The organism is Serratia sp. CY44782 (assembly GCF_052168715.1).
Classification (GTDB): Bacteria; Pseudomonadota; Gammaproteobacteria; order Enterobacterales; family Enterobacteriaceae; genus Serratia; species Serratia nevei.
Genome location: NZ_JBJNME010000003.1, coordinates 225148 through 451197 on the forward strand (window position 1 = coordinate 225148; position 226050 = coordinate 451197).

Consider the following 226050-nt stretch of genomic DNA (forward strand, 5'->3'; position numbering starts at 1 on the left):
TACGCCGAAGGTATCGGACGTCACGTAGCGTTCGACCTGACGCAGCTGCTGCTCGCCGCTGCCCAGCTCATACTCCAGCTGATCGAGCAGCTGGCGCGGCGTCTTCTGATGCTCGCCTTCGAAACGGCTGGCCGGCGCTTCGTCCAACACGAACACCAGCGCGATATAGGCCACCAGCGTGAAGAAGAACAGCCCGAAGAACAGCGACAGCACCACCATCACGCGGATCAGGCGTACCGGCACGTCGAAATAGTGGGCCAAACCGGCGCAGACGCCTTTCACCATGCCTTCTTCGGGAACGCGATAAAGCTTTTTACTGCCCAGCGTCGTGCTCATCAGGACTGTCTCCAGTTCGGGTGTTCCGCATCGAGGATTTCTTCCAGCGCCTGAATGCGTTCACGCATGCGTTTGGCGTCTTCCGCCAGCTGCGCCAGGCGCTGCATTTCTTGCTGACTCAGCTGGATGCCGGTCTGTTGCCGATTGCTGTAATGCAGCCAAAGCCAAATCGGCGCGACAAACAGCACGAAAATTGTCAGCGGAATGGCAAGTAATAAAGCACTCATTGTTATTCCTTCTTATCGGGTCCTGGATCGGCGGCCACCTCCGGCGTGTGGCCGCGGTTCGCCTTACTCTGAGCGGTTCATCTTGGCTTTCAGTGCCGCCAGTTGCTCACTGATGGCGTCGTCGGCCTTCAGTTCGGCAAACTCTTGGTCCAGCGACTTCTTTTTACCGATGCTGATGCTTTCCGCTTCGGCTTCCATGTGGTCGATGCGGCGCTCGAACTGCTCGAAACGCGCCATCGCCTCATCCAGCTTGCCGCTGTCGAGCTGGCGGCGCACTTCGCGCGAGGAAGACGCGGCCTGATGGCGCAGCGCCAGCGCCTGCTGCCGCGCGCGGGTTTCGGTCAGCTTGTTTTCCAGCTCGCCGATTTCGCTCTTCATGCGCGCCAGCGTTTCTTCTACTGTAGCCACTTCCTGCGTCAGCGTGGCGATCAGATCGGCCACCTTTTGTTTTTCGATCAGCGCCGCACGGGCCAGATCTTCTTTATCTTTGCGCAGCGCCAGTTCGGCTTTTTCCTGCCAGTCGCTTATCTGGTTTTCACCCTGCTCGATGCGACGCAGCAGCTGCTTTTTCTCCGCCAGCGCGCGCGCCGACGTAGAGCGGACTTCAACCAGCGTGTCTTCCATCTCTTGGATCATCAACCGCACCAGCTTCTGCGGATCTTCCGCCTTGTCCAGCAGGGTGTTGATGTTGGCGTTCACGATGTCGGCAAAACGAGAAAAAATACCCATAATTCACTTCCTCTTGGTTCTGATGGCGTCTGAAGCGCCGCGTTAAGTCGTACAGCTTGCCCAAAGATATAATCAAAACCCGTGCCAACTTTTATATTACTGAAAATTAACGAATACTATTTTTTGACTCTCTGCACGCTTGCTGTAGAGTGATTATTTTCACCAAACATTGGCGAATTTCATCATGAACGAACAGCCAGAGAATTTGTTGGGCGAGGCAAACGCCTTTGTCGAAGTCTTGGAGCAAGTCTCCCAGGTCGCCAAGCTGAACAAGCCGGTGCTGGTGATCGGTGAGCGCGGCACCGGCAAGGAGCTGATCGCCCACCGTCTGCACTACCTTTCCAACCGCTGGCAAGGGCCGTTCATCTCGCTTAACTGCGCGGCGCTGAATGAAAACCTGCTGGATTCCGAGCTGTTCGGCCACGAGGCCGGCGCGTTTACCGGCGCGCAAAAGCGCCATCTGGGGCGCTTCGAGCGCGCCGACGGCGGCACGCTGTTTCTCGATGAGCTGGCGACCGCGCCGATGCTGGTGCAGGAGAAATTGCTGCGGGTGATCGAATACGGCCAGCTGGAGCGCGTGGGCGGCAGCCAGCCGCTGCGGGTGGATGTGCGTCTGGTGTGCGCCACCAATGACGATCTGCCGGCGCTGGCGGCGGCGGGCAAATTCCGCGCCGATCTGCTGGATCGGCTGGCGTTCGACGTGGTGCAGCTGCCGCCGCTGCGCCAACGGCGGCCCGATATCATGCTGCTGGCCGAGCATTTCGCCATTCAAATGTGCCGCGAGCTGGCGCTGCCGCTGTTTCCCGGCTTTACCGAACATGCCAGGCGAACGTTGCTCGAGTATGGCTGGCCGGGCAACGTGCGCGAACTGAAAAACGTGGTGGAGCGCTCGGTTTATCGCCACGGTGACAGCGACAGCCCGCTGGACGACATCGTCATTAACCCGTTTGCGCCACGCGAGGCCACGCCGGTCGCGTCCGTTCCTGAAGACGCCGGCGCGTTACCGCCGCTGCCGCTGGATTTGAAACACTGGCAGCTGGAGCAGGAAAAGACATTGATCGAAGCGGCGCTGCAGCAGGGGCGCTTTAATCAGCGCAAGGCGGCGCAGCTGCTGGGGCTCACCTATCACCAGCTGCGCGGCATGCTGAAAAAGCATGCGCTGCTGCAAAATGGCGAAGCGGACGAGGAATAACAGGCAAAAAAAAAGCCAGCACCCGAGCTGGCTTAAAAAACACTGGAAGCAATGTGAGCAATGTCGTGCCTTCCACATCAGAGCCGCAAACTGTGGCCTTCCGTGAACTGCCAGGCGATGATAATAGTTATCAGTATCGTCTGTAAAGCACTTTGTTGAGAATTTTTCTCATTACCACACGAAGATTGCGCAATTACCACTCAGGGAACGGGTCTGCCATGTCTAGCCAATAGTCCACGCCGGCGGCCATTTCATCGTCGCTCAGCAGGCAGTCGTCCAGCAAACGCACGATCGTCGCCTGTTGCAGATGCTGACCGATAAACACCAGCTCCTGGCGCATGTCGCCGAACGGCTCCACCCATTTTTCCTGAATGTGCGCCCGCGTTTCGGGATCCTGTGGCCAATTGTCTTGCGGAATGGCGCGCCAAAAGGTGCCCGCGAGGCCGTAGTGGGCGATGCCCCCTGCCTGGCTCCACTGCCCGGCCTGCCGCGGCCGCGTCGCCAGCCAGAAAAAGCCTTTCGAGCGCAGCAGCTTGCCGCCGCCCCAATCGCCGTTGATCACCCGATAAAACTTGTCCGGCGCAAACGGCCGCCGCGCCTGGTAGACGAAGCTGCTGATGCCGTAGTTTTCCGTTTCCGGCACGTGTTCGCCGCGCAGCTCTTTCAGCCAGCCGGGCGCCTGCTGCGCCTTTTCAAAGCTGAAGCTGCCGGTATTCAGCACCGCCTCCAGCGGCAGTTTGCCCGGCGCGATCGGCACAATGCGGGCATCGGGGTTCAGGCTGGCCAGCAGCGCCATCACTTCGCCTTGCTGGGATGGCGTCAACAGATCGGTCTTGCTGACCAGGATCACGTCGCAGAACTCAATTTGCTCAATCAGCAGATCCGCCACGCTGCGCAGATCGTCCTCGCCCAGGCTTTGGCCGGCCTCCTGCAGGCTTTGCGCCTGCTGGTACTGCTGGATGAAATTCACCCCGTCGACCACCGTCACCAGGGTATCCAGCCGGGCGAACTGCGACAGGCTTTCGCCCTTTTCGTCCTCAAAGGTAAAGGTTTCCGCCACCGGCAGCGGCTCGGAGATGCCGCTCGATTCGATCAGCAGGTAATCGAAACGCCCGTCCTGCGCCAGCTCACGCACCGAGACCAGCAGGTCTTCGCGCAGCGTGCAGCAAATGCAGCCGTTGCTCATCTCCACCAGCTTCTCTTCCTGGCGATCAAGATGCACGGCATTTTCCACCAGCGCGGCGTCGATGTTCACTTCGCTCATGTCGTTGACGATCACCGCCACGCGCATGCCCTGCCGGTTGTTCAGGATGTGGTTCAGCACCGTGGTTTTGCCGGCGCCGAGAAAGCCGGAAAGCACGGTCACGGGAAGTTGTTTCATGGGAGCCTCATTAAAATTCATTGCGTAATGCCTGGTAACCGCGAACCAGCTCAACGTTGGTGGCGGCCACTTCTTCCGAAAACTGCAGCGCGCCGCGATCGACCTGGCGATAGCGCGACAGGTCGCTGTCCGGCCCTACGCGCTCGGTCGAGGGGATGTAGCGGTTTTCAGGCAGCATCACGCCGTCCACCACCGCGTTGTAACGCACCACGCAGCCGGACTGGATGTGGCAGTTGAACAGCACGCTGTTGAAACCGATAAACACCCGATCGTCGATGCGACACGGGCCGTGGACGATGGCGCGGTGGGCGATCGAGCTGTAACGGCCAATGGTGACCGCCGCCCCGCTCTTGGAGTGGATCACCACGCCGTCCTGAATATTGGAGTGCGAGCCGATGACGATCGGCTCCATGTCGCCGGCGGCGTTCAACTCGTCGGCGCGGATCACCGCATAAGGGCCGACGTAAACGAAATCTTCGACGATCACCCGGCCGCAAATAATGGCGGTGGGGTCGATGTAGGCCAGCGGCGAGACCTGCGGCAGATGGCCGCTGGGATTTTTACGCAGCATGATTTTCTCCCCGCCAGCTCAGCTCCGCCACCGCATTGTGGGCATGCAGGCTCTCCTGATGCTCGACGCGCAGCGAGAAGGCGCGGTAATCGCACTGGCTGCGCAGCATGCGATGCAGACGGCGCGCCGCGTCTTCGCAAAACATCAGGTTCTGGCCGTTGGCCAGCGCGAAGGCCTGCTCGTCGCGGCGTTTCACCAGCGTTTGTACCGGCGTGCCCAGCGCGTGTTCGATGCGGTCGATCAATTTCACCGGTTCGAACGCCCGTTCATTCTCGGGCGTCACGGTGACCCAGGCCCAGCTGCGCTGGCTGTGAGGGGTGGCCGGCATTCCCTGCTCCAACAGCCACTCGCTCACCTGGCGTTGGCTGACCCGCTCCGCCGCCTGTTCAAAATCAAACTGAAACTGTTGCTGCGCCAACTGACGGCTGAGCGCCGCCGAACTCGGGCAGGTAGAGGAGTAAGGCACACCGACGGTCAGCGCCAGCGTCAGCGTGTTCGTCAGGGTCGCCTCGATGCGCAGCGGGTAAGCCTTCCAGCCGCGCTGCGGCGAAAGCAACGCCGGGCGAGACAACAGCAGCTCGCCGCTGAGCGTCAGGCTGGCGCGATCGCTGTGTTCCGGCTGCGAATCCAGAAAGGCCTGCAGCGTTCGGCCGATGCGCTGCGGCGTCAGCTCGCCCTGCGTCAATTCATCCAGCGCCAGATACAGGCGCGACATGTGAATACCCCGTTCGCCCGCCGCTTCGGCGCGCAGGTTGATGCCGGCGTCGACTTTGGCCATCAGTGGCTTGCCGGCCAGTTCCAGCGGCAGTGCGATCCCTTGCATCCCGACCCAATCGAGCCCGACATCACTCATTTCGCCGCGCCATGCCTGAGCGTCCGGCAGCGAACGGCGTGGTGGAAGTGCAACTTCGTTCATACATCCCCTTGCGTTATTGTGACTTTGCCGGGGAACGGTATCATGATTTTGTTATGTTATAACATATCAAATAAGATTTTTTTCACGCCGTTGGGCGACCTGATTAATCAAGTCGCAGAAAACTCAGCGATTTTGCTCAATGGATTGGGCTGCCGGTCAGAGTGCGATACACTAACGCTATTGCTGATTAACCCATGAGCCTCTATGCGTGGTTTACCCTTTTGGATATTGTCGTTGTGCCTGACGGGCTCCGCCCTGGCCGCGACAACACCGCCCGCACCCAGCGCGGCGCCGCTGCCGGACATTCGCCAGAGCGGCTTTGTCTATTGCGTCAGCGGCATACTGAATACCTTTAACCCGCAAATGGCCAGCAGCGGCCTGACGGTGGATACCCTGGCCGCCCAGCTGTACGATCGCCTGTTGGATGTTGATCCCTACACCTACCGGCTGATCCCCGAGCTGGCCCAAAGCTGGGAGGTGCTGGACAACGGCGCCACCTACCGCTTCCATCTGCGCAAGGACGTGCCGTTCCAGACCACCGCCTGGTTCACGCCCACCCGCAAGATGAACGCCGACGACGTGGTGTTCAGCTTCGCACGCGTATTTGACCAAAAGCACCCGTATCACGACGTCAACGGCGGCGAATACCCCTATTTCGACAGCCTGCAGTTCGGCGATTCGGTGCAGAGCGTGAGAAAGCTCGACGACTACACGGTGGAGATCCGCCTGCAGTCGCCGGACGCCTCGTTCCTGTGGCACCTGGCGACCCACTACGCGCCGGTGCTGTCCGCCGAATACGCCGACACGCTGACGCGCGAAGGTCATCAGGAGCTGATCGACCGCGAACCGGTCGGCAGCGGCCCGTTCCTGCTCAATGAATACCGCTCGGGGCAATATATTCGCCTGGCGCGCAACGCCGCCTACTGGAAAGGCCTGCCGCGCATGCCGCAGGTGGTGATCGATCTGGGCGCAGGCGGCACCGGCCGCCTCTCCAAACTGCTGACCGGCGAATGCGACGTGCTGGCCTATCCGGCGGCCAGCCAGCTGTCTATCCTGCGCGACGATCCGCGCCTGCGCCTGACGCTGCGCCCGGGGATGAACATCGCCTACCTGGCGTTCAACACCCGCAAACCGCCGCTCGACAACCTCAACGTGCGCCAGGCGATCTCGCTGGCGATCAACAACCAGCGGTTGATGCAGTCGATCTATTACGGTACGGCGGAAACCGCCGCTTCGATCCTGCCGCGCGCCTCCTGGGCCTATGACAACGACGCGCACGTCACCGAATACGATCCGGCCAAATCGCGCGAGATGCTGCGGCAGGCCGGCGTCGGCCAGCTGAACCTGAAGCTGTGGGTGCCGACCGCTTCGCAGTCTTACAACCCGAGCCCGTTGAAAACCGCCGAGCTGATCCAGGCCGATCTCGGCCAGGTGGGCATCAACGTCACCATCGTGCCGGTAGAGGGCCGCTTCCAGGAGGCGCGCCTGATGGAGATGAACCACGATCTGACCCTGACCGGCTGGGCCACCGACAGCAACGACCCGGACAGCTTCTTCCGGCCGCTGCTAAGCTGCGCGGCAATCCGTTCGCAAACCAACTATGCTCACTGGTGTGACCCGGGCTTCGATGAGGTGCTGCAGAACGCGCTGCTGTCGCAGCAGCTGTCTCAGCGCATCGACAACTACCGCAAGGCGCAGAAGATCCTTGAGCAGCAACTGCCGGTGCTGCCGCTAGCCTCTTCCCTGCGGCTGCAGGCCTACCGCTACGACATCAAAGGATTGGTGCTGAGCCCGTTCGGCAACGCCTCGTTCGCCGGGGTGTACCGTGAATCCGCGCCGGAGGTGAAAAAGTGATTATCTTTACCCTGCGCCGCATTCTGCTGCTGCTGATCACGCTGTTCTTCCTGACGCTGGTCAGCTTCAGCCTGAGTTATTTCACGCCGCGCGCGCCGCTGAACGGCGCCGCCCTGCTGGACGCCTATCAGTTCTATTTCGTCAGCCTGCTGCACTGGGACTTCGGCGTCTCCAGCATCAACGGCCAGGCGATCAGCGAACAGCTGCGCGAAGTGTTCCCGGCCACCATGGAACTGTGCCTGCTGGCCTTCGCCCTGGCGCTGTTTATCGGTATTCCGCTGGGCATCATCGCCGGCGTGCTGCGCGGCAAGTGGCAGGACACCGCCATCAGCACCTTCGCGCTGCTGGGCTTCTCGATGCCGGTGTTCTGGCTGGCGCTGCTGCTGATGCTGTTCTTCTCGCTACACCTGGGCTGGCTGCCGGTTTCCGGCCGTTTCGACCTGTTGTATCAGGTGAAGCCGATCACCGGTTTCGCGCTGATCGACGCCTGGCTGTCGGACTCGCCGTACCGCGCCGAGATGATCGGCAGCGCCCTGCGCCACATGATCCTGCCGATCGCCGCGCTGGCGGTGGCCCCCACCACCGAAGTGGTGCGCCTGATGCGCATCAGCACCGACGACGTGCTGAGCCAAAACTACATCAAGGCCGCCGCCACCCGCGGCCTGTCACGCTTTACCATCATTCGCCGGCACGTGTTGCACAATGCGCTGCCGCCGATCATCCCCAAGCTGGGGCTGCAGTTCTCCACCATGCTCACGCTGGCGATGATCACTGAAGTGGTGTTCAGCTGGCCGGGCCTCGGCCGGTGGCTGATCAACGCCATTCGCCAGCAGGACTATGCGGCGATCTCCGCCGGCGTCATGGTGGTCGGCACGCTGGTGATCACCATTAACGTCCTGGCCGACATTCTGGGTGCGGCAACCAACCCGCTGAAACATAAGGAATGGTATGCCCTTCGATAACGTATACCGCGAGAAAAAGATGCCGAGCCCGCTGCGCTACACCTGGCGGATTTTCTACGGCGATGCGCTGGCGATGATCGGTTTTTACGGGGTGATCGCCCTGCTGTTGCTGTCGCTGTTCGGCAGCCTGCTGGCGCCCTACGCGCTGGATCAGCAGTTCCTCGGCTATCAGCTGCTGCCGCCGTCCTGGTCGCGCTACGGCAACGTGTCGTTCTTTCTCGGCACCGACGATCTCGGGCGCGACATCCTCAGCCGGCTACTGACCGGCACTGCCGCCACCTTCGGCTCGGCGCTGGCGGTGACGCTGGCCGCGGCGTTCTGCGGGGTGATCCTCGGCGTGTTCGCCGGCGTCACCCACGGGCTGCGCTCGGCGGTGCTCAACCACATTCTCGATACCCTGCTGTCCATCCCGTCGCTGCTGCTGGCGATCGTGGTGGTGGCGTTTATCGGCCCCAAACTTGAACACGCCATGCTGGCGGTATGGCTCGCCTTGCTGCCGCGCATGGTGCGCACCATCTACAGCGCGGTGCACGACGAGCTGGAGAAAGAATACGTGGTGGCAGCGCGGCTCGACGGCGCTTCCACGCTGCAGATCTTGTGGTACGCAGTGATGCCGAACATCGCGGCGGTGCTAGTGACCGAGTTCACCCGCGCGCTGTCGATGGCCATTTTGGATATCGCCGCGCTCGGCTTCCTCGATCTCGGCGCGCAACTGCCTTCGCCGGAATGGGGAGCGATGCTCGGCGATTCGCTTGAGCTGGTGTACGTCGCGCCCTGGACGGTGATGCTGCCCGGCGCGGCCATCCTCGTCAGCGTGCTGCTGGTTAACCTGTTAGGCGACGGTATGCGCCGCGCAATCAATGCCGGGGTGGAATAATGCCGTTACTCGATATCCGCAATCTGACGATTGAATTTATGACCGCCGAAGGGCCGGTCAAGGCGGTCGATCGCGTCAGCATGACGCTGACCGAGGGCGAGGTGCGCGGCCTGGTGGGCGAATCGGGCTCCGGCAAGAGCCTGATCGCCAAAGCCATCTGCGGCGTGACCAAAGACAACTGGCGCGTCACCGCCGATCGCTTCCGCTTCGACGACATCGATCTGCTGCAGCTGAGCCCGCGCGAGCGGCGCAGGCTGGTGGGTCACAACGTCTCGATGATCTTCCAGGAGCCACAGTCCTGTCTGGATCCTTCCGAGAGCATCGGCCGCCAGCTGGCGCAGGCCATCCCGGGCTGGACCTACAAGGGCCGCTGGTGGCAACGCTTCAACTGGCGCAAACGCCGCGCCATCGAACTGCTGCACCGCGTCGGCATCAAGGATCACGACGACATTATGGGCAGCTTCCCGTACGAGCTGACCGAAGGCGAGTGCCAGAAAGTGATGATCGCCATCGCGCTGGCCAACCAGCCGCGCCTGCTGATCGCCGATGAGCCGACCAACGCCATGGAGCCGACCACCCAGGCGCAGATTTTCCGCCTGTTGGCGCGTCTCAACCAGAACAACAACACTACCATTTTGCTGATCAGCCACGATTTGCAGATGATGAGCAAGTGGGCCGACCGGGTGAACGTGCTGTACTGCGGGCAAACGGTGGAAAGCGCCCAGTGCGAAGAGCTGCTGGCGGCGCCGCACCACCCTTACACCCAGGCGCTGATCCGCGCCATGCCGGACTTCGGCCGCTCGCTGCCGCACAAGAGCCGGTTGAACACGCTGCCGGGTGCCATTCCTTCGCTGGAACACCTGCCGATCGGCTGCCGTCTGGGGCCGCGCTGCCCTTACGCGCAGAAGAAGTGCATCGAAACGCCGCGCCTGCGCCCGGTCAAAAACCACTTCTTCGCCTGCCACTTCCCGCTGAACATGGAGGAGCAATAACATGGAAACGCTGTTGGAAGTGCGCAACCTGAGCAAAACCTACCGCTACCGCACCGGGCTGTTCCGTCGCCAGCACGTCGAGGCGGTGAAATCCGTCAGCTTTACCCTGCGCGAAGGCCAGACGCTGGCGGTGATCGGCGAGAACGGCTCCGGCAAGTCCACGCTGGCGAAGATGCTCTCCGGCATGGTGGAACCGACCGCCGGCGAACTGCTGATCGACGATCACCCGCTGGAATTCGGCGATTATCGCTATCGCAGCCAGCGCATTCGCATGATTTTTCAGGATCCGAGCACCTCGCTCAATCCGCGCCAACGCATCGGCCAGCTGCTGGACGCGCCGCTGCGGCTGAACACCGATCTGGAACCCGCCGAGCGCGAGCAGCGCATCAACCAGACGCTGCGCCAGGTCGGCATGCTGCCGGATCACGCCTACTACTATCCGCACATGCTGGCTTCCGGGCAGAAACAGCGCGTCGCGCTGGCGCGTGCGCTGATCCTGCAGCCGAAAGTGATCGTCGCCGATGAGGCGCTGGCCTCGCTGGACATGTCGATGCGCTCGCAAATCATCAACCTGATGCTGGAGCTGCAGGAAAAACACGGCATTGCCTATATCTATGTCACCCAGCACCTCGGCATGATGAAGCATATCAGCGACCAGGTGCTGGTGATGCACGAAGGGGAAATCGTCGAACGCGGCAGCACCGCCGAGGTATTGGCGGCGCCGCTGCACGAATTGACCAAGCGGCTTATCGCCAGCCACTTCGGCGAGGCGCTGACCGCCGACGCCTGGCGACGCGACGGCGGGCGTTTTTGAGCCACGGCTGTACATGCAAACCCGCTGCGGCGGGTTTTTTATTGCCGCGCGCGCCTGCCGCTTAGCGAGAAAGCGCACATGCAAATTACAATATTGTTATATATCCTTATATTTTATTCCTTTCAGTTATTGATTAGTCCGTAACATTATTTTATCTCGCCTGGGCGATCGGTGAGGATATCCCCTACGTTGAGCCTCTCATACGACAGGATATCGCACTGATGAACAGCCTTCGCCATCGCCGCCTCACGCAGTTTTTGCTCACGCTGGCCGCCGGTTTCTCTGTTTACGGCCACGCGCTGTGCTGCGATGAGCTGCGCTAAATCCGCCTTTCGCCCCGCCTGCGGGCATGTTGCCTCTTTGTCCAGCCGCCGCTGCCGTACATACCGGCGGCTGTTGACCATGATTAAGGATTGACCCTATGGAACGACTCCGTCGACAACATAACGCCCAGTGGTATCACGAAACCCAAAGCAGCGTGCGTGGCGATGCACCGTTGGAGCCGCAGGCGGCTACCCTGCGCGATCGTTTTCTGCTGGGACTGGGCGCCTTCGCCGATGAAGCGTTAAATAGCGCGCTCAGCGCCCGCGCTGGGGTATTCAACGCCTCACTGGCCGGTTACCACGCCCTGTTTCCCGACCAGGTGTCGTTATCACGACACGTGACATTGTCACCATACGATCGCCTCAGCACCGCGCTGACCGTCGCGCAGGTGACCGGCGTGCAGTCACTTTGTAGCCACTATGCCGCCCGCCTCGCCCCGCTGCACAGCCCGGACGCCTCCCGGGAAAGCAATATCCGCCTCGCCCAGATCACCCAATACGCCCGCCAGCTCGCCAGCCAGCCCACGCTGATTTGCCGCAAGGCGCTGCAACAGCTTGGCGACGTCGGGCTGAGCCCGGCGGATATTGTCACCTTCTCGCAGGTCATCGGTTTTGTCAGCTATCAGGCGCGCGTGGTGGCGGGCGTGGCGGCGTTGGCCGGCCGACCGGCGGTGGTGGTGCCCGGTTTCCCTAACGTCGAAGACGCCGATGGCGTCGCTTTCAGCACCGAAGAGTTGAGCTGGACTGCACGCCTGCCGCCGATCGACGTGGAAACCGCCGCCGCTGAACAGCTTGACGTGCTGGATCAGAGCCATCCACAGGCGCGCGCCGAATCTTACTATCTGCTGTTGGCGCACAATGCCGCCGCACTGCGCGAGCGCAACGGCGTGTTTAATGGCATCAATGCCGAAGGGTACGGGTTATCGAGCCGCTTGAAAGCGCTGGCGACCCTGGCCGTCTCGCGCATCAACGGCAGCCGTTACTGCGCGGCTACCGTTGCGCAAGAGCTACAGGATGACGGACTGGCGCAGGCGCTGTTCAGCGGGTTGCCTCAGGGATTGGCGTTTACCGAGGATACGGTCAAACGCGCGGTGATCCACACCGCCGCCGAGCTGACGCGCGCACCGGAGAAATTCACCCCGCAGAGCGTGCAACCGTTGTTCAACAGCGGCTTGAATCAGGCGCAGGCGCTGGAGGTGATTCTCACCGCCGCGCTCTATGGCTGGGAAAACCGCCTGCGCCAAACGCTGGGCGATGCCGAATCTTTTATCGCCGCCGACTGAAGATCGCTACGCGGCCTGATTACCGGCGCGATACGCCGCGTTTTAGACATTCTGCTGGCGCAACCACTCGCTGGCAGCGTCGAAGAATTTTTGCGCCAGCGGCGTGGCGCGCTCCGCCATATCGACCACCACCGCCGCATGGCGCGGCATGGCTCCGATGGCCACCGGACGCCGTTGCAACGCCGGCATCAGCGGTGATTGCAGTTGGCCGCGTGGGAACAACCCGCAGCCCAGGCCGACGAAAATCCCCTCCAGCAGTTGGAAGATCGAAGCGGTTTCCAGCCGCGTGTGCAGCGTTAACCCGGCGTCGCGGAAGTGCTGATCGAGATAGCGACGGAAATAACGCGTCGGCTCGGCCAGGCACAGCGGCAACGCGGCCACTGCCTCCAGCGGCAACGGCGTGTCGCCCACCAGCTTCGGGAAGTGTTGCGGATGAAATACCAGCTCGACGCCGGTTTCCACCAGCGGTTGCGATTGGAAATGCAGCTCCTTTAAGGTCGACAGCTCGAAAAAGCCGATGCCGATGTCGACGGTATGCGCCGTCAGCGCCTCCAGCAGTTGATCGGCGCTCAGCACCGCCAGCCGATAATCGAGATGCGGGTAACGCTCGCTGACCGCCTTGAGCATTTCCGATACCGAGATACTGCACTGCGGCACCACGCCAAGGCGCAGCGTGCCGTGCAAGCCGTGCTTGAGCGACTCCACCTCCAGCTTCAGCCCCTGGTAAACCGAGACGATCTCACGCGCCCACGCCAGCACCCGCTCGCCTTCGGCGGTAAAACCACCGAAATGGTTGCCGCGGTTAATCAGCGAAACGCCCAGCTCTTTTTCCAGATTTTTCAATCGCATGGACAGCGTCGGCTGGCTAACGAAGCTGGCCTCCGCCGCCCGGCCGAAGTGGCGTTCTCGTTCTAAATTACACAAATAAATCAGTTGTTTAATATCCATAGCGCGGCTCAATGATCGGCATTCGCACCAGTATACCACCGGGCGCCGTCGCCCGCCCGGCGAGTCAGAGCTTCAGCTTCACGTAATCCACCAGGCGCGAGAACACGCCGCCCTGCGGCACCGCCTGCAGCGCCACCAGCGGCAGGGTTTTCACCACCTGGCCATTGTCGCTGATGCGGATCTCGCCGACGGTCTGCCCTTTGCCAATCGGCGCTTCCAGCCGCGCGGTGTTGATCACGTACTGCGCCTTCAGCTTGTCCGCTTCTTTTTTTGGCAGGCTGAGCGATTGCTCTTGCGCGCTACCGACCGGTAACCGGTGATTCTCGCCGTACCAGACTGGCTCTTCCCCCAGGCTTTGGCCGGCGCTGAACAGGTGTACGGTGGCAAAGTCACGTAACCCCCAAGTCAACAGCTTACGCGCCTGCTCCTCACGCCCTTTAGAGCTTTTACCGCCCATCACCACGGCAATCAGACGGCGATCCCCTTCGGTGGCGGAGGCGATGATGTTGAAGCCGGCCGAGGCGGTGTGCCCGGTTTTCAACCCATCGACGTGCAGCGTCTTATCCCACAGCAGGCCATTGCGGTTCTGCTGCGTAATGCCATTCCAGGTCAGCGACTTCTCGCTGTACATATGGTATTCCGCCGGTTCACTCATGATGATGGCGCGCGCAATCACCGCCAGATCGCCGGCGGTGGTGAACTGCCCCGGCGCATCCAGCCCGTGTACCGTTTCGAAATGGGTGTTCTGCAGGCCCAGCTGCGCGCTCTTCTCGTTCATCAGCTTGACGAAGTTGGCCTGGCTGCCCGCCACATAGTCCGCCATCGCTACGCAGGCGTCGTTGCCGGAATCGATGATGATACCGCGGCTGAGATCGCGCACCGTGACCTTGTCACCTGGCTTCAGGAACATCAGCGAAGATCCTTTGAACACCGGGTTGCCCTGCGCCCAGGCGTCTTTCCCCACGGTGACGACATCGTCGAGGCCAATCTTGTGCTGATCGAGCGCGTGGTCGATCACCAATCCGGTCATGAGTTTAGTCAGGCTGGCCGGGTTGCGCCGTTCGTCGGCATTGCCGGCGGCCAACACCTGGCCGGTGGTGTAATCCATCAAAACGTAAGAGGCGGCGTCTATCGCCGGCGGGGTCATGGTAGGAAAATTGGGCGTCGTTTCCGCCGCCTGCGCCGCTAAAGGCAGCAATATGCCGCCGATTACCACTGATACTGAACGCTTCACGCTGTGTTCCTCAGGCCTGCAGGCTAAATAAAATGCCAATATAATCCGCGAGATAGACTGCATGAATTCACTTTCAGACGAAACCATTACTCTTTTGCAGCGGGTGTCTTTATGCAACCATTTGTTTACGGCGCCGCCCGCCAGCGATAGATGCGCTCTATGCCGCCATTGCCCCATTCGATTAGACGCCACCCCGCAGCGCCCCTAAACTTGTGACATAAATACGCAAGACGCATAAAAAAGCGTTTACTTTTTAGCTACAACCACCTGCGAAGTGTCACCATGAAATTCAAACCGTCAATCAAGCCTTATACCGGCCCGGCGGGCGGCTGGGGTTCGCTTGAAGCCACCACCCGCTTTGTCCTCGACAGTAAACAAACGCTAAAAAACATGCGCAACCTGATGCGCGTCAACAAGGCTCGCGGCTTCGACTGCCCCGGTTGCGCCTGGGGCGACGACAACCACAGCACCTTCAGCTTCTGCGAAAACGGCGCCAAAGCGGTCAGTTGGGAAGCGACGCGCAGCGCCGTGGAGCCTGAGTTCTTCGCCGCCCACAGCGTCAGCACGCTGCTGCAGCAGAGCGACTATTTCCTCGAGTATCAGGGGCGCCTCACCCATCCGATGCGCTACAACGCCGAAACCGACCACTATGAACCTATCCATTGGCCGGACGCGCTGGCGCTGATCGCCAAACACATCAACGGCATGGACAACCCGAACCAGATCGAGCTGTATACCTCGGGCCGCGCCAGCAACGAAGCGTCATACCTTTATCAGCTGTTCGGCCGCATGCTCGGCACCAGCAACTTCCCCGACTGCTCCAATATGTGCCACGAGGCGAGTGGCGTCGGGCTGAAGCAGAGCATCGGCGTCGGCAAAGGCACCATCCGCATCGATGACTTCGAAAAGGCCGACGCCATCTTCGTGTTTGGCCAAAACCCCGGCACCAACCACCCGCGCATGCTGCACAGCCTGAAGAACGCCGCCCGACGCGGCGCGCGTATCGTCAGCTTCAACACCCTGCGCGAGCGCGGGCTGGAAAGGTTCGCCGATCCGCAGGATCCGGTACAGATGCTGACGCCAAAATCCTCGCCGATCAGCTCTTCCTATTACCAACCGAATCTGGGCGGCGATATGGCGGCGGTGCGCGGCATGGTGAAAGCCCTGCTGGAAACCCACCGTCAGCGCCTCGCCGCCGGTGAACCCGCCTTGTTCGACCTGGCGTTTATCGAACAGCACAGCGTCGGCGTAGAGGCTTACCTGGCGCAAGTGGACGCCACCGAGTGGCAGACCATTACCGCGCAGTCGGGCCTGAGCGAAGCACAGCTGCGCCAGGCGGCCGCCACCTATCAGGGCGCCGAGCGGGTGATCTGCACCTGGGCGATGGGCGTGACTCAGCATAAGCACTCGATTGCGACGGTGCGTGAAATCACCAACCTGCAGCTGTTGTTCGGGCAGTTGGGCAAACCGGGCGCCGGCCTGTGCCCGGTACGCGGCCACAGCAACGTCCAGGGCAACCGCACCATGGGGATCGACGAGAAGTCCCCCAAGGCGCTGCTCGACAGCCTGGAGCGCCACTTTAACTTCACCGCCAACCGGGCGCTGGGGCACAACACGGTGGAAGCGATCGAAGCGATGCTGCGCGGCGAAGTGAAAGTGCTGATCGCGCTGGGCGGCAACCTGGCCGCCGCGGCGCCGGACACCGAGCGCACCGCCCGCGCCCTGCGCAACTGCGACTTGACGGTGCACATCAGCACCAAGCTTAACCGCAGCCACCTGGTGACCGGCAAAGATGCGCTGATCCTGCCAACGCTCGGTCGCACCGAGCTGGACATGCAGGCCAGCGGCTCGCAGTACATTACGGTCGAGGATTCGTTCAGCATGGTGCATGCTTCGGAAGGCATCGGCAAGCCGCTGGCGGAGACCCAACGTTCGGAGACGGCGATCGTCTGCGGCATCGCCGACGCGGTGCTGGGCACCCAGCAGCTGGATTGGCTGGAATTGGCCGACGACTATTCGCTGATCCGCGATCACATCGCCGCCACCATTCCCGGTTTCGAGGATTTCAACCGGCGCTGCGACCAGCCCGGCGGTTTCTATCTGGGCAATGCCGCCGCCGAACTGCGCTTCGCCACGCCGAGCGGCAAGGCAGAGTTCAGCGCCGCCGCGCTGCCGACTACCCTGTTCCCTCAGCTGGGCAGCGAGAAAGCGCCGTTCACCCTGCAAACGCTGCGCTCGCACGATCAGTACAACACCACCATCTATGGTCTGGATGACCGCTACCGCGGCGTTTACGGTCAGCGTGAAGTGCTGTTCATCCATCCGGAGGATCTGGTGGCGCTGGGCCTGCAGGACGGCGAACGGGTAGAGATAGAAACCCTGTGGAACGACGGCGTGGTGCGCAAAGTGGACGGGTTCAAGCTGGTGAGTTACGACATTCCGCGTGGCAACCTGGCGGCCTACTACCCGGAAACCAACCCGCTGGTGCCGCTGGCCAGCTTCGGCGACGGCACCGGTACCCCGACCTCGAAGTCGATTCCGGTGGTGATCCGCCGCAGCGAACAGCAACCTTCGCTGCGCATCGCCTGAAAATGCGCGCCCGGTTCACGCCGGGCGCGCCAATATCCCCAGGATGGTCTGCAACTCGTCCGACAGCTGATGCCGTCGCCAGACGAAATACAGGTCGCTCACCCCCTCCTCGCCCATTTCCACCACCTTTAGCCCCGGCGCCGGCAAGATCAACGGCAGCAGCGAACCGGGGACGCAGGCGACGCCACAACCGGCCTGTACGCAGGCCGCCATCGCGGCATAAGATTCCATTTCCAGCGTCATGCGCGGTTTCAGCCCGCGCGAGGCCAGCCAATGATCCACCTTCAGGCGAAACGAACATTCGCGGCTGAACGTGTAAAACTCCAGCGGCGCCAGCGTGGCGGCGTCGGGTTCCCCGGCATCGGCCGGCATCAGCAATACCAGCCGTTCATCGAAGGCCTTTTGGCTGGCCAGCAGCGGATGTTCAATCGGGCCGTCGGTGATCGCCAGGTCGAGATCGCTGTCGATCAGCATACGTTCCAGCACCAGCGAGTCGCGGCTCAGCACGTTGATGTGCAGATGAGGCTGTAAACGGCGCAGCCGGGCAATGAGCGGCGGCAAATGGCTGACCAGCGAGAAATCCAGCGCCCCGAGGTTCAGCAGCCCATGCTGATGCTCGCCGGCGAACAGCTGCTTGCTGCGCTCCGCCTGCGCCACGATGTCGCGCGCCTGCTGATAGAACAGCCGCCCTTTGGGATTGACGTACAGCCGATTCTTGTCGCGGAAAAACAGTTCGCCGCCCAGCGACTCCTCCAGTTCGCGCAGCCGCAGCGTGACGTTGGAAGGCACGCAGTGCAGCTCGCGCGCGGCGGCGGCGATGGTTTTGTGCTCCACCACGGTACAGAAAAACTTCAGCTGGCTCAGCTTCATCTGTCATTCACTTTTAGTTAGTGTTTTAGTTAAAAACAATCACTTTAGATTAGCATCAATTTCACCTACAGTCTGCCGACACCCTGAGGAGGATCACTGATGCCACTGAATGACCTACTGACGCTGCCCGGCGTGGCGGCCCAACCGGACGCGGTAACCGACGGTTACGTGTTCAACCACACCATGATCCGCGTGAAGGATCTGACCAAAGCGCTGGATTTCTACACCCGCGTGCTGGGCTTTACCCCGGTCTATCTGGAAACGTTCGAAGAAGCCGCTTTTACCATCTGCTACCTGACGCGCAGCCCGCGTGAACAGATCCCGCAGGACGACGACGAGCGCAAACGCTGGGCGCTGAGCCAGCCGGGCATTCTCGAACTGACCCATAACCACGGCACCGAAAATCAGGCCGATTTCCACTACCACAACGGCAACGGTGAGCCGCGCGGCTTTGGCCACCTGTGCGTCACGGTGCCGGACGTGCGCGCCGCCTGCGAGCGGTTTGAGCGCCTCGGCGTCACCTTCCAAAAGCGCCTGCATGAAGGCCGCATGAACTACGTGGCGTTCATTCGCGATCCGGACGATTACTGGATTGAAATCCTGCAGCCGACGCCGCTGCGGGACTGATCGCCAACCGCCCTTCACCCCGGCCTTCGCGCCGGGGTTTTTCATCGATAGCGCTTCGATTGACCATTCTTGCGCAAAATCGCGTGGCAACGCGGGGTTCCGTGACGTTAGGCTTGCTCGCAGCGGGTGATTCGCGTAAAACTGTCAGCCGCAAATCTTGCCACTCACAACCCATTCACTGGACGATATGTTTCAAGATAACCCGCTGCTGGCGCAGCTTAAACAGCAACTTCACTCTCAGACCCCGCGCGTTGAAGGCGTAGTGAAAGGGACTGAGAAAGGCTTTGGCTTTCTTGAAGTAGACGGTCAAAAAAGTTACTTCATTCCGCCGCCGTACATGAAGAAAGTCATGCACGGGGATCGCATTATCGCCACCCTGCACACCGAGAAAGAGCGCGAAATCGCCGAGCCGGAAACCCTGGTCGAGCCGTTCCTGTCGCGCTTTGTCGGCCGCGTGCAAAAGCGCGACGATCGCTTGTCCATCGTGCCCGATCATCCGTTGCTGAAAGATGCGATTCCGTGCCGCCCGGTGCGTGAATTGACCCACAACTTCCAGGCCGGTGACTGGGCGGTGGCGGAAATGCGCCGTCACCCGCTGAAAGGCGATCGCGGCTTTAACGCCGATCTGACCCACTTTATCACCGAAGGTGAAGACCATTTCGCCCCATGGTGGGTGACGCTGGCGCGTCACAACCTGGAGAAAGAGGCGCCGGAGATGCAGGCCCTCAGCGAACCGGCCGCTGCGCTGGTGCGTGAAGACCTGACCGCGCTCGAGTTCGTCACCATCGACAGCGCCAGCACCGAAGACATGGACGATGCGCTGTATGTGACCGACAACGGCGACGGTTCGCTGCAGTTGACCATCGCCATCGCCGATCCGACCGCCTATGTCGAACAAGGCAGCAAGCTGGACGATATCGCCCGCGTGCGCGCCTTCACCAACTACCTGCCGGGCTTCAACATCCCGATGCTGCCGCGCGATCTGTCGGACAACCTGTGCTCGCTGCGCCCTAACGAGCGCCGCCAGGTGCTGGCTTGCCGCGTAACCATCGCCGCCGACGGCGCGCTGGGCGAGGATATTCAGTTCTTCGCCGCCGAGATCGAATCCAAAGCCAAGCTGGTATACGACGAAGTCTCCGACTGGCTGGAAGGCATTGCCGGCTGGCAGCCGCCGAGCGACGCCATCGCGCAACAAATCACCCTGCTGAAGCGCATTTGCGACGCGCGCAACGCCTGGCGCCATCAGCATGCGCTGGTGTTCAAAGACCGCCCGGACTACCGCTTCGTGCTGGGTGAAAAAGGCGACGTGCTCGAGATCGTTACCGAGCAACGCCGCAGCGCCAACCGCATCGTTGAAGAGTGCATGATCGCCGCCAACGTCTGCGCCGCCATCGTGCTGCGCGATCGCCTGGGCTTCGGCGTGTACAACGTGCACACCGGTTTCGATCCTGCTCTGGTCGAGCAAGCGGTCACCGTATTGCAGGCCAACGGCGTGGAAGCCGAAGCCGAGAAGCTGCTGACCCTCGACGGTTTCTGCGAACTGCGCCGCCACCTGGATGCGCAGCCGACCCAGTTCCTCGACAGCCGCATCCGCCGCTTCCAGACCTTCGCCGAGATCAGCACCACGCCGGGGCCACACTTCGGCCTGGGTCTGGAGGCTTACGCCACCTGGACATCGCCGATCCGTAAATACGGCGATATGGTCAACCATCGCTTGCTGAAGGCGATCATCAACCAGCAGCCGGCAGAAAAACCGCAGGATGACGTGACGGTGCAGCTGGCGGAACGCCGCCGCCTGAACCGCATGGCGGAGCGCGACGTCGGCGACTGGCTGTACGCCCGCTTCCTGCAGGACAAGGCCGGTACCGATACCCGCTTCAACGCCGAGATCATCGACGTGACCCGCGGCGGCCTGCGCGTGCGCCTGCTGGACAACGGCGCGGTTGCCTTCATCCCGGCACCGTTTATTCACGCGGTGCGCGACGAGATGCAGTGCAGCCAGGAAACCGGCACCGTGCAGATCAAGGGTGAAGTGGTTTACCGCCAGAGCGACACCTTGCAGGTCACCATCGCCGAAGTGCGCATGGAAACCCGCAGCGTGATCGCCCGTCCGGCGGCCTGAACGCCAGCCTGAAACGGCCGCAACGCAAAGCGCCGACGGTGAAAACCGCCGGCGTTTTTTTTTCGACTAGCGCAGCGGCTCGCCGCCGGTTTCACGCAGCAGCGGCAGCACCGCCAGCGAAGCCAGCGTCGCCAGCATCAGATAGACGGCGGGCGCCAGCAGCGAACCGCTCAGCGCGATCGACTGCGAAGCGATGTACTGGGCGAAGCCGCCGAAGATCGCCACCCCGAGGCTGTAGACCAAGGCGAACCCCAGCGCCCGAATGCGCTGCGGGAACAGCTCCGAAATCATCAGCATGGTCGGCACCGAACCGAGCGTGGTCAACCCGACCAGCACCGCGACAATCAGCAGCAGCACCGCCGGATGCGGTACCGCGCTCAGCCACCAAAACGCCGGTAGGGCCACGATCAGAATCGCGATCCGCGAGCTGAGGATCAGCGGCAGACGGCCGTAACGATCGCACCAGTGCCCGACCAGCAGACTGCCGCCGAAGGTGACGAGCCCCGCCAGCAGCATCGCGGCATAGCCGTAAGCCTGCGCCATCCCCAGGTATTTCACCGCGTAGGTGCCGAGATAATACATCGAGATGTAAGTGGCGACGGTGGCGCCGATGGTCAACATCACGCCGAGCACCACCGCCCGCGAGTGCTTACGCAACCGCGCAGACGGCTCGTGAGCCCGCGCCGCCGACGGCCGATCGCTCTCCAACCCGAGGCGCAGCCAGCAACCGAGCGGCGCCAGCGCCACGCCGATAAAGAAAGGAATGCGCCATCCCCACTCGGCCATGGCGTTCGGCTCGCCGGAAAGCACCGGCAAGGCCGCGCTGAGTGCCAGCGCGGTCACGCCGCCAACCACGGTGGCGATGCCCTGCGTCGCCAGCGACCAGCTGGAATAGAAGCCGCGCCGGTTGGGCGGCGCCGACTCCACCAGCAACGACATCGACGCCCCCACCTCGCCGCCCGCCGCCACGCCCTGGATCAGGCGCGCCGCCACCAGCGTGACGGTTCCCCAATAGCCGGCGCTGGCGTAGGTCGGCGCAAAGCCGATCATCGCCGTGCCCAGGCTCATCAAGGAAATCGTCAGGATCATCGCCGGCTTGCGGCCATGGCGATCGGCATAGGCGCCAATCAGAATGCCACCCAGCGGCCGCATGAAGAAGCTGACGCCGAACGTGGCAAACGCCAACAGCAACGCCAGATGCGGATCGCTGGACGGCGGAAAGAACAATACGCTGATGTAAATAACGAAGAAGTTATAAATACCGAAATCGAAAAACTCCAGCGCATTGCCGAAGGAGGCGGCGAATATGACTTTTTTGCCGCCGGCCTTCGGGGCCGATATTATTGCCGTCTGGGTTTCAGCCGTATTTTCACTCATCATTACCTTCCCTGTTATTATTTTCGAGTTTATTTTAAATACGCTTCCGCCAACGCTCCCCAATACTGGCTGCCGGCCGCCAGGCAGCCGTCGTTAAAGTCATATCCCGGGTTATGCACCATGCAGCTGCCTTCGCCATCGCCGTTGCCGATGATCAGGTAGCAGCCCTGCGGATGCGCATCGAGCATAAAGGCGAAATCTTCACTGCCCATCAGCGGCCGGGCACCGTAGTGCGTGCGCGCGGCGCCGAACTGCTGCTGCGCCACGCGGTGGGCGAAACGGGTCATCGCTTCGTCGTTGACCAGTACCGGCGTGCCGTTAACGTGTTCCACCACCGCGTGAGCGCCGAAGCTTGCCGCCTGCGCCTCGATCAGCGCCGGAATACGCGCCAGCAAGGTGGCGCGCGCCTGGCGATCCAGCGAGCGCACGCTGAGCTTCATCTCCGCGCTGTCCGGGATCACGTTGGCCGCCTCACCGGCCTTGATGCTGCCGACGGTGATCACCGCCGCCTCCAGCGGATCGATATTGCGCGAAACGATGCTCTGCAGCGCGACGGTGATATGCGAAGCCACCAGCACCGGATCGACCGTCAGCTGCGGGATGGCACCGTGGCCACCGCGCCCCTGCACCCGCACGTTGAACTGATCCATCGAGGCCATAAACGGGCCGTGCTGGAAGAAGAACTCGCCAAGCGGCATTCCCGGCATGTTGTGCATGGCGAAGATGGCGTCGCAGGGAAAGCGCTCGAATAGCCCCTGTTCCACCATGCGCGCGCCGCCGTTCAGCATCTCTTCCGCCGGTTGGAAAATCAGGTGCAGCGTGCCGTTGAAGTTGCGCGTTTGCGCCAGGTAACGAGCGGCACCGAGCAGCATGGTGGTGTGACCGTCATGGCCACAGGCGTGCATGCGGTTGGCCACGCTGCTGCTCCAGGGCTTGCCGTTGTTCTCCTCGATCGGCAAGGCGTCCATATCGGCACGCAGCCCGAGGCGCTTAACGCCGTCACCCACCCGCAGCGTGCCCACCACGCCGGTGCCCGCCAATCCGCGGTGCACCTCATAGCCCCACGAACTCAGATAATCCGCCACCAGATCGCTGGTGCGAAACTCTTCGAAACCCAGTTCAGGGTGTTGATGAATATCGTGCCGAATGGCCGTGAGCTGCGGTAAATACCCTTCGATGATTTTATTTATCATAATTAAATTCCTTTCGTGACTTTATTATTTATTTTATGAATGATTAAACCTGCGGGTTGAAATAAAGGTATAACACGGCACGAATGATTTTATTTCGGCACGCTTCGACAGATAAAATAATAATCCGCCAAACGCCGTACCCGAATAAAAAACGACGATGATTCGCTGTACGCGCCGTGAAAATGCAGAATGAATAACTGCCGAGGATTGCGTGGGCGGCAGCCTGCGCCGACGCGGTTTCATCACGTTGTTTTTACACTAAAACCCCACCTGCTTCACATTTATCATCCGACCTGCCGCGGTTCGGCGGCAAAACTTCTACTGTTAAAACGTCATTCCTAATAACAACGTCGATTTTTACCTCTGTACGCCAAGGAGTTGTTTCATGAAAAACATCAGGTCAGGACTTATCTGGCTGCTGGTGGCGTTGGTCGGCGCCTTCGCCTTCGCCATGCTGGCGCTCAGCCGCGGCGAACACGTCAACGCCGTCTGGCTGGTGGTCGCCGCCGTCGCCTGCTACAGCATCGCCTACCGCTTCTACAGCCGGTTCATTGCCGACAAGGTCTTTGAACTGGACGACCGCCGTCTGACCCCGGCAGAGCGCCACAACGACGGCCTGGACTACGTGCCCACCAACAAATGGGTGCTGTTCGGCCACCACTTCGCCGCCATCGCCGGCGCCGGGCCGCTGGTGGGGCCGATTCTGGCCGCGCAGATGGGCTTCCTGCCGGGGACCATCTGGATCCTGGTCGGCGTTATGCTGGCCGGCGCGGTGCAGGATTTCCTGGTGCTGTTCATTTCCACGCGCCGCGACGGGCGTTCGCTGGGGGAAATGGCCAAGCAAGAGCTGGGCGCGTTCGCCGGGGTGATCACCATGCTTGGCGCGCTGGGGGTGATGATCATCATCCTGTCGGCGCTGGCGCTGGTGGTGGTAAAAGCCTTGGCCGACAGCCCGTGGGGGCTGTTCACCATCGCCGCCACCATCCCGATCGCCCTGTTCATGGGCATCTACATGCGCTTTATCCGGCCGGGCAAGATCGCTGAAATCTCGGTGATCGGCTTCGTGCTGATGCTGCTGGCGATCATTTACGGCGGCAACGTGGCGCAAGATCCTTACTGGGGGCCGTTCTTCACGCTGCACGGCACCACCCTGACCTGGGTGCTGGTGATCTACGGCTTCGTCGCTTCGGTGCTGCCGGTGTGGCTGCTGCTGGCGCCGCGCGACTACCTTTCCACCTTTATGAAAATCGGCGTCATCATCGGCCTGGCCATCGGCATCGTCTTCGCCATGCCGGAGATGAAAATGCCGGCGGTCTCGCGCTTCATCGACGGCAGCGGCCCGGTGTTCGCCGGCGCCCTGTTCCCGTTCCTGTTCATCACCATCGCCTGCGGCGCCATTTCCGGCTTCCACGCGCTGGTCTCCAGCGGCACCACGCCCAAGCTGGTGGAACGCGAAAGCCACATTCGCTTTATCGGTTACGGCGCCATGTTGATGGAGTCTTTCGTCGCCATCATGGCGTTGATCTGCGCCTCGGTGCTGGATCCAGGCGTTTACTTCGCCATGAACTCACCGGCGGCGCTAATCGGCACCACGGTGGAAAATGCTTCGCAGGTCATTAACAGCTGGGGCTTTATCGTCACGCCGGAAACGCTGGCGCTGATCGCCAAAGAGGTAGGTGAGAACTCCATCCTGTCGCGCGCCGGCGGTGCCCCAACCTTCGCCGTGGGCATGGCGCACATCATCAGCGAGGTGTTCAACAGCCGGGCGATGATGGCCTTCTGGTACCACTTCGCCATTCTGTTCGAAGCGCTGTTCATCCTGACCGCCGTCGACGCCGGTACCCGCGCCTGCCGCTTTATGGTGCAGGATCTGGTGGGCGTGGCGGTGCCGCAGCTGGCCAACAACCGTTCCTGGTTCGGCAATCTGGCAGGTACCACGGTGGCGGTAGCCGGCTGGGGCTTCTTCGTGTATCAAGGCGTGGTCGATCCGCTCGGCGGCATCAATACCCTGTGGCCGCTGTTCGGCATCGGCAACCAGATGCTGGCGTCAATGGCGCTGATCCTCGGCACCGTGGTGCTGTTCAAGATGAAAAAACAGCGTTACGCCTGGGTTACCATCCTGCCGACCGCCTGGCTGTTCGTGACCTCCATGACCGCCGGCTGGCAGAAAATCTTCCACGAGAAACCGAGCATCGGTTTCCTGGCGCAGGCGAAGAAATTCTCCACCGGCATTGAGCAAGGCACGATCATTGCGCCGGCCAAATCGCTGAAAGACATGGAGACCATCGTGTTCAGCAACCAAATCAACGCCGCGCTGTGCGGGTTCTTTATGCTGGTGGCGGTAACCATGCTGATCGCCGCCTTCTTCGCGATCCGCCGGGCGCTGCGTGCCGAACACCCGACGGCGCACGAGGTGAGCGCCGCGCTTAGGGAAGAAACCGGCCGCAGTTAAGCGTGTCGATCATCCAGCAAGGGCGCCACGGCGCCCTTTTTACTGGCCAGGCTTTAACCCAGCAGCGTGGAGCCGAAAGCCCCCTGCCAATCCTGCTCGAACTTCTCGACCGCGGCCTGCACCGCTGGCGCGCTGAGGAACTGCTCCGCCACATCCACCGGCAGCGTGATGGCCTGACAGCCCGCCAGCAGGCATTCCAGCGCCTGGCGCGGCGTTTTAAAGCTGGCGGCCAGCACCTGCGCCGACGGCGCGTGCAGGCTCAGCAGCTGCTGCAGCTCGTGCACCATTTCGATACCGTCGCCGCCCTGCGCATCTACCCGATTGACGTAAGGCGCCACATATTCCGCCCCGGCCAAGGCCGCCAGCAGCCCCTGCCCGGCGCCGTATACCGCCGTGCCCAGCGTCGGAATGGACATCGTTTTAAGCTTCTTGATCGCTGCCAGCCCCTCGGCGGTTGCCGGGATCTTCACCACCAGCCCCGGTACGCGCTGGCTGAGCAGCGCCGCCTCCGCCACCATGCGCTCGGCATCGGCCGCCATCACCTGCGCGAACAGCTTGCCGGTGCCGCCGAGGGCGTCGCGCAGCGCGGGCAGCACTTCCCAGATCGGCTTGCCTTCCTTCGCCACGATGCTCGGGTTGGTGGTGACGCCGTGCAGCGGCAGAATGCGCGCCAGGCGTTTTACCGCAGTCACATCGGCGGTATCGAGATAAAGCTCCATCACGGACTCCTGTGTCATGTTCTGTGGGCGGATTCAAACTCTAATCATCATAGGGCAAAAACCCTGTCAACTTTTGACCAAAATCAATTCAACTTTCATTCGAAACATCTTTAATGGCGAAAGATTCAGCAACGCCAAACGGGTGACTCATGTTCTTCAATCTGCAGCGCTACTCGACCCATGATGGCCCCGGCATCCGCAGCGTGGTCTTTTTAAAAGGGTGCCCGCTGAGCTGCCGCTGGTGTCAGAACCCGGAAAGCCGCTCACGCCACGCGGATCTGCTGTTTGACGAGCGCCTGTGCCTGAGCGGCTGTACGCTGTGCACCGAGCGCTGCCCGCAAGGCCTGCGGCGTGACGAGGGAACATTGACGCTGCGGCGCGACGTCATCAGCGCAGACGACTATGCGGCGCTAGCCGCCGCCTGCCCGACCGGCGCGCTCAGCCTGTGCGGCAGCGCGGTCAACCCCGACGATATCATGGCCGAGGTGATGCGGGATAAGCCTTTCTACCTGCGCAGCGGCGGCGGTTTAACGCTGTCCGGCGGCGAGCCCTTTATGCAGCCGGAAGTCGCGGCGGAGCTGCTGCGGCGCGGCCGGGAAGCCGGCATCCACACCGCCGTCGAATCCTGTCTGCACGTTCCCTGGCGTTACATCGCTCCTTCGTTGCCCTGGCTGGATCTGCTGTTGGCCGATCTCAAACACACCGATGAAGCGCGTTTCAAAGCCTGGACCGGCGGCTCCGCCCGTCGGGTGATGAACAATTTCCGCCGTCTGGCGACGCACGGCGTGCCAATGACCGTGCGCGTGCCGCTGATCCCCGATTTCAACGCCGATCGCCATTCTGTCCGCACGATTGTCGACTTCGCCGCCGACGAGATCGGCGTATCGGAGATCCATTTTCTGCCGTACCACACGCTGGGCATCAACAAGTATCACCTGCTCGGCGAGCCCTACCGCGCCGCCCGCACGCCGCTGGACGCGCCCGATCTGCTGGCCTTCGCCGAAGCGTACGCCGGCGCCAAAGGCCTGACCGCCATTTTGCGAGGATAACGCCATGACCACATTGGATTTGACCACCCTCAGCGCCCGTATTCAGGCGCATAAGAACGCGCTGATCCACATCGTCAAACCGCCGGTGTGCACCGAACGCGCCCAGCACTATACCGAAGCCTATCAACAGCATCAGGATCGGCCACTGCCGGTGCGCCGTGCGCTGGCGCTGGCCAACCACCTGGCGAATCGCAGCATCTGGATCGCCAACGATGAGCTGATCGTCGGCAACCAGGCCAGCGAGCTGCGCGCCGCGCCGATCTTCCCCGAATACACCGTCGGCTGGATAGAGAACGAAATAGACCAGTTGGCCGACCGTCCGGGCGCCGGCTTCTCGGTCAGCGAAGAGAACAAGGCGATTTTGCATCGTCTTTGCCCCTGGTGGCGCGGCCAAACGGTGCAGGATCGCTGCTACGGCATGTTTACCGACGAACAAAAGGCGCTGCTGGCCACCGGCATCATCAAAGCCGAGGGCAACATGACCTCCGGTGACGCCCACCTGGCGGTCAACTTCCCGCTGCTGCTGGCGCTAGGCCTCGACGGCCTGCGTGAAAAGGTGAACGCGCGCCGCAGCCGCCTGCACCTGACCGAGTGGGAAGACCTGCACAAAGCGCAGTTTCTCAACGCCATCGACATCGTGCTGGCGGCGCTGAGCGAACACATCCTGCGCTTCGCCCGTCTGGCGCGCGACATGGCGCAACGCGAAACCCGCGACTGGCGGCGCACCGAGCTGCTGGCTATCGCAGACAACTGCGATCTGATCGCCCATCGCCCGCCGCGGACCTTCTGGCAGGCGCTGCAGCTGTGCTATTTCATCCAGCTGACGTTGCAGATCGAATCCAACGGCCATTCGGTTTCCTTTGGTCGCCTCGACCAATATCTCTATCCCTGGTATCGGCGCGACGTCGAGCTGGAGCAAAACCTGGCGCGGGAAGACGCCATCGAGCTGCTGCACAGCTGCTGGCTGAAGCTGCTGGAGGTCAACAAGATCCGCTCCGGCTCGCACTCCAAGGCCTCCGCCGGCAGCCCGCTGTACCAGAACGTCACCATCGGCGGCCAAAAACTGATCGACGGCCGGCCGTGCGACGCGGTCAACCCGCTGTCCTACGCCATTCTCGAATCCTGCGGCCGCCTGCGCTCCACCCAACCCAACCTCAGCGTGCGTTACCACGCCGGAATGAGCGCCGATTTCCTCGACGCCTGTGTGCAGGTGATCCGCTGCGGCTTTGGTATGCCGGCGTTCAACAACGACGAAATCGTCATTCCCGAGTTCATCAAAATGGGGGTTGAGCCGCAGGACGCCTATGATTACGCCGCCATCGGCTGCATCGAGACCGCCGTTGGCGGCAAATGGGGCTATCGCTGCACCGGCATGAGCTTCATCAACTTCGCCCGCGTGCTGCTGGCGGCGCTGGAACAAGGCCGCGACGCCACCTCCGGGCAGATTTTCCTGCCGCAAGAGCAGGCGCTGTCCAAAGGGAACTTCGCCGATTTCGAGCAGGTAATGGCGGCCTGGGATCGGCAAATCCGCTACTACACGCGCAAGTCAATTGAGATCGAATGCGTGGTGGACAGCGTGCTGGAGGAAAACGCCCACGATATCCTCTGTTCCGCGCTGGTGGATGACTGCATCGAACGCGGCAAAAGCATCAAGCAAGGCGGCGCCAAGTACGACTGGGTTTCCGGCCTGCAGGTCGGTATCGCCAACCTCGGCAACAGCCTGGCGGCGGTGCGCAAGCTGGTGTTCGAGCAAGGGACAATCGGCCAGCAGCAGCTGGCGGCGGCGCTGGCCGACGACTTCGCCGGGTTGGATGGCGAACAGCTGCGCCAGCGGCTGCTCAACACCGCGCCCAAATACGGCAACGACGTGGACGACGTCGATCGGCTGCTGGTGCGCGCCTACCAAACCTACATCGAGGAACTGAAGCAGTATCGCAATACCCGCTTCGGCCGTGGGCCGATCGGCGGCGGCTATTATGCCGGCACTTCGTCTATCTCGGCCAACGTTCCCTTCGGCGCTGCTACCCTGGCGACCCCGGATGGCCGTAAGGCGCACCAGCCGCTGGCGGAAGGCGCCAGCCCGGCGTCCGGCACCGACCACCTGGGGCCGACGGCGGTGTTCAATTCGCTCGCCAAGCTACCGACCGAAGCGATCCTCGGCGGCGTGTTGCTCAACCAAAAACTGAACCCGGCGACGCTGGACAACCCGCGCGATCGGGAAAAGCTGATGCTGATGTTGCGCACCTTCTTCGAGAGCTATCGCGGCTGGCATGTACAGTACAACATTGTGTCGCGCGAAACGTTGCTGGCAGCGAAGCAACACCCTGACCAATATCGTGATTTAGTGGTTCGCGTAGCTGGCTATTCCGCCTTCTTTACCGCATTATCCCCTGAGGCGCAGGATGATATTATTGCGCGTACAGAACATACTCTTTAAACCTTTGACTCTTAGCGGCCGCGCCTTGGCGGCCGCATCATCAGGCCGATATGAATTTACGACAACAGACCATATTGCAGTTGGTTAACGATCGCCGGCGGATCAGCGTCAATGAGCTGGCGCGCGCCTCGGGCGTCTCGGAAGTCACCATCCGGCAAGATCTTAACCTGCTGGAAAAACGCAGTTATCTGAAGCGGGTGCACGGTTCCGCCGTGGCGTTGGAGAGCGACGACGTCGACGCCCGCATGATGTCCAATTTCATCCTCAAACAGCGGCTGGCACAGTACGCCGCCGCACAGGTCAACGACGGCGAAACGATCTTTATCGAGAGCGGCAGCGCCAACGCCCTGCTGGCGCGCTATATCGCCGAACGCAAGCGCATTACGCTGATCACCGTCAGCCACTATATCGCCAACCTGCTGAAAGAAACCGACTGCGACGTGATTGTGCTGGGTGGCATGTACCAGAAGAAAAGCGAGACCGTGGTTGGCCCACTTACGCGGCTGTGCATTCAGCAGGTGCATTTCAACAAGGCGTTTATCGGCATTGACGGCTTTCAGGCTGAAACCGGTTTTACCGGCCGCGACATGATGCGCGCCGACGTAGTCAGCGCGGTGCTGGCCAAGGGCGTAGAGAATATCGTGCTAACGGACTCCAGCAAATTCGGCCAGATCCAGCCCAACCCGCTGGCGCAGCCGGGCCAGATCAGCCGGGTGATCACCGATTCGCGTTTGGCGCCCGAGTATCAGCATCAGCTGAAACGCCAGGGCATACAGGTGGAGTTGGTCAACGACTAACGCGGGCCGCCATCATACCAAGCGCGCCGCGCGGGCCACGCCGCGCGCCTTTCCCCCCTGCACAGCGGGATTTTAAGACTATTTACCTGTTTATCCTTCCCGAGAAACCTATACTCAGTTTCGGCAACTTTTGGGCCGTAACTTGCTAATTATTCGGCTTTTAACAAAAAATGCCATTTTTTATATCGATACTGTATGGGAACCAACGGCAGGCCTGATTTATGGTTAACGCCTATACTTATAGGGCACTTCCATATAGCCAATGCTAAGGAGAAGTCATTATGATGATTATCAATAAACGTTTCGCCACCGCCGCTCTGGCACTGACTCTGGCGTTTTCACTCAGCGCCTGTTCCAACATGTCCAAACGCGATCGCAACACCGCTATCGGTGCCGGTGCCGGCGCAGTCGGCGGCGCAGTGCTGACCAACGGCAGCGCGTTGGGCACGCTGGGTGGGGCTGCGGTGGGGGGCATTATCGGTCACCAGGTTGGCAAATAACCTGACCGAGCGCCCTCGGCCGACAGGCTGGCAAAAGCGCCTCGGCGCTTTGACGTATTATCCAGAATAACGATGATTTCAGGTCTGTTTTACTTTAAGTCTATGGTTCTTTTGCCGTTAACGGGCTAACCCCCGGCAGCAACAACCTCAAGCCATGCCGCGGCATTGCACCGCGGCATGGCGATTCAGCTCAACCGCCCGCCAGCTTGACCTGCATGCCTTTGGCTTCCAGCAGCTGCTTGAGCAGATCGCGTTTATCGCCCTGGATTTCGATGATCCCGTCTTTCACTGAACCGCCGCAGCCACATTTCTTCTTCAGCTCGGCCGCCAGTTTGTCGAGCGCAGCGTCATCCAGATCGATACCGGCGATCAGGCACACGCCCTTCCCCTTGCGGCCGCTGGTTTGACGCTGGATGCGCACGATGCCGTCACCCTTGGCGCGTTGCGGTTTAACCTCTTCCTGCTTGATACGGCCGGTGTCCGTGGAGTACACCAGGCGGCTGTTATCGTCATTCATCGGCGGTTCCTCAGGCCAAAGAGGCGCGGATCGCGCGCAGCGTCGCGGCCGGATCGGCAGATTGGGTGATCGGACGCCCAATCACCATGTAGTCCACGCCGGCGGCCTGTGCCTGCACCGGCGTCATGATACGGCGCTGATCGCCCGCTGCGCTGCCTTCAGGGCGGATCCCCGGCGTAACCAGCTGGAATGCCTGCCCGCAGGCCGCCTTCAGCCGCTGCGCTTCGTGTGCCGAACACACCACGCCGTCCAGCCCACAGTCGCGGGTCAGGCGCGCCAGGCGCTCGGCGTGTTCCGCCGGGCTGGCCTCGATGCCGATGCCGCGCAGGTCTTCCGCTTCCATGCTGGTGAGCACCGTCACGGCAATCAGCAGCGGCGCATCCGCCCCGAATGACGCCAGCGCTTCTTTAGCGGCGGTCATCATGCGCGCGCCGCCGCTGGCGTGGACGTTGACCATCCAAACGCCCAGCTCGGCCGCCGCCGCGACCGCATGCGCGGTGGTATTGGGAATATCGTGGAATTTCAGGTCGAGAAACACGTCGAAGCCACGCCCATGCAGATCGCGCACCAGCTGCGGCCCAAACAGCGTGAACATTTCTTTGCCCACTTTCAGCCGGCAGTCTTGCGGATCGATACGGTCGGCGAACGCCAGCGCAGCGTTCTTATCGGCGTAATCTAACGCCACAACGATTGGAGATGATTTTAAGTCATTGTTATTAGCGTTATTTTCAGACTTCATTTCTTCTACCTTCTCTAAAATAGACATAATCAGGGACTCACCCGCGAAACTGACCGCCGCATTCTACATGTCGGGGGCCAGAAATCCCAGCCACAGCACGCACCGGCGCTCTGTCATGTTACCTCTCACCTTTGTCATGGCGCGTCAACGAAAGCGCATCAGCGATAAACCACGCAGCGTAAAACGCCGTAAAGATGCGTAAATTGTTAATCATATATTTTGAATGACTTACTCAGCATTATCAGATTTTCAATCTTTGCAGATGCTTTATTATTCAGTCCATCGGAAGCGAATGGCTTCCTTCCTAAATAAACAGACTGGAGTCACCTATGAAAACCATCAAATATTTTGCAGCCGCTGCCGCTATCGCACTGACCTCTTTCGCCACTTTCGCCGCTGAACCGGTCAACAGCCAGCAGGCCGATAACCTGACCGCCACCGGCATCGTTTCCGCAGGCCACGCGACCACCCTCAGCAGCCTGGAGAAAAAGCTGGCCGCTAAGGCCGACGCTCAGGGCGCCAGCAGCTACCGCATCATCTCCGCCGGTGGTAACAACATGCTGAGCGGCACCGCCATCATCTACAAATAACATTTCTGGTACAGGGCCCGCGCGTTCGGGCCCTGCCTCTGTTTCTCGCCTAAAAAACCCGCGTTTTCCCGCCCCTATTTGTTACAGAAATATTAAATTTTTATTACACACTAGACACCCGATCGCCAGTGGCTTAGCTTGAAGGCATCTTCCTGCAGAAAGGCTTTCAAAATGAGCGAGATATCGACACTTACCATTAAAATTCCTCTGGAACTCAAGGAAAAAATCCGCGCCGCCGCCGCTGAAAACGAATTTTCGTTGAGCGTGGAAGTGTGCCAGCGCCTGGAAAGCAGCTTCAGTGCGCCCGCCGCCAAGGCAGAAAAACCGGCCAAAAAGGCGGATGAGCTGCACCATGGCGAGATCGACAACCAAAGCACCGAAGAAGAAATTGAACAGCCGCTGAGCCAGAAAGAGCTGAAGAAACTGCGTCAGCTGTTGAAAACCGGCGCCAAAGGCGGCAAGAAAAAGTAAACGACGAACAGACGAACATAAAAAACGGGGCGATAAATCGCCCCGTTTTATTTTGTCACGCCGCCGCGTTATTGCCCGTCCAGACCGCGGATCGGTTTGACCGATGACCAGGCGCGACACGACGGGCAATGCCAATAGAGAGAGTGTGCGGTGAAGCCGCATTTGTGGCAGCGGTAACGCGGCTTGGTGCGAATTTGCTCGCCGACCATATCGCGCAACAGCAGCAAGCTCTCTTTCGCCCGGCCGTCTTCGGCGTCCGCCAAATGATAATCCATCAGCCGGTAGAACACCCGCATGGTCGGATGGCGTTGCAGCTGGCGGTTGATATAGACCTGCACCACGTCGCGCCCTTCGTGCTGCTCGATGATCTCGGCCAGCATCAGATCGGCAGTGGCACCGGTGTTCTCTTCTACGCAGCGCTTCAGGAATTCAGCCCAGTTGTGCTGTTGTTCCGGCAGATGCGCATAGCATTCCTGCAGCATCGGCAGCGTTTCGCTGACCAACTCTTTATCCTGACTCAAGACGCGCTGCAGCGACTCTGCCGCTTTGGCGTAGTCGTTTTGCGCCATATAGATGCGCCCGAACATGATGGACACGCGCGCGCACTGTTTATCGGCTGCGTCCGCACGCTTGAGCAGGTTCATCGCCCGATCGAGATCGTCGCTGCCCATCGCCTGCAGAGCCAGTTCGCAATAGAAGTGTGCGATCTCGACGCGTTGTTTCTCTTTACCCAACTTGACCAACTTTTCCGCCACGTCGATCGCTTTTTGCCAATCGCTGGTGGCCTGATGGATCACCAGCAGTTGCTGCAGCGCCGATACGCGAAAATCCGCTTCGTCAGTCAACTGGCTGAACATGTCTTCCGCACGATCGTACAGCCCGGCCGCCATATAGTCGCGGCCCAGCTGCTGTACCGCCAGCAGACGCTGTTCGAAGGTCAGGGAGGCGCTTTCCATCAAGGCCTGATGGATGCGGATGGCGCGGTCGACTTCACCGCGCGAACGGAACAGGTTACCCAACGTCAGGTGGGCTTCAACGGTGTTGCTGTCCTCTTTCAACATGTCGAGGAACAGATCGACCGCTTTGTCCTGCTGGTTGGAAAGCAGAAAGTTCACCCCTGCCACGTATTCACGCGACAGGCGGTTGGCTTCTTGCTGTTTATCCTGCTGAGCGCTTCTGCGCCCCATGTACCAACCGTACGCGGCAGCCACGGGCAGCAACAGAAACAGCAGTTCTAACATAGAGGATTATTCCTTGCTGACAACGGGCTGAGCCGCCGGTTCAGCGGGCTGCTCAAGCTGCAGCTCCAGCCTTTTGATCTTGCGCTCGGCGCGGCCCAGCGCAATACGGGTGCGCAGGTAGAACAAACCGCAAATGATCCAGCCGAGAACGAAACCGGCGCCAAACAGCGTGGCCAACAGGGTCGATACGCGATAATCGCCCTGCGCAACCAGATAGTTAAAATTGACCACCTGATCGTTATGCGCACCCAAGGTGACGGAAATCACGAAGATCACCAGAACCAACAAAAAAATCAGCAAATATTTCACATTCTTTCCCGCGATGCCGAGTGAATCGGATGAACGATGCCAAAACGTGGCGTCCCTAACCCTTAAGTTAGCATTTCCCGTTGCGGCAGGGAAACCCTGCGGCACGATAAAACCACATATCTGCTGGCATATTCGGCAGTAAACGGCCTTAGCGAACAAATTGATGAGAAAACTTCTCAAAACGTCGAATTTATAAGGATATGGGGGCGGCCGGGCGGATTGCAATGGCGGGAAAATGTAAGCGGTTAATGCGGCGCCGATCCGACGCCGCCTTTTTGTGACATAGTCACATAACGATCATATCTCCGGCTTGCGCGCTGCGATTTCCTGCTGCTCTTGCGGCGGCGGCGTCAGTGGTCCGAACCAGCGCTGTGCCAGCCAGCAGGTAACCACCACCAGCAGCCAGCTGATCAGCGTGGCCATCGCCAGATCGCGCGGCCAGTGCATGCCCAGCAGCAGGCGGCTGCCCATCACGCCGGTCGCCCACACCATCAGCAGCGCGACGGTTTTATAATGGCGGCGCGGCCACAGCAGCCCTACGCCCAACAGTGCCCAGGTAGCGGCGAACATGGTGTGCCCCGACGGGAAAGCGAAGCCGGTTTCAAACTGCCAGTGCTTGCGCAGCCAGTTCGGCACCAGCGTCTGATCCTGCAATTGCTCGCGCACCAGCGCGCTGCGCTCTTTGCGATGCAGCGAATAGAAGTATTTGCCGTCCACGCCGTGGGTTTGCTCCAGCCATACCACGAACGGCCGCGGTTCTTGCACCCGATCCTTGATTAACGACTTCACCCCCTGCCCGATCACCAGCGCGGCGAAAAGCAGGAGCGCCAGACCGATGGCCGCCTTCAGGCGAAAGCGCAGGCACCACAAAAACCAGCCACAGAGGATAGCGCTGGTCAGAATGCCCCATGGCGAGGTCACGGTTTCGGTCACCCAGTACAGCGCTTTCAGCAGTTGCTCATTGCCGCCGGGTTGCCAATGCCAGCCGGATACCCAGACCGCCAACGGCATCAACAGCAGCAGCAGCGCGCCGCCCGCCGTGCGTTTCGCTATCTCATACATTCTATTCTTCCTCTGCGTGAATCAGGCAGCAGTGTAACAAGAGTGCAATATTGATAACACGCGAAAAATTAAACAGATAGGCAACCTATCGCAATAATAGGCGGCCAGAAAACGCCATCTGCTGGTTTGCTGAGCACCGCCCGGCAAGAAGTTGTGGCAAAATAGCCGATAATTAACGAAATAGAGATCGGCGTAGCACGTTTTAGTCTTGGTCAATTTACCGAACCGGACTTAGGATGCGCGACAATGATTGAATCGTACGCTTTTGTGGAGAGTGACATGCAGCTTAAACGGGTGGCAGAGGCTAAACTGCCGACACCTTGGGGCGATTTCCTGATGGTAGGATTCGAAGAACTGGCGACCGGGCATGACCATCTGGCGTTGGTATTCGGTGATATTTCCGGCGAAGCGCCGGTGCTCGCGCGCGTGCATTCCGAATGTCTGACTGGCGATGCTCTGTTCAGCCTGCGCTGCGACTGCGGTTTTCAACTTGAAGCCGCGCTGGAGCAGATCGCCGAAGAAGGCCGCGGCATCCTGCTTTATCATCGCCAGGAGGGCCGCAATATCGGCCTGTTGAACAAAATCCGCGCCTACGCGCTGCAGGATAAGGGTGCAGACACCGTGGAAGCCAACCACCAGCTCGGCTTCGCCGCCGACGAGCGCGACTTCACCCTGTGTGCCGACATGTTCAAGCTGCTGGGCGTCGACGCGGTGCGTTTACTGACCAACAACCCGAAAAAGGTCGAGATCCTGACCGAAGCAGGCATCAACATCAGCGAGCGCGTGCCGCTGATCGTCGGCCGCAACCCGAAGAACGAACACTACCTGGCGACCAAGGCCGCCAAAATGGGCCATTTGCTCGACCAGAAGTGATCGCCGCCGCGGCGGAAACAATCAGGGCGCCTTGCGGCGCCCTTTTTATTGCTTAATTACAGCATTTTCCTGATCACATAGTGCAGAATGCCGTCGTTTTCGTAGTAGGTCAGCTCATTGCCGGTATCGATGCGGCAACGGGTGTCGATCACTTCCTTGCGCCCGTCGGCATAGGTGATATGCACCGGGACCGTCTGGCCCGGCTGCAGCTGCTGCAGGCCGCCGACGCTGATCTGCTCATCCCCGGTCAGCCCCAGGGTTTTGCGCGTCACCCCCTGTGGGAACTCCAGCGGCAAAATCCCCATGCCGATCAGGTTGGAGCGGTGGATACGCTCGAAGGACTCGGCAATCACCACCCGCACGCCCAGCAAGCGCGGCCCTTTCGCCGCCCAGTCGCGGCTGGAGCCGGAACCGTACTCTTTACCGGCGATCACCGCCAGCGGCACCTTCTCCTGCTGATACTGCATGGCGGCGTCGTAGATAGACAGCTGCTGCTGCGACGGAATATGGCGGGTATAACCGCCTTCCACGCCCGGCACCATTTCGTTGCGGATGCGGATGTTGGCGAAGGTGCCGCGCATCATCACTTCGTGGTTGCCGCGGCGCGAGCCGTAGGAGTTGAAATCCTGCGGCGCCACGCCGTGCTCGCTCAGGTAGCGCCCCGCCGGGCTATCGCGCTTGATGTTACCCGCCGGCGAGATGTGGTCGGTGGTCACCGAATCGGCCAGAATCGCCAGAATGCGCGCGTCTTTGATGTCCTGCACCGGATCTGGCTTCACCTTCATTGTGCTGAAGAACGGCGGATGGCGGATATAGGTAGAATCCTCCTGCCACTGATAGGTTGCCGAACCGGCCACCTGGATCGCCTGCCAGTTGGCGTCGCCGTCGAACACTTCGCCGTATTCCTTGTGGAACATCTCGGTACGCACTTCTTCCACCGCCTGAGCGATGTCCTGGCTGCTCGGCCAGATATCCTTCAGGTAGACCGGTTGGCCGTCGTTGCCCTCGCCCAGCGGCTCTTTGGTCAGGTCAATCTTCATGCTGCCCGCCAGCGCGTAAGCCACCACCAGCGGCGGCGAGGCCAGCCAGTTGGTTTTCACCAGCGGGTGAATACGCCCTTCGAAGTTGCGGTTACCCGACAACACCGCGCCCACGGTCAGATCGCCCTCTTTGATCGCTTGCTCGATCGGATCCGGCAGCGGGCCGGAGTTACCGATACAGGTGGTGCAGCCATACCCCACCAGGTTGAACCCCAGCTCTTCCAGATAGGCGGTGAGTTTGGCGCTGTCGAAGTAGTCGGTTACCACTTTGGATCCCGGCGCCAGCGAGGTTTTTACCCAGGGTTTGCTGCGCAGCCCTTTCTTGACGGCATTTTTCGCCAGCAGGCCGGCCGCCATCATCACGCTCGGGTTGGAGGTGTTGGTGCAGGAGGTGATCGCCGCGATCACCACCGCGCCGTCGCGCAGTTCGTGCTGCTGCCCGTCCAGCGTAAAGGTTTTGCTGTCGGTCTTCGCCTTGTGGCCACCGATATCCAGCTCGGTGGCGGCCTTGAACGCCTGCGGCACATTCGGCAGTGCGACGCGATCCTGCGGGCGTTTCGGCCCGGCGAGGCTGGCTTCCACGGTTGACATATCCAGCGCCAGCGAGCTGGTGAAGACCGGTTCATCGCCCGGGTTACGCCACATGCCCTGCGCTTTGGCGTAGGCTTCCACCAGTGCGATTTGTTCGGCGCTGCGGCCGCTGAGCTTCATATAGCCGAGCGTAACGTCATCCACCGGGAAGAAGCCACAGGTGGCGCCGAACTCCGGCGACATGTTGGCGATAGTTGCCCGGTCCGCCAACGGCAGATCGGCCAGGCCGTCGCCGTAAAACTCGACGAATTTGCCGACAACGCCGTGCTTGCGCAGCATTTGAGTCACGGTAAGCACCAGGTCGGTGGCGGTAATGCCCTCGCGGAGCTTGCCGGTCAGCTTGAAGCCGACCACATCGGGGATCAGCATCGACACCGGCTGGCCCAGCATCGCCGCTTCCGCTTCGATACCGCCGACGCCCCAGCCGAGAATACCCAGGCCGTTGATCATGGTGGTGTGAGAGTCGGTGCCCACCAGCGTATCGGGATAAGCCACGCGGCGACCGCTTTCGTCGCTGTGCCAGACCGTTTGGCCAAGATATTCGAGGTTAACCTGGTGACAGATGCCGGTGCCCGGCGGCACCACGCGGAAGCGGTTGAAGGCTTTCTGCCCCCAGCGCAGGAAGGTGTAGCGTTCGTGGTTGCGCTGCATTTCGATACGCACGTTGTCTTCAAAAGCGCTGTCATCGCCAAACTCATCGACGGTGACCGAGTGGTCAATCACCAGATCCACCGGCGACAGCGGGTTCACCTGATCGACGTTGCCGCCCAGCCGCCGCACCGCTTCACGCATCGCCGCCAGATCCACCACCGCCGGAACGCCGGTAAAATCCTGCATCAGCACGCGCGCCGGGCGATAGGCGATCTCACGATCAGCATGGCCGGTTTGCAGCCAGGCAACGATGGCCTTGAGGTCGTCAACCTGCACAGTGTCGCCATCCACATGGCGCAGCAGGTTCTCCAACAGCACTTTCATTGATTTCGGCAACCGGTCGATATCACCCAGTTGCTTCGCCGCCAGTGGCAGACTGTAATAGTAATATTCGCTATTCAGCGCAACCAGCTTATCCATACTTGTTTCACGAAGATCGGACGACATAGCTCCTCCATTTCTTATTGTGACTAAAACAGGGTAATCACTGAGGTCTTGTTTAAAGATACCACAAAGATAAGTTAACGTTTTGATAACAACACGTTTTGCACACAGCGATAGGCAGGAACAATCAACGGGAAGAAGTCCGAGCGCCGCCAAGGGGTTAGGCAATGCGCCAACAAAAACGCCGCAACGATGCGGCGTTTTTGTAGGGAAAGGCAGGCTTACAACGGCTCAGCGGTGAGATCCATCTCCACAACCGCCAGCTGATTCTTACGGCCCTTCTTCACCTTGATGCCCATCCCTTTGCGCAGTAGATGCATCTGGCCAGGCTGAACCAAGGCTTTGGCGGTGTGGAGCCGGGTGTCGCCGGGGAGATAAAAATCGACGTCAAAGAAAAAGTCATTGCCGTACCGGGTGTTGGTTTGCCGACAAGACTCGAGGTGCGAGGCGATAATCTCGCCTTGCCAGCTGTCCTTGTTGAGATAATTTTTAACCGCGGACATCTCGGTCGAGTTACCGCCGTTATTTTTAAAAATACAGTAAAAGAAAATACCCATCACGACAGGGGTGGCGATCCCCGCATACAGAAAGTACTTCGACATATCAGCCAGAGACATAAGTGTGCTGCTCCATTTTATGTAATTATAAACAACGAGTTATTCGTTACATTCAGCGTTCTGTTGCTGATATTGGTCACCTCGACATTCACCACTACGCCGTTCGTTTCCGTTTTAAACGCCGTCTTTGAAAACTCTTTAAGCTTATAAGAATTTGACAGCCCCGTCAGGCTGTTGGACACGCCAACGATGCTGCTGGTGATCGCCGATGCCGAGACGCTGTTGCCGGTAATGCTTTCGCTAAAGGCGGTCACGGTCAGGCTATGCACCTTGGGATTGAACACGGACTCCGGCGCTTCTAGGCTGATCTTTTCGTCACTGACAATTTTGATCTGCTGCGGGCTGTAAATCGTAATGGTTCCCGCGTTGACGTTTTGCGTCCAGTTACCGCTATTGATGTTAGTGGTAACGCCGTCTTTGATCGTTTCAGTGACACCGCCTTTGATCTCGCGAGTGACGCCCCCGGTGATGTCCTCTTTGTGGCCGCCGGCACCGATCGTAACGTCGCGCCCTTTATCCAGAGTCTCAGTCAGTTTTCCGGTGACGTGATGGCTTTCATTCCCATCGATATCGCTGGTGCGGTCGCCTGTGATCGTTACCTTGTCGCCGCCGTCTTTAATGTCGAATGTCCGCCCCGCTTTGATCTCCGTAGCGACACCGGCATTGAAGTAGCCGGTTTCTTTTTGATCCACCGTGGTGGTGCGCTGGCCCTTGTAGTGGAAGGTGGCATTGCCCGTCACTTCGTCTTGCTGTTGCTTGAGGATGGTTGTCGTCCGGTTACCGTCGATATTGACCTGCTGGTCATTTTCCACCGAAACCTTCATGTCCTTTTCGGAATGCAGCTCCACGGCTTCGCTGCCCGCCTTATCTTCGAAAAACAGATAGCTGGCGTTGTCCCGACTGCCATCCTTACTGCGAGTCATGAAGCCCATTTGCGTGGCCGCCGCCGGCAGCACCCACGGCGGCATGCTCGCCTCGTTGTAGACGCGCCCGGTGACAATCGGCCGATCCGGATCGCCATTGATAAAGTCCACCACCACTTCATCGCCGACGCGAGGTATTTGTACCGAACCGAACCCTTGTCCCGCCCAGGCGCTCGACACCCTTACCCAGCACGAACTGGTATCATCCCCTTTAGCGCGGCGATCCCAGTGAAACTTCACTTTTATCCGGCCGTATTTGTCCGTCCAGATATTCTCGCCGGCGGGCCCCACCACCTTGGCCGTTTGCGGGCCATAGGTGCGCGGCCATGGCGTCACCGTCATCGGACGAAAAACGGTGGCGGCCGGGATAACCGTAAAGTCGATGCGATGAATCGTCTCCCCGTCTTCGCCGCTGGCGTAGCGGTTCTCGGAGAACGTGTAATCGGCGGCCGTCGTCAGGTATTCGCCGTTATCGCTGAAAAATGGGGCGTTGATCAGGGTAAAGGTATAGCCCGGCGCCACTCCGATCGCCGTTGCGGTGCCGTGTATCTGTTGATGTTCCACCTGCCAGCGTTCCTGACGCACACGTGCGTAGAACTCCCCATCGCTGTGCTCGACATAGCGCCCCGGCCAATCGTAGACATCGATGCTGCCCGGCATCGGCGAGGCCGGGTTTTGGCGTGCCTGGAACAGCCAGGCGTTCGGCTTGCGGAAGTCATAGTCGTCCAGACCGTAAATGCCCGGCGTCACGCTGTCTTCCGGCGCCCATTGCCCGATGCCTTGCTCGAGGGTGCTGCCGCCAGACGGAGTCTGATGGTAAGGTATCGTCTCGTAACCGCTAAACGGCTGATACTGCCCTGCCGCATCCGTCAGCACCAGCGTGTGACGGCCAGCCTCATGGCGAAAGTGGTAAACGATCCCCTCCAGCTCCATGAGGCGGCTGATGAAATCGAGACTGCTCTCCTGATACTGGACACAGTAATCCCACACCCGATAGCGGCCGGTGAGTTTGTCCTCTACGTTCACCTGATATTCGCTGAGCAAAGCACGCACCGTTTGCGGCACCGTCTGGCCCTGGAAGATGCGCAGATTGCGATCCCGTTTCATCGGCCATAGATCCGATTCTACCGTCAGCGTATACACGGCATAACGCGTGCCACTTAATTCGACGGCGCTGACGGCAACGCGCGTCACCTTACCATTGATATGGCGATCCGCTGACAGTAGCCCCGTCGGCAGATTCACCGTGACCGGTTGCCCCAGCAGCTCGCTGCGATTAATACGGGCATCCCGGCCCAGCAAGGTCAGCGTAAGCGCAAACGGCTCTGACAGGGCTTCACGGCCCGTCAGCTTCCAAAAAAGCAGACCCTCAACGGGCAATTGGACAGAGATACGGCTGGTCATGAGATAAGCGGTTCCGGTGCAATTGGTTAGCATCACTTTAACTTCCGAGAGAAAAAAAACTCATCGTCAGAACAAAAACACCTTATTTTCAGATGATTCCTAACAAGCGAAACATAGATCGCCTCAAGGTAGACCGGATGTTATTCAGAAAGTTAATGAAACTGGCAGAGGGGGGGCGGTTTGGCGTAAGAGCGGCTCAGCGCGCTCCCCCAACCAAGATGGGATTAGCGCAGCTTGCACATGAAGCGTTGGAGCTTGCTCGTAAAAAACCCGGAAAGGCGAAAGCCTAATCCGGGTGTTGTTTAATGACGTTGACGGTAGCGTTTACTTAATCGGCAGCTTGATGTCCTTGAACATGGCTTCGATCTCTTCGTTGGAACGCAGCGCCACCGCGCTGTCTACCACGTCGCGCGTCAGGTGCGGCGCAAAGCGCTGAATGAAGTCGTACATGTAGCTACGCAGGAAAGTGCTGCGGCGGAAACCGATCTTGGTGGTGCTGTAGGTGAAGATATCGCGCGCATCCACCGTCACCAGATCCGGATCTTGAACCGGATCCACCGCCATGCTGGCGATCACCCCCACCCCCAATCCCAGACGCACGTAGGTTTTGATCACGTCGGCGTCAGTGGCGGTAAAGACGATGCGCGGCGTCAGGCCGGCGCGGTTGAAGGCGGTATCCAACTCCGAACGCCCGGTAAAGCCGAAGGTGTAAGTGACGATCGGGTAAGCCGCCAGCTCTTCAATGCTGATGCTGCTTTTGCCCGCCAGAGGATGATCGGGCTTCACGACTACCGCGCGGTTCCAGTGGTAGCACGGCAGCATGATGAGATCGTCGTACAAATGCAGCGCTTCGGTGGCGATGGCGAAATCGGCGGTACCTTTGGAGACCGCTTCGGCAATCTGCGTCGGCGAGCCCTGATGCATATGCAGCGAAACGCGCGGGTAACGCTCGATAAAGCCTTTGATCACGTTGGGCAAAGCGTAGCGAGCCTGGGTATGCGTGGTGGCGACGTACAGCGAGCCTTTGTCCGGATAGGTATGTTCGCCGGCGACGGCTTTAATGGCATCCACCTTGGACAGCACTTCACGTGCGATGCGAATGATTTCCTGGCCGGCCGGGGTGACCTGGGTCAGGTGTTTGCCGCTGCGGGCGAAAATCTGGATGCCCAGCTCATCTTCGAGCATGCGCACCTGTTTACTGATGCCGGGTTGCGAGGTATAGAGCCCTTCTGCCGTCGAGGAGACATTCAGGTTGTGGTTAACCACTTCCACAATGTAACGAAGCTGCTGCAATTTCATATCTTATACCATCCTAGGTTAAACACTGCGGCTTACCCGCAGCCAGGTATATCGGTGTCGCCCCGGTATGCTGAAACTCACAAGCCATAAACACCGTGTTTTACCCTGATGGTGAAGAAAACGCCGTTGTTAATAAGCTTTAATAATAAAAAAAATTTTTATATAACCACTATACCACGTTGCAGCTTCAAGTATAGATCCGCGTCACACTATGATAACGATTATTTTGCATTGGTATCAACGTGAAACGGCAGTGACGGAGGGGTAAAAGCAGCAAAGGATAGATCCGTTTGCCCCTTTTCACCAATAAAAAAACCAGCCGCCGGGGCTGGTTTTTCATCTTGCTGGCAGGATAGCGGCCTTACTTCTTGCCTTCGACCCACTTGCCGTCCACGTAGAACGCGGACCAACCGGTCGCCTTGCCGTCTTTTTCAGAGGAGACGTACTGCTGTTTGGTTTTACGGCTGAAACGCACCAGCGTTTTATTGCCTTCGGCATCCGCTACCGGCGCATCGGCCAGATAGCGCAGCTTCTCCGGCAGGCGATCCTTGAAGCGAGCCAGCTCTTCCACCAGCGGCGCGCGGGTCTCGCGCGATTTAGGGAAGGTATTGGCCGCCAGGAACACGCCGGCAGCGCCGTCACGCAGCACAAAATAGGCGTCAGACTTCTCGCACGGCAGCTCCGGCAGCGGCACCGGATCTTCCTTCGGCGGCGCGACATCGCCGTTACGCAGGATCTTGCGGGTGTTTTTACAGTTCTCGTTGGTACAGCCCATGTACTTGCCGAAACGCCCCATTTTCAGGTGCATTTCCGAGCCGCACTTGTCGCACTCCACCACCGGGCCATCGTAGCCTTTCAGGCGGAACTCGCCCTCTTCGATCTCATAGCCGTCACACGCCGGGTTGTTACCGCAGACGTGCAGCTTGCGCTGGTTGTCGATCAGGTAGCTGTCCATCGCCGTACCGCATTTCTTGCAGCGACGGCGGGCGCGCAGCGCGTTGGTTTCCGCGTCGTCGCCTTCGAGGATGTTGAGCACTTCCGCTTCCGGCACCAGGTTGATGGTGGTTTTGCAGCGCTCCTTCAGCGGCAGCGCATAACCGGAACAACCAAGGAACACGCCGGTGCTGGCAGTACGGATACCCATCTTGCGGCCGCAGGTCGGGCAGTCGATGCTGGTCATCACCATCTGGTTAGGCCGCATGCCGCCTTCTTCCGGATCCTTTTCTGCCGTTTCCAACTGCTCGCTGAAATCGACGAAGAACTCGTCCAGCACCGCTTTCCACTCGGCCTGGTTGTTGGCGACTTCATCGAGGCCATCTTCCATGCGTGCGGTGAAGTCATAGTTCATCAGCTCGCGGAAGTTTTCTTCCAGGCGATCGGTGACGATCTCGCCCATTTTCTCGGCATAGAAGCGGCGGCTTTCCACCCGCACATAACCGCGATCCTGAATGGTCGAGATAATGGAGGCGTAGGTGGACGGACGGCCGATGCCGCGTTTTTCCAGCTCTTTCACCAGCGAGGCTTCGCTGTAGCGCGCCGGTGGCTTGGTGAAGTGCTGGCTTGGGATCAGTTTCTGCAGATCCAGCTCGCTGCCGATTTCGACGTATGGCAGGGTGCGATCTTCATCGCCCTTGCGCAGCGCCGGCATCACCTTGGTCCAGCCGTCAAAGCGCAGCGTGCGGCCCTTGGCACGCAGCTGATAATCGCCGGCCTTCACCGTCAGCGTGGTCGAATCGTATTGCGCCGGCGTCATCTGGCAGGCGACGAACTGGCGCCAGATCAGCTGATACAGCTTCTGCGCGTCCGCTTCCATGTCTTTCAACTGCTCGGCGAGCACGTTCACGTCCGAAGGACGGATCGCTTCGTGCGCTTCCTGCGAATTCTCTTTGCTGCTGTACTGATTCGGCGCCTTCGGCAGGTATTTATCACCGAAATTGTCGCCAATGTAGCCACGCACCATGTTGAGCGCATCCTGGCTCAGGTTGGTGGAATCGGTACGCATATAGGTGATGTGGCCGGCTTCATACAGCCGTTGCGCCATCATCATGGTTTTCTTCACGCCGAAGCTCAGGCGGGTACTGGCGGCCTGTTGCAGCGTAGAGGTAATGAAAGGCGCGCCCGGCTTGCTGCTGGTCGGTTTGTCTTCGCGATCCAGCACCGTGTAGCGGGCTTTTTCCAGCAGCTTGACCGCGGCGTGAGTCTGCTCGCGGTTGACCGGCTTGAACGGTTTGTCGTGCGCATGGGTCACTTCCATCTGCAGCGCGGTTTCACCCTTTGCCAGCAGATCGGCATGCAGCTCCCAATACTCTTCCGGCACGAAGGCCTTGATGTCGCGTTCGCGCTCAACCACCAGGCGCACCGCCACCGACTGTACGCGGCCGGCGGACAGGCCGCGGGCAATTTTTTTCCACAGCAGCGGCGAGACCATATAGCCCACCACGCGGTCCATAAACCGGCGAGCCTGCTGCGCGTTAACGCGATCAATGTTCAGCTCGCCCGGCTGTTTGAACGCCTGTTGGATTGCGTTTTTGGTGATTTCGTTAAACACCACCCGGCTAAAGCGTTTGTCATCCCCACCGATCACTTCCCGCAGGTGCCAGGCGATGGCTTCCCCTTCGCGGTCAAGGTCGGTTGCGAGATAAATGTGGTCGGCGTTTTCCGCCAACGATTTTAACTCGGCGACCACTTTTTCTTTACCCGGCAGGATTTCATAATGCGCTTTCCAGCCGTGGTAAGGGTCGACGCCCATACGATTTACCAGCGCCGCCTTCTCATCTTTTTTAACTTTTTTCTTGGCTTTGTCTTCGGTTGAGTCAGCGCTCTTTTTGCTGGCTGAGCCACTGGTCGGCAAATCACGGATATGACCGACGCTGGACTTCACCACGTAGTCATTTCCTAAATATTTATTAATAGTTTTGGCTTTTGCCGGGGACTCAACTATTACGAGAGCTTTACCCATATTTACCTTTACCTAATTTATTTCTTCTAAAAAGAAGTCTTTTATCTCGCCGTGCCGCGGCAATTCGTGTCTCTTTTTTTATATTGCGGCAGTCTGGCAAGAGATCAACAGATTTTTTTCTTTTGGTTGCCCAACTGCTCAACCTGAACGCAAGTTGTTGATCCTGCCTGCTATTCACCCATACCCCAGAAGTATGGCTGTGTGAGTTTTATTCATGGCGTAAACAAAACCTTCCACCCGACGCCGCAAAATCCCACACTGTACCTGATAAAAAGCGTCACGCAACCTAATTAGCACGGAAAGACCGATTTCGCCAACCGGCGGCCGCCCATGGCCATCCAGACGGCAAATAAACCTTAGTCGGTTTGCGGATAAAAGCGAACCGGCGTTAGAATATGTGCAGAGTTTTTAGTTTGGAGTCTAATAAATGCACACGAATACTGCCCCTATCAGCCGCGAGGCCCTGCTGGCGGAAGCAAATAACATCATCCGCCAACACGAAGATTATCTGCACGGCATGATCGCCACCGACGTTGAACAAAAAAGCGGCGTTTTAGTTTTCCGCGGCGAATACTTTTTGGATGCCGACGGATTGCCCACCGCCAAAACCACCGCGGTATTTAATATGTTTAAACATTTGGCCCATCTGCTTTCGGAAAAATACCACCTGGTCGATTGAGAAAAGAAAACGGGGGCGAATGGCCCCCGTTGATTCACGCTAGCGCCGCCGTTACAGCAGCGGCTTTTCCCCACGCTGCCACCAGCGCAACAGCAAGCGATCGACGCTTTCCGCCGCGCTGCCGGTGAAACGATCCATCAGGCGCTTGCGGCGCGTATAGCGCACGGCGATCACCTCGTGGTTATCCAGCTCGGCGATCAGCAAATCGTCGCTGGTGCCGATGGCGTCGATAAGCCCCTTTTCTTTGGCCTGAGAACCGAACCAGTGTTCACCGGTAGCGACGCTGTCGATGTCCAGCGACGGGCGCTGCTCATGCACGAAGCGTTTGAACAGCTCGTGGGTTTCGTTCAGATCTTCGCGGAACTTCTCGCGCCCCTGCTCGGTGTTTTCACCAAACAGCGTCAGCGTGCGTTTGAACTGCCCGGCGGTGTGCAACTCCACGTCGATGTCGTTCTTCTTCAGCAGGCGGTGGAAGTTCGGGATCTGCGCCACCACGCCGATGGAGCCGATGATGGCGAACGGCGCCGCCACGATGCGATCCGCGACGCAGGCCATCATGTAGCCGCCGCTGGCCGCCACTTTATCCACCGCTACCGTCAGGCGAATGCCGCCTTTGCGCAGGCGCTCCAGCTGCGAGGCCGCCAGGCCGTAGCCGTGCACCACCCCGCCCGGGCTTTCCAGGCGCAGCAGAACTTCATCCTGCGCCGACGCTACCGCCAGCACCGCCGAGATCTCTTCGCGCAGCGAGGTGACTTCGTGCGCGTCCATGCTGCCCTTGAAGTCCAGCACGTACAGGCATGGCTTGCTCACTTCTACCGCGCCGGACTTGGCGCGCTGCTTCTTCAGCTTGTCGTCGGCCTTGGTCTGCTTCTTGAACTGTTTCAGCCACACCTTCTGCTCGGCGGTATCCATACGCGCCAGGCGCATATCACGCTGCATCTCGCGATACTGTTCACCGAGATCGGTCAGCTGCAGCTCCCCTTTCTGGCGGTTCTTGCGTTGCCCCAAACTGACCGCCAGGATGGCCAACGCGGCGATGGCGAGCACCACCGTGGCGACCTTGGCCAGAAACAGGCCATAAACAGATATAAACTCCACAGATTCCGCCTTTATTTACAGGTTGTTAGTATGCTTCTTTCCATTTTAGCCAACCGCAGCGGCTGCTGTCGCGGCTAAATGAAAATTCATTGCGCACGGATCATCACTATGGGGACGATTTGCGGCCGAACCAAGCTGCTGCCGCCGTGCTTTTGTTACAAAAGAATGCCATTTCAGCCTGCTACGCATTGAAAATGCCCGCGGATTAAGGCATATAACACCCATTATTCATCAATACGATGAGACGGATTCGCTGCGCGGCCCGCAGACGGTCGAGCCTTTGCTCCCGCCCCGGCCGCGCGTTTCACCCTTGCTCCCCGATATTCGCGGGAGAACAGCCACCCAGGCGAGGATTTATCGTGCATTACCAACCCAAACAAGATCTACTCGAACAACGTATCATTTTGGTCACCGGCGCCGGTGACGGCATCGGCCGCGAAGCGGCGCTGACCTATGCGCGCTTCGGCGCTCAGTTGGTGCTGCTGGGGCGCACCGAGAGCAAACTGCTGGCGGTACAACAAGAGATCGCGGCCCAGGGCGGCGCCCCGGCCCGGGTGGTGACGCTGGACTTGCTGCACGCCACGCAGGAGCAATGCCGGCAGATAGCCGACGATCTGGCGAGCCAGATCCCCCGCCTTGACGGCGTGCTGCACAACGCCGGCCTGCTCGGCGACATCGCGCCGATGGCCGACCTGTCGATGACCATGTGGCAAGAGGTGATGCAGGTTAACGTCAACGCCACCTTTATGCTGACTCAGGCGCTGCTGCCGCTGCTGCTGAAATCCCACGCCGGTTCGCTGGTGTTCACCAGTTCCAGCGTCGGGCGCACCGGCCGCGCAGACTGGGGTGCCTATGCGGTGTCGAAGTTCGCCACCGAGGGCATGATGCAGGTGTTGGCCGACGAGTATAAAAACCGCAATTTGCGGGTGAACTGCATCAATCCCGGCGGCACCCGCACCAAAATGCGCGCATCTGCCTTCCCGCACGAAGACAAGAACAAGCTGAAAACCCCGGCCGATATCATGCCGCTGTATCTGTATCTGATGGGCGAAGACAGCCGCCGCAAAACCGGCATGAGCTTCGACGCGCAGCCGAACCGTAAACCCGGCGCGGCCGAATAATAAGGAGCGTTTCATGGCGGAAGATCGTCATCAACAGCGCCAGCAGCGCCTGAAAGAACAGGTCGATGCCCGCATCGCCGCAGCACAGGACACGCGCGGCCTGCTGCTGGTGTTTACCGGCAACGGCAAGGGTAAAACCACGGCCGCCTTCGGCACCGTCACCCGGGCGGTTGGCCACGGCATGCGCGCCGGGGTGATCCAGTTCATCAAGGGCGAGTGGCCCAATGGCGAAAAAAACCTGCTGCAGCAACACGGCGTTGAATTCCAGGTGATGGCCACCGGTTTTACCTGGGAGACGCAGAATAAAGCCGGCGATACCGCCGCCTGTCAGGCGGTGTGGCAGCACGGCAAACGCATGCTGGCCGACAGCAGCCTGGATCTGGTGCTGCTGGACGAAGTGACCTACATGCTGACCTACGGCTATCTGGAACTGGAAGAGCTGAAGGCAGCGTTGCTGGGGCGCCCTGCGCACCAAACGGTGATCTTGACCGGGCGCGGTTGCCATCGCGATCTGCTGGAACTGGCGGATACGGTCACGGAGATGCGGCCGGTGAAACACGCGTTCGATGCAGGCGTGAAGGCGCAACAGGGGATCGATTGGTAACAAAAAGTTCTGGCCCCGAACGGGGCCAGAATGAGGGATTAGCTGCGTTTGCTTGGCTTGCCCGGTTTACCCGGCTTGCTGCCTGGCGCACTGCGGCGGCCGCTGCCGGCCACCTGGGAGTGGCGCTTGACCGCACGGCGGATCTGGTTGGCCTTCACGCGGCGGCGTTCACGCTCCACCGGCATTTTGCTGACCGTTTCCGGCTTCAATTCCACCAGCTCGCGCAGGTAGTTAATCGCCGGCAGATCCAGCTCGGCCCAGCCGCCGCGCGGCAGGCCTTTCGGCAGATCGATGTCGCCGTAGCGCACGCGGATCAGACGGCTCACCTGCACACCCACCGCTTCCCACAGGCGACGCACTTCACGGTTACGGCCTTCGGTCAGGGTCACGTTGTACCACTGGTTGAGGCCTTCTCCGCCCTGGAAGCTGATGGTGCGGAAGGCGGCCGGGCCGTCTTCCAGCTGCACACCCTTGCTCAGCTGCTTCACTTTCGCATCGTCAACCTGGCCGAACACGCGTACCGCGTACTCGCGCTCCACTTCACGGCTCGGGTGCATCAGACGGTTGGCCAGTTCGCCATCGGTGGTGAACAGCAGCAGACCGGAGGTGTTGACGTCCAGTCGCCCTACCGCCACCCAGCGTGAACCGCGCAGCTTCGGCAAGCGATCGAACACCGTCGGGCGGCCTTCAGGATCGCTGCGGGTACACAGCTCGCCTTCCGGTTTGTAGTAAGCCAGCACCCGGCAAACCACCTCTTCGGATTCTTTGATCGACAGGACATGACCGTCCAGACGAATTTTCATCGCCGGCGTCACTTCAACGCGATCGCCCAGCTTGGCGACCTTGCCGTCGACGCTGACGCGCCCGGCTTCAATCATGGTTTCGATTTCACGACGCGAGCCATGCCCGGCGCGCGCTAAAACTTTCTGTAACTTTTCGCTCATTGAGCAACCTCTAATGTCGCCTTCACAGGCGTCGGGGGGATAACCGCCGCGGCCAAGCGCCACCACGGTAATAATACGTTTATCAGGATCGAACCGCGCATTATACAGGCTTTCTAAGGTGTTGAAACCCACTTTATCGGTGGGTTTCGGCCACCGCATCCTCCTGTCTGCGTTATGTTGGTATAGCGTTCGACGATTAAGCTACACCCCCATCGCGTACAAACACGGTCAAAACATCCTGTGGCGCTTTGACAGCACTTTCAGTAATCAGCCATCCCACCGCACCACGGTGGTAGCAGCCATGGTGTTCAACGTGCGCCAACATTTCCCGTCGCAGCATATCCCCAGGGCCGCCGTCGACGAAGGTAAAATGAATGCGCTCATCCAGTTGCGCTTCGCTCAGCGAAGCGATATACGCGAGGTAGCGACGATCGCTGGCCAACATCGCCTCTTCCAGCGCTTCCAACGTTGGGGTTTCTTGGGTGTTCAACGCCGTATAGCCATGGCGTTGCCCTTGCAAATTGGCGATAAAAATCTGATCGACGACATAGATATGATTCATCAAGCGAAGCATCAAATGACGCTGCTTAGGCCAAGCATCGGCGTCCACTTTTCGAATGGCGGCGAAGGCCTCCGCATCCGCCCATTGCTTATAATTGAACAGTTGCTCCAAGTGCTTTTTCAATGACATTATGACCTCTTAATTCAGGGGTGCCGTAACGATTTCGACAGCCAGTATAATAGCGCCATCCTGTTATTTGAGGGCGATGGACAAAAAATCCTCCACCGCCCACAGCACCGCGTCGGGCCGTTCCAGAATGCCGAGGTGAGTACGAGCCTCCCCTAACCGTACCACGGAGAAAAACGGCTGCTCGGCGGCAAATGCCTGCTGCTGCCGCAGATAGTCGTCGCGGCGATCCAACGAGTAAATATGCCGGCACGGCGGCGGCGCGCTCATTCCCGCCAGGCGTTGCAGCGGCGAGCCGAATTGCCGGTAGGCCTGTTCGATGGCCACGCCGGCGGCACGCCAGAGCCGGTAATCTTCCTGCGCCATCTCGACCTCCAGATGGCGTTTGACCTGGGAATGGCTTATCCCTCCCTGCCAGAAGTCGAACAAGGCGTCGCGCGCCGCCAGCCACTGCTGCGGCTGCTGCATGCGGCTCACCGCCGTAAAGAACGCCGGCTCCGGCTGCGTCATGATCCAGTCGAGAAACACCATGCCACGTACCCGCTGCGGCAACGCTTCAGCCAATGCCACCGCCAGCCAGCTGGCGTGCGCCACCGACAGGGTGATCACGTTGTCCAAACGCAGCGCGGTCAGCAGCTGACGCACATCTTCCAGCAAATCGTCCGCCGCCAGCGACATCCCCGCCGCTTTTGACGACAGGCCGTGGCCGCGCCAGTCGATGCTGATCACCCGATAGCGATCGGCGGCCAGAGCACTGAACGGCTCAAATACGGTTTTCGGCTCGCACCAACCGGGCAGCAGCACCAACGTGAGCGGTCCTGAGCCGATATCCTGATAGTCGAGCGCCATGTTGGCACTGTGAAATGCGGTCATATTACCTCCTGCGCGTCTCTCCCCGACCCGTTCGGGAATACCGACGGGGATAAGGTGACAGCGCAGCAGGCATTGATCTATTGAAGTTCGTGCGGAAAGAGTCCGAGCGCACCTTATGAAAAAATGCGCACCAATTGGAATAGGAATTTAATGACGTACGCAGGGATAGGCGGCGCTTAACGCCAACATGATCACCGACGGTGCCGAATAATGCAGTTGCTCAGGATGCTCGTTCAAATACTGCATCACCGCGTCGGCGGCTATGCCGATGCTCATCCCGGCTTCCGGGCAGATATTGCGATTGCCCTGCATGGAATAGGTATCGAATACGCCGGCCACATATCCCATGAACATGCCGCCATTCAGCGCCTCGGCGACGGTGGCTTCACCGCTTTTATTTTTTACGTAACCACCGGATTCCGACAGCAAGGCGCTGCCTGAATAAAAACCTGCATTTGCCATTGAAGAAAATAATAAGGCCGCTAAAAAAGAAACCTGTTTAATCATTGCTGCGCATCCTGCCCATTATCAATTCTGAAGTATTCAAGAATAGCGGTTTTCACGCGAAATAGCGGCGCTTCAGCCGATTTTCAGACAATGGGCAAGGTGGCAACAATTGATATCAACGGAAAGGCGCCGCGTCACCCGCCCCTTCACGCACCACTTCCGGCGAGGATTCGGTCAGATCGATAACCGTAGTTGGCTGTTGGCCGAGGAAACCGCCGTGGATCACCAGGTCGACCACCTTGCCCAGGTGATCGCTGATCTCTTCCGGATCGGACTCAGCAAAGTCATTACCCGGCAGCATCAGGGTGGTGGACATCATCGGTTCGTTCAGCGCTTCCAGCAGCGCCAGCGCGATCGGGTTCGACGGCACGCGCAGGCCGATGGTTTTGCGCTTTTCATTCATCAGGCGGCGCGGCACTTCTTTGGTCGCTTTCAGAATAAAGGTGTAGTTGCCCGGCGTATTGTTTTTGATCAGGCGGAACGCCGTATTATCGACGTGCGCATAGGTCGACAGCTCGGACAGATCGCGGCACATCAGGGTAAAGTTGTGGTTGCCGTCCAGCTGACGGATGCGGCAAATGCGCTCCATCGCCGCCTTCTCTTCCAGCATGCAACCCAGCGCATAGCCGGAATCGGTGGGATAAACGATCACCCCGCCCTTGCGCAGCACGTCAACCGCCTGGTTAATCAAACGCGGCTGCGGGTTGTCCGGGTGAATATAAAAAAGCTGACTCATGACTTGCTCCTAAAATGATGCCCACGCGCGTTGCCACGCGCGTAAAATCAGACCGCCTCGCCCGGCTGCGGCCAATCGCGCCACACCGGCTCAACGCCGCCCGGCAGCCACAGTTTGCGACCCAGTTCGATCCACGAACAAGGCTGATGAAAATCAGAGCCTTGCGAGGCCAACAGACGGTAGTCCTGGGCGTATTTCGCCAATTGCGAGCGCTCATGCGGCGCCTGCTGACACTGCGCCACTTCCATGGCGTCGCCGCCGTGTTCGGCGAAATACGCCAGCAAACGTTTCAACCACTTCGCGGTCAGATCGTAACGGCCGGGATGAGCCATCACCGCCTGACCGCCCGATTGATGAATCGCATCAATGGCTTGTTCTATTGTACACCACTGCGGCGGCACGTAGCCGGTTTTGCCCTTGGCCAGGTATTTCTTGAACACCTGCGCCATATTGTCCGCCACGCCAATCTCCACCAGGTAACGGGCGAAATGGCCGCGGGTCACCGCACCGGCCCCCGCCAACCGCTGGGCGCCGGCATAGGCGTCGGGAATGCGCGCTTTAGCCAACCGCACACCGATCTCCTGCGCACGGCGATTGCGGCGTTCAGTTTGTTCCGCCAATAGCGTCACCAGCGCCGGGTGCGCGACGTCCATACCCAATCCAACGATATGGATCTCATGATTTTCCCACAGCGTCGAGATTTCCACCCCGTTGACCAACCGCAGCGGCAACGCCTGCTCCGCAATGGCGGCGGCGGCCTCGACCAACCCGGCGGTGGTGTCGTGATCGGTGATCGCCAGCACGCCCACGCGCATCTCGACCGCCCGCTGCACCAGCTGCGTCGGCGTCAGGTAGCCGTCGGAGGCGGTCGTGTGGCTGTGGAGGTCATACAGAGTAAAAGCGGTGGATTGGGGGTTACTGTCTGTCAAAACGGATATCCGGCAGTGGCTTGGTTTTCTATCATACCCGCGATCGGCAGCCGGACGGAAATCTATTCTGCCCTGGCCGCAGGCGCCAGGCGGATGATGAACAGAATTCACGCCGACCGCTAAAACATTGTGCAAAAAGAGGGTTGACTTTGCCGCTGCGAACCAGTTAACTAGTACACAAGTTCACGGCAACGGCCGTGTCGGATGAGAGTTAACAAAGAGAGTCTGCAAATGAACAACTACATTTCTCTTCACGGTTGGTGGCGTACCTCCCTCTTGCGGGCGGTGTAATCGCGCATAGCTGTCATCTGACAATGCAGATTTCCTGAGCCCGCACCTGATGCGGGCTTTTTTATGGACAGAATTCACTGGAACCACCGATGATGAACACCAAACCACAACTGACATTGCTGAAGGCGCAAGCCAGCTACCGGGGCGATCCCACCACCATTTTCCACCAGCTGTGCGGCGCCCGTCCGGCCACCCTGCTGCTGGAATCGGCGGAAATCAACAGCAAACAGAATCTGCAGAGCCTGCTGGTGATCGACAGCGCGCTGCGCATTACCGCACTGGGCCATACCGTCAGCGTGCAGGCGCTGACCGCCAACGGCGCGGCGCTGCTGCCGCTGCTGGACGAAGCGCTGCCGCCCGAAGTGCGCAATCAGGCGCGCCCCAACGGCCGCGAACTGACCTTCCCGACAATCGACGCGGTGCAGGACGAAGACGCCCGCTTGCGCTCACTGTCGGTGTTCGACGCGCTGCGCACGCTGCTGACCCTGGTGGACTCCCCGGCGGACGAGCGCGAAGCCGTGATGCTGGGTGGCCTGTTCGCCTACGATTTGGTCGCCGGCTTCGAAGACCTGCCGGCGCTGCGCCAGGATCAGCGCTGCCCGGACTTCTGCTTCTATCTGGCGGAAACCCTGCTGGTGCTGGATCACCAACGCGGTACGGCCCGTCTGCAGGCCAGCGTCTTCAGTGAACAAGCGAGTGAAGCGCAGCGTTTGCAGCAGCGTCTGGAACAGCTGCAGGCCGAGTTGCAACAAACCCCGCAGCCGATCCCGCACCAAAAGCTCGAGAACATGCAGCTGAACTGCAACCAGAGCGACGAAGAGTACGGCGCGGTGGTCAGCGGGCTGCAGGAGGCTATCCGTCAGGGCGAGATTTTCCAGGTGGTGCCGTCGCGCCGCTTCTCCCTGCCTTGCCCGGCGCCGCTGGCGGCCTACCAGACCTTGAAAGACAACAACCCCAGCCCGTACATGTTCTTCATGCAGGATGATGACTTCACCCTGTTCGGTGCTTCGCCGGAGAGCGCGTTGAAATACGACGCGGGCAATCGCCAAATCGAAATCTACCCGATCGCCGGCACTCGCCCGCGCGGCCGCCGTACCGACGGTTCGCTGGATCTGGATCTCGACAGCCGCATCGAGCTGGAAATGCGCACCGACCACAAAGAGCTGGCCGAGCACCTGATGCTGGTCGATCTGGCGCGCAACGATCTGGCGCGCATCTGCCAGGCCGGCAGCCGCTACGTGGCCGACCTGACCAAGGTGGATCGCTATTCATTCGTCATGCACCTGGTTTCCCGGGTGGTGGGCACCCTGCGCGCCGATCTCGACGTGCTGCACGCCTATCAGGCCTGCATGAACATGGGCACCCTGAGCGGCGCGCCGAAAGTGCGCGCGATGCAGCTGATCGCCGCCTCCGAAGGCACGCGCCGCGGCAGCTACGGCGGCGCGGTAGGCTACTTCACCGCCACCGGCGATCTGGATACCTGCATCGTCATTCGTTCCGCCTACGTTGAAGACGGCATCGCCACCGTACAAGCCGGCGCCGGCGTGGTGCTGGATTCCATCCCGCAGGCGGAAGCCGACGAAACCCGTAATAAAGCCCGTGCCGTGCTGCGCGCCATCGCCACTGCGCACCATGCCAAGGAGGTGTTCTGATGGCCGATATCCTGCTGCTCGACAACGTCGACTCCTTTACCTACAACCTGGTCGATCAGCTGCGCGCCAGCGGCCACCAGGTGGTGATTTACCGTAACCAGATCGCCGCCGAGGTGATCATCGAACGCCTGGAGCACATGACCCAGCCGGTGCTGATGCTGTCGCCCGGCCCCGGCACGCCGTCCGAAGCGGGCTGCATGCCGGAACTGCTGCAGCGCCTGCGCGGCCGGCTGCCGATCATCGGCATCTGCCTCGGTCACCAGGCGATCGTCGAAGCCTACGGCGGCCAGGTCGGCCAGGCGGGCGAGATCCTGCACGGCAAAGCCTCCGCGATCGTTCACGATGGCGCAGGCATGTTCGCCGGCATGGCCAACCCCCTGCCGGTGGCGCGCTACCACTCGCTGGTCGGCAGCAATATCCCGGCCGATCTGACCGTCAACGCCCGTTTCGGCGAGATGGTGATGGCGGTGCGCGACGATCGTCGCCGCGTGTGCGGCTTCCAGTTCCACCCGGAATCGATTCTGACCACCCACGGCGCGCGCCTGCTTGAGCAGACCCTGGCCTGGGCGCTGGCGAAGTAATATAAGGAACACGACGATGCAACCTATTCTTGAGAAACTGTACCGCGCCGAGTCGATGAGCCAGCAGGAAAGCCAACAGCTGTTCAGCGCCATCGTGCGCGGCGAACTGGAGCCGAGCCAACTGGCGGCGGCGTTGATCAGCATGAAAGTCCGCGGCGAGCGCCCGGAAGAGATCGCCGGCGCCGCCAAAGCGCTGCTGGACGACGCTCAACCGTTCCCGCGCCCTGACTACCCGTTCGCCGATATTGTCGGCACCGGCGGCGACGGCACCAACAGCATCAATATTTCCACCGCCAGCGCCTTCGTGGCGGCGGCGTGCGGCGCGAAGATCGCCAAGCACGGCAACCGCAGCGTCTCCAGCCGCTCCGGCTCCTCGGATCTGCTGGCGGCGTTCGGCATCCGTCTGGATCTGCCGGCGGAAGAAGCGCGCAAGGCGCTGGACGATCTCGGCGTATGCTTCCTGTTCGCGCCGCAGTACCACACCGGTTTTCGTCACGCCATGCCGGTGCGCCAGCAGCTGAAAACCCGCACGCTGTTCAACGTGCTGGGCCCGCTGATCAACCCGGCGCGTCCGCCGCTGGCGCTGATCGGCGTTTACAGCCCGGAATTGGTGCTGCCAATTGCCGAAACCCTGCGCGTGCTGGGTTATCAGCGTGCGGCGGTGGTTCACGGCGGCGGCATGGACGAGGTAGCGATCCACGCCACGACGCACGTAGCGGAATTGAACAACGGCGAAATCAGCAGCTACCAGCTCACGCCGCAGTCCTTTGGATTGGAAACCTATCCGCTGGAAGCCTTGCTGGGCGGCACGCCGGAAGAAAACCGTGACATTTTGGCGCGGCTGTTACAAGGTAAAGGCGAGCCGGCGCACGCCGCGGCGGTCGCGGCCAACGTCGCGTTGCTTCTGAAGTTATTCGGACATGAAGACCTGCGCCAAAATGCGCGGCAGGCACTGGATATGATCAACAGCGGGCAGGCCTATGAGCGTGTCATCGCACTGGCGGCAAGAGGATAAATGATGCAGGAAACCGTGCTACACAAGATTGTCCGCGACAAAGCGCAATGGATCGCGGCGCGACAACAGCAACAGCCCCTGGCCGGCTTTCAGAATGACATCGTACCGAGCGAACGCAGCTTCTATCACGCGCTGCAGGGCACCCGGACGGCTTTCATTCTCGAATGCAAGAAAGCCTCGCCTTCCAAGGGACTGATTCGCGAGAACTTTGATCCGGTGGAGATCGCCACGGTCTATAAAGATTTCGCCTCGGCGATCTCGGTGCTGACCGACGAAAAATACTTCCAGGGCAGCTTCGATTTCCTGCCGCTGGTCAGTAAAACCGTCAGCCAGCCGGTGTTGTGCAAAGACTTTATCATCGACCCGTATCAGATTTACCTGGCGCGCTACTATCAGGCCGACGCCATCCTGCTGATGCTGTCGGTGTTGACCGACGAACAGTACCGCCAGCTGGCGGCGCTGGCTCACAGCCTGAACATGGGCGTGCTGACCGAAGTGATCAGTGAAGAAGAGCTGCAGCGCGCGATCGCGCTGGAAGCGCGCGTGGTAGGCATCAACAACCGCGATCTGCGCGATCTGAGCATCGACCTGAACCGCACCCGTCAGCTGGCGCCGCGCGTGCCGCATGGCGTGACGGTGATCAGCGAGTCGGGCATCAACAACTACGGGCAGATCCGCGAGCTGAGCCATTACGCCAACGGTTTCCTGATCGGCAGCGCACTGATGTCGGAACCCGATCTGCGCGCCGCCGTGCGCCGCGTGATCCTGGGCGACAACAAAGTGTGCGGCCTGACCCGTCCGCAGGACGCCGCCGCCGCCTATCAGGCCGGCGCCATCTACGGCGGGTTGATTTTCGTTGGGCGTTCACCGCGCTATGTGGACATCACCCGCGCCCGCGAAGTGATCTCCGGCGCGCCGCTGAAGTACGTCGGCGTGTTCTGCGACGCCCAGGTCGATACCGTGGCGTTGACCGTTGAGCGCCTCGGGCTGCATGCAGTGCAATTGCACGGCGCGGAAGACCAGGCCTATATCAGCGCCCTGCGCGCCCGCTTGCCGGCCGATTGCCGCATCTGGAAGGCGTTGAGCGTGAAAGATCGGGTGCCGGCGCGCGATCTGCAGCATGTTGACCGTTATCTGCTCGACAACGGCGCCGGCGGCACCGGCCAACGCTTCGACTGGTCGGTATTGCAAGGCGAAGATCTGACTAACGTGATGCTGGCGGGCGGCCTGCGCGCCGACAACTGCGTCGAAGCGGCCAAGCTCGGCTGCGCCGGGCTGGACTTCAACTCCGGCGTGGAAAGCGAACCGGGCATCAAAGATCCCGCGCGCCTGGCCTCGGTCTTCCAGACCCTGCGCGCCTACTGAATACGGCTCTATATTAATAACGGATAATAACGGGAACTCTCATGACGCTGCTTAACCCCTACTTCGGCGAATTTGGTGGCCAGTATGTGCCGCAAATTCTGATGCCGGCCCTGAAACAACTGGAAGAAGCCTTTGTCAGCGCGCAGCGCGATCCAGAATTCCAGGCAGAATTTATCGATCTGTTGAAGAACTACGCGGGCCGCCCGACGGCGCTGACGCTGTGCAAAAACCTCACCGCCGGCAGCAACACCAAGCTTTATCTGAAGCGTGAAGACCTGCTGCACGGTGGCGCTCACAAGACCAACCAGGTGCTGGGCCAAGCCCTGCTGGCCAAGCGCATGGGCAAAACCGAGATCATTGCGGAAACCGGCGCCGGCCAACACGGCGTGGCTTCTGCGCTGGCCTGCGCGCTGCTCGGCCTGAAATGCCGCATCTATATGGGTGCCAAAGACGTTGAGCGCCAGTCGCCGAACGTATTCCGCATGCGGCTGATGGGTGCGGAAGTGATCCCGGTGCACAGCGGCTCCGCCACCCTGAAAGACGCCTGCAACGAAGCGTTGCGCGACTGGTCCGGCAGCTATGAAACCGCGCACTATATGCTCGGCACCGCCGCCGGCCCGCACCCATACCCCACCATCGTGCGTGAATTCCAGCGCATGATCGGCGAAGAAACCAAAGCGCAGGTGCTGGAGCGCGAAGGCCGCCTGCCGGATGCGGTCATCGCCTGCGTCGGCGGTGGCTCCAACGCCATCGGCATGTTTGCCGACTTTATCGATGACGCCGACGTTGGGCTGATCGGCGTGGAGCCCGCCGGGCTGGGCATCGAAACAGGCCAGCACGGCGCACCGCTCAAGCACGGCCACGTCGGCATCTACTTCGGCATGAAGGCGCCGATGATGCAGACCGCCGAAGGCCAGATTGAAGAATCCTATTCGATTTCCGCCGGGCTGGACTTCCCGTCCGTCGGGCCACAGCATGCCTACCTGAACAGCACCGGCCGCGCCGAATACGTGTCGATCACCGACGACGAAGCGCTGGAAGCGTTCAAGGCGCTGTCGCGCCATGAAGGCATCATCCCGGCGCTGGAATCCTCACACGCCCTGGCGCACGCGCTGAAAATGATCCGTGAAACGCCGCAGAAAGAGCAGATCCTGGTGGTCAACCTGTCCGGCCGCGGCGACAAAGACATATTTACCGTTCACGACATTTTGAAAGCACGGGGAGAAATCTGATGGAACGTTATCAGCAACTGTTCACGCGTCTGGAAAGCAGCAAGGAAGGCGCCTTCGTCCCGTTCGTGACGCTGGGCGATCCTAACCCGGCGCTGTCGCTGCAGATTATCGACACCCTGATCGAAGCCGGCGCGGACGCGCTGGAGCTGGGCATCCCCTTCTCCGATCCGCTGGCGGATGGCCCAACCATCCAAAGCGCGACGCTGCGCGCCTTCGCCGCCGGCGTCACGCCGACCCAGTGCTTCGAGATGTTGGCGGCCATCCGCCAGAAGCACCCGACCATTCCCATCGGCCTGTTGATGTACGCCAACCTGGTGTTCCATAAAGGCATCGATGCGTTTTACCAACGCTGCGCCGAAGTGGGCGTGGATTCGGTGCTGGTCGCCGACGTGCCGTTTGAAGAGTCTGCGCCGTTCCGCGCCGCCGCCGCTCGCCACGGTATCGCACCGATCTTCATTTGCCCGCCGAACGCCGATGACGATCTGCTGCGTGAAATCGCCTCGCACGGCCGCGGCTACACCTACCTGCTGTCGCGCGCCGGGGTGACCGGCACCGAAAGCCGGGCGCAGCTGCCTCTGCATCACCTGGTGAACAAACTGCGCGAGTATCACGCCGCGCCGCCGCTGCAAGGCTTCGGCATCTCCGACCCCGAACAGGTGAAGGCCGCGCTGCAGGCCGGGGCCGCCGGCGCGATCTCCGGCTCGGCCATCGTCAAAATCATCGAACAGCACCATGCCAACCCGGCGGAGATGCTGACTAAGCTGGCGGCCTTCGTCAGCAATATGAAGCGCGCCACCCGGGCGTGATCCTCTTTAGCGAGCGCCCTACCGGCGCTCGCTTTAACAGCTTGTTTCCCCTCAAAGTTTGTTCCATTTATTTACAGCAAAAATTTGAACAAACCCAGGTCTTGTCTCACAATGAACTTTGTTCGCTATGCATTTCTTCGTTTGATTTGGGGAATGCGCTCGCTGCGGCGAAAAACCGTAGCGAATTTCAACCATAACATTGCATGGAGAGTAATTTATGAAGCTGTTTAAAACCCTTTCAGCCTTGTGCATGGCAGCCGTTGTGGCGGTCGCGGTGAGTGCTTGCGCGCCGACGGCAAAATCAGAGGGAACAGGCGGTTATATCGATGACACCGTAGTCACCACCAAAGTGAAATCGGCGTTGTTGGCGGATAAAAACATCAAGTCGCGCGAGATCAGCGTGGAAACCTTTAAAGGGCGCGTACAGCTGAGCGGCTTCGTGACGTCCAGCGATGACGCCAACCGTGCGGTGCAGGTCACTCGTGGCGTGGCCGGCGTGAAATCGGTTGAAAACGTGATGCAGGTTAAATAATACCGACACAGGGAGGCGCAACGCCTCCCTGTTTGTGGCCATCATCAGAAGCGATAACCCGCCCCGAACATGAACACCCACGGATCCAGACGCGTATCGAAGCTGTGGTGCCCGCCATTCGCATCGTTGAAGCGAGTTTTGGTTTCGATGTTCATCCACCACACCGACATGTTCAGCATCCAGTGCTCATCCAGGTTGTAATCCAGGCCGGCCTGCGCCGCCACGCCCCAGGAGTCTTTCAGGTCGAGGTTGCTCAACCCGGCGCTTTTGCCGTAGTCGTTGAACTTCTCGTCGAAGAAAGTGGTGTAGTTAACGCCGACGCCCAGGTAAGGACGCAGTTTGTCTTGCTTGTCGCCGAAGTAGTATTGCGCCATCAGCGTAGGCGGCAATTGGTGAACGGTCGCCAGATCGGTGCCGCCCAGCGTAACCTTGTGGCGGAATGGCGTTGCGGCCAACAACTCAACGCCGATGTTGTCCGTCACCATGTAACCGAAGGTCAGACCGAGTTGGGTGTTATTTTTCGCATCCAGCGACCCCAACCCCAATACGTTGTCCGAACCCGCATTTGGACGCACCGTCGCGGTGCCCGCGCGGAACAGGAAATCACCGGCCTGATGCGCACTTGCCAACATAGGCGCCATCATCGTCGCCAATACCACCAGAGTTGTCTTTTTCATTATCCATTCCATTTGTGTGGTTAATCGCTCGAGGGGGAATATACCTACTTTCGGGTATTTGTGATCCCATCGAGATCACATCTTATGTGTAAAAATTTAAAATCCCACTAAAAACAAGGTTACCTAACCGCTTAATAAATCAAGGATTGATCTGCATCAAAAAATCGATTTTGTTGCAAATTATCTACATGTTCAAATTTCGGTTGCGGAGAAAAATACGGCTGAGGTAATTTCATTTTCCGTGTTGGTTTTGGTTGGTGCCGTAAGGAGTCGGTGGGCAATCAAGATGAGCGAAATCCTTAATCCCTGTGTCAGCTGCGGCGCATGCTGCGGTTATTTTCGAGTGTCATTCTATTGGGCCGAAGCCGAAGACGGCGGCGGCACCGTTCCCCTTTCCTTAACGGAGCCTTTGACCCCGTTCCTGCGCTGCATGCAGGGGACCAACAGCAAGTCCCCCCGCTGCAACGCGCTGGACGGCGAGATCGGCAAAGCTGTGTCCTGTTCGATCTACCTCAATCGGCCCAGCCCGTGCAGAGAGTTCGATCAGTCCGGTGAAAACGGCCTGCGCAACGAAGCCTGCGATCGCGCCCGGGAACGCTACGGGCTGCCGCCCCTGCCGGTGCCCCTGCCGCTCTCGCTGCCTGAAACGACGATCGTTGAAGAAATAGGCGTAGTGCAATTCGCGGGGTGCCACAGCGGCGTGGAACAGGGTACAATCACCCACTGATTTATCTCTGTTTTCCCGACGCCAAGGAGTCTGCATGCCTATCACGGCCAACGCTTTGTACCGTGACAGTTTTAACTTTTTACGCAACCAACTAGCCAGCATCCTGATGCTGGCGCTGTTGACGGCGTTTATCTCCGTGCTGCTGAATCAGGCCTTCAGCCCCGATGCCGAACAGTTGGCGACGCTCGCTGCCTCCACCAGCGATTTCGCTTCATCTACCGGTATGGGCATTCAGGAAGTGATCCAGCAGATGACGCCGGAACAGCAGATGGTGCTGCTGAAAGTGTCGGCGGCCGCCACCTTCTCCGCGCTGGTCGGCAACGTGCTGCTGGTCGGCGGGATGCTGACGCTGATCCGTCTGGTATCGCAAGGGGAACGCACCAGCGCCCTGCGCGCGCTCGGCACCTCGGCGCCCGATCTGCCGCGTCTGCTGCTGCTGCTGTTTATCTGCACCCTGCTGATCCAGCTCGGCCTGACGCTGTTTGTGGTGCCGGGCGTGCTCATGGCGATCGCCTTCGCGCTGGCGCCGGTGATCGCCTCCGTCGACAAGAAAGGCGTGTTCGCTTCGCTCAAACTGAGCAGCAAATTGGCCTTCGCCAATGCGCGCGTGATCGTGCCGGCGATGATGCTGTGGCTGGCGGCCAAGCTGCTGGTGCTGTTTTTGGTGAGCCATCTGTCGGTGCTGACGCCGAACGTCGCCAGCGTGGTGCTGACCGCGTTGAGCAACCTGGTGTCTGCCCTGCTGCTGATCTACCTGTTCCGTTTGTACATGCTGTTGCGCGGCTAACGCCAAGCAACCCAAAGCAAGGGGCACGCTTCGGCGCGCCCCTTTTTTGTTTACCCCACCGTGGCGGCTTCCGCCTGCTCCTTACTCTGAATCAGCTTCAGCGCCAGATACAGGTCCGGCACCAAAATCAGCTCTTTGTCGCGCCCTAAGCGGTTGATACGGAACCAGCGCGTCAGCTCGGTGCGGCGCCCCGCCAACACCAGCTTAACGTTACGCTGTAACAGATCGCGTTTCAGTTCGTCGATAGCCACCAGCACGCTGATATCGGCATGGGTAAAACTGGCTACCGCATCCACCACCACCCAGCGCGGCTGGAACGGCGTGCCGTCGACCAAATTGAGAATACGGCGTTTGAAGTACGCCACGTTGAAATAGGTCAGCGGCGAATTGAAGCGATACATCATGACGCCAGGCACCGCCTTCACCCCATTGTTGTTACCCATGGAATGGATCATGCCTTCGTCGTTGACGCCCAGCAGCTGCTCCGTCGGCCGGAAGACGGTGCGCAGAAACTGCATCAGCCCCAGCAAAACCGCCAACCCGATACCGCTGATCACCCCCACCAGCAGCACGCTGAGGAAGGTAAACAGCGCCAGACGGAAAGCCTGTGCGTTGCGGCGGCGCAAAACCCAGATGCCGCGAATGTCCAGCAGCGACCAGGCCGCATACATCAGCACCACGCCCAATCCCGCCACCGGAATAAACTGCAGCGGCGCCATCAGGAACAGCAAGACGAAGGCGATAACCGCGGCGGCGATGACCGACACCAGCTGGCTCTTGCCGCCGTTGGCGTCATTCACCGCGGTGCGCGAGTCCGCACCGCTGATGGCGAAACCTTGCGACAGCGCGGAGACGATATTCACCAGCCCCAGCGCACGAAACTCGGCGTCGGCGTTCACCTCATACCCGTTCTTGGCGGCGAAGCTGCGGGCGGTGAGCATCATGCTGACAAAGCTCACCACCGCAAGGTTAAGCGCCGGGATCACCATGTCGCGCAGCAAACCGGGCTGGAAGTCCGGCCACTGGACGATCGGCAACACGCCGCTGAAACCGCCCACCGTCACCACGCCATGCTGCTGCAGGCCGCCGCCCCAGGTCACGAACGCCGCCAGCACGATGGCAAACAGCGGCGCCGGCCAGTTAGGCCGCCATTTTTTAAATCCGAGCAGCGTCACCAGCGTCAACAACGACACCGCCATCGTCAACCAGTCGCTGTGCAGCAGGTTGCCGGGCAGCGCGTAGATGCGCTCGATCAGCTGCGCCGGGCGCACCGTGAATCCCAACACCTTGCCGATCTGATCGACGATGATGGTGATCGCCACGCCGTTCAGCAGCCCGCTGAGGATCGGCCGCGACAGCAGATCCGCCAGCGCCCCCAGTTTGAACCGGCTGGCCAGCAGGCACCAACCGCCCATCATCGCGGTCATCATGATGGTCAGTTGCCAATGGCGCTCCATATTGCCCGCCGCCAGCGGCGTCACCACCGCGGCGATCACCGCACAGGTGGCGGCATCGGGCCCGACGATCAGCTGGCGTGAGGAGCCGAACAGCGCATAGGCCACCATCGGCAAGATACAGGAATAGAGCCCCACCACCGGGCTGACCCCGGCCAGCTCGGCATAGGCGATGGCCACCGGCAAGGCGACGGCGGCTACGGAAAGGCCGGCGCGAATATCAGGCTTGAGCCAGCTGCGCTGATAGCCCAATAAATGCGTCAAACCCGGCGTCAGGGCCTGGAGAGATTTCCACTGCATGCTGTTTTCCGCGGTAAATTATCTGGTTATTATGATACTTACTATGCGACCTGCGGCCCGCGCTGGCAATGCGCCCGCGCTTTCTTGCGTAAGTTTATGCAAATTCCTGCTTTCGCGGCAGAAATCCGCCGACCAAACGCCGATAATCGGCAACGCCCGGCGGTACACAGAGCTCGCCGAATCCGGTATAGTCGGCCGATGAACAGATGATGGATTGATTTATGAAGCAGTTTCTTGATTTCCTCCCGTTAATTGTCTTTTTCGCTTTTTACAAGCTGTACGACATTTACGTCGCTTCCGGCGCGTTAATTGTCGCCACCGCGCTGGCGCTGGTGTTCACCTGGGTGAAATACCGCAAGGTCGAGAAGATGACGCTGATCACCTTCCTGATGGTGCTGGTGTTCGGCACCCTGACGCTGGTGTTCCACAACGATTTGTTCATCAAATGGAAGGTCACGGTGATTTACGCACTGTTCGCGCTGGCGCTGCTGATCAGCCAATGGGTGCTCAAAAAACCGCTGGTTCAGCGCATGCTGGGCAAAGAGCTGACGCTGCCGGACAAAGTGTGGAGCAACCTCAACCTGGCCTGGGCGGTCTTCTTCCTGGCCTGCGGCCTGGCGAACATCTATGTCGCCTTCTGGCTGCCACAAAGCGTCTGGGTCAATTTCAAAGTCTTTGGCCTGACAGTGCTGACGCTGGTCTTCACCCTCCTCAGCGGTATCTATATTTACCGGCACATGCCGGAAGAACAGAAAAAATAGTTACAAAATTGTTAATGCCTGCGGCGCTTGCCGCGGGCAGTATGATGTTATTCCCTCCTTTTAAAAGCAGACTGCTATGACACAACAACGACCTTTACCCAGCGGCGAGCTGGTGCTGCGCACGCTGGCCATGCCGGCCGATACCAATGCCAACGGCGATATCTTCGGCGGCTGGCTGATGTCGCAAATGGATATCGGCGGCGCCATCCAGGCAAAAGAGATCGCCGAAGGGCGCGTGGTGACCGTGCGCGTGGACGGCATGACCTTTCTGAAACCGGTGGCGGTAGGCGACGTGGTTTGCTGCTATGCGCACTGCATCCGCACCGGGCGCAGCTCGATCACCATCAATATCGAAGTGTGGGTCAAGAAAGTCTCTTCCGCGCCGATCGGCCAGCGCTACCGGGCGACCGAAGCGGTGTTCACCTATGTGGCGGTCGATGCGGAAGGCAACTCGCGCGCGCTGCCTGAGGGCAAAATGAATTTCCGCGTCGGCTTCGAAGAATAAGCCGGCGGCTGTACCGCAAATGCAAAAAGGGTCGCCGAGGCGACCCTTTCTTTTTGGTGGTGACCGAATTCAGTTCAATTCGGTCGTGCCGTTCAGCTTGAAGCGGATAGTGACGGTGCGATCTTTCGCTTCTTTGGCCTCATAGCGCCATTTGCGCATCGCCTGCTTCACTTCACGCTCGAACATATTGCGCGGCTCGGCCGACAAGATGCGCACGTTGCTGACGCGCCCGTCGCTGTCGATATCGAACTGTACCCGCACGTTGCCTTCGATCTGCAAAGCCTGGGCCCGCGGCGGATAGAGCGGATTAGCGCGGCTGATCGGTCTTGGCCCGACCTCGCGCGAGTTGCCCTGCACCGGCGCGGCAGGCGCCTGCTTCACCGGCGCTTTATCGATCGGTTTGGCCGGTGAATCGTTGTTGAACGGCGACGGCTCGCGCGGCTCAACCCTCTTCGGCTCCGGTTTCACCTGTTTTTCGACCTTCGGCTTCGGCTTAGGTTTCGGTTTCGGCTTGACCGGCTCGGGTTTCACGATCGCCTTCGGCGGCGGCTCCACGATGGGTTCCGGTTCTGGCTCCGGCTCAGGTTCGACCTGCGGCGGCTCCGGCTCGGCCGGCGCCGGCGGTGGCGGTTCGGCCATCGCGGCGGTATTGACCATCATGACGCTGATCGGCGCGTCCTCTGGCTTCGGCAGCTCCACCACTTCTTTTACCGAAGCGTAAAGCAATACCGCCACCAGGGCGCTGTGCAGGCCTACGGACAAGACGAAAGGCACGGATATACGGCGATTAAGGAACATCTTTTTTAGCGGCATAATGATTCTGTTTCCTCTGGTTCGCCAAGTTTAAATGCAAATAGCAATCATATTCAATAACGAAAGGCAAACTATCGCTTTAATCGTCAGTATGCGCGGCTAAAACCAGCAAACTCATAAGGATATTAACCTGACCGTTGCTTTTTTATCGCCGGAACAACACGCTTCATTAACGTTTGGCCGGGCGTCAAAAATAAAAAACCCGCCGTAGCGGGTTGATTGCGGTGATTAAGCGTTATTCTTCATCGCCATAGTAAAGCACGCCCAGCTTAATCAGCGGCCGCCCTTGCGCCTTGCGGTGCAGGTTGGTGTCGCGCAGCGAATAGACGCAGCCGCAGTATTCCTGCTGATAGAAGCGTTCACGTTTGCTGATCTCTATCATGCGCGACGAACCGCCCTTCTTGCGCCAGTTGTAATCCCAGTACACCAGGTCGGGATATTTTTCCGCCGCCCGAATGCCGCAGTCGGTGATCTGCTGCATGTTCTTCCAGCGCGAAATGCCCAGCGAGCTGGAGATGGTGTCGTAACCGTGCTCATGCGCATACAGCGCCGTGCGCTCGAAACGCATGTCAAAACACATGGTGCAACGAATGCCGCGCTCCGGCTCATTCTCCATCCCCTTGGCGCGGGCGAACCAGTTGTCGGTGTCGTAATCGGCATCGATGATCGGCACCCCGTGCTGCTCGGCGAAACGGATGTTCTCTTCCTTGCGCAGCAGATACTCTTTTTGCGGGTGAATGTTGGGGTTATAGAAGAAAATGGCGTACTCGATCCCGGAAGCCTGGATCGCTTCCATCACCTCGCCGGAACAGGGCGCGCAGCAAGAGTGCAGCAGCAGTTTACTTTTGCCCGCAGGCAAATCGAGTTTTTCCCTTACCAGTTCCGTCATATCCTCACCTCAATGGCATATCAGTTTAAGCGCGCCGCACTATACGAATAAAAAGTAGCGGCTTCAAGGTATAAGCGCCAATCCGCCGGGAAATTCGCCGCGCACCGTTCCCCTGCCGCGCCTTTTGCGCTACCTTGGTAGCACCGTTTTATAGCCATGATTTTAAAGGTGAAACATGCTTTATCTGATCTACGCGCAAGACGTCCCTAACTCGCTGGAAAACCGTCTGGCGGTGCGCCCGGCACACCTGGCACGCCTGCAGGCGCTGCGCGACGCCGGCCACCTGGTGGTCGCCGGCCCTAACCCGGCCATCGACAGCAACGATCCCGGCGCCGCCGGCTTTACCGGTTCGACGGTGATCGCCGAATTCGAGTCGCTGGCGGAAGCCCAGGCCTGGGCGCAGCAGGATCCCTATATCGCCGCCGGCGTCTATGCCGACGTGACGGTGAAGCCGTTCAAGCAGGTGTTCTGAGCCCCGCTACCGGGAGCGCGCGTCGTTCCCGGTTCAATCGTGCGGCAAGCTCGCTCAACGCGCGGGATGTGCGATATTGGCGGCCCACAGCTTGATGCGGCCATCGATCACCAGCGTAAAACCCGATTTCAAATGCGTATACAAGCGGTTGACCACTTCACTCTCATGCAGCGTATAACTCACCACGCTGTGTTCTCCCACCTGAACGCAACTCAGCGTCACCGCCAGGAGATCTTTATTGATTAGCAACGTCTTTATCGACTGAAATGCTTCGCAGGGTTCACGATGGGTGAGAGAGATCACCATATTCGCCCAAGGCGTCCCTGGCCCGGCGAGGCTAACCAGTACCGGTTCACTGAACTCATTCTGAGTCGCGCCGTACAGCACCCCTTCCTGATAGTGCCAAATATTGTATTCATTAGGGGTAAATAAAGCATTTGCGCTGCTAGCAAAGCAGAACGCGACTAACAGCAAAGCTATCCGTGTCACCATCATTCCTGGATCCGTGGCAATGAGAAAAACCGCCCCGTACCCTACCCGTCTAAAATATAATGTCAATTAATCTTAGGGTCATACGTTATTTAATCTCAATATTGTTAGATCGCGGAATGATTCAGCATCAGATTATCCTGCGATAAAACAAATCAATTGGGAAAAAGCAAAAAAAAAGCCAGCACGGAGTGGCTGGCTTAAAGGTTCTTCGAGGGAATATCTTGTTCGATAAACATACGCCTTTCGCCGCCCCCTTGACTAGCTATCAGTGTGATAGGCGCCGCCGTCTGAGACTATTTTTTGCCGTCGCATGGTAAACCGCCGCCGCTGACCTACACTTGAGCCGTAGTCAAGATGCAGTTACGGGTCGTTTTTATCTTCCAAAAGGAATAATTATGAAGGCAACTAAATATCTCTTGGCACTGCTGGCGTTCACCTCATTCTCTTCCCTGGCGGCAATTGAAATCACTCGGGAAGAGGCGGCGAAACATACCGAGATCGGTCCGGTGACCATTTCACAAGACGGCGACGACACCGTGGGGATCGACCATGCGCGTCTGTCGAAAGCGGTAGACGAAAAAGGCGGTAAGTATTACGTCATTATCGGCCGCGAGGGGAAAACCACCTTCGAAACCATCAATGCGATAGCCTATAAATAATCAGGCTTAGCCCGCGGCAGGCTGCTCCCTGCCGCTTGTCCCTGCGCTTATTTGTCGCCGCCCGTCAATATTAACGCCTGCATATCGGCGAACATCGTTTCCCATTCCGCCTGGTCGATATCCATCAAACCAAAGTAACGCAGCATAAAGGCACCTTCGGTGGCGAGAAACGCCAGGCGCGCGCGCTTGCCTTCTTCGGTCGTCAAATCCAAACCGGCGATGCGGCTGCGATACCATTCGCGCGTGCTCGCCAGATGCTCCGGCGTTTGAATCAACGTTGCCATCAACCCGGCGGCCTTGGCGCTGGAGGTCTGATCCGAACTGTGGGTGGCCAGCATATGCGCCCGCACGGCGGTCTGCGGCGAAGGCTCGTCGCCGGCGATCGCCGTGAACAGCGTCTCGTAGGCACTCCCCCAGCGATCGAACATGGCATCGATAAGGGCGTCTTTGCTGCCGAAACAATACTGCACCCCGCCCTTGGAGATCCCCATCGCTTTGGCGACGGCGTCGATGGTCAAGCCGGCGGCGCCCTGGGTGGCGACGATCTCTTCGGCGGTGTCCAAAACCTTGTCGCGATCGATGCTGCGTTGACGTCCCATTAAGAAACCCTTCTTTTCAATACGAACGTATGGATATATATTATCATCAGTATACCACCCGGTATCGCCGGTGGGTTACCCCAATGGCGGCGCCTCCGCGCCGCCCACGTTAACTGGATATGAATTATGTACGCCAAGAACCGCTGGTTGATCCTGACGATGGTCGCCAGCGCCCTTTTCCTGATCGTCATCGATATGACGGTGTTATATACCGCCCTGCCGCGCTTAACCCAGGCGCTGGACGCCAGCGCCTCGCAAAAACTCTGGATCGTCAACGCCTACCCGCTGGTGGTGGCCGGCCTGCTGCCCGGCGCCGGCATGCTGAGCGATCGCATCGGCCATAAACGGCTGTTTCTCGCCGGGCTGCCGGTGTTTGCCGTCGCGTCACTGTGCGCCGCGTTCTCGCCCACCGCCGAGTGGCTGATCGCCGCCCGCGTGTTCCTCGCCGTGGGCGCGGCAATGATGATGCCCGCCACGCTGTCCATCGTGCGCCACGTCTTTACCGACGAACGCGAACGCGCGTTGGCGATCGGCATCTGGGCCTCGGTGGCCTCCGGCGGCGCGGCCATCGGCCCGGTGGTCGGCGGCCTGCTGCTGGAGTATTTCTGGTGGGGGTCGGTGTTCCTGATCAATGTACCGGTCGTACTGCTGGTCTGGCCGCTGGCGTGGAAACTGATCCCGCGCTGCGGTGGCGATAACCCGCGCCCTTCGGACATCGTCGGTTCGGTGCAGATCATGATGGGTCTGGTCGGCGCCATCTATGCGCTGAAGGAGCTGAGCAAACCGACGCCTGATGTGAGCGCCTTGCTTGTGGCAGCCCTGATTGGCGTGTTGTTCCTGGTGCTGTTCGTGCGTCGTCAGCAGCGCAGCGCCCACCCGATGATCGATTTCTCTCTGTTCCGCAACCGGCTGTTCGCAGGCGGCATCGGCGTGGCCCTGCTGTCGATGGTGGCGCTGATCGGCGTCGAGCTGGTGCTCAGCCAACGCCTACAGCTGGTGCTCGGCCTCAGCCCGCTGCAGGCGGCGCTGTTTATTTTGCCGATCCCGCTGGCCTCGGCGCTGGCGGGGCCCGTAGCCGGCCTGCTGTTGCCGCGCTACGGCGAACGCAGCATCATCCTCGGCGGCTTTGTCCTGACCACCCTCGGCATCGCCGGTCTTGCCGTGTGGTACCAGAGCGGCATGGCGCCGCAATTGGTCAGCCTGGCGCTGGTGGGCTTTGGCCTCGGCGGCGTGATCACCGCCGCTTCTACCGCCATCATGCTGAACGCGCCGGAGGAGAAGTCCGGCATGGCGGCGTCCATCGAAGACGTCTCCTACGAACTCGGTGGCGTGCTGGGCGTGACGCTGCTCGGCGGGTTAATGACAGCGGTTTACAGCCACAGCCTGGCGCTGCCGGCGGAGCTGCCGGTCAGCGATTTGGCCTACGACAGCATCGACGAAGCCCTGCGGCTGGCGGCCGGGCTGGCGGCCGATCGCGCGCAGCAGCTTACGCAGCTGGCGCGCTTGGCCTTTGATCGCGCGTTTATTACGGTGCTGATCGCCGCCGCGCTGCTAATGGCGCTGGGCGCCGGCGCGGTGAAACTGGCGCTGCGCAAGTAACCGATAAAAGCGGCTTTTTTCGCCTGCGGATCCTGCGTAAACTGATTCGGCAATTTGCTCGACGGATTTATCGTCATCGGTTTTAGCGATGGCAATAATGCCTGTTATCGTGTTTAACCCTGCGATAAATCCGGTTACTGTAACAGCTATGGAAATTGATTCTGTCTACTATCGGAACAAATAATCAGGAGAAGATTATTATGGCAACGGCAAAGAAAGCAGCGAAAACCCATATCGGCCTCGACAGTAAACAATCGGCAAAACTCGCCGAGGCGCTGAACGCGCTGTTGGCGAACTATCAGGTGCTGTATATGAACGTGCGCGGCTATCACTGGAATATTACCGGCCCGCAGTTCTTTGAACTGCACGCGAAATTCGAAGAGACATATAACGATCTGCTGACCAAGGTGGATGAGCTGGCGGAACGTATTCTGACGCTGGGCTCGCAGCCGCGTCACGCTTTCAGCGACTATCTGAAAACCGCCGACATCAAGGAACACACCAACGTGACCGATGATAAAGGCACGCTGCGCGGCCTGTTGGAAGGGTATTCAATCTTGCTGCAACAGCAGCGTGAGCTGCTGACGGTAGCGGCAGACGCCGGTGACGAAGGCACCGCGTCACTGATGAGCGATTACATCAAAGAGCAGGAAAAACAGGTCTGGATGCTCAACGCCTATCTGGGCAAATAACCCAGGCGCCATAACAAAACAGTCCCTCACGGGACTGTTTTCGTTTTACCACTCGCAGGATACCGCAAACAGCAGCGCGCGCCGATGCTGATCGTCCAGGCGCCGCCGCACCCGGATAATATGGCGATTGCTGCACGACTGGCGTTCCAGCCAGCGATGCCGGCGGCGTTGGCTCTGCCGCAACATGCGCCAGCGGCCCACTTCATTTCTACTGCGTCTCATAATTCCGTCACTCGTTCGTCTAATGCCAACCGCGGGCATTATAGCCCTTTCCGCCCGTGATCCAAGCCGCAGTTATCGGCGGCACAGCGGGCGCCCCGCGGGCAAAAGCCGCCCTTTCATTTTCAGCAAGTGCCTTAACTTCATCATATTTATGTAACATAAGCGCCGATAAAAGGTTTCGCCTTGACCGATCTGTGCGTACACTCATCATTGGTGGTTTGCGAACGGGATTTTTCGCCTTTATGACAACATTTTATACCGTAATCAGTTGGCTCATGGTGTTCGGCTACTGGCTGCTGATCGCCGGCGTGACGATGCGCATTTTGATGAAACGCCGTGCGGTTCCCTCTGCCATGGCCTGGCTGCTGGTTATCTATATTCTGCCGCTGTTCGGCATCGTGGCCTATTTATCGTTCGGCGAATTACATCTGGGCAAGCGCCGAGCCGAACGCGCCAAGGCCATGTGGCCGTCGACCGCCCGCTGGCTGAAGGAGCTGAAAGAGAGCCGCCGCATCTTCGCCACCGAGTACAGCGAAGTCGCCGAACCGCTGTTCCAGCTGTGCAACCGCCGCCAGGGCATCGACGGCGTCAAGGGCAACCAGCTGCAGCTGCTCACCACCACCGATGACACGCTGAAAGCGCTGATCCGCGACATCGAGCTGGCGCGACACAACATCGAAATGGTGTTCTATATCTGGCAACCCGGCGGCCTGGTCGATCAGGTGGCCGAATCACTGATGGCCGCCGCCCGACGCGGCGTACACTGCCGCCTGATGCTCGACTCCGCCGGCAGCCTGCAATTTTTCCGCAGTCCCTACCCGGCGATGATGCGCAACGCCGGTATCGAAGTGGTCGAGGCGTTGAAGGTCAACCTGCTGCGCGTGTTCCTGCGCCGCATGGATCTGCGCCAGCACCGCAAGGTGGTGCTGATCGATAACTACATCGCCTATACCGGCAGCATGAACATGGTCGATCCGCGCTACTTCAAGCAGGATGCGGGCGTCGGCCAATGGATCGATCTGATGGCGCGCATGGAAGGCCCGGTGGCCACCACCATGGGCATCGTCTATGCCTGCGACTGGGAGATTGAAACCGGCAAGCGCATTCTGCCGCCACCGCCGGACGTCAACATCATGCCGTTCGAGCAGGAAAGCGGCCATACCATTCAGGTGATCGCCTCCGGCCCCGGCTTCCCCGAGGAGATGATCCACCAGGCGTTGCTGACCGCGGTCTATTCCGCCCGCGAGCAGCTGATCATGACCACGCCGTACTTCGTGCCAAGTGACGATCTGCTGCACGCCATTTGCACCGCCGCCCTGCGCGGCGTCGAGGTCAGCATCATCGTGCCGCGCGACAACGATTCGATGATGGTGCGCTGGGCCAGCCGCGCGTTCTTCTCCGAGCTGCTGGAGGCCGGGGTTAAGATCTATCAGTTCGAAGGCGGCCTGCTGCATACCAAGAGCGTGCTGGTGGACGGCCAGCTCAGCCTGGTCGGCACCGTCAATCTGGACATGCGCAGCCTGTGGCTGAATTTCGAAATCACGCTGGTGATCGACGATGACGGCTTCGGCAGCGATTTGGCCTGCGTGCAGGAAGATTACATCGCCCGTTCCCAGCTGCTGAACGCCAAAGAGTGGCTGAAGCGGCCGTTCTGGCATCGCCTGGTCGAGCGCCTGTTCTACTTTTTCAGCCCGCTGCTGTAAAAGCCGCGGCGAGCGTGCTTTAATAGCGCCAAATCATTTGTTATCAGGATTTTTTTATGGATTTGAATAACCGCCTTACCGAAGACGAAACGCTGGAACAGGCCTACGACATCTTCCTCGAATTGGCCGGCGACAATCTGGATCCGGCGGATATTCTGCTGTTCAACCTGCAGTTTGAAGAGCGCGGCGGCGCCGAACTGTACGATCCCTCCGAAGACTGGAGCGAGCACGTGGATTACGACCTGAACCCGGACTTCTTCGCCGAGGTGGTGATCGGTCTGGCGGACAGCGACGGCGAGCCGATCAACGACGTGTTCGCCCGCGTGCTGATCTGCCGTGAGAAAGACCACAAGCTGTGCCACATTCTGTGGAAAGAGTGATTCGCCGTTAGCGCATCGGATAAAAAAAGCCCCGCTCATTCAGCGGGGCTTTTTGTTGCCGACTAGCGGCACATTACAGCGGATCGACCTTCAGGCAGGACACCGCGTGGCGGAAACTGCCCTCCAGCAGCGGACGCGTCTTGGCGCACTCCGGCCCGGCTATCGGGCAGCGGGTGCGGAACACGCAACCGGTCGGCGGGTTGATCGGCGAAGGCAGCTCCCCTTCCAACAGCTGGATCTGCTTCTCCTTGTCCGGATCCGGGATCGGCACCGCCGACATCAGCGCTTTGGTGTAAGGGTGCTGCGGGTTGTGGTACACCTCGTCATAGGTGCCCAGCTCCACCGCATGGCCCAGATACATCACCAGCACGCGATCGGAAATGTGCTTCACCACCGCCAAGTCGTGGGCGATAAAGATCAGTGACAGGCCCATTTCGCGCTGCAGCTGCTGCAACAGGTTCACCACCTGCGCCTGAATCGATACGTCCAGCGCGGAGACCGGCTCGTCGCAGATCACCAGCTTCGGTTCGAGGATCAGCGCGCGCGCGATGCCGATACGCTGGCACTGGCCGCCGGAGAACTCGTGCGGGTAGCGATTGATCAGGTTAGGCAGCAGGCCGACCTTCAGCATCATTGCCTTGACCTTGTCCTTCACTTCCTGACGCGGCATTTTCGGGTAGTAGGTGCGCAGCGGCTCGGCGATGATTTCGCCGATGGTCATGCGCGGGTTGAGCGACGCCAGCGGATCTTGGAAGATCATCTGGATATCGCTGCGGGTTTTGCGCCAGTCGGCGTCGCTCATGCCCAGCAGATCTTTCCCCAGCCAGGCAACGCGCCCGCTGGTGGCCTTCACCAGGCCGATGATGGCGCGCGCGAAGGTGGATTTGCCGCAGCCGGATTCGCCGACCACGCCCAGGGTTTCCCCCTCGAACAGCCGCAGCGTGACGCCATCGACCGCTTTCAGGGTTTTCGGCGGCTGCCAGAACCACTGTTTGTCGTCATGAATGTCGAAGTGCACTTTCAGATCGGCCACTTCGAGCAGCACTTTCTTGTCGGTTACCGCTGTCATACCAACGCCTCCACCGGTTTAAAGCAGGCGCGCAGGCGCCCTTCCCCAAATTGCTCCAACGGCGGAGCGCTCGCGCACTGCTCCATGGCGTACGGACAGCGCGGCTGGAACGGGCAGCCTTTCGGCAACCGCAGCAGGTTCGGCGGGTTGCCGGGAATGGTCAGCAACGCTTCGCCTTCGGCATCGAGACGCGGCACCGCGTTCAACAGACCGATAGAGTACGGGTGGCTCGGCTGGTAGAACACCTCGCGCGCACTGCCGTATTCCATGGTGCGGCCGGCGTACATCACCAGCACCTTGTTGCAGATGCCGGCCACCACGCCCAGGTCGTGGGTGATCATGATGATGGCGGTGTTGAACTCGCGCTTCAGCTCGTTGAGCAGCGTCATGATCTGCGCCTGGACGGTTACGTCCAGCGCGGTGGTCGGTTCGTCGGCGATCAGCAGCTTCGGCCGGCACAGCAGCGCCATGGCGATCATCACGCGCTGGCGCATGCCGCCGGAAAACTCATGCGGATACATGCGCATGCGCTTGCGCGCTTCCGGCATTTTCACCGCGTCGAGCATGCGTACCGACTCTTCAAAGGCTTCGCTTTTGCTCATTTTCTTATGCAGCATCAGCACTTCCATCAGCTGTTCGCCAACGCGCATATAAGGGTTGAGCGAGGTCATCGGGTCCTGGAAGATCATCGAGATCTCTTCCGCCCGCAGCTTGTTGAGCTGATTTTCCGGCAGGTTGAGGATTTCACGGCCGTTGAATTTGGCCGAGCCGCCGATGCGGCCATTGCTGGCCAGCAGGCCCATCAGAGCGAACGCGGTCTGCGATTTACCAGAGCCGGATTCACCGACGATGCCCAGCGTTTCCCCGGCGCGCAGGTCGAAGTTCAGATCGTTCACCGCCGTCACGTCGCCGTCCGGGGTGGAGAACGTGACGCGCAGGTCTTTCACGTCCAGCAGCGGCGACGTTTTGACCCCGGCGCCGGTTTGCAGTTGAGGATGTTCAATGGTGCTCATGATTGCACTCCTTAACGATCTTTCGGGTCGAGGGCGTCACGCAGGCCATCGCCGATAAAGTTGAAACAGAACAGAGTGACAACCAGGAAACCCGCCGGGAACAGCAGCAACCACGGTGAAACTTCCATTGAGTTGGCGCCGTCGCTGAGCAATGCGCCCCAGCTGCTGAGCGGCTCCTGCGTGCCCAGCCCCAGGAAACTGAGGAAGGATTCGAACAGGATCATGCTCGGCACCAGCAGCGACGCATACACCACCACCACGCCGAGCACGTTCGGCACGATATGGCGCAGCACGATATTGCGCGTGGAGACGCCGCACACCAGCGCCGCTTCGATGAATTCCTTACGCTTCAGGCCGAGGGTTTGGCCGCGCACGATACGCGCCATATCCAGCCACGACACCATGCCGATGGCCACGAAGATGAGCAGGATGTTCTGGCCGAAGAAGGTCACCAGCAGGATCACGAAGAACATGAACGGGAAGGAGTTGAGGATCTCCAGCAGGCGCATCATCACCGAGTCGACCTTGCCGCCCAGATAGCCGGACATTGCGCCGTACAGCGTGCCCACCACCACCGCCACCAGCGCCGCCGCCACGCCGACCATCAGCGAGATGCGCCCGCCGATCGCCACACGCACCAGCAGATCGCGCCCGGAGGAGTCAGTGCCGAAATAGTGCCCCGATTCCACGCTTGGGGCGGCGGACATCATCGCCCAATCGGTATCGTCGTAGGCAAACTGCGACAGCATCGGCGCCAGCGCCACAAACAGCGTGATCAGCACCAGAATAAACAGGCTGCTGACCGCCGCGCGGTTGTGCATAAAGCGCCGACGCGCGTCTTGCCACAGGCTGCGCCCTTCCACTTCCAGCTTCTCGCTGAAGTTTTCCAGAGCTTCGCTGTTCTTTTTAGTCAACATCATTCGCGTGCTCCAGATTAATAACGGATTTTCGGATCGATGACCGCATACAGCACATCGACGATCGCGTTGAACAGAATGGTCAGGGCGCCCACCAGAATGGTCAGGCTCAGCACCAGGGAGTAGTCACGGTTCAGCGCGCCGTTAACGAACAGCTGGCCGATCCCCGGCAGACCGTAGATGGTTTCGATCACCATCGATCCGGTGATGATACCGACGAACGCCGGCCCCATGTAGGACAGCACCGGCAGCAGCGCCGGCTTCAGCGCGTGGCGGAAAATGATGCGACGCATCGGCAAGCCTTTGGCGCGCGCGGTGCGGATGAAGTTGGAGTGCAGCACTTCAATCATCGAGCCACGCGTGATACGGGCGATGCTGGCGATATAGGCCAGCGACAGCGCCACCATCGGCAGGATGATGAATTTAGGCGCGCCGCCGTTCCAGCCACCGCCCGGCAGCCATTTCAGCGTGATGGCGAAGATCAGCACCAGCAGCGGCGCCACCACGAAACTGGGTATCACCACCCCGGTCATGGCGAACCCCATCACCGTGTAGTCCCATTTGGTGTTCTGATTCAGCGCGGCAATCACGCCTGCGCTCACCCCCAGCACCACCGCCAGCAGAAACGCGGCCAGGCCGAGTTTGGCGGACACCGGGAAAGAGCTGGCGACCAGATCGTTCACCGAATAGTCCTTATATTTAAAGGACGGGCCGAAGTCTCCCTGCGCAAGCTGCGCCAGATAATGACCGTACTGTTTCCAGATCGGGTCGTTCAAATGATATTTGGCTTCGATGTTCGCCATAACTTCCGGCGGCAATGCGCGTTCCCCGGTAAATGGACTGCCGGGTGCCAGGCGCATCATGAAGAATGAGATGGTGATAAGGATAAATAGTGTCGGGATCGCTTCCAACAAGCGACGAAGTATAAATTTAAGCATTGCCCTAACCCTGTGCGACAGCCTGATGACGGCTTATTATTCTCAACATGGGCCGGCGGCCTGCGCCGCCGGCTCTTACCGTATCAATGCTTGATGATGTACAGGTTTTTGTCGTACACGTTATCAAGCGGGTCTTTGCCGGTGTAACCACCGACGTAAGGTTTCACCAAACGGGCGTTCACATAGTAATACAGCGGAACGATGGCGGAATCTTTGTCCAGCTGAACTTCCGCTTTCTGATACAGCTCGGCGCGCTCGTCTTTGGTCTTCGCGGTCAACACGTTGGCCATCAGCTTGTCGAACTCGGCGCTCTTGTAGTGCGGGGTGTTACTGCTGCTGTCGGACAGCATCATGTTCAGGAACGAGCTCGGCTCGTTGTAGTCGGCACACCAGCCGGCGCGCGCCACGTCATAGGTGCCCTGATGACGGGTATCCAGGAAGGTTTTCCACTCCTGGTTCACCAGCTTCACGTCCACGCCCAGGTTTTTCTTCCAGATGGAGGCGGCGGCGATCGCCAGCTTCTTGTGCAGATCGGAGGTGTTGTACAACAGGGAGAAGGTCAGCGGTTTGCCCGGGCCGTAGCCGGCGTCGGCCAGCAGTTTCTTCGCCACTTCGTTGCGTTTTTCCTGCGTCCAGCCGAACCACTCCGGTGCGGTCAGCTTGGCACCGTCGGTGTATGGCGGCGTAAAGCTGTAGGCCGGCAGGTCGCCCTGGTTTTTCACCTTGTTGACGATGATGTCGCGGTCCATGCCCAGCTTCAGCGCTTCACGCACGCGCGCATCGGTGAACGGCGCCTTCTGGTTGTTGATTTCGTAGTAATAGGTGCACAGGTAAGGATCGACATGCACCTCTTTCGGGATCTCTTTCTTCAGCTTCTGAAACAGTTCGATCGGCATGTTGTTGTAGGTCATGTCGATTTCACCGGTGCGGTAGCGGTTAACGTCGGTCACTTCCGACGAAATAGGCAGGAACGTCACTTTATTGATGATGGTTTTGGCGTTATCCCAATATTCCGGGTTGCGTTCCAGTACGATGCGTTCGTTGACAATCCAGTCTTTCAGTTTGTAAGCGCCGTTGCTGACGTAGTTGGCCGGCAGCGTCCACTTCTCGCCAAACTTCTCTACCGCGTCTTTGTAAACCGGCTTCATGGCGTAGTGCGGGGTCATTTCAACCAGATAAGGCACCGGCTCGCTCAGGGTCACCTGGAAGGTGTGGTCGTCGATGGCCTTCACGCCCAGCGTCGACTTGTCTTTTTTACCGGCGATGATGTCATCGACGTTTTCCACATGGGCGTACTGCAGGTAGCTGGCGTAAGGCGATGCGGTTTTCGGATCCACCACGCGCTGCCAGCTGTAGACGAAATCTTGCGCCGTTACCGGCTTGCCGTTGGACCATTTTGCGTCTTTACGCAGGTGGAAGGTCCAGACTTTGAAATCCTTGTTATCCCAGCTTTCCGCGACGCCCGGCACGATGGAACCGTCCGGGCTGTTGTTCGCCAGGCCTTCCATCAGGTCGCGCGTGACGTTGTTTTCCGGCACGCCCTCAATCTTGTGCGGATCCAGCGACTGCACTTCGGAACCGTTGTTTTTGACGATTTCTTGCTTGTCGGCCAGCTGCACGCCCGCCGGGACGTCAGCGGCGAAAGCGCTGGTGGTTGCTGTGATACCCAGCGCGGCGATGACGCCGGCGGCAATGAGCGTTTTCTTCGTGATGTTGGTCATACTTATCGACTCCAGTTTTTTATTATCACAGGCTCTTCGTGGAACCCGCGTTGCCCGTAAGCGGACTCTGTTTTCCCGCCGCCGCGGAACGAATGCGGCGGCCGGCCTTCCCTATATTCCCCTGCCCCTCGGCGGGAGGAATACCCCTTTACTGCTTGATAATGTAAAGATTTTTAACGTCGGTATAGTCCAGCGGATCTTTGCCGGTGAACCCACCCACCGTCGGCTTGATCAAACGCGCACTGACGCGGTAATAAACCGGGACCAACGCGGAGTCTTTGTCCAGCTGCGCTTCCGCCTGCTGATAGAGCGCGGCGCGCGCGGCCTCATCCGGCGCCTTCAGCGTGGCGGCCATGATGGCGTCGAACGCCGGGCTCTTGTAGAACACGGTATTGATGCTGCTGTTGGACAGAACCAGGTTCAGGAACGCGCTGGGTTCGTTGTAATCCCCGCACCAGGTGGCACGCGCCACGTCGTATTGCCCCTGATGGCGGCTCTCCAGCGACGTTTTCCATTCCTGGTTGCGCAGCGTGACCTCGGCGCCCAGGTTCTTCTTCCACATCGACGCGGCAGCGATCGCCTGTTGTTTGTTTTGATCGGAGGTGTTGTACAGCAGCGAGAACTTCAGCGGCTTGGCGTCGCTGTAGCCCGCTTCCGCCAGCAGTTTCCTGGCTTCGGCGTTGCGTTGCTCCTGACTCCAGCCGGCCCACGCAGGCTGAGTGAAGCTGGCGCCTTCCGTGAAGGTTGGCGTGAAGCTGTAGGCCGGGATTTGCCCCTGGCCCATGATCTTGTTGGCGATAATGTCGCGATCCAGCGTCATCTTCACCGCCGTACGCACGCGCGGATCGGTGAACGGCGCCCGCTTGTTATTGAGCTCGTAATAGAAGGTGCACAGATAAGGGTTAACGTGCAGCTGCTCGGGCATTTCGCGTTTCATCTTGACGTACAGGTACGGCGGAATGGCGCTGTTGGTGATGTCGATCTCGCCGCTGCGGAAGCGGTTGACGTCGCTGACCTCCGAGGTAATCGGCAGGAAGGTCGCCTGATTGATCACAGTTTGCTTGTTGTTCCAGTAGCTCGGGCTGCGCTCCAGCACAATGCGCTCGTTCACCACCCACTCTTTCAGGCGGTAAGCGCCGTTGCCGACGTAATTGGCGGGCAGCGTCCATTTATCGCCGAATTTCTCCACCACCGCCTGTTTCACCGGTTTGAGCGACGTGTGGCTCAACATACTGATGAAATACGGCACCGGTTCGCTCAGGGTCACCTGCAGCGTCTGGTCGTCCAGCGCCTTAACGCCGAGGGTCTGCGGGCTCTTCTTCCCGGTCAGGATGTCGTCGATATTCTCGACTTTGGTGTATTGCAGGTAGCTGGCATAGGGCGAAGCGATTTTCGGATCGGCCAGACGCTGCCAGCTGTAGACGAAGTCTTGCGCGGTCACCGGGCTGCCGTCGCTCCACACCGCGCCGGGGCGCAGGTGGAAGGTCCACTGCTGATAATTCTGGTTTTCCCAGCTTGTCGCCGCCGCCGGCACCACATGCCCGTTGGCATCGGTGCTCACCAGCCCTTCCAGCAGGTTAAGAATGATATTGCTTTCCGGTACGCCCTCGACCTTATGCGGATCCAATGAAGCCACTTCGCTACCGTTGTTGATCACAATATTCTGCTGCTGCGCCAATTGGACGCCGGCCGAAACCTCTGCCGCCAAACTGCTATTTACGGCGCCGGCGCCCAGCGCGCCGCTAATCAACAAGGTCAAAGAAGTACGCTTCAGGGTTTGCTGCATAATCGAGGCTCCTTTTCACCGACAAGCATCGCTTATCGAAGTTTGTGAAGTGTTTATAAGAATTCTAAATAAACGGATACCAGCAAAAATCATTCCCGTTTTTGTGGCGCATTTCAGTTAATTGACCACGGGAAAGTTGCTCGGAAATTAGCAGAAGCCAAATTCCATAGCCAATAAATTTTACGAAAATGTTAAGCAATTCTCTTTTATCGCACGAAGCCCAATCCGGCCCCCGAGATAGAAGGCAGAAAAAACCAAGATTATCTATATGATTTTAAAGACAAAAAACCCACATCCATTTCAATTGAAACCATCAGCACGATCTCACTGCCGCAAAAAGAAACATTCAGTTAACAATCTAACCATTCAAAGAACAAACACCTGCCTATGTGCGGTTAATCACTAATAACACCTGGATGAAAGTGAGACAAGCCCCACAGAATGATGTGACTAATTTAACAACAGCGTGACCGTTTAGCGGGGGCGAAATGGGCAGAAATGGGGGAGGAAAAGTGATTGAAATAACGCTTAGCGTTTTTTTTGAGCAACAACATGAGATTTATGCAACATAAGAGTGCAACCGCATAAATTTTATTCATCCTGTGCACTATAATAATGCGAGCCAATAAATAATTTAAACTTTAAAATTAATTTTAGCCGCGCTAACGCGAAAGGTGCGCGGCTAAACAAGGCGTATTACAACAGGCCGGGGAATATCGCCTTAATGCCGGTAACGATAAACTCGATGCCGAGCGCCATCAGCAGCAGGCCCATGATACGGGTGATCACGTTGATGCCGGTCTGCCCCAGCAAACGCACCAACAGCGGCGCGGCGCGGAACAACAGCCAGCAGCAAAAGGCGAACAAGGCGATCGCGACCGTAAAACCGAGCAGGCTTTGCCAGTTGTGATAACGGGAGCTCCACACGATGGTGGAGCTGATCGCCCCCGGCCCCGCCATCAGCGGCAGCGCTAACGGCACCACGCCGATGCTTTCGCGGATCGCGCTCTCCGACTTCTCCTGTTTGTTCTGTTTGTCTTCCCCCAGCTTGCCGCTGATCATCGACATGGCGATGGTCACCACCAGAATACCGCCGGCAATGCGGAACGAATCGATAGAGATGCCGAACATCCGCAGGATCCCTTCGCCCAGGAACAGCGAGGTCCACAGAATGATGGCGACCGACAGGTTGGCGGTCAGGTTGGTTTTATTGCGCCCCGCTTCCGCCTGATAGCTGGTCATGCTGATGAACACCGGCAAAATGCCCACCGGGTTGACCAGCGCAAACAGACCGACAAAGAACTTGATAAAGCCGGAAAGATCCAACAGAGATTGGCCCACAGATGGCTCCGCGTTAAGTACTATAAAAAGGTGTGCTGCCTATGCGCGCTAATGTAATGGAATTGCCGCGGGTAATCCATCCGGCCAGAGCAGCATTTTTGACTGTCAGCAAGTTATGCAGCGAAACAAATGCCCTTTGTTAAAGTGATGTATGGCGTTTTGATTTTTTATGTTGAAAAAAGAGTCATCGCTCACAGTTATCAAGAATCATTACCAACACCGGCAAGCTGAAAGGTGTCAGCTTGCACTTTTCATGATTTAGATCACAAATCAACTACCCAACAGTGGGTAAGCTCTTAGTCGTAGTCAGGGAGTAGAACAAAGTAGGTGGCCACATCGACGTTTTCGTTCTCCTCATTGTCTGCCCCTCCGGTTAGCGTAGGGTAAAGCTCTTTAAGCAAATCAGCAGCATGCGAAGAAATAACGCGGGAAAGCCCCGGTATTCGAATCACCGTTTATTCCCGTTATGACTATACTAGTGGCTCGCACGGCTTATTTACTGAAAGAGTTTAACATTATCAGGAGAGCATTATGGCTGTAACGAATGTCGCTGAACTGAACGAGCTAGTCGCACGTGTCAAAAAAGCCCAGCGCGAATATGCCAACTTCACTCAAGAGCAAGTGGATAAAATCTTCCGCGCTGCCGCCCTCGCCGCTGCTGATGCCCGTATCCCGTTGGCCAAAATGGCCGTGGAAGAATCCGGAATGGGTATCGTCGAAGACAAGGTGATCAAAAACCACTTCGCTTCCGAGTACATCTACAACGCCTATAAAGATGAAAAAACCTGTGGCATCCTGTCTGAAGATGACACCTTCGGTACCATTACCATCGCCGAACCTATCGGCCTGATTTGCGGTATCGTTCCTACCACCAACCCAACTTCTACCGCGATCTTCAAAGCGCTGATCAGCCTGAAAACCCGTAACGGCATCATCTTCTCGCCGCACCCGCGTGCGAAGAATGCCACCAATAAAGCCGCCGATATCGTGCTGCAAGCCGCTATCGCCGCCGGCGCGCCAAAAGACATCATCGGTTGGATCGACCAACCGACCGTCGAGCTGTCCAACCAGCTGATGCACCACCCGGACATCAACCTGATCCTGGCCACCGGTGGCCCGGGCATGGTGAAGGCCGCCTACAGCTCCGGCAAGCCTGCCATCGGCGTCGGTGCCGGTAATACGCCGGTCGTGGTAGACGAAACCGCAGACATCAAGCGCGTGGTCGCCTCTATCCTGATGTCCAAAACCTTCGACAGCGGCGTTATCTGCGCTTCCGAACAGTCGGTCATCGTCGTCGACTCTATTTATGATGCGGTACGCGAACGTTTCGCTTCCCACGGCGGCTATCTGCTGCAGGGTAAAGAACTGAAAGCGGTTCAGGACATCATTCTGAAAAACGGCGGTCTGAACGCGGCCATCGTGGGGCAATCCGCACCGAAAATCGCCGAGATGGCGGGCATCAAAGTGCCGGCCAACACCAAAGTGCTGATCGGCGAAGTGAAGCTGGTCGACGAGTCCGAGCCTTTCGCCCATGAAAAACTGTCGCCTACCCTGGCGATGTACCGGGCCAAAGACTTCGAAGACGCCGTCACCAAAGCTGAAAAACTGGTCGCCATGGGCGGTATCGGCCACACCTCCTGCCTGTACACCGATCAGGATAACCAAACGGCTCGCATCGCCTACTTCGGCGATAAAATGAAAACGGCTCGTATCCTGATCAACACCCCGGCTTCTCAGGGCGGTATCGGCGACCTGTATAACTTCAAACTCGCGCCTTCGCTGACGCTGGGTTGCGGCTCCTGGGGTGGTAACTCCATCTCTGAGAACGTCGGACCTAAACACCTGATCAACAAGAAAACTGTAGCGAAGCGAGCAGAAAACATGTTGTGGCATAAACTTCCGAAATCGATCTACTTCCGCCGGGGCTCGCTGCCTATCGCGCTGGAAGAAGTGGCGACCGACGGGGCAAAACGCGCCTTCATCGTGACCGACCGCTTCCTGTTCAACAACGGCTATGCCGACCAGATCACCAAGGTTCTGAAGTCACACGGCATCGAAACCGAAGTGTTCTTCGAAGTGGAAGCCGACCCGACGCTGAGCATCGTGCGTAAAGGCGCCGAGCAGATGAACTCCTTCAAACCGGACGTCATCATCGCGCTGGGCGGCGGTTCGCCGATGGACGCCGCGAAAATCATGTGGGTGCTGTACGAACATCCTGAAACCCACTTCGAGGATCTGGCGCTGCGCTTCATGGACATCCGTAAGCGTATCTACAAGTTCCCGAAAATGGGCGTGAAAGCGAAAATGATCGCCATCACCACCACGTCAGGCACCGGTTCGGAAGTCACGCCGTTTGCCGTCGTAACCGACGACACCACCGGACAGAAATACCCGTTGGCCGACTATGCGCTGACCCCGGACATGGCAATTGTCGATGCCAACCTGGTGATGAACATGCCGAAATCCCTGTGCGCCTTCGGCGGTCTGGATGCGGTCACCCACGCGCTGGAAGCCTACGTTTCGGTGCTGGCGAACGAATACTCCGACGGCCAGGCGTTGCAAGCGCTGAAACTGTTGAAAGAGTATCTGCCGGCCAGCTATAAAGAAGGCGCGAAAAACCCGGTTGCTCGTGAACGCGTGCACAACGCCGCCACCATCGCCGGTATCGCCTTCGCCAACGCCTTCCTCGGGGTCTGTCACTCCATGGCGCACAAGCTGGGTTCGGAGTTCCACATTCCGCACGGCCTGGCCAACGCGATGCTGATTTCCAACGTCATTCGCTACAACGCGAACGACAACCCGACCAAGCAGACGGCCTTCAGCCAGTACGACCGCCCTCAGGCACGTCGCCGTTACGCTGAAATCGCCGACCACCTCGGCCTGAGCGCGCCGGGCGACCGTACAGCGCAGAAGATTGAGAAACTGCTGGCCTGGCTGGACGAGCTGAAAACCGAGTTGGGTATCCCAGCCTCCATCCGTGAGGCAGGTGTGCAGGAAGCGGACTTCCTGGCGAAAGTCGACAAGCTGTCGGAAGACGCTTTCGATGACCAATGCACCGGCGCCAACCCACGCTATCCGCTGATTGCCGAGCTGAAGCAAATCATGCTGGATACCTTCTACGGTCGCGAATTCAGCGAAGCGGTAGAAGAGGAAATGGCCGCTCCGGCTGCCGCCAAAGCGGCCGTAAAGAAGCCCAAGAAATAACGGTTCCGTGAACCGATAAAAAAACCCGCCAAACGGCGGGTTTTTTATTGCGCCCGAGGCGCTGTCTTTCCCGTTCCGCCGCTAAAACGCCCTCAGCGGGCTTTGGCGGCGTTTCTCTTCTTACTCCAGGGAATGAATCGCCTCTTTATAATGCTTGCGGCAGACGGAGACATAGCTCTCGTTACCGCCAATCACCACCTGCTCACCGGCGTGCATCGCTTTGCCATTCTCATCCAACCGCAACACCATGTTGGCTTTGCGCCCACAGTGGCAGATGGTTTTCAATTCCACCAGCTTATCGGCCCAGGCCAGCAAATATTGGCTGCCGACAAACAGCTCACCGAGAAAATCGGTGCGCAAGCCATAACACAATACGGGAATGTCCAGTTGGTCCACCACATCGCACAATTGCTCAACCTGCGCTTTGGTCAGGAACTGGCTTTCATCGAGCAGCACACAATGTACCGGCTGCTGCTGATGCTCTTGCTGAATCATGGTGTACAGCATTGAGTCGTTGTTATAGAGCTGGGCCTGCGAAGATAAACCGATGCGTGAGCTGACTTTGCCTACACCATAGCGGTGATCGATCTCCGCGGTGAACACCAGCGTGCGCATCCCACGCTCTTGATAGTTATATGAAGACTGTAGCAGCGCGGTGGACTTGCCGGCATTCATCGCAGAGTAATAAAAATAAAGTTGAGCCATGGCCCCGCCACTCCGATGGTATAAGAAATATTCAAATGTTGATTAGGACGGTAAGTGTACCATAACCCGCCCCCCGGCTCAGCCCAAAGCGAACGAATATTGTGTTCGCCGTAATAATGCGCTTTCAAGCGAAACATATCGTTCTGTCGGTATGTTCTTTTTACGTCTATTTACAGGATAATGTATGCCTGTCATCACTATTAATTCCTGCTAATGGTTAAGCCCGGTCATTTGCCCATTAATGCCGAGTCGCCCTTTCCTCGTCACGGGCACTGCTGCCACGATGGAGCCCTTGTGTATTATAGATGAAGGCCAACTCAGGGCATTTAATCACCTTTGCCGACGCCACGACGTTTCCTGACGCAATCTTTACCTATATACCCCTATTGTTTACAATGTCTGCCTCGCCATGGCGTGATTAAACCCACAGAACCCATTGTAATATTGATATAAATTACGGCGATAACTTATCGATGAAAGCCTTACGACACGCGCCCTTTAAAGCCTGCCTGCTGAAATTTTGACTTAAGCACGGTGAGGGTAATAGTTAACAGGCCTTCCTATTATTAGTCGGACTGATCCGATTAAAGGTTTTTTTAAAGGTAAATTTGAGTATTCAAGTCAATTTGGCTATTGCAGAAAAGAAAAGAGCACTCTATTATTATCGAGACGCCCCCCACCAATATAATTTGAGACTAGGACAATGAGCGAAGCATTAAAGATTTTGAACAACATCCGCACTCTGCGCGCCCAGGCAAGAGAATGCACACTGGAAACGCTGGAAGAAATGCTCGAGAAACTGGAAGTTGTTGTGAACGAACGTCGCGAAGAAGACAGCCAGGCTCAAGCAGAAATCGAAGAACGCACTCGTAAACTGCAGCAATACCGCGAAATGCTGATTGCTGACGGTATCGATCCAAATGAACTGCTGCAAACCATGGCTGCCAACAAGGCTGCCGGTAAAGCAAAACGTGCAGCACGTCCTGCTAAATACCAATATAAAGACGAAAACGGCGAACTGAAAACCTGGACCGGCCAAGGCCGTACTCCTGCGGTGATTAAGAAAGCTATCGAAGAGCAAGGTAAATCTCTGGACGATTTCCTGCTGTAATAGCGATTCAGTCCGCATCTGAAAGGCTCTCTGCGGGGGGCCTTTTCATTTTAAATCTTTCAGACCTGACACCGCCATTCTCCTCGCCTTTTAGTAAATATCCTAATTCACTTTTCCTTCCGTGTATGGGATTTCAGTGAAAAAAAGGGACCCTGGGGCCCCTGTATCGCATTAAACCACGTTCAATTATTGAACCTGATAGAATGCCTTATACCAGTCAACAAAGCGCTTCACGCCCTCTTCAACGCTGGTTTCCGGTTTAAAACCAATGTCACGATAAAGCTCTTCCGTATCCGCACTGGTATCCATCACATCACCTGGTTGCATCGGCAGCATATTCTTACGGGCGGTGACCCCCAATGCCTGCTCCAGCGCACGGATATATTCCATCAGCTTAACGGGGGTGTTATTGCCGATATTATAAACATGGTACGGTGCGGAACTGGTCGCCGGCGATCCCTGCTCAACGGTCCATGATGGGTCCGCCTGCGGAATAACCGCCTGCAAGCGTACGATTGCTTCGGCGATATCATCGATGTAAGTAAAATCGCGGTGCATTTCACCGTGGTTATATACGTCGATGCTCTCCCCCGCCAATATGGCTTTGGTAAATTTGAACAACGCCATATCCGGACGCCCCCAAGGACCATAAACGGTAAAGAACCGCAGGCCGGTCGTCGGGAGACCGTATAAATGAGAGTAGCTGTGTGACATCAGCTCATTGGCTTTTTTCGTTGCCGCATACAGTGACACTGGGTGGTCGACAGAATCTTCAGTGGCAAACGGCAGCTTGCGATTCAGGCCATATACCGAACTGGAAGAAGCATAAAGCAAATGCTCAACTTTATTATGACGGCAGCCTTCCAGAACGTTTAAATGGCCGATCAGGTTAGCGTCCGCATAAGCCAACGGGTTGACCAGCGAATAACGTACGCCGGCTTGAGCCCCCAAATGAATGACTCGCTGAAACTGATGCTCGGCAAACAATGCCGCCATACCTTCACGATCGGCCAAATCCAGCTTGATAAAGCGGAATCCCGGCTTATCCGCCAGCCTGTCTAGACGGGCCATTTTCAGGCCCACGTCATAATAGTCATTCAGGTTATCAATGCCGACAACCTGATGACCGGCGGTCAACAAACGCTCTGCAACGTGATAACCAATAAACCCTGCGGCGCCTGTAACCAGGAATTTCATGCTCACTCCTTAAATAACCGGCTTAATCGAAGCACCACGGCCAATCGCGTAGTAGGTAAAGCCGCGATTTTCCAAACGCTCCGGATCGTACAGGTTACGTCCATCAAAGATCACCGGCTGCTTCAGCGCACTTTTGATCACATCGAAGTCCGGTGCACGGAAGTTCTGCCATTCGGTGCAGATCACCAGAGCATCGGCGCCGTGCAGCGCAGCCTCTTTGGTACCCATCAGCTTCAAATCGTCACGCTGGCCATAGATGCGTTGGACTTCGTTCATCGCTTCCGGATCGTAGGCTTGAACGGTGGCGCCGGCAGCCCACAGCTGTTCCATCAGCACGCGGCTGGACGCTTCACGCATGTCATCAGTATTCGGCTTGAACGCCAGGCCCCACAGCGCGAAGGTTTTGCCCTTCAGATCGCTGCCGAAGTAGTCGTTGATAAAGCTGTTCAGCTTGTCTTTCTGTTGGTAGTTGACCTGCTCAACCGCCTGCAGCAGTTTCGGTTGGTAACCGATCTGCTCCGCCGTGCGGATCAGCGCCTGCACATCTTTCGGGAAGCAAGAACCGCCATAGCCGCAGCCAGGATAGATAAAGTGATAACCGATGCGAGAATCGGAACCGATGCCCTGACGCACTTTCTCAATGTCAGCGCCCAACATTTCCGCCAGGTTGGACATTTCGTTCATAAAGCTGATTTTAGTCGCCAGCATGCAGTTGGCGGCATATTTGGTCAGCTCTGCGCTGCGGATATCCATCATGATCATGCGATCGTGATTGCGGTTAAACGGCTCGTACAGCTCGCGAATAGGTTCGATCACATCTTTATTATCGGTACCAATCACGATGCGCTCAGGGCGCATGCAGTCTGCTACTGCCGCACCTTCCTTCAGGAATTCCGGGTTAGACACCACGTCAAACTGCACGTTGCTACCGCGCTTAGCCAGCGTTTCAGCCATCACCTGACGCACTTTGTCCGCCGTGCCGACCGGCACGGTAGACTTGTCGATCACCACTTTACGATCGGTCATGTGCTCGGCGATGGTGCGCGCAACCGCAGTGACATATTTCAGGTCAGCGGATCCGTCTTCATCCGGCGGCGTACCGACGGCGATGAACTGGATATTCCCGTGCGCCACACCCGCCTTGGCATCGGTAGTGAAATGCAGACGGCCTGCCTCGTAGTTTTGCTGCACCAGCGGCGTCAGACCCGGTTCAAAAATCGGGATATTTCCTTTTTTCAGGTTTTCGACTTTTCGCTCATCGACGTCAATGCACATAACATCGTGGCCAACTTCAGCCAGCACGGCGGCCTGTACCAGACCCACATAACCAATACCAAAAACTGTTACTTTCATGTGAAAATCCTAGTTTTTCAAATTAAGACGAAAGATCACTCAATTATTTCTTGTCAGCGGCAACAACCTGTTGCAGCCACTGAGAAAATTCTTTGCCCAAGCTGGCATGGCGCATGCCGTATTCCACAAATGCCTGCATATAACCCAGTTTGTTGCCACAATCATGGCTTACGCCTTTCAGGTGATACGCTTCCACCGTTTCCTGTTGCATCAACATTTCGATGCTGTCGGTCAGCTGAATTTCGTCGCCGGCGCCTGGAGGCGTCTTCGCCAACAGCGGCCAAATATCGGCGGACAGCACGTAACGACCGACAATCGCCAGGTTGGAAGGCGCTTTATCCGGTGATGGCTTCTCGACCACGCTCACCATCGGTGCGCTTTCGCCCGGTTGCAGCTCGACACCCTGACAATCGGCTACGCCGTAGTTTCCAACATCTTTATGTGGCACGGGTTCAACCATAATCTGGCTGACACCGGTGGTTTCGAAGCGCTGCAACATTTCACGCAGGTTATCTTTTTTCGGATCGGCGCTGTATTCGTCGAGGATCACATCCGGAAGCACCACCGCAACCGGCTCATCGCCCACCATCGGGTAAGCGCACATGATAGCGTGCCCCAGGCCTTTGGCATTCCCCTGGCGGACTTGCATTACAGTGACGCCTTTCGGGCAGATCGACTGGACTTCATCCAGCAATTGGCGCTTGACGCGTTTTTCCAGCATCGCTTCCAGTTCGAAACTGGTATCAAAATGGTTTTCGATCGAGTTTTTGGAGGAGTGAGTGACCAGCACAATCTCGTTAATCCCTGCCGCAATGCACTCATTGACGACGTATTGGATCAGCGGTTTATCAACCAGCGGCAGCATTTCTTTTGGAATGGCTTTGGTGGCCGGTAACATCCGCGTACCCAAGCCTGCAACCGGGATCACGGCTTTTCTAACTTTGCGATTTACAGCAGGCATTATTTCCTCTCTTAAAGCTATGGCGCTCATTTTATGAGCTTGGGCTCGATATAAAAAAACCTTCGGAGTATACCAGCTTATGCGCGCCGAGCATTAGCCAGAACACAAATAGAAAACATTTAGGACTATTACCCGTTCTGATAATCGGGAGAATAAATAGACGGTTTAATTACCGATAAGTGAATAGCTTAAGATCTCGCCGCTCGTTGCCTGTTATTCAGCGCTGAGCATCAGTCGCAATCGACCACCACTTCCCCATACCTGACACTGCCAGGCGGTGCAACGTTGACTGATCTGATTCATGTAGGTGGCCCCCAGCGTCCCCAGCGGTACGCCGTTGCTCAGCTGAATTTGATTATCACCGGTATTGACGTTGGCGTGCAGCCCGGCGGAAACCAGAATCAGGTTTTTATTTTCGGCGTGATAATATCCCAACAACAGAGGGAATTGGCCGTCTAATTTCCCCTGCCGCAATAATTGATTAACCTGCTTTAACAATGCCGACATTTGCGGCAGGCGATGTTGTTGATTAGCCAGATGGTCTTGCAACAATCCATTAAATAATGCGCGCAACAGCAACGCCGCCAATACGCCATTATCTCCGGCGCGCGTGACGTCCAGGCAATAGAACGCCAGGTCTTTTTCTGACAAAGCGGCGATATCCAGCACCAGACCAGGATTTTCGCCGGTGGTTAACTGCCGATAGTTGATCCGGCAATGCGCAATGGTCTGCTGTACCGGCGGTTGTAATTGTTTAAGCAGCTTGACGGCTTCGGAAGGATTTTTGCTCAGCGCATCCCAATCCTGAAACAGCTCAACCTCTTCAATCGCCTGGGAGGTGAACATATTGGGATATAAACACGCCAGCAGCGCTTCACGCAGGCGATTGAGATCGGTCAGCGGTTTCAGCAGCACATCCTGCACGCCCAACCGCAGCACCTTGGCAATGTCAGCCATCTTATCGGTGGCCGAGATCACCAGCACCGGGATCTGCACCCCTTGTAAACGCAGATGTTCAACGAATTCGATACCGCCCATTTCCGGCATCGCAAGGTCACACAGAATCAGATCCGGCTTGAAGTCATCGACGGCACTCAGCGCCTGTAAACCGTTGGTGGCCTCGCTGGTTTCAGCGCCCAGCGAGGTCAAATAACCGACCAGCACGGAACGAAAAACCTGTTCGTCCTCAACGATCAAGATGCGCTTGTGAGTGAGTGGTAATGCCATCAGCCGAGCCTCGTCCCTTTCCATAGTGTAATAGTGGCTCAAAAAGGTCACTTATGCTCGTCTGAAACAGACCGACCGCGCATTACCAACCGAGAACCGAGAATTATCTATTTTTTATCAACGGCAACAACCGATCCAGTTGTTTTTCTACCGCCAGTAATCCCGCTTCGATCGCTTCCTCGGCGCGGTGGAAATCCAGCGTCGAGATTTGCGGGCAAAAAGGTTGGATCAACACGTCCGGCGGATCGCTCGCCATTCGGTTACGCTTCAGGCGATTTTCCAGCATTTGAATCGAGGTGCCCATAATCTCCATCGCCGTCGGCGCCGTCGTCGGTTTACGCTGTCGCATCCTGCCGACGCGCTCTCTCAGGCGCCCGCGCCAGGTATCGGCAGGCGCATCGTCCGAACTTTCGTCCTCAATGCGTACCGAGAACAAATCCTGCTGCATCAGGTGCGCGTCATGCTGCAGATCAACCGCGATGACGATATCGGCGCCCAGCGCCCGGCAAAGGGACACCGGCACCGGATTGACCACCGCGCCATCCACCAGCCAATAGCCGTCGGCCCACACCGGCGCTAACAGGCCAGGCATGCTGCAGGAAGCGCGTATCGCCTGATGAATATCGCCTTCGGTCAGCCACAGTTCGCGGCCGGTGCTGAGATTGGTCGTCACGGCGCCGAACTTCAGCGCGCATTCGGCAATATCGTTGATCTTCAACAGCTGTCCGACGGCATTAAACACGCGATCGCCGCGCAACAAGCCACCACGCTGCCAGGAAAAGTCCATCAGACGAATCACGTCCCAATAGCTGAACGATCGCACCCACTGCTCCATCGCCGGCAGGCGATGGCTGGCGAACGCCGCGCCCACTAACGCACCGACAGAGCAGCCGGCAACGATATCGACCTCAATTCCCAGTTTCTTTAACGCATTGATCACGCCGATGTGCGCCCAGCCTTTAGCCGAGCCAGCTCCCAGCGCCAGTCCGATCTTGATTTGCCGCATAGCGCTATCCTCTCGGTAACAGGGGTATCTGCTTTCAGGGTAGATTGTCACTGACGAATATTGTTAGGTAACATATGCGCTAAATTCATTTTCTGCCTCGTCTTCTCAGGAGTTATTTTGCCCGAATCATGCCCATGCGGCAGCGGACTGGCGTATAACGCGTGCTGCGCCCCTTTTATCAGCGGCAATCAGCCGGCACCGACGCCCGGCCAGCTGATGCGTTCACGCTTCACCGCCTACGTGAATCATAACGTCGATTATCTGATCGCTACCTGGCACCCCGATTGCGGCGCCGAAGCGTGGCGCAATGCGATCGTCGACAGCTTTAAAAATACCGAATGGCTGGGCCTGACGATCGTGGAAGAGAAAGCCGGTCATGAGCCGGACGAAGGCTTCGTCGAATTCGTCGCCCGTTTTACCGATGGCGAGAGCGGCGAACCGCAGGCGATGCATGAGCGCTCGCGCTTCCTTCGTTGCGATCAACGTTGGTATTATATCGACGGCACCAAACCCCAGCCGGGCAGAAATGCAATTTGTCCCTGTGGCTCAGGGAAAAAATATAAGAAGTGCTGCGGGCGCTAGCCGGCCGGCGCTTCACGTTTACGCCTGCGCAGACAGGCCGTTCAGTATCAGACAGGATCCTCAAACCCATGCCACACCAAAATGTACAACGGAAAGTGTTACGCACCATCTGCCCGGACGCCAAAGGGCTGATCGCCAAGATCACCAACATCTGTTACAAACACGAACTCAATATCGTCCAGAATAATGAGTTCGTCGATCACCGTACCGGGCGTTTCTTCATGCGCACCGAACTGGAAGGCATTTTTAACGACAACACGCTGCTGGCCGATCTGGACAGCGCACTGCCGGAAGGTTCGCTGCGCGAGCTGCACAGTACCGGGCGTCGGCGCATCGTGGTGCTGGTCACCAAGGAGGCCCACTGCCTGGGCGATCTGTTGATGAAAAGCGCCTATGGCGGCCTCGACGTTGAGATCGCCGCCGTGATCGGCAACCACGACACGCTGCAATCGCTGGTGGAGCGTTTCGATATTCCTTTCCATCTGGTAAGTCACGAAGGCTTGACGCGTGAGCAACACGACCGCGAAATGACGGCCCAGATCGATCAATATCAGCCGGATTATGTAGTGCTGGCCAAATATATGCGCGTGCTGACCCCAGCCTTCGTGCAGCACTATCCAAATCAGGTGATCAACATTCACCATTCGTTCCTGCCGGCGTTTATCGGCGCACGCCCTTATCACCAAGCCTACGAGCGCGGAGTGAAAATCATCGGCGCCACCGCCCACTACGTTAACGATAACCTCGACGAAGGCCCAATCATCATGCAGGACGTGATCCATGTCGATCACACCTATTCCGCCGAGGATATGATGCGCGCCGGCCGCGACGTGGAGAAAAACGTGCTCAGCCGCGCGCTGTATCAGGTGCTGGCCCAGCGCGTCTTCGTCTATGGCAACCGCACCGTTATTCTGTAATCGCTCAATAAATCGGTGCATTTCGTTCAGGGATGCACCGCCAAGAATAAAAAAACGGCAAACGATTCATTTTCTGCATTTCAATGCTTTACACATCCGCTTCATTTGATATGATGCGCCCCGCTTACCGAGACAGCGCTCTCGCAAGCAAGGCCAGTTAAATAGCCATGTAATATGGTGGGGTTCCCGAGCGGCCAAAGGGAGCAGACTGTAAATCTGCCGTCACTGACTTCGAAGGTTCGAATCCTTCCCCCACCACCATCTTTTCTCCGCCAGGAGCGAAGACGCAATAAAGAAGCCGGCCAGGTTTCTTCCGGATAAAACCGGAACAACAATTAGTAAATCCATGAATATCATGGTGGGGTTCCCGAGCGGCCAAAGGGAGCAGACTGTAAATCTGCCGTCACAGACTTCGAAGGTTCGAATCCTTCCCCCACCACCATCTCTTGCAAAAAATCCCTAAACCGACTTAAAACACATCGCATCCATATTGCTCCGCATTGGGGAAGGATGAGAAGCTTCGACCAAGGTTCGAGTCTCACGCAGTGAGACAACGCGCTTCAGCGCGGCCCGCAGGGTGAGGCGCGCAGCGACGAATCATCCTTCCCCCACCACCATCTCTTGCAAAAACTCCCTAAACCGACTTAAAGCACACCGCATCCATATTGCTCCGCACCGGGGAAGGATGAGAAGCTTCGACCAAGGTTCGAGTCTCACGCAGTGAGACAACGCGCTTCAGCGCGGCCCGCAGGGTGAGGCTCGCAGCGAAGAATCATCCTTCCCCCACCACCATCCTTTGCAGAACATCCCCAAATCGATTTAAAGCACATCGCCCCAATGCTCTCGCATCAATAAAACTCAATTTATCTCCCCTTATTCCTCGCTTTCACCTCGATGTTTTATTTCCGCCCACCCAGCCGTAACTTGAACTCCGGCCGACAATTCGCTATACCACTGGCTTCTTTAGTGCAGTAAGGAACAGGTGGATGCGAAACAATATTTGCGTTTTTTGTGGCGCCAGTGAAGGCGTCAATCCCGCTTATGCCGAGCAGGCTCGTCAACTGGGGCAGCTGCTGGCCGCACAGGGGCGCCGTTTAATCTACGGCGGCGGCAAGAAAGGATTGATGGGGATCGTGGCAGATGCCGTGTTGGCGGCGGGCGGTGAAGCTGTCGGCATTATCCCCGAGCGCCTGGTTGAAGCGGAAACCGCGCATCGCGGCCTGACCGAACTGGAAGTGGTGCCTGATATGCATACGCGCAAAGCCCGTATGGCCGCGCTGGCGGACGGTTTTATCGCCCTGCCCGGCGGCATCGGCACGCTGGAAGAGCTGTTTGAAATCTGGACCTGGGGTCAAATCGGCTATCACAACAAGCCGGTCGGCCTGCTGAACGTTAACGGCTTCTACCGCCCGCTGAGCCAATTCCTCGAACACGTCGCCGATCAGGGCTTTATGCGCCACGACTATCTCGGCACCCTGCACATCAGTGAATCGGCGCAAACGCTGCTGCAACAGTTTGACGATTATCAACCCAAAAATTACGACCGCTGGGCGAAATAAACCCGCTGCGCAGCCAGCGGTCCTGCCGCTGTCTGCGTTACATTTCCCGCCAAACTCTGCTACTATCACAGCACATTTTTCTCGTGAAAACGGCACCGCTCATGAAGTTTGTCTCTTTTAATATCAATGGACTGCGCGCGCGTCCGCATCAGCTGGCGGCAATTATCGAACAGCACCAGCCCGACGTGATCGGCCTGCAGGAAACCAAAGTTCACGACGACATGTTCCCGCTGGAAGAAGTCAGCCAGCACGGCTATCACGTGTTCTATCACGGGCAAAAAGGCCATTACGGCGTAGCGCTACTGACCAAAGCGGAGCCTCTAGCCGTGCGCCGCGGTTTCCCGACCGATGAAGAAGATGCGCAGCGTCGCATCATCATGGCCGATCTGGCGACGCCGCAGGGCACGCTGACGGTGATCAACGGCTACTTCCCGCAAGGTGAAAGCCGCGACCACCCGATCAAATTCCCGGCTAAAACACGCTTTTATCAGGATTTGCAAAACTACCTGGAGCAGCAGCTGTCGGCGGAATCCCCGGTGTTGATCATGGGTGACATGAACATCAGCCCGAGTGATTATGACATCGGCATCGGCGAAGACAGCCGTAAACGCTGGCTGCGCACCGGCAAGTGTTCCTTCTTGCCGGAAGAGCGCGAATGGATGGACCGCCTGCTGAACTGGGGCCTGGTGGACACCTACCGCCACGCCAACCCGGGGCGCAACGACGAATTCTCGTGGTTCGACTACCGCTCCAAAGGGTTCGACGACAACCGCGGCCTGCGTATCGATCTGCTGCTGGCCAGCACCCCGCTGGCTTCACGCTGCATCGCCACCGGCATCGATTACCAAACCCGCGGTATGGAGAAACCTTCCGACCATGCGCCTGTCTGGGCGGAATTTACGCTGTAATCCCATCACCCCGGCGCTCGCCGGGGTTTTACTCTGTGAAGCCAATGAAAATTATCGACGTGGTAGCCGCTATTCTGGAACAGAACGGCCGCATTTTACTGGCTCAGCGCGGCGCAGGCAGCGATCAGGCCGGTCTGTGGGAGTTTCCCGGCGGCAAGGTTGAAACGGGCGAAAGCCAGCCAGAAGCGCTGAAGCGCGAACTGGATGAAGAGTTGGGGATTTGCGCCCGTATCGACGACTATGTGGGCAGCAATCAGTGGCAGCAAGGCGAACGCATCATCCGGCTACATGCCTGGCGCGTCGCGGATTTCACCGGTGAATTGCAACAGCGCTGCCACTCGGCGTTGGTCTGGGTTACGCCGCAACAGGCGCAGGAATACGCCCTGGCGCCCGCCGACGTTCCACTGCTGGCGGACTATATCGCCGCGCAAAGCGGTGCACGCTGAGCGCGGCGACAGGTTACATCGTCACTTCTTCAATCGCACCCAAATCAAGGGGTTGGTGCCGATGGTGTTAGGCTCACGCACGCACTGCAGCACTTCCCCTTCCACTTTAAGCACCGCGCCTTCGGAATAGTTTTGGTTCTGGTAGACGCAACAGCGGTTGCAGGGCTGTGCCGGCGGCGGGTTGACGCCGCTTTTGGCCGTGCCCCAAATCTCCGGCGAAACCGGTAACACCACGTCCACATCGCCGCGATTGGCGGCGGCCAGGCCGGAAAACATCAGGGTAGCGGCAGCCAATACCCCACTGAGTCCACGCTTCATTCACTCTTCTCCTGCGCCTTGCCGGCGCTTTTCCTGCGTTTTTTGCCTCCGCTGGAGGGCGGCGGCGGCAATCCACGAAACGCCATGCTCGCCCGGCTCTGCTTGGCCTGATAAATCAGCTCTTGCAGCGTGCCGACCAACGGCTGCATAAAGTCCTGATAGCGGCAGGATTTCTCGCTGATTTGCGTCAGCGTGGCTTCCCAGTTGGCCGTCATATCAGGGCGCGCAGCAAGATCCGGCAGCGAGTGAATCAACGCGCGTCCGGTTTCGCTGGAGTGAATATAGCGTCCCTTCTTGTACAGAAACGCCCGCTTGAACAGCAATTCGATGATCCCCGCTCGCGTCGCTTCCGTTCCTAAACCATCGGTCGCCCGCAGGATTTTCTTTAACGCTTTATCTTGTACGAATCGCGCGATGCCGGTCATAGCCGACAGCAGACTGGCGTCGGTAAACGGCCGCGGTGGCTGAGTCTGGCGCTCCACCACTTCACCGCGCTCGCACAGCAGCTCATCGTCCTTGGCCACCACCGGCAGCGGTGCACCTTCGTTTTCCTCATCGCGCTCCTTGCTGCCCAGCAGCGTGCGCCAGCCGGCTTCCGCCAGAAAGCGCGCCTTGGCGATGAATTTGCCGCCGGCGATATCCAGCTCGATCACGCATTTGCGGAACACCGCATCCGGACAAAACTGCATCAGGTACTGGCGCGCCACCAGCCCATACACGTTCCGTTCATCCTGCGTCAAATTGACCTTGCCGGCACGGGCGGTGGGAATGATGGCATGGTGCGCATCGACCTTTTTATCGTCCCAGCAGCGGTTGCGGCGATCGCTGTCGATCACCGGCTGCGGATACAGCTCGGGTTGGTGCACGCTGATGGCGTTCAGCACCGCGTGGCGGCCGGCAAAATGCTCTTCCGGCAGATAGCGGCAGTCGGAACGCGGATAGGTGATCAATTTGTGGGTTTCGTACAGCCGCTGGCAAACGTCCAGCACCTGTTGTGCGCTGAGGTTGTAGCGCCGGGCCGCCTCGATTTGCAGCGTGGAGAGCGAGAATGGCAACGGCGCGGTATCTGATTCCCGTTTATCATTATAGGCCGTGACCAGGGCCGGCTGGCCCTCGATGCGCTTGACCACGTGCTCCGCCAACGGCCGGTGCAGCAAACGCCCCTCTTCATCCTGATAAGGTTCGCAGGAGTCGCTGGGTTGCCACAGCGCCACAAAGCGTTCTTCTTTCGGCGTGACGATGTGCGCCTTAACCTCAAAGAAGTCTTTTGGCACGAAGTTTTCGATCTCTTCGTCGCGGCGCACCACCAATCCGAGCACCGGCGTCTGCACCCTGCCCACCGACAGCACGCCGTCGTAACCGGCGTTGCGGCCCAGCAGCGTATAAGCGCGGGTCATATTGATGCCGTACAGCCAGTCGGCGCGCGAACGCGCCAACGCAGACACACACAGCGGAATGAAATCACGGTTGTCGCGCAGGCGTTCGACCGCACGCTCTACCGCCTGCGGGTTCAGATCGTTGATCAGACAGCGGCGCACGTTCTGACGCTTCTCCGCCGTCAAATCCAGATAGTCCAGCACCTCATCCACCAGCAGTTGCCCTTCGCGATCCGGGTCACCGGCGTGGACCACTTCATCAGCTTCGAGCAGCAACTTTTTAATGGCGTTGAGCTGTTTGCTGACCGAAGGCCGCGGCTGCAAGCGCCATTTTTCGGGGATGATCGGCAGATCCGCCAACGACCAGCGCGCATAGCGGCTGTCATAGGCGTCAGGCTGGGCCTGTTCCAACAGGTGGCCGACGCACCAGGTCACCACGTCGTTGTTGCCGCAGGCGATATAGCCGTCGCCACGGCGGTGCGGCTTGGGCAAGACGTCGGCAATGGCGCGCGCCAAACTCGGTTTCTCGGCTATGAACAGTCGCATTAATCACCGTTTTTCTGGCTGAACGTCATCAAGAATTCTCTTACTTCTGCATAGTTCCCACGGAAAACAATCCGCTGGGCTTTCTTTTCCAACTGATAGCAATACATCGGATCGTAGTACTGCTGCAACAGGGGCGCCAGCCACTCACGGTGCGCGTCGCCCTGGCCGCTGAGGCGCTGCACCCGCAGCGCCGCCTCCAGCCGCTGCGTCAGCTGCTGGAAACGCTCCAGGCCCAAACGGCGGCGAATGGCGAACAGACCGTGATGCAGATAGTCATCGTACTGCTGCCAGCCTTCTTCCACGCCATAGGCCTGTTCAAACTGTTCGCGCATGCCGTCGATGTATTCGGCCTGCAGGCGCGCCAAGCGAATGTCGAACGGATCGTCGATCACCGCCACCGGCGCCTGCTGCATGCCGTTGAACAACGGCAGCGGCAGATTGTTGCTGCCGATGATCCGCCCTTCGTCCTCCAGCACCCAACGGCGGCTGCCACCATGCTGTTTTTTCAGCAATAACACAGCCAGACGATTCTCAAAATCTATCTGCGAGCTCTGTCCCGCCAGCGTTCGGCCAAAAGATGAACCGCGATGGCGCGCCGCGCCTTCCAGATCGACGCCGTCGGCCAATTCGTTGACCAGCAGCGTCTTGCCGCTGCCGGTATTGCCGCCCACCAGGACCATCGGTAATGCTGCGCTTTGCGTCAGTACACCGAGCAGATAATTACGCAGTGCCTTATAACCGCCAGTGATACGCGGGTAATCCACACCGGCCTCATGCAGCCATTGCTGCACCAGCTGCGAGCGCAGCCCGCCGCGGAAGCAATAAATATAGCCTGCGGGCCGCTCTGCGCAGGCCGCCAGCCAGGCGGCGGTACGCTGTTCGCGCAGTTTGCCGTTCACCAGACTGTGGCCAAGCGCGATCGCCGCTTGTTGACCATGCTGTTTATAGCAGGTACCGACCGCCTGCCGCTCGCTGTCGATCATCAGCGGCAAATTCACCGCCTGTGCAAAGGCGCCCTGCTGAAACTCAATCGGCGCGCGCACGTCAATCAGCGGCACGTCCTGCAAAAAAATGCGTTGATAATCGGCGCAGTCCGGTCTTCCTGGCATGTTGGACACTACACGACCTCGATTAGCGGCTTACCGGCTGATGCCACATGCAGCTCACCGATGGCCTCAAGCGTGATACCGTGCTGCTTGGCAATCGCCAGCACCTGCGCCTCCGACTCAGGCAATACCGCCAACAGCAAGCCGCCGGAGGTTTGCGGATCGCACAGCAGCTGGCGCTGCAAATCGCTCATCTCGCCCACCAGATGGCCATAGCTGTCGAAGTTGCGCCCGGTGCCGCCCGGCACACAGCCTTCGGCAATATACGCCTCGACGTCCGGCAGCTTCGGCACCCGATCGAACCAGACCGTCGCCTGCAGACCGGAGCCCTGGCACACCTCGCTCAGGTGACCCAGCAGGCCAAAGCCGGTGATATCGGTCATCGCCGTAACGCCCGCCACCTCGGCAAAGTCGGCGCCCGGCTTGTTCAGGCGGCACATCACTTCCGTCGCCAGGCCCTGATGCTCAGGGCGCAGCTTGCTTTGCTTCTCGGCTGTCGTCAGCACGCCGATGCCCAGCGGTTTGGTCAGATAGAGTTTCGCACCGGCCTGTGCGGCGCTGTTTTTCTTCACCCGCTCGGTATTGACCACGCCGGTCACCGCCAGGCCGAAAATAGGTTCCGGCGCATCGATGGAATGGCCACCGGCCAGCGCGATGCCCGCCTGCTGGCAGGCGAAACGCCCGCCGTCGATCACCTGCTGCGCCACCTCCGGCGGCAGTTTGGAGATCGGCCAGCCGAGGATGGCGATCGCCATGATCGGTTTGCCGCCCATGGCGTACACGTCGCTGATGGCGTTGGCAGCCGCAATGCGGCCGAAATCGAACGGATCGTCGACGATCGGCATGAAGAAGTCGGTGGTGCTGATGATGCCGACGCCGTTGCCGATGTCGTACACCGCCGCGTCGTCACGGGTTTCATTGCCGACCAGCAGGCGCGGATCGACGAACTTTTCCCGCTCGCTGTGCAAGATGGTTTCGAGAACTTTCGGTGAGATTTTGCAGCCGCAGCCAGCGCCATGGCTGTACTGGGTTAAACGGATCGCTGGCGATGTCATAGTCCACTCCCTTCGGTAACGGCACTCAAGATATCATAGGGTAGCGCTTGCCGAGGGGATTGATAAGAGCGGGCCGCCGATAAGCGAACGGCCTGCTCAGAAACCATGCAATTTTGCGGGGTTTAGCGCATTTCCGCCGCGCCCCACGGGAGAAAACTCAGAAATAGCTGACGAAAGGCGTGCTGTCCGGCGGTGTCACCTTGGTGGCAGCCTTCAGCTGTGGCGTGCCCAGATAGAGGAAGCCGACGATCTCATCCTGCTCGCGGCAGCCGAAAGCTTCGCGCACCAGCGCATGCTCGGTCCAGCCGCCGGTGCGCCAGATGCCGTTAAAGCCCTGCGCCAGCGCCGCCATCTGCATCGCCTGCACCGCGCAACCGGCGGAAACCACCTGCTCCCAGCGCGGCACCTTGGTCTCTTCAGTACAATGGGCGATGACGGTGATGATCAGCGGTGCGCGGAACGGCGCCTTGGTGGCCTTTTCGATCGCCGCTTCGTCCAGTTGGTCTTGCTTCGCCGCCGCCTGCAGCAGCTGGCTGAAGCGCTCCAGCCCCTGATTTTCGATCATCACGAAACGCCACGGCTGCAGCGCGCCGTGATCGGGCGCACGCAGGCCCGCGTTGATGATATTTTGGCGTACTTCCCCCGCCGGCGCCGGTTCCGCCAGGCGCGAAGCCGAGCGGCGATTCAATAAAAGATCCAGAGCATCCATCGTAAACTCCTGATAACAATTTTCATTCCGGCCACGTTAACATAGCTAAACGACGAGTTACAGCCTCGGCGATAGCGTCTGCGTGCCACGATTTAAAGCTGACATTTACCCGGCCGCTCATTAGGATAGCGGAACATTCTCGACTCTTGTTGGAGAGCACATGCGCACATTGTGGCAAATTATTGCCGGCATTTTCCGGTGGACATGGCGTCTGCTGAATTTTATCAGGGAACTGATCCTTAACCTGTTCCTGGTCTTGCTGATCCTGGTTGGGGTCGGCATCTATCTGTCCTTCCAAAGTTCCTCCACCTCGACGGCCCCGGCGCGCGGCGCGCTGCTGGTCGATTTAAGCGGCGTAGTGGTCGATCAGCCTTCGGTAAACAACCGGGTGCGGCAATGGGGCCGCGAGCTGTTGGGCGCCTCCAGCAGCCGCCTGCAGGAAAACTCGCTGTTCGACGTGGTGGACAGCATCCGCAAGGCCAAAGACGACAAAAACATTACCGGCATGGTGTTGCAGCTGAATGACTTCGCCGGCGCCGATCAACCGTCGCTGCGTTATATCGGCAAGGCGCTGCGCGAGTTCCGCGACAGCGGCAAGCCGATCTTCGCCATCGGCGACAGCTACAACCAGACGCAATATTTCCTGGCCAGCTACGCCAACAAAATCTACCTGTCGCCTCAGGGCGCGGTCGATCTGCACGGTTTCGCCACCAACAATCTTTACTACAAATCGTTGTTGGACATGCTTAAGGTCACTACCAATATCTTCCGCGTCGGTACCTATAAATCGGCGGTCGAGCCGCTGATCCGCGACGATATGTCCCCGGCGGCGCGCGAAGCGGACAGCCGCTGGATTGGCGGCCTGTGGCAAAACTATCTGGAAACCGTGGCGGCCAACCGCCAGCTGACGCCGCAGCAGCTGTTCCCGGGCGCTGCCGGCGTGCTGAGCGGCCTGCAGGCGGCCGGTGGCGACACCGCCCGCTATGCGCTGGACAATAAGCTGGTGGACGAGCTGGCCTCGCGCACCGCGATCGAAAACCAGCTGGTCAAGGCCTTCGGCTGGGACAAACAGGCGAACGATTTCAACGCCACCAGCATCTACGACTACCAGCCGAAGCCGGACGCCAACCAGGGCGGCAAGATCGCCGTGGTGTTCGCCAACGGCGCCATCATGGACGGCCCGCAGACGCCGGGTAACGTCGGGGGCGATACCACCGCCGCCGAGCTGCGCCAGGCGCGCCTGGATCCGGCCATCAAGGCCGTGGTGTTCCGCGTCAACAGCCCGGGCGGCAGCGTCAGCGCATCCGAAGTGATCCGCTCCGAACTGGCCGCCGTGCGCGCCGCCGGCAAGCCGGTGGTGGTCTCGATGGGCGGTATGGCGGCGTCGGGCGGCTACTGGGTTTCGACGCCGGCCGACTACATCATCGCCAGCCCGAGCACCCTGACCGGCTCCATCGGCATTTTCGGCATCATCAACACCTACGAGAAAACCCTGGATACGCTGGGCGTGCACACCGACGGCGTGGCGACCTCGCCGCTGGCCGACATTGCGGTCACCAAGGCATTGCCGCAAGAGTTCTCGCAGATGATGCAGCTGAACATCGAAAACGGGTATAAGAACTTCCTCGATTTGGTCGCCAAATCGCGCAAGATGACCCCGCAGCAGGTTGACCAAATCGCGCAAGGCCACGTCTGGCTCGGCAGCGACGCCAAGGCCAACGGCCTGGTCGATCAATTGGGCGATTTCGACGACGCGGTGAAGAAAGCCGCCGAGCTGGCGAAGCTGCAGCAGTGGCAGCTCGACTGGTTCGTCGATACCCCAAGCCTGAGCGATATGGTGCTCAGCCAGTTCGGCGTTTCCATTCACGCCATGCTGCCGGCGGCGATTCAGGCCATGCTGCCCGCCCCGCTGGCCTCGGTCGCCAACGCGGTGAAAGAACAGCCGGGCTTGTTCAATAACCTGAACGATCCGCAAAACCGTTATGCGATCTGTCTGACCTGCGGAGAAGTCCGCTAACAAATAATTCTGCAGCCCGGCCATCGCCGGGCTTTTTTTCTGCCGCCATGCCCCTATAATTCAGCCCATCTTATCTTTGTTAAAATCATGACCATGCAAAAGAAATCCATTTACGTCGCCTACACCGGCGGCACCATCGGCATGCAGCGTTCCGATCACGGCTATATCCCGGTTTCCGGCCACCTGCAGCGCCAGCTGGCGCTAATGCCCGAATTCCATCGCCCGGAAATGCCGGATTTCACCATTCATGAATATGCGCCATTGATCGACTCTTCGGACATGACGCCGGAAGATTGGCAGCACATCGCCGACGACATCAAACAGAACTACGATCGCTACGACGGCTTCGTGATCCTGCACGGTACCGACACCATGGCGTTCACCGCATCGGCGCTCTCCTTCATGCTGGAAAACCTGGCTAAACCGGTGATCGTCACCGGTTCGCAGATTCCGCTGGCGGAGCTGCGCTCCGATGGCCAGACCAACCTGCTCAACGCGCTGTATCTGGCGGCTAACCATCCGGTGAACGAAGTCAGCCTGTTCTTCAACAACAAGCTGTTCCGCGGCAACCGCACCACCAAAGCGCACGCCGACGGCTTTGACGCCTTCGCCTCCCCGAATCTGCCGCCGCTGCTGGAAGCCGGCATTCACATTCGTCGCCAGCACGGCATCGACAGCCCGGCTTGCAACGGCGCGCTGCGGGTGCACGACATCACGCCGCAGCCGATCGGCGTGGTCACCATCTATCCGGGCATTTCCGGCGCGGTGGTGCGCAACTTCCTGTTGCAACCGGTCAAGGCGCTGATCCTGCGCTCCTACGGCGTCGGTAACGCGCCGCAAAAGGCCGAGCTGATCGACGAGTTGCGTGCGGCCTCCGAACGCGGCATCGTGGTGGTCAACCTGACGCAGTGCATCTCCGGGCGCGTCAATATGGAAGGCTACGCCACCGGTAACGCGCTGGCGCACGCCGGGGTGATCAGCGGTTTCGACATGACGGTGGAAGCCGCCTTGACCAAGCTGCACTACCTGCTGAGCCAGCCGCTGACGCCGGAACAAATCCGCGCCCTGATGCAGCAAGACCTGCGCGGCGAACTGAGCATCAACGGTTAACCTACTGATCTTTGGAGCGGCGATGAAAACGGCCCTGTTGTTGATCGATCTGCAAAACGATTTCTGCCCCGGCGGCGCGCTGGCGGTCACGGCGGGCGACGCCGTCATCCCAGTTGCCAATCAGGCGATCGCCGCCTGTCTGGCGCGTGGCGAGCCGGTCGTGGCCAGCCAGGACTGGCACCCCGCCAATCACCGCAGCTTTGCGGTTAATTCCCATGCGCAGGTCGGCACCCTCGGCGAGCTGGAGGGCCTGCCGCAGGTGTGGTGGCCGGTGCACTGCGTGCAAGGGAGCCACGGCGCCGATTTTCACCCCCAGCTGCAACGGCAACACATCAATGCCGTCTTTCGCAAAGGCCAGGAGACGGATATCGACAGCTACAGCGCGTTCTTCGATAACGGCCACCGTGCGCAGACCGAACTGCACGGCTGGTTGCAATCGCAGGGCGTCCAGCGGCTGGCAATCATGGGCCTGGCGACCGACTACTGCGTCAAATTCAGCGTGCTGGATGCGCTGGCTGCCGGCTATCCAACGCAGGTGATCGTCGACGGCTGCCGCGGCGTGAATCTGCAGCCGGACGACAGCGAACGGGCGCTGCAGGACATGGCGCGCGCCGGTGCACAACTGGTTACCCTGTCACAATTCCTCGCCAACTAAATCCTCCGGGGCGCCACCGGCGCCCTCTCTGCGCGGCGGCGAAAATATCGACGCCGCTCACAATACCGCCCTTCTTCTTCCCCAACGGCTTGTGACCGGCAGGCGCTTTTGCTGTTATGGCTGCGACGCTTTTGGCGTCAATCGGTTATACGCATCCGGGGCCCGCTGAGCCCGGCTTTATTGTGACCGCCTCTGGCGGTACGGTCGGCCTTGCCGGCCCAAGGAGAAAGACATGAAAATAACCCGAAAACTGCTGCCTTTACTGGCGGCGGTGCAGTTGGCTATGGCCGGCGCCGGCACGGCTCAGGCGGCTTATCTCTCCGTCGGCTACTTCAACGGCGGCGGCGACGTCACCGCCGGCCCCGGTGGCGACATCGACAAGCTGGACGTCACGCAAATCACCCACCTCAACTATTCGTTCGGCCTGATCTACAACGGCGAGAAAGACGAAACCAATGCGGCGTTGAAAGACCCCGCTCGCCGCCACCAGATCTACCTGTCGCCGAAGGTAATGGCCGATCTGCAACGGCTACCGACGCTGCGCAAACAGAACCCCGAGCTGAAAGTGCTGCTGTCGGTCGGCGGCTGGGGCGCACGGGGTTTCTCCGCCGCCGCGGCGACTGCGGAAAATCGGGCGATATTCATCCGCTCCGCGCTGCAGGTGATCGCCCAGTATCAGCTGGATGGTATCGATCTGGACTGGGAATACCCGGTGAACGGCGCATGGGGACTGGTGGAAAGCCAACCGGCAGACCGCGACAACTTCACCCTGCTGCTGAAAGAGCTTCACCAGGCGCTGGGTAAAGGTAAGTTGTTAACCATCGCCGTCGGGGCCAACGTCAAAAGCCCGCAGGAATGGGTCGATGTAAAAGGCATTGCCCCTTACCTCGACTACATCAATCTGATGACCTACGACATGGCTTACGGCACGCAGTACTTCAATGCCAACCTGTACGACTCAAAGCATTGGCCAACCGTGGCGGCCGCCGACCGTTACAGCGCCGATTTCGTGGTAAAGAATTATCTGGCTGCCGGACTGAAACCGGCACAGATGAACCTGGGCATCGGTTTCTACGGCCGGGTACCGAAGCGTGCGACCGAGGCGGGCATTGACTGGGACAAGCCGGACGCCGCCAAACATCCGGTGACGCAGCCATACTTCAGCACGCGCGAAACCGCCCTGTTCAACGCGCTGGGGCTGGATCTCGGCAAAGACACCTACTTCAAATACCACGATATCGTCAGCAAATTGCTCAACGATCCGCAGCATCGTTTTCGCGAGCACTGGGATGACGACGCCAAGGTACCTTACCTGACGCTGCAATCCGCCGCAGGCAAACCGCTGTTCGCTATCTCCTACGAGAACCCGCGTTCGGTGGCCATCAAGGCCGAGTACATCAAAAGCCAGGGATTGGGAGGGGCGATGTTCTGGGAGTACGGCGCGGACGATAACAACCGGCTGGCGCAGCAGCTGGCGGAATCGCTGGGAATCAAGGGTGAAAAACGGTGAACCGACGGGGCGATGGTGCCATCGCCCCGCTTTAGGACAGCCTTACTGCGGTTTGAGTTTGGCCAGCGGCTCGGCAACGAACTGCTGCTTCAGCTCTTGCTTGCTCTTCATCACGATCTGCCCGTCGGTGCCGATGCTCATGTGCTGCGGATCGACGTTGTTCATCGACTGCCACAGCATCACCGCCTGCAGGCTGTTTTCTTTTTGCTCCGGCGTCAGCGCTACGCCGTCCGGCCATTTGCCCAGCTCAACCGCCTGTACCAGGCGCTGGTATATCTCGGGCGTCATCGCCGCAATCAGATCTTTCACGTCCATCAGAGCCCTTCTCGCTTACGGATGAATAATTAGCTGAATCGATTTTGTTGGTTAAATTACCACTTAGCCGGCCGTTTGGTCGCCATTTTCGCCATCGGTGAAACTCAGCGAGGCGGAGTTGACGCAATAGCGGTCGCCGGTTGGCTGCGGGCCATCGGGGAAAACGTGCCCCAGGTGCGCATCGCAATGGCCGCAGCGGATTTCAACACGGTGCATATTATGTGAATTATCATCAAGATAACGGATTGCATCGGCGGAAACCGGCTCATAAAAGCTCGGCCAGCCGCAGCCGGAGTCGTATTTGGTTTCGGAATAGAACAGCGGCTGGTTACAGCACAGGCAATGGTACACGCCCTCGCGCTTGTTGTGCAGCAATTTGCCGCTGAACGGCGCTTCGGTGCCGCGCTGTTGCGTCACATAACGTTGGATTTCATTCAGTTCCGTGACCGGATGACCGGGGGTTGTCTCTTTAGCCATTTGTGCTTATCTCTGAATGTGGATAATGTCAACGAAAACAATGATTAATAATAACAAAAAATTAACACCGCTGCAGGGGTTTTTGGCCTAAACTGTAGCCCATAAAGGCCACGTCACGATGATATGTGATAGCGATCACACATCTTGCGTATGCTGACTTTATACTTGGCGGCTTGTCCCCATATAACGGATGAGGCCGAGCGCAAATGGACTGTGCAATAAGCGTGCAAAACCACCCTTCCGGTTTGACTTGCCGCAAGAATTGACACGATTCCGCTTGACGCTGGGTAAGGTTTTTGTAATTTTACAACCAACCTTTTATTCACTAACAAATAGCTGGTGGAATATATGACTATCAAAGTAGGTATCAACGGTTTTGGCCGTATCGGTCGCATTGTTTTCCGTGCTGCTCAAGAGCGTTCTGACATCGAGATCGTTGCAATCAACGACCTGTTGGACGCAGAGTACATGGCCTACATGCTGAAGTATGACTCTACTCACGGCCGTTTCAACGGTACTGTAGAAGTTAAAGACGGCCACCTGGTTGTTAACGGCAAAACCATCCGTGTTACCGCAGAGAAAGACCCGGCTAACCTGAAGTGGAACGAAGTGGGTGTTGACGTGGTTGCTGAAGCGACCGGTATCTTCCTGACCGACGAAACCGCGCGTAAACACATCACCGCTGGCGCTAAAAAAGTGGTTCTGACTGGCCCATCCAAAGATGCGACCCCAATGTTCGTTCGCGGCGCTAACTTTGACAAATATGCCGGCCAGGACATCGTTTCCAACGCCTCTTGCACCACCAACTGCCTGGCACCACTGGCTAAAGTCATCAACGACAACTTCGGTATCGTTGAAGGCCTGATGACCACCGTTCACGCGACCACCGCAACTCAGAAAACCGTTGATGGCCCGTCTCACAAAGACTGGCGCGGCGGCCGCGGCGCATCCCAGAACATCATCCCTTCTTCTACTGGCGCAGCGAAAGCGGTTGGCGTGGTTCTGCCAGAGCTGAAAGGCAAACTGACCGGTATGGCGTTCCGCGTACCGACTCCTAACGTATCCGTTGTTGACCTGACCGTGCGTCTGGAAAAAGCGGCTACCTACGAAGAAATCAAGAAAGCCATCAAAGACGCCGCTGAAGGTTCTATGAAAGGCGTTCTGGGCTACGTTGAAGACGACGTGGTTTCCACCGATTTCAACGGCGAAGTGCTGACTTCCGTGTTCGATGCCAAAGCCGGCATCGCACTGAACGACAACTTCGTGAAACTGGTTTCCTGGTACGACAACGAAACCGGTTATTCCAACAAGGTTCTGGACCTGATCGCTCACATCTCCAAGTAATGGCATGATGTTAAGCTGATAATGAGGGCGACATTTTTGTCGCCCTTTTTTATTTGTATCTCCGGCAAACAATAGGTCATGAAATGAACGAGAAAATTTTCGCCCTGCCCGTTTCCGAACAGATTTCGCCTTACATCAGCCAGCGTCAACTCGATGAGCTGGGCGTGGTTGTGGTCTCGCACCCTAAAGTCCGTGCGGCCGTCGCGCTGCAAGGCGCCCATTTGCTGGCCTGGCAGCCCAGCGGTGAGCAGCCGGTGATTTGGCTCAGCAATAACACCCCATTCGCCAAAGGCAAGGCCATCCGCGGCGGCGTGCCAATTTGCTGGCCGTGGTTTGGCCCGGTAGCGCAACCTTCTCACGGTTTTGCCCGCAACCAGCCCTGGAGCCTGACGGCGCACGATGAAGATGACAACGGCGTCATCCTGACCTTCACGCTGAAAGACAATGAGCAGACCCGCAAACTGTGGCCACACGCCTTCACATTGATTGCCCGTTTCAAGCTGGGTGAAGAGTGCGAGATCGAACTGGAATCGCACGGTGACTATCAGGCCACGGCGGCGCTGCACAGCTACTTCCAGGTGGGCGACATCGACCGGGTTAGCGTGGCGGGCCTGGGCGAGCCTTATATCGACAAGGTAGCGGGTGGCGCAGAGGCGCGCCAGACAGGCGAAGTGACCTTCATCGGCCAAACCGATCGCGTCTACACCTGCCCCGAGGCCTTCAGCCTGATCCGCGATCCGGCGCTCACGCGCACCATCGAGGTTCACCACCATCATATGAGTGACGTTATCGCCTGGAACCCGGGCGTAGAACTCTCATGCAGCATGGGGGATATGCCGAACGACGGCTACAAAACCATGGTCTGCGTTGAGACTGGGCGCGTCAGCAAACCGCTGGTCGCCGCCGGTGAACAACCTGCTCGTTTGGGCGTTACCTTCCGCAGCCGTAAGCAGGCTTGAAAAATCGTGCGCGGCAGCGCACCACAGATGTGCAAAAGGGGCGCTAGCGCCCCTTTTTGATGCCCACCATGCACGATGTTCGTGCAATGCGTGATTAGAAGGTGTAGCTCACACCCGTCATCAACAAACCGGTGTAGGATTTATCCACCATCGGGCTGTCTTTCACTTCATCAGACAACTTCACATAGCGACCGACGAAGAAGGCGTTCCAGCTTTTGTTGATCTGGTAATTGGCGCTCAGTTCGAGATACGGCGCCCAGCTATCGCCTGGAGTGTAGCTGTCCAGGCCGCTGCGGCGAGATTCATTGGCGCTGACGCCATAGTAATATTTGTTCTGGTTTTTGCTGTTCCACATTACGCCCACGCCTGGGACCAGCGTCAGCGCGTCCAGATCAAACTTGTACAGGTAAGCCACATCGCCCACCAGACCATTGCTGTTGTTCAGCGTGTCGCCGGTGAAGGTGGTGCGGAGGGTGCCCCACTCTGCGTTGTGCGAATAGGCCAGGCCGGCCATCAGCGTGCCGCGGCGTTTGTCGAGACGCTTCATGCGATCGTCGTCGCTGTCGCCAGGACGGTAGCCCCATGGCGTGTAGTAACCCATGATGCTCAGCTGATTTTCTTGATCTTTCCAAAGGTAGTAACCTGCGGTCAGAGTACGGAAGTAGAAATCGTCACCTTCATAGTTGATGACGGGCACCGGATAAACGCGGTCCTGATAACCGCGATACGCGTCCGGGCTAACCAGCGCGGCAGCGCCGAGTGACCAGGTTCCCGCCTGAGCACTTTGCGCACAAACCATTGCGGAAGCGATAATTGCTAGCGTTTTGAGTTTTGAAATCTTCACTGGTTCTTTTTCCATAAATTACAGGGTTAATAGCCGCAATAGTTTATGTGAAAATTTAGTTACGTGCCTAATCTTTACAATAGAAAACGACCAAGATCGAATAACTTATAGCGGAATTATGAATTAATCATGGCGGAACGATGACGTTTCATCCCGCAGGCCGCGCCAGACAAGGCATTTGGCTCCCACCGTAATAACTGAGTCATTGATATGACTTAAAAAAAGCTTTTTCTGCGGCAGGAAATTTTCCGGCAAGCAAACTAAGCTTAAATCAGAAGGTGAATTTATCCTGGGCCCAGTGGCATACAGCGCAACTCGCGATAATAAGCGCACCAAGTTGGCATACGGGTTGCTGTACTCAGGCGTATTCTCATCTTTCGGGAGCCAGAACACTATCACACGCTCTCTTTAACCTGTGCTAATAACGAAAGGACGGGCATCATGAACATATTTGACCACTATCGCCAGCGCTACGAAGCTGCCAAGGACGAAGAGTTCACACTGCAGGAATTTCTTACCATTTGCCGGCAAGATCGCAGTGCCTATGCCAACGCGGCCGAACGTCTGCTGATGGCTATCGGTGAACCTGTGATGGTCGACACTGCGCTAGAATCACGCCTGTCGCGCCTGTTCTCCAACCGCGTGATCGCACGCTATCCGGCCTTCGAAGAATTCTACGGCATGGAAGAGGCCATCGAACAGATCGTCTCTTACCTGAAACACGCCGCCCAGGGCCTGGAAGAGAAGAAACAGATCCTGTACCTGCTCGGCCCGGTGGGCGGCGGTAAATCCTCGCTGGCGGAACGCCTGAAGGCGCTGATGCAGCGCGTGCCCATCTACACCCTCAGCGCCAACGGCGAACGTAGCCCGGTCAACGATCATCCGCTGTGCCTGTTCAATCCGCAGGAAGATGCCTCGATCCTGGAGAAAGAGTTCAATATCCCGAGTCGCTATCTCGGCACCATCATGTCGCCGTGGGCGGCCAAGCGCCTGCATGAGTTCGGCGGCGACATCACCAAGTTTAAAGTCGTGAAAGTGCGCCCTTCCATTCTGGAACAGATCGCCATCGCCAAAACCGAACCGGGCGATGAGAATAACCAGGATATCTCGGCGCTGGTCGGTAAAGTGGATATCCGTAAACTGGAGAATCACGCGCAGAACGATCCGGACGCCTACGGCTACTCCGGCGCACTGTGCCGCGCCAACCAGGGGATAATGGAATTCGTCGAGATGTTCAAAGCGCCGATCAAGGTGCTGCATCCGCTGCTGACGGCGACCCAGGAAGGCAACTACAACGGCACCGAAGGCATCTCCGCCCTGCCGTTCAACGGCATTATTCTGGCGCACTCCAACGAGTCCGAGTGGGTGACCTTCCGCAACAACAAGAATAACGAAGCGTTCCTCGATCGCGTATATATCGTCAAGGTGCCTTACTGCCTGCGCGTGTCGGAAGAGATCAAGATTTACGACAAGCTGCTGGATCACAGCGAGCTGACCCACGCGCCTTGCGCGCCGGGCACCCTGGAGACGCTGGCGCGGTTTAGCGTGCTGTCGCGGCTGAAAGAGCCGGAAAACTCGAGCATTTATTCGAAAATGCGCGTGTATGACGGCGAAAGCCTCAAGGATACCGATCCGAAAGCCAAGTCCTATCAGGAGTACCGCGATTACGCCGGGGTTGATGAAGGCATGAACGGTCTCTCTACCCGTTTCGCCTTTAAAATCCTGTCGCGGGTGTTTAACTTCGATCACGCCGAGGTGGCGGCTAACCCGGTGCACCTGTTCTATGTGCTGGAGCAGCAGATCGAACGCGAACAGTTCCCGCAGGATTTGGCCGAGAAATACCTGGAGCACCTGAAAGGCTACCTGATCCCGAAATACGCCGAGTTTATCGGCAAAGAGATCCAGACCGCCTATCTGGAATCCTACTCGGAATACGGACAGAACATTTTCGATCGCTACGTGACCTACGCGGACTTCTGGATCCAGGATCAGGAGTATCGCGATCCCGACACCGGTCAGCTGTTCGACCGCGAGTCCCTGAACGCCGAACTGGAGAAAATTGAAAAGCCGGCCGGGATCAGCAATCCGAAAGATTTCCGCAACGAAATCGTGAACTTCGTGCTGCGTGCCCGCGCCAATAACAACGGCCGTAACCCGAACTGGACCAGCTACGAGAAGCTGCGCACCGTGATCGAGAAGAAAATGTTCTCCAATACCGAAGAGCTGTTGCCGGTGATTTCGTTCAACGCCAAAACCTCGACGGACGAGCAGAAAAAACACGACGACTTCGTCGACCGTATGATGGAGAAAGGCTATACCCGTAAGCAGGTGCGCCTGCTGTGTGAATGGTATCTGCGGGTCAGAAAATCCTCATAACGCCTCAGGTAGCGGCATTATCAGGGCCATGTCCACAGTCATGGACGTTGCAGCGCAGCCCACGGAGGGGCTGCACATTGCGCTACAGCGGCCGGGACATGAAGAGTTGGCAACGTCGTTTGGGGGAAGTATGGCCTATTTCATTGACCGACGGCTAAACGGCAAAAACAAGAGCATGGTGAACCGCCAGCGCTTCTTGCGTCGTTACAAGTCGCAAATCAAACAGTCGATTGCCGAAGCCATCAACAAGCGTTCGGTCACCGACGTAGACAGCGGGGAGTCCGTCTCCATCCCCACTGACGACATCAACGAACCGATGTTTCATCAGGGGCGCGGCGGTACGCGCCATCGCGTTCATCCGGGCAACGACCACTTCGTGCAGAACGATCGCGTTGAGCGGCCTCAGGGCGGATCAGGCGGTGGCGGCGGCCAGGGCAACGCCAGCCAGGATGGTGAAGGTCAGGATGAGTTCGTTTTCCAGATCTCCAAAGACGAGTATCTCGATCTTTTGTTCGAAGATCTCGCCCTGCCCAATCTGAAAAAGAACCAGTATAAGCAGCTGACCGAGTTCAAAACCCACCGCGCCGGCTATACCGCCAACGGCGTGCCGGCCAATATCAGCGTCGTGCGATCGCTGCAAAACTCGCTGGCGCGACGTACCGCCATGACTGCCGGTAAAAGACGCGCGTTGCACGAACTGGAAGACGAGCTGAACCAGCTGGAAAACACCGAACCGGTGCAATTGCTGGAAGAGGAGCGGTTACGCAAAGAGATTGCCGAATTGCGCAAGAAAATCGAAAGCGTGCCGTTTATCGACACCTTCGACCTGCGCTACAAAAATTATGAGCGCCGGCCGGAACCTTCCAGCCAGGCGGTGATGTTCTGCCTGATGGACGTATCCGGTTCGATGGATCAAGCCACCAAAGATATGGCCAAACGTTTTTACATTCTGCTTTATCTGTTCCTGAGCCGAACCTACAAAAACGTCGAGGTGGTCTATATCCGCCATCACACCCAGGCAAAAGAGGTGGACGAACAGGAGTTCTTCTATTCGCAGGAAACCGGCGGCACCATCGTCTCCAGTGCGTTGAAGCTGATGAACGACGTGGTCGAAGAACGTTACGACCCGGCGCAATGGAATATCTACGCCGCGCAAGCGTCGGACGGTGACAACTGGGCGGACGATTCACCGCTGTGCCATGAGCTGTTGGCGAAGAAAATCCTGCCGATGGTGCGTTACTATAGCTACATAGAAATCACTCGCCGCGCTCATCAAACGCTGTGGCGCGAATATGAGGATCTGCAGGCGAAATTCGACAACTTCGCCATGCAACATATCCGCGAACCGGACGACATCTATCCGGTATTCCGCGAACTGTTTCGCAAGCAGACCGTGTGAATAACGTTGCGTGAGCATCACCCTAGCCGGAAAACGTCGTTTTCCGGCTGTTTCTTTTTCGCCATTATATATTTACCCATCTATGTTTAATTTTTGAACACCGCCAGCATCAATAATAAGTCGCGCTACCCAGAACGCCCCTATCTATTATTCGTTCTTCTGAGGTTATTCCTAAACATTCACGTCTACGCTCACGCGCCTTGATAGGAATATTCCCATTCAGTTATCGTTAACTCATCGCTTAAGGCCTTTCCTAAGCGAAATTTGCCTCACTTTATTTTTCTATGGCTTCTCAGCCCGCTACAGCGGGCGTTTACCGGTCAGCAGGTTACACATCATGATCGACTACACCCTCTATGGCCTCAGTAAGCACGATGTTGAGGAATACCATAAGCAAATATGCTGCCTGCTCGGCAAAAATGTGCTGTTGGTGTTAACCGCCAACAAGCAGATAACCAAACAGAATCTGCTCGCCAGCCTTATCCAGGAAGTAGAAAAACAGCCCGATGATTATTTTCAGCGGCTGCATCGTGCGGCGATCGAAATGATTGGCGTTAACGGACGCTGAGGCAATATGCGCAAGGCGGAAATCTACGCCATTATTGCCACCCTCGTGGTGTTAATGATGATGTTCATCATTACCCTTGATAGCGATATCAACCCTTATCCTTAATAAGCGCCTATTACGCCGGCTCTTTAGCCCGGCGTAATAGACAGCGAAGGCATGCTCTGTTGCAGGCTGTCACCTTGATTACCTTTCTGCCCTGGCTTTATTCATAACCGGCCGCTTCGTCAATCAATCCCGCCACCTCTGCGGCATGGGAAACCAGCGAAGCATGACTGGCATCCAGCACCATAACTTTCTTAGCCCGCAGCCGCTGCGCCATGTGCCGCTGATTCTCCGGCGCTATCATGCGATCGTCGCTGGAGAGTTGATACCATGATGGTTTATGTTTCCAGGCAGGTTCGCCGATGGTGTTACCGAAGGTATCGGCCAGCGGAGCCTTCTGCGCCACCGCCATCACCAGCGCCTCGTCGGCGGTCAGATCCTGGCAAAAGCTCTCGTGAAACTTGTCGGCTTTGATCCACAGATAGCCGTCGCTGTCCGGGGCCAGATTCGCCACCGCCGCAGGAGGATGCGCTTGCGTAATACCGTCGGGGCTTTCTCCGGCGTCCGGCGCAAAGGCGGCGATGTAGACCAGGCCGACCACGTTAGGCAGGTTGCCCATTGCCGTGATCACGGCACCACCGTAAGAGTGCCCCACCAACAATACCGGCCCCGCTTGCTGCGCGACCATCTTGCGCGTGCGTTCCGCATCCTCAGCCAACGAGGTCAGCGGCATTTCCACCGCATGGATCGCCGAATATCCCCTGCGCGACAACTCGAGGATGACCTTACTCCAGTGCGCGGCGCCGCCCCAGAATCCGTGTACCAGCACGATAGTGGGTTTTGTGCTCATTGCCGACTCCTTCATCTTAGGGAAGCGCTATAGACAGATGAACTGCAACCCTTGAGGGGCACGCCTTGCTACCGGCGACGTCACGCAGTCCTCATTTTTTTATAGTCAGGCTCGCGGCGTTCGGCAATAGCTACGACGGGTTAACGCACGCGATTTCCTGGCATCGCCATGGCCTATCCACGCAGCTTGCAAAGCAAAAAACGGGATTAAAACTAGGATTTTTACCCATACCGATCTAAAATTTCGCGCAAAAACAAAGAGAAGTAAATTTAGCTCACCGGGAAAAGGAATGAAGTTGTGAAGGAAATGATCTCCATCGTTTTTATGGCATGCCTGCTGGCGCTGCTGTTTTCGTGGCTGTTCGTCTACGGTCTTAACATTCATTAAACCTGCGGCGGCAATAAATCCCCCTCCCTGGCTGGCAAGCAGCGCATCGGGACGATGCGCTAAAACCGGCCCTCAAAGTGCCCACGAAAGCGAAACCTGACGCTATCCCGCCTTAACCTTTCCGCCCACAGATACATCAATAATATTTACGGATAACAGTCCTATCCCCTTTCTGCGTCCCTCGTCGACTTTTTTCTGACCTAGTGCACCCCCCCAAACAGAGGGCTTGTCAGACGCAAAATGTTACCGGTAACTATGTTGTTGATTTCTTTTTGTAATAACCGGAAAGCCGTTAATAACCCTACGTTCTTTATAGAAATAAATTATGCATTCTTATGGATAAAGGTATGAATAAACGGCCTTTGGTCATTGATTATCACCCGCCAAGCTCCTAGAATTCGCGCGTAAAAATACAACTGGGATCGGGTTTCATGTCGTCGCTGTGGGTTGCAACGCAATACTGTTATTTTATTGGTCTGTTAGTTTCTATGATTTTCACCTACCTGGTTAGCCGGGACACCGTCAAAATACGCTGCATCAGCGCATTGACCATCGGGTTAACCTGGCCGTTGAGCCTGCCGGTCGTGTTGCTGTTTTCACTGTTCTAATCCCCCAACAGACCTCGCGGCGGGCTTGGTTTTTTAAACAGCCATGCTAATGAAAAAGGAAAGGCCGCGGCGACGCGGATTTTTGGCGTGGGATAAAAAAAACGCCAGCGCAAGGCTGGCATGAAAACTGGAAGCAATGTGAGCAATGTCGTGCCGGCTCGGGGGGCACAGAAGGAGACAACCCTTTCCCCTCACCGGCGAAAAGATGATAATACGTCTCATTATTGATTGTAAAGTCATTTCCCTGCGCAACGTTTCCCCTTTGGAAAAATATCAGCCGCGCGGCGCTCGCCAGCACCGATACAACCGCCCCGTCCCCCACACCAGCACCCACAGCAAAATATTCATCCCCAACCAGAGCATCAGCAAGTAGAAGAAAGTTTGATAACCGGGTATGCCCCGGTCGGCCAAAAACGGGTTAAAGTGCAAAAATTTGACGATCGCGAAGGGGTTAAGATTGAAACGGTTGAACACGGCCGCCGTCAACAGCGGCGGCAACAGCGAGTAAAACGCAAGGCTGAACAGCAGCAGAATCTTAGTGCCCGAAGTGTTTTTATAATCTTTCATATCAATATATTACGTCTTTCACCATGGTGCAGAAACCGCCAAATAGTCGCACGCCAACCGACCCCGCGAGAGAAAAAGAGTTCCAGGCCAGCGCGGAAATAAAGCCGATCCTGTGTTTAATCGTCATTTAGCGCGCGGGTGATATATACCCTGTGAATTTTAAATTACGATGCCGCCGCGCCGTCTTCAACCGCAGCGTTTGCCGGGCATCATCAGGAGGCATTAATGAAACCGGACGCACTCGCCCTGCCGCCGAGCCCGAAAAAGCTCAAAGTGATCTACGGCTGGTATATTTACGTGATCTATATCCTGCTGGTTTTCAACATTTACATGGCGGTCTACAACGTCTGCGTTCGGTATCCGATCGAAGCCCCGCTGCTGTCGCTGTTTCACAGCCTGTTCCTCGCGTTGATGCTGCAACAGGTGCTCAAGAAAAATGTCGTTTTCGCCTGGATTTTGCTGAGCTACTTTATTCTGATGCGCCTGTATTACGCCAATGTGCTGCATGTCGAGTTCACGTTAGTGAGCCGCGGCCTGGTTCTACTGATTCTGACGCTGCTGCTTACCGGCGCCGTGGCCGTCGGGCAACTGGCAACGCCCCCGCAGCAGCATGACTGGCTGGCACGGCTGGGTTGGCGGCAATGGGGTGCTCTCACGGCGCTGGCGGCCATCCTGACCCCGTTGATTACCACTGACTATCTGGGGTAAGAATGGCGTTATTTGGGGATATGGGGTTCGGAAATGTCTACGATGCGACATATTTTGGTGTAGTTGCCCGCCTTCTCACAGATCTTGTCCGTGACAAACACGCTAAGGTAGCCCAGCAACAGCAAGTAGCCAACCATGCACAGAATAAAGATAAGCGTTCTCACCGATAGCAACCAACCTGACAAGAGTATCCCGAGCATCATAACCTGAACGCGGTGCTTTAAAAGGATTTCATGTGCGCACCGGCCGCATTGGCGCACGTTCTGTAGTAACATTAAGCCACCACGCCCCCACCGGAAACGCCGATGCACCATCTGATGTTAGATATTGAAACCCTGGATATAAAACCCAGCGCCGTCATTCTGGTGGTGGCAGCGGTGTTTTTCGATCCCCGAACCGGGGAGCTGGGTGCCGAATTCGAAACCGCCGTCAGCAGCCAGAAAGACCAACCGGGCCGTACCATCAGCCTGGATACGGTCGCCTGGTGGGCAAAACAGTCCGATGAAGCGCGCAAGCAAGCCTTCGGCGGCACAGAGAGCCTGAAGCGCGTACTGAGCAGCCTCAGCCGCTTTATCCATATGAACAGCACGGATACGGTGAAAGTCTGGGGCAACGGTAAAGAGTTCGACTGCGCGATCCTCGAGCACGCCTTCCAGCAGCTGGAAATGCCCTGCCCGTGGAAATTCTGGGATACACAAGACGTGCGCACGGTGATCACGCTGGCGGAACTGCACGGCTTTAACCCGAAAAAGACTCGCCCGTTCGAAGGCATGCCGCATCGTGCGTTGGATGACGCTCGCCACCAGGCCCGCTATGTGGCCGATACCGTCTCGGCGCTCTATTACCGCCCGGGGGCGCAGCGCTGACCCGCTTTGCCCCTTTTCATTCATCGCCAAAATCTCTACTCTAGCCCTCTTTGTCACTCGGACGTGCCTTTCCTGTTATGCAAAAGTTTCTGTTTATGCTTCTCAGCCTGGTGCTGCTCGGCCCATTAGGCATCGATCTTTACCTGCCGACCATTCCCGCCATTGCCGTCGGCCTGGGCAGCAGTGAAGCGCTAATCCAATCCACCATTTCACTGTTTATCCTGGTGCTCGGCCTCGGCCAGATCATTGCCGGCCCACTGGTGGATAACTATGGCCGCAAGCCGGTGGCGCTGGCCGGCATTATCCTCTATATGATCGGTGCCGCGATGGCTGCGCTGGCCACCAGTCCGACGGTATTCATCGCTTCGCGTCTGCTGCAAGGGGTAGCGGTTTGCTGCACCGCCGTCGTCGCCTTCAGCGGCGTGCGCGATCGCCTGAATGGCGACGATGCCGCCCGCGCTTTCGGTTTTCTCAACGGCACGCTGAACATCATCCCAGCGCTGGCGCCGCTGCTCGGTGGCCTGCTCGCCGAAGCCTTCGGCTGGCGCGCGCCTTTCTGGTTCCTGGTTGGCTATGCGCTGCTGGTGTTGGTGCTCATCGCGCTGCGCCTGCCGGAAACCCGCCCCGCTGATACCGTGCCAGTCAAAGGGCTGCCGGTGCGCCAATACGCGCGCATCCTCAGCGAACGGCGCTTCCTCTCCTTTGCGGTGGTGAACTCCGGAGCGATGGGCATGGCGCTGACTTACGTTTCTCTGGCACCGAATGTGCTGATGGGCACCGCCGGCCTGACCCCGCTGCAATTCTCTTTGGTGTTCGGCGCCAACGGTTTCTGGATCATGCTGGTCAGTTTCTTCGCCAACCGCATTATTCACAAGGTCGGCCGCCCGGTTTGTCTGGCGACCGGCGGTATTTTGATGGGGCTGGGCTGTCTGGGCCTGCTGCTGGGCGTCATGCTGCTGCCCGCGACGGCGCAAGCGCACTGGCTGGCGTATATGCTGCCGGTTGCCAGCGCCTGCGCTGGGTTAGCGTTCGTGATGGGCCCGGCCACCAGCTACGCGCTGGAGCCGTATTCCAATGAGGCCGGCGTCGCGTCAGCCCTGGTTGGTTTCGTGCAGATGGCGGGCGGCGCCGCGCTGGGTCTGGTGGCGATGGCGTTGCCGCTGCAACCTAAGCTGTCGCTGGCGTTGGTGATGCTGGCGGGCTGCCTGCTGGCGCTGCATGCGCGGCGACTCAGCAAGCAGATTAAGGGGCAGATTAGAAAAGTTGCCTGAGCGGCGGCTCAGGCTTCGGTGACGACCGGCACCCGCGCCGCTAACGCCGACAACAGCTCATAGCCTAACGTCCCTGCCGCCGCGGCCACCTCGTCCACCGGCAGGCGTTTCCCCCACAGCTCCACCTCGGCGCCCAGTTCGACTTGCGGACAGGGCGTCAGGTCCACCGCCAGCATATCCATCGATACCGTTCCCAACGTGCGCGTCAGCACGCCATCCACCCATACCGGCGTACCGGTAGGCGCATGACGCGGATAGCCGTCGGCGTAACCGCAGGCCACCACGCCGATACGCTGCGCGCCTGCGGCGCTGTAACGGCCACCGTAACCCACGCGATCGCCAGATTTCAGCTGCTGAATGCCGATGATCTCGCTGCTCAGCGTCATGGCCGGCTGCAACCCCGTCGCCGCAACATCATCCCAGCAACCGCTCGGCGAAGCGCCATACAGAACGATCCCTGGGCGAATCCAGCTCTCGTGGGTTGAAGGATGCCACAGCGTGGCTGCCGAGTTGGCCAGGCAGCGCGGCAGCGGTATGTCGGTAGCCGCCGCCTCGATGGTGGCCATCTGCTGGGTCACGCCTTCCGGGCCGTCGGCGGTGGCGAAATGGCTCATCAGCGTAAGCTCGCCGATATTGGCAACCGCCTGCGCCCTTTGCCACACCTCGCGTAGCCGTTCGGGTGCAAACCCCAACCGATTCATGCCGCTGTTCACTTTCAGATAAACATTGAGCGGTACGCTCAGCGTGGCGTCGGCGATCGCCGCCAGCTGCCAGTCGCTGTGCACCGCCGTCGTCAGGCGATAGCGATCGAGCAACGCCAGATCCTGCGGCTGGAAGAAACCTTCCAACAGTAGAATCGGCCCTTGCCAACCCGACTCGCGCAACAGTACCGCTTCGGCCAGATCCAGCATGGCGAAGCCATCGGTTTGTGCCATGCTGCGCCAAACGTGTTTGATGCCGTGGCCATAGGCGTTGGCCTTGACCACCGCCCAGATTTTGGCGCCGGGGGCAAAGCGGCGCACCACCTGCAGGTTATTTTCAATCGCGCCGAGATGCATCGTGGCGGTTATGGGACGGGGCATCGATTCTCCTTGGGGCAGCGTACAGCGGCCACGCGCGCCTGCGCGTGGCCGGTTAAGTCTATGACAGAGTTGACGATTAACGTGCGGGATGCACGTCGTTCAGCGGCACCGAGTGTTGCTGACGAAACCCGGCGCTGTAACGCGCCACCGCCAGATCATCGGAAGGGATCGCTGGCGTAATGCCAGACATCAGATCGGACAACAACTGCCCGGAACCGCAGGCCATCGTCCAGCCCAACGTGCCATGCCCGGTATTGAGGTACAGGTTCTTCAACGAAGTGCGGCCGACGATTGGGGTGCCGTCCGGCGTCATCGGGCGCAGACCGGTCCAGAACGTTGCGTCTTCCACTCTGCCCCCGTTCGGGTAGAGATCGCGCACCACCATCTCCAGCGTTTCGCGCCGTTTTTGCTCCAGCTGTGTATTGAAACCGACGATCTCGGCCATGCCGCCAACGCGAATACGCTGGTCGAAGCGCGTGATGGCGATTTTGTATGTCTCGTCCAGCACCGTTGAGAACGGCGCCGCCGCTTCGTCTGTGATAGGGATAGTCAGCGAATACCCCTTCAGCGGGTAAACCGGTATCGACACCAGGCCGCGCAGCAGTGCCGTGGAGTACGAACCGAACGCCACCACGTAACTATCGGCCTTAAACACTTCTGCGCCGCACTGCACGCCGGCGATCTTGTCGCCCTCCACCAACAGGCGATCGACGCTGCGGTTGAACAGGAAGGTCACGCCCGCCTGCTCTGCCATCTTCGCCAGCTGTTGCGTAAACAGCTGGCAATCGCCGGTCTCGTCGTTCGGCAGCTGCAGGCCGCCGGTCAACTTGTGCGCTACCTGGGCCAGCGCCGGCTCAACGCTGGCGAGCTGGCTAGCCTCCAGCAGTTTGTAAGGCACCCCGGCATCTTCCAATACCGCAATGTCTTTCGCCGCGTTTTCAAACTGTTGCTGGGTGCGGAACAGCTGCAGCGTGCCGCCCTGGCGGCCTTCGTACTGGATACCGGTTTCCTGCCGCAGCGCCTTGATGCAGTCGCGGCTGTATTCCGCCAGGCGCACCATACGGCCTTTGTTGGTCATGTAGTGTTCGGTGTTGCAGTTTTTCAGCATCTGCCACATCCAGTTAAGCTGGAAACTGCTGCCGTCAAGACGGATCGCCAACGGCGCATGGCGTTGAAACATCCACTTGATGGCCTTCAGCGGCACGCCCGGCGCCGCCCAGGGAGCGGCATAGCCCGGTGAAATCTGCCCGGCGTTCGCCGCGCTGGTTTCCAATGCAGGGCCAGGCTGACGATCGATCACCGTCACCTCATGCCCCGCCTTCGCCAAATACCAAGCACTGGCTACGCCCACCACTCCACTACCTAAAATTACCACTCGCATCGCTGACTCCAGCCCAAGGCTTCACAAAGCATAATCTTCTGCTTACAGGAAATTAACTCAGTGAAAAAATCCGTCCAACAACTTCGTCATCAAACGTGACAATATTCACAATTAATTTATCGTCGATGGGCCCTGCATTTGCAATAGCCGCGCGTAAATAGCGATAAGATGCCGTTTAAGGCGGAATATGACGTCAAACCGCCACTGAATCGATAGCAATGCTATCAGTGACAGCAAAGAAAAAAGGCATGGCAAGCAACAATGATTTAACAGAATATAAAAATACCGCTAAACACATAGTCAGAATAAAAAACTAATAAAACAAAAAATACCAACACAACAGACAAAAAGAGTTCCCTCTCCCCGCAGCAGAAAAATCGCGTAAAATTTCGGCAAAAATTAACCTTATATTTGCTACTGGAATAAAACGGCCGATCGCCTTAGCCGCACCCATTTATTTTGAATGCTGCAGCACGATATGAACGTTAAAACCCAAAGCAGATCCTAAAGTTCACACTGTCGTTCTTCTGGGGAGTTCCTTATGTTTATCGCTATCTACCAGTTCTCAGTCAAACCCGGACACGAACAAAGCTTTCGCCAGGCCTGGCTTGAGTTGACCCAGGGCATCTATCTGCAGCGCGGCAGCCTCGGATCACGCCTGCATCGGGATGTGGGCGGGCAGTTTATCGGCTATGCGCAGTGGCCAAACCGCGCCGCATGGGAAAACGCCGGTGATATTCAGTTGGATGAGCGCTACCGGCAAGCCCGGGAGCGAATGCGCGCGACTTTGTTGGCGGATGAAACGTTGTTTGAAATGGAAGTGACGGACGATTACTTGCAAATCAGGCCGTTTGACTGACTATAAGCCCACATGAGTGGGCTTATACCTGCGTGAGCGAGCGGCATCAATGGTGCAGCATCTCGTCCACGACTTCTTTGGTCTGCAGCTGGAATGGGTAATAGGTCGGCCAATTGTCCATCTCTTTCAGCAACGCCTCTTGCGATGTGTTGCCCATAAAGATATGGAAGTGCGCCGATTTGCGCGGGCCGATAATGTGATCGCTGAACTGCACGAATTTCGGCGCCAGGCTGCCGGCATCCTGGCATTCGAACAGGTAACGTACGCCCTTTTTACCTGAGACATACGTCAGGATCTTATGCCCGGCGTACTTATACCGGCAGGCGCTGGATTGGTCGCCGCGGTGAAATTCCATGACGCCGTTCTCAATGCCGATGGTATCCACGTCGGTGGCGTACCCTTTGCGGTAATAGGCCTTCACTTCTGCGAAGGTCTTGCTCTTATCCTGCGCCGCCTTCTTCTTGAACACCGGATCGAGCTCCCCATTGAGCAGATAAGGGTACACGGATTGCCACACGCCCTCCCAATCCGCCAGGTTGCGGTCTTTGACGTCTTTATCGTCGAACACGCCCGCCTCCGCCTTTTTTTCAACTTCCGTCAGCGGTTTGCCATGTGAATGATGCCCGTGGGCAAGCGCTTGCCCGCCGATGAACAACGCGGCCAGCGCCACCGCCAATTTGCCAAAATGCCTCGCCAAAAGATGCTCCTTGTCCGTTATTGAGAAAACGAAAAGTTACAATATAACATAACAATTTTCAATCCCTATCGCGCAGCAGCAATGTGTTGCGCCCCCCTGCCGCAGGGCTATACTCGGAGAAGAAGCGAGGTGCTGCGCCGCCTTCAGCCGGGACGGACGCGACGCCGAATTGGCCATCGTTCGCTCCTTTCCGTACCAGACTTTTTATTTCACTGATTTGCAACGGTTAATTATGACTTGAACTATGCTTGTTACAGGGCCTGCCGTTTGAGCAAGACCCGTGAATAATGAGGGTGCGCTGATGACTACTTCAACACATGAAAAGGTTAAAGATGATAAACGTCTGAGCGATGGACCGGACTGGACGTTCGAACTGCTGCAGGTGTATTTGGAGCAGATCGACCGCGTCGCCAAGCATTACCGGCTCGACACCTACCCCCATCAGATCGAGGTGATCACCTCTGAGCAGATGATGGACGCCTATTCGAGCGTCGGCATGCCGATCAACTATACCCATTGGTCCTTCGGTAAGAAATTCATCGAAACCGAACAGCGCTACAAGCAGGGCCAGCAAGGGCTGGCGTATGAGATCGTCATCAACTCCAATCCCTGCATCGCCTACCTGATGGAGGAGAACACCATCACCATGCAGGCGCTGGTGATGGCGCACGCCTGCTATGGCCACAACTCGTTCTTCAAGAATAACTATCTGTTCCGCAGCTGGACCGATGCCAGCTCCATCGTCGATTATCTGCTGTTCGCCCGCCACTACATCAGCCAGTGCGAAGAGCGCTACGGCGTCGATGAAGTGGAGCGGCTGCTGGACTCCTGCCACGCGCTGATGAACTACGGCGTTGACAGGTACAAACGCCCGCAGAAAATCTCCCTGGTAGAAGAGAAAGCGCGCCAAAAAAGCCGCGAAGAGTATCTGCAAAGCCAGGTGAACACGCTGTGGAAGACCCTGCCGCGCGTCGAACGCGAAGAGTCGCCGGAGCAGGCGCGCCGCTATCCGAGCGAGCCGCAGGAAAATATCCTCTATTTCATCGAGAAGAATGCGCCGCTGTTGGAACCCTGGCAGCGTGAGGTGCTGCGCATCGTGCGCAAGGTCAGCCAGTATTTTTACCCGCAAAAGCAGACTCAGGTGATGAACGAGGGCTGGGCCACTTTCTGGCACTACACCATCCTCAACCATCTGTACGACGAGGGTCGGGTGACCGAGCGGTTTATGCTGGAGTTTTTGCACAGCCACACTAACGTGGTGTATCAGCCGCCCTATAACAGCCCGTACTATAACGGCATCAACCCGTATGCGCTGGGCTTCGCCATGTTCCAGGACATCAAGCGCATCTGCCAATCACCGACCGAAGAAGACCGCTACTGGTTCCCGGACATCGCCGGCAAAGACTGGCTGGACACCTTGCACTTCGCCATGCGCGACTTCAAGGACGAGAGCTTTATCAGCCAGTTCCTGTCGCCCAAAGTGATGCGCGATTTCCGGTTGTTCACCGTGCTGGACGACGATCGCAACAACTATCTGGAGATTGCCGCGATCCATAACGAAGCCGGTTACCGGGCGATCCGCCAGGAGCTGTCAGCGCAATACAACCTGAGCAACCATGAGCCGAACATTCAGATCTGGAACGTGGACCTGCGCGGCGACCGCTCGCTGACGTTGCGTTACATCCCGCAGGAACGCGCACCGCTGGATAAGAGCCGCCGCGATGTGTTGAAGCACCTGCATCGCCTGTGGGGCTTCGACGTGATCCTCGAGCAGCAAAACGAAGATGGCAGCGTGGAGTTGCTCGATCGTTGCCCGCCGCGGCCGACGCCGCTGTAACCGCCACAACGACAAAGGGCGCCAAATGGCGCCCTTTCTTATTTCATGAATACGCGATTAGCGACGCGCTTCAGTCAGATCGCTCGGCATGGTGCCCTGCATGCTCTGCCAAATCGCCCCGCTGTCTTTACCGTAGTTGCGCACGGTATCCATCACCTGGTCGTACAGCTTCTCATGGCACAGCGTGGACAGCTTGCTGTAGAAGGTCAGCGCCAGCTTGCGCGCTTCCGGGTTGGAGAAGTAGTAACGGCCCACGCGGGTGTACAGCCCTTTCAGGCCGTTGAAAATCAGGCCGTAGATCGGGTTGCCGGAAGCGAACGCCAGGCCGCGGAAGATCTCGTAATCGAGCAGATTGAAAGCGTCCGCCTGATCTTCTACCTCGGCGGCCTTCGCCAGCACTTCCTGGGCCTGTTCCGGATGATTGCGCACCGCGGCGCGAATAAAGATCGACGCGATATTGGTGCGCACCGACAGCAGGTTGTCAATCAGCTGCGGGACGCTCTTGTGATCGAGACGGGCCACGGTCTCAAGGATATTGAGGCCGGACGTTTCCCAGAAATTGTTCACTTTGGTCGGTTTGCCATGCTGAATGGTCAACCAGCCATCGCGGGCCAGACGTTGCAACACTTCACGTAACGTGGTGCGCGTGACGCCAATCAACTCCGAAAGCTCACGCTCCGCGGGCAAAATAGAGCCAGGGGGGAAGCGATTATTCCAAATACTCTCAATAATGTACTCTTCCGCGAAACCGGCAGGACTCTGCGCCTTTATGACCATGTGTTTGACGTTCCGTTGCGACGATAAAATCAGTAAAAGTAATCAGCTCATCATACCAGATCGTGCTGACATGACATAGCGTGAGCGAAAAACAATAAACGAAAGTGTGCATAAAGTGGCAAAAAACGCGCAAAAACACCGGCCGGCAGAAATTTGCCGCCGTAAAACAAGCTCCGGTTGCGCCCGCCCCCGCCGCATTGTTAGGGTACGTGCTACGACTGATTTAAGGATGCATAAAGGACAATGGAAACAACCCTGCGCAGCGCCCTGCTCAAAAACTTTCTGGGGCAATCTCCCGACTGGTACAAACTGACTATTCTCATTTTCCTGGCGGTCAACCCCTTGGTGTTCTTCTTCGCCAGCCCGTTTGTCGCGGGTTGGCTGCTGGTGGTCGAGTTCATCTTTACCCTGGCAATGGCGTTGAAATGCTACCCGCTGCTGCCGGGCGGCCTGCTGGCGCTGGAGGCGGTGGCCATCGGCATGACCAGCCCGGCGCAGGTCTCGCAGGAAATCGAACATAACCTGGAAGTCTTGCTGCTGCTGGTCTTTATGGTCGCCGGCATCTACTTTATGAAGCAGCTGCTGCTGTTCGTGTTCACCAAGCTGCTGCTCAACATCCGGTCAAAAACGCTGCTGTCGCTGGCGTTCTGCCTGGCCGCCGCCTTCCTTTCCGCCTTCCTCGACGCGCTGACGGTCGTGGCGGTAGTGATTAGTGTGGCCACCGGCTTTTATTCCATCTATCACAACGTGACGTCGAATCGCCCCGATGGCGACATCGGCGATGACAGCGATTTCACCGGTGAAGAGCGCAAGCAAACGCTGGAACAATTCCGCGCCTTTCTGCGCAGCCTGCTGATGCACGCCGGCGTCGGCACCGCGCTCGGCGGAGTCATGACCATGGTGGGCGAGCCGCAAAACCTGATCATCGCCAAAAGCGCGGGCTGGGGTTTTATCGATTTCTTCCTGCGTATGGCGCCGGTCACGCTGCCGGTGTTGGTGTGCGGCCTGCTGGTCTGTTGGCTGGTAGAGCGTTTTCGCCTGTTTGGCTATGGCGCGCAGTTGCCGGCGGCAGTGCGCGACGTACTGAAAGAGTATGATCGCAAAGCCACCGCCGGCCGCAGCAGGCAAGAACGCCTCAAGCTGGTGATGCAGGCGCTGATCGGCGTTTGGCTGGTGCTGGCGCTGGCCTTCCATCTGGCGGAGGTTGGGCTGATCGGCCTGTCGGTGATCATCCTCGCCACTTCCCTGTGCGGCGTAAACGACGAGCACGCCATCGGCAAAGCGTTCCAGGAAGCGCTGCCGTTCACCGCCCTGCTGACGGTGTTCTTCACCGTGGTCGCGGTCATCATCGAGCAGCACCTGTTCAGCCCGGTGATCCAGTTTGTGCTGCGCGCCGACCCCGCCTCTCAGCTTTCGCTGTTCTACCTGTTCAACGGCCTGCTGTCGTCGGTTTCCGACAACGTGTTCGTCGGCACGGTTTACATCAACGAGGCGCGCACGGCGCTGGAGACCGGCACCATCGCGCTGAAACAGTTTGAGCTGCTGGCGGTTGCCATCAATACCGGCACCAACCTGCCTTCGGTCGCCACCCCTAACGGCCAGGCCGCGTTCCTGTTCCTGCTGACGTCGGCATTGGCGCCGCTGGTGCGTCTGTCGTATGGCCGCATGGTGTGGATGGCCTTGCCTTATACGGTGGTACTGACGGTGGTCGGTCTGCTGTGCGTTCAGTTCACGCTGGAGCCGGCGACCGAGCTGCTGACGCAGTGGCATTGGCTGGCGCTGCCGCCCATCGACGCCGTCGGTCACTAAGGCGGCGTCGGCAGGGTGAACCGACTATTTTTACGCTGAATCCGGCCCAGGTGGCTGGCAGCGAGAAGGAATTGGTTTACACTGCCGGTTCAATTGCTTACTGCATGGAAGAATCTAGATATGTTGCAATTCTTTAACCGCTGTTCACAAGGACGCGGCGCCTGGCTGCTGATGGCCCTGACAGCGTTGGTGTTGGAACTGGTCGCGCTCTATTTCCAGCACGTTATGCTGCTGCAGCCCTGCGTCATGTGCATTTACGAGCGTTGCGCGCTGTTCGGCATCCTCGGCGCCTCGCTGGTGGGCGCCATCGCGCCGAAAACCCCACTGCGCTACGCGGCCATCTTGCTGTGGATTTACAGCGCCTGGGAAGGCGTACAGCTGGCATGGAAGCACACCATGATCCAGTTGCACCCTTCTCCGTTCAACACCTGCGACTTTTTCGTCAGCTTCCCTTCTTGGCTGCCGCTGGATAAATGGCTGCCGGCGGTATTCCACGCTTCCGGCGACTGCTCCGTGCGCCAATGGCAGTTCCTGACGTTGGAAATGCCACAGTGGCTGGTCGGCATCTTCGGCGCCTATCTGCTGGTGGCGCTGATTGTGCTGATCGCACAATTTGTTCGCCCACGTCGCCGCGACCTGTTCGGCCGCTGATCGGCAGACAAGCAAAAAACGGCGCCGAAAGGCGCCGTTTTTTTAGGGTATTGCGGTCAAATTCAGAGATAACCCCATTTCAGGTATGTGTAAGGAAATAAACGAGCACAATCAGCGCTCCAGCCACGGCAAACAGACGGATCATTTTCATTGTTATACTCTCGAACATGCGGGAGAGTGGCCAAATTACCCAACTTATCGTTTAAAAAGAAGCATTCCGGTTCAGTTAAGCGTGTAATTTACATAACATTAAACTTCTGCGATATCGTCGGGCAAAAACAGGCGGCGCCAGCGCTTTCCTTTCGGCCTTCGGGCAGCAATAAATTACCGTTACTTATGAACCGCTGCGTCTTTGTCACATTCAGAGCACAATATTTTGGTGAAGTTTGCCCATAAAATCCTTATAGTATCGGCAAAGTGAGTATTACCGATTTCCCTGGTGTTGTTGTGTGTCTTGCCCCTCATCTTTGCAGGGGCTTTTTTCCTTCCTTCCCCTTTATCCCTAGCCCCGCTCACCGTTCGCGCACTAATGATTAAAATCATTCGCGATGCTTTCCTTATGCTAAATGACGTTGTGATTTTCACCCTTTCTTACGGTGAGCCAGGCCCTGTCTCTGGCTGACTGCATAACGTCAATGACATCAAGGACACGATTCTATGCCGGATACCGCATTGCCCCCTGCATCTCAGCGGCCCCTCCTGCGCCGCCTGCTGCTTAAAGCCGGGAAAAGATTCCTGCGCTGGAACGGCGAATTTCAGACCCGTCATTCGCTAATCTCGACTACGCCGCAGATCGGTAATCACGAATTTAACTGGGTGGCCACGCTGGAAGCCCATTGGCCGGCAATTCGGGAGGAGTTGGATCGGCTGCTGGAGCATCCGGAAGATATTCCCGCGTTCCACCAAATATCGCCGGATCAGAAACGCATCTCTAAAGGGGATAACTGGAAAACCTTCGGGCTGTTTGTCTACGGGCAGCGGGTTGATGAGAACTGCGCCATTTGCCCGCGCACCGCACAGGCGGTCAGCGAGATCCCCGGCATGCGCACCGCGATGTTTTCGATTCTTAAACCGCACTATCACATCGTGCCCCACAAGGGCCCGACCCGTGCCGTGGTGCGTGCGCACCTGGGGTTGATCGTGCCAAAGGATCGGGAAAAGCTGTGGATCCGCGTTGACGATCAGATCCTGCACTGGGATGAGGGAAAGGTGATTCTGTTTGATGATTCCTACGAGCACGAGGTTCGCAACGACACCGACGAGCTGCGTGCGGTGCTGTTTCTCGATATCGACCGGCCGATGGACAAAGTGGGTACGGCGGTGAATAAACTGCTGTTCAGCCTGATCAAGGCCAGCCCTTATGTGAAGCAGCCGCTGAAAAACCTGGCTAACTGGCACCGCCGCGACAAACAAGCATGAAGTGACGGCTTATGTCATGAGCGCCACGCCCGTGGGTAACGCTATAAATAGCGCAGAGGGCGGAATGTCTGAATACGCCGCCCTCTTGCTGCCCAACGGGTGACGTTACCTGGCCCAGTCCGGCTTGTTGAGGATATGATCCTGCCAGTCCACGACTTCGCTCTCGCGCACCGCGATATGCCGCACCGTGATGCGCTCGCCGTGCATCGCCGCCTTGGAGCCACTCAGCAGCGGGTGCCAAGGGAACAGCGGTTTGCCTTCACCGATCAGGCGATAGGCGCAGGTCGGCGGCAACCAATCGAAGGTCGTAAGGTTCTCGCGCGTCAGTTTGATGCAGTCCTCTTCCAGCTCGAAGCGCCGCTCATAGTTACGGCATTGGCAGGATTTGATGTTGAGCTGGTTGCAGGCTACGTTGGTAAAATAAATCTCGTCGGTATCTTCGTCGATCAGCTTATTCAAACAGCATTGCCCGCACCCGTCGCACAGCGATTCCCACTCTTGTTCTGACATTTCCGCCAGCGTTTTCTGTTGCCAAAAAGCGAGTTGTGACATGTTAGCGTCCGGTTTCGGTAAATGGATAAGTCACCTGCGCACAGGTTCGAGGGGGGACTATATAGACATTTTAGCCACAAGATGCAAGCTTTGCCGCCGACGGCGCCGGCGGCAAGAGAGATCAGATCACGCGGGTGCTGAGCGTTTTGCCGTTCAGGCTGATTTTCAGCATGTCGCCGGAGGCCATCGGGCCCACGCCCTGCGGCGTGCCGGTCAGAATGATGTCGCCGGCGCGCAGCGTGAAGAAACGGCTCATGTAGCTGATAAGCGGCAGGATCGGCGTGATCATGTCACGCGTATTACCCTGCTGGCGCAGTTGATCGTTAACGGTCAGCGACAGCTCGGCATTTTGCGGATCGCCGAATTCCGCCACCGGGATAAACCCCGACATCGGGCAGGAACCGTCGAAGGCCTTGGCCTTTTCCCAAGGCTGACCGGCTTTTTTAAAGCCCGCCTGCAGATCGCGCAGCGTCAGATCGAGCGCCACACCGTAGCCGGCGATCGCCCGCGCAACGCGGTCTTCGTTGGCCTGTTTCAACGGCGTGCCGATCAGTACCGCCAGCTCCACCTCATGATGCACCGCACCGAACTCTTTGGGGATGGCCACCGGCTGGCGAATGTCGCACAGCGCCGTTTCCGGTTTGATGAACACCACCGGCTCGACGGAAACCGCGCTGCCCATTTCCTTGATGTGATCGGCGTAGTTACTGCCGACGCAGACCACCTTGTTCACCGGGAAATCGAGCAGCGAACCCTGCCAGTCTCTATGTTGATACATACCGCTTCTCCCAAACTGTAGAGGCTTGGCGCGCCAAGCCGATTATTGGTGTGCCGGATCAATGCCCGATCGCGTCCGCCATCATACCCACGGCGAGGGCGAAATAGTAAGAGCGATTCCAGTGCATGAGGGTGCGAAAATTATCATAGACCAGGAACGTCCGCCCCTGCAGATCATCCGGCGCGATGATCCAACCGCGCTGAACAGCGTGCGGCAAGGCACTGCCATCCGCACGACGCACCCCGCGTTGTTGCCAGGCGTTGACGCTGCGCGCCTGCGCGTCTTTCAACCCCAGCTCGGCCCGATTGAAACCGGCGGGCAATTTGACCTCGCGCCCCCAGCCGATGCCGGCCTGCCAGCCTTCTTTGGACAAATAACTGGCCGTAGACGCGAAGACATCATCAATGTTGTTCCAGATATCGATGCGCCCGTCACCGTCGCCGTCCGCCGCGTAGCGCAAGAAAGAGCTCGGCATAAACTGGCATTGCCCCATTGCGCCGGCCCAGGAGCCTTTCAGGGGCGTATCGCCGACGTGCCCCTGCTCGACTATCTGCAACGCCGCCATCAGCTCCTGGCTGAAAAAGGCCTCGCGGCGCCCTTCAAACGCCAGCGTCGCCAGCGCGGACACCACGTCTTCCCGCCCCTGAATCTTACCGTAGGCGCTTTCCATGCCCCACAGCGCGATGATATAGCGCCCCGGCACCCGATAGCGCTCGCTGGCGCGCGTCCATTGCGCCTGGCGCTGCCGGTACAGTTCGCGCCCCTGGCGCACCTTGGCGGGCGACATTACACGCCGCAGGTAGTCATCCAGGGTAATCTTCTGCTCCGGCTGATTGCGATCGGCCTTGATCACCCGATCGACGAAATGTATTTGCGCAAAAGCACGGTCAAGGGTGCTCTGGCTGATGCCCTGCTCCCGCGCCTGGCGCTTGAGTTGCTCGACATACGCCGGAAACTGCGCCGGATCCCGGCCGCTCGCCGCCAGCGTCGCCTCCTGTGCCGCCTGCGGTGCGCCCGGTATCAGCACACCGCCCAGCGCCAGCCAGGCGGCCAATACGGTTCTTCTCGCCGAACGTGTCATCGCGCCTCCCCTGGCCGTGGCCGCCGTCTCAGGCCTTGTCGCCCGCCAGATGCTGATTGAGCAGGTTTTCTACCGGCGGCGGGAACTGCAGGTAATAGCCTTCGTCTTTCAACGCCTGCTTCACCTTTTCGATATCCGCCGAGGCCAATTTCTTGCGCTCATCGAGCGAAAGCATCATGGCGAATTGCGGCACGCCGAAACTTTTCATCAGCTCTTCCGGCACACGAGAGAAATCGTCTTTTTTTTCGACATAAAGATAAGTTTGATCGCGTTTCGGGCTTCTATAGATCACACAAAGCATTTTTTTAACTCTATTTAATTGAGGGAGCGTCTTGCCTGGATATAACTCTGACTATAACATGCTTATAGTACATCGGAATATCGCACCCCGAGTGGTATTCCGGGGATTTAAAGTTGCTGAGACTGAGTCAGGATAGATGTCACAATCGCCAATTGAGCTAAAAGGCAGCAGTTTTACCCTATCGGTTGTTCATTTGCATAATTCGCAGCCTGAGGTAATACGTCAGGCGTTACAGGAAAAAGTTGAGCAAGCGCCCGCTTTTCTGAAAAACGCCCCTGTTGTTATCAACGTCGCAACGCTGGATGGCGATGCGAACTGGAAAGAACTTCAACAGGCTGTCGCGGCAGCAGGTCTGCGCGTTGTGGGTATCAGCGGTTGCAGAGATGAGCGTCAAAAGCGCGCGATAGCCCGTGCCGGGCTGCCGCTGCTGAGCGAAGGCAAAGGCCAGAAGATGGCGGCGCCGGAGCCTGCGCCTGCGCCCGTGGCGGCGGATAACGCCCCCGCTAAAACGCGTATCATCAGCACGCCTGTCCGTTCCGGCCAACAGATTTACGCCCGCAACTGCGATCTTATCGTGACCAACAGCGTCAGCGCCGGCGCCGAATTGATTGCCGACGGCAACATTCATGTCTACGGCATGATGCGCGGTCGCGCACTGGCAGGCGCGTCAGGCGACACGCAATGTCAGATTTTTTGCACCCACCTGGCGGCTGAGCTAGTCTCTATCGCAGGGCAGTACTGGTTGAGCGACCAAATCCCGTCCGATTACGTCGGGCAGGCCGTACGACTCAGCCTGTTGGATAACGCTTTAACCATACAACCTTTAAACTAAGCCCTTTTGACAAGGAATCCATTTCATGGCACGCATTATTGTTGTTACATCGGGTAAAGGGGGCGTTGGCAAGACCACTTCGAGCGCGGCCATCGCTACCGGCCTGGCCCAGAAAGGCAAGAAAACCGTCGTGATCGATTTCGATATCGGCCTGCGTAATCTTGACCTGATCATGGGCTGCGAACGTCGGGTAGTGTATGATTTCGTGAACGTGATTCAGGGCGATGCCACGCTGAATCAGGCGTTGATCAAAGACAAACGCACTGAAAACCTCTATATCCTGCCTGCTTCGCAGACGCGCGACAAAGACGCGTTGACCCGCGAAGGCGTTGAAAAAATTCTCAACGATCTCGGCGAGATGGATTTTGACTTCGTGGTGTGCGATTCACCGGCCGGTATCGAAACCGGTGCGCTGATGGCGCTGTACTTCGCCGACGAAGCTATCATCACCACCAACCCGGAAGTGTCTTCGGTACGCGACTCCGACCGTATCCTGGGCATCCTCTCTTCCAAGTCACGCCGCGCCGAGAAAGGCGAATCGCCAATCAAGGAACACCTGCTGCTGACCCGTTACAACCCGGGCCGCGTCAGCCGTGGCGACATGCTGAGCATGGAAGACGTGCTGGAAATCCTGCGCATTCCACTGGTGGGTGTGATTCCGGAAGACCAGTCCGTGCTGCGCGCTTCCAACCAGGGTGAGCCTGTCATTCTGGATGCCGAGTCAGACGCCGGTAAGGCGTACGACGATACTGTTTGCCGCTTGTTGGGGGAAGAACGCCCATTCCGCTTCATTGAAGAAGAGAAGAAGGGTTTCCTGAAACGCCTTTTTGGGGGATAAACCATGGCCTTATTAGACTTCTTTCTGTCCCGCAAAAAACAGACAGCCAATATAGCCAAGGAACGGCTGCAGATTATCGTCGCAGAGCGTCGTCGCGGGGACAGTGAGCCCCCGTATCTGCCTGATCTGAAACGCGATATTCTGGCGGTTATTTGCAAATACATTCAGATCGATCCTGAAATGCTGCACGTGCAATTCGAGCAGAAAGGGGACGATATTTCGGTACTTGAACTTAACGTGACATTACCGGAATCGGAAGAAGCAGCTAAATGATTGCGACGCATTAATTACCCCCTGTATATTTTATGCAGGGGGTAACTGTATGTGCATCCAGTTATTAAGCTTTATCGCCAGCAAAAAAGTGATTTTTCCCTTTGGGACAATTCCCAATTAACTTTGCCGCCGCCTCGTTTAAAGTAAATTCTGGCCAGATTTACCTTCAACGCATTATTTCCTGCCTATATTCACCCGAGCAGAGTTTCCCTACCCTGCCCTGGTGATAATCAGCGATTAATAATCTTTCAGGATGTCCTGCAGCGGTGCCATTAATAGATCGCCGCGCCAGCCGCTGATTAATTCAGGGCGACTTTCGCCGTCCTTCAGTTTCCAATGCCAGTTCAGCAATTGGTTAATTTGGCGACGGGATGCCAGCAGTTCGCTGCTCAACCCGCTTTGCTCGCTGACGGCAGCGATCGCCGCCTTGATGTCTTTGAACACCTTCTTGTAGCCCGGCTGATCGATAAGGTTAGCCAACGGCGCCGGCAACTCGGATTCTTCCAGCGCTTCGGCTTCCGCCACCAGCGCCAGCAGCGTTTTACCGTGATAACGGATCTCCGGCCCGCTCAGGCCCAGCGAATCCAGTTCTCCCAGCGAAGACGGCATATAGCGCGCCACCTGCCACAAGTTTTCCTCACGCACCACGAAGTTCACCGCCAGATCGCGCTCGCGTGCCTGGCGCAGCCGCCATTCCGCCAGCTTCTGCAGACAACCGAGCTGACGCGGGCGCAGCTGCCAGGCGTTGCTGATTTCGCGGTAGGCCAATGCCGGCGCCAGCGTCTCGCTACGGCGCTGGCACAGCAGCAGACACTCGTTATTGGCCGCCGCGGTCCAACCGGCCTCTTCCGTCTCCTGCACCAGCTGTTTGGCCATCGGCAGCAGATAGAACACGTCGGCAGCCGCGTACACGCACTGCCTTTCAGTCAGCGGACGCGCCAGCCAGTCGGTGCGCGACTCGCTCTTGTCCAGCTCAACCTTCATGTACTCCGCCACCAGCGTCGCGAAGCCACAGGAGAGCGGCCGGCCGGTAAAGGCCGCCAGGATCTGGGTATCGACCATCGGCGTCGGCAGCGTTTTAAAGGCGTTGAGAAACACTTCGAGATCTTCACTGCCGGCATGCAGGAACTTCACCACGGCGGTGTCGGCCAGCAGGTCGACAAACGGCTGCCATTGCTTGATCGGCAGAGGATCGATGAGGGAGAGTTGTTCACCGTCGTAGAGCTGGATCAGGCCCAGCTGCGGATAGTAGGTGCGCGTTCTGACAAACTCGGTGTCCAGCGCAATCTGGGCATGCTTTCTCGCCTGCTCGCAGACCTGCTGCAATCCGGCATCGGTAGTGATCAACTGATAATTCAAAACATCATTCTCTTGTAGGATTCAAACACAACAACGCCGGCATTCACCGGCGTTGTTGATAGTCAGACGCGAGAGCGACACCTAGGCGGCATCGGCCGGCTTCGGTGTTTTTTGCTCATCGCGCAGTTCTCGCCGCAAAATCTTGCCGACGTTCGACTTCGGCAGTTCATCGCGGAACTCAACAATTTTAGGCACTTTATACCCGGTCAGGTGGCGACGGCAATGGGTCAACAGCTCTTCCTTGGTCAGCGAAGCGTCTTTCTTCACCACGCAGATCTTCACCGTTTCGCCGGAGACTTCGCTGGGCACGCCAATCGCCGCACATTCCAGCACCTTCGGATGCTGGCTGACCACGTCCTCGATTTCGTTCGGGTAAACGTTGAAACCGGAGACCAGGATCATGTCTTTCTTACGATCGACGATGCGCACAAACCCCTGCTCGTCTACGGTCACCACATCACCGGTCGCCAGCCAGCCGTCTTTCAGCACTTCGTCGGTGGCTTCCGGGCGCTGCCAATAGCCTAACATAACTTGCGGCCCTTTGACCCACAGTTCGCCGGGTTCGCCCGGCGGCACATCTTGACCGTTGTCGTCCACCAGCCGAATGTCCGTCGACGGCACCGGCAAACCGATACTGCCGCTGTAGTGTTTCAGATCGTAAGGGTTACCGGCCACCAGCGGCGCGCACTCCGTCAGGCCATAGCCTTCCAGCAGGTGTTTGCCGGTGGTTTTCTCCCACTTCTCGGCCACCGCTTTTTGGACCGACATGCCGCCGCCGACCGAGAAACGCAGCGTAGAGAAATCGAGCTTGTGGAAATCTTCGTTGTTCAGCAACGCGTTGAACAAGGTATTGACCCCGCTCATGGCGGTGAACGGATATTTGCCGAGTTCTTTCACCAGCCCCGGAATATCGCGCGGGTTGGTGATCAGCAAATTGCGCCCGCCCAGGTCGATAAACAGCAGGCAGTTCACCGTCAGCGCGAAAATATGGTAGAGCGGCAACGCCGTCACCACCAGTTCCTGCCCTTCACGGAACAGCGGCGAATAGGCGGCTTTGGCCTGCTCGAGGTTGGCCTGCATGTTGCGGTGCGTCAGCATCGCGCCCTTTGCCACCCCGGTGGTGCCGCCGGTGTATTGCAGGAAGGCCAGATCGGCATTAATGATGTCCGGTTTCACATATTGCAGACGCCGGCCGCGCTGCAGCGCGCTGCGGAATGAAATGGCGTCCGGCAGGTTGTATTTCGGTACCAGGCGCTTAACGTACTTGACCACGAAGTTGACCAGCGTGCCTTTGGCGGCCGAGAGCTGATCGCCCATGCGCGTCAGGATCACGTGTTTGACCTGGGTGTTGAACACCACTTTTTCCAGCGTATGGGCAAAGTTGGAGACGATGACGATGGCGCTGGCACCGCTGTCGTTCAACTGGTGCTCCAGCTCGCGCGGGGTATACAGCGGGTTGACGTTGACCACCACCATGCCGGCGCGCAGAATGCCGAACAGCGCGATGGGGTATTGCAACAGGTTTGGCATCATCAGCGCGACGCGGTCGCCCTTCTTCAGGCCCAGTTCATTTTGCAGGTAAGCCGCGAAAGCCCGGCTGCGTTCTTCCAGTTTGCGGAAGGTCATCACCTCGCCCATGTTGATAAAGGCGGGCTGATCGGCATAGCGCTGCACGGCATGCTCAAACATTTCGATCAACGACGAATAGCGATCGGCATCAATCTCTGCGGGCACATCTGCCGGATACCGTTTTAACCAGACCTTATCCAAGGTATTACTCCTGAAATCATTACTAATTATCATCGCAGCCCTCAAACTCGCAGCCTAACCATAACAATATTTTAACTCAGCAGACCAGTTCGGGTTTTAAACATTATTCAGGTTGCGATGTACGTCACTAATTGTCGGATATTCCTTATCCCAAAAAACAAAAAGGCGGCCTGAGCCGCCCTGTCAAATTTGTTCACATCAAGCGTATGCTACTCGGTTACGATGGTTTGCACCTGTGCCGGGCCAGGGTTATACCAGCCATAGCCTGCCCCCCAACCGGGTCCCCACGGGCCACCACGCCAGCCCCAGGGGCCCATCGGCGCCGGCGGCATCACCACCTGCTGCACCAGATGCCAGCGTTTGAAACCGGTCACGTTCATCGTCACGAAGCGATACGGCGTCATGCCGATCCGCCCCTCTTTCAGCCCGGTAATAGGGCCGACGACGGTCACCAACTGGCCTTTGAAATCAACCGGTTCGAGGAAGCCGTTTACCGTGGCCAGCAAGCGGCCGCGCGACGGTTCGCCCAGTATCGGCCGCGCACCGCTGTCGAGCGGCACCGCCGCAATCTCCAGCACCGTGCGCCCTTGCTCGTTGGCGACGTTGACCACGGTGCCGCCGAAGCGGGCTTCCGCGCCGGTAAACAGGTTCGGTGCATTTTGTACCGAGGAAAGCTGAGTCACCGGCGAGGGGCTGGAGCCTTTGATCGCATCCGGTACGGTGACGCACCCGGTCAGAACCAGCGCGCCGCAGGCGACGGCCAGCAGCGACAGCTTTTTACTTGCAGTGCGGATTAACATGGTCGCAATCTCCTGAAATGCCTGTAACTTTGACCGCGTTTCATCGTTCAAGTTGCAGGTTTTCGTCGCCCGGCCTCAACAACAGCACAATACGCCGCGCTTACTCGCGGCCCGGCAGTTTTTTCCAGGTCACTTCATTGCGCAGATAGGTGGGCTCGGCGTTTTCCACCGCCACCGCCAACCCCTGTTGCCAGGCGTATAGCGCAAGCGGCAGCATGTCTTGCGCCTGCGGCAACAGCATTTGGCCGTCGCGTACGCTCAGCGTAGAACCGTTGACCAGATCGGGATAGGTTTGCCAGCCGGTGCCAACGTGGGCCCATTCGCCCTGCAGGCGCTGCGCACGCTCCAGCGCCTGCGCCGGCGACAGCACGGCCTCGCCTTCGCTTTCCAACCAGCTTCCGTCCACCTGGCGTTCGAACTGCCCCCAGTAGACTTCACCCATACGCGCATCGATCGCCGCCAGCACGCGCTCCGCGCCGCTGACGCGCCAGGCGCCCTGCGCCATGGTTTGCAGCGTGGAAACGCCAATCATCGGCAGATCGGCACCCAGCGCCAGGCCCTGAGCGATGCCGATGCCGATGCGCACCCCGGTAAAGCTGCCGGGGCCGCGACCGAAGGCCAGCGCATCGAGCTGGTTGAGCGCCAGGCCGGATTCCGCCAGCACCTGCTGCACCATAGGTAAAATTCGTTGCGTATGCTCGCGTGGGCACAGCTCAAACAGGGCGTGGATTTCGCCTTGATTCCAGACGGCGACGGAACAGGCTTCCGTCGCGGTATCGATCGCTAAAATTCGCGTGGACATGCCAACCTCTGGCGGGAATAAAACTGGGTTTTTCATACAGGGCGCGCATTGTAGCACAGCCCCGTAAGCCCTTCATCTTTCACGTGGCCGACGCATCGGCGGCCTGCAGGAAGGCGATAGCCTGTTTCAGATCGCGGGTGCGCGGCGTGGGCGGCAGGCTGTTGAGAAACACCTCGCCATAAGGTCTCATCACTAAACGGTTATCGCAAATCACCAGCACGCCGCGGTCATCGGTGTCGCGGATCAAGCGGCCGACGCCCTGTTTCAGGGTGATGACCGCATCCGGCAACTGCACGTCATTGAACGGGTCACCGCCGCGCAGGCGGCAATCTTCAATGCGCGCCTTCAGCAGCGGATCGTCCGGTGAAGTAAACGGCAGTTTATCGATGATAACGCAGGACAGCGCATCGCCGCGCACGTCCACCCCTTCCCAGAAGCTGCTGGTCGCCACCAGCAGCGCGTTACCGGCGGCGACGAACTGCGCGAGCAACTGCCCTTTGCTGGTTTCCCCTTGCAACAGCACCGGCAGCGTCATCGTGGCGCGGAACTCTTCCGCCAACTCGCGCATCATCTGGTGCGAGGTGCATAAGAAGAAGCAGCGGCCGTTGTTGGCTTCGATTAATGGCCGCAGCATGCGCGCCAGCTGGCGTGCCCCGCCGGGCTGATTTGGCGAAGGCAAAAAGCGCGGCACGCACAGCAACGCCTGTTTGGCATAGTCGAACGGGCTCGGTAACAGCAGCGTTTTGGCCTTGGTCAGCCCCAGCCGTTCGGTGAAATGACCCAACTGGTCATTGACCGACAGCGTGGCCGAGGTAAAGATCCAGCTGCCCGGCTTGTCGTCCAGCATTTCGCGGAACCGATCGGCCACCGTCAGCGGCGTCAGCGCCAGCACGAAGTGGCGCGAGTTACATTCATACCAATAGCTGTAGCCCGGCTCCGTCACCGCCTTCAACCGCTTGAGGCGCGCGCGGTACAATGTGGCGCGCTCAAAGGCGGCGTCCAGCAACGGCGAACGTCCGAGCGACAGCTTCATCACGTCATAACACAGCTCCAACGCGTCATCGAGCAGCAACAGAGCGCGCTGCACGTTGGGTTCGCCGAGCACGTCACGCAGATTGCCACGAAAACCCGGCTCGCCCAGATTCAGACGAAAATCTTGCGTGCTCAGGCTGAGACGGTCGGCGCTTTTTTGCAGTTGAGCGGCGTCGCGCACCTCGGTGCGGTAGGCGATGGTGATGTCCTTCGCCAGATCCAACAGTTGGCGGCTGGTGAGCTGCTGGCCGAAATACTGGCTGGCGATGTCGGGGATTTGGTGCGCCTCGTCGAAAATCATCACCTCGGCTTCCGGGATCAGCTCGGCGAAACCGCCCTCTTTCACCACCATATCCGCCAGGAACAGGTGATGGTTCACCACCACCACATCCGCATCCATCGCGCGGCGGCGCGCCTTGACCACGAAGCAATCCTGATACAGCGGGCAATCGCTGCCTAGGCAGTTGTCATTGGTGCTGGTGACCAATGGCCAGACGAAGCTGTCTTCCGCCACTTCGCTGCAGGTGCTGATGTCGCCCTCTTTGGTCTGCGACGACCATTTGCGCAGCTGCACCAGGTCGATCAGGGTCTGCCCCGCCAGCTCACCGCCGGCCATCGACTGCTGTTCCAGCCGCTCCAGACACAGGTAGTTGGAGCGCCCCTTCAGCAGCGCCAGCTTCCCTTTGTACTTCAAGGCCTTGGCGACGGTAGGCAGATCGCGCGCATACAGCTGATCCTGCAACGCTTTCGATCCGGTCGAGATGATCACTTTGCGATCGGCGCGCAGCGCCGGCGCCAAATAAGCGAAGGTCTTGCCGGTGCCGGTGCCGGCTTCGACCACCAGCTCCTGCTTGAAATTGATCGCCTCGGTGACGGCTTGCGCCATCTGCCGCTGCGGCTCACGCGGTTTGAATCCCTTGATAGCCTGCGCCAATGCGCCGTCTGTTGCAAAATCGTCTGTCACGCTGTCTCTCTGCCGGTGTCATTCAGCGGTGATTATGCCAAGCCTGCCGCCCGGCTACCACCCACTTTATCGCCGCGCATTTTCATCACCGGCTGTGCTACCCTTAGCGGGACTATGATATGGAGATAAGCAAATGAATATCGAAAGAATTGATCCCGATCAGCGCTGGTCCGAAGCCGTGGTGCACAACGAGACCGTTTACTACACCAGCGTGCCGGAAAACCTGGATGACGACGCGACCGCGCAGACCGCCAACGCCCTCGCCGCCATCGACGTGCTGCTGGCGCGCGTCGGTTCGGACAAAAGCCGCATTCTGGATGCCACCATCTTCCTGGCCAACACCGCCGACTTCGCCGCGATGAACGCCGCCTGGGACGCCTGGGTGGTCGCCGGCAGCGCGCCGGTGCGCTGCACGGTGCAGGCGCAGCTGATGAATCCGAAGTACAAGGTGGAAATCAAAATCATCGCCGCGCTGTAAGCCTGAGCGCAGACGAAAAAAAACCGCAGACGGCAACGCCTGCGGTTTTTTTATTGCCCGTTATCAGGACAGTTTGAGGATCACCATCCCCGTCAGCAGCAGCGCCAGGCCAATCCAGCCTTTGGCGTTCAACCGCTGGCCGAACATGATCCAGCCTGCAGCGATGGTGGCGGCGATACCGAAACCGCCCCACAGCGCATAAGCGATCGACAGATCGATGCCCTTCACCGCCTGCGCCAGGGCGCTGAACGCGCCGAGTACCGACAGCAGCGACAACAGCCCCAGCCAAATTTTACGGAAGCCGTCCGACATCTTCAGGAAGATGTTGGCGATGATTTCCAGCACGATCGCCAGTCCCAGGAACCCAATGTGGTACAACTCAAACTGTTGCATGGTTGTCACCTCGCGGGCTGACCTGTTTTCGCTCTTTGCGGGTGCCGGATTTCACCAGCATGATGCCGGCGATCAGCGTAGCCAGGCCCAGCACCTTCAGTGCCGAGATCGGCTCGTCGAACCACAGCACGCTGAACAGGGTAATGAACAGAATGCCGATGCCTTCCCACAGCGCATAAGCCACGCCCAGCGCCACGCGTTTTACCGCCACCGACAGCAACACATAAGACGCGGTGATCATCACGTACATCACGATGTGCCCGATCATGCCACCATTGACGCTGGCGTATTTCATCGACAAGGTGCCGATGATTTCGGTCATGATGGCCAAACCTAAAAAGATCCAATAAATCATAATTTTTCTCCCAAACGGCGAATAACGCGCGCCAAGGCATATTTATCCCGATTTATCTCGTCGAACGGCCGTATTGCGGCGCGCAAGACGCAGAGATCCCTGGGGATAAACTGACCCAAACGCAAAAAGAATGTTTGCCCGGCTGAACGGTAGCGTGAAGGCCTAAGCCCGCCACCCGCACCGGTTAAGGGAGAAAGACGCTATAGCTCGCTGCACCAGTGATGCTCACTGGCAAGGATCGCAGACAGGAAGAGTTGGCAAGTAGAGGTTCTGAGGGTAGTTCCGTTAATAGTCATCATAATAGTTCTCTATTATCAGCCGCACACCGTGCGATTTGCCCAATATCCTCATAAAAGTAAAATTTTCGACTGAGATATTTTTACCACAGCCAAAATGAGAAAGCAAACTGCCGTTTTCATAAAAAAGCAGAAAAAAACGGGTTAAAAATAAGAAAGTTAATCATGATAAAAATTAAAAAAGGCTCAACAAAAGGTTGAGCCTTGCGATATTCGCGGGTGCGCAAATATGCGCCAATCCCAGGCGCGGTGCGGGTTACAACGCAGCCCCGCTGACGGCGCTGCGCGCCAGTTCAGTGATGCGCGCATAGTCGCCGTTTTCGAGCGCATCCGCCGGCACCAGCCAAGAACCGCCGATGCAAAGCACGCTCTTCAACGCCAAATAATCGCGGTAGTTGTTTGGCGTAATGCCACCGGTCGGGCAAAAACGCACCTGCGGGAACGGGCCGCCGATAGCCTGCAGCGCCTTCACGCCGCCGTTGGCTTCCGCCGGGAAGAATTTGAATTCGCGCAGGCCGTGATCCATACCCTGCATCAGCTCGGAAACGGTGCTGATGCCCGGGATCAGCGGGATCGGCCCCGCCGTCGCCGCCTGCAGCAAGGCTTCGGTCAGCCCCGGGCTGATGGCGAACTGCGCCCCCGCCTCCGTCACCTCCCGCAGCTGCTGCGGATTGATCACCGTACCGGCGCCGATAATGGCCTCCGGCACCTCTTTGGCGATAGCGCGGATAGCCTCCAGCCCACAGGCGGTGCGCAGCGTCACCTCCAGCACCCGCACGCCGCCGGCAACCAGCGCTTTCGCCAGCGGCACCGCTTGCTCCAGCTTGTTGATCACGATAACAGGCACCACCGGTCCCGCCGTCAGGATCTGCTCGGCGCTGGTTTTCCAGTTTTTCATCGTTATTTCTCCATTACTCGCGGTTAATAATGGCACGCCCCTGCCACAGGGCTCCGCGTAAATGCGCGGACGTCCGGCCGTACCGTAAGTGATGTAGCCCACGCGCAGATCGCAGGCAAAAAAAAGCCGGCAGACAGGCTGCCGGCATTGCGCATTACTCGAACTCGTTCCAGGAACGGCCGTCGCGGGTGATCATCGCCACCGAGGCCACCGGCCCCCAGGTGCCCGCCTGATAAGGCTTCGGCGCCTCGTTGTCGGCTTTCCATGCGTCCATGATGGAGTCGACCCACTTCCAGGCTTCTTCCACCTCATCACGGCGCACGAACAGCGCCTGAATGCCGCGCATGGTCTCCAGCAGCAGGCGCTCGTAGGCGTCCGCCACGTGCTCCTGGTTGAAGGTTTCCGAGAAGCTCAGGTCCAGCTTGGTGGTCTGCAGACGGTGCTTGTGATCCAACCCCGGCACCTTGTTCAACACCTGAATTTCGATGCCTTCGTCCGGCTGCAGACGGATGGTCAGCTTGTTCTGCGGCAGCTGCTGGTAAGAATCGCTGAACAGGTTAAGCGGCGGGTTTTTGAAGTACACCACCACTTCCGAGCATTTGGTCGGCAGACGTTTACCGGTACGCAGGTAGAACGGCACCCCGGCCCACTGCCAGTTGTCGATATCCACGCGGATGGAGACGAAGGTTTCGGTGCTGCTGCTCTTGTTCGCCCCTTCCTCTTCCAGATAACCCGGCACTTTCTTGCCCTGGACGAAACCGGCGGTGTACTGACCGCGCACGGTGGTTTCCCGTACATTGGTCTGATCGATGCGGCGCAGCGAGCGCAGTACCTTCACCTTCTCATCGCGGATACGGTCGGTGGTCAGATCCGCCGGCGGCGACATGGCGATCATGGTCAGGATCTGTAGCAGGTGGTTCTGGATCATGTCGCGCATCTGGCCGGCCTGGTCGAAGTAACCCCAACGCCCTTCGATGCCCACCTCTTCCGCCACGGTGATCTGTACCGAATCGATGGTGCGGTTATCCCAGTTGGAGGCGAACAGCGAGTTGGCGAAACGCAGCGCCAACAGGTTCAGCACCGTCTCTTTGCCGAGATAGTGGTCGATACGGTAAACCTGGGATTCGTTGAAATACTCCGCCACCTGATCGTTGATCACGCGGGAAGACGCCAGATCGGTGCCCAACGGTTTTTCCATTACCACGCGCGCCGGCTCATGATTCAGCTTGGCTTCGCCCAACCCTTTGCAAATGGCGCCGAAGGTGCTTGGCGGCATGGCGAAGTAGTTGATGGTGGTGCGGTGTTTCTGATCCAGCATTTTACCCAGTTTGGTAAAGTTCTTGCTGTCGTTGACGTCCAGATTGCAGAAGTCCAGGCGTGCGCTCAGCGTGGCCCAGAGTTCGTCATCCAGTTTTTCTTTCATGAAGGTGCCAAGCGCTTCCTTGACCACTTCGGTATACGCTTTTTTATCCCACTCCGCGCGGCCGACGCCGATGATCCGCGTATCCGGGTGGATGTGTCCGGCTTTCTCTAACTGGTACAGGGAAGGCAGCAGCTTACGGCGCGCCAAATCACCTTTCGCGCCGAAAATAACCAGGTCACACGCCTGGGCTGTAGAGGTTACCGCCATGTTCATCTCCTCGTTGCAGGATATTTGTAATTTTCTTACATTACTAATGTACTCTGTTTGACTACGGCCAGCAAACCCGGTGCAGAAGCAGGAGAAAAGACCTCAAGATTCCAGTGGTAGCGCCAATGCGCGCCAGAGCCCGCACAGGCGGGCAAAACTGTAATTTTTCGTCTTTTTTGACGCTCTGTTACCATTATGAAAGTTAGACACAGGTCATATTCTGGTGAAAAAAGCCTGCATACGCCCTGTCGAGACTGCCAACGGTTACCAGCACGTAGTATATTTTCACTAAACCGGCATTGATTTCTCCTTTGTTTGAAATCGACATACCCTATCGATTCCAGGTTACAGCCGCTCGTTTGGCGCCTGCGTGCGCGGCGAACACGGGCGAAATTCGGCGCTGTTGCTTGAAAGCCACAGGGATAAAACCATGAGTGACTCTCGTTATATGAATACGCTGGACAAAATCCAGAGCCATCTGGAACTCCTGAGCAAATCTGAAAGGAAAGTCGCCGAGGTGATCCTGGCCTCCCCACAGACCGCGATTCACTCCAGCATTGCCACGCTGGCGCGCATGGCCGACGTCAGTGAACCTACCGTCAACCGTTTTTGCCGCCGCCTTGATACCAAAGGCTTTCCCGATTTCAAATTGCACCTCGCCCAAAGCCTGGCTAACGGCACGCCCTACGTAAACCGTAACGTTGAGGAAGACGACAGCGTCGATTCCTATACCAGCAAGATCTTCGAATCGGTCATGGCCAGCCTGGATACAGTAAAGGCAAATTTGGATATTGCCGCAATCAATCGTGCGGTTGACCTGCTCACCCAAGCAAAAAAGATCTCTTTCTTCGGCCTGGGCGCCTCCGCGGCGGTGGCGCACGACGCGATGAACAAATTTTTCCGCTTCAATATCCCGGTGGTCTACTTCGATGACATCGTCATGCAACGCATGAGCTGCATGAACTCCGGCGAAGGCGACGTGGTGGTGTTGATCTCACACACCGGCCGCACCAAGAATCTGGTGGAGATGGCCCACCTGGCGCGAGAAAACGACGCCACGGTATTGGCTATCACCTCGCGCGACACCCCGCTCGCTCAGGCAGCGACCCTTCCTTTGCTGCTCGACGTGCCCGAAGACACCGACGTTTACATGCCGATGGTGTCGCGGATCGCGCAATTAACGCTCATTGACGTGCTCGCCACCGGATTTACCTTGCGCAGAGGGGCTAAATTCAGAGATAACTTGAAGCGGGTCAAAGAAGCGCTCAAAGAATCGCGCTTTGATAAAGGGGTGGTCATTCCCAACAGTTTTGACTCGTGACCTGACGAAGAAAAAATCGCCGTTCAACAGACATTTGAATGACGGCATCAGAGGCTGTACCCTGTTAACATGCTCATGCGGGTAACCCGGGTGAAATATCAGTGTTGTAAAATTACATTTCACGCCTGGTTTCGTTATCCGACGTTTATCGCAACACCAATATTTGCTTCACCAGTCAACGGAGTAATACATGTCCAGACGGCTCAGAAGAACCAAAATCGTTACCACCCTGGGTCCGGCTACAGACCGCGACAATAATCTGGAAAAGATCATTGCCGCCGGCGCCAACGTAGTTCGGCTTAACTTCTCCCACGGCAGCCCGGAAGACCACCAGGCTCGCGCTGACAAAGTGCGTGAAATCGCCGCCAAACTGGGACGTCACGTCGCTATCCTTGGCGATCTGCAAGGGCCGAAAATCCGCGTATCCACCTTCAAGGAAGGCAAAATCTTCCTCAACGTGGGCGATAAATTCCTGCTGGACGCCAACCTGTCAAAAGGCGAAGGCGATAAAGAAAAAGTCGGTATCGACTATAAAGGCCTGCCTGCCGACGTGGTGCCGGGCGATGTCCTGCTGCTCGACGACGGCCGCGTTCAGCTGAAAGTGCTCGAAGTTCAGGGCATGAAAGTGTTTACCGAAGTCACCGTCGGCGGCCCGCTGTCCAACAACAAGGGCATCAACAAACTCGGCGGTGGCCTGTCGGCCGAAGCGCTGACCGAGAAAGACAAGGCAGACATCGTGACCGCCGCCAAGATTGGCGTCGATTACCTGGCGGTCTCCTTCCCGCGTACCGGTGAAGACCTGAACTATGCTCGCCGCCTGGCGCGCGACGCCGGCTGCAACGCCAAGATCGTGTCCAAAGTTGAGCGCGCCGAAGCGGTCTGCAGCGACGAAGCGATGGACGACATCATTCTGGCCTCCGACGTGGTCATGGTTGCCCGTGGCGACCTCGGCGTCGAAATCGGCGATCCGGAACTGGTCGGCATTCAGAAGAAACTGATCCGCCGCGCCCGTACCCTGAACCGCGCGGTGATCACCGCAACCCAGATGATGGAGTCGATGATCACCAACCCGATGCCGACTCGCGCCGAAGTTATGGACGTGGCCAACGCCGTGCTGGACGGCACCGACGCCGTCATGCTGTCGGCGGAAACCGCCGCCGGCCAATACCCGGCGGAAACCGTGGCGGCGATGGCGCGCGTTTGTCTGGGCGCAGAGAAAATCCCAAGCATCAACGTCTCCAAACACCGCCTGGACGTGCAGTTCGACAATATCGAAGAAGCGATTGCCATGTCTTCGATGTATGCCGCTAACCACCTGAAAGGCGTTACCGCGCTGATCGCCATGACTGAGTCCGGCCGCACCGCGCTGATGATGTCGCGCATCAGCTCCGGCCTGCCGATCTTCGCCATGTCACGTCATGAGCACACGCTGAACCTGACCGCGCTGTATCGCGGCGTGACGCCGGTGTATTTCGACAGCCACAAAGACGGCGTGATCGCCGCCAATGAAGCCGTCAATCGCCTGCGCGACAAAGGCTTCCTGGTCTCCGGCGATCTGGTGATCGTCACCCAGGGCGACGTGATGGAAACCGTCGGTACCACCAATACCAGCCGTATCCTGCGCGTCGAGTAATCCACGCCGCAGACGAAATGCCGGCCGGCTCACGTTGGCCGGCATTTTTTTTGCCCTGACACCGCCATAAAAGACGGAGAACGCCATGCTCCACCAACACACTTCCGCAGCGAGCGGTGATGAGCTCGATCTCGATGGCCACGGCCTGACGCAGCTCGACGAGTCGCCGTTAGCCGGCCATGCACTGCGCAAGATTAGTCTGTACGACAATCAGCTGACGGCCTTCCCCGCCCCGATCTTCCGGCACCGAAATCTGCGAGTGCTGAATATCTCCTGTAATCAGCTCGACCGCCTGCCGCCGGAGATTGGTCAGCTGCAACAGCTCGAGATGTTCGACTTTGGCCACAATCGCGCAAGCGAACTCCCCGAAGAACTGGGGCAGTTGCATCGGCTGAAATACCTCTATCTGAGCGATAACGGCTTTAGCGAGCTGCCGCGCTCGCTGGCGCAGCTGCAACAGTTGGTTTACCTCAACGCGACCGACAACCATTTAACCGCTTTACCACAGGCAATACCGAGGCTTGCGGCATTGCAGGAGCTGCGTTTATACAACAACCGCATCGGCAGCCTGCCCGCCGAAATCGGGCAACTGCGCGCGCTGCGCGAACTGCATATCATGAAAAATGCCCTGACTTCGCTACCGGTGGAAATGGCTCAGCTCGGTGAGCTGGAGATACTCGACGCGGCTAACAATGCCATCGCCGAGCTGCCGCAGGTCTTCTGCCGGCTGCCGCGGTTGAGCGAGCTGAATCTGCGTTTCAATCAGCTGACGCGTCTGCCGGATAATATCGGTGAACTGACGGCGCTGAGAAGTCTGGATCTTCGCGCCAACCGCCTGAGCGACCTGCCGGAAAGCCTCGGCGAACTGAGCCGCCTGCGCAAGCTGGACCTGCGCTGGAATGATTTCACCCGCACGCCTAAAGTCGTCGACATCCTGCGGGCTCGCGGCTGTATGGTACACATCTGAAGAGACGCCGACCGGATTGCGGCCCGGCTGGCGTTAGCGGGAGACAGGATTAACGATACAGATCGTCGCGCGAGTAAGGTTCAATCTCCCCTTCCTTGCGCGTCTTCAGCAGTTTGAGGATCCAGGTGTACTGCTCCGGGTTCGGGCCCACCAGATTTTCCACCTCTTCATTCATGCGGCGGGCAATGCGCGGATCGTCGGCTTCGGCCAGGTCATCCATCGGCTCGCGGATATAAATGTCCAACATGCTGGTTTTGCCGTCGTACACCGGGAATAAAGGCACGATCGCCGCACGACACACTTTCATCAACCGGCCTACCGCCGGCAGCGTCGCCTTATAGGTCGCGAAGAAATCGACGAACTCGCTGTGCTCGGCGCCGTGATCCTGATCGGGCAGGTAGTAGCCCCAATAACCCTGCCGCACCGAACTGATAAACGGTTTGATGCCGTCGTTGCGCGCGTGCATGCGGCCGCCGAATTTACGCCGCACGGCATTCCACAGGTAGTCGATCAGCTGATTACGCTGATTGTGGAACATCGCGGCCATCGGTTGGCCGCGCGCGGCCATCAGCATCGCCGGCACATCCACCGCCCAGCCGTGAGGCACCAGGAAAATGACGTTGCGCCCTTCCGCCCGGATCTTGTCCAGCACCTCTTCACCGTGCCAACGCACGCGCTTGAGCACTTTCTCCGGCTTGGTGCAGGCCAGTTCCGCCATCAGCACCATCGACTGCGGCGCACAGGCGAACATCTGGTCGATGATGTGCTCACGTTCGCTTTCCGGCAGCTCCGGCAAGCAATAAAGCAAATTGATGCGAGCACGACGGCGTGCGCCCTTCGCCAGCTTGCCGGCCAGTTTGCCGACCGCCCCCAGCACCGGATCGCGCAGGCGCGCAGGCACCAGCGAAATTCCGGCCATCAGGCCGGTTCCCAACCACACGCCCCAGTAGCGCGGATATAAAAAGGCTTTCTGAAACTGCGGGATGAACTCTACGTTCGATTTCTTCTCGTTTTGCATGCACATGCTCTTCGCTTAGCGATTCGGCTAATCATAATTGCCATCACCGATTTTGCAATTAACAACCGCGAACCGCCCAGATAAAACAGCATCGGCCCGCAATCAGGCCGATGAAATTAACGGCGCCGAAGCGCCGGAAAAAGGGGGTATTAATCCAGCTGCAGCTGAGGAACCACTTCCTTCACCTGCGCCAGATAATCGCTGCGGTCTTTGCCGCTCAGCCCTTCGGAGCGCGGCAGCTTGGCCGTCAGCGGGTTCACCGCCTGTTGGCCGGTCCACAGTTCAAAGTGCAGGTGCGGCCCGGTGGAGCGCCCGGTATTGCCGGAAAGCGCAATGCGATCGCCGCGTTTCACCTTCTGGCCCGGTTTCACCAGCAGTTTTTTCAGGTGCATATAGCGCGTGGTGTACTGGCGACCGTGACGGATCGCCACATAGTTGCCCGCCGCGCCGCTGCGTTTGGCGATCACCACCTCACCGTCGCCGACCGCCAGCACCGGCGTGCCGACCGGCATGGCGAAATCGACGCCCTTGTGCGGCGCCACGCGGCCGGTCACCGGGTTCACGCGACGCGGGTTGAAGTTGGAGGAGATGCGGAACTGTTTCATGGTCGGGAAACGCATGAAGCCGCGCGCCAGGCCAGAGCCCTGGCGATCGTAGAATTTGCCGTCTTCGGCGCGGATCGCATAGTAATCTTTGCCGCCGGTGCGCAGACGCACGCCCAACAGCTGGCTTTGCGATTTTTTACCGTCGAAATGCTCGCGCGACATCAGCACGGAGAACTGGTCGCCTTTGCGCAGCTTGCGGAAATCGAGCTGCCACTGCAGCGCCTTGATCACCGCATTGATTTCGTTACGGCTCAGCCCGGCGTCGCCGGCGCTGCTGACGAAGCTGCCGTTGACCCGGCCGCTGATCACGTTGTTGCGCCATTCACCCTGCTGCGCCTCTTTCGACTCTTTGAAGCTGTTGCCGACGCGGTCATAGGTGCGGGTTTCGCGGCGGGAAACTTCCCAGGTCAACTGCTGCAGATCGCCCGCATCATTAACGGTCCACGACAGCTGTTGGCCGATCTTCAGATTACGCAGATCGCGGTTTTGCGAAGCCAGCAAGGTGACATCCGACATATCGATGCCGTACTGCGTCAGAATGCTGCCGAGGGTGTCGCCGGTGGAAACCACATATTCATGCACGCCATCGTCGCCGGCATCTTTTTGATCCAGCTCATCCTGCGGGATTTCGTCATCGGGGGTGGGTTGGTCGGCATCAATCGGTTCACTGGCTTCAGGGAGCAATGACCGCATCTGGCTGGATTCTAACTCGACGCTCTTGGCAATGGGGTTGTGTTCTGGGTGGTAAACAAAAGGCCGCCAAACAGCGACGGCCAATGTGACGACTGTCAGCGACCCCAGCATGACGCGGTGGGGCCGTGGCAGGTTGTTATACGCCAGAGCGATAGTTCGGACTATCTGCTGCACTCGATATTATCCTCATAAGCTTTACTTCAGGCAGCTCACGTACTGGTTTGACAGCTGAGTCAGGAATTTCCCGTAGCTGTCCTTCCCCAGCACGATGCCGATGCCCAGCGGGTCCAGCGTTCCGGAACGCACCTTGGTACCCTTGGCGACGGCATTGATTACGGCCGGCCTGAATTGTGGCTCAGCAAAAACGCATACCGCTTTCTGCTCAACCAACTGTGTTCGAATTTGGTGTAGGCGCTGTGCTCCAGGCTGAATTTCGGGATTGACGGTGAAATGGCCCAGCGGACTCAAACCGTAGTGTTTCTCAAAGTAGCCGTAAGCATCATGAAAAACAAAATAACCCTTACCTTGCACAGGCGTAAGCATGTTACCAACATTTTTGTCAGTTTGCGTCAGCAGATTCTCGAACTGGCGCAGGTTTGCGTCTAATTTGTCCTTATTTTGCGGCATAAGTTCCAACAATCTGTCGTGAATCGCGATCGCGGTCACTTTTGCTATCTCCGGCGACAGCCAAACGTGCATATTGTACTCACCGTGATGATGCCCATGATCGTCATCCGCATGGTTATGCGCTTCGCCTGCATGATCATGATCGTCGTCATCTTCGCCTTTCATCAGCAGCGGTTTCACCGCCGGCAGTTCGCTGATGGCCAGCTTGCGGTTTGCCGAGATCGGTACCAGCGCCTTGTTCAGGAACGCTTCCATGTCCGGCCCGACCCACAGCACCAGGTCAGCGGAGCGCAAACGCTGAATATCGGAAGGTCGCAGCGCAAAATCGTGCGGTGAAGCGCCGTCCGGCAGCAACACCTCGGTCGGCGTCACGCCGTCGGCGATCGCCGATGCGATAAAGCCTAACGGACGAATCGAGGTCACCACCGCAGCGGAAGCGCTGCTCAGCGGGCCGGCCATCAACAGTGCGCTGGCCAACAGCGTGCGCTGCAGCCATTTATTTTTCTTTGCCATCATCAGTAATCCCATCGTTTTCATCAACAAGGCGTGATATTATAACATTCGCTTCGTTCTGCAACCTGTAATCTCGAGATGTCTACACTGATAACGCTAAAAAATATCTCCGTCGCCTTCGGCAGCCGCAAGGTGCTGTCGAACATTTCCCTCAGCCTGCAACCCGGCCGTATTCTCACGCTGCTGGGCCCGAACGGCGCGGGCAAGTCTACGCTCGTGCGCGTGGTGCTGGGATTGGTCAAACCGACCGCCGGCACGCTGGAGCGTGAGCCCGATCTGCGCATTGGCTACGTGCCGCAAAAGCTGCACCTCGACGCCACCCTGCCGCTGACCGTCAGCCGCTTTATGCGTCTCAAGCCCGGCGTAAAGAAAGCCGACATTCTGCCGGCGCTCAAGCGCGTGCACGCCGCCCACCTGCTCGACCAGCCGATGCAAAAGCTCTCCGGGGGCGAAAACCAACGCGTGCTGCTGGCGCGAGCGCTGCTGAACAAACCGCAGCTGCTGGTGCTGGACGAACCCACGCAAGGGGTGGACGTCAACGGCCAGCTGGCGCTGTACGATCTCATCGATCAGCTGCGTAAAGAGCTGGGCTGCGCCGTGCTGATGGTCTCGCACGATCTGCATCTGGTGATGGCGAAAACCGACGAGGTCTTGTGCCTCAATCAGCACATCTGCTGCTCCGGGGCACCGGAGGTGGTGTCGATGCATCCCGAATTCATCGCCATGTTCGGCAACCGCGGCGCAGAGCAACTGGCGGTGTATCGCCACCATCACAACCACCGCCACGACCTGCAGGGAAGAATTGTCTTGAAGAAAACCGGGAGCCACGAAGCATGATTGAACTGTTACTTCCCGGCTGGCTGGCTGGCGTGTTGTTGGCTGGCGCCGCCGGGCCGCTGGGTTCCTTCGTGGTCTGGCGCCGCATGTCCTACTTTGGCGATACCCTGGCGCACGCCTCGCTGCTCGGCGTCGCCTTTGGTCTGCTGCTGGACATCAATCCCTTCTATGCAGTGATCGCCATTACGCTGCTGCTGGCTCTGGCCCTGGTGTGGCTGGAACGCCGCCCGCAGCTTTCAGTGGATACCCTGCTCGGCATTCTGGCCCACAGCGCCCTGTCGCTCGGGCTGGTGGTGGTGGCGTTGATGTCTAACGTGCGGGTCGATCTAATGGCCTACCTGTTCGGCGATCTGCTGTCGGTCACGCTGAGCGATATCCTGATGATCGCCGGCGGCGTCTCCGTGGTGCTGCTGGTGCTGTGGTGGCAGTGGCGCGATCTGCTGTCGATGACCATCAGCCCGGAGCTGGCGCACGTCGACGGCGTTAACCTGGTGCGCGCACGCACCGTGTTGATGCTGGTTACCGCATTGACCATCGGTCTGGCGATGAAATTCGTCGGCGCGCTGATCATCACCTCGCTGCTGATTATCCCTGCTGCCACCGCTCGCCGCTTCGCGCGCACGCCGGAACAGATGGCTGGCGTCGCGGTGCTGCTCGGCATGGTGGCCGTCACCGGCGGCCTGACCTTCTCGGCGTTTTACGATACGCCGGCCGGCCCTTCGGTGGTGCTCTGCGCCGCCGTGCTGTTCACGCTGAGCCTGTTCAAAAAACAGCAGGCCTGATTAAAGCCTGGATATGACAAGGGCCGCGAATGCGGCCCTTTCTACTGCTGACAGAGGAGGAAAAAACGCGGTTTTTCCTCCTCTGTGGTGAGCAGCCGAAAATCAATGAATTGATTTTCCTTTTTATGTGCGCCTTCTATAGGCCCGGTAACGTCATCGAGTTCAACATTAACGTCAAGGGCCGCAGATGCGGCCCTTTTTTATGACGGGTGGAAAACTTATGCTTCGCGCTCGAGCCCGAAGTGCCGGTAGGCATGCTGCGTCGCCAGGCGGCCGCGCGGCGTGCGTTGGATAAAGCCCTGCTGGATCAGGAACGGTTCGATCACGTCCTCAATGGTTTCGCGCTCTTCGCCGATCGCCGCCGCCAGGTTGTCCAGCCCGACCGGGCCACCGGTAAACTTGTCGATAATCGCCAGCAGCAGTTTGCGATCCATATAGTCGAAGCCTTCAGCATCGACGTTGAGCATATCGAGCGCCTGCGCCGCCACCGAACCGCTGATCACGCCATTGGCGCGCACTTCGGCGAAGTCGCGCACCCGACGTAACAGACGGTTGGCGATACGCGGCGTACCGCGCGCGCGGCGAGCCACTTCATGGGCACCCTCGTCGGACAGTTCCAGCCCCAGGCACCCGGCGCTGCGCGAGACGATGTGCTGCAAATCCGCCACCTGATAAAACTCCAGCCGCTGGACAATACCGAAGCGGTCGCGCAGCGGCGAGGTCAACGAGCCGGCGCGGGTGGTAGCGCCCACCAGCGTGAACGGCGGCAGATCGAGCTTAATCGAACGCGCCGCCGGCCCTTCACCGATCATGATATCCAGCTGGTAGTCTTCCATCGCCGGATACAGCACTTCTTCCACCACCGGTGACAAACGGTGGATTTCGTCGATGAACAAGACGTCGTGCGGTTCGAGGTTGGTCAGCATTGCCGCCAAATCGCCCGCCTTTTCCAACACCGGGCCGGAGGTGGTGCGCAGATTCACGCCCATTTCGTTGGCCACGATGTTGGCCAGGGTGGTTTTCCCCAGGCCCGGCGGGCCGAAGATCAGCAGATGGTCGAGCGCGTCGCCGCGCTGCTTGGCCGCCTGAATGAAGATCTCCATCTGCTCGCGCACGTGCGGCTGGCCGACGTATTCGGTCAGCAGCTTGGGACGAATGGCGCGATCGAGGATCTCTTCTTCGTTGATCGGTTCGGCGGAAATCAGGCGATCGGCTTCAATCATTATCTACCCCTTTTCGGCCTTACAGGGCGGCGCGCAGCGCGTCGCGGATCAGGGTTTCGCAGTCGGCGCCCGGCTTCGCAATCTTGCTGACCATGCGGCTGGCTTCCTGCGGCTTATAGCCCAGCGCCACCAGCGCCGAAACGGCCTCGGCTTCCGCGTCCACATCCGGCGCTTTGTCAGTGGCGGATGGCAGGCTGATCTCGCTGCTGTTGTTGAACAGGTCGCCGTTAAGCCCTTTGAAACGGTCTTTCATCTCTACCACCAGGCGCTCGGCGGTTTTTTTGCCCACGCCCGGCAGTTTGACCAGTGCGGTGATCTCTTCACGCTCCACCGCGCTGACGAACTGCTGCGCGGACATGCCCGACAGGATCGCCAGCGCCAGCTTCGGCCCGACGCCGTTGACCTTGATCAGCTCGCGGAACAGCGCACGCTCCTGCTTGTCGTTGAAACCGTACAGCAGCTGCGCGTCTTCACGCACCACGAAGTGGGTAAACACGATGGCCTCTTGCCCCAGTTCCGGCAGCTCGTAAAAGCAGGTCATCGGCATGTGTACCTCATAGCCCACGCCGTTCGCCTCCAGTAACACCAGCGGCGGCTGCTTTTCCAGAATATTTCCTCTGAGACGACCTATCATTTACCCTCCTGCAGAATAACCGGGCATGGCGCCCTGCCATGCCGTTGCTGGTAAAGCTTATAACATAAAAAAGGCTGGATGAATATCCAGCCTGAGCAATCATCGCTTTGCGTCAGCGCAAACGCCCGCGCGCCAGGTTCAACCGCCCTTCGCTCATCCGCAGCACGTTCTGGCTGAGGTGGCAGTGGGTAATGGCGATGGCCAGGGCATCGGCGGCGTCCGCCTGCGGATTGGCCGAGAGTTTGAGCAGCGAGCGCACCATGTGCTGCACCTGCGCCTTTTCGGCCGCGCCGGTGCCGACCACGGTCTGTTTGACCTGCCGCGCTGCATACTCGAACACTTCCAGATTCTGATTCACCGCCGCCACGATCGCGACGCCGCGCGCCTGGCCGAGCTTGAGAGCCGAATCCGGGTTCTTGGCCATAAACACCTGTTCGATGGCGAAGAAATCGGGCTGAAACTGGGTGATGATCTCACTGACGCCGGCGTAAATCAGCTTCAGCCGCGTCGGCATGTCGTCCACCACCGTGCGGATGCAGCCGCTGGCGATATAGCTCAACTGACGCCCCTGCTGGCGGATAAGGCCATAGCCGGTGACGCGTGAGCCGGGATCGATACCGAGTATGATCGCCATATCTACATCCACCTTGCATGCACGGCGCCGCCGAACGGCGGCGCCCGTTTTACCGGATTACAGCGTCGCCGCCACTTCGTCGGAGATTTCACCGTTATGGTAAACTTCCTGCACGTCGTCGCAGTCTTCCAGCATGTCGATCAGGCGCAACAGCTTAGGCGCGGTTTCCGCGTCCATGTCGGCCTTGGTCGATGGGATCATCGACACTTCCGCCGCTTCGGCTTCGAAGCCCGCCGCGGTCAGCGCGTCTTTCACCGCGCCCAGGCTTTCCCAAGCGGTAAACACGTCGATGGCGCCATCGTCATAGGTCACGATGTCTTCCGCACCGGCTTCCAGCGCCGCTTCCATCACGGTGTCTTCATCCAGGCCCGGTGCGTAGGTGATCACGCCCTTCTTGGTGAACAGGTAAGCCACGGAACCGTCAGTGCCGAGGTTGCCGCCGCATTTGGTGAAGGCGTGGCGCACTTCCGCCACGGTGCGGTTGCGGTTGTCGCTCAGGCATTCGATCATCACGGCGGTGCCGCCAGGGCCGTAGCCTTCATAGATGATGGTTTCCATGTTGGTATCATCATCGCCGCCCACCCCGCGCGCGATCGCACGGTTCATGGTGTCGCGCGTCATGTTGTTCGACAGCGCCTTGTCCATCGCCGCGCGCAGACGCGGGTTGGAATCCGGATCGCCGCCGCCCAGCTTGGCGGCCGTGACCAGCTCACGAATAATCTTGGTGAAAATTTTACCGCGCTTGGCGTCCTGCGCCGCTTTACGGTGCTTTGTGTTGGCCCACTTACTATGACCTGCCATAAAAAAATCTCCGAAAAAAACTACTGGACTGAATTGATCACGAACTCTTCAATCGCCTGCTGATTGCTCCATGACTTGGTCAACTTCACGGCCTCGGCCGCCTCAAGCCATTGGTAAGCGTGATGTTCGGTAATCACCGGATCGCGCTCCTCGGGCAACGCCAGACAGAACCAGTGCTCTTTATTGCGCGTGGTTCCCGGCGCATAGCGATGTCGCAAATGGACAAAGAGTTCAAACTCCACGCAGCGCTGGCAATCGAACAACGGCAGGTGCTCTGCTTCGATATCGATGCCGACTTCTTCCATGACTTCACGCTGCGCGGCATGCGGCGGCGACTCATCCTGTTCCAGGCTGCCGGTGACCGACTGCCAAAACTCGGTATCGTCGCGCCGCTGTAACATCAGCACCCGACCACTGGATTTCGCGTAAATCACTACCAGGATAGATTCAGGGCGCTTGTAACTCATCACTCGCTCTCTTGTTCCGCACCGGCTTTCTTTACCACGCTGATCGCCAGCTCCTGCAGCGACGCCGGGTTGGCGAAGCTCGGTGCGTCGGTCATCAGACAGGCCGCCGCGGTGGTTTTCGGGAAGGCGATGACGTCGCGGATGTTGTCGGTGCCGGTCAGCAGCATCACCAGACGATCCAGGCCGAAGGCCAGGCCGGCGTGCGGCGGCGTACCGTACTTCAACGCGTCCAGCAGGAAGCCGAACTTCTCGCGCTGTTCGTGTTCGTTAATGCCCAGAATACTGAACACTGTCTGCTGCATTTCGCTGCGGTGGATACGCACCGAACCGCCGCCCACTTCGTAACCGTTGATCACCATGTCATAGGCGTTGGCGATGGCGTTGACCGGCGCTGCCGCCAGCTCTTCCGGGCTCATATCGCGCGGCGAGGTGAACGGGTGGTGCATGGCCGCCAGGCCGCCCTCTTCGTCTTCTTCGAACATCGGGAAGTCAACCACCCACAGCGGTGCCCAGCTGTCGAGTTGCGTCAGCGCCAGATCGCGACCCAGCTTCAGACGCAGCGCGCCCATCGCATCGGTGACAATCTTGAAGCTGTCGGCGCCGAAGAACAGGATATCGCCGGTCTGCGCATCGGTGCGCGCCAGGACGGCTTCCAGCACGTCCGCACTGAGGAATTTGGCGATCGGGCTCTGCACGCCTTCCATGCCGGCGGCGCGATCGTTGACCTTCAGCCACGCCAGGCCTTTGGCGCCGTAGATGTTGACGAAAGCGCCGTACTCGTCGATCTGCTTGCGGGTCAGCTGTGCGCCGCCCGGTACGCGGATCGCCGCCACGCGGCCTTTGGCGTCGTTGGCCGGGCCGGAGAAGACTTTAAACTCGACGTCTTTGACCAAGTCAGCCACGTCCACCAACTCCAGCGGGTTACGCAGGTCCGGCTTGTCGGAACCAAAGCGACGCATCGCTTCGGCGAAGGTCATGACCGGGAAATCACCCAGATCCACACCCTTCACGTCCAGCCACAGTTCGCGCGCCAGTTTTTCCATCACTTCACGTACCTGATCGGCGGTCATGAAGGAGGTTTCGACGTCGATCTGGGTGAATTCAGGCTGACGGTCCGCACGCAGGTCTTCGTCGCGGAAGCATTTGACGATCTGGTAGTAACGATCGAAGCCGGACATCATCAGCAGCTGTTTGAACAGCTGCGGGGACTGCGGCAGCGCGTAGAATTTGCCCTTGTGCACGCGGCTCGGCACCAGGTAATCGCGGGCGCCTTCCGGCGTCGCCTTGGTCAGCATCGGCGTTTCGATATCGAGGAAGCCGTGGCTGTCCATGAAGCGACGAACGAAGCTGGTGATTTTGGCGCGGGTCTTCAGACGCTCGGCCATTTCCGGGCGACGCAGATCCAGGTAGCGGTATTTCAGGCGCGCTTCTTCGCTGTTGACCTGGTTGGAGTCCAGCGGCAGCGGCTCGGAGCGGTTGATGATCTCCAGCGCGTGGGCGAACACTTCCACTTCGCCGGTGGCCATATCTTTATTGATCTGGCTGTCCGGACGCGCACGCACGGTGCCGACGATCTGGATGCAGAATTCATTGCGCAGGTCGTAGGCCTTGTCGAACGCCACTTTCTGGTCCGGATCGAAGAACACCTGCACGATGCCTTCGCGGTCGCGCATATCAATAAAGATCAGGCCGCCGAGATCGCGACGACGATTGACCCAACCACACAGAGTGACTTCCTGGCCCACGTGGGACAGATTCAACTGCCCGCAATATTCAGTACGCATACGCTATCCTTTTACACAGCCGATGCCGCGCCGGGCTACTGCGCCCCTGTCGCGCGGCTGTTATCTGATAAATTCTACTTGTTACCCGGTTTAAAATCCGTCGCATACCAGCCGGTACCCTTAAGCTGGAAACCGGAGGACGAGATCAACTTGGTCAACGCGGGCTGCCCACACGCCGGGCAGTCTGCCAGCGGCGCATCGGAAAATTTTTGCAATTTCTCTAACCGATGGTTGCAAGCACCACATGCATATTCATAAATCGGCATAGGTCGTTGGATTAAAGAGTGTTGAAAAAAGGGAGTCATTATAAAGGAAATTCATCCGCCCGATAAGTGCGAACACAGCATTGTTACTGCACTAAATGGCGCGTTTTTGTTCGAATCAACACATCGATTAACAAATTTCCCATTAACCTGCGACAGTTTTTTCACGTAGCCTGATTGTCCCCCGGTTTTGCGCCGTACGCTGCTCGCCTGGCGCGCCGAACAGTTTTTATCCACTTCGCAACGAGATGAAATCCATGCTGAAACTTGACGCTCAAACCACCGCTCTGGTGCTGATCGATTTGCAAAACGGCATTCTGCCCTACGCCGGCGGCCCGCACAGCGCCGACCAGGTGGTAGCGAACGCCGCCCTGCTGGCCGCGCGTTTTCGTCTGCTGGGCGCACCGGTGCTGCTGGTGCGCGTCGGCTGGTCCGACACCTTCGCCGAAGCGCTGAAACAGCCGGTGGACAAACCGGCTCCCGCGCCCGCCGGCGGCTTGCCGGCCAGTTGGTGGGAGTTCCCCTCACCGCTGGCGGTCAATGACAGCGATATTCTGGTCACCAAACGCCAATGGGGCGCCTTCTACGGCACCGATCTGGATTTACAGCTGCGCCGCCGCGGCATCAAATCCGTGGTGCTGGGCGGCATCTCCACCAATATTGGCGTGGAGTCCACCGCTCGCGCCGCCTGGGAACACGGCTATGAACTGGTGATCGCCGAAGACGTCTGCAGCGCGCAGAACGCGGAAATGCACCGCTTCGCGTTCGAACACATCTTCCCACGTCTGGCACGGGTGCGCGACACCGGCGAAATTCTTGCCGCGCTCGAGCGGTAACGTTAAGTTGTAGCCTGATGATCTCAGTAAAGGAAGACGACGCCGTGATCTACATCGGATTGCCGCAGTGGCAACATGCGGCCTGGAACCGCATCGGGCTGCGTGACTTGGCGGATTACAGCCGCTACTTCAACTGCGTGGAAGGTAACACCACCTTCTACGCGCTGCCGAAGCTGGAAATCGTGCAGCGCTGGCGCGACATGACCGGCGACGATTTTCGCTTCTGCTTCAAATTCCCGTCGGACATCAGCCACAAGGCGGCCCTGCGTAACTGCGCCGCCGAGCTGCAGGCGTTTTACCACTGCCTGAGCCCAGTGCATCAGCGCATCGGCCAACTGTGGCTGCAGTTACCCGCCGCCTTCGGCCCTGACGAGCTGCCGCGCATGTGGCAATTCTTCGAAAGCCTGCCGAAGGAATTCACCTACGGTGTTGAAGTGCGTCATCCGGCGTTTTTCGCCAAGGGCGAGGCAGAGCGTGCGCTGAATCAGGGGTTGCACCAGCGTGGCATCAATCGGGTGATCCTCGACAGCCGCCCGGTGCATCACGCCGCCCCCCATACCGCCGCCGTGCGCGATGCGCAGCAGAAAAAACCGAAGCTGCCGGTGCATGCCCTGGTCACCGCCGACCAGCCGCTGGTGCGCTTTATCGGCGGCGATCAGCTGGCCGACAACCTGCGCTGGTTCGAAGCCTGGCAGCAAAAACTGCCGCTGTGGCAGCAACAGCATCAGCCTTATCTGTTTATTCATACGCCGGACAACGGCGATTCGCCCCAGCAGGCGCAAAAAATTTGGCAGCAGCTGCGCCTGGCGATCCCCGATTTGCCTGCGCCGCCGGACTGGCCGGAACAGGATGCACTGTTTTGACCTATTAATCTGACCAATAACATCAAATATTTCCCCGCGACAGTGAATACAATGACGGCTATGATGCTGGCTGCCAGTTTTGGTTAGGGAACGGAGTTAAAAATGGTAAGCGCGCTTTATGTGGTGCTCGGCGCATTGTTGTTGATCAAACTCTCTTATGACGTAGTCAGATTAAGGATGCAGTACCGCGTAGCCTACGGCGACGGCGGGTTCTACGAATTGCAGACCGCCATCCGCGTGCATGGCAACGCCGTTGAATACATTCCGATCGCTGCCGTATTGCTGGTGATCATGGAGATGAACGGCGCGGAAATCTGGATGATTCACCTCTGCGGCCTGATGCTGATGGCTGGGCGGCTGGTGCATTACTACGGTTTGCGCAACCGCGAGGTTCGCTGGCGCCGTTCAGGCATGGCCGCGACCTATATCTCTTTGCTGTTGATGGTTCTGGCAAATATCTTCTATCTGCCCTGGGATCTGATTTTTAGCCTGCATTGATCCCGTTTTATCATCAGGCGGCCGTGCCGCCTGCTTCCGCTCCGCTTTTTTGCGCTTTTCTGTTAGACTACGCAGCTTCGAATTCTGAACTGATTTGCCGCTATGCCAAACCGCGATACCCTTTTCTCCGCCCCCATCGCCAAATTGGGCGACTGGACCTTCGACGAACGCGTTGCCGAAGTGTTCCCCGACATGATCCAACGCTCCGTTCCCGGCTATTCCAACATCATCTCGATGATCGGCATGCTGGCCGAACGCTTTGTGCAACCCGACAGCCGGGTGTATGACCTGGGCTGCTCGCTGGGCGCGGCGACGCTGTCGATGCGGCGGAATATCAAGGTACCCGGCTGCAATATCGTCGCCGTCGACAATTCGCCGGCGATGGTAGAACGTTGCCGCCGCCATATCGATGCCTTCCGCGCCGAGACGCCGGTCAACGTCATCGAAGCCGACATTCGCGACATCGACATCGAGAACGCCTCGATGGTGGTGCTGAACTTTACGCTGCAGTTCCTCGAACCGGCCGATCGCCTGCGCCTGCTGGAGAAAATTTATCGCGGCCTGCGCCCGGGCGGCGCGCTGGTGCTGTCGGAGAAGTTCAGCTTTGAAGACGCCGAAGTCGGCGAGCTGCTGTTCAACATGCATCACGATTTTAAACGCGCCAACGGGTACAGCGAGCTGGAGATCAGCCAAAAACGCAGTATGTTGGAAAACGTGATGCTGACCGATTCGGTAGAGGCTCATAAGGCGCGCCTGCATCAAGCCGGGTTCGAGCATGCCGAAGTGTGGTTCCAATGCTTCAACTTCGGTTCGCTGATCGCCCTGAAAGCGGGAGATGCGCAATGATCGAGTTCGGTGATTTCTATCAGCATATTGCCAAGAGCCCCCTCAGCCATTGGCTGGATACCCTGCCCGCGCAGCTCAGCGCCTGGCAACGCGAATCGCTGCACGGCAAATTCAAACAGTGGTTCAACTCGGTAGAACATTTGCCGACGCTGACCCCAACCCACCTCGATCTGCTGCACGGCGTGCGCGCCGAAATGGAACCCGGCCTGTCGCCGGGCCAGCTCGAGGGCATCGAGAAAATGCTGCGCACCCTGATGCCATGGCGTAAAGGGCCATTCTCGCTGTATGGCATCGATATCGATACCGAATGGCATTCCGACTGGAAGTGGGATCGCGTGCTGCCGCACATTTCCCCGCTGGCCGGTCGTACCATTCTCGACGTCGGCTGCGGCAGCGGTTATCACCTGTGGCGCATGATCGGCGCTGGTGCCCACTTCGCCGTAGGCATCGATCCGATGCAGCTGTTCCTGTGCCAGTTCGAAGCGGTGCGCAAACTGCTGGGCGGCGATCAGCGCGCCCACCTGCTGCCGCTCGGCATCGAACAGTTGCCGGACCTGGCGGCGTTCGACACCGTGTTCTCGATGGGGGTGCTGTATCACCGCCGTTCACCGCTCGATCATCTGTATCAGCTGAAAAACCAGCTGGTGTCTGAAGGTGAACTGGTGCTGGAAACGCTGGTGGTGGAAGGCGATCGCCACCAGGTGCTGGTGCCGGGCGATCGTTATGCGCAAATGCGCAACGTGTATTTCATCCCTTCTGCTGAAGCGCTGAAATGCTGGCTGGAGAAGTGTGGCTTCGTCGACGTGAAGATCGCCGATATGTGCGTCACCAGCCTCGAAGAGCAGCGCCGCACCGACTGGATGACCAGCGAGTCGCTGGCCGAATTCCTCGATCCGAACGATCGCAGTAAAACGGTCGAAGGCTATCCGGCGCCGCTGCGCGCCGTGCTGACCGCCAAAAAGCCCTAGCGACGCTAATCGGGCCGGCCTGCGCCGGCCCGAATTTACCCGTTGCTGACATCGACAATCCGCAGTTCATACACCATCGTCGCGTTCGGCGGGATCTGCGGCGCATAGCCTGTTTCACCGTACGCCAACTCCGGCGGCACCACCATCGTCAGCGAGCCATGATTTTTCAGATGGCCGATCGCCTCGCGGAACAGCGGCGGATAGGCGGAGAGCGGCTGCGACATCACCTTCCCGCTGCGATCCATATCCTGAATCACGCTACCATCGGTTAAGCTCTCTTTCACCACGATGTCTACCCGCGCATTATCTTTAATGGTTTCATCACCCGCATAATCGATGCGATACCAGAAACCGGCAGGCGACTTCTGCGTGCCCTTCTTCTTTTTGAACTCGGCGACGAATGCCTCACCTTTGCTGGTCTGCGTCTTCGCCGCCTGATTTCTGGCGTCGTTCACCGCTTTTTCCGACTCCGCCAGCGCGTTGCTCAACTGTGCATCGCTTAGTTGGTAATGGCCGTTGAAGGTATCGATCACACCCGCCAGCAGCACGGTTTTATCGGGATTGATGCCCCAATTTTTACGCTCCGCCAGCATCGTTTGAATATCGCGTCCCAAAGCGACACCGGCAGCATAGCTCTGCTGCTCCGGCTTTTTCTTGAGCGCCTGCGCATCCGGCAGCCATTTGGCCCGCGATCTCAGCCCGCTCAGCTCGTCTTGCAAAGCTTGCTGCGCCTGATGAGCGGCCGCCAGCTCCGTTGCCGTTTTATCCGCCTGCAGTGTCGCTTTATCCCGCTGCTGCGCAGCCTGCGCGCTTTCGGCCGTTACCACCGCCAAACGTTGTTCCAACGCCTTAGCCTGTTCGGTTTGCGTCTTGTTTTTTTCCTGCAGCTGCGCCAGCGCCGCCTTCAGGCTTTTCTCTTGCTGCCCGGCCTGTTGACGTTGACCATCACTCTCTTTCTGCAGCTGCGCCAGCTGCTGCTGAAGTTCACCCACCGCCTTGGCGGCTTCGGCCTTTTGCTGCGCCAGCGCCGTCTTCAGGCTTTTCTCTTGCTGCCCGGACTGTTGGCGTTGACCGTCACGCTCTTTCAGCAGCTGCGTCAGCTGCTGCTGAAGTTCACCCGTCAACCTGGCAGCCTCCGCCTTCTGTTGTTCCAACTCAGCGGTGGCCGCTTTTTTATCCTGCTCATAACGCTGGTGCGCTTTATCGCTGGCGGCCTGCGTCGCCGCCAGCTTCTCCTGCCAGGCTTGCTGGCGCGCGCTATCAGACTGTTTAGGCAACGCCGCCAACCGTTGTTCCAGCAAGGCGATGCGCCGATCGCGCTCCTCGGTTTGCTGCTTTTCCCGCGCTAACGCTGCCTGCGCTTCGGCGATCTGCGCCCTAGCCTTCCGCTCCTGCGGCGTCAGGTTCAGCGCCTGTCGTACACCGCTGGCGAAGTCGCTCAACGCGCTCAAATCAGGCGCCGGTGTCGGTTTATCGGCAGCGGTCAGGGACGACGCAACCCGCAACGCGGTCAGCTCCTGCTGCAGGGATTGAAGAGCGGCTTGCTGTTGCTCCAATTGAGTCTCTTTCACGCGCAGCGTTTTTTGCAACTGCGCCAGTTGCTTTCTCTGCGCGATCGTTTCACGAGTTTGAACCGACCGGGACGCCGGCTTTTGAGTTTCCTTGGCGGGGGTAACGACGGTATCAGCATCCGCTGCCGGTGCCTCCTGCTGCTGGTAACGCTCAGCAAACTGCAATAATGCCGGCACATCGTCATCCGCTGCGGCCACCGCTGGCACAAATGCCAGCGGTATCATCAGGCTCAGCAACGCCTTTCTCGTACGAGGACTCATTGGGTGCGTTCTCCGCGCTCAGCCAAGCCGGTCATCATGGCAGAACTGATATCTGCGCAGAGACGGCTGGTGCGATAACGATACAGGGCATCGACGGTTTCCTGCGTGCCCGTGTTGATCCGCTGGCGTACCCCGGCATACTGCGCGGCGCCGCCCATCAAAGTATCGAATTCACTTTTGAATTTTTGATATTTCTCGTTATCCATACCTCGCATGGCATCCAACTCGCGCTGGCACTGTTGCATACGCTCGGCTTCACGCTGCCGCTTGTCTTGTTCTGCAATTTCCTCTGCGCTGGGCGGCTTACTTGATGTAGGAACAGGTCGCTTGGCGGTCTGGCAGCCGGTCAGGGTCAACGTCAGTAAAAGCGCCGCGGTCAAACAGTGTGCCGTTCGGGTCATTATCGTTATCTCCTTGTTTAATCCGCCGGCGACGCGCTCTGTGCCTGTGCCGACGGTTCTCCTCAATGGATGCTGTGATGTTCCGGCCATAAGGACAGCCGATGAACAGGTAAAAATACGGACGCGCTGATGAGCGGCAGATTACAAAATCATTCACCACGCCAATGCATACCAAAAAATCATTTAATATTATGATATTTAAAGGATTTTAACTCACAAACTTATCAGCAGGGCATAGCGAGCGCAAGAAGATATGGGGCGCCGACCGAATAACAGCGTTGAAACGGTGCTGCGTCTTTACAAGGCACCAGGCCAACGCATGCTCCAATTGCCGCGGCCTGAACTTCACGCTGTATCAGCACCCAGCAAACCTCATCGACTTTTTGAAACGTCCAGCCTGATTGAGAATCGTGTTGCCAACCAACAGGAGAAATTTCATGAACAATATGATTAGTGTTAATAACATCAGTGAATTGCGTAATCTGACGCCAGTTACAGATGACCAGATTGTCTTTTTAGTTTCTCACACCCCCGGACATTTCGCCGGCGGCGGCGAATTCTATTATGCGAAAACGGATACAACCAGTGCGGACAATAACGGTACCGTGGTGGTTACAACGGGAGGAGCCCGCTGGAAACGACTGGATCAGAAACTGACTTTCGATCACTTCGGCGCCGATCCTAGTGGCACTTCCGCCTCTGACGCAGCAATCAGCGCGACATTAAACTATGCCGCGAGTTTAAAAAACAAAGTGGTCTATGCTTCGGAAAATGCCCAATATCTGCTGACCAGCACTCAACCTATCAACGTCGCTAATGGCGTCACAGTCAGAGGATCCCGCCGCGGTATTGCTCAAGGCCCTGCAAGTCTTACAAACAATGGCCCTAATCGGGCAGGCCTTGCGGACGATAGTGCTTTCATCATCAAAAAGCCGGCAGGTGCGGTTTGTTTCGCCTGCGATAAGAACGTTGTCTTTGATGGTTGGTCGTTCCTCTATCCAGATCAGAAATATACTGCCACCCAGCCGGAGGCGTTTATTCCATACGGAGCCACCATTACCGCAACCGGCGCTCTGTCAGTCGCCAACTGCCGTTATGTAGGCGCCTATGATTTTGTTGAAGCTCGTGGAGAAGCCAACAACTTTGAGAATATCTACGGTTGGGCAGTACGCTGCGACTACAGGGTTTATGAAAGCAGGGACATCAACAGATTTACCAATGTTCACGTCAATGCCAACGTCGTGCGCCCGACAGAAAACGCGGTGACTGCCTCTATCGCTGTAACCGGTTCTTGTGCTTTCAATCTCGATCGCCACGACAATACGTTTATGGTGAATGTGTTCTCTTATGGCAAAAAGATCTTTATTAAAACTACAACACAAGGAACCTCCTATTTAGGCGGCCTTAGCCTGAGCAATTTCATGGCAGACAGAAATGGTACCGGAATTGATATCGACTCGGATTCCTCCGCCAATATTCAAATCGCCAACGGTTCTTATATTAATGACTATGGTGATACCGTTGGGGGCTTCCTGGTATTAAGAAAGTCTACTGGCCAATCAAATATCACCCCAGTGCAAATCAGCAATGTTAACTTCGCTACCGCTAATGGACCGAAGGGTTCACTCTCTCCTCAGGCCGTTCGCTTCGAAGCGAACGGCGGGTATCAACTTTCATTCAGCAACACCGTCATGCCAATGTGGACGAACGGCAGTCTGAACAATGAAGCGGGTTACAACATTCTTAGAGGCACACTGAGCATTGCGCAACGCAGCTACCAGCTACATGCGGCTCCGCTAAATTGTTTGACGAACAGCAATATGATCGCCATCGGTGCTGACAAACAGCCTGTAGGCTGGTTTATTGACGGAAATCTGACGGCGGATAGCAATATCCTGACCGCCAATGGAGATAACCCGGCTTATAAAGGTTTAGGTCAACGTATTCATCGGAGCATGGGACTGAGAACATTCTGGGCCATCGCATCCTCTATCGGCGATCAATCTACCGCGCAAGCTTCGACTGGCATTTGGGCCCGCTCGTTCAACGATAACTATACCGACACTGTCGAGAGCAATGAAGCTATTCCCTGGATACGCATCGGCAACCTTTACTACGCGCGTTTTGTCATGAACAACAATCGCACTATCCACGATATCCTGGTCAATCCCGGAAATGGCAATAATGCGGTGCGCGTTTTAAACTGCGGCATTACTCCGGGCGAAGTCTTCAACTTCTCGCCCGATGCACAGCACTAATCATCCACAAAATAAAAAAAGCCCCGGCAAAACGCCGGGGCCTGGTACTTGCGTGATCGCCGAGGGCTCAGTGACACGCAAAGGGGTCTTACGGCCCGGAAACCGGCAGTCAAACACGGTTAGCTGCGTGTTTATGCGCTTTGCGCCAAGGGATCGACCAAGGCCAGCGCGTTTTTCATCGCCTCCACCATTTCGCCATCCACGCAATAATGGCTAAATTCGTCAAACTCGTTATCGGAACACATGGTGACGCCCGCCTTGCGGTAACGCATGGTCGATGGCACCAGATGGCCGGAAGAGCTGTGCAGTTCATGCAGACCGATGTCGACAAACTTGTGCAGATTGCTGAGGCGCACGCCGGCACCCGCCATGATCACCGGGCCGTGACTGGCCTGGCGCAAATCACGCAGCAACGGCAGACCCAGTTCGGCGCTCTGCTGTTGGCCGGAGGTCAGAATGCGCGCTACGCCCAGCTCGGTCAGTTGTTCCAACGCCACCATCGGGTTCTGGCACATGTCGAACGCGCGATGGAACGTCACCGCCATGCCCTCGCACAGCTTCATCACTTCGCGCATGCGCGGCAGATCGATGTGCCCTTCTTCGTCCAGCATGCCGACCACTACGCCGGGGAACCCCATCTCGCGGATCTGGCGGAGATCCTGTTTGATCACCTCGAAATCCACCGCGCCGTAGCAGAAATCACCGCCGCGAGGACGAACGATCGGATGCACCGGGATCGCAACCCGCTCGCGCGCCAGACGCAGCGTGCCATAGCTCGGCGTCAATCCCCCCTCGCTCTGGCTGGCGCACAACTCGATGCGATCGGCGCCTGCCCGTTCGGCCGTCAGCGCACAGTCGACGCTAAAGCAACAAACTTCCAGTTTTATCATTGTCACCCCCAGATAACGGCCAACATACGGCGGCAATTGTTCATTTCTTCATTTCTCACGTAGGCTCATGCTTAGGCATAAACCGGCTCAGGGTTGTAACTATGGCATTCAATTTTGATCAATGGGTAGACCGCAGTCACAGTGACAGCGTTAAGTGGGATAAATATCGCGACCGCGACATTATTCCGCTTTGGGTCGCCGACAGCGATTTCACCTCACCGCCGGCGGTGATCGAAGCCTTGCAGCGGCGCGCGGCGCACGGCGTATTCGGCTACACTCACCCATCCCCTGATCTTATTGAGGTTTTTACCCGCCGCATGGTAGAGCGCTACGGCTGGCACATCAAGCCTGAATGGATCATTTTCCTGCCTGGCCTGGTGTGCGGCTTGAACCTGTGCACGCGCGCCTGCACCGAAGCGCATCAGAGTACGCTGGCCCCTTCCCCTATTTATCCGCCGTTTCGCAAAGCGGCCAAGTTCGCCGGGCGTAAACACCTCTCGGTGCCGCTGACGGCTGTCGACCAACGTTGGGTTCTGGATTTTTCCGCGATACAAGGAACGCTCAGCGGCAACGAGCAGCTCCTGCTGCTATGCAACCCGCAGAATCCCGGAGGCACCGTTTATCGCCGAGAGGAACTGTTGCAACATCATCAGTTCGCCCGCGAGCACGGTTTAATCGTCTGTTCGGATGAAATCCACTGCGAGCTGCTGCTTGAACCCGGCGTGCGGCATATCCCTTTCGCCACCCTGAATGACGATGCGGCCCAACGCAGCGTGACGCTGATGTCGCCATCAAAGACGTTTAATCTCGCCGGGCTGGGCGCTTCAATGGCGATCGTCCCCAACGAAGCGCTGCGACAAAAACTGAAACGCGCACGCAGCGGCATCGTGCCGGAGGTCAATCTGCTGGCGCTGGTGGCGGCGCAGGCGGCTTATCAATACGGGCAGCCCTGGCTGGACGAGCAGCTGATTTATCTACGCGCCAACCGCGATCGGCTGATCGAGCGCATCAACGCCATGCCGGGGTTGACGGTTTTGCCAATCGAGGCCACCTACCTGGCGTGGATCGATTGCAGTGCTTTACCGGTGGACAACCCGCATCAGTTCTTTGAACGCGCGGGCGTAGGGTTAAGCGCCGGTTCGGATTTCGGCGACCGGCGCTTTGTGCGGCTTAACTTTGGTTGCCGGCGGGCCCTGCTCGATGAAGCGCTCGATCGTATGGCACAAGCCTGCGCGGCGCTGCATGCCTAACCTTGCTCGCTAGCGACGATGTCCCGAATGGAATAGGGATGAAACTTAATCGTCACCGTTCCATCGGTGATGGCCAGGGTTGGGTTTGGCAAGCGCTCGCTCTCGCCTTTTGGCGAGCTTTGCTTCAGTTTAATCCCCGGGGCCAACAGCGCTTCATCGGCGAGGTGGCTCAACGCCCGGGCGTGCAGCGTCTGCGGATCGCCGCCGAGCACTAACTCAACGTGTTCCCAGCCTTCGTGCGGATAGCGTTTCTCCCCGGGATACGGCAGCTCGACGCAGTCTATCTGCCACGGCCCCACGGCCAGCGGCTGCGACAAATCGAACAGACAGATAGGTCGCCCGTTGATCATCGACTCGGACAGCAGTGTCCCACACTGCATCAGCCCCTGGCGCCAGCGTTCGGCAGTGGTGTTCTGATGACAGCGCAGAGAGATGTGATCGGCGGTAAACGCGGCCAGATCAAGCCGCAATTTGGCGGCAAATTGATGCAATGCCTGCTCGAAACGCGGCAGGTCGAGCACCAGGTCGTCCAGCTCGGCAATGGCCTGCAATGGGGTGGTCATAGAAACCTCAAAACAACGGTACGCATGTGAAACGCCGTAATTTACACGGTGGCGACGGTACTCGCCAGGGTTACGAGGCTTTTCAGCGGCAGTGCAGAATGATTTTCGACTGCGGACATAGAGAATAAAAAACCAACAATCTATTAAGACGACCGCTTATAAAACAAAGAAAAAAATAAAAAATAAGATTTTTCGCAGTGCATTATACCCTTTTACCATGACGTTATGATTTAAGTTATTTTGCACAAAACCATACATTGCCAACAGGTCAAACTGATTGAATAGTTGGGTTTACCCAGCACTTTTCCGCTCATCAAAGCCGCAGAAAACACAACAATTAACTCATTGTATAAAAACAAAAATAGAACAAATCAATTGATGAAAAACTAAGGATTATCTTAATTCACCCTCAGGCAATTGATTCACCAAGACAACTCAGCTACTTTGGAGAAAATTTAAATTCGAGATGATCATTATGTTATTGCTGACGATATCTTTGGTGTTGATAATTATCGCCGTATACGCCATCTACCGTCATTTTAAATCGCGCAGCACCAATACGCTGGACGCCAGACGTCACAATAAAAAACGTTAGCCTCCTAACTCTCTCCGCCCTACCTTCTCTTTCGGCCACTCGATATTTCACCTTACTGCATCCTGCGCGCCGCATCCGACAATGTTTCATCGCTGCGGCCGCGCCAACTGCTGACGGACTCCGTCAGATCGGTTACAATTGCGGGCTGTTTTGTGGTGGTCGCCGCGCCCATCGTGCGCCTGCGCCCACCACCGTTAAATCCCACAGGGGTTGGCTTCAGCCCCTCGTTCGTCATTAAGGTAACCCGGTGAATATTCAGGTTCTTCTTTCAGATAAAGTCAGCCAGGCGCTGATCGCCGCTGGCGCGCCAGCCGATTGCGAAGCGCAGGTACGCCCATCCGCCAAGGCGCAGTTTGGTGATTACCAGGCCAACGGCGTGATGTCCGTCGCCAAAAAACTGGGCATGCCGCCCCGTCAGCTGGCGGAAAAAGTGGTGCAACTGCTGGATCTCGGCGACGTCGCCGGTAAAGTGGAAATCGCCGGCCCCGGCTTTATCAACATTTTCCTGAACAGCGACTGGGTCGCGCGCCAGGCCGACTTGGTGCTGAATGCACCGAAACTGGGCATCGCGCCGGTTGAGCCGCAAACCATCGTTATCGATTACTCCGCGCCGAACGTGGCGAAAGAGATGCACGTCGGCCACCTGCGCTCCACGATTATCGGCGACGCCGCGGCACGTACCCAGGAGTTTCTGGGCCATAAAGTGATCCGCGCCAACCACGTCGGCGACTGGGGCACCCAGTTCGGCATGCTGATTGCCTACCTGGAAAAAATGCAGAATGAAAACGCCAGTGACATGGGCCTGTCCGATCTGGAACAGTTCTACCGCGAAGCCAAGAAGCATTACGACGAGGATGCAGAGTTCGCCGAGCGCGCACGTGCTTACGTCGTTAAGCTTCAGGGCGGCGATCAGTACTGCCTGAAAATGTGGCGCAAGCTGGTCGACATCACCATGGCGCAAAACCAGCTGACCTATAACCGCCTGAACGTCACGCTGACCGAAGACGACGTGATGGGCGAAAGCCTGTATAACGCGATGCTGCCGGGCATCGTCTCCGATCTGAAAGCCAAAGGGCTGGCGGTGGAAAGCGAAGGCGCCACCGTGGTGTTCCTCGACGAATACCAGAACAAGGATGGCGACCCGATGGGCGTCATCATCCAGAAAAAGGATGGCGGCTACCTCTATACCACTACCGACATTGCCTGCGCCAAGTATCGCTATGAAACCCTGGGCGCCAACCGCGTCCTGTATTACATCGACTCCCGCCAGCATCAGCACCTGATGCAGGCCTGGACCATCGTGCGCAAGGCCGGTTACGTGCCGGAGTCCGTCTCGCTGGAACATCACATGTTCGGCATGATGCTGGGCAAAGACGGCAAGCCGTTCAAAACCCGCTCGGGCGGTACGGTGAAGCTCTCCGATCTGCTGGATGAGGCCATCGAACGCGCTGAACAGCTGATCGCCGGCAAAAACCCGGACATGCCGGAAGACGAAATGAAAACCGTGGCCCGCGTGGTCGGCATCGGCGCGGTGAAATACGCCGATCTGTCGAAAAGCCGCACCACCGACTACGTCTTCGACTGGGATAACATGCTGGCCTTCGAAGGCAATACCGCGCCTTATATGCAATACGCCTATACCCGTGTGGCATCGGTATTCAAACGCGCCGGCATCGACGAAACCAGCCTGACGCTGCCGCTGACGCTGACCGAAGAACGTGAAATTGCGCTGGCCACCCGCCTACTGCAGTTTGAAGAGGTGCTCACCACCGTCGCGCGTGAAGGCACGCCTCACGTCATGTGCAGCTACCTGTACGATCTGGCCGGCCTGTTCTCCGGTTTCTACGAGCACTGCCAGATCCTGAACGCCGACAGCGAAGAAACGCGTCAGAGCCGCCTGAAACTGGCGCTGCTGACCTCGAAAACGCTGAAAACCGGTCTGGATACGCTGGGCATCGAAACCGTCGAACGCATGTAAACTGCGCCATCCAGAAAGCAAAAAGGTCGCCCAGGCGACCTTTTTTTATGCTTTCATTCGGCTTAGGCGACGCGGCGCGCAAAATCGCGCGGGCGGAAGCCCAACCCGGCCAGTACGCCGAAGTACGCCACCACGCCAGCCACCACCACCGCAGCCAAGCGCAGCAAACGCTCTAGCATATTGCCCTGATCCCAGGCCGGCATCAGCCACATCGCGCCAATCAACACCGCCGACATCACCAACACGGCGATCACCAGCTTAGTGAGGAACAGCGCCCACCCCGGCTGCGGCTGGAAAATCTTCTGCTTGCGCAACTGCCAATACAGCAGCGAGGCATTCAGACAAGCCGCCAAACCGATCGACAGCGCCAGGCCGGCATGTTTCAGCGGGCCAATAAACGCCAGGTTCATCACCTGCGTCATGATCAGCGTGATGATGGCGATCTTGACCGGCGTTTTGATGTCCTGCCGCGAATAGAAGCCCGGCGCCAGCACTTTAACCACGATCAGCCCCATCAGCCCTACCGAGTAAGCTACCAACGCACGCTGCGTCATCGCCGCGTCAAAAGCGCTGAACTTGCCGTACTGGAACAGTGAAACGGTCAGCGGCTTGGCCAAAATGCCGAGCGCGATGGCGCTCGGCAGCGCCAGCAGGAAGCACAGACGCAACCCCCAATCCATCAGGCGCGAATACTCGTCGTGGTTGCCGCTCGAGAAGCTTTTGGCCAGCGACGGCAGCAGGATTGTGCCCAAGGCCACGCCCAGCACGCCGGAAGGAAACTCCATCAGGCGGTCGGCGTAGTACATCCAGGACACCGAGCCGGACACCAGGAACGAAGCGAAAATGGTGTTGATGATCAGCGAGATTTGGCTGACCGACACCCCGAGGATCGCCGGCCCCATCTGGCGCATCACGCGCCAGACCCCGGCATCGCCCAGCTTGAGGCGCGGCAGCACCAGCATGCCGATCTTGCGCAGGTGCGGCAACTGATAACCCAGCTGCAACACGCCACCCACCACGACCGCCCAGGCCAGCGCCAGCACCGGCGGGTTGAAATACGGGGCGGCGAACAGCGCGAAGCCGATCATGCTGACGTTAAGCAGCGTTGGCGCAAAGGCCGGGATCGAGAAGCGGTTCCAGGTATTGAGAATGGCCCCCACCAGCGACGCCAGTGAGATCAACAGAATATAGGGGAATGTAATGCGCAGCAGCGCCGACGTCAGGGCAAACTTGTCGGGCGTATCGGTAAAGCCCGGCGCGGTGAGATAGATAACCCAGGGCGCGGCCAGCATCCCCAGCACCGTTACCACCGCCAACACCAGCGTCAGCAGCCCGGAGACATAGGCAATAAAGGTGCGTGTCGCCTCTTCCCCCTGCTGGCTCTTGTATTCGGCCAGGATCGGCACGAAGGCCTGCGAAAATGCCCCCTCGGCAAAAATACGGCGTAACAGATTTGGAAGTTTGAACGCCACGAAGAAGGCGTCCGTTGCCATGCCGGCCCCGAACACGCGCGCGACGATCGCATCGCGGGCAAAGCCCAACACCCGCGAAAACATCGTCATCGAGCTGACGGCAGCCAAGGATTTGAGTAGGTTCATGTGGTTGTCTGATAGGTACCGTAAATATCAACGCCTGCAACAGCAGGCGTCAGTGAAACAATCGGCTCAGTTTACGCATCCGGAAAAGAATAGCTACCGCCATATGTTACATAGAGTTATCCCGCAGCAAGCGTTCGACCACCCGCTGGGCGACCAGCGCCTGTTCGCCGCCGGTTTCCGGCGCACTATGATTGGCGACGGCGCTGAGGAAATGCCGCACCGCCCCGTCGAAGCCGCGTTGCACCAGCGTGCTTTGCCAGCCCGGCACCGGCTGTTCCAACTCGCCCTGCGCATCTTCACGCCGCCAGTGACGCATGTCGGTCAACTGATACAGCGCGCCGTCGGTCACCGCCTGCACGCTTTCGCGCTGGCTGCCGCCCCGGCGATGCATACTGGTCGTCACCTGCGTGTCGCCGCAGGCGAAATGATGCTCGGCGTACAGCATTTCACCGGCGACGTTGGCCTGCAAACAGCCGCTCAGCAGTTGTTCGCGCCCGCCAGCCAGCCACAGCGCGGTGTCCACCACGTGCAGATAGTCATCCAACAGGGTAAAACGCAGATCGTGCGGGCCGACGCTGTCCGTCCGATGCTTGTCCATGCGAATGGAAGCCGGCTGGTTCATTTGCTGTTTGAGCTGCCGGTATAGCGGCGCAAAGCGGCGGTTGAACCCCACCATCAGCGTTTTGCCTCGCCGCTCGGCCAACTCGAGCAACTGCTCGCCCTGCTCCAGCGTTTCCGCCAGCGGCTTATCGACGTAAACGTGCACGCCGCGATTCAGCAGCTCGCCTATCACGGAAAAATGGCTGGCGGTGCTGCTGTGGACAAAGACCGCATCGCACTGTTCGGCCAGGCTGTCCAGACGGGAAAAACAGGCCATGCGGTAGCTGTCACACAACGGCTGCGCTTTTTGCTGATTGGGCGAAAAACCGCCCACCAGCGTCCAGTCCGCCGCCTGGCCGAGGATTGGCAGGTAAGCCTTCTGTGCAATACTGCCCAATCCCACCACGCCCACACGCAATTTAGTCATTCGCTTCCCTCGCCAACAAATGTTGCACCAGCCGTTTCAATTCCGATACTTCGTTTTCCAATGCGCTGACCCTGGCGCTCAGGTCGCCGTCGTCCTCAGACTCAAGCGCCGCCGGCGCCTCATCAATCGGGCCGCTGAACAGATGCATGAAGCGGCTTTCACGCTTGCCCGGCTCACGCGCCAGGCGCACCACGAACGGGCCATCTTCGCGCGTAGCCAGCTGCTGCAGCACCTGTTCGACCTCGCTGACATCGTTGAACTCGTGCATCCGGTTGGTGCGGGTGCGCAGCTCGCCCGGCGTTTGCGCGCCGCGCAGCAATAAGGTGGCGATCACCGCCAGTTCGGCGGGCGAGAGTTTCAGTTGGCCGAACTCGGAGTTGCAAAACCGCTGTTCGTACTTGACGACACGGTTGCCGAACCCGCTGAGGGTGCGCAGGAAATGTTTGCGCAGCAACAGATCGAGCAGTTGCTGCACTTCACTTTCGCTCAGATCCATGACCGGCTCGCGGTTGGTTTTTTGGTTGCACGCCAGGGTAATGGCGTTAAGCGAAAGCGGGTATTGGTCCGGGGTCGTGACCTGTTTTTCCAACAGGCAGCCGATGACCCGCGCCTCTTTGGCGTTCAATTCATATTTCATCGTTTGGCCTCAACGTGGGGGTAACCACTCTTTATTGGTGTATGCCGTCAAAACGTGGTCTTGCCACTTGCCGTCGATCAGCAGGTAATCCTTGGCGTAACCTTCGCGTTCGAATCCCAGACGCGTCAGCAGTGCGCCGCTGCGTTGGTTGTGCGGCATATAGTTGGCCATGATGCGGTGCATGCGCTGTTGGCGCAGCATATAGCGGATAGCGGACTGCAGGGCTTCGAACATCAGCCCTTGCCCCTGCCATTTCTCCCCCAGCGAATAGCCGAGGAAACAGGCGTGAAACGAACCGCGCAGCACGTTGCTGAAGTTCGCCACACCGCGCACTTCCTGTTCTTCCGGATCGAGCAGGATAAAATAGTAGGCGCTGCCCTGCTTTTGCATTTCGGTGATCATACCCAGGCGCGCCTGCCAGCCGGAAGGATAACAGTGGCTTTCGTCGCGCACCGGCTCCCAGGGTTTGAGAAAGGTCCGGTTCTCGGCATAATAATCCGCCAGGCGATAGGCATCCCGTTCATGCACTAAACGGACCACCATCCGGTCGGTTGTAAGACGTACTTTTGGCGATGCAGAGCGGTAGCCGAACATCATTTCCCCCGCAGTCAAAACGGTTCGATAAGAAGTATTTATTAGGAAGCCGAGCGGATCATTATCCTGTGTCGATCTTTTGCCATGGTTTTATTTTGCCAATAGCGCCGCAGCACTGCGCTTCCCTGCATTCAATATAACCGTAGCCCGCCCCCGAGGTAAAATCCCGGCCGCTCAGTAAATCGCCGAATACGCGTTTTACTGCGTTTTTCCGCCAATTTTGCAGCTCAGGTAACACCTTGACGATAAAAAAATATTATCTATGCCGCCCCTGTCGCCGTACGGGAATTGGGTAGAGAATGGAACGGCTGTCTCCCCCTTCTTTCTTAATTGCTCATGGTGAAGCATGTCTCTGGTTTCGCAAGCGCGCAGCTTGGGTAAATATTTTCTGTTGCTCGACAACCTGCTGGTGGTGTTAGGCTTCTTTGTCGTTTTTCCGCTTATTTCTATCCGCTTCGTCGATCAGTTGGGATGGGCCGCGCTGATCGTCGGCATCGCGCTTGGCCTGCGCCAGCTGTTGCAACAAGGGCTCGGCATCTTTGGCGGCGCCATCGCCGATCGCTTCGGCGCCAAGCCGATGATCGTCACCGGCATGCTGCTGCGCGCCGCCGGTTTCGCCACCATGGCAATGGCCGACGAGCCCTGGATCCTGTGGTTTTCCTGCGCGCTTTCCGCCCTCGGCGGCACCTTATTCGATCCGCCGCGCACCGCTTTGGTGATCAAACTGACCCGTCCGCACGAGCGCGGCCGCTTTTTCTCGCTGCTGATGATGCAGGACAGCGCCGGCGCAGTGGTCGGCGCGCTGATCGGCAGTTGGCTGCTGCAGTACGATTTCCATTTTGTCTGTTGGGTCGGGGCGGCGATCTTCGTGCTGGCTGCCGGCTGGAACGCCTGGTTACTGCCGGCTTATCGCATCTCCACCGTGCGCGTGCCGATGAAAGAAGGTATGTTGCGGGTCCTGCGCGATCGCCGCTTCCTCACCTATGTCCTGACGCTGACCGGTTACTACATGCTGGCGGTACAGGTGATGCTGATGATGCCAATCGTGGTCAACGAAATCGCCGGCTCACCGGCGGCGGTCAAATGGATGTACGCGATAGAAGCGGCGCTGTCGTTATCGCTGCTCTATCCGTTGGCGCGTTGGGGTGAAAAACACTTCCGGCTTGAGCAGCGCCTGATGGCGGGCCTATTGCTGATGACGCTCAGCCTGCTGCCAATCGGCCTCGCCACCAGCCTGCAGGGAGTATTCACGCTGATCTGCTGCTTCTATCTGGGGTCAATCATCGCCGAGCCGGCGCGCGAAACGCTGAGCGCTTCGCTGGCCGATCCGCGTGCACGCGGCAGCTACATGGGCTTCAGTCGTCTCGGTCTGGCGCTGGGCGGCGCGTTGGGCTATACCGGCGGCGGCTGGATGTACGATACCGGACGGGCGATAAATATGCCTGAGCTGCCCTGGTTGCTGCTCGGGGCCGTCGGTTTTGCCACGCTGCTGGCCCTGTACTGGCAGTTCAGCCCGCGGCGCAGCGCCTCGATGATGCTGCGCCGCGGTTAACGCCATAGAAATCCGGCCGAATCGGCAGCAGCTGCTATCCTGTTAGTAAAAACCCCACAGGAGCCCGTCGGCATGATTGAAGAAGCGAAGTTACCGCAACTGCTCGAACATATGATACTGAACCTGCGCATGATTTATGCGCGTTCTACCCTGGTGGAAAAAGCGCTGGCCCATATCATCGCCAGCGACAGCGAGCTGAAAAGCGACATCATCAAACAGCTGCAGGTCGTCTCCGCCGCCAACGAGCGCGATCAGGTCGACCTGGAACAGGCCCGCATTCACCTGATCGATGTGCTCAATTCGGTTCCGGCCAAGAAATAACGCCCCTCGCCCGCGCCTGTTGCGCGGGTAATGTCGCAATAACGCACCATCCAACACACGCGCTTCAAGACAGCCTCGGTAAGCTGTGGTAACTATTGCTGTTAAAACCTGACAACCCGGAGCAAGCATGAAACTGTTCATTTACGATCATTGCCCCTTCTGCGTTAAAGCCCGCATGATTTTCGGCCTGAAGCGCCAGCCGATTCGGCTGGTCACCTTGCTCAACGACGACGAAACGACCCCATTCAACCTGATTGGCACAAAAATGGTGCCAATCCTGATCAAAGACGACGGCGAAGCGATGCCGGAAAGCCTGGATATCGTGCGCTATGTCGATAGCCTGGACGGCAAGCCGGTGCTGACCGGCAGCACCAACCCGGCCATTGCCGAGTGGCTGCAGCGGGTCGGCAGCTACAGCGCCAAATTGCTGCTGCCGCGTATTGCGCATGCCGATTTCGAAGAGTTCGCCACCGACAGCGCCCGCCGTTACTTTATCGATAAAAAGCAGGCGTCGATCGGTAATTTTGCCGACCATCTCGCCAACAGTGCCGATCTGATCGCCGAACTGGAAGCCGACTTGCAAACGCTATCACCGCTGATCGTCTCCGCCGACGCGGTAAACGGCGAGCTGTCCGAGGACGATATTCACCTGTTCCCGATGTTGCGCTCGTTGTCGATCGTCGCTGGGGTTGCGCTGCCGGACAACGTGGAAGCCTACCGCAACCGCATGGCGCAGCGCAGCGAGGTGCCGTTGCTGCTGGATATGGAACAATAGCCTCCAAGAAGTGACAAATAAGGATATGGCGTACTGATGCTGAAAATGGTGATCGCCACCGCTCGCGATCGGGCGCGGCTGAAGGAAATAACCTCCGTTCTGATCCGTTACGGTCTGCAAGACGTTCTGCGCCTGCTGGGCCTGGGGACCTTGCTACGCGGCGTCCGCGGCGAATCCGCCCCGCAGGATGCACAAACCCTGCCGGAGCGACTGCGCGAAGCGCTTGAGGCGTTGGGCCCCACCTTCGTCAAATTTGGTCAGATCCTGGCCACGCGCTCTGATCTCCTGGATCCGGCCTGGACCGACGAACTGGATCGCCTGCACAGCCAGGCGACGGTGTTGCCATGGGAAACGCTGGCGCCGCAAATTATCGCCGACTTGGGCGGCGAACCCGAGCAGCGGTTTGCCGAGTTCGATCGCGCGCCGCTGGCCGCGGCGTCGATGGCGCAAATCTACCGCGCGCGCTTGCACAGCGGTGAACAGGTGGTGGTAAAAGTGCTGCGGCCTGGTCTGGCGAAAACCATCCACGCCGATCTGCGGTTGCTGGCCTCGCTGGCGGAGACCGTGGAGAAGCAGAGCCCTGCGCTGGCGCGCTATCGGCCGCGGCAGATGGTCAGAGCGTTGGCCACGGCGCTCAATCACGAGCTGGATTTGACCCACGAAGGCCATAACTGCGACCGCGTGGCCGGGATGTTCGCACGTCAACCCGACGTGGTGGTGCCGAAAATCTATTGGCAATACTCTTCTCCTCGCCTGTTAGTGCAGGAATACTTGCCCGGCACCGCGCCGGAAAGCCCTGAGCAACTGGCGGCAGCGGGCTTTGATGGCCCACTGCTGGCGCAACGCGGCGCTCGCGCCTTTATGAGCATGGTGCTGGAGCATCGGCTGTATCACGCCGATCCGCACCCTGGCAACGTCATGGCGCTGAGCGGTGACCGCGTCGGTTTTATCGACTTCGGCATGGTTGGCCAGCTGTCCGAGCGGCGGCGCAACCAGTTGCTCCTGCTGCTGCAGGCCATCGCCGATCGCCAGTCCGAAGGCATCGTCAACACGTTGATCGCCTGGTCGGACAGCGAACCGTTGGACCTGATGGATCTGGAGCTGGCGGCGCAAAACTTTCTCGACAAGCAGGCCGCCACCACCCTGACGCTGGGTAAAGCCTTGACCGACCTGCTGGTGATGGCGCGCGAACACCAGTTGGCGCTACCGCCCGATCTGGTGCTGCTGTTCAAGGCATTAATCACCGCCGACGGCGTGCTGCATCGGTTGGATCCGGCCTTCGACATAGTGGCCACGCTCAAACCGATATTGCAACAAACGGTGCTGCAGCGCTACGCCCCCGACGCCGTGCGCCAGCGGCTGTTGGCCCTGGGCGGGGAAGCGCTCGATGCCGGAGAAGAACTGCCGCAAACCCTGCGGCTGTTGGTGCGCCGCCTAAAACGCGGGCGGCTTAATGCCGACATCAGCGTCAGTAATCTCGGCCAGTTGAGCAAAGCGCTGGAGCGCGCCGCCGTCACCCTGGCCATCGCCATCGTCACCGCCGCTTTTGCCCTGGGGCTGGCGCCTTATCTGATGCATTCGTCGCTGCGGCTGTGGGGCATTCCGCTGTTCCCGCTGTTGGGGGGCGCAGCCTGCCTGGCCGGCGTGATTCTCTTGGCGCTGCGGCTGCGGCGCTGACGCTTTCGGCGTTATCCGATAGGTCTCGCCCACTTTTGCGAGCACTATCCTCTGCACATCGCCGCCTGCCGTTTTCACGCGCGGGCGGAACGTTTATAATGATTAATCAATTATCTGCAGCACTTTTCGCCAGCAGTCGCAATGAGGCATTAATGAAGAAGATCCTGATGGGCGCAGCCGCCCTGCTGTTCGCCGGCGTATTGGCCGGTTGCAATCAACTGACCCAATACACCCTGAGCGAGCAGGAAGTGAATGATTACCTGCAGAAACACAACGACTATCAGAAACAGATTGGCGTGCCCGGCCTGGTGGACGCCAACATCGTGCTGACTCAACTGCAAAGCCAGATCGGCCGCAGCGAGCCGGGTAAAGTTACCCTATCCGGCGACGCCAAGGTCAACATCACGTCGATTCTCGGCCCGCAGGCGGCGGATTTGAAGCTGACGCTGAAAGCGCAGCCGGTTTACGACCGTGCGCAGGGCGCCATTTACCTGAAGGATATGGAGTTGACAGATTACAGCGTGCAGCCGGAAAAAATGCAGACGGTGATGAAAGCGCTGACGCCATACCTGAACCAGTCGCTGAAGTCCTACTTCGACCAAAAGCCAGCTTATGTGCTGAATCCTGACAACAGCAAAACCGAAGCGCTGGCGAAAAAACTGGCGAAGGGATTGGAAGTGAAACCGGGTGAGTTGGTGATCCCGTTTAGCGACTGATCTCGCCTTGATGCATCAAGCCCGCCGCCCGGCGGGCTTTTCATTGCGGGAAAGTATTACTGCGGCGCGCTGTAGGCAATCTCGCCGGTGTTGCAGTTGAGCGTCACGTTGTAGGTTTTATCCATCTTGGTACCCCGCACCGTCAGCGGCACTTGCCACACCTGGTCTTTGCCGGTGATGGCATCCGGGCTGACCCAGGCGATTGGGGTTGCGGTGCCCAGCAGCTTTTTGTCCGCCTCCCAGCGCGTGATGCGGTTCTGCAAGAAATCACGCTTGACCTGAGCGGCAATATCCGCCGGCTGCAGACCGGCACACTGCCCCACCTTGGCGGTGCGTTGCTCTTGATCCTGCGCCCACACCATAGTCGATGCTCCCATCATGGCCAACAAGGCGACAGCCAAACCCGTTTTTTTCATATGTCCTCCCGTTGTGATTAGCGCTATCCGGGCGCCCATCCCTGGCTCACAACAGGGTTTCGGCAAAGAGTTACCGTTTGACGAACTCGATGACAAACAGCGCATCCAGGCCCGGATAGATTTCCTTGATCACCTGCTTCAGCTCGCCCAGCGACATGTTCTCCTGCTGTGCGTGGCGTTCGGTCAGCGCATCCAGGCGCACCGGCGTTACCGACAGCACTTCGATAAAGCAGAAAAATACGCCGTCTTCATTGCGGCTTACGCGCAGTACCTCGCCCGGTTCGAAGTGCGACTCACTGGCATCCCGAATGGTGATGGTTTTGCGCCCGGCCAGAATGTCTTGCTCAAAGCGGCTGAAGAAAGTTATTTCACGGCTCATTTTAGATCCTTTTTCATCACAACACCGCAACATAAGCCATTATGCCGCTTGCTTTTCTGACGCAGATCCCTCTTTTGAGTTAGACGCTGCCTTTTTTGCTTTCGCTTCCGTCGGTTTCTTGCCGGTTTCCGCCGGTGATGCGCCGCGCAGAATCAGACCCAGCGCGTCCTTATTCTCTGCCAGGAAGAAGCTCAGCCCTTCGCGCTGTTCGTCATCCAGGTTCAGCGGCGCCTGTTGCAGCCACTCTCCGAGGTTATCCGCCAAATCCAGCATTTTGTCGTAGGCGTCGGCTTCTTTCTTGCTCGCGAAAGTCATTTTTTCCTCACCGTTTCTCACCACCACATATTTAACTTCAACCGCCATGCGTGCGTCCTCAAATACTCAAATAACTGTAATTATATACAGTATAAATAGATAATGGCGGGAAGGCAAACCGCCGCCCGCCTTCGGCTTATTTCAGCAGCCGCACCTTGCAGCTTTTGCCTTTGATTTTGCCCTGTTGCAGCTGCTGCAGCGCCTTGCGCGCGCTGGCTTTACGGATCGCGACGTAGGCATGCACCGGGAACATGTCGATCTTGCCCACTTCCGCCGCCGTCAGCCCGGCATCGCCGGTCAGCGCGCCAAGGATATCGCCGGGGCGGATCTTCGCCTTACGGCCGCCGTCGATGCATAGCGTCACCATCTCCGCCTCAAGCGAACCATTAGCGGCCCCGCTCAGTTCGGACACCGGCGCCCAGTCGATGGTCAGCTGCAGGTAGTCTTCAATCGCGTGCGCCCGCGCCATTTCCTGCGGCGTGCACAGGCTGATCGCCAGCCCGCTCATGCCGGCGCGGCCGGTACGACCGATACGGTGTACATGCACTTCGGGATCGAACGCCAGTTCGTAGTTAACCACCAGCTCCAGTTCTTTGATGTCCAGCCCACGAGCGGCGACGTCGGTTGCCACCAACACTCGGCAACTGCGGTTGGCGAAACGCACCAACACCTGATCGCGGTCGCGCTGCTCGAGATCGCCATGCAGCGCCAGTGCGCTGATGCCGCGGGCCTCCAGGGCCTCAAGCACCGTTTGGCAATCGCGTTTGGTATTGCAGAACACCACGCAGGACGCGGGTTGATGATAACGAATGGCCGATACCAACAGCGCCGGGCGTTGATCGCGCGTGGTTTCATAGAAGCGTTGTTCGATGGCGGTCTGCGCCTCGTCATCGTCCACTTCGACACTCAGCGGCTGGCGCTGAACGCGATCGCTGATGCGTTCGATGCCCGTCGGGTAGGTGGCGGAAAACAGCAGCGTCTGACGCTGCGGCGGCGTGTAGCTGATCACATCGTCGATGTCGTCGGCGAAGCCCATGTCCAGCATACGGTCGGCTTCATCCAGCACCAGCACCTTCAGCTCGTCCAGCAGCAGCGTTTTCTTGCGCAGATGCTCCTGGATGCGGCCCGGCGTTCCCACCACGATATGCGGCGCGTGCACCAGCGAATCGAGCTGTGGCCCCATAGGTTGGCCGCCGCACAGCGTCAGGATTTTGATGTTCTGCGTGAAGCGCGCCAGACGACGCAGTTCTTTGCTCACCTGATCGGCCAGCTCGCGGGTGGGACAGAGTACCAGCGCCTGCGTGGCAACCTGAGCAACGACGATGTTATTCAGCAAACCAATGCCGAACGCCGCCGTTTTACCGCTACCGGTTTTCGCCTTGGCGCGCACGTCTCGCCCTTGCAGGATGGCGGGTAACGCGGCGGCCTGCACCGGTGTCATTTTGGCGTACCCCAATTCGTTGAGGTTGGCCAACTGTTCGGCTGGCAGAGGCAGGGAAGAAAAAGAAACTGTGCTCACGGCGATAACTCTTATATGACGAATGGAATGGCGGCGCGCCCGCAGGCTGGCGCCGAATCAGCGGTAAATGATAACAGAGATGGGCGACGTTACGGGCAGCGGGCATAAAAAAACCCGCCGGCGGCGGGTTTCTTGGCGGCTCAGTCGTTAAATAGCAACGACGTTGGCTGCGGCTGGGCCACGTTGGCTGTCCTGGATGGAGAACTCAACCTGCTGACCTTCCGCCAGGGTCTTGAAACCATCGCTAACGATAGCGGAAAAATGAACGAAAACGTCTTTAGAGCCGTCGGCAGGCGTGATGAAGCCGAAACCTTTGCTTTCGTTGAACCATTTAACGTGACCAGTGATCTTGCTCATTTGTGTTTCCTTTACTTGATAAACCTGCCTTGACGGCACGAGACGCGAAAACCTTGCGATATATAGGCCTTCTTTCGCCGTCGGTTATTAACGCATAATCGCCCATGCAGGGCAAATATTTCTGCCTGTTATAAAAACAGTAAGTTAGCAACAAACTTGGCGCGACGGCTGTGCACGCAATCGTTTTCGTATATACTGCCCGCCGATCATCAATCCGCTTATTTTCACCGATCCAGGTACGAAACTATGTTAACGATTGGAACTGCCCTGCGCCCTTCCGCCACCCGCGTTATGTTGCTCGGCTCCGGGGAGCTGGGTAAAGAAGTCGCCATTGAATGCCAACGCCTCGGTTTGGAAGTGATCGCCGTCGATCGCTACGCCGATGCCCCCGCCATGCATGTGGCACACCGCAGCCACGTCATCAATATGCTGGACGGCGAGGCGCTGAAAGCCGTTATCGAACAAGAGCAGCCGGACTATATCGTTCCCGAAATCGAAGCAATCGCCACCGCCATGCTGGTTGAACTTGAACGTCTGGGCCACCGCGTGGTGCCCTGCGCCGAAGCCACACGCCTGACGATGAACCGTGAAGGCATCCGCCGTCTGGCGGCGGAAGAACTCGGCCTGCCTACCTCCAGCTACCGCTTTGCCGACAGCGAAGCGACTTTCCGACAGGCAGTCGAGCACATCGGCTACCCGTGCATCGTCAAACCGGTGATGAGCTCTTCCGGCAAGGGGCAAAGCCTGATCCGCACGCCTGAACAACTGCAAAGCGCTTGGGATTACGCCCAACAGGGCGGCCGCGCTGGCGGCGGCCGGGTGATCGTCGAAGGGCTGGTAAGATTCGATTTTGAAATTACGTTGCTGACCATCAGCGCCGTGGACGGCGTGCACTTCTGCGAGCCGATCGGCCATCGTCAGGAGGATGGGGACTATCGCGAATCCTGGCAGCCGCAACTGATGTCGGCGACGGCGCTGAGCCGGGCCCAGGCTATCGCGGAGAAAGTGGTGAAAGCCCTGGGCGGTTTCGGCCTGTTCGGCGTGGAGCTGTTTGTCTGTGGCGACGAAGTGATCTTCAGCGAAGTGTCGCCACGCCCGCATGATACCGGCATGGTCACGTTGATTTCACAGGATCTGTCCGAGTTCGCCCTGCACGTTCGTGCTTTTCTCGGTTTGCCGATCGGCGCTATCCGCCAGTTCGGCCCTTCCGCTTCAGCAGTGATCCTGCCACAGCTCTCCAGCACCGATGTACGCTTCAGCGGGCTGGAAAACGCGCTGCGCGGGCACAACCAGCTGCGCCTGTTCGGCAAACCGGAGATCGCCGGGCAACGTCGTCTGGGCGTAGCGCTGGCGACGGCGGACACGACGGAACAGGCGGTGGAGCTAGCGAAACAAGCCGCTGCCGCGGTGGCGGTCAACGGCTAAAACTGACGGGGCCGCTTGCGCGGCCCCGATAACATCAATAGTCTTCGTCTTCTTCAGCATCGTCATCCCGCGGCGCCTCTGGTGCGGCATCATGCTGCTCGTCTTCGTCATCGTCATCGAACAGTACCGCAACCTGAGCGCCCTGATGCTTCTCACGAATTTCCTGCGCAACGCGAGCAATGGCTTCACCGCTGCTCATGCCCTGCTCCATCAGTTGATGGATGCGATCCGCCGCTTCCTGCTGCTCCGCGTGACTCAGTAATGGCATACCTGCATGCATGTGTCGTTCTCTCCGGCAAAAGGGAGAAGGAGTATACGCGCTAACGCGACGGATCCCAACGTCTTGTGCCTCAGGCCACTTGCGAGCAGCCGTTATCGCTGCGCCACTGCTTCAGGCGATGCCGCCACAGCATGACATGCCACCCCTGCTTCACGCCGCGCGCGTTGGCGAACATTGCTCTGTCGATGCCGCGCTGATAAAACTCTTCGGTAATCTGATTCTGGGCGACCGGATCCGGCTCACGGCGAATGCTGTGGCAAATGCCCAACGCTTCACGGGTGATTTGCCAATGAAAAGCCGGACGAATGGCAATGCTGCTTGCATAGCGCAGATTGAGCCGCTCCAGCATTTCGACGATTTTCATATAGTGGCGTTGATAATCCACGTTTGCTTTGCCGGTGCGGCGACGATTGCTGATCGACTTGTCGTGTACCCGTTGACGGTACAGCGGCGTACTTAAATATTTGACCCGTTGGGCATTAAACATGACCTCGGTCGTCCAGGGAATATCCTGATGATGTAATCCCGGTTCAAAATAAAGCCGATGCCGGCGGATAAAATCGAGGCGATATATTGCCAACCATACAACGTGAATAAATTTTCTCGATTTCAATGCACGTTCGAACCACTGTACGCCGGTGATAACGTCGGTGGTCTGTAAACGTGCCTCGGGAAAAATCGGCTGTAATTCGTCTTCACTGGCGAAATAGCGCTCGCCATTGCATTGCATCACGTCTAATTGGTGGAGCTCCGCCTGCTCCAGCAGCGTGGAATACATGTTCGGCGCCAGCAGATCGTCGGCATCGGGAAACGCCACGTATTTTCCCCGGGCCACGGCGAGCCCGGCATTACGCGCGTTAGAAACGCCGGCGTTGGCCTGATCGATGACCCGAATATGCGGATGCGCCGCCGCGTAACGGTGCGCGGTCTCTCCTGAACCGTCGGTAGAACCATCGTTGACGATGATCACCTCCAGGCGTTGTTCGCGTTGGGCCAGCAACGAAGCCAGGAAAGGCTCTAATAATTCTCCCGCATTGTGCATCGGGACGATGACGCTCAGCATTAACGACATAGGCAGCTCTTCAATGATAATGTAACAAAATAATAATTTTATTTTTTATAAAATAGTCAGTCTATTCAGTGTTCGACCGGGAAAATAAAACTTGGTGTTCAGATTTACACAGCAAGTTAAATAAGATTTATCTTGTATTATCTTTTCATGCTTTCAACAGGAAAACAGTGGCTAATATGGCACCCATTTCACCGGCCAGTCAGCGTGAAAAAACACAGACAAAACTATCCCGCGCCACCCCGATAATAACGATGGGTAACAATAAATTTATGAAACTAACGAATCGTTTTTATATTTCTCGGGTCTTGCGCCCTCGATGAATGAGACATCCAGTTCATTTTGACGTTAAATTTTTAACATATCGAAGTATAATGAATGGCGCAAAAAATGCCTTATTTCAGGTTTATTGAAGTGCCGTTTATGTGAAGTGTGCTGCATGTCTCGCATGGCGAAACATGCATGCCGTGACCGTCTATGGCACACTAACGGCCAGACAACGCCGTCTTTACAGCCAGGTTTTTTGACGTTCATGAGCGTAACCGCCCCAAACATAAAGTTTTTGCCCTATAGCCGCCGTGCTCTGATGACGCTTTTCGCCCCGCTTTCAGCGCATCCCTGGGCGATGTTGCTGCATTCTGGATTTGCCGAGCATTCGCATAATCGCTTCGATATTCTGGTCGCACAGCCGCGCACGACGCTCACCACTCGAGGTGCCGGTACGGAAATTGAAAGTGACGGCGTCACTACTTATTCGATGGAAGATCCGTTTTCCCTGCTGCAGCAACAGTTGGCGGCGCAAAACTGGCAGCCGGCCTTTAACCCGGATCTGCCGTTTCAGGGCGGAGCCCTGGGGCTGTTCGGCTACGATCTTGGGCGCCGGGTGGAAACCTTGCCGCAGTTGGCCGAAGCCGACCTCGCGTTGCCGGACATGGCGGTGGGCATTTATGACTGGGCATTGATCGCCGACCACCAGCTGCAAACCCTGACGTTGCTCAGCTATGGCGATGTGGAGCAGCGCTGGCGCTGGCTCAATAGCCAAACCGCACCGACAGAGCGCCCTTTCACGCTGCTGAGCGACTGGCGTGCCAATATGAGCCGCCAACAATACGGCGAAAAGTTCCAACGTATTCAGCACTACCTGCGTAGCGGCGACTGTTACCAGATTAATCTGGCACAGCGATTCTCCGCCGACTATCAGGGGGATGAATGGCAGGCGTTTTGCCGATTGAGCGCCTGCAACCGCGCGCCGTTCTCCGCCTTCCTGCGGTTGCCGCACAACAGCGTGCTGAGCGTCTCTCCCGAGCGCTTCTTGTGGCTGGAGCAACAGCGTATCCAAACACGCCCGATCAAGGGCACGTTGCCGCGGCTGGCTGACACAGAACAAGACGCCGCACAGGCTCGCCGTTTGGCCGACTCGCCTAAAGATCGCGCTGAAAATCTGATGATCGTCGATCTTCTGCGCAACGATATTGGCCGCGTCGCCCAGCCCGGCAGCGTACGGGTGCCGGAACTGTTCGTCGTGGAGCCGTTCCCGGCGGTGCATCACCTGGTGAGCACCATTACCGCCACCCTGCCGGAACCGGCCTCGGCCACCGAGCTGCTACGCGCCTGCTTCCCCGGCGGTTCGATCACCGGCGCGCCCAAGGTGCGGGCGATGGAAATCATCGAAGAGCTGGAGCCGCAGCGTCGCAACGCCTATTGCGGCAGCATCGGTTACCTGAGCGCCTGCGGCACCATGGACACCAACATCACCATCCGCACGCTCGTCACCGAAAACGGCCGCATCCACTGCTCCGCCGGCGGCGGCATCGTGGCAGACAGCCAGGAACAGGCGGAATACCAGGAGACCTTCGACAAGGTTGGCCGTATTCTGCCGCAGCTTGGGGAGTACTCCCTGTCGTGATCCCATCGAATTCGTCGGCCTCACTGCACGCCTTTATCAGCCGTTTTCAACTGCAGCTGCCGCAGGCGGCGCAGATTTCACACAATGTGCGCCCGGCGGCGGTGCTGATCCCGATCGTTTGCCGCGCCGAGCCGACGCTGCTGTTGACCCGCCGTGCCGATTCGCTGCGTAAACATGCCGGCCAGGTGGCCTTCCCCGGCGGGAAAACCGATGCCGAAGACGGCTCGGCGATCGTCACTGCGCTGCGGGAAGCGCAGGAAGAAGTGGCGATACCGCCGCACGTGGTTACCGTGCTCGGCCAAATGGCGCCGCTCGACAGCAGCACCGGATTTCAGGTCACGCCCATCGTCGGCCTCATCCCGCCGGACGTGCAGTTCCACGCCAACGAGGGCGAAGTGGCGGACGTGTTCGAGATGCCCCTGCGGGAAGCGTTGACCCTGTCACGTTACTACCCGCTGGATATCCATCGCGCCGGCCATACGCACCGCATTTACCTCTCCTGGTACCACGGCCAGTTTATCTGGGGGCTGACCGCGGCCATCATTCGACGCCTGGCTCAGCAGGTCAGTATTTAATCCGCATTGCGTGATCTGACTCGCAATCTGGCATGGCCGTCAACGTCCGCTGCAGGTAAAGCGATCGAAATCACTTCATTTGATCGCTTTTTCGACTACCGTTCCGGTTGAATGGTTTTAAAAAAACTGTAAACCCTCTCTTAAACCTTACGAAATACCTGTAAAATACCACCGTCCGAGATAAACCACTGTAGAAACAGGGATTAAGCCGGCGGCGTTCAGCACGGAAAGCTGGCGCGATTACCGTTAATGGAGCTTGGGCGAAAGCGGATACCCCGCTTAAGGGTTCGCCCCGGGTAATCAGCAAAAAAAGCGACACCACGGATTATTTAATTTCATGCGAAAAAGGCAGCCGAACCCGCACGGCCCTTTTACAATATCGCTGTTCCCTGCGCGGTTTTTAACCGCCGCAGCCATAACAATACGTCTCTTTAAGGAGTTTTAGCGTGATTAGCGTTTTCGACATGTTTAAGATCGGCATCGGCCCGTCCAGCTCTCATACGGTTGGACCGATGAAAGCCGGCAAACAGTTTGTCGACGATCTGGTAAATAAAGGCCTGATGCCTTCTATCACGCGTGTTGCCGTAGACGTTTACGGCTCACTCTCATTGACCGGCAAAGGTCACCATACCGATATCGCCATCATTCTCGGCCTGGCCGGCAATATGCCGGACACCGTCGATATCGATAGCATTCCGGGTTTTATTCGCGATGTAGAACAACGTCAACGCCTGATGCTGGCCAACGGCCTGCATGAAGTCGATTTCCCGCGCGACGGCGGCATGGTCTTCCGCAGCGACAACCTGCCGCTGCATGAGAACGGCATGCAGATCCACGCCTTCGCCGGCGATAAAGAAGTGTACAGCAAGACCTATTACTCTATCGGCGGCGGTTTCATCGTCGACGAAGAGAACTTCGGCAAGGCCGGCGAGCAAGAGCTGAAAATGCCTTATCCGTTCAACTCCGCGCGCGAAATGCTCGATCACTGCCGCGAGACCGGGCTGTCGCTGTCCGGCATGGTGATGCAGAACGAACTGGCGCTGCACAGCAAGCAAGAGATCGAGACCTACTTCGGCAACGTCTGGCAAACCATGCGCGCCTGTATCGATCGCGGTCTGAACACCGAAGGCGTGCTGCCGGGGCCGCTGCGCGTGCCGCGTCGTGCCTCCGCGCTGCGCCGCATGCTGGTAGCGTCGGACAAACTTTCCAGCGATCCGATGAACGTGATCGACTGGGTCAACATGTTCGCGCTGGCGGTGAACGAAGAAAACGCCGCCGGCGGCCGCGTGGTTACCGCGCCGACCAACGGCGCCTGCGGCATCGTGCCCGCGGTGCTGGCTTACTACGATCACTTCATCGAATCCGTCAGCCCGGATATCTATATCCGCTACTTTATGGCGGCAGGCGCCATCGGCGCGCTGTACAAGATGAACGCTTCCATTTCCGGCGCCGAAGTCGGCTGCCAGGGTGAAGTCGGCGTGGCCTGCTCCATGGCGGCGGCCGGTCTGGCCGAGCTGCTCGGCGGCAGCCCTGAACAGGTGTGCGTGGCGGCGGAGATCGGCATGGAACACAACCTGGGGCTGACCTGCGACCCGGTTGCCGGCCAGGTACAAGTGCCGTGCATCGAGCGCAACGCCATCGCTTCGGTCAAGGCGATCAACGCCGCCCGCATGGCCCTGCGCCGCACCAGCGAGCCGCGCGTTTCGCTGGATAAGGTGATCGAGACCATGTACGAAACCGGCAAAGACATGAACGCCAAGTACCGCGAAACGTCACGCGGCGGCCTGGCGATCAAGGTGCAATGCGACTGACAGACAACCCCGCCGCCCGGCGGGGTTTTTTATGGGTAATCAATTCATTGACCGCTTTTAGTGACAATGTCACCAGAAAATATCCTGCATTTTTCTCATCGATCGGGCGGTTAGCCTGCAAATTGGCCTTCTGTTTTACCATACTGAAATAATTTACTGAGTTACCATCAATCTTGTATAACCTCAGGCTAGAATTAGCCGAGCGCAACTTAAGGATCTATGGCCTGACTGTGACTCGGAGCTGGATTACCGAACAAGGATTTACCGGATGTTGATGACCCACCTCGCCGCGTCCCGATATCGTTACTACCGTTGGCTGCTGGCCGGAGCGGTGGGCGTGGCTATTCTGTTGGTATCGCTGTATACCCGTTACTATCAAGAGGTCAAAAGCATCGAGCAGAGCCAGCAGACGTTGGCTACCCGCACCGTCGGCAAGATCAACCAATTGCTGACGCCGGCGCAGATGCAGGCGGAACGCAGTATGGACATGCTGGACCAACCCTGCGAAAACGTTTCATAGACCCTGCGCTTTCGCGCCGCGCAAAATCAGGCGCTACGCGCGATGTTGCTGGTGAAAAACGGTGTTATTTACTGCTCCAGCCTGTTTGGCGCCCGTCATTATCAGCTGGCCGCGGTGATGCCCACCTTCGTCGACAGCAACGCCAGGCTGGCGCTGCGCCCCTCTCTGGCGGTCAGCAAAGGCCTCCCCACGCTGGTGATGTGGACGCCATCCCCCCGCGATAAAACCAGCGGCGTGCTGCACGTATTCAATATCGAGCTGCTGTCCAACTTTTTACTCGAGCCGCAAGAGCCTTACGTTCAGCGAGTGGTCCTGAACGTGGACGACAGCAGCCTGGAATATGGCCGCCGCGAAATCCTGAGCCGCGACACCCTGACCAACGACCTGCGCTACACCGCCGGCTCCGCGCTGTACCCGTTCTCGATTTCACTGTTCGGCCCACAGATCGGCATGCTGGCGCTGTCCGCATTGCCGCGCCATATCCCGCTGGCGCTGTTGATCAGCCTGCTGGCGGCCTATGTGGTCTATCTGCTCACCGCCAACCGCATGAGCCTGTCTTACCACATCGGCCATGCCATCACTCATCGGGAGTTCCGCGTCTACTGTCAGCCTATCATCCACAGCGACACCGGGCGCTGCGCTGGCGTCGAGATGCTGCTGCGTTGGAAAAAGAAGCGACAAGGATGGATCTCGCCTGACGTGTTTATTCCGCTGGCCGAGCAGCATGAGCTCATCATTCCGCTCACTCGCTATCTGATGAACACCGTGACGGAAAATCTGCAGCTGTTCCCGCCACGACCGTCCTTCTACATCAGCATCAACGTCGCCGCCGAGCACTTTAAAACGCTCAACATCATCGACGATATCCGCCAGATTTGGCTGCCGGCGCACCCGATGCCCTCATTGATGCTGGAGCTGACCGAACGCACCGCGCTGTCGGCGATCCAGTATGACCAGATCCGCACGTTGAAAGACATGGGGATCATGCTGGCCATCGACGATTTCGGCACCGGCCACAGCTCGCTGAGCTACCTGAAAAACCTCAGTCCGGACGTCTTGAAGATCGATCGCGGGTTTACCGCCGCCATCGGCACCGATGCGGTCAACGCCACGGTGACCGACACCATCATTACGCTGGCGCAGCGCCTGAAGCTGAAACTGGTGGCAGAGGGGGTGGAAACGGAGGAACAGGCCGACTATCTGCGCTCACGCGAGGTCAATGCCCTGCAGGGGTATTATTTCGCCAAGCCGATGCCGATTCATGTTTTCCCGCTGTGGTTGCAGCAGTACGAATCGCGCGTCAGGAAAGCGGAAGAGGAACCGCCGGAGGCCTGAGCCCCCGGCGGGAGGGTTACGCGTGCGCCGGATCGTCCAGGGCGACGCGGGTAACGCGCACCAGTTCGATACGGTATTCGGACACCTCAACGATATCGAAACGCAGGTGGTTCAGCTCGATGGTATCTCCCGCCACCGGCATCTGCCCGTAGTGGGCCAACAGCAGCCCCGCCAGGGTGGCGTAGTCGGCGGTGGGGCTGACCAGATCATCGCAGGCCAGCGCCTGTTCCAGCGAGTGCAGATCGGTTCCGCCCTTCACCAGCCAGCCGTCGCCTTCCGCCACGATGTCCGGCGTTTCGTCCTCGTCCGGGAATTCACCGGCAATCGCTTCCAGCACGTCCAGCGGCGTCACCAGCCCCTGCACGACGCCGAACTCATTGGTGACCACCACCAGACGCCCTTTGGCGCGACGCAGCACCGCCAGCAGCTTGATGACGTCCATGGTTTCCGGCACCACGATCGGCGGCGTGCGGGCGGCGAACTCGGCGATGTCTTCACCCTGCTCCAGCGCCACCAGCAGATCCTTGGCGCGTACCACGCCGACAATCTCATCCACCGAATCACGACACACCGGGAACAGGCTGTGCGGCGTATCCAGCAGCTGTGCGCGTACCTCCTCGCGGGAGCGCTCGCAGTCGACCCAGGAAATGTCGGTGCGCGGCGTCATCACGCTGCGCAATGAACGCGAGGCCAGCGTCAACACGCCGCTGATCATATAGCGCTCTTCCGCCGCAAAGGTTTCATCCCTCGGCAAGGCGACTGCATCGTCCGTCTGCTGTGTACGCTGCTGCCCCATCAGGCGCATGATCGCTTCCGCGGTGCGCTCGCGCATCGGGCGACGCGCTTGATGCTTGATGAAGTTGCGACGCGCGATCTGGTTGAACAATTCAATCAGGATCGAGAAGCCGATAGCGGCATACAGGTAGCCTTTAGGAATGTGCAAACCGAAGCCTTCGGCGATCAGGCTAAGGCCAATCATCAACAGGAAACTCAGGCACAGCACCACGATGGTCGGGTGTGCGTTCACGAAGTTAGTCAACGGCTTGGACGCCAACAGCATTACCGCCATCGCGATCACCACCGCCGCCATCATCACCGGCAAATCGTTCACCATGCCCACGGCGGTAATCACCGCATCGAGCGAGAACACCGCATCAAGGATGACGATCTGCACCACCACCGCCCAGAACTTGGCATAACCGCGGTTGGCGCCGTCCTGGTGCGTCTGCCCTTCCAGCCGTTCATGCAGCTCCATGGTGGCTTTGAACAGCAGGAATACCCCGCCGAACAGCAGGATCAGATCGCGGCCGGAGAAGCTGAAATCCCCGACGCTGAACAGCGGCGTGGTCAGGGTTACCATCCAGGAGATCACCGACAGCAGGCCCAGACGCATCAGCAATGCCAGCGACAGGCCAATGATGCGCGCCTTATCGCGCTGCTTCGGCGGCAGCTTGTCGGCCAAAATGGCGATGAACACCAGGTTGTCGATGCCCAGCACGATTTCCAGCACCACCAGCGTAAGCAACCCCGCCCAAATAGAGGGGTCCATTAAAAATTCCATATCAGACTCCAGAGAAAAGTGGGAATGAGCGCACGCCGCTCAGACGTGACGATGCCGCCGCTGCATGGGCGCAGTCGACAATAGCAAAGTGACGGGATGGGGTTACCGGGAGGTGGCCGAAGGGCCGAACAGCATATGCAACGCCAGCAGGTGGCGGGTGAAACCTGGTAAAGCAGTAACTTCGGTGACAGTCCATAGGGAGGGCTGAGGCCCTTCACTCCTTAGTGATGAAAGAGGAAATTACTGTATCAGGATTTTTCTGGGGGACAAAGCGGCTTTTTCAACGGCGGTTTAGCATGGCGCCACGCCGTATCGTCTGCGACAGCTAAGATTTCTCCGAGCATTCAATAACGGAGCAGCGTCACAAAAAATATTTTTTCACTCACTAAAATAAATGACGCGTTCGTGAAGCATCACGCACAGGCATTTGAAACTGCGTGAGAAATGTTAGGCGTGCGTTTCTTTTTTTCTACCATAATGTATCTGAACCGCGGAAGTGACTGCCAAGACGGCGCGGAGAAACGACACAAACCGCGCCTGGAGTTCAACGAGGAGGTAGCGAGTGGCAATAGCTATTATCATCGGCACACACGGGGCTGCAGCGGAACAACTGCTGAAAACGGCGGAGATGCTATTGGGCGAGCAGGACAACGTCGCCTTTATAGACTTCGTTCCCGGTGAGAATGCCGAAACGTTAATCGTCAAGTACAACGAAAAAATCAGTGGGTTGGATACCAGCGGCGGCGTGCTGTTCCTGGTGGATACCTGGGGCGGCAGCCCGTTCAACGCCGCCAGCCGCATTGCGGTCGACAAAGAAAACTATGAGGTCGTCACCGGGGTCAACATTCCGATGCTGGTGGAAACCTTCATGGCGCGGGACGACAACCCCGCCTTCGATGAACTGGTGGCGCTGGCGTTGGAAACCGGCCGCGAAGGCGTGAAAGCGCTGAAAAAACCGCAGGAAGAACCCGCAAAACCCGCAGCACCCGTCGCCAAAGCCGCTGCCCCTCAGGCGCCGCTGGGGCCGAACGACCACATGAAAATCGGCCTGGCGCGCATCGATGACCGTTTGATTCACGGCCAGGTCGCCACCCGCTGGACCAAAGAAACCAACGTCAGCCGCATTATCGTCGTCAGCGATGAAGTCGCCGCCGACCATGTGCGGAAAACCCTGCTGACCCAGGTCGCCCCGCCGGGCGTCACCGCTCACGTGGTGGACGTGGCGAAGGCGATCCGCGTTTGGAACAACCCGAAGTACGCCAACGACCGCGTAATGCTGCTGTTTACCAACCCGACCGACGTCTTGCGTCTGGTGGAAGGCGGCGTGGATATTCAATCCGTCAATATCGGCGGCATGGCGTTCCGCCAGGGGAAAACCCAGGTGAACAACGCCGTTTCCGTCGATGAAAAAGATATCGAAGCGTTTAAGAAACTGAACGATCGCGGTATCGAGCTGGAGGTGCGTAAGGTCTCGTCCGACAGCCGGCTAAAAATGATGGACCTGATTAACAAACTCAATTAGTGGCGCCAGCCGCTGATTATTTTACTCAGAGCTTTTTGGTCATAGGAGAAGTGCAATGGAGATCACCACTCTTCAGATTGTGCTGATATTTATCGTTGCCTGTATCGCCGGGATGGGTTCCGTCCTCGACGAGTTTCAGTTCCACCGTCCGCTGGTCGCCTGTACCCTGATCGGCTTCATTCTCGGCGATATGAAAACCGGCATCATTATCGGCGGTACGCTGGAAATGATCGCCCTGGGCTGGATGAACATCGGTGCGGCTGTCGCGCCGGATGCCGCCCTGGCGTCCATCATCTCGACCATTCTGGTCATCGCCGGCGGGCAAAGCGTCGGCGCCGGTATCGCCCTGGCCATTCCGCTGGCGGCGGCCGGCCAGGTGTTGACCATCATCGTACGTACCCTCACCGTGGCCTTCCAGCACGCGGCGGACAGCGCGGCGGAGCGCGGCAGCCTGCGGGCCATCACCTGGATCCACATCGGCGCCCTGCTGCTGCAGGCGATGCGTATCGCCATTCCGGCGGTCATCGTCGCCATCTCGGTTGGCACCGCCGGGGTACACGCCCTGCTCAACTCGATCCCGGAAGTGGTCACCAGCGGCCTGAACATCGCCGGCGGCATGATCGTGGTGGTCGGTTACGCGATGGTGATTAACATGATGCGCGCCGGCTACCTGATGCCGTTCTTCTACCTTGGTTTCGTGACCGCCGCCTTCACCAACTTCAATCTGGTGGCGCTCGGCGTCATCGGCGTGGTGATGGCCGTGCTGTATATCCAGCTCAGCCCGAAATACAACAAGTCTCAGGTTGTCCAGGCCGGCCCGGCTAATGCAAACGATCTTGATAACGAACTCGACTAGGAATAGGTGAGAGAAATGGTTGATACAACTGCTCAAAAGAAACTCACGCCGGCCGATATTCGCGGCGTATTCCTGCGCTCCAACCTGTTCCAGGGGTCGTGGAACTTCGAGCGCATGCAGGCGCTGGGTTTTTGCTTCTCGATGGTACCGGTGATCCGTCGCCTGTATCCGGAAAACAATGACGATCGCAAACAGGCGATCAAGCGCCACCTCGAGTTCTTCAACACCCACCCTTACGTGGCGGCGCCGGTGCTCGGCGTGACCATGGCGATGGAAGAGCAACGCGCCAACGGCGCGCCGATCGACGACGGTGCGATCAACGGCATCAAGGTCGGTCTGATGGGGCCATTGGCGGGCGTCGGTGACCCGATTTTCTGGGGCACCGTGCGGCCGGTGTTCGCCGCGCTCGGCGCCGGTATCGCCATGAGTGGCAGCCTGCTCGGGCCGATCCTGTTCTTCGTGCTGTTCAACCTGGTGCGCCTGCTGACCCGCTACTACGGCGTGGCCTACGGTTACCGTAAAGGGGTGGATATCGTCAACGACATGGGCGGCGGCTTCCTGCAAAAACTGACGGAAGGGGCGTCTATTCTCGGCCTGTTTGTTATGGGCGCCTTGGTCAACAAGTGGACGCACGTGAATATCCCGCTGGTGGTGTCCAAGATCACCGACCAGACCGGGCATACCAACGTCACCACGGTGCAGACCATCCTCGACCAGCTGATGCCGGGCCTGGTGCCACTGCTGCTGACCTTCGCCTGTATGTGGCTGCTGCGCAAAAAAGTCAATGCGCTGTGGATCATCATTGGCTTCTTCGTCATCGGTATCTTTGGCTATTGGATTGGCCTGCTGGGCCTGTAATCGTTCGAATCGGCCGGGGGGCAACCCCCGGCTTTTTTATGTGTGGAGCAAAAGATGTCACTGACCGACGCCGTACTGATGCTGTTTATCGCCCTGCTGTTGCTGTATTCGCTGTACGACGAATTCGGCATGGACCTGCTGAAAGGTAAAACGCGGCTGAAAGTGGCGCTCAAACGCCGTCATCGCCTCGATAGCCTGATTTTCGTCGGCCTGATCGCCATTCTGATTTACCGCAACGTCACCACCAACGGTGCGGTATTAACCACCTATTTGCTTATTTCTTTGGCGCTGCTCGCGATCTATATCTCTTATATTCGCGCCCCCAAGATGGTGTTTAAAGCACAGGGTTTTTTCTTCGCGAACGTGTTTGTCGAATATAACCGCATTAAAGCCATGAATTTATCGGAGGATGGCATTCTGGCCGTCGACCTGGAACAGCGCCGGCTGTTGGTTCAGGTGACGCACCTGGATGACCTGGAGAAGATTTACCACTTTTTCATTGATAATCAATAGATAAAGAAAAGCTCATTTTACTTTCGCTCAAACCTTGCGCTGCTTGTGGATAATTAATCGGCAGCGCCATTTTTACTCTGACTATTATTTCCGCAACATTGTTACCCACGTCTACATTATATTCCCGCATGAAATTAGATTAATGAAAACGAGTCTCAATTAAGAGCGAACATGACTCTAGAATAAAGTTGTCGGTGGCGGAAATAATATGGTATGGTTGCGCCGTCATTGGGGAGTAGCCGGTTTCTGGAGAATAAAACGCCAGAAACGCCCGTATCAACATACTCGTTTCGCCGTATGAAACGTGGTGCGGGCAGCCAGGTAAGGTTGGCGAGACCATAGACACGTAACTCCGTCGTTTGGTTGGGGGTGGGTTACGTGTATATGGAGCCACCCGGCCGAGGCTATTTCACATGAACCTTTCAGCAACACTCATTCTCGCTTTTGGCATGTCCATGGATGCTTTCGCCGCTTCGATCGGCAAAGGTGCCAGCCTGCATCAACCCCGTTTCCGCGAAGCGATCCGCACCGGCCTGATCTTCGGCGTGGTCGAAGCGATCACCCCGCTCATCGGTTGGGCCATCGGTCTGTTCGCCAGCCAATACATCATGGAATGGGACCACTGGGTCGCCTTCTCCCTGCTGTTCATTCTCGGCATGCGCATGATCGTCGAAGGGGTGCGCAACAGGCCCGATGAGGAAGAGAAGGTCAAACGCCACGGCTTCTGGATCTTGGTGGCCACCGCTATCGCCACCAGCCTCGACGCTATGGCTATCGGCGTCGGCCTGGCCTTCCTGCAGGTGAATATCGTGCATACCGCCATGGCCATCGGCTGCGCCACCATGATCATGGCAACGCTGGGCATGATGATTGGCCGCTTTATCGGCCCGCTGCTGGGCAAACGCGCCGAGATCCTCGGCGGCGTGGTGCTGATCGGTATCGGCGTCAACATTCTGCTGGAGCACCTCGGCTACCTGGCCTGAGGCGATGACTCTGCAAAAAAACCTGCCGCGGCAGGTTTTTTTGTTTTTGAGTTCAAGGTCCCTTAGGCGTGACGTCGGTACAACGCCAGGACGAAATCCGTCTCGCACACGAACTCGGCGCCATCCGCCAGCCGCTGCTGCACCTCCGGCGTAGCACGCCAGGCGAACGGTGTCATCTGCAGCAGGTTGGCGGCCTGCGCGCCCGGCAGGGTCATCGTATAGGCCAACGCCTCTTTACGCTCGCACTCGAAACCGTCGAACTGTTCGTCCTGCTCGGCATGCAGCTGCACCTGCTGGTAGACCTGCTCTTTCAGCTGGTACAGATGACGCGGGCCCGGCGAAACCGTCACCACCACACCGCCCGGCTTCACCACCCGCGCCAGCTCCTCTGCCTTGCAAGGCGCATAAATGCGCAAGACCGCATCCAGCGCCGCGTCGGCGAACGGCAGACGGTGGCTGGAGGCGACGCAGAACGAGACCGCAGGATAACGTTTGGCGGCGTAGCGGATCGCTACCTTGGCGACGTCCAGCCCATAGACCGCCATATTGCGCGCCTGCGCCAGCCGTGCGGCCACGGCGGCGGTGTAATACCCTTCCCCACAGCCTATGTCCAACAACGCGCCTGCATCGGCCGCCAGCGCCAAATCCAGCCACTCGGCCACCTGCTGTTGCAGCGGCTGATAATAACCGCCGTCGAGAAATGCACGCCGTGCCTGCATCATTTCCGCGCTGTCTCCCGGCTGCTTCGATCGTTTGTGCTGCACCGGCAGCAGATTGACGTAGCCTTCTTTGGCTTGATCGAACTGATGATTGCCGTCGCAACGCCAGTGTTGTGATGAAAAATGCAGCGGTTGATGACACAGAGGGCATTGATAAGACATGAATGGGCTTCCAGAAAGACAGGGCGCGGCTAGTCTAAAGAAGGCGTCGGCTCGATGCAAGGCGCATCCCCGCTCGCTTTCGCCGCCAACAACGCCTGGTCAAGCGGGGAAAAAGCTGGCTACACTGAGAGTCTGTTTTCTCACGCAGGTGAAAATAACTTATGAGCGATCGTTCCGCGCTGCTCAATGCGGTGCCCCACATTCAGCACGGCTTCGGCAGCAAACTCGCGCTGCTGCCCGGGCATCTGCTGCCCTACAGCGCCACGCTACCGGAAAAGAAGCAGGTGCACGGCACCCGTATCGTCGACGTGCTGCAACCGGCGCAGGCGTGCGGCGAGGCCGACGGCTTCTACACCCGCCAGCCCGGCATTCTGCTCAGCGTACTGACGGCGGACTGTCTGCCGGTGCTGTTCAGTCGCCGCGACGGGGGCGCCATTGCCGCGGTTCATGCCGGCTGGCGCGGGTTGCTGGACGGCATTCTGGAACAAATGGCAGCGCGCATTCGCCAGGACGATGACACCGCCGATTGGGTGGCCTCTATCGGCCCTGCCGCCGGCCCATGTTGCTACGAAGTCGATGAAGCGCTGGTGGAAAATTTTAAACAGCGCCTGCCGCTGCCCGCCACGCTGATCAGCCCACATTACCGGCATCTGGATTTGGCCGCCATTGCCGAATACAAGCTGGCGGCGCTCGGCTTCGCCGCCGTTGACCGCGCCGGCAGTTGCACCATCTGCACGCCGGACGTCGATCCTCAGCGGCCACAGCGCTTCAAATACACCAGCTATCGCCGCAACAGCCACCGGCGCGCGCAGGACCCGACGCATCCGGGGATCAAAGGCCGCAACCAGTACGCCGGCATCATCATCGCCGCCGGATGACGGAAACGAAAAAGCCCGCTCGAAGGCGGGCTTTTTGTACAGCTGACGCTGATTAGATAGCAGTAACGTTTACTGCAGATGGGCCTTTCTGGCCATCTTGGATTTCGAACTCAACGTTCTGGCCTTCAGCCAGGGTTTTGAAGCCGTTACCCTGGATTGCAGAGAAGTGTACGAACACGTCTTTGCTGCCGTCAGCCGGGGTGATGAAACCGAAACCTTTAGACTCGTTGAACCACTTAACTTGACCTTTGATCTTTGCCATCTTGAGTATTTCCTTTGGATTGTTTAAACCGCCCGAGGGCGTTACATAGACAAACTAGAGTCGTTACTGCTTGAGGCACTAAGATAAGGATCGGCAGAGAAGCGGTATTCAACGCTAACGTCTTTACTCAGAACTTCTTTACTGAAAATGCCACACATATACAGAACTGTACCTCGTTTTACCCAGATGCGTTATCACATACTCTGTATGCGATGGCAAGCCATTTTTAATCACTGAACGACATGTCGCACATATTTGAAACGGTCGAGAGCCACATTGGCTTAAATAGCCCAAAAGATGTTGAAGCATCGGCTATTTTCTGCTTGCCAAAATCATCGCGCCAAACCCCGCATTCTGGTGGCCTTTTAACAAAACTTTCATCGTTTTGACGCATCCCTGTTGCGACTTTTCTGCTTTTTCGTCGCTTATAGCGTTAAAAAATTTGAATCTTTATGGAATGTAATATGCAACATTTGAATATCGATGAACGGGGGCCGATTTATTCAATGCTCCTCCGACCATTTACCGCTGGAAAGCGCATTCACCATCGGCCTTCAGCCCTGTCACCGCACGGCATGCGTCAGAGCGTGACGAGAGCCGGCGGCCGCGCTGACACGCCGACCAACGGCTGCATAAGCATGCAACGTCCTGACGCCTCCCCCGTTGGCCGGTGGCTTCATCCTAAATAATCCGAAAACCATGAATCTGAATAATCGGAATAACCTTATGAATAGCGAAAGTGCGGCATTGAATTAAATCCGGAAAATCGGGTGGTTATTTGAATCCCACCCCGCACTTATCAATTTTGCTAATTACTGCCACGTTTTCAAACCGTTGATCTTATTCTTTCCTCTGTACCGCAGGGCGAAGAGACAACGCTTGCTGGGAGTCCTGCAACGCGATGCGCTCGCCAATCTTCAGCGGATGGAATTGATGCTGTTCCAGCCCCGCCTCGCTCAGCGCCAGGTTCAGTTGCTGCGGCGGTTCGTCCAGCGATTCATCCGCCAGTTCGAATACCCCCCAGTGGATGGGAATGGCCCGCGGCTGATTCAGCTCGCGATACAGCGCCACCGACTGCTGCGGATCCATATGCTGTTCCTGCATGAACCAGCGCGGCGCATAGGCACCAATGGGCAACGCCGCCACGTCGAACGGGCCCAGCCGTTGACCGATTTCCGCCAGCCGCGCCGAATAGCCGCTGTCGCCGGAAAAATAGAACCGCAGCGCCGGATGGTGGATCACCCAACCGCACCATAGCGAGCGATTGCGATCCCACAACGTGCGCATGCTCCAGTGCCGCGCCGGCGTGGCGTAGACCGTCAACTCGCCCAGCGACAGGCTTTGCCACCAGTCCAGCTCATGCACCTTCAGCCGATAACGGCGGAACCAACGCTTCAATCCGAGCGGCACGATAAACTCGGCCTGCGGGAAGCGCCGCGCGAGCTGCCGCACCGTGCGTCTGTCGAGATGGTCATAATGATTATGGGAGATCAGCACCGCATCCACCGCCGGCAGTTGCTCCACCGTCAGCGGCGTAGGCGTTTTGCGCTTCGGGCCGTAGAAACTCAGCGGCGATGCGCGTTCGGACAGCACCGGATCGATCAGGATATAACGGCCGCCCAGCCGCAGCAGCATTGACGCATGCCCCAGCCACCAGATGCCGTCATCGCTGCCGCTGAGATCGGCGGGTTGCCACCAGCGTTCGGTAAATTGTGCATATCCCTGCTGCGGCGGCCTGGGCAACCCCTGCCGTTTGCGTTCATCCTGCCAACGCTGCAGGTCACCCTCCTGGCGCTGCGAAGGTTCCGGGTTGCGAAATCCCTCCGGCGTGTGATGCGCCTTGGCCGCGTCGTAATAACGATTGACTCTCTTCATCCAGCCCCTTCTCCTGAGCACTGTACCCCCTGCAAGGGCGTGATTCTCAGTGTAACAAACCAGACGAAACTCGCACTTCGTCAGTCGTGCGCTGCATTGCGGGACCTTTTGCCGCATGCTGTTGTCTCACTTCGGTGAGACAGCCAGGGCCGCCAAGAGCCCGTTAAGACTCTCTTAAGATCTTTGTGATTGACTTGTAGGGCATACAGAAAAGGAGAAGTTATGAGTCGTTCTACATCCCGCAAATCAGGCATCGGCCTGGGGCGCCGTATTCGCAGCGCGCTGCTGGCGCAGAAGCAATACTGGAAAATGTATTTCGCCATGAAGCTGCGCCGTCTGCGCGTACCGGCGCCGTTGGTTTTGCTGGGCGGTTCGCTGCTCGGGTTTTTCATGCTGACTCTGCTGATGCTCAGCGTGGTCGCCATCGACGTAATCAGCACCCTGCTGCTGCTGTACCGGAAACTGCTGGGACGGGGCCAGAGTGAGGGGCGCGCTTTTATGCCGCGCGGCTGACGAGAAGAGAAACGGAGGCGCGCAATACGCCTCCGCAGCACACAGATTAACGCTTGGCACCTTTACGGCGCGTCAGCATAAACCCGCCCCACAACACCGCAATCCACACCGGCATCAGCAACACCGAAATGCGGATCCCTTCGCTGAAATACATAATCACCAGAATCAGGCCGAGGAACGCCAGGCACAGGTAGTTGCCGAACGGATACCACAGCGCCTTAAAGCTGGGGATGACGCCCTGACGGTTCTTGGCAGCGCGGAATTTCAGGTGCGCCAGGCAAATCATCACCCAGTTGATCACCAACGTTGACACCACCAGCGCCATCAGCAACTCAAACGCCTTGCCGGGCATCAGGTAGTTGATCAGCACGCCAATCGAGGTAATCAACGCCGACAGCGCGATGGACAATACCGGCACGCCGCGTTTATTCACGCGCGTCAGCGCCTGCGGCGCATTGCCCTGGCTGGCCAGCCCGAACAGCATGCGGCTGTTGGCGTAAACGCCGCTGTTGTAGACCGACAGCGCGGCGGTCAACACCACCACGTTGAGCACGGTCGCCACCAGATTGCTGTTCAGCGCATGGAAGATCAGTACGAACGGGCTACCGCCCTCCACCACTTGCCCCCACGGATAAAGCGACAGCAGCACGGTCAGCGAACCGATATAGAAGATCAAAATGCGGTACACCACCTGGTTGGTGGCTTTCGGAATGCTGCGACGCGGATCGGCGGCTTCCGCCGCGGTGATGCCGACCATTTCCAGCCCGCCGAACGAGAACATGATCACTGCCATCGCCATCACCAACCCGGAGAAACCGTGCGGCATAAAACCGCCCTGCTGCCACAGATTGGTGATGCTGGCCTGCGGCCCGCCGCTGCCGCTGACCAACAGCCAGGCGCCGAACACGATCATGCCGACAATCGCCACCACTTTGATGATGGCGAACCAAAACTCGGTTTCGCCGTACAGGCGCACGTTTACCAAGTTAATCAGGTTGATCAGCACAAAGAACAGCGCGGCGGAGGCCCAGGTGGGGATCTCAGGCCACCAGTATTGAATGTAAATGCCGACAGCGGTCAACTCCGCCATGCCGACCAAAATAAACATTGCCCAGTAATTCCAGCCGGAAAGGAAGCCGGCGAAATCGCCCCAATATTTGTAGGCAAAGTGGCTGAAAGATCCGGCGACCGGCTCTTCCACCACCATTTCGCCCAGCTGGCGCATGATTAAAAACGCGATAAAACCGCCGATGGCGTAGCCCAACAGCACGGCGGGGCCGGCCATTTTAATGGTTTGCGCAATGCCGAGAAATAAACCGGTACCGATGGCGCCCCCGAGGGCAATAAGCTGTATGTGTCTGTTTTTTAAACCGCGTTTTAGCGGAGTGTCCTGATGCTGACCGCCCATCTTATCCTCATATGGCGTACACCCTTGCCGTTATCGGCCAAGATTTCACCAATCAATAAATGTATCTGCGGGCGGCTTTTTAACACTTAACCCCGTGAGCATCAAGGAGAAGCGCCCCGAGACGGCGGGCCGGAGCGCGATTTTTTTACCGTGAGAAAGCGGATAAGGGCGGCGTTTAGCCGGGCATTCCGCACAGTTTGGTCAGGTTGCGCGCGCCGATCATCAGCGTGGCGACATAAGATTGGCTACGCGTGACCACTTCCACCGCCACGCGATCGTTTTGATATTTTATCAGGTAGGTCGAGGGCCAGCCCTGACGGCGCTGGCCGAAGCTTTCGGCATGACGATCGATCGCCGCATGGGCAATCACCAGATGAGACAAGTTTTTATCACCTTTGATAATGCGCTTCATAAACAGCCTCCGCCAACGACAGCTCTGTTATTAGAAAAAGGAGAAACTCTTACCAATCACCGGTATTGTTCGAATCAGTTAGCCTGCCGGCTCATCAGGAAGCAGATCATCGCCGCGCGCAGCGGGCTGACGCTGTCCGCCTGCCATTCACCGCACTGAGTGCTCATGCGCGCCTGCCATTGCGGGCTATCGCTTTGGTTGTCGGGGTTCAGACTGATTTTGTTGGCGCAAATGATCGGCCAGGCATCGGAGGGATTCTTGCAGTAATCTTTACCTTTCACACCACCGTAGGGATACCACTTGTCCGGGTTCTCCCCGGTCAGCAGCGCGATGCTGCGGTTCACTTCGGCATCGCTTTCTTCGTACCATTTAATCATCGGCTTTATCCATCTTTCGTAAGGTTCGCGCTACATTACGATGTCTGTACGACAGTTTTATGACAGCGTCGCCGGTTTTCACATTATCTCTACTAATGCTTTGCCCCCTTTATCTTTCCTTAGCGCCTGCGTACACTTTTCCCTCTGTTCAGCGCCCAGGAAATGCATGCATGTTGACCGGCCTCAACCACCTGACGCTCGCCGTCAGCGATCTCGATCGCAGCTTCGATTTTTATCGTCATCTGTTGGGATTTACCCCGCACGCGCGCTGGCAAGGCGGCGCCTATCTCTCGTTGGGAGCATTATGGCTATGCCTGTCGCAGGATGAGGCGCGGGCGCAACAAAGCGCGCGCGATTACACCCACTATGCCTTCAGCGTAGCGCCGGATCACATTGAGCAGGTCAGCGAGCGGTTGCGCCAGAGCGGCGTCAAGGAGTGGAAAAGCAATCGCAGCGAAGGCGAATCGCTCTATTTTCTCGATCCTGATGGGCATCAGTTGGAGATCCATGCCGGCGATCTGGCCAGCCGCCTGGCGGCATGCCGGGAAAAACCGTATCAGGGCATGGTGTTTTACTGAGGCGCCCCGGCGGCGCTGCCGCCGGCCGGAGCATCATGCTTAACGTTCGGGGATAAAACCTTTGAAATCCAGCGCGGGGCTGAGATCGTCGTCGTCAGCAGCATCGCCGCCATCAGCGCGTGCACGGTGCGCCAGGCGTTTCAACAGCGCCGTTTGTTGGCGTTGTTGCTCGGCAATCTCCTGCAGCAGACGAATCTGCTCGTTGGCGCGCACGCTGGCGCGGTTCACCAGAAACCAAACCCACAGCCCAACCAGCAACGCCACGGCGGCGAGGGCCAGCGACAACAGGCCGTTCTGGCCAAAACCTAAATCGTACATGGACAACCCTATCTACTGCGACATTCAGGCCGCCATCTTAACACTCGCGGCGGCCGTGCGAACATCCCTGCCAAAAATTGCTTACCAGGGCACGAAGCGCGTTACCGAGCAGATGCCCAGCGCAAAGTTTCCGCCATCGTCGCAATAACTGTCCAGCGCCAACAGGTAGAAAAACAGGCAGGCAGCGACGGCCGTCATTATCACGAGGATTTTTTTTCGCAACAAATTTAGCAGCCTCATTGTTATCTGGGTAATCTATCGCGCATGTTATCACAGCGAAGTTAAACGAAGTTTAACTTGTCGTTTAGATTTCTGGCTATCGCCCGGTTTTCAGACTGTTACCCTTGTCGTCGCGCGGCAGTCATGGCTAGATGAACCCTCAGGGATAATGAGGAAGCGCAATGAGCAGATTGATTAAGTGGGTAGTGGTGTTGGCAGTCATTTACGGCGGCTTTTTGATTTCGGGTTACGGTGTGCTGATAGGCAGCAACAAAAACGTTGGCGGGTTGGGTTTACAGTGCAAATACTTGACGGCACGCAACGTGGCGATCGCCCAGTACGTCAACGGCGACAACGGTTTCATCGGCGTAGCCGACTGCCCGCTGTTCAAGAAAATCGAAACGGTGGTGGATTAACCCCCACCGCCCGACGCCGCCGCTTTGCGGCGGCCCCGCCTCAGTTGCGGGTAAACTTCATCTCGATCAGCGCAATCGCCTTGTCAATCGCGCGGCGGGTCACCGGATCGGCGCCTGCAGGATGCGTAGAGAAATCGATGCTTTTGAGCTGACCCGCCATCTTGTCACGCACTTCGGTCGGCGCAATCACGTCGATAACGTCCAGAATCTGTTTGATGACCAGTTGGCAAGCGACCAGATCGGAAGCCAGTTCCTGCTCGTTGCTCAGCATGTCAGACATAATAATTTTCCTCTTGATTCAAACGCCGCACAGAATAGCACGCCGCCTGCACCATTGCCCGCTCTCCCCGCCTTTTTCCCCCTTCTGCGCACCGCCGGGCAAAAGCCCACGGCGGATTAGCCTATACTTGCAGCAGACGGTGGCAAAAACCACCCGTAGGCCACAACCAACAGGAGAAAGTTATGGCGAATCACAATGTGAAATCCTGGGCGACAGTGCGTGAAACTTCGGTGGAAATCGCCGAAGCTATTTTTGAACTGGCAGGGAACGACGAAGTGTTGGCACAGAAGATCTGGGAAGAAGGCAGCGACGAAGCGTTGGAGAAGGCCTTTGCCAAAACCACCGCCGACCAGCTTTATTGGGGCGAGGAAACCGTCGAGCGGAAAAACGTTTGAGCGGCTACGCAACAAAAAGCCCGGGTTTCTGACCCAGGCTTTCCCGATTCGCGATCGCCCCGCTCAGCGGCGTGCAATGTCTCTTGCTCTCACGGTTCTTCACCTCCCACGCCTTCCGCATTTTTCATGCTCATCACCGGCATCGCCATAAAAGCGCCGACGCCCACGATTACAACCAGAGTAATAATCACTGTCATTAACATGCGATCACCCCATCAACGTTGAGTTGTTACGGCTGACTCTGTTTTGGCGGTTACTTGCTGTGGCCTTTTCCGCGTCACCCACCGCGGCGGCGACAGTCTCAGATTAGCCGTTTTTCCTTTCGACTGACAAGCTGTGGTTGAACGGTTTTTCCGAATAATTGCCCCCCGTCACCGGCGGCGTTTTTGTCCGCGGCGGCAAGTTGTGTATACTTCACCGCTATGTAGATCTCACACTGACGCACTGATGATACAAGAACACCACCTCTCATTGGTCTGCGCCCTCAGCAAATGGGTCGAAACTCACCTTGGACGAGTGATCCATCTCGAAGAGCTGGCCAAGTATTCCGGCTACTCGCTGTGGCACATGCAGAAGCTGTTCAAAGAAGCGACAGGGATTTCGCTGGGCAAATACATTCGTGAACGCCGCCTGGCCGGCGCGGTTTACCAACTGCGCAGCAGTGAAGCGTCGATCTTCGATATCGCCCTGGACTTTGGCTTCGGCTCACAGTCCCACTTCACCTACATGTTCAGAAAGCGTTTTAATATCACGCCTTATGATTTCCGCCAGGATTTGAGCGTCGATCTGCACATCGATCCGCCGTTGCACGTCATTCATCAAAAATCCGCCTGACGCCCGCCGTAAACCGGTGGGTTAACGCGCGCCCCATACCGCCAGCATCGCGATCAAGGCCGGCAGCGCCTGCACCCACAGGATCTTGCGGCTGGCGGTCAGCCCGCCAAACACCCCGGCCGCCAACACACACCCGAGAAAGAACAGTTGCAGCGCCATGTCCTCACGCCAATAGCCCCATGCCAGCCCCAGCGCCAGAAAACCGTTGTACAGCCCCTGATTGGCGGCCAATACCCGCGTGGCCGCAGCAAACTCCACCGTCGTACCGAATGCCCTTCTGCCGAGCGGCGAACGCCACAGGAACATTTCCAGCACCAGGATATAAAGATGGAGCACCGCGATGAGCAACAGCAAAATATCGGCAAACAGCTTCATAATTGTCCTATCGCTTATTGAAGATGTCATTAAGTATAAGCGTGTAGCCTCTATTGCCAGACAATGGTGATAAAAAAACCCGCCGAAGCGGGTTTATGCAGGAGTCATTTTTTGAGGTTAGTTTAATACGGCGACCAACAATGCCGCGACAGAGACCCAAAACAGCGCCGTGGCAATCACGACATGGGACAGTCTTGCACGATAGAGTACCTGGCTCATAATGACCTCACTGACATCTGACTAACGGGAGACAACCTGACTTCCTGAGGATTATCCTAAACTTCTTCTCATTGTCATTATATGCGCCAGATCACTGTTCTGCCGATAAACCTTATTCTGTGATAAAGCTGGAGCCGCGATCACAGTAATTTCGCCTTATTAGAGCGAAATAAACCGAATAATCGCGGCGATTATATCCTAACGCTATCAAACATCGCCCCAGGGCAGGCGCGGCGCGGTCATCCGCTCGCCGAAATAACCGCTCACCGGCGGAAAACGCGGCGTCCCTTGTTCCCAATCATGCTGGGCCCGAGTAATTTCAGCCTTGGTATGGCCAACGAAATTCCACCAGATAAGGATCTCTTCGTTTAACGGCGCGCCGCCAATTAATAATCCCCGGCTGCCCTTCTGCGCATTTAACTCAATGGAGTTATTCTTCATGCCCAAATAGGCAAACTCGTCAGGTGAAAAGGTTTCACCATTAAGTTCGAATTCGCCCATCAGGGGCAAGAAGCCGATTTCATAGTCATCGCGCAGCGGCAATTGCACCGTCGCCGCTTCCTGCCATTCCATATCAATGGCGATTAATGGCGAAAGGGTAAACACTGGCGAACGATAAGCGCCAAATTCCCCGACCAGCAAACGGTGATTCACACCGTTATTCTGCCACTGCGGCAGGTCAGGATAATGATCGAATCGCGGCGCCATGTCGGCATGTTCGGCCGGCAGCGCAATCCACAACTGTGCGGCATGCAATCGCCGCTGCTCGCCCACCGACTGTTCCGTATGCGCAATGCCGTGCCCCGCGGTCATCAAATTGACCTGGCCCGGACGGATCACTTGCTCGCTACCGAGGCTGTCGCGGTGCAGTACTTCGCCCTCGATCATCCAGGTGAACGTTTGCAGACCGGTGTGCGGATGCGGCCCCACATCCATGCCTGGCGAAGTACCGTTGAATACCGTCGGCCCGGCGTGATCGAGAAAGCACCAGGCGCCAACAGTGCGCCGCTCACGGGTTGGCAGCGCGCGGTTGATCGGAATGCCCCCTACTTCGGCGTTACGCACGGCAATACGTTGGATCTGGCGCACGCCGTCGACGACGGGGCACTCGCGTGAAGGTGAAGAGAGCGTAGGACGGGACTGACTCATCGCAAAGACCTCCTGAATGGCGTCGATTCGCCAAAGGTAACTCTCCCCAGCTTAACACAGGACAGTTCACCTCACAGAGCAACGGCGCTCAGGCGCGTTCGCGCGGATTAGGACGCTTTGATGTAGCAGCTTTTAATGTCGATATCATCGTGCGCGTGCCTAAGATCGGAGAAATAGGTCACGCCAAAGAGAATTGATACCACCAGCAGCACGGAAACCAACAGGCCGATAATCGCCAGCAGTTTGGTTTCATCATGGAGATTAGGCTCCATTTCATCTCCCCTAGTTAATCGCATCAGGTCACCCACAGCGTGACCGCCAGCGTAAAGATAATCAGTGAGCAGGACGCCACCGCCAACACGACGATCGCAAATTGCGCATCACCCAAGGTTTCTCGATAATTTTTATCCGTTGAGGCGTCACGCTGTTGTTTCACTAAATCGGTTTTCACTCGTTCAACTGCTGCATTGCTGTTTAACGGGGCAAAAGGTCCCCTCATAATAAGACGTTAACGTTGCCGCCTTGGTCGTTCCGGCTTCAACCGGGGCATGACGCTATCAACTTTCCCCATCAGGGTCAACACTCCCCCTGCCGGCAAGCGAGCAGGGGCACAGGGTAGATGTAACCGGCATTGGGATCGCAAGAAAATAAGAGATGCGTATTACAGAGGGCAAAAAAAAGCCCGGTACGCACCGGGCTATGGCAGACCGACACGTTATTGAGGGATACGCAACACCTGCCCCGGATAGATCTTGTCCGGGCTCGACAGCATCGGTTTGTTGGCTTCGAAAATCTTGTTGTACAGATTGGCGTTGCCGTACATCTCTTTGGAAATCGCGCTCAGCGTATCGCCCTTCTTCACGGTGTAGAAGCGGCTCTCGGCGTCGGATTGCGCCACCGCCACCTTGTCTTCCACGCCGCTGATGCCGGCCACGTTGCCAATCGCCACCAGGATCTTCTCTTTCAGCTCCTGACTGACGGCATCGCCGGTCACTACGGCTTTACCATCGACCACCTGCACATCGACTTTGTCGGTGCCTGGCAGGCCGCTCTTATCGAGATGCTCCTTGAGTTTGGCGCTTTGATCTTCGGCGGAGGCATTGCCGGTGACTGTGTCCCACAGTTTTTCGCCCGCTTCTTTGACGAAGTTAAACAAGCCCATATTCACTCCTTTTGATGGTTGCAATAATGCGTTGAAGTAAGGCTTGTTAAGCTTAGCATCGTCAAAAGGATATGCCATCCGCCCCGGCGTCAGAAATGGTTAGAGAATTCCGAAAGTGCCCTCAGCGGCGTATCGATGGTGATTTATCACGCAATGGTGCTGAAAAATCGCGCTTTTTTACCTACACTGTTGCCTACAGAGCGGTTCGACGAAAGAGGCATGCAACGATGTACGCATTGGTGATGTTTGTCTGTTATCTGGATGGCGGCTGCAGTGAAATGGTGGTCGATATATTGCGCGACGAACCGCAATGCCTGGTCGTGATGAAGGAACAGAACCTGCGCCACGCCGGCTGTTATCCCATGGAAGAGTTTATCGACGGTTTTTGGTTGCCGGCCAGCGAATACTCGGATTTTTAACGCCTTCCCCGTCCGATGCTGAGGAATTTCTGATTTCATCGGAAACTTCGTCTGCCTCCGAGGCTTTAGGCCGCTGTTTTGCTAAATTGCGGCTTCCGAAGAAGAGAGACAGAGAAAGGTCATGTCAGCAACAGCTCATTCCAACGAGCATTATGAAATACTGCTGCGCAACGTCAGCCTGGCGTTAGGCGACGCGGTGTTGCAATTAATCAAAAACCATAAAAAGGTCTCCGGCAGCAATATTCTTTCACAGCTGGTCACGGAGATAGAACGCGAGCAGGATCAGCAACGTTTCGCCGCGCTGCGCTCTGCCATTGAACTGGTGGGGCTGGCGCCCAAAAGTTGAGCTGCCGATAAAAACGAAGGCAGGGCTTACGCCCTGCCTGAGGTTAATGACAAACCTGATGACATTGGCAGGTTTATCGAAGACCACATTTAAAAATAAGGAAAATCAATTCATTGATTTTCGGCTGATAACCACAAAGGAGGAAAAACCACGCTTTTTCCTCCTTTGTCATCAAGCTAAGGCAGGGCTTGCGCCCTGCCTGATTACCAATCCCGACACAGGATGAAGGTAATGATGGAAACTTAGAAGCGGTAGGTCAGGTTGACAGCAACAATGTCGTCGGTGCTCAGCTTCAGTTTGTTGTCGTCGTTCAACTGGTTAATCTTGTAGTCGACGTAGGTGTACATGTTTTTGTTGAAGTAGTAAGTCGCACCCACTTCCACGTATTTCACCAGATCGACATCGCCAATCCCTTCAATGTCCTTGCCTTTGGACTGTACGTAGGCCACGGACGGACGCAGGCCGTTTTCGAACTGGTACTGAGCCACAACTTCGAAGTTTTGCGTTTTATTGGCGAAGCCTGAAACGCCGTTGCCGCTGATCGGCGTCATGTTGCGGGTATCGGCATACATGGCCGCCAGATAGACCTGGTTGGCGTCATATTTGATTGCGGTGGTCCAGGCGGTGGCCTTATCCCCTTTACCATACTTCAGCGCCTTCTGGTCGCTGGTACGGTTGGAATCAGAGAACGCCGCCGCTACGCCGATGCCGCTGCCGCCGATGTCCTGATAGTCCAGAGACATGCCGTAGCCGTCGCCGTTTTGCTTGCTGACGCTGCGGCCGTCACCGTCGTTTTTACCCTGGTACTGCAACGCCAGGTTCAGGCCTTCCACCAAACCGAAGAAGTCACGGTTGCGGTAGGTTGCCAGGCCGTTGGAGCGCGCGGTCATGTAGTTGTCGGTGTAGCTGTAGGAGTCGCCGCCGAATTCCGGCAGCATGTCGGTGTAGGCTTCGGCATCATACACCACGCCGTAGTTACGGCCGTAGTCGAACGAGCCATAGTTGGCGAACTTCAGGCCGGCGAAGCCCAGACGCGTTTTGGTGCCGGTGGTGCCCTGCGCTTCGTCGTGGTTAGAAGCAACCTGGTATTCCCACTGGCCGTAACCGGTCAACTGATCGTTGATTTGGGTTTCGCCTTTAAAGCCGAGACGAACGTACGTTTTATCCCCGTCTTCATCCTTGTCTTTACTGAAAACGTGTTTGGCAGCAACGCGGCCGTACAGGTCGAGTTTATTGCCATCCTTATTATAGATTTCAGCCGCGTTGGCGAAGGAGGTGACCGCCCCGAGGGCGACAGCTAAGGCTAATACACTGCGTTTCATCATTTATTTTCCTAGATATTATAATTAGAACCCTGCCCGTCACGCCCAATTTATAATTTGGGCTGTGATTTTATCTTTTGGTATTTTTTGAGCTCCCCTAATACGGGGTGATGTGACATTAGCATCATGAATCAAAACTTAAAATCAAAAAGTTCATGAAACAACGAGGAGAAAGCATGTTTATTTGTAAGTAGATGTTACAACAAAGAGATTTCGCAAATCGTTGAATATAAGAATATTTTATCACATAACTTATAACTAAAATGGTGCAATGCACCAAAAAAGTGCACACCAGTTTCGTTTTGCGTGCTTTCTGCGCGATTCAAAAGTAACAACAAAATTAGCATGGTTATTAAAAACGTTACTTATTTCACATTTTTATCTTAACAAACTCGCCAGGCAATTAAGGCTTTCAGATAACCCTCTGACACAACCTTTTATTCATTCGCGTAAAGGAAGACCTCCGGAACGAATAAAATTCGCCTTACGGCAATTTAAATAGGGAGAAATAGCAGATAAAAATAATGAAAGGAATAACGGCGGCGCGCTGCCGGCGCCGCCGTGGATAAATCAATACAGCGTAGAGCGGGGCACTTCGTTCAACAACATACCGGCGCGCAGGCCCAACGCCACATTGGGGTTAGGGAACAGTACCCAGGCCCCCTCCTGGCCCACGCGATAGTCCTCCTGCGGCTGCTCGCACAGCAACATGCCCGGTTTCAGTTCGGTGAAGTTGGCCGTGTCATCGCCCAGGTGCAGCTTGAAATCTTCGCTGTGCTTGATCAACGAGTGCATCACGCGGAAAACCCGAATCTCATCGGCTGCACGCGCCGGCAGGGGCCCTTCACTGACCGCCACCCGCAGAGCGAGATCGATGGCAGCGAACTGCTGCAGATCGTTGCTGCCGAACGGCCGCGCCTTGCCCAACTCAAGCGTACAGCTCGCCGCATTGAGATGTTCGCTGGAATAATGGCTAAAAGTGCCGCCCGGCGCGCTGTGTACCACCAGCGCATCCAGATCGGCCGCATCCAGCAGCTTCAACATCGGCTCGCTGTACGGGCGTTTCTGGAAAGGCAGAATGCCAAAGCGTGGCAAACGCGATTCACGGATGGCGGTGTGCAAATCGTAATGGAAACGCGCCGCCTGTTCCCCATCGAAAAAGGCGGCGAGCGCACGCTCCAGCTGCTGCGCACGCACGGTTTCGCCGCTGGCGGCGAAGTTGCGGTAGCGGCCGCCGAACATGCGGTTCATATCGCTGTGCAGATAACGCTTGCCGGCCCGCATCGCCGCCGGGTTACCCAGCACCACCAACAGCCGCACCCTCAGCAACAACCGGCCGGTCAGCAAGTCGCCGACCAGCTGATTGAGCAGTTCGATCGGCGCGGTTTCGTTGCCGTGCACGCCCGCCGACATCACCATCGCCTGGCGGTAGGGCTGCCGCGGCGTGAGCTCCAGCACCCCTTCCCCCTGCCAGCGCCAACGCAGCTGCGGTGTTTCACCTTGCCATTCGACAGGTTCGTTCCCTTCCAGCGTCAGGGGCAGTAGATCGATCATGCCGCCTCCCTTAGCGTTGGAATGGATAGATGGAGCCGAGACCGAGGATCGACGTCAGCGAATCCAGCGCCTCGCGCCCTTCGCGCAGCAGCAGCGGATCGGCCAGATCATCCTGCGTAAGGCGATCGCGATAATGGCGATCCACCCACTCATTCAGCGTCGCAAACAGCCGTTCGTTCATCATCACGCGCGGGTTAACCGCCCGCAGTTCCTGTTCGTTGAGCGCCACACGCAGCCGCAGACAGGCCGGGCCGCCGCCGTTGCGCATGCTTTCGCGCAGATCGAACACGCGGATTTCATCGATCGGGCCGCCGCTGCCGATCATGTCGTTGAGATAACGCCACACGCCGGCATGCTGACGCGACTCCTCCGGCACGACGATCATCATCTTGCCGTTCGGCTTGGTAAGAATTTGGCTGTTGAACAGGTAGGTCGCCACCGCGTCCGCCACCGAGACGCGCTCTGTCGGCACCTCGATCGCCACCAGCTCGCTGTCCAGCGTCGCCATCTTGCGGCGCACTTCATCCAGCGCCTGTTGCTGGCGGTAAAACGCCTGCTGGTGGTGGAACAGCACGTTCTGGTTGCTGACCGCAATCACGTCGTTATGGAACACGCCCTGATCGATCACCGCCGGGTTTTGCTGCACGAAGACCGTATGCTGCTCGTCCAGCTGGTGCAGGCGAGCGATCGCCTCGCCGGCTTCGCGCGTCTGGCGCGCCGGATAGCGCGCCGGCGCCGTTTCGCCACCGAACTCCTGCCGACCGTAGACGAACACCTGCACGCTGCGCCTGGCGTAGTCGCCGCCCAAACGGTTGTGGTTGGCCGCCCCTTCGTCACCGAACAACGCCACCTGCGGCAGCGCCTCATGGTGGGCGAAATGCCGATCGTCGCTGAACATCGCCCGCAATACTGCGGTGGTGGTTTCCGCTTCGATGGCGCGGTGGAATTTGTTATTCAGGTTGGCGGCGGTGAAATGCACCTTGCCGTCGGCGCTGTCCGCCGAAGGCGACACGGTGGCCGCATTGGCGGTCCACATGCACGACGCCGAACTGAGCGCCGACAGCAGCCGCGGCGACTGACGCATCGCCTGCGCCAGCACCGCCTCATCGCTGCCGCTGAAGCCCAGGCGACGCAGCATCGGCAAATGCGGACGTTCCTGCGGCGGCAATACCCCTTGCTGGAAACCGAGATCGGCCAACGCCTTCATTTTCAGCAAGCCTTGTTTCGCCGCCAGCTTCGGGTTCGATACGCTGTTTTGATGCTGCGTCGACGCCTCGTTGCCGAACGACAGCCCGGCATAGTGGTGCGTCGGCCCCACCAAACCGTCGAAATTGACTTCATATCCTGACATGTTCATCCCCTGGGGATAGCGTGCGGCGACGCCGGCGCGCCGCCGCAGACGATTAACGGAACGCCAAGCCCGGCGAGAGCGTCGCCGGCAGCGACAGGCTTTCACTTTCCAGCGAAGCCATCGGCCAGGCGCAATAGTCCGCCGCATAGAAGGCGCTTGGGCGATGGTTGCCGGAGGCCCCCACGCCACCGAACGGCGCCGCGCTGGACGCCCCGGTCAGCGGCTTGTTCCAGTTGACGATGCCGGCGCGCGCTTCCAGCAGCAATCGCTCGAACAGCTCGCGCTGCGGCGATACCAGCCCCACCGACAGGCCGTAGCGCGTCCGGTTGGCCAGCTGCAGCGCCTCGTCGAAATCGCGGTAACGCACGATGGTGGTCAACGGACCGAAATACTCTTCGTCCGGTACGCCGGCCACGCCGGTCAGATCGACGATGCCCGGGCTGAGCAGCGAGCTGCCCGGCTCCAGCAGGCGCATGCTCAGCAGCGATTTGCCGCCCAGCGCCAGCAAGCGCTGCTGCGCCTTCAGCATGTTTTCAGCCGCGGTGGACGACACCACCCCGCCCATGAACGGCTGCGGTTCGGCATCCCAGCGGCCGACCCGCAGTTCACCCGCCACCTGCACCAGACGCTCGATAAAGGCATCGCCTTCCGCCCCCTGCTTCACCAGAATACGGCGTGAACAGGTGCAGCGTTGGCCGGCGGAGATAAACGCCGATTGGATAGCCAGGTTGACCGCCGCATCGCGATCGTCGAAGCCGTCGACGATCAGCGCGTTGTTGCCGCCCATCTCCAGCGCCAGGATCTTCTCCGGCTGCCCCGCCAGTTGGCGATGCAGGTGATAGCCGGTGCCGGCGCTGCCGGTGAACAGCAGGCCGTCAATATCCGCACTGGCCGCCAGCGCTTCACCGGTTTCCCGGCCGCCTTGCACCAGATTGATCACCCCATCCGGCAGACCGGCCTGCAGCCACAATTTCAAGGTCTCCTCGGCGGTCAGCGGCGTCAGCTCACTCGGTTTGAATACCACGCAGTTACCGGCCAACAGCGCCGGCACGATATGGCCGTTCGGCAGATGGCCGGGGAAGTTGTAAGGCCCGAACACCGCCAGCACGCCGTGCGGACGATGGCGCAGCACCGAAGCGCCGTCGGCCATCGCCGTCTGGCTAAAACCGGTGCGCGTCTGATAGGCCTGCAGCGAAATGCCCACCTTGCCGATCATCGCCTGAATTTCGGTCAGCGTTTCCCAGCGCGGTTTGCCGGTCTCGCGGCTGATGGTTTCCGCCAGCGACTGCTTGTGTTCTTCCAGCAAGGCGGCGAAGCGTTTTACCAGCTGTTCGCGCTGCTCGAACGGCGTACGTGCCCAAGCCGGGAACGCGGCGCGCGCGGCCTCACAGGCGGCGGCAACGTCACCGGCATCGGCGGCGTTGGCGCGCCACAGCGGCTGGTTGCCGACCGGATCGGCCTTGCCGAATTCGGCGCCGCGGCCCTGCCGCCAGACGCCGTTAATCAACAGTGCAGGATGGGACATCATGCTTTCTCCTGTGCAATAAGGGGGAGCACCCGCACCGGGCTGCCCTGCTCGACGCCCAGCGCCGCGGCGGTGGCGGCGTTGATATGCAGGCGGTCGTCATACAGATCGGCATTGACCAACAGTGCGCGGTAGTTCTGATAGTTGTCGTTGGCCACCAGATGCACCGGCGCATCGGCGCGCATCGGCGTGTCATCCAGCACCACTTTCACCAGGCGGCTCTGCTTCACCGCGCGGATGTGATCGATCTCGGCTTCCAGCGTCGGGCCGCCGTCGAAGATATCGACGTAGCCCTGATAGCTCAGGCCTTCCGCCTCCAGCAGGCGGCGCGCCGGCAGGGTTTGCGGATGCACTTCGCCGATCACTTTCTGCGCGTCTTCGGCCAGGAAATCGACATACAACGGGTGTTTCGGCATCAGCTCGGCGATAAACGCCTTTTGCCCGGTGCCGCTCAGGTAATCCGCCTTGGCGAACTCGATGGAGAAGAAATGGTGGCCGACGCTCTCCCAGAACGGCGAACGGCCGTTTTCATCGGAGAAACCGCGCATCTCGGCGATCAGGCGCCGTGAGAAACGCTCGCGGAACGCGGCAATAAACAGGAAACGCACCTTCGACAGCAGCTTGCCGTTCTCGCCGTGACGATAATCCGGATCGAGGAACAGCGTGCACAGCTCCGAATGGCCGGTATGGTCGTTGCTGAGGAACAGCGTCGGCACCGATTTATAGACGTTCAGCTGTTTGGAAGCGTGCACCTGCGTGCCGACGCGGAAGCTGTACCAGGGTTCCGCCAGGCCGACGGCCACTTCGATCGCACAGACACCCACCGCCTGCCGGCGCTCGCTGTCCTCCAACACGAACAAATAACACTGGTCACTTTGCGGAAGTTCGCCTTGCCAGGTTTTTAACGCCCGCTCAATGCGTGCCGACAGGGT

General features: G+C 58.2%; 223 protein-coding genes, 2 tRNA genes, 2 other RNA genes, 2 pseudogenes, 1 riboswitch and 1 other annotated feature (2 of these 231 cut by a window edge). Of the genes and pseudogenes, 106 read left to right on the top strand and 123 right to left on the bottom strand.

Going from position 1 to position 226050, the window contains the following annotated elements:
- From pspC to pspA, 3 genes are all read right to left on the bottom strand, one after another.
- On the bottom strand, positions 1–336 hold the 5' portion of the coding sequence (pspC, locus tag ACJ8HT_RS07015; protein WP_004930552.1) for an envelope stress response membrane protein PspC. Its footprint begins 24 nt before the window's first position; only the first 336 of its 360 coding nucleotides appear in the window; its start codon is at positions 334–336; its stop codon lies beyond the left edge, outside the window.
- A complete protein-coding gene (gene pspB, locus ACJ8HT_RS07020) occupies positions 336–563 on the bottom strand; it encodes an envelope stress response membrane protein PspB (RefSeq protein WP_004930553.1) in 228 nt (75 codons plus the stop codon). The genes pspC and pspB overlap by 1 nt, the downstream gene beginning before the upstream one ends.
- A gap of 63 nt (positions 564–626) precedes the next feature.
- Positions 627–1292, bottom strand: a complete 666-nt coding sequence (pspA, locus tag ACJ8HT_RS07025) for a phage shock protein PspA (RefSeq protein WP_194572046.1) — start codon at positions 1290–1292, stop codon at positions 627–629.
- A gap of 184 nt (positions 1293–1476) precedes the next feature.
- Between pspA and pspF the strand changes: the two genes are divergently transcribed.
- The gene (gene pspF, locus ACJ8HT_RS07030) at positions 1477–2484 is read left to right on the top strand and encodes a phage shock protein operon transcriptional activator (RefSeq protein ID WP_064290019.1); all 1008 of its coding nucleotides are present in this window, start codon (positions 1477–1479) and stop codon (positions 2482–2484) included.
- Positions 2485–2677: 193 nt separating this feature from the next.
- Here pspF and zigA read toward each other — a convergent pair whose 3' ends face one another.
- The 3 genes from zigA to folE2 are packed head-to-tail and all read right to left on the bottom strand — an operon-like array spanning position 2678 to position 5352.
- Positions 2678–3865 (bottom strand): zinc metallochaperone GTPase ZigA, encoded by a 1188-nt coding sequence (zigA, locus tag ACJ8HT_RS07035; RefSeq protein ID WP_197652917.1) that lies wholly within the window; start codon positions 3863–3865, stop codon positions 2678–2680.
- A gap of 10 nt (positions 3866–3875) precedes the next feature.
- Complete coding sequence (locus ACJ8HT_RS07040) at positions 3876–4436, bottom strand: carbonate dehydratase (RefSeq protein ID WP_197652918.1); 561 nt, start codon at positions 4434–4436, stop codon at positions 3876–3878.
- Positions 4426–5352 (bottom strand): GTP cyclohydrolase FolE2, encoded by a 927-nt coding sequence (gene folE2, locus ACJ8HT_RS07045; protein ID WP_197652919.1) that lies wholly within the window; start codon positions 5350–5352, stop codon positions 4426–4428. The genes ACJ8HT_RS07040 and folE2 overlap by 11 nt, the downstream gene beginning before the upstream one ends.
- Before the next feature lie 204 nt (positions 5353–5556).
- Here folE2 and sapA point away from each other — a divergent pair, with 204 nt between their 5' ends.
- From sapA to ACJ8HT_RS07075, 6 genes are all read left to right on the top strand, one after another.
- Positions 5557–7206, top strand: a complete 1650-nt coding sequence (gene sapA, locus ACJ8HT_RS07050) for an ABC transporter substrate-binding protein SapA (RefSeq protein WP_049202406.1) — start codon at positions 5557–5559, stop codon at positions 7204–7206.
- Complete coding sequence (sapB, locus tag ACJ8HT_RS07055) at positions 7203–8168, top strand: putrescine export ABC transporter permease SapB (RefSeq protein ID WP_038880380.1); 966 nt, start codon at positions 7203–7205, stop codon at positions 8166–8168. Before sapA ends, sapB begins: the two co-directional genes overlap by 4 nt.
- Positions 8155–9045 (top strand): putrescine export ABC transporter permease SapC, encoded by an 891-nt coding sequence (sapC, locus tag ACJ8HT_RS07060; RefSeq protein WP_004930580.1) that lies wholly within the window; start codon positions 8155–8157, stop codon positions 9043–9045. Before sapB ends, sapC begins: the two co-directional genes overlap by 14 nt.
- Positions 9045–10037, top strand: a complete 993-nt coding sequence (gene sapD, locus ACJ8HT_RS07065) for a putrescine export ABC transporter ATP-binding protein SapD (RefSeq protein WP_019452674.1) — start codon at positions 9045–9047, stop codon at positions 10035–10037. Before sapC ends, sapD begins: the two co-directional genes overlap by 1 nt.
- Before the next feature lies 1 nt (position 10038).
- Positions 10039–10851: a putrescine export ABC transporter ATP-binding protein SapF gene (gene sapF, locus ACJ8HT_RS07070; RefSeq protein ID WP_123895076.1), complete on the top strand. Its 813-nt coding sequence runs from the start codon at positions 10039–10041 to the stop codon at positions 10849–10851.
- A 421-nt stretch (positions 10852–11272) separates the two neighbouring features.
- Complete coding sequence (locus tag ACJ8HT_RS07075; RefSeq protein WP_197652920.1) at positions 11273–12457, top strand: CMD domain-containing protein; 1185 nt, start codon at positions 11273–11275, stop codon at positions 12455–12457.
- A 42-nt stretch (positions 12458–12499) separates the two neighbouring features.
- Here the strand turns inward: ACJ8HT_RS07075 and ACJ8HT_RS07080 are convergent, their stop codons facing one another.
- Positions 12500–13405, bottom strand: a complete 906-nt coding sequence (locus tag ACJ8HT_RS07080; RefSeq protein ID WP_025303008.1) for a LysR family transcriptional regulator — start codon at positions 13403–13405, stop codon at positions 12500–12502.
- Between the two features lie 64 nt (positions 13406–13469).
- Positions 13470–14639 carry a serine-type D-Ala-D-Ala carboxypeptidase DacD gene (gene dacD / locus ACJ8HT_RS07085; protein ID WP_197652921.1) on the bottom strand — a complete coding sequence of 390 codons (1170 nt, stop codon included), beginning with the start codon at positions 14637–14639 and terminating at the stop codon, positions 13470–13472.
- A gap of 282 nt (positions 14640–14921) precedes the next feature.
- Here dacD and ACJ8HT_RS07090 point away from each other — a divergent pair, with 282 nt between their 5' ends.
- On the top strand, positions 14922–17228 hold the full coding sequence (locus ACJ8HT_RS07090; protein ID WP_197652922.1) for an FdhF/YdeP family oxidoreductase: 2307 nt from the start codon (positions 14922–14924) through the stop codon (positions 17226–17228).
- A gap of 15 nt (positions 17229–17243) precedes the next feature.
- On the opposite strand, the gene ACJ8HT_RS07095 is transcribed toward ACJ8HT_RS07090, so the two are convergent.
- On the bottom strand, positions 17244–18098 hold the full coding sequence (locus tag ACJ8HT_RS07095) for a LysR family transcriptional regulator (protein WP_197652923.1): 855 nt from the start codon (positions 18096–18098) through the stop codon (positions 17244–17246).
- A 99-nt stretch (positions 18099–18197) separates the two neighbouring features.
- Here ACJ8HT_RS07095 and gloA point away from each other — a divergent pair, with 99 nt between their 5' ends.
- Entirely contained in the window at positions 18198–18725 is a 528-nt protein-coding gene (gene gloA, locus ACJ8HT_RS07100; protein ID WP_015378023.1) for a lactoylglutathione lyase, read from the top strand.
- 187 nt (positions 18726–18912) lie between these two features.
- Positions 18913–20847, top strand: a complete 1935-nt coding sequence (locus ACJ8HT_RS07105) for an exoribonuclease II (protein ID WP_197652924.1) — start codon at positions 18913–18915, stop codon at positions 20845–20847.
- Positions 20848–20913: 66 nt separating this feature from the next.
- Here the strand turns inward: ACJ8HT_RS07105 and ACJ8HT_RS07110 are convergent, their stop codons facing one another.
- Both ACJ8HT_RS07110 and ACJ8HT_RS07115 read right to left on the bottom strand, forming a co-directional pair.
- The gene (locus ACJ8HT_RS07110) at positions 20914–22224 is read right to left on the bottom strand and encodes an MFS transporter (RefSeq protein ID WP_197652925.1); all 1311 of its coding nucleotides are present in this window, start codon (positions 22222–22224) and stop codon (positions 20914–20916) included.
- 29 nt (positions 22225–22253) lie between these two features.
- Positions 22254–23417 (bottom strand): M20 aminoacylase family protein, encoded by a 1164-nt coding sequence (locus tag ACJ8HT_RS07115; protein WP_197652926.1) that lies wholly within the window; start codon positions 23415–23417, stop codon positions 22254–22256.
- A gap of 385 nt (positions 23418–23802) precedes the next feature.
- Here ACJ8HT_RS07115 and ACJ8HT_RS07120 point away from each other — a divergent pair, with 385 nt between their 5' ends.
- Positions 23803–25869, top strand: coding sequence for a carbon starvation CstA family protein (locus ACJ8HT_RS07120; protein ID WP_048234130.1), 2067 nt, complete (start codon positions 23803–23805; stop codon positions 25867–25869).
- A gap of 53 nt (positions 25870–25922) precedes the next feature.
- On the opposite strand, the gene fsa is transcribed toward ACJ8HT_RS07120, so the two are convergent.
- Positions 25923–26588: a fructose-6-phosphate aldolase gene (fsa, locus tag ACJ8HT_RS07125; RefSeq protein ID WP_016927538.1), complete on the bottom strand. Its 666-nt coding sequence runs from the start codon at positions 26586–26588 to the stop codon at positions 25923–25925.
- A 149-nt stretch (positions 26589–26737) separates the two neighbouring features.
- On the opposite strand from fsa, the gene ACJ8HT_RS07130 reads away from it, so the two are divergent.
- The 4 genes from ACJ8HT_RS07130 (at position 26738) to osmB (ending at position 31371) form a co-directional block, all read left to right on the top strand.
- Positions 26738–27637 (top strand): glycyl-radical enzyme activating protein, encoded by a 900-nt coding sequence (locus tag ACJ8HT_RS07130; RefSeq protein ID WP_197652927.1) that lies wholly within the window; start codon positions 26738–26740, stop codon positions 27635–27637.
- 4 nt (positions 27638–27641) lie between these two features.
- Positions 27642–30074 carry a formate C-acetyltransferase/glycerol dehydratase family glycyl radical enzyme gene (locus tag ACJ8HT_RS07135; protein WP_197652928.1) on the top strand — a complete coding sequence of 811 codons (2433 nt, stop codon included), beginning with the start codon at positions 27642–27644 and terminating at the stop codon, positions 30072–30074.
- A gap of 50 nt (positions 30075–30124) precedes the next feature.
- The gene (locus tag ACJ8HT_RS07140; protein ID WP_197652929.1) at positions 30125–30871 is read left to right on the top strand and encodes a DeoR/GlpR family DNA-binding transcription regulator; all 747 of its coding nucleotides are present in this window, start codon (positions 30125–30127) and stop codon (positions 30869–30871) included.
- 281 nt (positions 30872–31152) lie between these two features.
- Positions 31153–31371: an osmotically-inducible lipoprotein OsmB gene (gene osmB / locus ACJ8HT_RS07145; RefSeq protein ID WP_004930634.1), complete on the top strand. Its 219-nt coding sequence runs from the start codon at positions 31153–31155 to the stop codon at positions 31369–31371.
- Positions 31372–31561: 190 nt separating this feature from the next.
- Here the strand turns inward: osmB and yciH are convergent, their stop codons facing one another.
- On the bottom strand, positions 31562–31888 hold the full coding sequence (gene yciH, locus ACJ8HT_RS07150) for a stress response translation initiation inhibitor YciH (protein WP_194572367.1): 327 nt from the start codon (positions 31886–31888) through the stop codon (positions 31562–31564).
- A gap of 10 nt (positions 31889–31898) precedes the next feature.
- Positions 31899–32627 carry an orotidine-5'-phosphate decarboxylase gene (gene pyrF, locus ACJ8HT_RS07155; protein WP_042705513.1) on the bottom strand — a complete coding sequence of 243 codons (729 nt, stop codon included), beginning with the start codon at positions 32625–32627 and terminating at the stop codon, positions 31899–31901.
- A 329-nt stretch (positions 32628–32956) separates the two neighbouring features.
- On the opposite strand from pyrF, the gene bhsA reads away from it, so the two are divergent.
- Together bhsA and ACJ8HT_RS07165 are read left to right on the top strand one after the other, a co-directional pair.
- Complete coding sequence (gene bhsA, locus ACJ8HT_RS07160) at positions 32957–33217, top strand: multiple stress resistance protein BhsA (protein WP_049200066.1); 261 nt, start codon at positions 32957–32959, stop codon at positions 33215–33217.
- A gap of 171 nt (positions 33218–33388) precedes the next feature.
- Complete coding sequence (locus ACJ8HT_RS07165; RefSeq protein ID WP_038876228.1) at positions 33389–33688, top strand: Arc family DNA-binding protein; 300 nt, start codon at positions 33389–33391, stop codon at positions 33686–33688.
- A gap of 68 nt (positions 33689–33756) precedes the next feature.
- Here the strand turns inward: ACJ8HT_RS07165 and lapB are convergent, their stop codons facing one another.
- The 3 genes from lapB to pgpB all read right to left on the bottom strand — a co-directional run bounded on the left by lapB (position 33757) and on the right by pgpB (position 36300).
- Positions 33757–34929, bottom strand: coding sequence for a lipopolysaccharide assembly protein LapB (gene lapB, locus ACJ8HT_RS07170; protein ID WP_197652930.1), 1173 nt, complete (start codon positions 34927–34929; stop codon positions 33757–33759).
- 6 nt (positions 34930–34935) lie between these two features.
- Positions 34936–35238, bottom strand: coding sequence for a LapA family protein (locus ACJ8HT_RS07175; protein WP_004930650.1), 303 nt, complete (start codon positions 35236–35238; stop codon positions 34936–34938).
- 297 nt (positions 35239–35535) lie between these two features.
- On the bottom strand, positions 35536–36300 hold the full coding sequence (pgpB, locus tag ACJ8HT_RS07180; RefSeq protein ID WP_126179469.1) for a phosphatidylglycerophosphatase B: 765 nt from the start codon (positions 36298–36300) through the stop codon (positions 35536–35538).
- A gap of 279 nt (positions 36301–36579) precedes the next feature.
- Between pgpB and ribA the strand changes: the two genes are divergently transcribed.
- Positions 36580–37173 (top strand): GTP cyclohydrolase II, encoded by a 594-nt coding sequence (ribA, locus tag ACJ8HT_RS07185; RefSeq protein ID WP_019452695.1) that lies wholly within the window; start codon positions 36580–36582, stop codon positions 37171–37173.
- A 56-nt stretch (positions 37174–37229) separates the two neighbouring features.
- Here the strand turns inward: ribA and acnA are convergent, their stop codons facing one another.
- The 5 genes from acnA to topA form a co-directional block, all read right to left on the bottom strand.
- The gene (gene acnA / locus ACJ8HT_RS07190) at positions 37230–39902 is read right to left on the bottom strand and encodes an aconitate hydratase AcnA (protein ID WP_126179468.1); all 2673 of its coding nucleotides are present in this window, start codon (positions 39900–39902) and stop codon (positions 37230–37232) included.
- Positions 39903–40120: 218 nt separating this feature from the next.
- Positions 40121–40516, bottom strand: coding sequence for a hypothetical protein (locus ACJ8HT_RS07195; protein WP_053089239.1), 396 nt, complete (start codon positions 40514–40516; stop codon positions 40121–40123).
- Positions 40517–40533: 17 nt separating this feature from the next.
- Positions 40534–42843, bottom strand: a complete 2310-nt coding sequence (locus ACJ8HT_RS07200; protein ID WP_049271300.1) for a type VI secretion system Vgr family protein — start codon at positions 42841–42843, stop codon at positions 40534–40536.
- Positions 42844–43167: 324 nt separating this feature from the next.
- Positions 43168–44142: an HTH-type transcriptional regulator CysB gene (gene cysB, locus ACJ8HT_RS07205; protein ID WP_004930690.1), complete on the bottom strand. Its 975-nt coding sequence runs from the start codon at positions 44140–44142 to the stop codon at positions 43168–43170.
- 361 nt (positions 44143–44503) lie between these two features.
- Positions 44504–47101, bottom strand: coding sequence for a type I DNA topoisomerase (gene topA, locus ACJ8HT_RS07210; protein ID WP_197652931.1), 2598 nt, complete (start codon positions 47099–47101; stop codon positions 44504–44506).
- A 427-nt stretch (positions 47102–47528) separates the two neighbouring features.
- On the opposite strand from topA, the gene ACJ8HT_RS07215 reads away from it, so the two are divergent.
- The gene (locus tag ACJ8HT_RS07215; protein WP_194572365.1) at positions 47529–47780 is read left to right on the top strand and encodes a YciN family protein; all 252 of its coding nucleotides are present in this window, start codon (positions 47529–47531) and stop codon (positions 47778–47780) included.
- A gap of 51 nt (positions 47781–47831) precedes the next feature.
- On the opposite strand, the gene sohB is transcribed toward ACJ8HT_RS07215, so the two are convergent.
- Complete coding sequence (sohB, locus tag ACJ8HT_RS07220; RefSeq protein WP_194572364.1) at positions 47832–48878, bottom strand: protease SohB; 1047 nt, start codon at positions 48876–48878, stop codon at positions 47832–47834.
- A 359-nt stretch (positions 48879–49237) separates the two neighbouring features.
- Between sohB and ACJ8HT_RS07225 the strand changes: the two genes are divergently transcribed.
- Positions 49238–49999 (top strand): YciK family oxidoreductase, encoded by a 762-nt coding sequence (locus ACJ8HT_RS07225; RefSeq protein ID WP_089195947.1) that lies wholly within the window; start codon positions 49238–49240, stop codon positions 49997–49999.
- Between the two features lie 13 nt (positions 50000–50012).
- Positions 50013–50603, top strand: a complete 591-nt coding sequence (cobO, locus tag ACJ8HT_RS07230) for a cob(I)yrinic acid a,c-diamide adenosyltransferase (protein WP_049200634.1) — start codon at positions 50013–50015, stop codon at positions 50601–50603.
- Between the two features lie 38 nt (positions 50604–50641).
- Here cobO and rluB read toward each other — a convergent pair whose 3' ends face one another.
- The 6 genes from rluB to rnm all read right to left on the bottom strand — a co-directional run bounded on the left by rluB (position 50642) and on the right by rnm (position 55280).
- Positions 50642–51547 (bottom strand): 23S rRNA pseudouridine(2605) synthase RluB, encoded by a 906-nt coding sequence (gene rluB / locus ACJ8HT_RS07235; protein WP_025303042.1) that lies wholly within the window; start codon positions 51545–51547, stop codon positions 50642–50644.
- Positions 51548–51743: 196 nt separating this feature from the next.
- The gene (locus ACJ8HT_RS07240; protein WP_060439817.1) at positions 51744–52238 is read right to left on the bottom strand and encodes a DinB family protein; all 495 of its coding nucleotides are present in this window, start codon (positions 52236–52238) and stop codon (positions 51744–51746) included.
- A 63-nt stretch (positions 52239–52301) separates the two neighbouring features.
- A complete protein-coding gene (locus tag ACJ8HT_RS07245) occupies positions 52302–53108 on the bottom strand; it encodes an alpha/beta hydrolase (protein ID WP_197652932.1) in 807 nt (268 codons plus the stop codon).
- Positions 53109–53255: 147 nt separating this feature from the next.
- Positions 53256–53615: a Rap1a/Tai family immunity protein gene (locus tag ACJ8HT_RS07250; RefSeq protein ID WP_049271313.1), complete on the bottom strand. Its 360-nt coding sequence runs from the start codon at positions 53613–53615 to the stop codon at positions 53256–53258.
- Positions 53616–53730: 115 nt separating this feature from the next.
- Positions 53731–54351 (bottom strand): L-threonylcarbamoyladenylate synthase, encoded by a 621-nt coding sequence (locus ACJ8HT_RS07255; RefSeq protein WP_148875346.1) that lies wholly within the window; start codon positions 54349–54351, stop codon positions 53731–53733.
- 47 nt (positions 54352–54398) lie between these two features.
- The gene (rnm, locus tag ACJ8HT_RS07260) at positions 54399–55280 is read right to left on the bottom strand and encodes an RNase RNM (RefSeq protein WP_197652933.1); all 882 of its coding nucleotides are present in this window, start codon (positions 55278–55280) and stop codon (positions 54399–54401) included.
- 252 nt (positions 55281–55532) lie between these two features.
- Positions 55533–55636, top strand: a sequence feature (Trp leader region).
- A 24-nt stretch (positions 55637–55660) separates the two neighbouring features.
- Here rnm and ACJ8HT_RS07265 point away from each other — a divergent pair.
- The 6 genes and pseudogenes from ACJ8HT_RS07265 (at position 55661) to ACJ8HT_RS07290 (ending at position 62754) form a co-directional block, all read left to right on the top strand.
- Positions 55661–57223, top strand: a complete 1563-nt coding sequence (locus ACJ8HT_RS07265) for an anthranilate synthase component 1 (protein ID WP_197652934.1) — start codon at positions 55661–55663, stop codon at positions 57221–57223.
- Positions 57223–58819: pseudogene (gene trpD, locus ACJ8HT_RS07270) on the top strand (bifunctional anthranilate synthase glutamate amidotransferase component TrpG/anthranilate phosphoribosyltransferase TrpD). The gene ACJ8HT_RS07265 and the pseudogene trpD overlap by 1 nt, the downstream one beginning before the upstream one ends.
- A gap of 3 nt (positions 58820–58822) precedes the next feature.
- Complete coding sequence (gene trpCF / locus ACJ8HT_RS07275; protein WP_197652978.1) at positions 58823–60184, top strand: bifunctional indole-3-glycerol-phosphate synthase TrpC/phosphoribosylanthranilate isomerase TrpF; 1362 nt, start codon at positions 58823–58825, stop codon at positions 60182–60184.
- A 41-nt stretch (positions 60185–60225) separates the two neighbouring features.
- Positions 60226–61416, top strand: a complete 1191-nt coding sequence (gene trpB, locus ACJ8HT_RS07280) for a tryptophan synthase subunit beta (protein ID WP_194573125.1) — start codon at positions 60226–60228, stop codon at positions 61414–61416.
- Positions 61416–62222, top strand: coding sequence for a tryptophan synthase subunit alpha (gene trpA / locus ACJ8HT_RS07285; RefSeq protein ID WP_197652935.1), 807 nt, complete (start codon positions 61416–61418; stop codon positions 62220–62222). Before trpB ends, trpA begins: the two co-directional genes overlap by 1 nt.
- Before the next feature lie 217 nt (positions 62223–62439).
- Positions 62440–62754, top strand: a complete 315-nt coding sequence (locus ACJ8HT_RS07290) for a BON domain-containing protein (protein WP_016927515.1) — start codon at positions 62440–62442, stop codon at positions 62752–62754.
- Positions 62755–62798: 44 nt separating this feature from the next.
- Here the strand turns inward: ACJ8HT_RS07290 and ompW are convergent, their stop codons facing one another.
- The gene (gene ompW / locus ACJ8HT_RS07295; protein ID WP_019452715.1) at positions 62799–63431 is read right to left on the bottom strand and encodes an outer membrane protein OmpW; all 633 of its coding nucleotides are present in this window, start codon (positions 63429–63431) and stop codon (positions 62799–62801) included.
- Between the two features lie 286 nt (positions 63432–63717).
- Between ompW and ACJ8HT_RS07300 the strand changes: the two genes are divergently transcribed.
- Positions 63718–64158 (top strand): YkgJ family cysteine cluster protein, encoded by a 441-nt coding sequence (locus ACJ8HT_RS07300; RefSeq protein WP_033634766.1) that lies wholly within the window; start codon positions 63718–63720, stop codon positions 64156–64158.
- Positions 64159–64192: 34 nt separating this feature from the next.
- Positions 64193–64945, top strand: coding sequence for a YciC family protein (locus ACJ8HT_RS07305; protein WP_194573123.1), 753 nt, complete (start codon positions 64193–64195; stop codon positions 64943–64945).
- Between the two features lie 50 nt (positions 64946–64995).
- Here ACJ8HT_RS07305 and ACJ8HT_RS07310 read toward each other — a convergent pair whose 3' ends face one another.
- Positions 64996–66699, bottom strand: coding sequence for a SulP family inorganic anion transporter (locus ACJ8HT_RS07310; RefSeq protein ID WP_197652936.1), 1704 nt, complete (start codon positions 66697–66699; stop codon positions 64996–64998).
- A gap of 221 nt (positions 66700–66920) precedes the next feature.
- Here ACJ8HT_RS07310 and ACJ8HT_RS07315 point away from each other — a divergent pair, with 221 nt between their 5' ends.
- Together ACJ8HT_RS07315 and yciA are read left to right on the top strand one after the other, a co-directional pair.
- Positions 66921–67460, top strand: coding sequence for a septation protein A (locus ACJ8HT_RS07315; RefSeq protein ID WP_004932082.1), 540 nt, complete (start codon positions 66921–66923; stop codon positions 67458–67460).
- Positions 67461–67536: 76 nt separating this feature from the next.
- Positions 67537–67965: an acyl-CoA thioester hydrolase YciA gene (yciA, locus tag ACJ8HT_RS07320; protein ID WP_004932085.1), complete on the top strand. Its 429-nt coding sequence runs from the start codon at positions 67537–67539 to the stop codon at positions 67963–67965.
- Positions 67966–68034: 69 nt separating this feature from the next.
- Here yciA and tonB read toward each other — a convergent pair whose 3' ends face one another.
- Both tonB and ACJ8HT_RS07330 read right to left on the bottom strand, forming a co-directional pair.
- Positions 68035–68778, bottom strand: a complete 744-nt coding sequence (tonB, locus tag ACJ8HT_RS07325; RefSeq protein WP_197652937.1) for a TonB system transport protein TonB — start codon at positions 68776–68778, stop codon at positions 68035–68037.
- A gap of 235 nt (positions 68779–69013) precedes the next feature.
- Positions 69014–69667 carry an epoxyqueuosine reductase QueH gene (locus ACJ8HT_RS07330; protein WP_025303057.1) on the bottom strand — a complete coding sequence of 218 codons (654 nt, stop codon included), beginning with the start codon at positions 69665–69667 and terminating at the stop codon, positions 69014–69016.
- Positions 69668–69842: 175 nt separating this feature from the next.
- On the opposite strand from ACJ8HT_RS07330, the gene ACJ8HT_RS07335 reads away from it, so the two are divergent.
- Positions 69843–70139 (top strand): YciI family protein, encoded by a 297-nt coding sequence (locus tag ACJ8HT_RS07335; protein ID WP_197652938.1) that lies wholly within the window; start codon positions 69843–69845, stop codon positions 70137–70139.
- Between the two features lie 54 nt (positions 70140–70193).
- On the opposite strand, the gene ACJ8HT_RS07340 is transcribed toward ACJ8HT_RS07335, so the two are convergent.
- Positions 70194–70634, bottom strand: a complete 441-nt coding sequence (locus ACJ8HT_RS07340) for a hypothetical protein (protein WP_197652939.1) — start codon at positions 70632–70634, stop codon at positions 70194–70196.
- A gap of 392 nt (positions 70635–71026) precedes the next feature.
- On the opposite strand from ACJ8HT_RS07340, the gene ACJ8HT_RS07345 reads away from it, so the two are divergent.
- Complete coding sequence (locus ACJ8HT_RS07345; RefSeq protein ID WP_019452732.1) at positions 71027–71290, top strand: hypothetical protein; 264 nt, start codon at positions 71027–71029, stop codon at positions 71288–71290.
- A gap of 47 nt (positions 71291–71337) precedes the next feature.
- On the opposite strand, the gene ACJ8HT_RS07350 is transcribed toward ACJ8HT_RS07345, so the two are convergent.
- Positions 71338–71889, bottom strand: a complete 552-nt coding sequence (locus ACJ8HT_RS07350; RefSeq protein ID WP_038877264.1) for a TetR/AcrR family transcriptional regulator — start codon at positions 71887–71889, stop codon at positions 71338–71340.
- Positions 71890–72015: 126 nt separating this feature from the next.
- On the opposite strand from ACJ8HT_RS07350, the gene smfY reads away from it, so the two are divergent.
- Together smfY and ACJ8HT_RS07360 are read left to right on the top strand one after the other, a co-directional pair.
- Complete coding sequence (gene smfY / locus ACJ8HT_RS07355; RefSeq protein WP_038877262.1) at positions 72016–73488, top strand: multidrug efflux MFS transporter SmfY; 1473 nt, start codon at positions 72016–72018, stop codon at positions 73486–73488.
- A gap of 200 nt (positions 73489–73688) precedes the next feature.
- A complete protein-coding gene (locus ACJ8HT_RS07360) occupies positions 73689–74180 on the top strand; it encodes a Dps family protein (protein ID WP_004932132.1) in 492 nt (163 codons plus the stop codon).
- 45 nt (positions 74181–74225) lie between these two features.
- Here the strand turns inward: ACJ8HT_RS07360 and ACJ8HT_RS07365 are convergent, their stop codons facing one another.
- Positions 74226–74402, bottom strand: a complete 177-nt coding sequence (locus tag ACJ8HT_RS07365) for a YciY family protein (protein WP_025159792.1) — start codon at positions 74400–74402, stop codon at positions 74226–74228.
- 242 nt (positions 74403–74644) lie between these two features.
- On the opposite strand from ACJ8HT_RS07365, the gene cls reads away from it, so the two are divergent.
- Both cls and ACJ8HT_RS07375 read left to right on the top strand, forming a co-directional pair.
- Positions 74645–76105, top strand: coding sequence for a cardiolipin synthase (gene cls / locus ACJ8HT_RS07370; protein ID WP_038877257.1), 1461 nt, complete (start codon positions 74645–74647; stop codon positions 76103–76105).
- A gap of 56 nt (positions 76106–76161) precedes the next feature.
- Positions 76162–76485, top strand: coding sequence for an HI1450 family dsDNA-mimic protein (locus tag ACJ8HT_RS07375; RefSeq protein ID WP_004932139.1), 324 nt, complete (start codon positions 76162–76164; stop codon positions 76483–76485).
- Positions 76486–76558: 73 nt separating this feature from the next.
- On the opposite strand, the gene oppF is transcribed toward ACJ8HT_RS07375, so the two are convergent.
- The 7 genes from oppF to ACJ8HT_RS07410 form a co-directional block, all read right to left on the bottom strand.
- Positions 76559–77554, bottom strand: a complete 996-nt coding sequence (oppF, locus tag ACJ8HT_RS07380) for a murein tripeptide/oligopeptide ABC transporter ATP binding protein OppF (RefSeq protein ID WP_197652940.1) — start codon at positions 77552–77554, stop codon at positions 76559–76561.
- Positions 77551–78567: an ABC transporter ATP-binding protein gene (locus ACJ8HT_RS07385; RefSeq protein ID WP_033634782.1), complete on the bottom strand. Its 1017-nt coding sequence runs from the start codon at positions 78565–78567 to the stop codon at positions 77551–77553. Before ACJ8HT_RS07385 ends, oppF begins: the two co-directional genes overlap by 4 nt.
- 11 nt (positions 78568–78578) lie before the next feature.
- Positions 78579–79487 carry an oligopeptide ABC transporter permease OppC gene (gene oppC, locus ACJ8HT_RS07390; protein WP_049199092.1) on the bottom strand — a complete coding sequence of 303 codons (909 nt, stop codon included), beginning with the start codon at positions 79485–79487 and terminating at the stop codon, positions 78579–78581.
- 14 nt (positions 79488–79501) lie between these two features.
- Complete coding sequence (gene oppB, locus ACJ8HT_RS07395; protein ID WP_004932150.1) at positions 79502–80422, bottom strand: oligopeptide ABC transporter permease OppB; 921 nt, start codon at positions 80420–80422, stop codon at positions 79502–79504.
- Between the two features lie 83 nt (positions 80423–80505).
- Positions 80506–82143 carry an oligopeptide ABC transporter substrate-binding protein OppA gene (gene oppA / locus ACJ8HT_RS07400; RefSeq protein ID WP_049199093.1) on the bottom strand — a complete coding sequence of 546 codons (1638 nt, stop codon included), beginning with the start codon at positions 82141–82143 and terminating at the stop codon, positions 80506–80508.
- Positions 82144–82291: 148 nt separating this feature from the next.
- Entirely contained in the window at positions 82292–83929 is a 1638-nt protein-coding gene (locus tag ACJ8HT_RS07405) for an ABC transporter substrate-binding protein (protein ID WP_089186058.1), read from the bottom strand.
- Positions 83930–84625: 696 nt separating this feature from the next.
- Positions 84626–85270, bottom strand: a complete 645-nt coding sequence (locus ACJ8HT_RS07410; RefSeq protein ID WP_015378089.1) for a YchE family NAAT transporter — start codon at positions 85268–85270, stop codon at positions 84626–84628.
- A 531-nt stretch (positions 85271–85801) separates the two neighbouring features.
- Here ACJ8HT_RS07410 and adhE point away from each other — a divergent pair.
- Complete coding sequence (gene adhE / locus ACJ8HT_RS07415) at positions 85802–88474, top strand: bifunctional acetaldehyde-CoA/alcohol dehydrogenase (protein WP_194573118.1); 2673 nt, start codon at positions 85802–85804, stop codon at positions 88472–88474.
- A 120-nt stretch (positions 88475–88594) separates the two neighbouring features.
- Here adhE and ACJ8HT_RS07420 read toward each other — a convergent pair whose 3' ends face one another.
- Complete coding sequence (locus ACJ8HT_RS07420) at positions 88595–89179, bottom strand: thymidine kinase (protein ID WP_049198235.1); 585 nt, start codon at positions 89177–89179, stop codon at positions 88595–88597.
- 703 nt (positions 89180–89882) lie between these two features.
- On the opposite strand from ACJ8HT_RS07420, the gene hns reads away from it, so the two are divergent.
- On the top strand, positions 89883–90290 hold the full coding sequence (gene hns / locus ACJ8HT_RS07425) for a histone-like nucleoid-structuring protein H-NS (protein WP_004932170.1): 408 nt from the start codon (positions 89883–89885) through the stop codon (positions 90288–90290).
- A gap of 186 nt (positions 90291–90476) precedes the next feature.
- On the opposite strand, the gene ACJ8HT_RS07430 is transcribed toward hns, so the two are convergent.
- The 5 genes from ACJ8HT_RS07430 to rssA all read right to left on the bottom strand — a co-directional run bounded on the left by ACJ8HT_RS07430 (position 90477) and on the right by rssA (position 96034).
- Positions 90477–91487, bottom strand: coding sequence for an NAD-dependent epimerase (locus ACJ8HT_RS07430; protein WP_049198236.1), 1011 nt, complete (start codon positions 91485–91487; stop codon positions 90477–90479).
- A 9-nt stretch (positions 91488–91496) separates the two neighbouring features.
- Positions 91497–92840, bottom strand: coding sequence for a UDP-glucose dehydrogenase family protein (locus ACJ8HT_RS07435; RefSeq protein ID WP_194573116.1), 1344 nt, complete (start codon positions 92838–92840; stop codon positions 91497–91499).
- Between the two features lie 43 nt (positions 92841–92883).
- Entirely contained in the window at positions 92884–93801 is a 918-nt protein-coding gene (galU, locus tag ACJ8HT_RS07440; protein WP_049198238.1) for a UTP--glucose-1-phosphate uridylyltransferase GalU, read from the bottom strand.
- Between the two features lie 213 nt (positions 93802–94014).
- Positions 94015–95028: a two-component system response regulator RssB gene (gene rssB, locus ACJ8HT_RS07445; protein WP_126180595.1), complete on the bottom strand. Its 1014-nt coding sequence runs from the start codon at positions 95026–95028 to the stop codon at positions 94015–94017.
- Between the two features lie 103 nt (positions 95029–95131).
- Positions 95132–96034 (bottom strand): patatin-like phospholipase RssA, encoded by a 903-nt coding sequence (rssA, locus tag ACJ8HT_RS07450; protein ID WP_126180594.1) that lies wholly within the window; start codon positions 96032–96034, stop codon positions 95132–95134.
- A 117-nt stretch (positions 96035–96151) separates the two neighbouring features.
- Here rssA and ACJ8HT_RS07455 point away from each other — a divergent pair, with 117 nt between their 5' ends.
- From ACJ8HT_RS07455 to ACJ8HT_RS07495, 9 genes are all read left to right on the top strand, one after another.
- Positions 96152–96616 carry a YchJ family protein gene (locus ACJ8HT_RS07455; protein WP_164113093.1) on the top strand — a complete coding sequence of 155 codons (465 nt, stop codon included), beginning with the start codon at positions 96152–96154 and terminating at the stop codon, positions 96614–96616.
- A 68-nt stretch (positions 96617–96684) separates the two neighbouring features.
- A complete protein-coding gene (gene purU / locus ACJ8HT_RS07460) occupies positions 96685–97533 on the top strand; it encodes a formyltetrahydrofolate deformylase (protein WP_047730553.1) in 849 nt (282 codons plus the stop codon).
- Between the two features lie 176 nt (positions 97534–97709).
- A tRNA-Tyr gene (locus tag ACJ8HT_RS07465) sits at positions 97710–97794 on the top strand.
- 96 nt (positions 97795–97890) lie between these two features.
- A tRNA-Tyr gene (locus tag ACJ8HT_RS07470) sits at positions 97891–97975 on the top strand.
- 47 nt (positions 97976–98022) lie between these two features.
- Positions 98023–98150: non-coding RNA, RtT sRNA (locus ACJ8HT_RS07475), on the top strand.
- 47 nt (positions 98151–98197) lie between these two features.
- A non-coding RNA gene (locus ACJ8HT_RS07480) (RtT sRNA) lies at positions 98198–98325 on the top strand.
- 194 nt (positions 98326–98519) lie between these two features.
- Positions 98520–99092, top strand: a complete 573-nt coding sequence (locus tag ACJ8HT_RS07485; protein WP_033647601.1) for a TIGR00730 family Rossman fold protein — start codon at positions 98520–98522, stop codon at positions 99090–99092.
- A gap of 101 nt (positions 99093–99193) precedes the next feature.
- The gene (gene xthA, locus ACJ8HT_RS07490) at positions 99194–100000 is read left to right on the top strand and encodes an exodeoxyribonuclease III (RefSeq protein WP_033634797.1); all 807 of its coding nucleotides are present in this window, start codon (positions 99194–99196) and stop codon (positions 99998–100000) included.
- A 44-nt stretch (positions 100001–100044) separates the two neighbouring features.
- Positions 100045–100446, top strand: a complete 402-nt coding sequence (locus tag ACJ8HT_RS07495) for a pyrimidine (deoxy)nucleoside triphosphate diphosphatase (RefSeq protein WP_197652979.1) — start codon at positions 100045–100047, stop codon at positions 100444–100446.
- Positions 100447–100467: 21 nt separating this feature from the next.
- On the opposite strand, the gene ACJ8HT_RS07500 is transcribed toward ACJ8HT_RS07495, so the two are convergent.
- The 5 genes from ACJ8HT_RS07500 to ACJ8HT_RS07520 form a co-directional block, all read right to left on the bottom strand.
- Complete coding sequence (locus ACJ8HT_RS07500) at positions 100468–100764, bottom strand: YnjH family protein (RefSeq protein ID WP_194573115.1); 297 nt, start codon at positions 100762–100764, stop codon at positions 100468–100470.
- Complete coding sequence (locus tag ACJ8HT_RS07505; RefSeq protein WP_041035424.1) at positions 100761–102686, bottom strand: DNA topoisomerase III; 1926 nt, start codon at positions 102684–102686, stop codon at positions 100761–100763. The genes ACJ8HT_RS07500 and ACJ8HT_RS07505 overlap by 4 nt, the downstream gene beginning before the upstream one ends.
- Positions 102686–103804: a tRNA 2-selenouridine(34) synthase MnmH gene (gene mnmH, locus ACJ8HT_RS07510; protein ID WP_376787972.1), complete on the bottom strand. Its 1119-nt coding sequence runs from the start codon at positions 103802–103804 to the stop codon at positions 102686–102688. Before mnmH ends, ACJ8HT_RS07505 begins: the two co-directional genes overlap by 1 nt.
- On the bottom strand, positions 103804–104847 hold the full coding sequence (gene selD / locus ACJ8HT_RS07515; RefSeq protein WP_197652941.1) for a selenide, water dikinase SelD: 1044 nt from the start codon (positions 104845–104847) through the stop codon (positions 103804–103806). The genes mnmH and selD overlap by 1 nt, the downstream gene beginning before the upstream one ends.
- 157 nt (positions 104848–105004) lie before the next feature.
- The gene (locus ACJ8HT_RS07520) at positions 105005–105556 is read right to left on the bottom strand and encodes an NAD(P)H nitroreductase (protein ID WP_197652942.1); all 552 of its coding nucleotides are present in this window, start codon (positions 105554–105556) and stop codon (positions 105005–105007) included.
- A gap of 160 nt (positions 105557–105716) precedes the next feature.
- Between ACJ8HT_RS07520 and sppA the strand changes: the two genes are divergently transcribed.
- From sppA to ACJ8HT_RS07540, 4 genes are all read left to right on the top strand, one after another.
- On the top strand, positions 105717–107573 hold the full coding sequence (gene sppA / locus ACJ8HT_RS07525) for a signal peptide peptidase SppA (RefSeq protein ID WP_060439795.1): 1857 nt from the start codon (positions 105717–105719) through the stop codon (positions 107571–107573).
- A 93-nt stretch (positions 107574–107666) separates the two neighbouring features.
- Entirely contained in the window at positions 107667–108683 is a 1017-nt protein-coding gene (gene ansA / locus ACJ8HT_RS07530) for an asparaginase (protein ID WP_047730911.1), read from the top strand.
- Positions 108684–108705: 22 nt separating this feature from the next.
- Positions 108706–109338, top strand: coding sequence for a bifunctional nicotinamidase/pyrazinamidase (gene pncA / locus ACJ8HT_RS07535; RefSeq protein WP_102984566.1), 633 nt, complete (start codon positions 108706–108708; stop codon positions 109336–109338).
- Between the two features lie 232 nt (positions 109339–109570).
- A complete protein-coding gene (locus ACJ8HT_RS07540) occupies positions 109571–110848 on the top strand; it encodes a glycoside hydrolase family 18 protein (protein WP_197652943.1) in 1278 nt (425 codons plus the stop codon).
- Between the two features lie 42 nt (positions 110849–110890).
- On the opposite strand, the gene ACJ8HT_RS07545 is transcribed toward ACJ8HT_RS07540, so the two are convergent.
- Positions 110891–111163: a YeaC family protein gene (locus ACJ8HT_RS07545; RefSeq protein WP_033634809.1), complete on the bottom strand. Its 273-nt coding sequence runs from the start codon at positions 111161–111163 to the stop codon at positions 110891–110893.
- Positions 111164–111226: 63 nt separating this feature from the next.
- Complete coding sequence (msrB, locus tag ACJ8HT_RS07550) at positions 111227–111640, bottom strand: peptide-methionine (R)-S-oxide reductase MsrB (RefSeq protein ID WP_004932219.1); 414 nt, start codon at positions 111638–111640, stop codon at positions 111227–111229.
- 348 nt (positions 111641–111988) lie between these two features.
- Here msrB and gapA point away from each other — a divergent pair, with 348 nt between their 5' ends.
- A complete protein-coding gene (gene gapA, locus ACJ8HT_RS07555; RefSeq protein WP_004932222.1) occupies positions 111989–112984 on the top strand; it encodes a glyceraldehyde-3-phosphate dehydrogenase in 996 nt (331 codons plus the stop codon).
- Between the two features lie 83 nt (positions 112985–113067).
- Positions 113068–113943, top strand: coding sequence for a D-hexose-6-phosphate mutarotase (locus tag ACJ8HT_RS07560; RefSeq protein ID WP_194573110.1), 876 nt, complete (start codon positions 113068–113070; stop codon positions 113941–113943).
- 94 nt (positions 113944–114037) lie between these two features.
- Here the strand turns inward: ACJ8HT_RS07560 and ACJ8HT_RS07565 are convergent, their stop codons facing one another.
- Together ACJ8HT_RS07565 and ACJ8HT_RS07570 are read right to left on the bottom strand one after the other, a co-directional pair.
- Complete coding sequence (locus tag ACJ8HT_RS07565; RefSeq protein WP_049201693.1) at positions 114038–114802, bottom strand: MipA/OmpV family protein; 765 nt, start codon at positions 114800–114802, stop codon at positions 114038–114040.
- Positions 114803–114910: 108 nt separating this feature from the next.
- On the bottom strand, positions 114911–115186 hold the full coding sequence (locus tag ACJ8HT_RS07570; RefSeq protein ID WP_159108327.1) for a hypothetical protein: 276 nt from the start codon (positions 115184–115186) through the stop codon (positions 114911–114913).
- A 42-nt stretch (positions 115187–115228) separates the two neighbouring features.
- On the opposite strand from ACJ8HT_RS07570, the gene yeaG reads away from it, so the two are divergent.
- From yeaG to ACJ8HT_RS07585, 3 genes are all read left to right on the top strand, one after another.
- Positions 115229–117163 (top strand): protein kinase YeaG, encoded by a 1935-nt coding sequence (yeaG, locus tag ACJ8HT_RS07575; protein WP_004932230.1) that lies wholly within the window; start codon positions 115229–115231, stop codon positions 117161–117163.
- A 130-nt stretch (positions 117164–117293) separates the two neighbouring features.
- Entirely contained in the window at positions 117294–118562 is a 1269-nt protein-coding gene (locus ACJ8HT_RS07580; protein WP_038877203.1) for a YeaH/YhbH family protein, read from the top strand.
- A 337-nt stretch (positions 118563–118899) separates the two neighbouring features.
- Positions 118900–119130 carry a hypothetical protein gene (locus tag ACJ8HT_RS07585; protein WP_049201691.1) on the top strand — a complete coding sequence of 77 codons (231 nt, stop codon included), beginning with the start codon at positions 118900–118902 and terminating at the stop codon, positions 119128–119130.
- Between the two features lie 202 nt (positions 119131–119332).
- On the opposite strand, the gene ACJ8HT_RS07590 is transcribed toward ACJ8HT_RS07585, so the two are convergent.
- Positions 119333–120022: an alpha/beta hydrolase gene (locus ACJ8HT_RS07590; RefSeq protein ID WP_197652944.1), complete on the bottom strand. Its 690-nt coding sequence runs from the start codon at positions 120020–120022 to the stop codon at positions 119333–119335.
- An 818-nt stretch (positions 120023–120840) separates the two neighbouring features.
- Between ACJ8HT_RS07590 and ACJ8HT_RS07595 the strand changes: the two genes are divergently transcribed.
- Positions 120841–121017, top strand: a complete 177-nt coding sequence (locus ACJ8HT_RS07595; protein WP_033634815.1) for a GhoT/OrtT family toxin — start codon at positions 120841–120843, stop codon at positions 121015–121017.
- Positions 121018–121290: 273 nt separating this feature from the next.
- Here the strand turns inward: ACJ8HT_RS07595 and ACJ8HT_RS07600 are convergent, their stop codons facing one another.
- The gene (locus ACJ8HT_RS07600; protein ID WP_197652945.1) at positions 121291–121584 is read right to left on the bottom strand and encodes a hypothetical protein; all 294 of its coding nucleotides are present in this window, start codon (positions 121582–121584) and stop codon (positions 121291–121293) included.
- Between the two features lie 225 nt (positions 121585–121809).
- On the opposite strand from ACJ8HT_RS07600, the gene ACJ8HT_RS07605 reads away from it, so the two are divergent.
- From ACJ8HT_RS07605 to ACJ8HT_RS07615, 3 genes are all read left to right on the top strand, one after another.
- Positions 121810–122292, top strand: coding sequence for a hypothetical protein (locus tag ACJ8HT_RS07605; protein WP_197652946.1), 483 nt, complete (start codon positions 121810–121812; stop codon positions 122290–122292).
- A 305-nt stretch (positions 122293–122597) separates the two neighbouring features.
- On the top strand, positions 122598–123158 hold the full coding sequence (locus ACJ8HT_RS07610) for a 3'-5' exonuclease (RefSeq protein ID WP_197652947.1): 561 nt from the start codon (positions 122598–122600) through the stop codon (positions 123156–123158).
- A 77-nt stretch (positions 123159–123235) separates the two neighbouring features.
- Positions 123236–124429 (top strand): multidrug effflux MFS transporter, encoded by a 1194-nt coding sequence (locus ACJ8HT_RS07615; protein WP_049201681.1) that lies wholly within the window; start codon positions 123236–123238, stop codon positions 124427–124429.
- Positions 124430–124437: 8 nt separating this feature from the next.
- On the opposite strand, the gene dadX is transcribed toward ACJ8HT_RS07615, so the two are convergent.
- Both dadX and ACJ8HT_RS07625 read right to left on the bottom strand, forming a co-directional pair.
- Complete coding sequence (gene dadX / locus ACJ8HT_RS07620; protein ID WP_197652948.1) at positions 124438–125511, bottom strand: catabolic alanine racemase DadX; 1074 nt, start codon at positions 125509–125511, stop codon at positions 124438–124440.
- Positions 125512–125587: 76 nt separating this feature from the next.
- Complete coding sequence (locus ACJ8HT_RS07625; RefSeq protein ID WP_123895151.1) at positions 125588–126892, bottom strand: D-amino acid dehydrogenase; 1305 nt, start codon at positions 126890–126892, stop codon at positions 125588–125590.
- A gap of 541 nt (positions 126893–127433) precedes the next feature.
- Here ACJ8HT_RS07625 and ACJ8HT_RS07630 point away from each other — a divergent pair.
- A complete protein-coding gene (locus ACJ8HT_RS07630; RefSeq protein ID WP_194573107.1) occupies positions 127434–127751 on the top strand; it encodes an antibiotic biosynthesis monooxygenase family protein in 318 nt (105 codons plus the stop codon).
- A 46-nt stretch (positions 127752–127797) separates the two neighbouring features.
- On the opposite strand, the gene zinT is transcribed toward ACJ8HT_RS07630, so the two are convergent.
- Positions 127798–128448, bottom strand: coding sequence for a metal-binding protein ZinT (zinT, locus tag ACJ8HT_RS07635; protein ID WP_174135058.1), 651 nt, complete (start codon positions 128446–128448; stop codon positions 127798–127800).
- Positions 128449–128749: 301 nt separating this feature from the next.
- Between zinT and ACJ8HT_RS07640 the strand changes: the two genes are divergently transcribed.
- Complete coding sequence (locus ACJ8HT_RS07640; RefSeq protein WP_004932268.1) at positions 128750–130285, top strand: SpoVR family protein; 1536 nt, start codon at positions 128750–128752, stop codon at positions 130283–130285.
- Positions 130286–130342: 57 nt separating this feature from the next.
- On the opposite strand, the gene fadR is transcribed toward ACJ8HT_RS07640, so the two are convergent.
- On the bottom strand, positions 130343–131062 hold the full coding sequence (gene fadR / locus ACJ8HT_RS07645) for a fatty acid metabolism transcriptional regulator FadR (protein WP_025303107.1): 720 nt from the start codon (positions 131060–131062) through the stop codon (positions 130343–130345).
- 243 nt (positions 131063–131305) lie between these two features.
- On the opposite strand from fadR, the gene nhaB reads away from it, so the two are divergent.
- The 3 genes from nhaB (at position 131306) to ACJ8HT_RS07660 (ending at position 134941) form a co-directional block, all read left to right on the top strand.
- Positions 131306–132871, top strand: coding sequence for a sodium/proton antiporter NhaB (nhaB, locus tag ACJ8HT_RS07650; protein ID WP_197652949.1), 1566 nt, complete (start codon positions 131306–131308; stop codon positions 132869–132871).
- A 120-nt stretch (positions 132872–132991) separates the two neighbouring features.
- Positions 132992–133522, top strand: a complete 531-nt coding sequence (gene dsbB / locus ACJ8HT_RS07655) for a disulfide bond formation protein DsbB (RefSeq protein ID WP_004932277.1) — start codon at positions 132992–132994, stop codon at positions 133520–133522.
- A gap of 657 nt (positions 133523–134179) precedes the next feature.
- Positions 134180–134941 (top strand): aspartyl/asparaginyl beta-hydroxylase domain-containing protein, encoded by a 762-nt coding sequence (locus ACJ8HT_RS07660; RefSeq protein WP_194573104.1) that lies wholly within the window; start codon positions 134180–134182, stop codon positions 134939–134941.
- A gap of 105 nt (positions 134942–135046) precedes the next feature.
- Here ACJ8HT_RS07660 and ACJ8HT_RS07665 read toward each other — a convergent pair whose 3' ends face one another.
- The 4 genes from ACJ8HT_RS07665 to ACJ8HT_RS07680 form a co-directional block, all read right to left on the bottom strand.
- Positions 135047–135493 carry a YcgN family cysteine cluster protein gene (locus ACJ8HT_RS07665; protein WP_025159803.1) on the bottom strand — a complete coding sequence of 149 codons (447 nt, stop codon included), beginning with the start codon at positions 135491–135493 and terminating at the stop codon, positions 135047–135049.
- 121 nt (positions 135494–135614) lie between these two features.
- Positions 135615–136271 (bottom strand): fumarylacetoacetate hydrolase family protein, encoded by a 657-nt coding sequence (locus ACJ8HT_RS07670; RefSeq protein WP_004932286.1) that lies wholly within the window; start codon positions 136269–136271, stop codon positions 135615–135617.
- Between the two features lie 58 nt (positions 136272–136329).
- Complete coding sequence (locus tag ACJ8HT_RS07675) at positions 136330–137352, bottom strand: lytic murein transglycosylase (RefSeq protein ID WP_060439784.1); 1023 nt, start codon at positions 137350–137352, stop codon at positions 136330–136332.
- Between the two features lie 28 nt (positions 137353–137380).
- Positions 137381–137653 carry a YcgL domain-containing protein gene (locus ACJ8HT_RS07680; protein ID WP_004932294.1) on the bottom strand — a complete coding sequence of 91 codons (273 nt, stop codon included), beginning with the start codon at positions 137651–137653 and terminating at the stop codon, positions 137381–137383.
- A 136-nt stretch (positions 137654–137789) separates the two neighbouring features.
- Here ACJ8HT_RS07680 and minC point away from each other — a divergent pair, with 136 nt between their 5' ends.
- From minC to minE, 3 genes are read left to right on the top strand one after another with little or no spacing between them, the layout of a single operon-like run.
- On the top strand, positions 137790–138485 hold the full coding sequence (gene minC, locus ACJ8HT_RS07685; protein WP_060423893.1) for a septum site-determining protein MinC: 696 nt from the start codon (positions 137790–137792) through the stop codon (positions 138483–138485).
- Positions 138486–138510: 25 nt separating this feature from the next.
- Entirely contained in the window at positions 138511–139323 is an 813-nt protein-coding gene (minD, locus tag ACJ8HT_RS07690) for a septum site-determining protein MinD (protein WP_016927452.1), read from the top strand.
- A 3-nt stretch (positions 139324–139326) separates the two neighbouring features.
- Entirely contained in the window at positions 139327–139596 is a 270-nt protein-coding gene (gene minE / locus ACJ8HT_RS07695; protein ID WP_004932303.1) for a cell division topological specificity factor MinE, read from the top strand.
- 237 nt (positions 139597–139833) lie between these two features.
- Here the strand turns inward: minE and rnd are convergent, their stop codons facing one another.
- The 5 genes from rnd to ACJ8HT_RS07720 form a co-directional block, all read right to left on the bottom strand.
- Positions 139834–140955, bottom strand: coding sequence for a ribonuclease D (rnd, locus tag ACJ8HT_RS07700; protein WP_038877158.1), 1122 nt, complete (start codon positions 140953–140955; stop codon positions 139834–139836).
- Between the two features lie 81 nt (positions 140956–141036).
- A complete protein-coding gene (gene fadD / locus ACJ8HT_RS07705; protein WP_197652950.1) occupies positions 141037–142725 on the bottom strand; it encodes a long-chain-fatty-acid--CoA ligase FadD in 1689 nt (562 codons plus the stop codon).
- Between the two features lie 209 nt (positions 142726–142934).
- Positions 142935–143525 (bottom strand): Slp family lipoprotein, encoded by a 591-nt coding sequence (locus tag ACJ8HT_RS07710; protein ID WP_049271641.1) that lies wholly within the window; start codon positions 143523–143525, stop codon positions 142935–142937.
- Positions 143526–143625: 100 nt separating this feature from the next.
- Positions 143626–144327: a tRNA (adenosine(37)-N6)-threonylcarbamoyltransferase complex dimerization subunit type 1 TsaB gene (gene tsaB, locus ACJ8HT_RS07715; protein WP_141959446.1), complete on the bottom strand. Its 702-nt coding sequence runs from the start codon at positions 144325–144327 to the stop codon at positions 143626–143628.
- A 79-nt stretch (positions 144328–144406) separates the two neighbouring features.
- Positions 144407–146323, bottom strand: coding sequence for a helicase C-terminal domain-containing protein (locus tag ACJ8HT_RS07720; protein WP_197652951.1), 1917 nt, complete (start codon positions 146321–146323; stop codon positions 144407–144409).
- A gap of 133 nt (positions 146324–146456) precedes the next feature.
- Between ACJ8HT_RS07720 and ACJ8HT_RS07725 the strand changes: the two genes are divergently transcribed.
- Positions 146457–146801 (top strand): RidA family protein, encoded by a 345-nt coding sequence (locus ACJ8HT_RS07725; protein ID WP_015378124.1) that lies wholly within the window; start codon positions 146457–146459, stop codon positions 146799–146801.
- 63 nt (positions 146802–146864) lie between these two features.
- On the opposite strand, the gene mdtI is transcribed toward ACJ8HT_RS07725, so the two are convergent.
- From mdtI to zwf, 4 genes are all read right to left on the bottom strand, one after another.
- Positions 146865–147194 carry a multidrug/spermidine efflux SMR transporter subunit MdtI gene (mdtI, locus tag ACJ8HT_RS07730; protein ID WP_016927446.1) on the bottom strand — a complete coding sequence of 110 codons (330 nt, stop codon included), beginning with the start codon at positions 147192–147194 and terminating at the stop codon, positions 146865–146867.
- A complete protein-coding gene (gene mdtJ, locus ACJ8HT_RS07735; RefSeq protein WP_004932327.1) occupies positions 147181–147549 on the bottom strand; it encodes a multidrug/spermidine efflux SMR transporter subunit MdtJ in 369 nt (122 codons plus the stop codon). Before mdtJ ends, mdtI begins: the two co-directional genes overlap by 14 nt.
- Before the next feature lie 552 nt (positions 147550–148101).
- Positions 148102–148743 (bottom strand): bifunctional 4-hydroxy-2-oxoglutarate aldolase/2-dehydro-3-deoxy-phosphogluconate aldolase, encoded by a 642-nt coding sequence (locus tag ACJ8HT_RS07740; RefSeq protein ID WP_194573099.1) that lies wholly within the window; start codon positions 148741–148743, stop codon positions 148102–148104.
- Between the two features lie 154 nt (positions 148744–148897).
- The gene (gene zwf / locus ACJ8HT_RS07745; RefSeq protein ID WP_019452799.1) at positions 148898–150373 is read right to left on the bottom strand and encodes a glucose-6-phosphate dehydrogenase; all 1476 of its coding nucleotides are present in this window, start codon (positions 150371–150373) and stop codon (positions 148898–148900) included.
- Positions 150374–150821: 448 nt separating this feature from the next.
- Here zwf and ACJ8HT_RS07750 point away from each other — a divergent pair, with 448 nt between their 5' ends.
- From ACJ8HT_RS07750 to ACJ8HT_RS07760, 3 genes are all read left to right on the top strand, one after another.
- Positions 150822–151694 (top strand): MurR/RpiR family transcriptional regulator, encoded by an 873-nt coding sequence (locus ACJ8HT_RS07750; protein ID WP_038877144.1) that lies wholly within the window; start codon positions 150822–150824, stop codon positions 151692–151694.
- 190 nt (positions 151695–151884) lie between these two features.
- On the top strand, positions 151885–153327 hold the full coding sequence (gene pyk / locus ACJ8HT_RS07755; protein WP_019452801.1) for a pyruvate kinase: 1443 nt from the start codon (positions 151885–151887) through the stop codon (positions 153325–153327).
- Between the two features lie 85 nt (positions 153328–153412).
- Entirely contained in the window at positions 153413–154294 is an 882-nt protein-coding gene (locus ACJ8HT_RS07760; protein WP_194573098.1) for a leucine-rich repeat domain-containing protein, read from the top strand.
- Between the two features lie 49 nt (positions 154295–154343).
- Here the strand turns inward: ACJ8HT_RS07760 and lpxM are convergent, their stop codons facing one another.
- From lpxM to znuA, 3 genes are all read right to left on the bottom strand, one after another.
- Complete coding sequence (gene lpxM, locus ACJ8HT_RS07765) at positions 154344–155312, bottom strand: lauroyl-Kdo(2)-lipid IV(A) myristoyltransferase (protein WP_015378127.1); 969 nt, start codon at positions 155310–155312, stop codon at positions 154344–154346.
- A 149-nt stretch (positions 155313–155461) separates the two neighbouring features.
- Positions 155462–156784 carry a murein DD-endopeptidase MepM gene (gene mepM, locus ACJ8HT_RS07770; RefSeq protein WP_038877136.1) on the bottom strand — a complete coding sequence of 441 codons (1323 nt, stop codon included), beginning with the start codon at positions 156782–156784 and terminating at the stop codon, positions 155462–155464.
- A 21-nt stretch (positions 156785–156805) separates the two neighbouring features.
- A complete protein-coding gene (znuA, locus tag ACJ8HT_RS07775) occupies positions 156806–157750 on the bottom strand; it encodes a zinc ABC transporter substrate-binding protein ZnuA (protein ID WP_064290083.1) in 945 nt (314 codons plus the stop codon).
- Positions 157751–157828: 78 nt separating this feature from the next.
- Between znuA and znuC the strand changes: the two genes are divergently transcribed.
- Positions 157829–158587: a zinc ABC transporter ATP-binding protein ZnuC gene (gene znuC / locus ACJ8HT_RS07780; RefSeq protein WP_147827251.1), complete on the top strand. Its 759-nt coding sequence runs from the start codon at positions 157829–157831 to the stop codon at positions 158585–158587.
- The gene (gene znuB / locus ACJ8HT_RS07785) at positions 158584–159369 is read left to right on the top strand and encodes a zinc ABC transporter permease subunit ZnuB (protein WP_194573097.1); all 786 of its coding nucleotides are present in this window, start codon (positions 158584–158586) and stop codon (positions 159367–159369) included. The genes znuC and znuB overlap by 4 nt, the downstream gene beginning before the upstream one ends.
- Before the next feature lie 218 nt (positions 159370–159587).
- Here znuB and ruvB read toward each other — a convergent pair whose 3' ends face one another.
- From ruvB to ACJ8HT_RS07820, 7 genes are all read right to left on the bottom strand, one after another.
- Positions 159588–160592, bottom strand: a complete 1005-nt coding sequence (gene ruvB / locus ACJ8HT_RS07790; RefSeq protein ID WP_038877130.1) for a Holliday junction branch migration DNA helicase RuvB — start codon at positions 160590–160592, stop codon at positions 159588–159590.
- Positions 160593–160611: 19 nt separating this feature from the next.
- A complete protein-coding gene (gene ruvA / locus ACJ8HT_RS07795; protein ID WP_049202472.1) occupies positions 160612–161226 on the bottom strand; it encodes a Holliday junction branch migration protein RuvA in 615 nt (204 codons plus the stop codon).
- Positions 161227–161338: 112 nt separating this feature from the next.
- A complete protein-coding gene (ruvC, locus tag ACJ8HT_RS07800; RefSeq protein WP_004932367.1) occupies positions 161339–161860 on the bottom strand; it encodes a crossover junction endodeoxyribonuclease RuvC in 522 nt (173 codons plus the stop codon).
- Positions 161861–161917: 57 nt separating this feature from the next.
- The gene (locus ACJ8HT_RS07805; protein WP_033647638.1) at positions 161918–162661 is read right to left on the bottom strand and encodes a YebC/PmpR family DNA-binding transcriptional regulator; all 744 of its coding nucleotides are present in this window, start codon (positions 162659–162661) and stop codon (positions 161918–161920) included.
- Between the two features lie 20 nt (positions 162662–162681).
- Positions 162682–163128 carry a dihydroneopterin triphosphate diphosphatase gene (gene nudB / locus ACJ8HT_RS07810; protein ID WP_019452808.1) on the bottom strand — a complete coding sequence of 149 codons (447 nt, stop codon included), beginning with the start codon at positions 163126–163128 and terminating at the stop codon, positions 162682–162684.
- Positions 163128–164912 (bottom strand): aspartate--tRNA ligase, encoded by a 1785-nt coding sequence (gene aspS / locus ACJ8HT_RS07815; RefSeq protein ID WP_060423918.1) that lies wholly within the window; start codon positions 164910–164912, stop codon positions 163128–163130. The genes nudB and aspS overlap by 1 nt, the downstream gene beginning before the upstream one ends.
- Positions 164913–164986: 74 nt before the next feature.
- On the bottom strand, positions 164987–165217 hold the full coding sequence (locus tag ACJ8HT_RS07820) for an FmdB family zinc ribbon protein (protein ID WP_320204121.1): 231 nt from the start codon (positions 165215–165217) through the stop codon (positions 164987–164989).
- A 215-nt stretch (positions 165218–165432) separates the two neighbouring features.
- Between ACJ8HT_RS07820 and ACJ8HT_RS07825 the strand changes: the two genes are divergently transcribed.
- From ACJ8HT_RS07825 to cmoB, 5 genes are all read left to right on the top strand, one after another.
- Positions 165433–166011: a hydrolase gene (locus ACJ8HT_RS07825; RefSeq protein ID WP_197652952.1), complete on the top strand. Its 579-nt coding sequence runs from the start codon at positions 165433–165435 to the stop codon at positions 166009–166011.
- A 47-nt stretch (positions 166012–166058) separates the two neighbouring features.
- Positions 166059–166874: a DUF72 domain-containing protein gene (locus ACJ8HT_RS07830; protein ID WP_100395852.1), complete on the top strand. Its 816-nt coding sequence runs from the start codon at positions 166059–166061 to the stop codon at positions 166872–166874.
- Positions 166875–166976: 102 nt separating this feature from the next.
- The gene (locus ACJ8HT_RS07835; RefSeq protein WP_004932387.1) at positions 166977–167372 is read left to right on the top strand and encodes an MAPEG family protein; all 396 of its coding nucleotides are present in this window, start codon (positions 166977–166979) and stop codon (positions 167370–167372) included.
- 102 nt (positions 167373–167474) lie between these two features.
- Entirely contained in the window at positions 167475–168218 is a 744-nt protein-coding gene (cmoA, locus tag ACJ8HT_RS07840; protein ID WP_197652953.1) for a carboxy-S-adenosyl-L-methionine synthase CmoA, read from the top strand.
- Positions 168215–169186 (top strand): tRNA 5-methoxyuridine(34)/uridine 5-oxyacetic acid(34) synthase CmoB, encoded by a 972-nt coding sequence (cmoB, locus tag ACJ8HT_RS07845; RefSeq protein ID WP_123895169.1) that lies wholly within the window; start codon positions 168215–168217, stop codon positions 169184–169186. Before cmoA ends, cmoB begins: the two co-directional genes overlap by 4 nt.
- 35 nt (positions 169187–169221) lie before the next feature.
- Here the strand turns inward: cmoB and ACJ8HT_RS07850 are convergent, their stop codons facing one another.
- Both ACJ8HT_RS07850 and ACJ8HT_RS07855 read right to left on the bottom strand, forming a co-directional pair.
- The gene (locus ACJ8HT_RS07850; RefSeq protein WP_244664465.1) at positions 169222–171018 is read right to left on the bottom strand and encodes an FKBP-type peptidyl-prolyl cis-trans isomerase N-terminal domain-containing protein; all 1797 of its coding nucleotides are present in this window, start codon (positions 171016–171018) and stop codon (positions 169222–169224) included.
- Entirely contained in the window at positions 171015–171419 is a 405-nt protein-coding gene (locus tag ACJ8HT_RS07855) for a hypothetical protein (protein ID WP_197652954.1), read from the bottom strand. The genes ACJ8HT_RS07850 and ACJ8HT_RS07855 overlap by 4 nt, the downstream gene beginning before the upstream one ends.
- A gap of 437 nt (positions 171420–171856) precedes the next feature.
- On the opposite strand from ACJ8HT_RS07855, the gene ACJ8HT_RS07860 reads away from it, so the two are divergent.
- Entirely contained in the window at positions 171857–173677 is a 1821-nt protein-coding gene (locus tag ACJ8HT_RS07860) for an exopolysaccharide biosynthesis protein (protein ID WP_197652955.1), read from the top strand.
- 131 nt (positions 173678–173808) lie between these two features.
- Here the strand turns inward: ACJ8HT_RS07860 and cutC are convergent, their stop codons facing one another.
- Entirely contained in the window at positions 173809–174567 is a 759-nt protein-coding gene (gene cutC, locus ACJ8HT_RS07865) for a copper homeostasis protein CutC (RefSeq protein WP_038877351.1), read from the bottom strand.
- Between the two features lie 101 nt (positions 174568–174668).
- On the opposite strand from cutC, the gene ACJ8HT_RS07870 reads away from it, so the two are divergent.
- Positions 174669–175817 (top strand): MalY/PatB family protein, encoded by a 1149-nt coding sequence (locus ACJ8HT_RS07870; protein WP_197652956.1) that lies wholly within the window; start codon positions 174669–174671, stop codon positions 175815–175817.
- Here the strand turns inward: ACJ8HT_RS07870 and ACJ8HT_RS07875 are convergent.
- The gene (locus ACJ8HT_RS07875) at positions 175814–176380 is read right to left on the bottom strand and encodes a VOC family protein (RefSeq protein WP_194572669.1); all 567 of its coding nucleotides are present in this window, start codon (positions 176378–176380) and stop codon (positions 175814–175816) included. The two genes, ACJ8HT_RS07870 and ACJ8HT_RS07875, sit on opposite strands and share 4 nt — an antisense overlap.
- 842 nt (positions 176381–177222) lie before the next feature.
- Between ACJ8HT_RS07875 and argS the strand changes: the two genes are divergently transcribed.
- Complete coding sequence (argS, locus tag ACJ8HT_RS07880) at positions 177223–178953, top strand: arginine--tRNA ligase (protein ID WP_194572668.1); 1731 nt, start codon at positions 177223–177225, stop codon at positions 178951–178953.
- A gap of 62 nt (positions 178954–179015) precedes the next feature.
- Here the strand turns inward: argS and murJ are convergent, their stop codons facing one another.
- The 4 genes from murJ to rimJ all read right to left on the bottom strand — a co-directional run bounded on the left by murJ (position 179016) and on the right by rimJ (position 182809).
- Positions 179016–180551, bottom strand: a complete 1536-nt coding sequence (gene murJ, locus ACJ8HT_RS07885; RefSeq protein WP_123895173.1) for a murein biosynthesis integral membrane protein MurJ — start codon at positions 180549–180551, stop codon at positions 179016–179018.
- A 106-nt stretch (positions 180552–180657) separates the two neighbouring features.
- Positions 180658–181578, bottom strand: a complete 921-nt coding sequence (locus ACJ8HT_RS07890; RefSeq protein WP_194572667.1) for a Gfo/Idh/MocA family protein — start codon at positions 181576–181578, stop codon at positions 180658–180660.
- Positions 181571–182215, bottom strand: coding sequence for a YceH family protein (locus ACJ8HT_RS07895; RefSeq protein WP_197652957.1), 645 nt, complete (start codon positions 182213–182215; stop codon positions 181571–181573). Before ACJ8HT_RS07895 ends, ACJ8HT_RS07890 begins: the two co-directional genes overlap by 8 nt.
- 9 nt (positions 182216–182224) lie before the next feature.
- Positions 182225–182809 (bottom strand): ribosomal protein S5-alanine N-acetyltransferase, encoded by a 585-nt coding sequence (gene rimJ / locus ACJ8HT_RS07900; RefSeq protein ID WP_025159814.1) that lies wholly within the window; start codon positions 182807–182809, stop codon positions 182225–182227.
- Positions 182810–183155: 346 nt separating this feature from the next.
- On the opposite strand from rimJ, the gene mdtH reads away from it, so the two are divergent.
- The 5 genes from mdtH to ACJ8HT_RS07925 all read left to right on the top strand — a co-directional run bounded on the left by mdtH (position 183156) and on the right by ACJ8HT_RS07925 (position 187850).
- Positions 183156–184361 carry a multidrug efflux MFS transporter MdtH gene (gene mdtH, locus ACJ8HT_RS07905; RefSeq protein WP_049202451.1) on the top strand — a complete coding sequence of 402 codons (1206 nt, stop codon included), beginning with the start codon at positions 183156–183158 and terminating at the stop codon, positions 184359–184361.
- Positions 184362–184433: 72 nt separating this feature from the next.
- Positions 184434–184682: a hypothetical protein gene (locus ACJ8HT_RS07910; RefSeq protein WP_197652958.1), complete on the top strand. Its 249-nt coding sequence runs from the start codon at positions 184434–184436 to the stop codon at positions 184680–184682.
- A gap of 127 nt (positions 184683–184809) precedes the next feature.
- Positions 184810–185457: a glutaredoxin 2 gene (gene grxB / locus ACJ8HT_RS07915; protein WP_194572666.1), complete on the top strand. Its 648-nt coding sequence runs from the start codon at positions 184810–184812 to the stop codon at positions 185455–185457.
- Between the two features lie 36 nt (positions 185458–185493).
- Positions 185494–187134, top strand: coding sequence for an ABC1 kinase family protein (locus ACJ8HT_RS07920; RefSeq protein WP_197652959.1), 1641 nt, complete (start codon positions 185494–185496; stop codon positions 187132–187134).
- Positions 187135–187286: 152 nt separating this feature from the next.
- On the top strand, positions 187287–187850 hold the full coding sequence (locus ACJ8HT_RS07925) for a lipoprotein (RefSeq protein ID WP_004927555.1): 564 nt from the start codon (positions 187287–187289) through the stop codon (positions 187848–187850).
- A 56-nt stretch (positions 187851–187906) separates the two neighbouring features.
- On the opposite strand, the gene yebF is transcribed toward ACJ8HT_RS07925, so the two are convergent.
- From yebF to cspE (ACJ8HT_RS07950), 5 genes are all read right to left on the bottom strand, one after another.
- On the bottom strand, positions 187907–188266 hold the full coding sequence (yebF, locus tag ACJ8HT_RS07930; protein WP_197652960.1) for a protein YebF: 360 nt from the start codon (positions 188264–188266) through the stop codon (positions 187907–187909).
- A gap of 70 nt (positions 188267–188336) precedes the next feature.
- The gene (gene yqfB / locus ACJ8HT_RS07935) at positions 188337–188645 is read right to left on the bottom strand and encodes a N(4)-acetylcytidine aminohydrolase (protein ID WP_004927562.1); all 309 of its coding nucleotides are present in this window, start codon (positions 188643–188645) and stop codon (positions 188337–188339) included.
- Positions 188646–188684: 39 nt separating this feature from the next.
- Entirely contained in the window at positions 188685–189008 is a 324-nt protein-coding gene (locus ACJ8HT_RS07940) for a YebG family protein (RefSeq protein ID WP_194572661.1), read from the bottom strand.
- A gap of 88 nt (positions 189009–189096) precedes the next feature.
- On the bottom strand, positions 189097–190479 hold the full coding sequence (gene dbpA / locus ACJ8HT_RS07945) for an ATP-dependent RNA helicase DbpA (RefSeq protein WP_049273854.1): 1383 nt from the start codon (positions 190477–190479) through the stop codon (positions 189097–189099).
- A gap of 147 nt (positions 190480–190626) precedes the next feature.
- Complete coding sequence (gene cspE, locus ACJ8HT_RS07950; protein WP_004927572.1) at positions 190627–190836, bottom strand: transcription antiterminator/RNA stability regulator CspE; 210 nt, start codon at positions 190834–190836, stop codon at positions 190627–190629.
- 246 nt (positions 190837–191082) lie between these two features.
- On the opposite strand from cspE (ACJ8HT_RS07950), the gene purT reads away from it, so the two are divergent.
- Positions 191083–192261 carry a formate-dependent phosphoribosylglycinamide formyltransferase gene (gene purT, locus ACJ8HT_RS07955; protein WP_197652961.1) on the top strand — a complete coding sequence of 393 codons (1179 nt, stop codon included), beginning with the start codon at positions 191083–191085 and terminating at the stop codon, positions 192259–192261.
- 34 nt (positions 192262–192295) lie between these two features.
- On the opposite strand, the gene ACJ8HT_RS07960 is transcribed toward purT, so the two are convergent.
- Together ACJ8HT_RS07960 and ACJ8HT_RS07965 are read right to left on the bottom strand one after the other, a co-directional pair.
- Positions 192296–192541 carry a YoaH family protein gene (locus ACJ8HT_RS07960; RefSeq protein WP_197652962.1) on the bottom strand — a complete coding sequence of 82 codons (246 nt, stop codon included), beginning with the start codon at positions 192539–192541 and terminating at the stop codon, positions 192296–192298.
- Positions 192542–192611: 70 nt separating this feature from the next.
- Positions 192612–193613 carry a glycosyltransferase gene (locus ACJ8HT_RS07965; protein ID WP_060439767.1) on the bottom strand — a complete coding sequence of 334 codons (1002 nt, stop codon included), beginning with the start codon at positions 193611–193613 and terminating at the stop codon, positions 192612–192614.
- A 529-nt stretch (positions 193614–194142) separates the two neighbouring features.
- On the opposite strand from ACJ8HT_RS07965, the gene pabB reads away from it, so the two are divergent.
- The 4 genes and pseudogenes from pabB (at position 194143) to ACJ8HT_RS07985 (ending at position 199757) form a co-directional block, all read left to right on the top strand.
- On the top strand, positions 194143–195516 hold the full coding sequence (pabB, locus tag ACJ8HT_RS07970) for an aminodeoxychorismate synthase component 1 (protein WP_194572656.1): 1374 nt from the start codon (positions 194143–194145) through the stop codon (positions 195514–195516).
- Positions 195513–196091 carry a CoA pyrophosphatase gene (locus ACJ8HT_RS07975; RefSeq protein ID WP_194572655.1) on the top strand — a complete coding sequence of 193 codons (579 nt, stop codon included), beginning with the start codon at positions 195513–195515 and terminating at the stop codon, positions 196089–196091. The genes pabB and ACJ8HT_RS07975 overlap by 4 nt, the downstream gene beginning before the upstream one ends.
- Before the next feature lie 446 nt (positions 196092–196537).
- Complete coding sequence (sdaA, locus tag ACJ8HT_RS07980) at positions 196538–197902, top strand: L-serine ammonia-lyase (RefSeq protein ID WP_194572654.1); 1365 nt, start codon at positions 196538–196540, stop codon at positions 197900–197902.
- A 268-nt stretch (positions 197903–198170) separates the two neighbouring features.
- Positions 198171–199757, top strand: a pseudogene (locus ACJ8HT_RS07985) (EAL domain-containing protein).
- 16 nt (positions 199758–199773) lie between these two features.
- On the opposite strand, the gene ACJ8HT_RS07990 reads toward ACJ8HT_RS07985, so the two are convergent.
- Positions 199774–201318, bottom strand: coding sequence for a TerC family protein (locus ACJ8HT_RS07990; RefSeq protein ID WP_049195011.1), 1545 nt, complete (start codon positions 201316–201318; stop codon positions 199774–199776).
- A 562-nt stretch (positions 201319–201880) separates the two neighbouring features.
- Between ACJ8HT_RS07990 and manX the strand changes: the two genes are divergently transcribed.
- The 5 genes from manX to mntP all read left to right on the top strand — a co-directional run bounded on the left by manX (position 201881) and on the right by mntP (position 206050).
- Positions 201881–202840, top strand: a complete 960-nt coding sequence (gene manX / locus ACJ8HT_RS07995; protein WP_033654424.1) for a PTS mannose transporter subunit IIAB — start codon at positions 201881–201883, stop codon at positions 202838–202840.
- A gap of 55 nt (positions 202841–202895) precedes the next feature.
- A complete protein-coding gene (locus ACJ8HT_RS08000; protein WP_033634888.1) occupies positions 202896–203696 on the top strand; it encodes a PTS mannose/fructose/sorbose transporter subunit IIC in 801 nt (266 codons plus the stop codon).
- Positions 203697–203711: 15 nt separating this feature from the next.
- Positions 203712–204554, top strand: coding sequence for a PTS mannose transporter subunit IID (locus ACJ8HT_RS08005; RefSeq protein WP_033634889.1), 843 nt, complete (start codon positions 203712–203714; stop codon positions 204552–204554).
- Positions 204555–204608: 54 nt separating this feature from the next.
- On the top strand, positions 204609–205067 hold the full coding sequence (locus ACJ8HT_RS08010; RefSeq protein ID WP_100395669.1) for a DUF986 family protein: 459 nt from the start codon (positions 204609–204611) through the stop codon (positions 205065–205067).
- Positions 205068–205285: 218 nt separating this feature from the next.
- A riboswitch (yybP-ykoY riboswitch) is annotated at positions 205286–205469 on the top strand.
- A gap of 11 nt (positions 205470–205480) precedes the next feature.
- Complete coding sequence (mntP, locus tag ACJ8HT_RS08015) at positions 205481–206050, top strand: manganese efflux pump MntP (protein WP_004927615.1); 570 nt, start codon at positions 205481–205483, stop codon at positions 206048–206050.
- A gap of 62 nt (positions 206051–206112) precedes the next feature.
- Here mntP and rlmA read toward each other — a convergent pair whose 3' ends face one another.
- Positions 206113–206931: a 23S rRNA (guanine(745)-N(1))-methyltransferase gene (rlmA, locus tag ACJ8HT_RS08020; protein ID WP_100395668.1), complete on the bottom strand. Its 819-nt coding sequence runs from the start codon at positions 206929–206931 to the stop codon at positions 206113–206115.
- 161 nt (positions 206932–207092) lie between these two features.
- Here rlmA and pgeF point away from each other — a divergent pair, with 161 nt between their 5' ends.
- The gene (gene pgeF, locus ACJ8HT_RS08025; RefSeq protein WP_049202106.1) at positions 207093–207809 is read left to right on the top strand and encodes a peptidoglycan editing factor PgeF; all 717 of its coding nucleotides are present in this window, start codon (positions 207093–207095) and stop codon (positions 207807–207809) included.
- Positions 207810–207861: 52 nt separating this feature from the next.
- Here pgeF and cspE (ACJ8HT_RS08030) read toward each other — a convergent pair whose 3' ends face one another.
- The 3 genes from cspE (ACJ8HT_RS08030) to ACJ8HT_RS08040 form a co-directional block, all read right to left on the bottom strand.
- Positions 207862–208071 carry a transcription antiterminator/RNA stability regulator CspE gene (cspE, locus tag ACJ8HT_RS08030; RefSeq protein WP_002221949.1) on the bottom strand — a complete coding sequence of 70 codons (210 nt, stop codon included), beginning with the start codon at positions 208069–208071 and terminating at the stop codon, positions 207862–207864.
- 41 nt (positions 208072–208112) lie between these two features.
- Positions 208113–208229, bottom strand: a complete 117-nt coding sequence (locus ACJ8HT_RS08035) for a DUF2627 domain-containing protein (protein ID WP_002211058.1) — start codon at positions 208227–208229, stop codon at positions 208113–208115.
- Between the two features lie 682 nt (positions 208230–208911).
- Positions 208912–209946 (bottom strand): MBL fold metallo-hydrolase, encoded by a 1035-nt coding sequence (locus ACJ8HT_RS08040; protein ID WP_197652963.1) that lies wholly within the window; start codon positions 209944–209946, stop codon positions 208912–208914.
- 222 nt (positions 209947–210168) lie between these two features.
- Here ACJ8HT_RS08040 and ACJ8HT_RS08045 point away from each other — a divergent pair, with 222 nt between their 5' ends.
- Positions 210169–210459, top strand: a complete 291-nt coding sequence (locus ACJ8HT_RS08045) for a hypothetical protein (protein ID WP_197652964.1) — start codon at positions 210169–210171, stop codon at positions 210457–210459.
- Positions 210460–210505: 46 nt separating this feature from the next.
- On the opposite strand, the gene ACJ8HT_RS08050 is transcribed toward ACJ8HT_RS08045, so the two are convergent.
- The 3 genes from ACJ8HT_RS08050 to ACJ8HT_RS08060 all read right to left on the bottom strand — a co-directional run bounded on the left by ACJ8HT_RS08050 (position 210506) and on the right by ACJ8HT_RS08060 (position 212656).
- On the bottom strand, positions 210506–211867 hold the full coding sequence (locus tag ACJ8HT_RS08050; RefSeq protein WP_049271648.1) for an amino acid permease: 1362 nt from the start codon (positions 211865–211867) through the stop codon (positions 210506–210508).
- A gap of 175 nt (positions 211868–212042) precedes the next feature.
- Positions 212043–212279 carry a DUF4060 family protein gene (locus ACJ8HT_RS08055; protein WP_004927680.1) on the bottom strand — a complete coding sequence of 79 codons (237 nt, stop codon included), beginning with the start codon at positions 212277–212279 and terminating at the stop codon, positions 212043–212045.
- 74 nt (positions 212280–212353) lie between these two features.
- Positions 212354–212656, bottom strand: a complete 303-nt coding sequence (locus tag ACJ8HT_RS08060) for a phage protein NinX family protein (protein ID WP_197652965.1) — start codon at positions 212654–212656, stop codon at positions 212354–212356.
- 170 nt (positions 212657–212826) lie between these two features.
- On the opposite strand from ACJ8HT_RS08060, the gene fos reads away from it, so the two are divergent.
- Positions 212827–213234, top strand: coding sequence for a fosfomycin resistance glutathione transferase (gene fos / locus ACJ8HT_RS08065; RefSeq protein ID WP_194572649.1), 408 nt, complete (start codon positions 212827–212829; stop codon positions 213232–213234).
- Positions 213235–213273: 39 nt separating this feature from the next.
- Here the strand turns inward: fos and ACJ8HT_RS08070 are convergent, their stop codons facing one another.
- Both ACJ8HT_RS08070 and ACJ8HT_RS08075 read right to left on the bottom strand, forming a co-directional pair.
- Positions 213274–213552, bottom strand: a complete 279-nt coding sequence (locus ACJ8HT_RS08070; protein WP_060423990.1) for a YebO family protein — start codon at positions 213550–213552, stop codon at positions 213274–213276.
- A gap of 81 nt (positions 213553–213633) precedes the next feature.
- Positions 213634–213792 (bottom strand): PhoP/PhoQ regulator MgrB, encoded by a 159-nt coding sequence (locus tag ACJ8HT_RS08075; RefSeq protein ID WP_004927688.1) that lies wholly within the window; start codon positions 213790–213792, stop codon positions 213634–213636.
- A gap of 161 nt (positions 213793–213953) precedes the next feature.
- Between ACJ8HT_RS08075 and ACJ8HT_RS08080 the strand changes: the two genes are divergently transcribed.
- Positions 213954–214187: a YobH family protein gene (locus ACJ8HT_RS08080; protein WP_049202099.1), complete on the top strand. Its 234-nt coding sequence runs from the start codon at positions 213954–213956 to the stop codon at positions 214185–214187.
- Positions 214188–214227: 40 nt separating this feature from the next.
- On the opposite strand, the gene ACJ8HT_RS08085 is transcribed toward ACJ8HT_RS08080, so the two are convergent.
- A complete protein-coding gene (locus ACJ8HT_RS08085) occupies positions 214228–214467 on the bottom strand; it encodes a DUF2766 family protein (RefSeq protein WP_004927692.1) in 240 nt (79 codons plus the stop codon).
- Between the two features lie 182 nt (positions 214468–214649).
- Between ACJ8HT_RS08085 and ACJ8HT_RS08090 the strand changes: the two genes are divergently transcribed.
- Together ACJ8HT_RS08090 and ACJ8HT_RS08095 are read left to right on the top strand one after the other, a co-directional pair.
- Positions 214650–214862, top strand: a complete 213-nt coding sequence (locus ACJ8HT_RS08090) for a YccJ family protein (RefSeq protein WP_004927694.1) — start codon at positions 214650–214652, stop codon at positions 214860–214862.
- Positions 214863–215309: 447 nt separating this feature from the next.
- Complete coding sequence (locus ACJ8HT_RS08095) at positions 215310–215696, top strand: helix-turn-helix domain-containing protein (protein WP_197652966.1); 387 nt, start codon at positions 215310–215312, stop codon at positions 215694–215696.
- A 21-nt stretch (positions 215697–215717) separates the two neighbouring features.
- Here the strand turns inward: ACJ8HT_RS08095 and ACJ8HT_RS08100 are convergent, their stop codons facing one another.
- The 5 genes from ACJ8HT_RS08100 to lysM form a co-directional block, all read right to left on the bottom strand.
- On the bottom strand, positions 215718–216065 hold the full coding sequence (locus ACJ8HT_RS08100; protein WP_244664471.1) for a DUF1304 domain-containing protein: 348 nt from the start codon (positions 216063–216065) through the stop codon (positions 215718–215720).
- A gap of 432 nt (positions 216066–216497) precedes the next feature.
- A complete protein-coding gene (locus ACJ8HT_RS08105) occupies positions 216498–217439 on the bottom strand; it encodes a pirin family protein (protein WP_197652968.1) in 942 nt (313 codons plus the stop codon).
- 107 nt (positions 217440–217546) lie between these two features.
- Complete coding sequence (locus ACJ8HT_RS08110; protein WP_162837923.1) at positions 217547–217711, bottom strand: hypothetical protein; 165 nt, start codon at positions 217709–217711, stop codon at positions 217547–217549.
- Between the two features lie 23 nt (positions 217712–217734).
- Entirely contained in the window at positions 217735–217890 is a 156-nt protein-coding gene (locus ACJ8HT_RS08115) for a hypothetical protein (RefSeq protein ID WP_162838238.1), read from the bottom strand.
- 264 nt (positions 217891–218154) lie between these two features.
- Positions 218155–218601, bottom strand: coding sequence for a peptidoglycan-binding protein LysM (gene lysM, locus ACJ8HT_RS08120; protein ID WP_016927389.1), 447 nt, complete (start codon positions 218599–218601; stop codon positions 218155–218157).
- A gap of 227 nt (positions 218602–218828) precedes the next feature.
- Here lysM and ACJ8HT_RS08125 point away from each other — a divergent pair, with 227 nt between their 5' ends.
- Both ACJ8HT_RS08125 and ACJ8HT_RS08130 read left to right on the top strand, forming a co-directional pair.
- A complete protein-coding gene (locus ACJ8HT_RS08125; RefSeq protein ID WP_049202096.1) occupies positions 218829–219020 on the top strand; it encodes a YebW family protein in 192 nt (63 codons plus the stop codon).
- A 121-nt stretch (positions 219021–219141) separates the two neighbouring features.
- Positions 219142–219366, top strand: coding sequence for a biofilm development regulator YmgB/AriR family protein (locus ACJ8HT_RS08130; protein WP_194572643.1), 225 nt, complete (start codon positions 219142–219144; stop codon positions 219364–219366).
- 242 nt (positions 219367–219608) lie between these two features.
- On the opposite strand, the gene ompC is transcribed toward ACJ8HT_RS08130, so the two are convergent.
- The 5 genes from ompC to astA form a co-directional block, all read right to left on the bottom strand.
- A complete protein-coding gene (ompC, locus tag ACJ8HT_RS08135; RefSeq protein ID WP_350429807.1) occupies positions 219609–220691 on the bottom strand; it encodes a porin OmpC in 1083 nt (360 codons plus the stop codon).
- Between the two features lie 567 nt (positions 220692–221258).
- Positions 221259–222242 (bottom strand): succinylglutamate desuccinylase, encoded by a 984-nt coding sequence (gene astE, locus ACJ8HT_RS08140; RefSeq protein WP_197652969.1) that lies wholly within the window; start codon positions 222240–222242, stop codon positions 221259–221261.
- A gap of 10 nt (positions 222243–222252) precedes the next feature.
- Positions 222253–223593 carry an N-succinylarginine dihydrolase gene (astB, locus tag ACJ8HT_RS08145; protein ID WP_197652970.1) on the bottom strand — a complete coding sequence of 447 codons (1341 nt, stop codon included), beginning with the start codon at positions 223591–223593 and terminating at the stop codon, positions 222253–222255.
- Positions 223594–223645: 52 nt separating this feature from the next.
- Positions 223646–225118 carry a succinylglutamate-semialdehyde dehydrogenase gene (astD, locus tag ACJ8HT_RS08150; protein ID WP_197652982.1) on the bottom strand — a complete coding sequence of 491 codons (1473 nt, stop codon included), beginning with the start codon at positions 225116–225118 and terminating at the stop codon, positions 223646–223648.
- On the bottom strand, positions 225118–226050 hold the 3' portion of the coding sequence (astA, locus tag ACJ8HT_RS08155) for an arginine N-succinyltransferase (protein WP_038877029.1). Its footprint extends 102 nt past the window's final position; only the last 933 of its 1035 coding nucleotides appear in the window; its start codon lies beyond the right edge, outside the window; the stop codon is at positions 225118–225120. The genes astD and astA overlap by 1 nt, the downstream gene beginning before the upstream one ends.

Coding starts and splice junctions, on each gene's coding strand:
- pyrF (WP_042705513.1), bottom strand. CDS start 32,627: ATGAAGTCTGAAAATAACGCTAATAACAATGACTTAAAATCATCTCCA.
- ACJ8HT_RS07605 (WP_197652946.1), top strand. CDS start 121,810: ATGAAACCGGACGCACTCGCCCTGCCGCCGAGCCCGAAAAAGCTCAAA.
- yebF (WP_197652960.1), bottom strand. CDS start 188,266: ATGAAAAAAACGGGTTTGGCTGTCGCCTTGTTGGCCATGATGGGAGCA.
- tsaB (WP_141959446.1), bottom strand. CDS start 144,327: ATGTCCACGCGAATTTTAGCGATCGATACCGCGACGGAAGCCTGTTCC.
- hns (WP_004932170.1), top strand. CDS start 89,883: ATGAGCGAAGCATTAAAGATTTTGAACAACATCCGCACTCTGCGCGCC.
- pabB (WP_194572656.1), top strand. CDS start 194,143: ATGAGCGTAACCGCCCCAAACATAAAGTTTTTGCCCTATAGCCGCCGT.
- ACJ8HT_RS07990 (WP_049195011.1), bottom strand. CDS start 201,318: ATGGAATTTTTAATGGACCCCTCTATTTGGGCGGGGTTGCTTACGCTG.
- ACJ8HT_RS07305 (WP_194573123.1), top strand. CDS start 64,193: ATGCCTATCACGGCCAACGCTTTGTACCGTGACAGTTTTAACTTTTTA.
- pgpB (WP_126179469.1), bottom strand. CDS start 36,300: ATGTATGAGATAGCGAAACGCACGGCGGGCGGCGCGCTGCTGCTGCTG.
- ACJ8HT_RS07335 (WP_197652938.1), top strand. CDS start 69,843: ATGCTTTATCTGATCTACGCGCAAGACGTCCCTAACTCGCTGGAAAAC.
- ACJ8HT_RS07875 (WP_194572669.1), bottom strand. CDS start 176,380: ATGACCACCCCATTGCAGGCCATTGCCGAGCTGGACGACCTGGTGCTC.
- ACJ8HT_RS07920 (WP_197652959.1), top strand. CDS start 185,494: ATGCTGAAAATGGTGATCGCCACCGCTCGCGATCGGGCGCGGCTGAAG.
- ACJ8HT_RS07130 (WP_197652927.1), top strand. CDS start 26,738: ATGTTCTTCAATCTGCAGCGCTACTCGACCCATGATGGCCCCGGCATC.
- ACJ8HT_RS07115 (WP_197652926.1), bottom strand. CDS start 23,417: ATGATAAATAAAATCATCGAAGGGTATTTACCGCAGCTCACGGCCATT.
- ACJ8HT_RS07675 (WP_060439784.1), bottom strand. CDS start 137,352: ATGACACGTTCGGCGAGAAGAACCGTATTGGCCGCCTGGCTGGCGCTG.
- ACJ8HT_RS08105 (WP_197652968.1), bottom strand. CDS start 217,439: ATGAGTCAGTCCCGTCCTACGCTCTCTTCACCTTCACGCGAGTGCCCC.
- ACJ8HT_RS07340 (WP_197652939.1), bottom strand. CDS start 70,634: ATGATGGTGACACGGATAGCTTTGCTGTTAGTCGCGTTCTGCTTTGCT.
- ACJ8HT_RS07200 (WP_049271300.1), bottom strand. CDS start 42,843: ATGACCAGCCGTATCTCTGTCCAATTGCCCGTTGAGGGTCTGCTTTTT.
- ACJ8HT_RS07960 (WP_197652962.1), bottom strand. CDS start 192,541: ATGCATGCAGGTATGCCATTACTGAGTCACGCGGAGCAGCAGGAAGCG.
- ACJ8HT_RS07660 (WP_194573104.1), top strand. CDS start 134,180: ATGCCGGATACCGCATTGCCCCCTGCATCTCAGCGGCCCCTCCTGCGC.
- ACJ8HT_RS07110 (WP_197652925.1), bottom strand. CDS start 22,224: ATGAGTGAAAATACGGCTGAAACCCAGACGGCAATAATATCGGCCCCG.
- ACJ8HT_RS08045 (WP_197652964.1), top strand. CDS start 210,169: ATGAGTCGTTCTACATCCCGCAAATCAGGCATCGGCCTGGGGCGCCGT.
- ACJ8HT_RS07405 (WP_089186058.1), bottom strand. CDS start 83,929: ATGCAGCAAACCCTGAAGCGTACTTCTTTGACCTTGTTGATTAGCGGC.
- oppA (WP_049199093.1), bottom strand. CDS start 82,143: ATGACCAACATCACGAAGAAAACGCTCATTGCCGCCGGCGTCATCGCC.
- ACJ8HT_RS07430 (WP_049198236.1), bottom strand. CDS start 91,487: ATGAAATTCCTGGTTACAGGCGCCGCAGGGTTTATTGGTTATCACGTT.
- ACJ8HT_RS08035 (WP_002211058.1), bottom strand. CDS start 208,229: ATGTGTGGCATTTTCAGTAAAGAAGTTCTGAGTAAAGACGTTAGCGTT.
- ACJ8HT_RS07245 (WP_197652932.1), bottom strand. CDS start 53,108: ATGACCGCATTTCACAGTGCCAACATGGCGCTCGACTATCAGGATATC.
- ACJ8HT_RS07680 (WP_004932294.1), bottom strand. CDS start 137,653: ATGCTTTGTGTGATCTATAGAAGCCCGAAACGCGATCAAACTTATCTT.
- cls (WP_038877257.1), top strand. CDS start 74,645: ATGACAACATTTTATACCGTAATCAGTTGGCTCATGGTGTTCGGCTAC.
- ACJ8HT_RS07640 (WP_004932268.1), top strand. CDS start 128,750: ATGACTACTTCAACACATGAAAAGGTTAAAGATGATAAACGTCTGAGC.
- ruvA (WP_049202472.1), bottom strand. CDS start 161,226: ATGATAGGTCGTCTCAGAGGAAATATTCTGGAAAAGCAGCCGCCGCTG.
- folE2 (WP_197652919.1), bottom strand. CDS start 5,352: ATGAACGAAGTTGCACTTCCACCACGCCGTTCGCTGCCGGACGCTCAG.
- ACJ8HT_RS07120 (WP_048234130.1), top strand. CDS start 23,803: ATGAAAAACATCAGGTCAGGACTTATCTGGCTGCTGGTGGCGTTGGTC.
- ACJ8HT_RS07560 (WP_194573110.1), top strand. CDS start 113,068: ATGAACGAGAAAATTTTCGCCCTGCCCGTTTCCGAACAGATTTCGCCT.
- zigA (WP_197652917.1), bottom strand. CDS start 3,865: ATGAAACAACTTCCCGTGACCGTGCTTTCCGGCTTTCTCGGCGCCGGC.
- cspE (WP_004927572.1), bottom strand. CDS start 190,836: ATGAGCAAGATCACTGGTCACGTTAAATGGTTCAACGAAAGCAAAGGT.
- ACJ8HT_RS07315 (WP_004932082.1), top strand. CDS start 66,921: ATGAAGCAGTTTCTTGATTTCCTCCCGTTAATTGTCTTTTTCGCTTTT.
- galU (WP_049198238.1), bottom strand. CDS start 93,801: ATGCCTGCTGTAAATCGCAAAGTTAGAAAAGCCGTGATCCCGGTTGCA.
- purU (WP_047730553.1), top strand. CDS start 96,685: ATGCCACACCAAAATGTACAACGGAAAGTGTTACGCACCATCTGCCCG.
- tonB (WP_197652937.1), bottom strand. CDS start 68,778: ATGCCGCTAAAAAAGATGTTCCTTAATCGCCGTATATCCGTGCCTTTC.
- znuC (WP_147827251.1), top strand. CDS start 157,829: ATGTCTACACTGATAACGCTAAAAAATATCTCCGTCGCCTTCGGCAGC.
- ACJ8HT_RS07805 (WP_033647638.1), bottom strand. CDS start 162,661: ATGGCAGGTCATAGTAAGTGGGCCAACACAAAGCACCGTAAAGCGGCG.
- ACJ8HT_RS07725 (WP_015378124.1), top strand. CDS start 146,457: ATGAATATCGAAAGAATTGATCCCGATCAGCGCTGGTCCGAAGCCGTG.
- trpCF (WP_197652978.1), top strand. CDS start 58,823: ATGCAGGAAACCGTGCTACACAAGATTGTCCGCGACAAAGCGCAATGG.
- osmB (WP_004930634.1), top strand. CDS start 31,153: ATGATGATTATCAATAAACGTTTCGCCACCGCCGCTCTGGCACTGACT.
- znuB (WP_194573097.1), top strand. CDS start 158,584: ATGATTGAACTGTTACTTCCCGGCTGGCTGGCTGGCGTGTTGTTGGCT.
- mdtI (WP_016927446.1), bottom strand. CDS start 147,194: ATGCAACAGTTTGAGTTGTACCACATTGGGTTCCTGGGACTGGCGATC.
- ACJ8HT_RS07075 (WP_197652920.1), top strand. CDS start 11,273: ATGGAACGACTCCGTCGACAACATAACGCCCAGTGGTATCACGAAACC.
- selD (WP_197652941.1), bottom strand. CDS start 104,847: ATGACATCGCCAGCGATCCGTTTAACCCAGTACAGCCATGGCGCTGGC.
- znuA (WP_064290083.1), bottom strand. CDS start 157,750: ATGGCAAAGAAAAATAAATGGCTGCAGCGCACGCTGTTGGCCAGCGCA.
- rssB (WP_126180595.1), bottom strand. CDS start 95,028: ATGGCATTACCACTCACTCACAAGCGCATCTTGATCGTTGAGGACGAA.
- rssA (WP_126180594.1), bottom strand. CDS start 96,034: ATGCGGCAAATCAAGATCGGACTGGCGCTGGGAGCTGGCTCGGCTAAA.
- acnA (WP_126179468.1), bottom strand. CDS start 39,902: ATGTCGTCCGATCTTCGTGAAACAAGTATGGATAAGCTGGTTGCGCTG.
- ACJ8HT_RS07040 (WP_197652918.1), bottom strand. CDS start 4,436: ATGCTGCGTAAAAATCCCAGCGGCCATCTGCCGCAGGTCTCGCCGCTG.
- ACJ8HT_RS07385 (WP_033634782.1), bottom strand. CDS start 78,567: ATGAGCACCATTGAACATCCTCAACTGCAAACCGGCGCCGGGGTCAAA.
- astD (WP_197652982.1), bottom strand. CDS start 225,118: ATGTCCCATCCTGCACTGTTGATTAACGGCGTCTGGCGGCAGGGCCGC.
- sapD (WP_019452674.1), top strand. CDS start 9,045: ATGCCGTTACTCGATATCCGCAATCTGACGATTGAATTTATGACCGCC.
- ACJ8HT_RS08130 (WP_194572643.1), top strand. CDS start 219,142: ATGTCAGCAACAGCTCATTCCAACGAGCATTATGAAATACTGCTGCGC.
- pspF (WP_064290019.1), top strand. CDS start 1,477: ATGAACGAACAGCCAGAGAATTTGTTGGGCGAGGCAAACGCCTTTGTC.
- ansA (WP_047730911.1), top strand. CDS start 107,667: ATGCAAAAGAAATCCATTTACGTCGCCTACACCGGCGGCACCATCGGC.
- murJ (WP_123895173.1), bottom strand. CDS start 180,551: ATGAACCTACTCAAATCCTTGGCTGCCGTCAGCTCGATGACGATGTTT.
- bhsA (WP_049200066.1), top strand. CDS start 32,957: ATGAAAACCATCAAATATTTTGCAGCCGCTGCCGCTATCGCACTGACC.
- sapA (WP_049202406.1), top strand. CDS start 5,557: ATGCGTGGTTTACCCTTTTGGATATTGTCGTTGTGCCTGACGGGCTCC.
- adhE (WP_194573118.1), top strand. CDS start 85,802: ATGGCTGTAACGAATGTCGCTGAACTGAACGAGCTAGTCGCACGTGTC.
- ACJ8HT_RS08095 (WP_197652966.1), top strand. CDS start 215,310: ATGATACAAGAACACCACCTCTCATTGGTCTGCGCCCTCAGCAAATGG.
- sppA (WP_060439795.1), top strand. CDS start 105,717: ATGCGCACATTGTGGCAAATTATTGCCGGCATTTTCCGGTGGACATGG.
- topA (WP_197652931.1), bottom strand. CDS start 47,101: ATGGGTAAAGCTCTCGTAATAGTTGAGTCCCCGGCAAAAGCCAAAACT.
- ACJ8HT_RS07940 (WP_194572661.1), bottom strand. CDS start 189,008: ATGGCGGTTGAAGTTAAATATGTGGTGGTGAGAAACGGTGAGGAAAAA.
- ACJ8HT_RS07580 (WP_038877203.1), top strand. CDS start 117,294: ATGGCCTATTTCATTGACCGACGGCTAAACGGCAAAAACAAGAGCATG.
- ACJ8HT_RS07195 (WP_053089239.1), bottom strand. CDS start 40,516: ATGTCTCTGGCTGATATGTCGAAGTACTTTCTGTATGCGGGGATCGCC.
- pspA (WP_194572046.1), bottom strand. CDS start 1,292: ATGGGTATTTTTTCTCGTTTTGCCGACATCGTGAACGCCAACATCAAC.
- ACJ8HT_RS07860 (WP_197652955.1), top strand. CDS start 171,857: ATGAACAATATGATTAGTGTTAATAACATCAGTGAATTGCGTAATCTG.
- ACJ8HT_RS07215 (WP_194572365.1), top strand. CDS start 47,529: ATGCACACGAATACTGCCCCTATCAGCCGCGAGGCCCTGCTGGCGGAA.
- ACJ8HT_RS07585 (WP_049201691.1), top strand. CDS start 118,900: ATGATCGACTACACCCTCTATGGCCTCAGTAAGCACGATGTTGAGGAA.
- ACJ8HT_RS07540 (WP_197652943.1), top strand. CDS start 109,571: ATGAAAATAACCCGAAAACTGCTGCCTTTACTGGCGGCGGTGCAGTTG.
- ACJ8HT_RS07820 (WP_320204121.1), bottom strand. CDS start 165,217: ATGACTCCCTTTTTTCAACACTCTTTAATCCAACGACCTATGCCGATT.
- ACJ8HT_RS07500 (WP_194573115.1), bottom strand. CDS start 100,764: ATGAAGCGTGGACTCAGTGGGGTATTGGCTGCCGCTACCCTGATGTTT.
- ACJ8HT_RS08040 (WP_197652963.1), bottom strand. CDS start 209,946: ATGAAGAGAGTCAATCGTTATTACGACGCGGCCAAGGCGCATCACACG.
- ACJ8HT_RS07910 (WP_197652958.1), top strand. CDS start 184,434: ATGATTGAAGAAGCGAAGTTACCGCAACTGCTCGAACATATGATACTG.
- ACJ8HT_RS08060 (WP_197652965.1), bottom strand. CDS start 212,656: ATGATTAAATGGTACGAAGAAAGCGATGCCGAAGTGAACCGCAGCATC.
- ACJ8HT_RS07330 (WP_025303057.1), bottom strand. CDS start 69,667: ATGACGGAACTGGTAAGGGAAAAACTCGATTTGCCTGCGGGCAAAAGT.
- ruvC (WP_004932367.1), bottom strand. CDS start 161,860: ATGGCGATCATACTCGGTATCGATCCCGGCTCACGCGTCACCGGCTAT.
- ACJ8HT_RS07750 (WP_038877144.1), top strand. CDS start 150,822: ATGAATACGCTGGACAAAATCCAGAGCCATCTGGAACTCCTGAGCAAA.
- ACJ8HT_RS07255 (WP_148875346.1), bottom strand. CDS start 54,351: ATGAGTCAGCTTTTTTATATTCACCCGGACAACCCGCAGCCGCGTTTG.
- yciH (WP_194572367.1), bottom strand. CDS start 31,888: ATGAATGACGATAACAGCCGCCTGGTGTACTCCACGGACACCGGCCGT.
- mdtJ (WP_004932327.1), bottom strand. CDS start 147,549: ATGATTTATTGGATCTTTTTAGGTTTGGCCATCATGACCGAAATCATC.
- ACJ8HT_RS07495 (WP_197652979.1), top strand. CDS start 100,045: ATGAAAATTATCGACGTGGTAGCCGCTATTCTGGAACAGAACGGCCGC.
- cspE (WP_002221949.1), bottom strand. CDS start 208,071: ATGGCAAAGATCAAAGGTCAAGTTAAGTGGTTCAACGAGTCTAAAGGT.
- ACJ8HT_RS07610 (WP_197652947.1), top strand. CDS start 122,598: ATGCACCATCTGATGTTAGATATTGAAACCCTGGATATAAAACCCAGC.
- ACJ8HT_RS07670 (WP_004932286.1), bottom strand. CDS start 136,271: ATGTATCAACATAGAGACTGGCAGGGTTCGCTGCTCGATTTCCCGGTG.
- ACJ8HT_RS07835 (WP_004932387.1), top strand. CDS start 166,977: ATGGTAAGCGCGCTTTATGTGGTGCTCGGCGCATTGTTGTTGATCAAA.
- pspB (WP_004930553.1), bottom strand. CDS start 563: ATGAGTGCTTTATTACTTGCCATTCCGCTGACAATTTTCGTGCTGTTT.
- ACJ8HT_RS07345 (WP_019452732.1), top strand. CDS start 71,027: ATGAAGGCAACTAAATATCTCTTGGCACTGCTGGCGTTCACCTCATTC.
- ACJ8HT_RS07890 (WP_194572667.1), bottom strand. CDS start 181,578: ATGACTAAATTGCGTGTGGGCGTGGTGGGATTGGGCAGTATTGCACAG.
- oppC (WP_049199092.1), bottom strand. CDS start 79,487: ATGATGTTGACTAAAAAGAACAGCGAAGCTCTGGAAAACTTCAGCGAG.
- ACJ8HT_RS07105 (WP_197652924.1), top strand. CDS start 18,913: ATGTTTCAAGATAACCCGCTGCTGGCGCAGCTTAAACAGCAACTTCAC.
- ACJ8HT_RS07630 (WP_194573107.1), top strand. CDS start 127,434: ATGTTTATCGCTATCTACCAGTTCTCAGTCAAACCCGGACACGAACAA.
- ACJ8HT_RS08010 (WP_100395669.1), top strand. CDS start 204,609: ATGTCACTGACCGACGCCGTACTGATGCTGTTTATCGCCCTGCTGTTG.
- ACJ8HT_RS07895 (WP_197652957.1), bottom strand. CDS start 182,215: ATGAAATATGAATTGAACGCCAAAGAGGCGCGGGTCATCGGCTGCCTG.
- aspS (WP_060423918.1), bottom strand. CDS start 164,912: ATGCGTACTGAATATTGCGGGCAGTTGAATCTGTCCCACGTGGGCCAG.
- ACJ8HT_RS07565 (WP_049201693.1), bottom strand. CDS start 114,802: ATGGAAAAAGAACCAGTGAAGATTTCAAAACTCAAAACGCTAGCAATT.
- purT (WP_197652961.1), top strand. CDS start 191,083: ATGTTAACGATTGGAACTGCCCTGCGCCCTTCCGCCACCCGCGTTATG.
- ompW (WP_019452715.1), bottom strand. CDS start 63,431: ATGAAAAAGACAACTCTGGTGGTATTGGCGACGATGATGGCGCCTATG.
- minE (WP_004932303.1), top strand. CDS start 139,327: ATGGCCTTATTAGACTTCTTTCTGTCCCGCAAAAAACAGACAGCCAAT.
- mntP (WP_004927615.1), top strand. CDS start 205,481: ATGAACCTTTCAGCAACACTCATTCTCGCTTTTGGCATGTCCATGGAT.
- ACJ8HT_RS07365 (WP_025159792.1), bottom strand. CDS start 74,402: ATGAGACGCAGTAGAAATGAAGTGGGCCGCTGGCGCATGTTGCGGCAG.
- msrB (WP_004932219.1), bottom strand. CDS start 111,640: ATGGCTAAAGAGACAACCCCCGGTCATCCGGTCACGGAACTGAATGAA.
- ACJ8HT_RS07080 (WP_025303008.1), bottom strand. CDS start 13,405: ATGGATATTAAACAACTGATTTATTTGTGTAATTTAGAACGAGAACGC.
- ACJ8HT_RS07310 (WP_197652936.1), bottom strand. CDS start 66,699: ATGCAGTGGAAATCTCTCCAGGCCCTGACGCCGGGTTTGACGCATTTA.
- ACJ8HT_RS07375 (WP_004932139.1), top strand. CDS start 76,162: ATGGATTTGAATAACCGCCTTACCGAAGACGAAACGCTGGAACAGGCC.
- astE (WP_197652969.1), bottom strand. CDS start 222,242: ATGATCGATCTACTGCCCCTGACGCTGGAAGGGAACGAACCTGTCGAA.
- gloA (WP_015378023.1), top strand. CDS start 18,198: ATGCCACTGAATGACCTACTGACGCTGCCCGGCGTGGCGGCCCAACCG.
- ACJ8HT_RS07595 (WP_033634815.1), top strand. CDS start 120,841: ATGTCGTCGCTGTGGGTTGCAACGCAATACTGTTATTTTATTGGTCTG.
- ACJ8HT_RS08110 (WP_162837923.1), bottom strand. CDS start 217,711: ATGGAGCCTAATCTCCATGATGAAACCAAACTGCTGGCGATTATCGGC.
- ompC (WP_350429807.1), bottom strand. CDS start 220,691: ATGATGAAACGCAGTGTATTAGCCTTAGCTGTCGCCCTCGGGGCGGTC.
- ACJ8HT_RS07250 (WP_049271313.1), bottom strand. CDS start 53,615: ATGATTAAACAGGTTTCTTTTTTAGCGGCCTTATTATTTTCTTCAATG.
- oppB (WP_004932150.1), bottom strand. CDS start 80,422: ATGCTTAAATTTATACTTCGTCGCTTGTTGGAAGCGATCCCGACACTA.
- ACJ8HT_RS07350 (WP_038877264.1), bottom strand. CDS start 71,889: ATGGGACGTCAACGCAGCATCGATCGCGACAAGGTTTTGGACACCGCC.
- pncA (WP_102984566.1), top strand. CDS start 108,706: ATGAAAACGGCCCTGTTGTTGATCGATCTGCAAAACGATTTCTGCCCC.
- fos (WP_194572649.1), top strand. CDS start 212,827: ATGTTGACCGGCCTCAACCACCTGACGCTCGCCGTCAGCGATCTCGAT.
- ACJ8HT_RS08125 (WP_049202096.1), top strand. CDS start 218,829: ATGTACGCATTGGTGATGTTTGTCTGTTATCTGGATGGCGGCTGCAGT.
- mdtH (WP_049202451.1), top strand. CDS start 183,156: ATGTCTCTGGTTTCGCAAGCGCGCAGCTTGGGTAAATATTTTCTGTTG.
- cobO (WP_049200634.1), top strand. CDS start 50,013: ATGGCGGAAGATCGTCATCAACAGCGCCAGCAGCGCCTGAAAGAACAG.
- ACJ8HT_RS07485 (WP_033647601.1), top strand. CDS start 98,520: ATGCGAAACAATATTTGCGTTTTTTGTGGCGCCAGTGAAGGCGTCAAT.
- gapA (WP_004932222.1), top strand. CDS start 111,989: ATGACTATCAAAGTAGGTATCAACGGTTTTGGCCGTATCGGTCGCATT.
- ACJ8HT_RS08085 (WP_004927692.1), bottom strand. CDS start 214,467: ATGTCTGACATGCTGAGCAACGAGCAGGAACTGGCTTCCGATCTGGTC.
- ACJ8HT_RS08055 (WP_004927680.1), bottom strand. CDS start 212,279: ATGAAGCGCATTATCAAAGGTGATAAAAACTTGTCTCATCTGGTGATT.
- ACJ8HT_RS07520 (WP_197652942.1), bottom strand. CDS start 105,556: ATGGATGCTCTGGATCTTTTATTGAATCGCCGCTCGGCTTCGCGCCTG.
- ACJ8HT_RS08070 (WP_060423990.1), bottom strand. CDS start 213,552: ATGTACGATTTAGGTTTTGGCCAGAACGGCCTGTTGTCGCTGGCCCTC.
- ACJ8HT_RS07090 (WP_197652922.1), top strand. CDS start 14,922: ATGAAATTCAAACCGTCAATCAAGCCTTATACCGGCCCGGCGGGCGGC.
- lapB (WP_197652930.1), bottom strand. CDS start 34,929: ATGTTAGAACTGCTGTTTCTGTTGCTGCCCGTGGCTGCCGCGTACGGT.
- fadR (WP_025303107.1), bottom strand. CDS start 131,062: ATGGTCATAAAGGCGCAGAGTCCTGCCGGTTTCGCGGAAGAGTACATT.
- trpB (WP_194573125.1), top strand. CDS start 60,226: ATGACGCTGCTTAACCCCTACTTCGGCGAATTTGGTGGCCAGTATGTG.
- cmoA (WP_197652953.1), top strand. CDS start 167,475: ATGCCAAACCGCGATACCCTTTTCTCCGCCCCCATCGCCAAATTGGGC.
- ACJ8HT_RS08005 (WP_033634889.1), top strand. CDS start 203,712: ATGGTTGATACAACTGCTCAAAAGAAACTCACGCCGGCCGATATTCGC.
- minC (WP_060423893.1), top strand. CDS start 137,790: ATGTCACAATCGCCAATTGAGCTAAAAGGCAGCAGTTTTACCCTATCG.
- smfY (WP_038877262.1), top strand. CDS start 72,016: ATGTACGCCAAGAACCGCTGGTTGATCCTGACGATGGTCGCCAGCGCC.
- xthA (WP_033634797.1), top strand. CDS start 99,194: ATGAAGTTTGTCTCTTTTAATATCAATGGACTGCGCGCGCGTCCGCAT.
- yeaG (WP_004932230.1), top strand. CDS start 115,229: ATGAACATATTTGACCACTATCGCCAGCGCTACGAAGCTGCCAAGGAC.
- ribA (WP_019452695.1), top strand. CDS start 36,580: ATGCAGCTTAAACGGGTGGCAGAGGCTAAACTGCCGACACCTTGGGGC.
- ACJ8HT_RS07855 (WP_197652954.1), bottom strand. CDS start 171,419: ATGACCCGAACGGCACACTGTTTGACCGCGGCGCTTTTACTGACGTTG.
- ACJ8HT_RS07240 (WP_060439817.1), bottom strand. CDS start 52,238: ATGTCATTGAAAAAGCACTTGGAGCAACTGTTCAATTATAAGCAATGG.
- cysB (WP_004930690.1), bottom strand. CDS start 44,142: ATGAAATTGCAGCAGCTTCGTTACATTGTGGAAGTGGTTAACCACAAC.
- ACJ8HT_RS08080 (WP_049202099.1), top strand. CDS start 213,954: ATGAGCAGATTGATTAAGTGGGTAGTGGTGTTGGCAGTCATTTACGGC.
- rlmA (WP_100395668.1), bottom strand. CDS start 206,931: ATGTCTTATCAATGCCCTCTGTGTCATCAACCGCTGCATTTTTCATCA.
- lysM (WP_016927389.1), bottom strand. CDS start 218,601: ATGGGCTTGTTTAACTTCGTCAAAGAAGCGGGCGAAAAACTGTGGGAC.
- pgeF (WP_049202106.1), top strand. CDS start 207,093: ATGAGCGATCGTTCCGCGCTGCTCAATGCGGTGCCCCACATTCAGCAC.
- ACJ8HT_RS07925 (WP_004927555.1), top strand. CDS start 187,287: ATGAAGAAGATCCTGATGGGCGCAGCCGCCCTGCTGTTCGCCGGCGTA.
- trpA (WP_197652935.1), top strand. CDS start 61,416: ATGGAACGTTATCAGCAACTGTTCACGCGTCTGGAAAGCAGCAAGGAA.
- dsbB (WP_004932277.1), top strand. CDS start 132,992: ATGTTGCAATTCTTTAACCGCTGTTCACAAGGACGCGGCGCCTGGCTG.
- ACJ8HT_RS07590 (WP_197652944.1), bottom strand. CDS start 120,022: ATGAGCACAAAACCCACTATCGTGCTGGTACACGGATTCTGGGGCGGC.
- ACJ8HT_RS07435 (WP_194573116.1), bottom strand. CDS start 92,840: ATGAAAGTAACAGTTTTTGGTATTGGTTATGTGGGTCTGGTACAGGCC.
- zwf (WP_019452799.1), bottom strand. CDS start 150,373: ATGGCGGTAACCTCTACAGCCCAGGCGTGTGACCTGGTTATTTTCGGC.
- ACJ8HT_RS08050 (WP_049271648.1), bottom strand. CDS start 211,867: ATGGGCGGTCAGCATCAGGACACTCCGCTAAAACGCGGTTTAAAAAAC.
- ACJ8HT_RS07600 (WP_197652945.1), bottom strand. CDS start 121,584: ATGAAAGATTATAAAAACACTTCGGGCACTAAGATTCTGCTGCTGTTC.
- grxB (WP_194572666.1), top strand. CDS start 184,810: ATGAAACTGTTCATTTACGATCATTGCCCCTTCTGCGTTAAAGCCCGC.
- oppF (WP_197652940.1), bottom strand. CDS start 77,554: ATGACAGCGGTAACCGACAAGAAAGTGCTGCTCGAAGTGGCCGATCTG.
- ACJ8HT_RS07740 (WP_194573099.1), bottom strand. CDS start 148,743: ATGAAAAACTGGAAAACCAGCGCCGAGCAGATCCTGACGGCGGGACCG.
- ACJ8HT_RS08090 (WP_004927694.1), top strand. CDS start 214,650: ATGGCGAATCACAATGTGAAATCCTGGGCGACAGTGCGTGAAACTTCG.
- ACJ8HT_RS07665 (WP_025159803.1), bottom strand. CDS start 135,493: ATGTCACAACTCGCTTTTTGGCAACAGAAAACGCTGGCGGAAATGTCA.
- pyk (WP_019452801.1), top strand. CDS start 151,885: ATGTCCAGACGGCTCAGAAGAACCAAAATCGTTACCACCCTGGGTCCG.
- ACJ8HT_RS07165 (WP_038876228.1), top strand. CDS start 33,389: ATGAGCGAGATATCGACACTTACCATTAAAATTCCTCTGGAACTCAAG.
- ACJ8HT_RS07360 (WP_004932132.1), top strand. CDS start 73,689: ATGGCAACGGCAAAGAAAGCAGCGAAAACCCATATCGGCCTCGACAGT.
- cmoB (WP_123895169.1), top strand. CDS start 168,215: ATGATCGAGTTCGGTGATTTCTATCAGCATATTGCCAAGAGCCCCCTC.
- ruvB (WP_038877130.1), bottom strand. CDS start 160,592: ATGATTGAAGCCGATCGCCTGATTTCCGCCGAACCGATCAACGAAGAA.
- ACJ8HT_RS08000 (WP_033634888.1), top strand. CDS start 202,896: ATGGAGATCACCACTCTTCAGATTGTGCTGATATTTATCGTTGCCTGT.
- fsa (WP_016927538.1), bottom strand. CDS start 26,588: ATGGAGCTTTATCTCGATACCGCCGATGTGACTGCGGTAAAACGCCTG.
- yqfB (WP_004927562.1), bottom strand. CDS start 188,645: ATGAGCCGTGAAATAACTTTCTTCAGCCGCTTTGAGCAAGACATTCTG.
- rluB (WP_025303042.1), bottom strand. CDS start 51,547: ATGAGCGAAAAGTTACAGAAAGTTTTAGCGCGCGCCGGGCATGGCTCG.
- ACJ8HT_RS07300 (WP_033634766.1), top strand. CDS start 63,718: ATGAGCGAAATCCTTAATCCCTGTGTCAGCTGCGGCGCATGCTGCGGT.
- rimJ (WP_025159814.1), bottom strand. CDS start 182,809: ATGTTCGGCTACCGCTCTGCATCGCCAAAAGTACGTCTTACAACCGAC.
- sapF (WP_123895076.1), top strand. CDS start 10,039: ATGGAAACGCTGTTGGAAGTGCGCAACCTGAGCAAAACCTACCGCTAC.
- ACJ8HT_RS07760 (WP_194573098.1), top strand. CDS start 153,413: ATGCTCCACCAACACACTTCCGCAGCGAGCGGTGATGAGCTCGATCTC.
- ACJ8HT_RS08075 (WP_004927688.1), bottom strand. CDS start 213,792: ATGAGGCTGCTAAATTTGTTGCGAAAAAAAATCCTCGTGATAATGACG.
- ACJ8HT_RS07710 (WP_049271641.1), bottom strand. CDS start 143,525: ATGTTAATCCGCACTGCAAGTAAAAAGCTGTCGCTGCTGGCCGTCGCC.
- lpxM (WP_015378127.1), bottom strand. CDS start 155,312: ATGCAAAACGAGAAGAAATCGAACGTAGAGTTCATCCCGCAGTTTCAG.
- ACJ8HT_RS07095 (WP_197652923.1), bottom strand. CDS start 18,098: ATGAAGCTGAGCCAGCTGAAGTTTTTCTGTACCGTGGTGGAGCACAAA.
- ACJ8HT_RS07545 (WP_033634809.1), bottom strand. CDS start 111,163: ATGGACGTGAAAGATCTGATTGCGGCGATGACGCCCGAGATATACCAG.
- nhaB (WP_197652949.1), top strand. CDS start 131,306: ATGGAAACAACCCTGCGCAGCGCCCTGCTCAAAAACTTTCTGGGGCAA.
- ACJ8HT_RS07505 (WP_041035424.1), bottom strand. CDS start 102,686: ATGCGACTGTTCATAGCCGAGAAACCGAGTTTGGCGCGCGCCATTGCC.
- ACJ8HT_RS07965 (WP_060439767.1), bottom strand. CDS start 193,613: ATGTCGTTAATGCTGAGCGTCATCGTCCCGATGCACAATGCGGGAGAA.
- yciA (WP_004932085.1), top strand. CDS start 67,537: ATGACACAACAACGACCTTTACCCAGCGGCGAGCTGGTGCTGCGCACG.
- cutC (WP_038877351.1), bottom strand. CDS start 174,567: ATGATAAAACTGGAAGTTTGTTGCTTTAGCGTCGACTGTGCGCTGACG.
- ACJ8HT_RS07870 (WP_197652956.1), top strand. CDS start 174,669: ATGGCATTCAATTTTGATCAATGGGTAGACCGCAGTCACAGTGACAGC.
- ACJ8HT_RS07420 (WP_049198235.1), bottom strand. CDS start 89,179: ATGGCTCAACTTTATTTTTATTACTCTGCGATGAATGCCGGCAAGTCC.
- nudB (WP_019452808.1), bottom strand. CDS start 163,128: ATGAGTTACAAGCGCCCTGAATCTATCCTGGTAGTGATTTACGCGAAA.
- minD (WP_016927452.1), top strand. CDS start 138,511: ATGGCACGCATTATTGTTGTTACATCGGGTAAAGGGGGCGTTGGCAAG.
- ACJ8HT_RS07265 (WP_197652934.1), top strand. CDS start 55,661: ATGATGAACACCAAACCACAACTGACATTGCTGAAGGCGCAAGCCAGC.
- ACJ8HT_RS07135 (WP_197652928.1), top strand. CDS start 27,642: ATGACCACATTGGATTTGACCACCCTCAGCGCCCGTATTCAGGCGCAT.
- ACJ8HT_RS07140 (WP_197652929.1), top strand. CDS start 30,125: ATGAATTTACGACAACAGACCATATTGCAGTTGGTTAACGATCGCCGG.
- sapC (WP_004930580.1), top strand. CDS start 8,155: ATGCCCTTCGATAACGTATACCGCGAGAAAAAGATGCCGAGCCCGCTG.
- ACJ8HT_RS07625 (WP_123895151.1), bottom strand. CDS start 126,892: ATGCGAGTGGTAATTTTAGGTAGTGGAGTGGTGGGCGTAGCCAGTGCT.
- dadX (WP_197652948.1), bottom strand. CDS start 125,511: ATGCCCCGTCCCATAACCGCCACGATGCATCTCGGCGCGATTGAAAAT.
- ACJ8HT_RS07850 (WP_244664465.1), bottom strand. CDS start 171,018: ATGAGTCCTCGTACGAGAAAGGCGTTGCTGAGCCTGATGATACCGCTG.
- ACJ8HT_RS07615 (WP_049201681.1), top strand. CDS start 123,236: ATGCAAAAGTTTCTGTTTATGCTTCTCAGCCTGGTGCTGCTCGGCCCA.
- ACJ8HT_RS07825 (WP_197652952.1), top strand. CDS start 165,433: ATGCTGAAACTTGACGCTCAAACCACCGCTCTGGTGCTGATCGATTTG.
- ACJ8HT_RS07290 (WP_016927515.1), top strand. CDS start 62,440: ATGAAGCTGTTTAAAACCCTTTCAGCCTTGTGCATGGCAGCCGTTGTG.
- astB (WP_197652970.1), bottom strand. CDS start 223,593: ATGTCAGGATATGAAGTCAATTTCGACGGTTTGGTGGGGCCGACGCAC.